Source organism: Ruegeria sp. G7 (genome assembly GCF_056535465.1).
Genome location: NZ_JBQFIL010000001.1, coordinates 1,975,200 through 2,199,787 on the forward strand (window position 1 = coordinate 1,975,200; position 224,588 = coordinate 2,199,787).

The 224,588-nt window shown below is 60.9% G+C and carries 212 protein-coding genes, 4 tRNA genes, 1 other RNA gene and 4 pseudogenes (2 of these 221 cut by a window edge); 136 read left to right on the forward strand and 85 right to left on the reverse strand.

Features of this window, described 5'->3' with window-relative positions; all coding sequences use genetic code 11:
* The 4 genes from bhcD to bhcA form a co-directional block, all read right to left on the reverse strand.
* Positions 1–709: the 5' portion of an iminosuccinate reductase BhcD gene (gene bhcD, locus ACR3EN_RS09935; protein WP_480822951.1), read on the reverse strand. It extends 257 nt beyond the left edge of the window; the window shows 709 of its 966 coding nt (coding positions 1–709); it begins with the start codon at positions 707–709; the stop codon falls past the left edge of the window.
* A gap of 73 nt (positions 710–782) precedes the next feature.
* Positions 783–1,946: a 3-hydroxy-D-aspartate aldolase BhcC gene (gene bhcC, locus ACR3EN_RS09940; protein WP_480822949.1), complete on the reverse strand. Its 1,164-nt coding sequence runs from the start codon at positions 1,944–1,946 to the stop codon at positions 783–785.
* A gap of 11 nt (positions 1,947–1,957) precedes the next feature.
* On the reverse strand, positions 1,958–2,929 hold the full coding sequence (bhcB, locus tag ACR3EN_RS09945) for a beta-hydroxyaspartate dehydratase BhcB (protein WP_480822947.1): 972 nt from the start codon (positions 2,927–2,929) through the stop codon (positions 1,958–1,960).
* Positions 2,930–2,939: 10 nt separating this feature from the next.
* Complete coding sequence (gene bhcA / locus ACR3EN_RS09950) at positions 2,940–4,130, reverse strand: L-aspartate--glyoxylate aminotransferase BhcA (RefSeq protein ID WP_480822945.1); 1,191 nt, start codon at positions 4,128–4,130, stop codon at positions 2,940–2,942.
* 191 nt (positions 4,131–4,321) lie between these two features.
* Here bhcA and ACR3EN_RS09955 point away from each other — a divergent pair, with 191 nt between their 5' ends.
* Positions 4,322–5,143 carry an IclR family transcriptional regulator gene (locus ACR3EN_RS09955; protein ID WP_480822943.1) on the forward strand — a complete coding sequence of 274 codons (822 nt, stop codon included), beginning with the start codon at positions 4,322–4,324 and terminating at the stop codon, positions 5,141–5,143.
* A gap of 3 nt (positions 5,144–5,146) precedes the next feature.
* On the opposite strand, the gene ACR3EN_RS09960 is transcribed toward ACR3EN_RS09955, so the two are convergent.
* The gene (locus tag ACR3EN_RS09960; RefSeq protein ID WP_480822941.1) at positions 5,147–5,890 is read right to left on the reverse strand and encodes a rhomboid family intramembrane serine protease; all 744 of its coding nucleotides are present in this window, start codon (positions 5,888–5,890) and stop codon (positions 5,147–5,149) included.
* Positions 5,891–5,932: 42 nt separating this feature from the next.
* Positions 5,933–9,331 (reverse strand): bifunctional proline dehydrogenase/L-glutamate gamma-semialdehyde dehydrogenase PutA, encoded by a 3,399-nt coding sequence (gene putA, locus ACR3EN_RS09965; RefSeq protein ID WP_480822939.1) that lies wholly within the window; start codon positions 9,329–9,331, stop codon positions 5,933–5,935.
* A gap of 103 nt (positions 9,332–9,434) precedes the next feature.
* On the opposite strand from putA, the gene ACR3EN_RS09970 reads away from it, so the two are divergent.
* Together ACR3EN_RS09970 and ACR3EN_RS09975 are read left to right on the forward strand one after the other, a co-directional pair.
* Positions 9,435–9,920: an Lrp/AsnC family transcriptional regulator gene (locus ACR3EN_RS09970; RefSeq protein ID WP_480822937.1), complete on the forward strand. Its 486-nt coding sequence runs from the start codon at positions 9,435–9,437 to the stop codon at positions 9,918–9,920.
* Between the two features lie 31 nt (positions 9,921–9,951).
* Complete coding sequence (locus ACR3EN_RS09975; protein WP_480822935.1) at positions 9,952–10,509, forward strand: tetratricopeptide repeat protein; 558 nt, start codon at positions 9,952–9,954, stop codon at positions 10,507–10,509.
* 58 nt (positions 10,510–10,567) lie between these two features.
* Here ACR3EN_RS09975 and ACR3EN_RS09980 read toward each other — a convergent pair whose 3' ends face one another.
* On the reverse strand, positions 10,568–12,457 hold the full coding sequence (locus ACR3EN_RS09980; RefSeq protein ID WP_480822933.1) for a PhoX family protein: 1,890 nt from the start codon (positions 12,455–12,457) through the stop codon (positions 10,568–10,570).
* A 124-nt stretch (positions 12,458–12,581) separates the two neighbouring features.
* Positions 12,582–14,225: a hypothetical protein gene (locus ACR3EN_RS09985; protein WP_480822931.1), complete on the reverse strand. Its 1,644-nt coding sequence runs from the start codon at positions 14,223–14,225 to the stop codon at positions 12,582–12,584.
* A gap of 180 nt (positions 14,226–14,405) precedes the next feature.
* Here ACR3EN_RS09985 and ACR3EN_RS09990 point away from each other — a divergent pair.
* The 6 genes from ACR3EN_RS09990 to ACR3EN_RS10015 all read left to right on the forward strand — a co-directional run bounded on the left by ACR3EN_RS09990 (position 14,406) and on the right by ACR3EN_RS10015 (position 19,842).
* Positions 14,406–14,479 (forward strand) — tRNA-Gly (locus ACR3EN_RS09990).
* Positions 14,480–14,621: 142 nt separating this feature from the next.
* Positions 14,622–16,436, forward strand: a complete 1,815-nt coding sequence (locus ACR3EN_RS09995; protein ID WP_480822929.1) for an ABC transporter transmembrane domain-containing protein — start codon at positions 14,622–14,624, stop codon at positions 16,434–16,436.
* Between the two features lie 158 nt (positions 16,437–16,594).
* Positions 16,595–18,484, forward strand: a complete 1,890-nt coding sequence (locus ACR3EN_RS10000) for an acyl-CoA synthetase (protein ID WP_480822927.1) — start codon at positions 16,595–16,597, stop codon at positions 18,482–18,484.
* Positions 18,485–18,499: 15 nt separating this feature from the next.
* Positions 18,500–19,423 (forward strand): alpha/beta hydrolase, encoded by a 924-nt coding sequence (locus tag ACR3EN_RS10005; RefSeq protein ID WP_480870596.1) that lies wholly within the window; start codon positions 18,500–18,502, stop codon positions 19,421–19,423.
* A gap of 53 nt (positions 19,424–19,476) precedes the next feature.
* Positions 19,477–19,653 (forward strand): Cif family virulence factor, encoded by a 177-nt coding sequence (locus tag ACR3EN_RS10010; protein ID WP_480822923.1) that lies wholly within the window; start codon positions 19,477–19,479, stop codon positions 19,651–19,653.
* Positions 19,654–19,662: 9 nt separating this feature from the next.
* Entirely contained in the window at positions 19,663–19,842 is a 180-nt protein-coding gene (locus tag ACR3EN_RS10015; protein WP_480822921.1) for a hypothetical protein, read from the forward strand.
* 115 nt (positions 19,843–19,957) lie between these two features.
* On the opposite strand, the gene ACR3EN_RS10020 is transcribed toward ACR3EN_RS10015, so the two are convergent.
* From ACR3EN_RS10020 to ACR3EN_RS10095, 16 genes and pseudogenes are all read right to left on the reverse strand, one after another.
* Complete coding sequence (locus tag ACR3EN_RS10020; protein ID WP_480822919.1) at positions 19,958–20,794, reverse strand: alkaline phosphatase family protein; 837 nt, start codon at positions 20,792–20,794, stop codon at positions 19,958–19,960.
* A gap of 142 nt (positions 20,795–20,936) precedes the next feature.
* A pseudogene (locus tag ACR3EN_RS10025) lies at positions 20,937–22,573 on the reverse strand (ABC transporter ATP-binding protein).
* Positions 22,570–23,427, reverse strand: a complete 858-nt coding sequence (locus ACR3EN_RS10030; RefSeq protein WP_480822915.1) for an ABC transporter permease — start codon at positions 23,425–23,427, stop codon at positions 22,570–22,572. The pseudogene ACR3EN_RS10025 and the gene ACR3EN_RS10030 overlap by 4 nt, the downstream one beginning before the upstream one ends.
* Complete coding sequence (locus ACR3EN_RS10035) at positions 23,424–24,380, reverse strand: ABC transporter permease (RefSeq protein ID WP_480822913.1); 957 nt, start codon at positions 24,378–24,380, stop codon at positions 23,424–23,426. The genes ACR3EN_RS10030 and ACR3EN_RS10035 overlap by 4 nt, the downstream gene beginning before the upstream one ends.
* 1 nt (position 24,381) lies before the next feature.
* Positions 24,382–25,968 carry an ABC transporter substrate-binding protein gene (locus tag ACR3EN_RS10040; RefSeq protein ID WP_480822911.1) on the reverse strand — a complete coding sequence of 529 codons (1,587 nt, stop codon included), beginning with the start codon at positions 25,966–25,968 and terminating at the stop codon, positions 24,382–24,384.
* A gap of 125 nt (positions 25,969–26,093) precedes the next feature.
* Entirely contained in the window at positions 26,094–28,088 is a 1,995-nt protein-coding gene (locus tag ACR3EN_RS10045) for a CocE/NonD family hydrolase (protein ID WP_480822909.1), read from the reverse strand.
* Between the two features lie 45 nt (positions 28,089–28,133).
* Positions 28,134–29,237, reverse strand: coding sequence for a glycerate kinase type-2 family protein (locus tag ACR3EN_RS10050; RefSeq protein ID WP_480822907.1), 1,104 nt, complete (start codon positions 29,235–29,237; stop codon positions 28,134–28,136).
* Complete coding sequence (gene dtd / locus ACR3EN_RS10055; RefSeq protein WP_480822905.1) at positions 29,237–29,674, reverse strand: D-aminoacyl-tRNA deacylase; 438 nt, start codon at positions 29,672–29,674, stop codon at positions 29,237–29,239. The genes ACR3EN_RS10050 and dtd overlap by 1 nt, the downstream gene beginning before the upstream one ends.
* Before the next feature lie 31 nt (positions 29,675–29,705).
* Positions 29,706–30,374 carry a nitroreductase gene (locus ACR3EN_RS10060; protein WP_480822903.1) on the reverse strand — a complete coding sequence of 223 codons (669 nt, stop codon included), beginning with the start codon at positions 30,372–30,374 and terminating at the stop codon, positions 29,706–29,708.
* Between the two features lie 56 nt (positions 30,375–30,430).
* The gene (locus tag ACR3EN_RS10065) at positions 30,431–31,519 is read right to left on the reverse strand and encodes a TFIIB-type zinc finger domain-containing protein (RefSeq protein ID WP_480822901.1); all 1,089 of its coding nucleotides are present in this window, start codon (positions 31,517–31,519) and stop codon (positions 30,431–30,433) included.
* Positions 31,516–31,824: a hypothetical protein gene (locus ACR3EN_RS10070; protein ID WP_480918412.1), complete on the reverse strand. Its 309-nt coding sequence runs from the start codon at positions 31,822–31,824 to the stop codon at positions 31,516–31,518. The genes ACR3EN_RS10065 and ACR3EN_RS10070 overlap by 4 nt, the downstream gene beginning before the upstream one ends.
* A 238-nt stretch (positions 31,825–32,062) precedes the next feature.
* Positions 32,063–33,211 (reverse strand): SPFH domain-containing protein, encoded by a 1,149-nt coding sequence (locus tag ACR3EN_RS10075; RefSeq protein ID WP_480822897.1) that lies wholly within the window; start codon positions 33,209–33,211, stop codon positions 32,063–32,065.
* Between the two features lie 22 nt (positions 33,212–33,233).
* Positions 33,234–34,229, reverse strand: coding sequence for a DUF2927 domain-containing protein (locus ACR3EN_RS10080; RefSeq protein ID WP_480822895.1), 996 nt, complete (start codon positions 34,227–34,229; stop codon positions 33,234–33,236).
* Positions 34,204–35,394, reverse strand: a complete 1,191-nt coding sequence (locus ACR3EN_RS10085) for a toxic anion resistance protein (protein ID WP_480822893.1) — start codon at positions 35,392–35,394, stop codon at positions 34,204–34,206. The genes ACR3EN_RS10080 and ACR3EN_RS10085 overlap by 26 nt, the downstream gene beginning before the upstream one ends.
* A 30-nt stretch (positions 35,395–35,424) precedes the next feature.
* Positions 35,425–36,339, reverse strand: a complete 915-nt coding sequence (locus ACR3EN_RS10090) for a 5-bromo-4-chloroindolyl phosphate hydrolysis family protein (protein WP_480870591.1) — start codon at positions 36,337–36,339, stop codon at positions 35,425–35,427.
* 175 nt (positions 36,340–36,514) lie between these two features.
* Positions 36,515–37,393, reverse strand: coding sequence for a pseudouridine synthase (locus ACR3EN_RS10095; protein WP_480822889.1), 879 nt, complete (start codon positions 37,391–37,393; stop codon positions 36,515–36,517).
* Between ACR3EN_RS10095 and ACR3EN_RS10100 the strand changes: the two genes are divergently transcribed.
* The gene (locus ACR3EN_RS10100; RefSeq protein ID WP_480822887.1) at positions 37,392–37,844 is read left to right on the forward strand and encodes a nucleoside deaminase; all 453 of its coding nucleotides are present in this window, start codon (positions 37,392–37,394) and stop codon (positions 37,842–37,844) included. The two genes, ACR3EN_RS10095 and ACR3EN_RS10100, sit on opposite strands and share 2 nt — an antisense overlap.
* Here ACR3EN_RS10100 and ACR3EN_RS10105 read toward each other — a convergent pair.
* The gene (locus ACR3EN_RS10105; protein ID WP_480822885.1) at positions 37,841–39,007 is read right to left on the reverse strand and encodes a M24 family metallopeptidase; all 1,167 of its coding nucleotides are present in this window, start codon (positions 39,005–39,007) and stop codon (positions 37,841–37,843) included. The genes ACR3EN_RS10100 and ACR3EN_RS10105 overlap by 4 nt on opposite strands.
* Entirely contained in the window at positions 39,007–39,699 is a 693-nt protein-coding gene (locus tag ACR3EN_RS10110) for a metal-dependent hydrolase (RefSeq protein WP_480822883.1), read from the reverse strand. Before ACR3EN_RS10110 ends, ACR3EN_RS10105 begins: the two co-directional genes overlap by 1 nt.
* 57 nt (positions 39,700–39,756) lie before the next feature.
* On the opposite strand from ACR3EN_RS10110, the gene ACR3EN_RS10115 reads away from it, so the two are divergent.
* A complete protein-coding gene (locus ACR3EN_RS10115; protein ID WP_480822881.1) occupies positions 39,757–40,407 on the forward strand; it encodes a ceramidase domain-containing protein in 651 nt (216 codons plus the stop codon).
* On the opposite strand, the gene ACR3EN_RS10120 is transcribed toward ACR3EN_RS10115, so the two are convergent.
* Both ACR3EN_RS10120 and ACR3EN_RS10125 read right to left on the reverse strand, forming a co-directional pair.
* Positions 40,404–40,967, reverse strand: coding sequence for a DUF4202 domain-containing protein (locus ACR3EN_RS10120; RefSeq protein ID WP_480822879.1), 564 nt, complete (start codon positions 40,965–40,967; stop codon positions 40,404–40,406). The genes ACR3EN_RS10115 and ACR3EN_RS10120 overlap by 4 nt on opposite strands.
* Before the next feature lie 156 nt (positions 40,968–41,123).
* Positions 41,124–41,282, reverse strand: a complete 159-nt coding sequence (locus ACR3EN_RS10125; protein ID WP_480822877.1) for a hypothetical protein — start codon at positions 41,280–41,282, stop codon at positions 41,124–41,126.
* A gap of 211 nt (positions 41,283–41,493) precedes the next feature.
* Here ACR3EN_RS10125 and gatC point away from each other — a divergent pair, with 211 nt between their 5' ends.
* The 8 genes from gatC to ACR3EN_RS10165 all read left to right on the forward strand — a co-directional run bounded on the left by gatC (position 41,494) and on the right by ACR3EN_RS10165 (position 46,990).
* Positions 41,494–41,781: an Asp-tRNA(Asn)/Glu-tRNA(Gln) amidotransferase subunit GatC gene (gatC, locus tag ACR3EN_RS10130; protein ID WP_480822875.1), complete on the forward strand. Its 288-nt coding sequence runs from the start codon at positions 41,494–41,496 to the stop codon at positions 41,779–41,781.
* A gap of 3 nt (positions 41,782–41,784) precedes the next feature.
* Positions 41,785–43,272 (forward strand): Asp-tRNA(Asn)/Glu-tRNA(Gln) amidotransferase subunit GatA, encoded by a 1,488-nt coding sequence (gatA, locus tag ACR3EN_RS10135; RefSeq protein ID WP_480822873.1) that lies wholly within the window; start codon positions 41,785–41,787, stop codon positions 43,270–43,272.
* Between the two features lie 41 nt (positions 43,273–43,313).
* Positions 43,314–44,006 (forward strand): hypothetical protein, encoded by a 693-nt coding sequence (locus ACR3EN_RS10140; RefSeq protein WP_480822871.1) that lies wholly within the window; start codon positions 43,314–43,316, stop codon positions 44,004–44,006.
* Complete coding sequence (locus ACR3EN_RS10145; protein ID WP_480822869.1) at positions 43,990–44,661, forward strand: N-acetylmuramoyl-L-alanine amidase; 672 nt, start codon at positions 43,990–43,992, stop codon at positions 44,659–44,661. The genes ACR3EN_RS10140 and ACR3EN_RS10145 overlap by 17 nt, the downstream gene beginning before the upstream one ends.
* A gap of 125 nt (positions 44,662–44,786) precedes the next feature.
* Positions 44,787–45,180: RNase P RNA component class A (gene rnpB / locus ACR3EN_RS10150), an RNA gene on the forward strand.
* A 115-nt stretch (positions 45,181–45,295) separates the two neighbouring features.
* Positions 45,296–46,003 carry a DUF533 domain-containing protein gene (locus ACR3EN_RS10155; RefSeq protein WP_480822867.1) on the forward strand — a complete coding sequence of 236 codons (708 nt, stop codon included), beginning with the start codon at positions 45,296–45,298 and terminating at the stop codon, positions 46,001–46,003.
* A 128-nt stretch (positions 46,004–46,131) separates the two neighbouring features.
* Positions 46,132–46,299 carry a 50S ribosomal protein L33 gene (gene rpmG / locus ACR3EN_RS10160; protein ID WP_010441901.1) on the forward strand — a complete coding sequence of 56 codons (168 nt, stop codon included), beginning with the start codon at positions 46,132–46,134 and terminating at the stop codon, positions 46,297–46,299.
* Positions 46,300–46,483: 184 nt separating this feature from the next.
* Positions 46,484–46,990, forward strand: a complete 507-nt coding sequence (locus ACR3EN_RS10165) for a hypothetical protein (protein WP_480822865.1) — start codon at positions 46,484–46,486, stop codon at positions 46,988–46,990.
* A gap of 148 nt (positions 46,991–47,138) precedes the next feature.
* Here ACR3EN_RS10165 and ACR3EN_RS10170 read toward each other — a convergent pair whose 3' ends face one another.
* Positions 47,139–47,918 carry a Bax inhibitor-1/YccA family protein gene (locus ACR3EN_RS10170; protein WP_480822863.1) on the reverse strand — a complete coding sequence of 260 codons (780 nt, stop codon included), beginning with the start codon at positions 47,916–47,918 and terminating at the stop codon, positions 47,139–47,141.
* A gap of 172 nt (positions 47,919–48,090) precedes the next feature.
* Positions 48,091–48,309, reverse strand: a complete 219-nt coding sequence (locus ACR3EN_RS10175) for a DUF1127 domain-containing protein (protein ID WP_480822861.1) — start codon at positions 48,307–48,309, stop codon at positions 48,091–48,093.
* Between the two features lie 127 nt (positions 48,310–48,436).
* Between ACR3EN_RS10175 and ACR3EN_RS10180 the strand changes: the two genes are divergently transcribed.
* Entirely contained in the window at positions 48,437–49,315 is an 879-nt protein-coding gene (locus tag ACR3EN_RS10180) for a LysR family transcriptional regulator (protein ID WP_480870588.1), read from the forward strand.
* Here ACR3EN_RS10180 and ACR3EN_RS10185 read toward each other — a convergent pair.
* Entirely contained in the window at positions 49,308–50,267 is a 960-nt protein-coding gene (locus tag ACR3EN_RS10185) for an NADPH:quinone oxidoreductase family protein (protein WP_480822857.1), read from the reverse strand. The genes ACR3EN_RS10180 and ACR3EN_RS10185 overlap by 8 nt on opposite strands.
* A gap of 325 nt (positions 50,268–50,592) precedes the next feature.
* On the opposite strand from ACR3EN_RS10185, the gene ACR3EN_RS10190 reads away from it, so the two are divergent.
* The 3 genes from ACR3EN_RS10190 to ACR3EN_RS10200 all read left to right on the forward strand — a co-directional run bounded on the left by ACR3EN_RS10190 (position 50,593) and on the right by ACR3EN_RS10200 (position 53,251).
* Positions 50,593–50,964, forward strand: coding sequence for a helix-turn-helix domain-containing protein (locus tag ACR3EN_RS10190; RefSeq protein WP_480822855.1), 372 nt, complete (start codon positions 50,593–50,595; stop codon positions 50,962–50,964).
* 45 nt (positions 50,965–51,009) lie between these two features.
* Complete coding sequence (hisN, locus tag ACR3EN_RS10195; RefSeq protein ID WP_480822853.1) at positions 51,010–51,801, forward strand: histidinol-phosphatase; 792 nt, start codon at positions 51,010–51,012, stop codon at positions 51,799–51,801.
* A 115-nt stretch (positions 51,802–51,916) separates the two neighbouring features.
* Positions 51,917–53,251 (forward strand): 8-oxoguanine deaminase, encoded by a 1,335-nt coding sequence (locus ACR3EN_RS10200; RefSeq protein ID WP_480822851.1) that lies wholly within the window; start codon positions 51,917–51,919, stop codon positions 53,249–53,251.
* Positions 53,252–53,316: 65 nt separating this feature from the next.
* Here the strand turns inward: ACR3EN_RS10200 and guaD are convergent, their stop codons facing one another.
* A complete protein-coding gene (gene guaD, locus ACR3EN_RS10205) occupies positions 53,317–54,606 on the reverse strand; it encodes a guanine deaminase (protein WP_480822849.1) in 1,290 nt (429 codons plus the stop codon).
* Positions 54,607–54,744: 138 nt separating this feature from the next.
* Between guaD and mgtE the strand changes: the two genes are divergently transcribed.
* The 5 genes from mgtE (at position 54,745) to ACR3EN_RS10230 (ending at position 60,308) form a co-directional block, all read left to right on the forward strand.
* On the forward strand, positions 54,745–56,139 hold the full coding sequence (gene mgtE, locus ACR3EN_RS10210; protein ID WP_480822847.1) for a magnesium transporter: 1,395 nt from the start codon (positions 54,745–54,747) through the stop codon (positions 56,137–56,139).
* Positions 56,136–56,702 (forward strand): 5-formyltetrahydrofolate cyclo-ligase, encoded by a 567-nt coding sequence (locus ACR3EN_RS10215; RefSeq protein WP_480822845.1) that lies wholly within the window; start codon positions 56,136–56,138, stop codon positions 56,700–56,702. Before mgtE ends, ACR3EN_RS10215 begins: the two co-directional genes overlap by 4 nt.
* A 78-nt stretch (positions 56,703–56,780) precedes the next feature.
* On the forward strand, positions 56,781–57,593 hold the full coding sequence (locus ACR3EN_RS10220; RefSeq protein ID WP_480822843.1) for a TIGR00282 family metallophosphoesterase: 813 nt from the start codon (positions 56,781–56,783) through the stop codon (positions 57,591–57,593).
* 91 nt (positions 57,594–57,684) lie between these two features.
* Entirely contained in the window at positions 57,685–59,463 is a 1,779-nt protein-coding gene (locus ACR3EN_RS10225; RefSeq protein WP_480822841.1) for an SLC13 family permease, read from the forward strand.
* Positions 59,464–59,561: 98 nt separating this feature from the next.
* A complete protein-coding gene (locus ACR3EN_RS10230; RefSeq protein ID WP_480870581.1) occupies positions 59,562–60,308 on the forward strand; it encodes a YbaY family lipoprotein in 747 nt (248 codons plus the stop codon).
* Here the strand turns inward: ACR3EN_RS10230 and ACR3EN_RS10235 are convergent, their stop codons facing one another.
* The 4 genes from ACR3EN_RS10235 to ACR3EN_RS10250 form a co-directional block, all read right to left on the reverse strand.
* Positions 60,309–61,970, reverse strand: a complete 1,662-nt coding sequence (locus ACR3EN_RS10235; RefSeq protein WP_480870578.1) for an FAD-binding dehydrogenase — start codon at positions 61,968–61,970, stop codon at positions 60,309–60,311.
* A gap of 11 nt (positions 61,971–61,981) precedes the next feature.
* Positions 61,982–62,839 carry a bile acid:sodium symporter family protein gene (locus tag ACR3EN_RS10240; RefSeq protein ID WP_480870575.1) on the reverse strand — a complete coding sequence of 286 codons (858 nt, stop codon included), beginning with the start codon at positions 62,837–62,839 and terminating at the stop codon, positions 61,982–61,984.
* 72 nt (positions 62,840–62,911) lie between these two features.
* The gene (locus ACR3EN_RS10245) at positions 62,912–63,646 is read right to left on the reverse strand and encodes a glutamine amidotransferase (protein ID WP_480822833.1); all 735 of its coding nucleotides are present in this window, start codon (positions 63,644–63,646) and stop codon (positions 62,912–62,914) included.
* Positions 63,647–63,662: 16 nt separating this feature from the next.
* Positions 63,663–65,435, reverse strand: coding sequence for an SLC13 family permease (locus ACR3EN_RS10250; RefSeq protein WP_480822831.1), 1,773 nt, complete (start codon positions 65,433–65,435; stop codon positions 63,663–63,665).
* 110 nt (positions 65,436–65,545) lie between these two features.
* On the opposite strand from ACR3EN_RS10250, the gene ACR3EN_RS10255 reads away from it, so the two are divergent.
* Both ACR3EN_RS10255 and ACR3EN_RS10260 read left to right on the forward strand, forming a co-directional pair.
* On the forward strand, positions 65,546–66,286 hold the full coding sequence (locus ACR3EN_RS10255) for a YebC/PmpR family DNA-binding transcriptional regulator (protein ID WP_480822829.1): 741 nt from the start codon (positions 65,546–65,548) through the stop codon (positions 66,284–66,286).
* 139 nt (positions 66,287–66,425) lie between these two features.
* Positions 66,426–67,697: a permease gene (locus tag ACR3EN_RS10260; RefSeq protein ID WP_480822827.1), complete on the forward strand. Its 1,272-nt coding sequence runs from the start codon at positions 66,426–66,428 to the stop codon at positions 67,695–67,697.
* Here ACR3EN_RS10260 and ACR3EN_RS10265 read toward each other — a convergent pair.
* Positions 67,694–68,581, reverse strand: a complete 888-nt coding sequence (locus tag ACR3EN_RS10265; RefSeq protein WP_480822825.1) for a LysR family transcriptional regulator ArgP — start codon at positions 68,579–68,581, stop codon at positions 67,694–67,696. The two genes, ACR3EN_RS10260 and ACR3EN_RS10265, sit on opposite strands and share 4 nt — an antisense overlap.
* Positions 68,582–68,667: 86 nt before the next feature.
* Between ACR3EN_RS10265 and ACR3EN_RS10270 the strand changes: the two genes are divergently transcribed.
* The 6 genes from ACR3EN_RS10270 (at position 68,668) to ACR3EN_RS10295 (ending at position 74,467) form a co-directional block, all read left to right on the forward strand.
* Positions 68,668–69,267, forward strand: a complete 600-nt coding sequence (locus ACR3EN_RS10270) for a LysE/ArgO family amino acid transporter (RefSeq protein ID WP_480822823.1) — start codon at positions 68,668–68,670, stop codon at positions 69,265–69,267.
* A gap of 40 nt (positions 69,268–69,307) precedes the next feature.
* Positions 69,308–70,228 carry a DMT family transporter gene (locus ACR3EN_RS10275; RefSeq protein WP_480822821.1) on the forward strand — a complete coding sequence of 307 codons (921 nt, stop codon included), beginning with the start codon at positions 69,308–69,310 and terminating at the stop codon, positions 70,226–70,228.
* A 75-nt stretch (positions 70,229–70,303) separates the two neighbouring features.
* On the forward strand, positions 70,304–70,876 hold the full coding sequence (gene betI, locus ACR3EN_RS10280; protein WP_480822819.1) for a choline-binding transcriptional repressor BetI: 573 nt from the start codon (positions 70,304–70,306) through the stop codon (positions 70,874–70,876).
* Positions 70,873–72,381, forward strand: a complete 1,509-nt coding sequence (gene betC, locus ACR3EN_RS10285; protein ID WP_480822817.1) for a choline-sulfatase — start codon at positions 70,873–70,875, stop codon at positions 72,379–72,381. Before betI ends, betC begins: the two co-directional genes overlap by 4 nt.
* A gap of 89 nt (positions 72,382–72,470) precedes the next feature.
* The gene (betA, locus tag ACR3EN_RS10290; protein ID WP_480822815.1) at positions 72,471–74,129 is read left to right on the forward strand and encodes a choline dehydrogenase; all 1,659 of its coding nucleotides are present in this window, start codon (positions 72,471–72,473) and stop codon (positions 74,127–74,129) included.
* A gap of 98 nt (positions 74,130–74,227) precedes the next feature.
* Complete coding sequence (locus tag ACR3EN_RS10295) at positions 74,228–74,467, forward strand: HP1242/YdcH family protein (protein WP_480822813.1); 240 nt, start codon at positions 74,228–74,230, stop codon at positions 74,465–74,467.
* Positions 74,468–74,536: 69 nt separating this feature from the next.
* Here the strand turns inward: ACR3EN_RS10295 and ACR3EN_RS10300 are convergent, their stop codons facing one another.
* The gene (locus tag ACR3EN_RS10300; RefSeq protein WP_480822811.1) at positions 74,537–75,937 is read right to left on the reverse strand and encodes a helix-turn-helix domain-containing protein; all 1,401 of its coding nucleotides are present in this window, start codon (positions 75,935–75,937) and stop codon (positions 74,537–74,539) included.
* Positions 75,938–76,000: 63 nt separating this feature from the next.
* Positions 76,001–77,206: a multidrug effflux MFS transporter gene (locus tag ACR3EN_RS10305; protein ID WP_480822809.1), complete on the reverse strand. Its 1,206-nt coding sequence runs from the start codon at positions 77,204–77,206 to the stop codon at positions 76,001–76,003.
* Between the two features lie 182 nt (positions 77,207–77,388).
* Between ACR3EN_RS10305 and ACR3EN_RS10310 the strand changes: the two genes are divergently transcribed.
* From ACR3EN_RS10310 to ACR3EN_RS10320, 3 genes are all read left to right on the forward strand, one after another.
* Positions 77,389–78,921 (forward strand): acyl-CoA carboxylase subunit beta, encoded by a 1,533-nt coding sequence (locus tag ACR3EN_RS10310; RefSeq protein WP_480822807.1) that lies wholly within the window; start codon positions 77,389–77,391, stop codon positions 78,919–78,921.
* A 26-nt stretch (positions 78,922–78,947) separates the two neighbouring features.
* Entirely contained in the window at positions 78,948–79,427 is a 480-nt protein-coding gene (locus ACR3EN_RS10315; protein ID WP_480843276.1) for a DUF6497 family protein, read from the forward strand.
* A gap of 126 nt (positions 79,428–79,553) precedes the next feature.
* Complete coding sequence (locus tag ACR3EN_RS10320; protein WP_480822803.1) at positions 79,554–79,907, forward strand: hypothetical protein; 354 nt, start codon at positions 79,554–79,556, stop codon at positions 79,905–79,907.
* Between the two features lie 86 nt (positions 79,908–79,993).
* On the opposite strand, the gene ACR3EN_RS10325 is transcribed toward ACR3EN_RS10320, so the two are convergent.
* Positions 79,994–81,145 (reverse strand): DcaP family trimeric outer membrane transporter, encoded by a 1,152-nt coding sequence (locus ACR3EN_RS10325; RefSeq protein WP_480822801.1) that lies wholly within the window; start codon positions 81,143–81,145, stop codon positions 79,994–79,996.
* A 650-nt stretch (positions 81,146–81,795) separates the two neighbouring features.
* On the opposite strand from ACR3EN_RS10325, the gene ACR3EN_RS10330 reads away from it, so the two are divergent.
* Positions 81,796–81,999 (forward strand): hypothetical protein, encoded by a 204-nt coding sequence (locus ACR3EN_RS10330; protein WP_480822799.1) that lies wholly within the window; start codon positions 81,796–81,798, stop codon positions 81,997–81,999.
* Between the two features lie 117 nt (positions 82,000–82,116).
* Entirely contained in the window at positions 82,117–84,162 is a 2,046-nt protein-coding gene (locus tag ACR3EN_RS10335; RefSeq protein WP_480822797.1) for an acetyl-CoA carboxylase biotin carboxylase subunit, read from the forward strand.
* 76 nt (positions 84,163–84,238) lie between these two features.
* Here ACR3EN_RS10335 and ACR3EN_RS10340 read toward each other — a convergent pair whose 3' ends face one another.
* Positions 84,239–84,685, reverse strand: coding sequence for a DUF4174 domain-containing protein (locus tag ACR3EN_RS10340; protein ID WP_480822795.1), 447 nt, complete (start codon positions 84,683–84,685; stop codon positions 84,239–84,241).
* A gap of 171 nt (positions 84,686–84,856) precedes the next feature.
* Between ACR3EN_RS10340 and ACR3EN_RS10345 the strand changes: the two genes are divergently transcribed.
* The 7 genes from ACR3EN_RS10345 (at position 84,857) to ACR3EN_RS10375 (ending at position 91,084) form a co-directional block, all read left to right on the forward strand.
* Positions 84,857–85,672 carry a hypothetical protein gene (locus tag ACR3EN_RS10345; protein ID WP_480822793.1) on the forward strand — a complete coding sequence of 272 codons (816 nt, stop codon included), beginning with the start codon at positions 84,857–84,859 and terminating at the stop codon, positions 85,670–85,672.
* Positions 85,669–87,795: a methylmalonyl-CoA mutase gene (gene scpA / locus ACR3EN_RS10350; RefSeq protein WP_480822791.1), complete on the forward strand. Its 2,127-nt coding sequence runs from the start codon at positions 85,669–85,671 to the stop codon at positions 87,793–87,795. The genes ACR3EN_RS10345 and scpA overlap by 4 nt, the downstream gene beginning before the upstream one ends.
* A gap of 70 nt (positions 87,796–87,865) precedes the next feature.
* Positions 87,866–88,468, forward strand: coding sequence for a VOC family protein (locus ACR3EN_RS10355; protein WP_480822789.1), 603 nt, complete (start codon positions 87,866–87,868; stop codon positions 88,466–88,468).
* On the forward strand, positions 88,465–88,953 hold the full coding sequence (locus tag ACR3EN_RS10360) for an N-acetyltransferase family protein (RefSeq protein ID WP_480822787.1): 489 nt from the start codon (positions 88,465–88,467) through the stop codon (positions 88,951–88,953). Before ACR3EN_RS10355 ends, ACR3EN_RS10360 begins: the two co-directional genes overlap by 4 nt.
* Positions 88,954–88,998: 45 nt before the next feature.
* On the forward strand, positions 88,999–89,679 hold the full coding sequence (locus ACR3EN_RS10365; RefSeq protein ID WP_480822785.1) for a TerB family tellurite resistance protein: 681 nt from the start codon (positions 88,999–89,001) through the stop codon (positions 89,677–89,679).
* Between the two features lie 3 nt (positions 89,680–89,682).
* Positions 89,683–90,675, forward strand: a complete 993-nt coding sequence (locus ACR3EN_RS10370) for an endonuclease/exonuclease/phosphatase family protein (protein ID WP_480822783.1) — start codon at positions 89,683–89,685, stop codon at positions 90,673–90,675.
* Positions 90,676–90,751: 76 nt separating this feature from the next.
* Positions 90,752–91,084 carry a hypothetical protein gene (locus ACR3EN_RS10375; RefSeq protein WP_480822781.1) on the forward strand — a complete coding sequence of 111 codons (333 nt, stop codon included), beginning with the start codon at positions 90,752–90,754 and terminating at the stop codon, positions 91,082–91,084.
* On the opposite strand, the gene ACR3EN_RS10380 is transcribed toward ACR3EN_RS10375, so the two are convergent.
* The 5 genes from ACR3EN_RS10380 to ACR3EN_RS10400 all read right to left on the reverse strand — a co-directional run bounded on the left by ACR3EN_RS10380 (position 91,085) and on the right by ACR3EN_RS10400 (position 96,872).
* Positions 91,085–92,629: a Ppx/GppA family phosphatase gene (locus ACR3EN_RS10380; protein WP_480822779.1), complete on the reverse strand. Its 1,545-nt coding sequence runs from the start codon at positions 92,627–92,629 to the stop codon at positions 91,085–91,087. It lies immediately after the preceding gene.
* 51 nt (positions 92,630–92,680) lie between these two features.
* A complete protein-coding gene (locus ACR3EN_RS10385; protein WP_480822777.1) occupies positions 92,681–93,370 on the reverse strand; it encodes an HdaA/DnaA family protein in 690 nt (229 codons plus the stop codon).
* Positions 93,371–94,444, reverse strand: a complete 1,074-nt coding sequence (locus ACR3EN_RS10390) for an AI-2E family transporter (protein ID WP_480822775.1) — start codon at positions 94,442–94,444, stop codon at positions 93,371–93,373.
* A gap of 89 nt (positions 94,445–94,533) precedes the next feature.
* Positions 94,534–95,508 carry an isopenicillin N synthase family dioxygenase gene (locus ACR3EN_RS10395; RefSeq protein WP_480822773.1) on the reverse strand — a complete coding sequence of 325 codons (975 nt, stop codon included), beginning with the start codon at positions 95,506–95,508 and terminating at the stop codon, positions 94,534–94,536.
* Positions 95,508–96,872 (reverse strand): FAD-dependent oxidoreductase, encoded by a 1,365-nt coding sequence (locus tag ACR3EN_RS10400; RefSeq protein ID WP_480822771.1) that lies wholly within the window; start codon positions 96,870–96,872, stop codon positions 95,508–95,510. Before ACR3EN_RS10400 ends, ACR3EN_RS10395 begins: the two co-directional genes overlap by 1 nt.
* A gap of 168 nt (positions 96,873–97,040) precedes the next feature.
* On the opposite strand from ACR3EN_RS10400, the gene proS reads away from it, so the two are divergent.
* Positions 97,041–98,381: a proline--tRNA ligase gene (proS, locus tag ACR3EN_RS10405; protein ID WP_480822769.1), complete on the forward strand. Its 1,341-nt coding sequence runs from the start codon at positions 97,041–97,043 to the stop codon at positions 98,379–98,381.
* A 30-nt stretch (positions 98,382–98,411) separates the two neighbouring features.
* Here the strand turns inward: proS and ACR3EN_RS10410 are convergent, their stop codons facing one another.
* On the reverse strand, positions 98,412–98,762 hold the full coding sequence (locus ACR3EN_RS10410; RefSeq protein ID WP_480822767.1) for a hypothetical protein: 351 nt from the start codon (positions 98,760–98,762) through the stop codon (positions 98,412–98,414).
* A gap of 381 nt (positions 98,763–99,143) precedes the next feature.
* On the opposite strand from ACR3EN_RS10410, the gene ACR3EN_RS10415 reads away from it, so the two are divergent.
* Positions 99,144–100,430 (forward strand): lipoprotein-releasing ABC transporter permease subunit, encoded by a 1,287-nt coding sequence (locus ACR3EN_RS10415; RefSeq protein ID WP_480822765.1) that lies wholly within the window; start codon positions 99,144–99,146, stop codon positions 100,428–100,430.
* A complete protein-coding gene (locus ACR3EN_RS10420) occupies positions 100,423–101,109 on the forward strand; it encodes an ABC transporter ATP-binding protein (protein ID WP_480822763.1) in 687 nt (228 codons plus the stop codon). Before ACR3EN_RS10415 ends, ACR3EN_RS10420 begins: the two co-directional genes overlap by 8 nt.
* Here ACR3EN_RS10420 and ACR3EN_RS10425 read toward each other — a convergent pair.
* A complete protein-coding gene (locus ACR3EN_RS10425; protein WP_480822761.1) occupies positions 101,093–101,530 on the reverse strand; it encodes a DMT family transporter in 438 nt (145 codons plus the stop codon). The genes ACR3EN_RS10420 and ACR3EN_RS10425 overlap by 17 nt on opposite strands.
* Positions 101,531–101,627: 97 nt before the next feature.
* Here ACR3EN_RS10425 and ACR3EN_RS10430 point away from each other — a divergent pair, with 97 nt between their 5' ends.
* Positions 101,628–102,035, forward strand: coding sequence for a c-type cytochrome (locus ACR3EN_RS10430; RefSeq protein ID WP_480822759.1), 408 nt, complete (start codon positions 101,628–101,630; stop codon positions 102,033–102,035).
* 3 nt (positions 102,036–102,038) lie between these two features.
* Here ACR3EN_RS10430 and ACR3EN_RS10435 read toward each other — a convergent pair whose 3' ends face one another.
* Positions 102,039–102,725, reverse strand: coding sequence for a hypothetical protein (locus tag ACR3EN_RS10435; RefSeq protein ID WP_480822757.1), 687 nt, complete (start codon positions 102,723–102,725; stop codon positions 102,039–102,041).
* 42 nt (positions 102,726–102,767) lie between these two features.
* Positions 102,768–103,430 (reverse strand): DNA-3-methyladenine glycosylase I, encoded by a 663-nt coding sequence (locus tag ACR3EN_RS10440; RefSeq protein ID WP_480822755.1) that lies wholly within the window; start codon positions 103,428–103,430, stop codon positions 102,768–102,770.
* 339 nt (positions 103,431–103,769) lie between these two features.
* Here ACR3EN_RS10440 and ACR3EN_RS10445 point away from each other — a divergent pair, with 339 nt between their 5' ends.
* From ACR3EN_RS10445 to ACR3EN_RS10470, 6 genes are all read left to right on the forward strand, one after another.
* Positions 103,770–104,720: an ABC transporter substrate-binding protein gene (locus ACR3EN_RS10445; RefSeq protein ID WP_480822753.1), complete on the forward strand. Its 951-nt coding sequence runs from the start codon at positions 103,770–103,772 to the stop codon at positions 104,718–104,720.
* A gap of 10 nt (positions 104,721–104,730) precedes the next feature.
* A complete protein-coding gene (locus ACR3EN_RS10450; RefSeq protein ID WP_480822751.1) occupies positions 104,731–105,780 on the forward strand; it encodes a quaternary amine ABC transporter ATP-binding protein in 1,050 nt (349 codons plus the stop codon).
* On the forward strand, positions 105,777–107,837 hold the full coding sequence (locus tag ACR3EN_RS10455; protein ID WP_480822749.1) for an ABC transporter permease: 2,061 nt from the start codon (positions 105,777–105,779) through the stop codon (positions 107,835–107,837). Before ACR3EN_RS10450 ends, ACR3EN_RS10455 begins: the two co-directional genes overlap by 4 nt.
* Positions 107,838–107,941: 104 nt before the next feature.
* A complete protein-coding gene (locus ACR3EN_RS10460; protein WP_480822747.1) occupies positions 107,942–108,607 on the forward strand; it encodes an NnrU family protein in 666 nt (221 codons plus the stop codon).
* 71 nt (positions 108,608–108,678) lie between these two features.
* Positions 108,679–109,203, forward strand: coding sequence for a DUF2478 domain-containing protein (locus ACR3EN_RS10465; RefSeq protein ID WP_480822745.1), 525 nt, complete (start codon positions 108,679–108,681; stop codon positions 109,201–109,203).
* A 157-nt stretch (positions 109,204–109,360) separates the two neighbouring features.
* The gene (locus ACR3EN_RS10470; RefSeq protein ID WP_480822743.1) at positions 109,361–110,803 is read left to right on the forward strand and encodes an ArnT family glycosyltransferase; all 1,443 of its coding nucleotides are present in this window, start codon (positions 109,361–109,363) and stop codon (positions 110,801–110,803) included.
* A gap of 44 nt (positions 110,804–110,847) precedes the next feature.
* Here ACR3EN_RS10470 and ACR3EN_RS10475 read toward each other — a convergent pair.
* Positions 110,848–110,931, reverse strand: a tRNA-Tyr gene (locus tag ACR3EN_RS10475).
* A 116-nt stretch (positions 110,932–111,047) separates the two neighbouring features.
* Here ACR3EN_RS10475 and rlmB point away from each other — a divergent pair.
* The 3 genes from rlmB (at position 111,048) to ACR3EN_RS10490 (ending at position 113,322) form a co-directional block, all read left to right on the forward strand.
* The gene (gene rlmB / locus ACR3EN_RS10480) at positions 111,048–111,821 is read left to right on the forward strand and encodes a 23S rRNA (guanosine(2251)-2'-O)-methyltransferase RlmB (RefSeq protein WP_480822741.1); all 774 of its coding nucleotides are present in this window, start codon (positions 111,048–111,050) and stop codon (positions 111,819–111,821) included.
* A 376-nt stretch (positions 111,822–112,197) separates the two neighbouring features.
* Complete coding sequence (locus tag ACR3EN_RS10485) at positions 112,198–112,644, forward strand: YHS domain-containing (seleno)protein (protein ID WP_480822739.1); 447 nt, start codon at positions 112,198–112,200, stop codon at positions 112,642–112,644.
* Positions 112,645–112,851: 207 nt separating this feature from the next.
* On the forward strand, positions 112,852–113,322 hold the full coding sequence (locus ACR3EN_RS10490) for a CoA-binding protein (protein ID WP_480822737.1): 471 nt from the start codon (positions 112,852–112,854) through the stop codon (positions 113,320–113,322).
* A gap of 3 nt (positions 113,323–113,325) precedes the next feature.
* Here the strand turns inward: ACR3EN_RS10490 and ACR3EN_RS10495 are convergent, their stop codons facing one another.
* From ACR3EN_RS10495 to hisF, 3 genes are all read right to left on the reverse strand, one after another.
* The gene (locus tag ACR3EN_RS10495) at positions 113,326–113,892 is read right to left on the reverse strand and encodes a hypothetical protein (RefSeq protein ID WP_480822735.1); all 567 of its coding nucleotides are present in this window, start codon (positions 113,890–113,892) and stop codon (positions 113,326–113,328) included.
* 74 nt (positions 113,893–113,966) lie between these two features.
* Positions 113,967–114,284, reverse strand: coding sequence for a phosphoribosyl-ATP diphosphatase (locus tag ACR3EN_RS10500; protein WP_480822733.1), 318 nt, complete (start codon positions 114,282–114,284; stop codon positions 113,967–113,969).
* Entirely contained in the window at positions 114,281–115,042 is a 762-nt protein-coding gene (gene hisF / locus ACR3EN_RS10505) for an imidazole glycerol phosphate synthase subunit HisF (RefSeq protein WP_475158920.1), read from the reverse strand. Before hisF ends, ACR3EN_RS10500 begins: the two co-directional genes overlap by 4 nt.
* Positions 115,043–115,216: 174 nt before the next feature.
* Between hisF and ACR3EN_RS10510 the strand changes: the two genes are divergently transcribed.
* On the forward strand, positions 115,217–115,609 hold the full coding sequence (locus tag ACR3EN_RS10510) for a DUF302 domain-containing protein (protein ID WP_480822730.1): 393 nt from the start codon (positions 115,217–115,219) through the stop codon (positions 115,607–115,609).
* 1 nt (position 115,610) lies between these two features.
* Here the strand turns inward: ACR3EN_RS10510 and hisA are convergent, their stop codons facing one another.
* Positions 115,611–116,330, reverse strand: a complete 720-nt coding sequence (gene hisA / locus ACR3EN_RS10515) for a 1-(5-phosphoribosyl)-5-[(5-phosphoribosylamino)methylideneamino]imidazole-4-carboxamide isomerase (protein WP_170493873.1) — start codon at positions 116,328–116,330, stop codon at positions 115,611–115,613.
* A 134-nt stretch (positions 116,331–116,464) separates the two neighbouring features.
* On the opposite strand from hisA, the gene ACR3EN_RS10520 reads away from it, so the two are divergent.
* Positions 116,465–116,866 carry a DUF2147 domain-containing protein gene (locus tag ACR3EN_RS10520; protein WP_480822728.1) on the forward strand — a complete coding sequence of 134 codons (402 nt, stop codon included), beginning with the start codon at positions 116,465–116,467 and terminating at the stop codon, positions 116,864–116,866.
* Between the two features lie 3 nt (positions 116,867–116,869).
* Here ACR3EN_RS10520 and hisH read toward each other — a convergent pair whose 3' ends face one another.
* Positions 116,870–117,508 carry an imidazole glycerol phosphate synthase subunit HisH gene (gene hisH, locus ACR3EN_RS10525; protein WP_480822726.1) on the reverse strand — a complete coding sequence of 213 codons (639 nt, stop codon included), beginning with the start codon at positions 117,506–117,508 and terminating at the stop codon, positions 116,870–116,872.
* 58 nt (positions 117,509–117,566) lie between these two features.
* Positions 117,567–118,154: an imidazoleglycerol-phosphate dehydratase HisB gene (hisB, locus tag ACR3EN_RS10530; RefSeq protein ID WP_480822725.1), complete on the reverse strand. Its 588-nt coding sequence runs from the start codon at positions 118,152–118,154 to the stop codon at positions 117,567–117,569.
* A gap of 154 nt (positions 118,155–118,308) precedes the next feature.
* On the opposite strand from hisB, the gene ACR3EN_RS10535 reads away from it, so the two are divergent.
* Complete coding sequence (locus ACR3EN_RS10535; protein ID WP_480822723.1) at positions 118,309–118,548, forward strand: Lrp/AsnC family transcriptional regulator; 240 nt, start codon at positions 118,309–118,311, stop codon at positions 118,546–118,548.
* Here ACR3EN_RS10535 and ACR3EN_RS10540 read toward each other — a convergent pair.
* The 3 genes from ACR3EN_RS10540 to ACR3EN_RS10550 form a co-directional block, all read right to left on the reverse strand.
* Complete coding sequence (locus ACR3EN_RS10540) at positions 118,545–119,411, reverse strand: GNAT family N-acetyltransferase (protein ID WP_480822721.1); 867 nt, start codon at positions 119,409–119,411, stop codon at positions 118,545–118,547. The two genes, ACR3EN_RS10535 and ACR3EN_RS10540, sit on opposite strands and share 4 nt — an antisense overlap.
* Before the next feature lie 83 nt (positions 119,412–119,494).
* Positions 119,495–119,569: transfer RNA gene (locus ACR3EN_RS10545), tRNA-Gly, on the reverse strand.
* 33 nt (positions 119,570–119,602) lie between these two features.
* Positions 119,603–119,677: transfer RNA gene (locus tag ACR3EN_RS10550), tRNA-Gly, on the reverse strand.
* A gap of 112 nt (positions 119,678–119,789) precedes the next feature.
* On the opposite strand from ACR3EN_RS10550, the gene ACR3EN_RS10555 reads away from it, so the two are divergent.
* The gene (locus tag ACR3EN_RS10555; RefSeq protein WP_480843279.1) at positions 119,790–119,978 is read left to right on the forward strand and encodes a hypothetical protein; all 189 of its coding nucleotides are present in this window, start codon (positions 119,790–119,792) and stop codon (positions 119,976–119,978) included.
* An 8-nt stretch (positions 119,979–119,986) separates the two neighbouring features.
* Here the strand turns inward: ACR3EN_RS10555 and ACR3EN_RS10560 are convergent, their stop codons facing one another.
* The 3 genes from ACR3EN_RS10560 to ACR3EN_RS10570 all read right to left on the reverse strand — a co-directional run bounded on the left by ACR3EN_RS10560 (position 119,987) and on the right by ACR3EN_RS10570 (position 126,126).
* Positions 119,987–120,373, reverse strand: coding sequence for an MAPEG family protein (locus tag ACR3EN_RS10560; protein ID WP_480822717.1), 387 nt, complete (start codon positions 120,371–120,373; stop codon positions 119,987–119,989).
* A 74-nt stretch (positions 120,374–120,447) separates the two neighbouring features.
* Positions 120,448–123,885, reverse strand: a complete 3,438-nt coding sequence (locus tag ACR3EN_RS10565; RefSeq protein ID WP_480822715.1) for a pyruvate carboxylase — start codon at positions 123,883–123,885, stop codon at positions 120,448–120,450.
* A 453-nt stretch (positions 123,886–124,338) separates the two neighbouring features.
* Positions 124,339–126,126 carry a sensor domain-containing diguanylate cyclase gene (locus ACR3EN_RS10570; protein WP_480822713.1) on the reverse strand — a complete coding sequence of 596 codons (1,788 nt, stop codon included), beginning with the start codon at positions 126,124–126,126 and terminating at the stop codon, positions 124,339–124,341.
* Positions 126,127–126,294: 168 nt separating this feature from the next.
* Between ACR3EN_RS10570 and ACR3EN_RS10575 the strand changes: the two genes are divergently transcribed.
* Positions 126,295–128,691: an ATP-dependent helicase gene (locus ACR3EN_RS10575; protein ID WP_480822711.1), complete on the forward strand. Its 2,397-nt coding sequence runs from the start codon at positions 126,295–126,297 to the stop codon at positions 128,689–128,691.
* Positions 128,692–128,694: 3 nt separating this feature from the next.
* Here ACR3EN_RS10575 and ACR3EN_RS10580 read toward each other — a convergent pair whose 3' ends face one another.
* Together ACR3EN_RS10580 and ACR3EN_RS10585 are read right to left on the reverse strand one after the other, a co-directional pair.
* Positions 128,695–128,985, reverse strand: a complete 291-nt coding sequence (locus ACR3EN_RS10580) for a DUF1330 domain-containing protein (protein ID WP_480822709.1) — start codon at positions 128,983–128,985, stop codon at positions 128,695–128,697.
* Positions 128,986–129,360: 375 nt separating this feature from the next.
* On the reverse strand, positions 129,361–129,585 hold the full coding sequence (locus ACR3EN_RS10585) for a DUF1127 domain-containing protein (RefSeq protein WP_480822707.1): 225 nt from the start codon (positions 129,583–129,585) through the stop codon (positions 129,361–129,363).
* Positions 129,586–130,524: 939 nt separating this feature from the next.
* Here ACR3EN_RS10585 and mraZ point away from each other — a divergent pair.
* From mraZ to ACR3EN_RS10630, 9 genes are all read left to right on the forward strand, one after another.
* Positions 130,525–130,992, forward strand: a complete 468-nt coding sequence (gene mraZ, locus ACR3EN_RS10590; protein WP_480822705.1) for a division/cell wall cluster transcriptional repressor MraZ — start codon at positions 130,525–130,527, stop codon at positions 130,990–130,992.
* A 4-nt stretch (positions 130,993–130,996) separates the two neighbouring features.
* Entirely contained in the window at positions 130,997–131,986 is a 990-nt protein-coding gene (rsmH, locus tag ACR3EN_RS10595; RefSeq protein WP_480822703.1) for a 16S rRNA (cytosine(1402)-N(4))-methyltransferase RsmH, read from the forward strand.
* Positions 131,983–132,351, forward strand: coding sequence for a cell division protein FtsL (gene ftsL / locus ACR3EN_RS10600; RefSeq protein ID WP_480822701.1), 369 nt, complete (start codon positions 131,983–131,985; stop codon positions 132,349–132,351). Before rsmH ends, ftsL begins: the two co-directional genes overlap by 4 nt.
* Positions 132,348–134,135 carry a peptidoglycan D,D-transpeptidase FtsI family protein gene (locus tag ACR3EN_RS10605; protein WP_480822699.1) on the forward strand — a complete coding sequence of 596 codons (1,788 nt, stop codon included), beginning with the start codon at positions 132,348–132,350 and terminating at the stop codon, positions 134,133–134,135. The genes ftsL and ACR3EN_RS10605 overlap by 4 nt, the downstream gene beginning before the upstream one ends.
* Before the next feature lie 22 nt (positions 134,136–134,157).
* Positions 134,158–135,639 carry a UDP-N-acetylmuramoyl-L-alanyl-D-glutamate--2,6-diaminopimelate ligase gene (locus ACR3EN_RS10610; protein WP_480822697.1) on the forward strand — a complete coding sequence of 494 codons (1,482 nt, stop codon included), beginning with the start codon at positions 134,158–134,160 and terminating at the stop codon, positions 135,637–135,639.
* Complete coding sequence (locus ACR3EN_RS10615) at positions 135,636–137,018, forward strand: UDP-N-acetylmuramoyl-tripeptide--D-alanyl-D-alanine ligase (protein WP_480822695.1); 1,383 nt, start codon at positions 135,636–135,638, stop codon at positions 137,016–137,018. Before ACR3EN_RS10610 ends, ACR3EN_RS10615 begins: the two co-directional genes overlap by 4 nt.
* Before the next feature lie 31 nt (positions 137,019–137,049).
* Positions 137,050–138,132 carry a phospho-N-acetylmuramoyl-pentapeptide-transferase gene (mraY, locus tag ACR3EN_RS10620; RefSeq protein ID WP_480730839.1) on the forward strand — a complete coding sequence of 361 codons (1,083 nt, stop codon included), beginning with the start codon at positions 137,050–137,052 and terminating at the stop codon, positions 138,130–138,132.
* Between the two features lie 148 nt (positions 138,133–138,280).
* Positions 138,281–139,675 (forward strand): UDP-N-acetylmuramoyl-L-alanine--D-glutamate ligase, encoded by a 1,395-nt coding sequence (gene murD, locus ACR3EN_RS10625; RefSeq protein WP_480822693.1) that lies wholly within the window; start codon positions 138,281–138,283, stop codon positions 139,673–139,675.
* A gap of 112 nt (positions 139,676–139,787) precedes the next feature.
* Entirely contained in the window at positions 139,788–140,162 is a 375-nt protein-coding gene (locus ACR3EN_RS10630; protein ID WP_480822691.1) for a glycine zipper family protein, read from the forward strand.
* Here ACR3EN_RS10630 and ACR3EN_RS10635 read toward each other — a convergent pair.
* The gene (locus tag ACR3EN_RS10635) at positions 140,159–141,337 is read right to left on the reverse strand and encodes a BaiN/RdsA family NAD(P)/FAD-dependent oxidoreductase (protein ID WP_480822689.1); all 1,179 of its coding nucleotides are present in this window, start codon (positions 141,335–141,337) and stop codon (positions 140,159–140,161) included. The two genes, ACR3EN_RS10630 and ACR3EN_RS10635, sit on opposite strands and share 4 nt — an antisense overlap.
* A 141-nt stretch (positions 141,338–141,478) precedes the next feature.
* On the opposite strand from ACR3EN_RS10635, the gene ACR3EN_RS10640 reads away from it, so the two are divergent.
* The 18 genes and pseudogenes from ACR3EN_RS10640 to ACR3EN_RS10725 all read left to right on the forward strand — a co-directional run bounded on the left by ACR3EN_RS10640 (position 141,479) and on the right by ACR3EN_RS10725 (position 158,963).
* Positions 141,479–141,835, forward strand: coding sequence for a cupin domain-containing protein (locus ACR3EN_RS10640; RefSeq protein ID WP_480822687.1), 357 nt, complete (start codon positions 141,479–141,481; stop codon positions 141,833–141,835).
* 158 nt (positions 141,836–141,993) lie between these two features.
* Entirely contained in the window at positions 141,994–143,157 is a 1,164-nt protein-coding gene (gene ftsW, locus ACR3EN_RS10645; protein WP_480822685.1) for a putative lipid II flippase FtsW, read from the forward strand.
* Entirely contained in the window at positions 143,157–144,248 is a 1,092-nt protein-coding gene (locus ACR3EN_RS10650; protein ID WP_480822683.1) for a UDP-N-acetylglucosamine--N-acetylmuramyl-(pentapeptide) pyrophosphoryl-undecaprenol N-acetylglucosamine transferase, read from the forward strand. Before ftsW ends, ACR3EN_RS10650 begins: the two co-directional genes overlap by 1 nt.
* Positions 144,245–145,642 carry a UDP-N-acetylmuramate--L-alanine ligase gene (gene murC, locus ACR3EN_RS10655; protein ID WP_480822682.1) on the forward strand — a complete coding sequence of 466 codons (1,398 nt, stop codon included), beginning with the start codon at positions 144,245–144,247 and terminating at the stop codon, positions 145,640–145,642. The genes ACR3EN_RS10650 and murC overlap by 4 nt, the downstream gene beginning before the upstream one ends.
* Complete coding sequence (locus ACR3EN_RS10660; protein ID WP_480822681.1) at positions 145,639–145,905, forward strand: hypothetical protein; 267 nt, start codon at positions 145,639–145,641, stop codon at positions 145,903–145,905. The genes murC and ACR3EN_RS10660 overlap by 4 nt, the downstream gene beginning before the upstream one ends.
* A 60-nt stretch (positions 145,906–145,965) precedes the next feature.
* Positions 145,966–146,208 carry a DUF2484 family protein gene (locus ACR3EN_RS10665; protein ID WP_480918452.1) on the forward strand — a complete coding sequence of 81 codons (243 nt, stop codon included), beginning with the start codon at positions 145,966–145,968 and terminating at the stop codon, positions 146,206–146,208.
* On the forward strand, positions 146,205–146,453 hold the full coding sequence (locus tag ACR3EN_RS10670; RefSeq protein WP_480822678.1) for a DUF2484 family protein: 249 nt from the start codon (positions 146,205–146,207) through the stop codon (positions 146,451–146,453). Before ACR3EN_RS10665 ends, ACR3EN_RS10670 begins: the two co-directional genes overlap by 4 nt.
* Positions 146,426–146,731 carry a hypothetical protein gene (locus tag ACR3EN_RS10675; protein WP_480843281.1) on the forward strand — a complete coding sequence of 102 codons (306 nt, stop codon included), beginning with the start codon at positions 146,426–146,428 and terminating at the stop codon, positions 146,729–146,731. Before ACR3EN_RS10670 ends, ACR3EN_RS10675 begins: the two co-directional genes overlap by 28 nt.
* Positions 146,731–147,651 (forward strand): UDP-N-acetylmuramate dehydrogenase, encoded by a 921-nt coding sequence (gene murB, locus ACR3EN_RS10680; protein WP_480822674.1) that lies wholly within the window; start codon positions 146,731–146,733, stop codon positions 147,649–147,651. The genes ACR3EN_RS10675 and murB overlap by 1 nt, the downstream gene beginning before the upstream one ends.
* 112 nt (positions 147,652–147,763) lie before the next feature.
* Complete coding sequence (locus ACR3EN_RS10685) at positions 147,764–148,681, forward strand: D-alanine--D-alanine ligase (protein ID WP_480822672.1); 918 nt, start codon at positions 147,764–147,766, stop codon at positions 148,679–148,681.
* On the forward strand, positions 148,669–149,673 hold the full coding sequence (locus ACR3EN_RS10690) for a cell division protein FtsQ/DivIB (protein WP_480822670.1): 1,005 nt from the start codon (positions 148,669–148,671) through the stop codon (positions 149,671–149,673). Before ACR3EN_RS10685 ends, ACR3EN_RS10690 begins: the two co-directional genes overlap by 13 nt.
* Before the next feature lie 8 nt (positions 149,674–149,681).
* Positions 149,682–151,016: a cell division protein FtsA gene (gene ftsA / locus ACR3EN_RS10695; RefSeq protein ID WP_480531467.1), complete on the forward strand. Its 1,335-nt coding sequence runs from the start codon at positions 149,682–149,684 to the stop codon at positions 151,014–151,016.
* On the forward strand, positions 151,003–151,422 hold the full coding sequence (locus ACR3EN_RS10700) for a hypothetical protein (RefSeq protein WP_480822668.1): 420 nt from the start codon (positions 151,003–151,005) through the stop codon (positions 151,420–151,422). The genes ftsA and ACR3EN_RS10700 overlap by 14 nt, the downstream gene beginning before the upstream one ends.
* 447 nt (positions 151,423–151,869) lie before the next feature.
* A pseudogene (gene ftsZ / locus ACR3EN_RS10705) lies at positions 151,870–153,374 on the forward strand (cell division protein FtsZ).
* Between the two features lie 214 nt (positions 153,375–153,588).
* Entirely contained in the window at positions 153,589–154,509 is a 921-nt protein-coding gene (lpxC, locus tag ACR3EN_RS10710; RefSeq protein ID WP_480822664.1) for a UDP-3-O-acyl-N-acetylglucosamine deacetylase, read from the forward strand.
* Between the two features lie 129 nt (positions 154,510–154,638).
* Positions 154,639–155,499 carry an outer membrane protein assembly factor BamD gene (locus tag ACR3EN_RS10715; protein ID WP_480822662.1) on the forward strand — a complete coding sequence of 287 codons (861 nt, stop codon included), beginning with the start codon at positions 154,639–154,641 and terminating at the stop codon, positions 155,497–155,499.
* Positions 155,500–155,535: 36 nt separating this feature from the next.
* The gene (gene recN / locus ACR3EN_RS10720; protein ID WP_480822660.1) at positions 155,536–157,185 is read left to right on the forward strand and encodes a DNA repair protein RecN; all 1,650 of its coding nucleotides are present in this window, start codon (positions 155,536–155,538) and stop codon (positions 157,183–157,185) included.
* A gap of 92 nt (positions 157,186–157,277) precedes the next feature.
* A complete protein-coding gene (locus ACR3EN_RS10725) occupies positions 157,278–158,963 on the forward strand; it encodes a chloride channel protein (protein ID WP_480822658.1) in 1,686 nt (561 codons plus the stop codon).
* Here ACR3EN_RS10725 and ACR3EN_RS10730 read toward each other — a convergent pair whose 3' ends face one another.
* The 7 genes from ACR3EN_RS10730 to pepN all read right to left on the reverse strand — a co-directional run bounded on the left by ACR3EN_RS10730 (position 158,964) and on the right by pepN (position 168,236).
* Positions 158,964–160,334, reverse strand: a complete 1,371-nt coding sequence (locus ACR3EN_RS10730; RefSeq protein WP_480822656.1) for a DUF3179 domain-containing protein — start codon at positions 160,332–160,334, stop codon at positions 158,964–158,966.
* 96 nt (positions 160,335–160,430) lie between these two features.
* Positions 160,431–160,856, reverse strand: a complete 426-nt coding sequence (locus ACR3EN_RS10735; protein ID WP_480822654.1) for a DUF4177 domain-containing protein — start codon at positions 160,854–160,856, stop codon at positions 160,431–160,433.
* 98 nt (positions 160,857–160,954) lie between these two features.
* Positions 160,955–162,193, reverse strand: coding sequence for a peptidase T (gene pepT, locus ACR3EN_RS10740; protein ID WP_480822652.1), 1,239 nt, complete (start codon positions 162,191–162,193; stop codon positions 160,955–160,957).
* Between the two features lie 91 nt (positions 162,194–162,284).
* Positions 162,285–163,796 (reverse strand): Asp-tRNA(Asn)/Glu-tRNA(Gln) amidotransferase subunit GatB, encoded by a 1,512-nt coding sequence (gene gatB / locus ACR3EN_RS10745; protein WP_480822650.1) that lies wholly within the window; start codon positions 163,794–163,796, stop codon positions 162,285–162,287.
* 75 nt (positions 163,797–163,871) lie between these two features.
* Positions 163,872–165,131, reverse strand: a complete 1,260-nt coding sequence (locus tag ACR3EN_RS10750) for a hypothetical protein (RefSeq protein ID WP_480822648.1) — start codon at positions 165,129–165,131, stop codon at positions 163,872–163,874.
* A gap of 127 nt (positions 165,132–165,258) precedes the next feature.
* Positions 165,259–165,687, reverse strand: coding sequence for a hypothetical protein (locus ACR3EN_RS10755; RefSeq protein ID WP_480822646.1), 429 nt, complete (start codon positions 165,685–165,687; stop codon positions 165,259–165,261).
* Positions 165,684–168,236, reverse strand: coding sequence for an aminopeptidase N (pepN, locus tag ACR3EN_RS10760; protein ID WP_480822644.1), 2,553 nt, complete (start codon positions 168,234–168,236; stop codon positions 165,684–165,686). Before pepN ends, ACR3EN_RS10755 begins: the two co-directional genes overlap by 4 nt.
* Positions 168,237–168,443: 207 nt before the next feature.
* Between pepN and ACR3EN_RS10765 the strand changes: the two genes are divergently transcribed.
* From ACR3EN_RS10765 to ACR3EN_RS10775, 3 genes are all read left to right on the forward strand, one after another.
* Positions 168,444–170,579, forward strand: coding sequence for a malate synthase G (locus ACR3EN_RS10765; RefSeq protein WP_480822642.1), 2,136 nt, complete (start codon positions 168,444–168,446; stop codon positions 170,577–170,579).
* Positions 170,580–170,660: 81 nt separating this feature from the next.
* Positions 170,661–171,086, forward strand: coding sequence for a GlcG/HbpS family heme-binding protein (locus ACR3EN_RS10770; protein WP_480822640.1), 426 nt, complete (start codon positions 170,661–170,663; stop codon positions 171,084–171,086).
* Between the two features lie 133 nt (positions 171,087–171,219).
* On the forward strand, positions 171,220–171,999 hold the full coding sequence (locus ACR3EN_RS10775) for a gamma-glutamyl-gamma-aminobutyrate hydrolase family protein (protein WP_480822638.1): 780 nt from the start codon (positions 171,220–171,222) through the stop codon (positions 171,997–171,999).
* A gap of 5 nt (positions 172,000–172,004) precedes the next feature.
* Here ACR3EN_RS10775 and ACR3EN_RS10780 read toward each other — a convergent pair whose 3' ends face one another.
* Together ACR3EN_RS10780 and ACR3EN_RS10785 are read right to left on the reverse strand one after the other, a co-directional pair.
* Positions 172,005–174,245 carry a xanthine dehydrogenase family protein molybdopterin-binding subunit gene (locus ACR3EN_RS10780; protein WP_480822636.1) on the reverse strand — a complete coding sequence of 747 codons (2,241 nt, stop codon included), beginning with the start codon at positions 174,243–174,245 and terminating at the stop codon, positions 172,005–172,007.
* 3 nt (positions 174,246–174,248) lie between these two features.
* Positions 174,249–174,713, reverse strand: a complete 465-nt coding sequence (locus tag ACR3EN_RS10785) for a (2Fe-2S)-binding protein (protein ID WP_480822634.1) — start codon at positions 174,711–174,713, stop codon at positions 174,249–174,251.
* Positions 174,714–174,810: 97 nt separating this feature from the next.
* Between ACR3EN_RS10785 and ACR3EN_RS10790 the strand changes: the two genes are divergently transcribed.
* Positions 174,811–175,389 carry a TetR/AcrR family transcriptional regulator gene (locus ACR3EN_RS10790; protein WP_480822632.1) on the forward strand — a complete coding sequence of 193 codons (579 nt, stop codon included), beginning with the start codon at positions 174,811–174,813 and terminating at the stop codon, positions 175,387–175,389.
* On the opposite strand, the gene kynU is transcribed toward ACR3EN_RS10790, so the two are convergent.
* Positions 175,382–176,575 (reverse strand): kynureninase, encoded by a 1,194-nt coding sequence (gene kynU, locus ACR3EN_RS10795; protein WP_480822630.1) that lies wholly within the window; start codon positions 176,573–176,575, stop codon positions 175,382–175,384. The genes ACR3EN_RS10790 and kynU overlap by 8 nt on opposite strands.
* A gap of 196 nt (positions 176,576–176,771) precedes the next feature.
* Between kynU and ACR3EN_RS10800 the strand changes: the two genes are divergently transcribed.
* The 6 genes from ACR3EN_RS10800 (at position 176,772) to ACR3EN_RS10825 (ending at position 183,389) form a co-directional block, all read left to right on the forward strand.
* A complete protein-coding gene (locus ACR3EN_RS10800; protein ID WP_480822628.1) occupies positions 176,772–177,221 on the forward strand; it encodes a methyltransferase family protein in 450 nt (149 codons plus the stop codon).
* A gap of 132 nt (positions 177,222–177,353) precedes the next feature.
* Complete coding sequence (locus ACR3EN_RS10805) at positions 177,354–178,925, forward strand: Re/Si-specific NAD(P)(+) transhydrogenase subunit alpha (protein WP_480822626.1); 1,572 nt, start codon at positions 177,354–177,356, stop codon at positions 178,923–178,925.
* Positions 178,926–178,938: 13 nt separating this feature from the next.
* The gene (locus ACR3EN_RS10810) at positions 178,939–180,390 is read left to right on the forward strand and encodes an NAD(P)(+) transhydrogenase (Re/Si-specific) subunit beta (RefSeq protein WP_480822624.1); all 1,452 of its coding nucleotides are present in this window, start codon (positions 178,939–178,941) and stop codon (positions 180,388–180,390) included.
* 160 nt (positions 180,391–180,550) lie between these two features.
* Positions 180,551–180,907, forward strand: a complete 357-nt coding sequence (locus ACR3EN_RS10815) for a VOC family protein (RefSeq protein ID WP_480822622.1) — start codon at positions 180,551–180,553, stop codon at positions 180,905–180,907.
* A 107-nt stretch (positions 180,908–181,014) separates the two neighbouring features.
* Positions 181,015–182,292, forward strand: a complete 1,278-nt coding sequence (locus tag ACR3EN_RS10820) for a DUF3422 family protein (protein WP_480822620.1) — start codon at positions 181,015–181,017, stop codon at positions 182,290–182,292.
* A 68-nt stretch (positions 182,293–182,360) separates the two neighbouring features.
* Complete coding sequence (locus tag ACR3EN_RS10825; protein ID WP_480918413.1) at positions 182,361–183,389, forward strand: MFS transporter; 1,029 nt, start codon at positions 182,361–182,363, stop codon at positions 183,387–183,389.
* A gap of 114 nt (positions 183,390–183,503) precedes the next feature.
* On the opposite strand, the gene ACR3EN_RS10830 is transcribed toward ACR3EN_RS10825, so the two are convergent.
* The 3 genes from ACR3EN_RS10830 to ACR3EN_RS10840 all read right to left on the reverse strand — a co-directional run bounded on the left by ACR3EN_RS10830 (position 183,504) and on the right by ACR3EN_RS10840 (position 187,285).
* Positions 183,504–184,484 carry an ABC transporter permease gene (locus tag ACR3EN_RS10830; protein ID WP_480822616.1) on the reverse strand — a complete coding sequence of 327 codons (981 nt, stop codon included), beginning with the start codon at positions 184,482–184,484 and terminating at the stop codon, positions 183,504–183,506.
* Positions 184,477–185,484 carry an ABC transporter permease gene (locus ACR3EN_RS10835; protein ID WP_170573004.1) on the reverse strand — a complete coding sequence of 336 codons (1,008 nt, stop codon included), beginning with the start codon at positions 185,482–185,484 and terminating at the stop codon, positions 184,477–184,479. The genes ACR3EN_RS10830 and ACR3EN_RS10835 overlap by 8 nt, the downstream gene beginning before the upstream one ends.
* Positions 185,485–185,578: 94 nt before the next feature.
* Positions 185,579–187,285, reverse strand: a complete 1,707-nt coding sequence (locus ACR3EN_RS10840) for a peptide ABC transporter substrate-binding protein (protein WP_480870568.1) — start codon at positions 187,283–187,285, stop codon at positions 185,579–185,581.
* A 285-nt stretch (positions 187,286–187,570) separates the two neighbouring features.
* Between ACR3EN_RS10840 and ACR3EN_RS10845 the strand changes: the two genes are divergently transcribed.
* The 5 genes and pseudogenes from ACR3EN_RS10845 to ACR3EN_RS10865 all read left to right on the forward strand — a co-directional run bounded on the left by ACR3EN_RS10845 (position 187,571) and on the right by ACR3EN_RS10865 (position 194,109).
* Positions 187,571–189,391, forward strand: a complete 1,821-nt coding sequence (locus ACR3EN_RS10845) for an ABC transporter ATP-binding protein (protein WP_480822611.1) — start codon at positions 187,571–187,573, stop codon at positions 189,389–189,391.
* A 5-nt stretch (positions 189,392–189,396) separates the two neighbouring features.
* Positions 189,397–190,563, forward strand: coding sequence for an acetylornithine deacetylase (gene argE, locus ACR3EN_RS10850; protein ID WP_480822609.1), 1,167 nt, complete (start codon positions 189,397–189,399; stop codon positions 190,561–190,563).
* A gap of 21 nt (positions 190,564–190,584) precedes the next feature.
* On the forward strand, positions 190,585–191,751 hold the full coding sequence (locus ACR3EN_RS10855) for a M20 aminoacylase family protein (RefSeq protein ID WP_480822607.1): 1,167 nt from the start codon (positions 190,585–190,587) through the stop codon (positions 191,749–191,751).
* Positions 191,752–191,765: 14 nt separating this feature from the next.
* Positions 191,766–192,929 carry a M20 aminoacylase family protein gene (locus ACR3EN_RS10860; RefSeq protein ID WP_480822605.1) on the forward strand — a complete coding sequence of 388 codons (1,164 nt, stop codon included), beginning with the start codon at positions 191,766–191,768 and terminating at the stop codon, positions 192,927–192,929.
* Between the two features lie 17 nt (positions 192,930–192,946).
* Positions 192,947–194,109, forward strand: a pseudogene (locus ACR3EN_RS10865) (M20 aminoacylase family protein).
* 42 nt (positions 194,110–194,151) lie between these two features.
* Here ACR3EN_RS10865 and ACR3EN_RS10870 read toward each other — a convergent pair.
* Both ACR3EN_RS10870 and moaA read right to left on the reverse strand, forming a co-directional pair.
* On the reverse strand, positions 194,152–195,474 hold the full coding sequence (locus tag ACR3EN_RS10870) for a 3-deoxy-D-manno-octulosonic acid transferase (RefSeq protein WP_480822601.1): 1,323 nt from the start codon (positions 195,472–195,474) through the stop codon (positions 194,152–194,154).
* A gap of 1 nt (position 195,475) precedes the next feature.
* Positions 195,476–196,483 (reverse strand): GTP 3',8-cyclase MoaA, encoded by a 1,008-nt coding sequence (moaA, locus tag ACR3EN_RS10875; protein ID WP_480822599.1) that lies wholly within the window; start codon positions 196,481–196,483, stop codon positions 195,476–195,478.
* 90 nt (positions 196,484–196,573) lie between these two features.
* Between moaA and ACR3EN_RS10880 the strand changes: the two genes are divergently transcribed.
* Positions 196,574–196,987 carry a hypothetical protein gene (locus ACR3EN_RS10880; RefSeq protein WP_480822597.1) on the forward strand — a complete coding sequence of 138 codons (414 nt, stop codon included), beginning with the start codon at positions 196,574–196,576 and terminating at the stop codon, positions 196,985–196,987.
* Here ACR3EN_RS10880 and ACR3EN_RS10885 read toward each other — a convergent pair.
* The 3 genes and pseudogenes from ACR3EN_RS10885 to glmU all read right to left on the reverse strand — a co-directional run bounded on the left by ACR3EN_RS10885 (position 196,984) and on the right by glmU (position 200,843).
* A complete protein-coding gene (locus ACR3EN_RS10885) occupies positions 196,984–197,673 on the reverse strand; it encodes a DNA alkylation repair protein (RefSeq protein ID WP_480822595.1) in 690 nt (229 codons plus the stop codon). The two genes, ACR3EN_RS10880 and ACR3EN_RS10885, sit on opposite strands and share 4 nt — an antisense overlap.
* Positions 197,670–199,490, reverse strand: coding sequence for a glutamine--fructose-6-phosphate transaminase (isomerizing) (glmS, locus tag ACR3EN_RS10890; RefSeq protein WP_480822593.1), 1,821 nt, complete (start codon positions 199,488–199,490; stop codon positions 197,670–197,672). The genes ACR3EN_RS10885 and glmS overlap by 4 nt, the downstream gene beginning before the upstream one ends.
* A pseudogene (glmU, locus tag ACR3EN_RS10895) lies at positions 199,475–200,843 on the reverse strand (bifunctional UDP-N-acetylglucosamine diphosphorylase/glucosamine-1-phosphate N-acetyltransferase GlmU). Before glmU ends, glmS begins: the two are co-directional and overlap by 16 nt.
* Positions 200,844–200,977: 134 nt before the next feature.
* On the opposite strand from glmU, the gene ACR3EN_RS10900 reads away from it, so the two are divergent.
* The 3 genes from ACR3EN_RS10900 (at position 200,978) to ACR3EN_RS10910 (ending at position 204,206) form a co-directional block, all read left to right on the forward strand.
* On the forward strand, positions 200,978–201,649 hold the full coding sequence (locus ACR3EN_RS10900) for an HAD-IA family hydrolase (RefSeq protein WP_480822589.1): 672 nt from the start codon (positions 200,978–200,980) through the stop codon (positions 201,647–201,649).
* A gap of 39 nt (positions 201,650–201,688) precedes the next feature.
* Entirely contained in the window at positions 201,689–202,879 is a 1,191-nt protein-coding gene (locus tag ACR3EN_RS10905) for a DegT/DnrJ/EryC1/StrS family aminotransferase (protein WP_480822587.1), read from the forward strand.
* A gap of 163 nt (positions 202,880–203,042) precedes the next feature.
* Positions 203,043–204,206, forward strand: coding sequence for an isovaleryl-CoA dehydrogenase (locus tag ACR3EN_RS10910; RefSeq protein ID WP_480870566.1), 1,164 nt, complete (start codon positions 203,043–203,045; stop codon positions 204,204–204,206).
* A 47-nt stretch (positions 204,207–204,253) separates the two neighbouring features.
* Here the strand turns inward: ACR3EN_RS10910 and ACR3EN_RS10915 are convergent, their stop codons facing one another.
* Positions 204,254–204,856: an OmpW/AlkL family protein gene (locus tag ACR3EN_RS10915; protein ID WP_480823128.1), complete on the reverse strand. Its 603-nt coding sequence runs from the start codon at positions 204,854–204,856 to the stop codon at positions 204,254–204,256.
* Positions 204,857–204,992: 136 nt separating this feature from the next.
* Here ACR3EN_RS10915 and ACR3EN_RS10920 point away from each other — a divergent pair, with 136 nt between their 5' ends.
* The 24 genes from ACR3EN_RS10920 to ACR3EN_RS11035 form a co-directional block, all read left to right on the forward strand.
* Positions 204,993–206,519, forward strand: coding sequence for an AMP-binding protein (locus ACR3EN_RS10920; RefSeq protein WP_480822583.1), 1,527 nt, complete (start codon positions 204,993–204,995; stop codon positions 206,517–206,519).
* Entirely contained in the window at positions 206,516–207,124 is a 609-nt protein-coding gene (locus ACR3EN_RS10925) for a hypothetical protein (RefSeq protein WP_480822581.1), read from the forward strand. The genes ACR3EN_RS10920 and ACR3EN_RS10925 overlap by 4 nt, the downstream gene beginning before the upstream one ends.
* 5 nt (positions 207,125–207,129) lie before the next feature.
* Positions 207,130–208,737, forward strand: a complete 1,608-nt coding sequence (locus ACR3EN_RS10930) for a carboxyl transferase domain-containing protein (protein ID WP_480822579.1) — start codon at positions 207,130–207,132, stop codon at positions 208,735–208,737.
* Between the two features lies 1 nt (position 208,738).
* A complete protein-coding gene (locus ACR3EN_RS10935; RefSeq protein WP_480822577.1) occupies positions 208,739–209,161 on the forward strand; it encodes an ASCH domain-containing protein in 423 nt (140 codons plus the stop codon).
* Between the two features lie 3 nt (positions 209,162–209,164).
* On the forward strand, positions 209,165–211,096 hold the full coding sequence (locus ACR3EN_RS10940) for an acetyl/propionyl/methylcrotonyl-CoA carboxylase subunit alpha (protein WP_480822575.1): 1,932 nt from the start codon (positions 209,165–209,167) through the stop codon (positions 211,094–211,096).
* A 74-nt stretch (positions 211,097–211,170) separates the two neighbouring features.
* Positions 211,171–212,025: a hydroxymethylglutaryl-CoA lyase gene (locus ACR3EN_RS10945; protein ID WP_480822573.1), complete on the forward strand. Its 855-nt coding sequence runs from the start codon at positions 211,171–211,173 to the stop codon at positions 212,023–212,025.
* A gap of 3 nt (positions 212,026–212,028) precedes the next feature.
* Positions 212,029–212,817 (forward strand): crotonase/enoyl-CoA hydratase family protein, encoded by a 789-nt coding sequence (locus ACR3EN_RS10950; protein WP_480822571.1) that lies wholly within the window; start codon positions 212,029–212,031, stop codon positions 212,815–212,817.
* Between the two features lie 176 nt (positions 212,818–212,993).
* Entirely contained in the window at positions 212,994–213,359 is a 366-nt protein-coding gene (locus ACR3EN_RS10955; protein WP_480822569.1) for an NADH-quinone oxidoreductase subunit A, read from the forward strand.
* Entirely contained in the window at positions 213,350–213,883 is a 534-nt protein-coding gene (locus ACR3EN_RS10960; RefSeq protein ID WP_037307875.1) for a NuoB/complex I 20 kDa subunit family protein, read from the forward strand. Before ACR3EN_RS10955 ends, ACR3EN_RS10960 begins: the two co-directional genes overlap by 10 nt.
* On the forward strand, positions 213,880–214,206 hold the full coding sequence (locus ACR3EN_RS10965; RefSeq protein ID WP_480822567.1) for an antibiotic biosynthesis monooxygenase: 327 nt from the start codon (positions 213,880–213,882) through the stop codon (positions 214,204–214,206). Before ACR3EN_RS10960 ends, ACR3EN_RS10965 begins: the two co-directional genes overlap by 4 nt.
* A complete protein-coding gene (locus tag ACR3EN_RS10970) occupies positions 214,199–214,801 on the forward strand; it encodes an NADH-quinone oxidoreductase subunit C (protein WP_480822565.1) in 603 nt (200 codons plus the stop codon). Before ACR3EN_RS10965 ends, ACR3EN_RS10970 begins: the two co-directional genes overlap by 8 nt.
* A gap of 3 nt (positions 214,802–214,804) precedes the next feature.
* Positions 214,805–214,978 (forward strand): hypothetical protein, encoded by a 174-nt coding sequence (locus ACR3EN_RS10975; RefSeq protein ID WP_170397057.1) that lies wholly within the window; start codon positions 214,805–214,807, stop codon positions 214,976–214,978.
* The gene (locus ACR3EN_RS10980) at positions 214,978–215,103 is read left to right on the forward strand and encodes a hypothetical protein (RefSeq protein ID WP_480822562.1); all 126 of its coding nucleotides are present in this window, start codon (positions 214,978–214,980) and stop codon (positions 215,101–215,103) included. The genes ACR3EN_RS10975 and ACR3EN_RS10980 overlap by 1 nt, the downstream gene beginning before the upstream one ends.
* The gene (locus ACR3EN_RS10985; RefSeq protein WP_480593116.1) at positions 215,103–216,326 is read left to right on the forward strand and encodes an NADH-quinone oxidoreductase subunit D; all 1,224 of its coding nucleotides are present in this window, start codon (positions 215,103–215,105) and stop codon (positions 216,324–216,326) included. Before ACR3EN_RS10980 ends, ACR3EN_RS10985 begins: the two co-directional genes overlap by 1 nt.
* Positions 216,326–217,432, forward strand: coding sequence for an NADH-quinone oxidoreductase subunit NuoE (gene nuoE, locus ACR3EN_RS10990; protein WP_480822560.1), 1,107 nt, complete (start codon positions 216,326–216,328; stop codon positions 217,430–217,432). The genes ACR3EN_RS10985 and nuoE overlap by 1 nt, the downstream gene beginning before the upstream one ends.
* Before the next feature lie 30 nt (positions 217,433–217,462).
* Positions 217,463–217,690, forward strand: a complete 228-nt coding sequence (locus ACR3EN_RS10995; RefSeq protein ID WP_480822558.1) for a DUF5337 domain-containing protein — start codon at positions 217,463–217,465, stop codon at positions 217,688–217,690.
* A 7-nt stretch (positions 217,691–217,697) separates the two neighbouring features.
* Complete coding sequence (gene nuoF / locus ACR3EN_RS11000; protein ID WP_480822556.1) at positions 217,698–218,996, forward strand: NADH-quinone oxidoreductase subunit NuoF; 1,299 nt, start codon at positions 217,698–217,700, stop codon at positions 218,994–218,996.
* 76 nt (positions 218,997–219,072) lie between these two features.
* On the forward strand, positions 219,073–219,420 hold the full coding sequence (locus tag ACR3EN_RS11005) for a hypothetical protein (protein ID WP_480822554.1): 348 nt from the start codon (positions 219,073–219,075) through the stop codon (positions 219,418–219,420).
* Complete coding sequence (locus ACR3EN_RS11010; RefSeq protein WP_480843284.1) at positions 219,417–219,923, forward strand: DUF5333 domain-containing protein; 507 nt, start codon at positions 219,417–219,419, stop codon at positions 219,921–219,923. The genes ACR3EN_RS11005 and ACR3EN_RS11010 overlap by 4 nt, the downstream gene beginning before the upstream one ends.
* Before the next feature lie 3 nt (positions 219,924–219,926).
* A complete protein-coding gene (gene nuoG, locus ACR3EN_RS11015; protein WP_480861398.1) occupies positions 219,927–221,948 on the forward strand; it encodes an NADH-quinone oxidoreductase subunit NuoG in 2,022 nt (673 codons plus the stop codon).
* A gap of 204 nt (positions 221,949–222,152) precedes the next feature.
* Entirely contained in the window at positions 222,153–223,190 is a 1,038-nt protein-coding gene (gene nuoH, locus ACR3EN_RS11020; RefSeq protein ID WP_480822548.1) for an NADH-quinone oxidoreductase subunit NuoH, read from the forward strand.
* A gap of 1 nt (position 223,191) precedes the next feature.
* Positions 223,192–223,686, forward strand: a complete 495-nt coding sequence (gene nuoI / locus ACR3EN_RS11025) for an NADH-quinone oxidoreductase subunit NuoI (RefSeq protein ID WP_039524264.1) — start codon at positions 223,192–223,194, stop codon at positions 223,684–223,686.
* Complete coding sequence (locus tag ACR3EN_RS11030; protein ID WP_480822546.1) at positions 223,683–224,093, forward strand: carboxymuconolactone decarboxylase family protein; 411 nt, start codon at positions 223,683–223,685, stop codon at positions 224,091–224,093. The genes nuoI and ACR3EN_RS11030 overlap by 4 nt, the downstream gene beginning before the upstream one ends.
* Positions 224,090–224,588, forward strand: partial view of an NADH-quinone oxidoreductase subunit J gene (locus ACR3EN_RS11035; RefSeq protein ID WP_152458578.1) — the 5' portion only. Its footprint extends 104 nt past the window's final position; only the first 499 of its 603 coding nucleotides appear in the window; its start codon is at positions 224,090–224,092; its stop codon lies off the right edge, out of view. The genes ACR3EN_RS11030 and ACR3EN_RS11035 overlap by 4 nt, the downstream gene beginning before the upstream one ends.

Consider the following 224,588-nt stretch of genomic DNA (forward strand, 5'->3'; position numbering starts at 1 on the left):
CACGGGCGATCAGATCGGTTGCGACTTCATGCTTGCCGACCGTATCAGTGCCCATGCAGGCGATGTGGGTGCCGTCTGAGACATGCGCGGACATCAGTGTTGGCGCAAAGGACGAGGTGATGGTGATAATCACATCCGCCTGCGCCATGCCGGGCAGGTCGACCGCCTCAAACGGCAGCCCTGCCTCTGCCGCGACCTTTTCGATATTGGGCAGCATCTCGGGGTGCAGGTTCCAGCCGATGACTTTTTCAAACGCGCGCTGTTCCAATGCGGCGCGCAGTTGGAAGGTGGCCTGATGCCCTGCGCCCACCATCCCGATCACCTTGGCATCCTTACGCGCCAGATGGTTGATCGACACTGACGAAGCCGCCGCCGTTCGCAGCGCGGTCAGCAGGTTGCCGCCCACGATGGCGCGGACACGGCCTGTGTCGGGGTCGAACAGAAACACGGTGGATTGGTGATTGATCAGCCCGTTTGTCTCAAGATTATTGGGCCAGTATCCTCCGGCCTTGAGGCCGAGATTCATACTCGCACGGTCAAACCCACCTTTGAATCCATAGAGCGCATCCGCGTGGCCAATCGCCTCGCGCACAACCGGGAAGTTGTAGGCGTCGCCTGCGGCCATGGCGGCAAACACCTGTTCAACCGCAGCATAGCTTTCCTTGCGACCCAACAGCGCGCCGATTTCCTTTTCAGGAACGATGATCATCGCATGTGTCTTTCTTTCAGATTGAACAAGAGAAGGGCTGCTCAGAGCGCACGCTCTGACACTCGTTTATGGATCAATAGGCCTTGCCACGCGCGGATACCGGCCAAAGGGTTTCGACCTTGCCGTTTCGCACACCCACATACCAGTCATGGACATTGCAGGTCGGGTCGCAGTGCCCGGGCACCAGCCGCAGCTTGTCGTTGACCTTCAGCACGCCCTGCGGGTCACCGATCACGCCATGCTCGTCTGAGCATTTCAGGTATTCCACATCATCGCGCCCATAGATGAAGGGCAGGCCGCTATCGACCGACTGCGCCTTCAGGCCCGCATCGCAAATCGCCTTGTCGGCCTTGGCGTGGCTCATCACGCTGGTCAGGATGAACAGCGCGTTTTCCCATTCGCCCTGATCGATCCGCTTGCCATCCTTGTCGAGGATGCGCCCGTAATCAGCGTCCATGAACGCGTAAGAGCCGCACTGCAACTCGTTGTATACGCCTGAATTGCTTTCGAAATAGTACGAACCGGTTCCGCCGCCCGAGATCAGCTCACATTCGATCCCTTCGGCTTTCAGTCCGTCAACGGCATCTTTGACCATGGCGATTGCGGTATCCAGTTTGTCCTTCCGCGCTTCATAGGTATCCAGATGCTGCATCGCGCCTTGGTAGGCTTGAATCCCAGTGAATTTCAGGTTTGGGGCCGCTTCAACGGCCTTGGCGATCTCGATCACGGCAAGAGTAGTCGTCACCCCGCAGCGGCCCGCGCCGCAGTCGATCTCGACAAAAACCTCAAGCTCGGTGCCGTGTTTGACCGCAGCGGCAGACAAATCTGGCACGTTTTGCACGTCGTCGACGCAAACAATCGTGCGGGTTCCCAGCTTGGGCAGTCGCGCCAGACGGTCGATCTTGACCGGGTCGCGCACCTGGTTTGAGACCAGAACGTCCTTGATGCCGCCGCGTGCGAATACTTCGGCTTCGGAAACCTTCTGGCAGCAGACACCAACCGCGCCGCCGAGGCGTTCCTGAAGTTTCGCGACATCCACGGATTTATGCATCTTGCCATGCACCCGGTGGCGCATCCCATGCGCCTTGGCATAGTCGCCCATCTTCTGGATGTTGCGTTCCAGTGCGTCCAGATCGAGGATCAGGCACGGGGTCTGGATCTCGGATTCATCCATGCCAATCGCGGCGGGGATGTCATAGCCAACTTCGAGTTGATCGATATTCATAGGTTTGTTCATCCTGTTTTTCCTTACCCGTTCAGCCAGGGCAGCTTGTCCAGATCCACATTGCCGCCGGTGATGATCACGCCAACGCGCTTGCCGCGGAAGACCTCCGGGTTCTTGAGGATTGTCGCCAGCGGCACCGCCGAGGACGGCTCCATCACCACTCGCAGGTATTTCCAGGTCAGTTTCATCGCGTCGATGATCTCAGCATCCGAGGTGGTGAAGATGTCGGTCACGTTGTTCGAGACAAAGTGCCAGGTGTTTTCCTTGAGTGGCACCAGCAGCCCGTCGGCGATTGTTTTGGGTGCGTCATCGGCAATGATATGACCCGCTTTGAAAGACCGATACGCATCGTCGGCCTGCTCGGGCTCGGCCGCGTAGATTGCCGTGCCGGGCGCTAGATTCGAGACCGTCAGACAGGTGCCCGAAACCATCCCGCCACCGCCGATAGGCGCGATGACGGCGTCGACGCCACCCGTTTGTTCCAACATCTCAGCCGAGCAGGTGGCCTGACCAGCGATGACGCGCGGGTCGTTGTAAGGGTGCACGAACGCGCCGCCCGTCCGCGCCTGTACTTCGGCAAAGGTTGCCTCGCGGGACGAGGTTGAAGGCTCGCATTCGGTAATTGTCCCACCATAGCGGCGCACGGCGTCTTTCTTGGCCTGCGGTGCAGTGCGCGGCATGACGACGTTGCAGGGGATGCCCCGCCGTCCGGCCGCATAAGACAGCGACAGCGCGTGGTTACCGCTGGAATGGGTGCAGACGCCCTTGGCGGCCATCTTATCGCTCAGGCCGAACACGGCGTTGCAGGCACCGCGTACCTTGAAGGCGCCTGCCTCCTGAAAATTCTCGCATTTGAAGAACAACTGGGCACCGGTCAGCTCGTTCAGATAATCCGAGGTCATGATGGGCGTGAGGCGGATATGCGGCTTGATCCGTTCATGCGCGGTACGCATGTCGTCGATGGTCAGGTCTGCCGCTGGTATGTGATCCAACATCCCCTCCTCCTCAGGCTGCGGCTTTGGCGTGGCCCGATGGGCCCGTGCGGTAATAGTCCTGCGCCGCGGCGACGCCGCTGCCCAGCTTGATCGGATAGTTCAGGTCCGCCATCGCCATTTCGATCGTGCTGAGACCGGACAGAACCATCACATCCGTCAGGCTGCCCAGATGGCCTATGCGGAAGGCCTTGCCGTTCAACTCGCCCAGCCCGATGCCGAAAGATACGCCATAGGCGTTGAACGCATGATCGGTGAGCGCGTTGCTGTCGTAACCTTCGGGCACATAAATCGCGCTGACAGTGTCCGAATACAGTTCCGGCGATTGGGCGACCAGCGTCAGGCCCCATGCCTCGACGGCACGCCGGACGCCCGCGGCCAGTCGGTGGTGGCGGGCATAGACGTTGCCCAACCCCTCTTCGAACAGCATCTTCAGGCTTTCACGCAGACCGTAGATCAACTGTAGCGGCGGCGTATAGGGAAACCCGCCCAAGGCATTCGCGGCCATCATATCCCCGAAGTCAAAGAAAGTGCGCGGCAGGCTGGCGGTTTCCATCGCGGCCAGCGCCTTGGGGCTGACGCACAGGATTGCCATGCCGGTGGCCAGCATGAACCCCTTTTGCGACCCAGAGACCGCGATGTCCACGCCCCAGCGGTCAAACTCGAACGGCATCGAGGCCAGCGAGCTGACGCAATCGACAAACATCATCGCGGGGTGATCGCTGGCATCTATCGCTTTGCGCACCGCCGCAATGTCCGAACGTACGCCGGTTGCGGTTTCGTTATGCGTGACCAGAACGGCCTTGATCTGGTGGGATGTATCTGCCCTAAGCGCTGCTTCGAACTGGTCGGCGGGTGCGCCTGTGCCCCAGCGGCATTCGATGACCTGTACCTCCAACCCATGCCGCTGACACAGGTCGATCCAGCGGTGGCTGAACACACCATAACGCGCCACCAGCACCCTGTCGCCGGGGCTGAGCGTATTGGTGATCGCAGCCTCCCACCCGCCAGTGCCGCTGGCGGGGAAGGTGACGATCTGCCCATCGCTGGTGCCGAACACCTTTTTTGTGTCCTCAAGGACCGGTGAAAATGTCTCGACAAAGTCCGGCGCGCGGTGATCTTGCGTCTGTACCTGCATTGCCAACCGCAGGCGATCGGGGATGTTGGTCGGGCCGGGAATGAAAACCGGGTTCTGGTTTGACATGACACTTATCCTTTGCTCTCGCCTCAAGTGTCGCCTGAGCATCAGGGTTTTGCAATTTTCTTGAAAAATATTTTCATTTTGGATAGGTAAAATTCAACCACATGAAATATAATGATTTTTAGTTTCTCAAAATTGTAAGCAAAAAACACATCGCTTCTGAGCGAGGCAAGAAACCGGAGGGTTCGGGCACCATGGACTCACAAAAACGGCCGCGCGGCAGGCCGAAATCGCTGTTCAAGGAAAGCTCAGCCGGGACGATGCAATCGCTGGACCGCGCGCTGGGGGTTCTGACCACGGTTGCGCGACTAGAGCGCGCCGCGCTCAGCGATCTGGCGCGCGCGGTTGAGGTGCCGACCGCGACCACCCACCGCATCCTCGTGACCCTTCAGAAACATGGCTTCGTCGCCTTCGATGATGAGCGGCAGGAATGGATGATCGGGATCGAGGCTTATCGCACCGGAGCTTCATTCCTGCGCCGGAACAGCGTGCTTGAGGTCGGCAGGCCGATCCTGCGGCGTCTGATGCAGGACAGCGGTGAGACCGCCAATCTGGCTGTCCCAGACGGCGGCGCGGTCGTGTTTGTTGGGCAGGTCGAAACCCAGAACCCCATCCGCGCGTTCTTCCCGCCGGGCGCGCGGACGCCCATGTATGCCTCGGGCACGGGCAAGGCGATCTTGGCGGCGATGCGCGAAGACCGGTTGAACAAGGCGCTGGACGCGGCTGAGCTGATCCCGTTTACCGGCAGCACGCTTCTGCCGGACACGGGGCTGCTGCAGGATCTGGCCCAAACCCGTCAGCGCGGCTGGTCGCATGATCATGAAGAACGCTATGAGGGCATGTCCTGCATCGGCGCGGCCATCTTTGATGACAGGGGTGAGCCTTGCGCGGGCATTTCAGTCTCGGGACCGACGGTGCGGTTCAGCATGGATCGCGCGCCGGAACTGGGGGCGCTGGTCACCAGTGCTGCGCGTGAGATCACGCATCTCAGCGGTGGGCGGTTGCCTGCGGACTAGGTGCTAGCGGCGCGGCACCTTGGGGATGCGTGATCGCGACAGCTTGTATTTGTGTTCCGGATGCGGTGGATGGCCGTGCGTGCGGTTCCAGAACCCGGTCCCGCCACGCCTGAGCCATAGCGGAATGCACAGGATCAGCCCAACAAAGAACCCTCCGGTATGGGCCCAATAGGCGACGCCGCCCTGATCGGGGTCGCTGGATAGGCTGCCCATGAACTGAAGACCCAGCCAGACGCCCAGCATGACAAAAGCAGGGATGGTGAAGACGCGGAAATAGACGATCAGGATCAGCAGAATATCCACACGCGCTTTCGGGAACAGCAGCAGATAGCCGCCCATCACACCGGCAATCGCACCCGAGGCTCCAATCGTCGGCACCACCGATCCGGGGGCCGAGATCACATGGATCAGCCCTGCACCGATACCGGCCAACAGATAGAACAGCAAAAACGGCAGGTGCCCCATCTCGTCTTCGAGGTTATCGCCGAATATCCATAGAAACAGCATGTTCCCGGCCAGATGCATCCAGCCCCCGTGCAGGAACATCGAGGTGACGAGCGTTTCAAGCGCAAAGCCGTCCGAGATGCGCGCGGGAATGACGGCATAGTCGAAATAGAACCGGTTGAGCAGCCGTGCATCCTCCATAATCCCCAGATAGCTAAGGAAGATCAGTATGTTGGCGGCCAGCAGGGCATAGACAACGAACGGAGTACGCCCCGAGGGGTTATGATCACGGATCGGAAACATGGCGCGACGCTGGGCTTTTCACCGCCCAGCGTCAAGGTCCGGTTATGCCGCACCACCCAAAAGGGCGGCGTTGCCTCCGGCAGCGGTGGTGTCGACGCAGACATGGCGTTCGCCCAGAACGCGCGCGCGGTCGGGTTTGCCGGGGATCAGCGGGATGATCGGGCCATCGCGCCGCGCTAGATGCTGCTCAATCTGGCGGGCGGTCTCGTCGTCGCCCCACCACAGAACGCCCGCGAAACCTGTCAGGTTTTCAAGTCGGTGCAAATCCAGTGCTCCGGTCATCCGGATCGCCGTCCCGCCCAAAGCCTTGACCGCATCTGCCTGCGCCTGCGCAGCCTCTGCCCCCGGGCCCATGCACAGCAGCGGCGTGCGGGCGTATTCGGTCAGACGGTTCGATTCGCCGGTGGGGCCGGGCAGCGATTGGGTGCGCGGCGGCGCGGGCTGCCCCTCGGGCGCGCCGGGTTCTGCCCCAGTTTCCCAGTTCGTCGAACTTGTCTGCCGATCCGGCGCGCAGAACCGGGCCATGTAGTTCGGTCCGCCCGCCTTGGGGCCGGTGCCCGACAGACCCTCACCCCCGAAGGGCTGAGAGCCCACGATCGCGCCGATCTGGTTGCGGTTGACATAGATGTTGCCTGCGTGGATGGCCTCGGTCACATGCTGGACCCGGTCGTCGATGCGGGTGTGCAGGCCGAAGGTCAGGCCATAACCGGTGGCGTTGATATCCGCGATGACCTTGTCGATCTCCTGCGCTTTGAAACGGGCGACATGCAGCACCGGGCCAAAAATTTCGCGTTCCAGCGCGGCGATGCCCGGGATTTCGATCAGGGTGGGCGCGATGAACGTGCCCTCAGGCGGTGTGGGCATTTCTTTCAGAACCCGACCCTCGGCGCGGGCTTTGGAGATGTGATCCGCGATGCCTTGTCGGGCCTGCTCGTCGATCACCGGGCCGCAATCGGTTGAGATCAGCCATGGCTCACCGACGTTCAGGGCGTCCATTGCACCTTGCAGCATGGTCAGAACGTCCTCGGCAATGTCCTCCTGCAGATAGAGGCAACGCAGCGCCGAGCAGCGCTGGCCTGCGGACTGGAAAGCGCTTTCGATGATCGACTGAACGGCTTGCTCCGGCAGGGCGGTGCTGTCGACGATCATCGCGTTCAGGCCACCGGTCTCAGCAATCAGGGGCGTACCGGGGCGCATATGCTGGGCCATGGCCGAACGGATTTTCAACGCGGTCGCGGTTGAGCCGGTAAAGGCCACGCCCGAGACGCGTTCGTCCGATGTCAGCGCCGCGCCCACAGCCGGCCCGCCGGGCAACAGTTGCAGCGTATCGCGGGGAACGCCCGCCTCGTGCAGTAATTGGACAGCGCGATGTGCGATCAGCGGCGTTTGCGGGGCAGGGGCGGCCAGTACGGCGTTACCGGTGGCTAGTGCCGCCGAAATCTGCCCGGTGAAGATCGCCAGCGGGAAGTTCCACGGGCTGATGCAGGTGAAAATCCCCGCGGGTTTGGCGTCGGGAATGTTGGCCGCATAGTAGCGCAGGAAATCCACCGCTTCGCGCAGCTCGGCCACCGCATCGGGCAGGGACTTCCCGGCCTCGCGGGCGAGCAAGGCGAACAGTTCTCCGTAGTGCGCCTCATACAGATCAGCGGCCTTGTTGAGCGCAGCGGCGCGTGTCTCTGCCGGGGCTTGCCACGGGCAGGCGCTGGCCAGCGCCAGTTCCACATCCTCGGGGCTGGCTGCGGCGACCGAGCCGGGACGGTCCTGCGGTTGCGCCGGGTTGATCACCGGGGCGTCCGCCAAGGGTTGAGCGTCATCAGACAACAATGGCCGCGCGTACCAATGATGGGCGCGGAAGGCATCGCGCGCGATATCAATCCGGTCCAGCGTCGGCGTATGGTGCAGATCGAACCCTTTCGAGTTCGGACGCTCTGGCGCAAACAGCTCAGGCCCGGTTGGCAGCGGTGTGGCGGGTGTCTGCACCGACAGGAACGGGTCGGCGGCCACGGTTTCGGGGGCGACGTCCTCATCAACGATCTGGTTCACAAAGGATGAATTCGCACCGTTTTCCAGCAGACGCCGCACCAGATAGGCCAGCAGGTCCCGATGCGCCCCGACGGGCGCGTAGATACGGCAGCGCGAGGTCTGTTGATCGCGCACGATCTGATGCAGCGTCTCGCCCATGCCGTGCAGGCGCTGAAATTCGAAGGGCTGGTCGTCAGCCATATGCAGGATGGCGCTGACCGTATGGGCGTTATGGGTGGCGAATTGCGGATAGATGCGGTCGGTCATGCCCAGCAGTTTGCGGGCGTTGGCGATGTAAGACACATCCGTTGCCGCCTTTTGTGTGAAGACCGGAAACCCATCGACGCCTTCGACCTGAGCGCGCTTGATCTCGGTATCCCAATACGCGCCCTTCACCAGCCGCACCATCAGCTTGCGGTCATGACGTTCTGCCATCTCATAGAGCGTGTCCAGCACCAGCCCGGCGCGCGGGCCGTAGGCCTGCACCACGATACCGAACCCGTCCCAGCCTGACAGCGCAGGTTCGGCCATGACCTCTTCGATGACCTGCAGCGACAGGGACAGGCGGTCGGCCTCTTCCGCGTCGACATTCAGGCCCATGCCCGCCGCCTTGGCCAGCAACGCCAGCGCGCGCAGACGAGGGACCAGTTCGTCCATCACCCGCTGTTCCTGCGCCAGTTCATAACGCGGATGCAGCGCTGACAGCTTGACCGAGATGCCGGGGTTTTCGCGAATATCTTTGTGAATGCAGGCCTCGGCAATGGCGGCAATGGCGCGGGAATAGGACAGGTGATAGCGGGCGGCGTCGGCCTCGGTCCGGGCGGCCTCGCCCAGCATGTCGTAGGAATAGGTGTACCCCTTGTCCTCCATCCCCTTGGCGCGCTTCATGGCCGACTGGATGGTTTCGCCCAGTACGAACTGACGGCCCATTTCCTTCATTGCGCGGCTGACGGCGGTGCGGATCACCGGCTCACCCAGACGCTTGATCGCCCCGCGCAGCGCACCAACGGGCGAGGCTTTGTCTTCGTCCAGAACCCGCCCCGTCAGCATCAGCGCCCAGGTTGAGGCGTTCACCAGCGAGGATGACGACTGCCCCAGATGCTTGCCCCAGTCCGAGGGCGCGATCTTGTCCTCGATCAGCGCATCAATGGTATCGGCATCGGGCACCCGCAGCAGCGCTTCGGCCAGACACATCAGCGCAATGCCTTCGTCGGTGGACAGGCCATACTCGGCCAGAAACACCTCCATCATGCCGGGCGAGGTGCTGGAGCGGATGTCGCGAACCAGTTGGGCCGCTGCCGCGCAAATCGTGTTGCGATTGGCGTCGTCCAGATCGGCTTGGGCGATCAGAGCGTCCAGAACAGCGGATTGATCGGCATAGGTCTGAGTATCGATTTTGGTGCGCAGGCTGTGTGACATGTGTACTCCGGAGGTTTTGCCTAATATATCTATGGCTCAGCAGGAGAATGGCCTGAAATTTCGACCTTTCTGGTCGTATGGACTGATTTTTTGGAGGTATGGGGTGCAAAAGGACTTATCCGGCCTGGATCGTTTCGATCAGGCGATCCTGATGGCGCTGGCCGAAGATGGCCGGATTTCGGTGGCTGATTTGGCGCGCCGGATTGGGCTGTCGAAATCGCCCACGCAGGCGCGGCTCAAGCGGCTTGAGGCTGACGGGGTCATCACCGGCTATCGCGCCATGCTGGATCCGATCCGTCTGGGGCTGGATCATGTGGCTTTCGTCGAGGTGCGCCTGACCGATACCCGCGAAAAGGCGCTGGCCGAGTTCAATGCAGCGGTGCGCCGTATCGGTGAAATCGAACAGGCGCATATGATCGCGTCCAATTTCGACTATCTGCTGAAAATCCGCACGCGTTCTATGTCGGAATACCGCGCTGTTCTGGCCGAGAAAATCTCATCCTTGCCGCATGTGGCCAGCACATCCACCTTCGTGGCGATGGAGGCGGTGAAAGAGGCCGGGTTGCTGGGTCCGTTAGAAAGCGGTTGACCTGAACGCGCCGGGGATCAGGTTAGAGGGGATGAAACTTGCATCCGCTCTTGTTCTTATGATCGTCGCCACGCAGGCCTCAGCCGAGTGTCCGGCAGCCCCGGACCATATCTCGGGCATCGACGCCCTGATCGCGCAGGCTCAGGGGGCGGCGTCCGAGGGCGAGGCGCGCGGTATCTCCGGTCAGATGTGGCAGCTGTGGACCGATGCGCCGGATGCGCGGTCGCAAACCCTGCTGGATCGCGGCATGGCGCTGCGCGAGGCGTGGGATCTGGCCGGTGCGCTGGCTGAGTTTGACACTCTGGTCACCTACTGTCCCGACTTTGCCGAAGGGTATAACCAGCGGGCGTTTGCCCACTATCTGCAGCAGGATTATGGCGCGGCCCTTGTCGATCTGGACCGGGCGATTGCGCTGTCGCCGAACCATGTGGCCGCGCTGAGCGGGCGGGCGCTGTCGTTGCTGGGGCTGAAGCGATTGGAGGAGGCGCGGGAGGCGTTGACCTATGCGCTTGAGCTGAACCCATGGCTGTCCGAGCGCGCGTTGCTCGCACCCGGTGGGCTGCTTGATCCGCCGGGGCAGGATATCTGACCCGAAACGAAAAACGCCCCCGAACCCGCGTTCAGGGGCGTCTTAAGATGCAAAGTGCTTAGCCGACCAGCCCATTGTCGGTGCGCTTGATCGCGATCACCGACGAGCGTGGTGTGCCGCCATCGGGCCAGTTGCTGCCCGGGTGCTGGATGCCGACAAACATCGTCCGCAGGTCGGTCGACCATGCCAGACCAGTGACCTCACACCCGTTCGGGCCGGTCATGAAGCGCACGATCTCGCCGGTCACAGGGTCGCCAACCAGCATCTGGTTGTTGCCGTTTCCTGCGAAGTCTTCCTCGTTGTCGTCATTGCCGTCCGTTTGGATCCAGACCAAACCGGTCGAGTCGATGGCCATACCGTCGGGCGAGTTGAACAGGTTGCCCTCGTTCACATTGGCCGATCCGGCCTTGTCGTCCGAATGCACTGTCGGGTTGCCCGCCATGACATAGAGATCCCAGTCGAAACCGGTGGCCGCGTGATCATCCTGTGCCGGACGCCAGCGCACGATCTGGCCGTATTTGTTGGCCTCGCGCGGGTTGGGGCCGTTGGCCGAGGTATCGTCGCCACCCGCATTCGGCTTCACACCACGGTTCTTGTTGTTGGTCAGGCAGCAATAGGCCTCGACCGCGACGGGGCTGGAGGCCACCCATTCCGGGCGATCCATGGTGGTGCCGCCTGCTGCCGACGCGGCCATTCGGGTGAAGATCAGGATCTCGGCCGGGTCCATGCCGGTGGTTTCCGGCGTCAGGGGCAGCCACTCGCCGCTCATGTCGTCGTTGAACTTCGCAACGTAGAGCGTGCCGTCGTTCAGCAGCGCCTCAGTATCGACACCGGGGGCATAGGCCGCGTTCGAGACGAACTTGTAGAGGTATTCGCCACGCTCATCGTCACCCATGTAGACCACGACGCGACCGTCTGCTGCCAGCGTGACTTCGGCATTCTCGTGCTTGAAACGGCCCAGACCGGTGTGCTTGACCGGCGTGCTGTCTGGCTTGGTCGGGTCAATCTCGACAATCCAACCCGCACGATGCGGCTCGTTGGGGTTTTTCGAGGTGTCAAAGCGCGGATCGAACAACTCATACCCGTTCCAGCTTTCGGCTTTGATGCCATAGCGCGTCATGCCATCGGCGACCTTGGGGTCATAGCTGGCGTTTTCGTTCGACGAGCCAAAGTAGCCGTTAAAGTTCTCTTCGCAGGTCAGATAGGTGCCCCACGGCGTCTTGCCCGAACCGCAGTTGTTCATGGTACCCAGCGACGCGGTGCCGGTCGGGTCGGCGTCGGTCTTCAGCAGGTCGTGACCGGCGGCGGGGCCGACGATCTTCATCGGGGTGTTGTGGTGGATGCGGCGGTTGAAGGGGCTGTCTTTCACGACGGACCAGCCTTCGGGGCCTTCGGTAATTTCCATCACGGTTACACCCTGCAGGTTTTGCAGTTTGAGAACGTCGCCAGCATTTGCAGGCACACCGTCCTGCGCGGCAGGCAGGTTGATCTTGCGGTTCGGGTATTCATGGTTGATCGCGATCAACTCGTGACCCTGGAACGAGAAGGTCTCCATCCCGTCGGTATTCTCACCAAAGACCTTGTCCGAGTTCTCGACCGCGCCGCCATCGGTCAGGTCATAGCCATCGGCCTCAGAAAACAGCGGATCGCCCCAGCGCATCAGCATCTTCCACTCATAGCCTTCCGGCACATGCACGGTGCCATCGGTCTGGGCAGGGATCGGGGTGAACGCAAAGCGCGACGCCGCCTGCGCCTGTGCCGAGGTCGAGCCCATAAGGCCTGCGCCCATAGCTGCAGCACCCGAGCCAAAGGCCACAACACCGGCCAGAAAGCCCCGGCGCGAGATGGCGCTTTCGACCACGCGGTCAAAGTCGTTTTCTTCGGGGCGGGGGAAGTGCAGTTCGTCCCAATCGTCTGCGGACAGTGTGGTGGGGTCGATGTCGGTCATGGATAGCTCCCGGCTGTCTGGGTTGAAGTTCCAAAGCGGATGTAGTGCGCGAGTGTGACAGAAGAATAACAACAGGCTCAAACGTCGCGCAGACGCGTGTGTTTCCGCCCAGACTGCACGTGGATCAGGCCGCTTTGGCCTTGCTGCGGCAATAGCAGGAGGCATGCACCGGCACCGTGGCGCGGGCCGAGGCCTGATCCAGCAGCAGCTTGATATGCCGCGCTTCGGTCTGTTCGTCGCGCCGAACCAGACATTCGTGCAACCCGTGCAGGCTCCAGATATTGCGGGGATGCTGGCAGGCACGTGCCAGCGTGTTGTCCAGCCCCAGATCGGCGCGATAGACGGCCTCGGCCTCTTCGAACTGACCGGCCTCCATCAGCAACGCCCCCAACGCATGGCGCGTGGGCTGCATCCAGCCCCATGGCTCGTCGTAAACCAGCGCGTCATCCAATTCGACCGAACGGCGCAGATGGGCCAGCCCGCCTTCGTGATCGCCGGATTTGAAAGCGATCTCTCCGTCCATCATCGCCTCGCCGATCATCAGGACGTCTTCGGCGGTGTTGTTGAAAACCAGCCGACTTTCCGGGACCGCCTGACGCGCCTGAACGGCCTGCCCGCGGGCCTCTTGCGCGGCGTCCAGTTGCCCGAGATTGGCCAGCGCCACGGCGCGGGCCTGATGGATCGCGGCGGTGGTATAGCTGTAAAGCTCGGTGTCTTGGGGTAGGGGCTCGTCCAGAATCTCCTGCCACATGCCGAACCGGACCATGACGTGGATTTTCTTGCCATAGAAGGATTCGAACAGGTCGGGAAAGAACCGGATCACGTTGTCGGGCAACATCCGCATCAGTTCCTCGGACGCGGCAAGGGCCTTTTCGGGCTGGCCGAGGAACATCGCGCCGTAGGCCTCAAAATGCACATTGTGGACGCGGTAGACGGTATAGAAGTTCTCACCCCCCGCCATAGCTTCGTACTTTTTGTCGACCTCAGCGGCGCGGTGATTGCGCCAGACGACATTCTGATAGTCGCCGCAGAGCACGTCGATATGCGTGGCCATATGCACCAGATGGCCGCTTTCGGGCACAAGATCGACCAACCGGTCGCCATGCTGCAGCGCCTTTTCAGGCGTCGGCGACATCTCCATCAGGTGGATATACATATGCAGCAGGCCGGGGTGGTCCCATGCACCGGGCAGGGCATCAAAGGCGCGCTCCAGAACCTCCTGCGCCTCGGTGGTCGAGGCCCCTTCGGCAGGCACCCCGTTCTTCAGATCCCACAGCATCCAAGGGGTTCGATTCATCAGCGCCTCGGCAAAGATCGACGAGACTTCAAGATCGTCAGGATAGTCGCCATAAACCTTGCGCATCGAATCCGAGAAGGCGTCGTTCCACGGCGCATAATCCTCGATCTCGGGGTCGGTGGGGAAACGATGGGCGATGGCCTCGATAAGCGCTGACTCAACGGGCGTTAGCTTATCGCGCAGCGCCATCGCGGCGTCGATTGCCTGATGCGCGCGCTTCAACGTCGCGACTTTCTCGTCGGGCTCAAAAAACTCCCACGGTTTGTTATAGTTGGGACCAATTGCATAGGCGACACCCCAATGGGCCATGCCGCAATCCGCATCCAGCGCGATGGCCTGCTCAAAACACTGCGCCGCCGCTTCGTGATTATATCCGAACAGCCAGATCAGCCCCTGATCGAACAGGCGTTGCGCATCTGCCGAGGCGGTGGTGATCTTGCGTTCATACGTGCCAAGGTCAAAATCGGTCATCTGAAACTCCCCCCACAATAAATCCGCCAATGCGCCAACGCGATGCGGATTTGCACACCATAACACATTTTCGTGATCGCCGCTGCGAGCAGGCAAACCGCAAGACGGCAAAACGCTGCAAACGGGTGATTTCGCTTCTTGACGCCTGCTGGCGCATGGAATAGTCAGCCCTAGTGCTGAGCGGGCGTTGTGTAGTGGTAAGACCTTAGCCTTCCAAGCTAATGACGCGGGTTCGATTCCCGCCGCCCGCTCCAGTTCTTCCCCACATGATAATTGCGTCAAAAGGCCCGGATTGCGGCCCGATGGGCGGCCAAAGCTTGACCCCATGGACCTGCATCGCCATGAAGCGGGGATTGATGCCCGATAGGGGCTGAGACCAGAATACAAGGGCCAGACATGGCAAGAACACGCTCCGCCAGTCCAGCAAATGCACCCGGTGCGCATGAAGAACGGGCCGGTTCGAAAAAAATTGGCGTCCTGCGGTCGCTTTGGCCGTTCATGAAGCCCTACTGGCTGCTGATGATTTGCGCGACGCTGGCGTTGATCCTGACGGCGAGCATGACGCTGACCTTGCCCCTGGCCGTGCGTCGCGTGGTCGACAATTTCCGCATCGAGGACGGAGAGCTTCTGGACTGGTACTTTCTGGCAGCCCTTGGCATTGCCGGTATCCTCGCGATCGGCACGGGCATTCGCTATGCGCTGGTGACCCGGCTGGGCGAGCGGGTGGTGGCCGATATCCGCAAGGCCGTGTTCGACCGTGTGATCGGCATGAGTCCCGAGTTTTACGAACGCATCATGACCGGAGAGGTCCTGAGCCGCATCACCACCGACACCACCCTGATCCAGTCTGTACTGGGCTCATCGGTGTCCATCGCCCTGCGCAATCTTCTGATGTTTGTGGGCGGGCTGGTGCTGATGCTGCTGACTTCGGCCAAGCTGACCGGGATGGTTCTGCTGCTGATCCCGCTGGTGATCGTGCCTATTCTGGTGCTGGGGCGCAGGCTGCGGGTGATCAGCCGGGAAAATCAGGATTGGATCGCAGCCTCATCCGGCAATGCGGGCGAAGCGCTGAGCGCGGTGCAGACGGTGCAGGCGTTTACCCATGAACAGGCCAGCCGCGCGCAGTTCGGAGAGATGACAGAAACTTCGTACCAAGTTTCTTTGCGTCGCATCCAGACGCGCGCTGTGCTGACTGTGATTGTGATCTTCTTGGTCTTCTCGGGCATCGTCGGCGTCCTGTGGATGGGCGCGAATGACGTGCGCAACGGCGTTATGACCGAAGGCGTGCTGATTCAGTTCGTGATCTATTCGATTATCATGGCGGGCTCAGTGGCGGCCTTGTCGGAAATCTGGAGCGAATTGCAGCGTGCTGCGGGGGCGACGGAACGTCTGGTTCAACTGCTGAACGCGCAGGATACGGTGAATGATCCGTCTCAGGCCAAAGCTCTGCCTGCGCCCCTGCGCGGCGAAATCCGCTTTGAGGATGTGACATTTCACTATCCCGCGCGCCCCGACATCGTGGCGCTGGATGGGTTGTCGCTGCAGATCAAACCGGGCGAAACCGTTGCCTTTGTCGGCCCGTCCGGTGCCGGCAAGACAACCGTGATCCAGATGATCCAACGGTTCTATGACCCCGATGCGGGGCAGGTCAGCCTTGACGGGCTAGACCTGCGCGACCTGAATCGCGCCGAATTCCGACAGCACATGGCGCTGGTGCCACAGGACCCTGTGATCTTTGCGGCCTCGGCCCGTGAGAACATTCGCTTCGGCCGCCTTGACGCGACAGATGCCGAGGTCGAGGCCGCTGCCCGAGCCGCTGCCGCGCATGAGTTCATTTCTGCCTTGCCGGAAGGTTACGACAGCTTCGTCGGTGAGCGTGGCGTGATGCTGTCGGGCGGCCAGAAGCAACGCATCGCCATCGCGCGCGCCATCCTGCGGGATGCTCCGGTGTTGCTGCTGGATGAGGCGACGTCGGCGCTGGACGCGGAAAGCGAGCGGGCGGTGCAAGGTGCCGTTGACACCATGCGGGCCGGCCGCACGACCTTGATCGTGGCGCACAGGTTGGCGACCGTGAAGAAAGCTGATCGGATCATCGTGCTGGAAGCGGGGCGCATTGTGGCGCAAGGCACCCATGACGATCTGGTCGCGCAGGACGGTCTTTACGCTCGTCTGGCCCGCCTGCAATTCACCGACGGGGTGGCCGCTGAATAAAGTGACGCTCGGGCATATCGCGTTTCGCCGTAGCGTCATTCTACATTTTCCCCCACCTGAAAGCTAAGCCCTCGCTTGCACGGGTTCCGTTTTGCTTCCATCTTGGAGGCGAGACACAAGCCCGTGCACAACACGGGAGACATAAGGGGAGGAGCCACATGGCCTTTGTGGGATTCGAAGACAAGGCACGCATCGAGCAAGAGATGGCGTGGGAGGATCGGGATGTGCCCGTCACCTTTCATCAATTGCTGTCCCGGACGGCAGGCAAATTCCCGAACCACAAGGCGATCAGCTTTCAGTTGTTCTCGGGCCCGACTGACAAGGCTGAGACGCTGACATGGTCCGAACTGCTGGGGCAGGTCAATCAGGCGGCCAACCTGTTCCGATCCTTGGGCGTGGGGGAAAGGGACGTGGTGGCCTATGTGCTGCCCAATTGTAACGAGACGCTGGTCACCATGATGGGCGGCGCGGTTGCGGGGATCGTGAATCCGATCAACCCGTTGCTGGAACCCGAACAGATCGCGGCGATCCTGCGCGAGACCAAGGCCAAGGTCGTGGTCACGCTGAAATCCTTCCCCAAGACGGATGTGGCCCAGAAGGTCGAAGAGGCGGTGCGCCATGCGCCCGGCGTGAACACCATTCTGGAAATCGACCTGAACCGCTATCTGACGCCGCCGAAATCCTGGATCGTACCGCTTCTGCGTCCCAAGATGGGCGACAAGGAAAAACTGGCCCATGCGGATTACAAGAATTTCCATGCCGAGTTGAACAAGCAGCCTAAAACACTGACATTCGAAGACAGCACCGAAGACCGCGTCGCGTGTTACTTTCACACCGGCGGCACCACCGGTATGCCGAAAGTGGCGCAGCACAAATATTCAGGCCTGATCTACAATGGCTGGCTGGGCAATACGCTGCTGTTCGACGAAAATGATGTGATCATGTGTCCCCTGCCTATGTTCCACGTGTTCGCCGTGCACGTGATCGTAATGGCCGCGGTGTCCTCAGGCGCGCATGTGATTTTCCCGACCCCACAGGGTTATCGCGGCGACGGGGTGTTCGACAATTTCTGGAAACTGATCGAACGCTGGCAGGTATCGTTCATCATCACTGTACCAACCGCGATTTCGGCCAAGATGCAGCGCCCGGTGGATGCGGATATCTCAAGCGTAAAAACCGCCTTCTCGGGCTCGGCCCCGTTGCCGGTGGAACTGTTCCGGCGCTTCGAAGAAGCCACGGGTGTTACCATTGTCGAAGGCTATGGTCTGACCGAGGCCACCTGTCTGGTCTCGTGCAACCCGGTGGATGGCGAGAAAAAGATCGGCTCGATCGGCATTCCTTTCCCCTACACGGACGTCAAAATCCTGCAGGATGGAGCGGACGGGCCCAAGGAATGCGCCACGGATGAGATCGGTGAGATCTGTATCTCGAACCCCGGTGTTTTTCCGGGCAACACCTATACCGAGGCCGACAAGAACACCAACCTCTATCACTTCGACACATATCTGCGCACCGGCGATCTGGGGCGGTTTGACGAGGATGGCTATCTGTGGATCACGGGACGCGCCAAAGACCTGATCATCCGCGGCGGTCACAATATCGACCCGGCCGAGATCGAAGAGGCTCTGTTAGGTCACGAGGCCGTTGCGTTTGCCGGGGCTATCGGCCAGCCGGATGCGCATTCCGGTGAAGTGCCCTGCGCCTTTGTCGAACTGGTCGATGGCGCGTCGGTCACCGAAAAAGAGCTGATGGACTATTGCAAGGTCCACGTCCACGAACGCGCGGCGCAGCCAAAGCACATGACCATTCTGGACGAATTGCCGAAGACTGCCGTGGGCAAAGTGTTCAAACCCGATCTGCGCAAGCAGGCTATCACGCGCATCTATAATGGTGCACTGGAAACCTCTGGCGTCAGTGCCCGTGTCGTGTCCGTCATCGACGATAAGAAACGCGGCCTTGTCGCGCAGCTTGACGCGAACGGGTCTTCCGAGGACGATGTGGCCAAGGTGCTGGGATCATTCACCCGGCCGTGGGAGTGGTCAGACTAAATCTTCGGAGGGACAATGGATTATGAACGCCTGATCGACGAAGAAACCTGGGCGTTCATACGTCGCACCGCCGAAAGCTATCCCGACGACGCGGTGGGCATGTCCATCGAAGATCAACGCCGCGTTTATGACGTGATGTGTCAGGATTTCCGCCAACCCCGCCCACTGGGGGTTGAGGTGCAGGACAGCGACGCAGATGGCGTACCTGTGCGCATCTATTCCGCAGGCGATCCAACCCGCAGCGTCATCTATTTTCACGGCGGCGGCTTCGTCGTCGGCGGGCTGGACAGCCATGACGATGTCTGCGCTGAGATTTGCGCGCAAACGGGATACCGGGTCGTTGCGGTGGACTATCGGCTCTGCCCGGAACACGTCCACCCGGCCCAGTTTCAGGACAGTTGGGCGGCCACGAACTGGGCCGCTGCGGCGTTCGGTGATCCTATCGTATTGGCTGGCGACAGCGCCGGAGGCAACCTCGCAGCGGCTGTGGCGCATCATGGCCGCGGGCGTCTGGATACTCTGCTGGGTCAGGTACTGATCTATCCGGGGCTGGGCGGGGATACCGGGCAAGGCTCTTACCTCGAACATGCTAACGCGCCGATGCTGACCCGCGATGATGTCTTGTTCTACCAGAACCTCCGCTGCGGGGGCGATATGCCCGAAAACGACCCGAGTTTTGCACCCCTGCAAGACACCGATTTCTCGGGTCTGCCACCAACGGTTGTCATCACCGCCGATTGCGACCCGCTACGCGATGACGGCGCTGCCTACTGCAACCGGATCACCGCCGCCGGAGGACAGGCGCATTGGATCAACGAACCCGGTTTGATCCACGGCTACCTGCGTGCGAGGACAACCGTCAGACGTGCCGCAGACAGCTTTGAGCGGATATCGGTCGCGATTGAAGCGCTGGGGCAGGGGATTTGGTCCTACGAATAGAATGAGGTATCTGCTCGTGACCGCACGCGGATAAATTTTGCGCAGACGAACACATGAACGACACACGATCAGATATCGAGAACGAGATAGGGCGGTTCTTTGCGGCCTATATAGATGCCTTTGCGCGCGAAGACGTGTCGGCACTTGTCGAGCTTTGGGACGAAGTTGGTTTGTTTCCGTCCCCGACAGGTAACTTTTCCATGGATCGCGAGGCATTTCAAAGCCATTGAGTGGCTCTCATGGATTTCTACCGAAAGCAAGGCATCACGAAGCCGACGGGGGAGCTGCTTTCGGTCGAGGAACTTGTGTCAGATGTAGCGCTGGCCCGTCTTTCCTATCGGATGCTTGCCTCGGATGGGGCGACCGTTGCCAGATGGCAGCATGTTTACATCCTGCGAAAAGCAGGTGATGGCCGTTGACGGGTTTCATTGACTATCGCGGACGAAGAAATGACGGTTTGGGCTGCCTTAGGCGCACAACTGTGAACACTTGGCGCATAGATGGCGCACTGGTTGGAAGTTCGGACGAAAACCCTCAGCGCAAGAACGGTTCCGCCTTCATTGTCTCCGCCACAGGGGCGCCCATCCTGGTCAGAATCGTTGGGGCGAGTTGCAGTTGATCGATCACAGCATCCGCCTCGGGGCCTTCGGCGTCACCAAAATAATACAGCGCCGTTTCCTGCTGTAGCGGGCTGCGCCCGCCATGGTGGCCGCGCTCGTCCTGTCCGTGATCTGCGGTAACGATGACCTCATAACCCAACTTGCGCCAGTTCGGGATAAAGGGCGCCAGCATCTCGTCCATCACGAAACAGGCGTGATCCATTTCTTCGCAGTCGTGGAAGAACCGGTGCCCCATGCTGTCCAGCGTGCAGGTATGCAGAATGCCATAATCGAGCCCATGACGCAGGCACAGGTTGGTCAGCGTCGCAAACAGATCCACGTCGCAGGGGGTCATCTGGTTGGCTTTGCCATAGCCGGTCATGGTATGGAACCGGCCATGATTGATGGTCTTGCTGTCCGGTTCATCATACTCCACATCCCGCACATAATCGAACGGATGACGATTGAAGAATTGCGACCAGTAACTATGCGTAACGGCCCCGGTGACACCCCCGGCCTCGCGCACCTGACTGAACACGTCCTTGTGGCTCAGGCGGAAGACATTGCCGTTGCCGGTGCAGCCATGCTCTTGCGGGGTGACGCCCGTGTGGATCGAAGCATAGCAACTGGCCGAGGTAGACGGCAGCACCGAGCGGAGCTTCCACACGCGGGCGTCGCCCTTATCGACCCAGCCTTCCAGATTGCCGAACAACCGGCGGAAATTACGCCATGGGACGCCGTCGAGGATGATGAGAAGAAGTTTGCGGTCCATGGCTCGGCCCCTTTGAATTCATACTGCCCCAGACGCTATGGGATCTGTTGCCCAATGGATGCCTATTCACGCCCGGGATAGCAAAACCCCGACACCAACGCGCCGGGATTTCGAGGTTTCATGATTTTGTCGCGTGCAGCGATCAGTTCCCGGCGCTTTCCATCTTGCGATGGGCGACCACCTCTTCCAGCCAACCCAGCTGCATCTCGGGGACCGAGCTGAGCAGCAGGTCGGTATAATCGTCAAACGGCGGGCTCAGCACCTGTGATTTCGGACCATACCGCGCGACACGGCCCTGATACATCACCGCGATGCTGTCGCTGATCGCGCGCACCGTCGCCAGATCGTGGGTGATAAACAGATAGGCCACATCCTCGATCTTCTGCAGGTCCAGCAGCAGTTTCAGGATGCCATCCGCCACCAGCGGATCGAGCGCCGAGGTGACCTCATCACAGATGATCATCTTGGGCTTGGCCGCCAGGGACCGCGCGATACAGACACGCTGTTTCTGGCCACCAGACAGTTCCGCCGGATAGCGATCCATGAACTTCTCGCCCAGCTCGATCTCATCCAGCAGTTCAATGATCCGCTTGCGCTTTTCGGCACCGCGCATGTTGAAGTAGAACTCCAGCGGTCGTCCGATGATCGTACCGACCGTCTGACGCGGGTTCATCGCGACATCAGCCATCTGATAGATCATCTGCAGCTCGCGCAGGTCTTCGATCGAGCGACCCTTCAGATCGGGACTCAGCTTGCGCCCGGCAAAGGTGATCTCACCATCGCGGGGCGGCAGCAGGCCGGTGATCACCCGTGCGAGCGTGGACTTGCCCGAGCCGGATTCGCCCACAACCGCCAGCGTCTGCCCCGGATGAAGCTCGACATTGACATTGTGCAGGACGTCGAAATTCAGCCCCTTGTAACGGGCGGTGATACCGTCGACCTGCAGCACCGGTTCGGGCGTGGGCTGTTTTTCTTCATGCTCGATGGACCGGACCGAGACCAGCGCCTTGGTATAGTCCTCTTGCGGATTATTGATGATCTGATCCGTGGTGCCGTATTCGACCGTATCACCCATTTTCAAAACCATGATGTCATCGCTGACCTGAGCGACAACGGCAAGGTCGTGGGTAATATAAAGCGCGGCAACACCGGTGTCTGCAATCGCCTCTTTGATCGCCATCAGAACGTCGATCTGTGTGGTCACATCCAGCGCCGTGGTGGGCTCGTCAAACACCACCAGATCAGGTTCGGGGCACAGCGCAAGTGCGGTCATGCAACGCTGCAACTGCCCGCCCGAAACCTGGTGCGGGTAGCGTTCGCCGATATTGTCCGGGTCTGGAAGACCCAGCTTGGCAAACAATTCCCGCGCACGAGCCTCGGCTGCTTTGCGCGAGAATTTCTTGTGCTCGACGGATGCCTCGACCACCTGATCCATGATCTTTTTGGCCGGGTTGAACGAGGCCGCGGCGGATTGCGAGACATAAGTGACCTCGCCGCCGCGCAGACTGCGAATGTCGCGCAGCCCTGATTTCAGAATGTCGCGCCCGTTCACCCAGACCTCGCCGCCGGTAATCTTTACGCCGCCCCGGCCATAGGCCATCGAGGCCAGACCGATGGTGGATTTACCAGCCCCGGATTCGCCGATCAGCCCCAGCACCTTGCCGCGCTCAAGGTCAAAGCTGACCCCGTGCACAATCTCGATGTCATGGGGCTTTTCCCCGGCGGATAGACGGTCGCGCCGATTTTGAGGTCGCGGACCTTGAGAAGGGTATCACTCATCCCCGGCCTCCTTTCAGCGATGTGGTGCGGTTCAGGACCCAGTCAGCCACAAGGTTGACCGAGATTGCCAGGGTCGCGATGGCAACAGCGGGCAGCAGGGCGGCGGGAATGCCGTAGACGATGCCTTCCTTGTTTTCCTTAACGATGCCACCCCAGTCAGCTTCGGGCGGTTGCACGCCGAGGCCCAGGAACGACAGGGTCGAGACGAACAGAACGGCAAAGATAAACCGCAGGCCCATTTCCGCGACCAGCGGCGACAGGGCATTTGGCAGGATTTCGCGGAAGATGATCCAGGCGATTTTCTCCCCCCGCAGACGGGCGGCTTCGACATAGTCCATGACGGTGATATCGACAGCCACGGCACGCGCCAGACGGTAGACACGGGTCGAATCCAGCAGGCCCATCACGACGATCAGGATCGGCACGGTCACCGGCATCACCGACAGCACCACAAGGGCGAAGATCAGCGTCGGGATCGACATGATCAGATCGACAAAACGCGATAGGACCTGATCAACCCAGCCCCCCATTACGGCTGCAAAGAAGCCCAGGACCGAGCCGGTCACGAAGGACAAGATCGTCGCAGCAGTCGCGATGAAGATGGTGGTGCGTCCGCCATAGATCATGCGGCTTAGCAGATCGCGGCCGATATTGTCGGTACCCAGCCAGAAATTCGACTCGGTGAAACCTTCGGGCGCTATCCCAAGCATGATCTCGATCTTGGAGGGTTCCCATACACCACCGACGATTTCCGCCATGCCATAAGGCGCGATGAGCGGGGCGAACAGTGCCATGAGAAAGTAGAGGGCCGTCAGGAACAGACCGATCAGTGCAGAGATTGGAATGTTCTTCATTTCGGATGCCTCAGACGCGGGTTGGCCAGGATCGAGACGATGTCCGCAACCATGTTGAGGCCGATATAGACGGCGGCGAAGATCAGGCCACAGGCCTGTACCACCGGCACGTCACGTTTTGCCACGTGGTCCACCAGATACTGGCCCATGCCAGGATAGACAAAGACCACTTCGATCACGACGACGCCAACCACCAGGTAGGCGAGGTTCAGCATCACGACGTTCACAATGGGCGCGATTGCGTTCGGAAAGGCGTGACGCGCAATCACCTGAAACCCGGTCAGACCTTTGAGTTCCGCGGTTTCAATATAGGCCGATTGCATCACGTTCAGGATCGCCGCGCGGGTCATGCGCATCATATGCGCAAGCACTACCAGCGTCAGCACCATGACGGGCAGCGCGATGGCCTGAAGCTTCTGCAGCAGGCTCATATGATCGCCGATCATCGCGACCGAGGGGAACCAGCCCAGTTTCACAGCGATGAAGTACATCAGCAGATAGCCGATCAGGAATTCGGGGATCGAGATCGATGCCAGCGTCACGGCTGAAATCAGCTTATCCGGCCAGCGGTCCTTATAGCGCACCGCGATCAGGCCCAGCAGGATCGCAAGCGGCACCGAAATAATGGCGGCCCAAAAGGCCAGAAACAGGGTATTCGACATGCGTTGACCGATACTCTCGGCAATGTCGCGACCATTGGTCAGTGCAGTGCCCAGATCACCTTGCAATGCAGCAAACAGCCAGTCGAAATAGCGGGTAATGGCAGGTTCGTTCAATCCAAGCTCTTCGCGCAGATTGGCGAGCGCTTCGGGCGTTGCGGACTGGCCCAGGATCGATTGGGCCACGTCGCCGGGCAGGATGAGCGTACCGGCGAAAATAAGCACGGATACGGCCAATAACAGCAAAAGGCCCAGCGCAACGCGCTGGACCACAAGTTTCATCGCGACTCCCATATCAGGCAGCAACCCACATGGTCATCGGAGCGTAGAAGTTGTTGAGGTCGAACCCGTTCTTCGCCTCGACCCAACCTTCTACATCGGTCGTTGTCGCATCGACGAACTGGTTGAACATCGGGCAGATCAGACCACCCTCATCGCGCAGGATGGTGGACATATCCGCGTACATCTGCTTGCGGCTGCCTTCATCCAGCTCGCCGCGTGCGGCGAACAGAAGCTGGTCGAACTGCTCGTTATTGAAGCGGGTATCGTTCCAGTCCGCCGTCGACAGATAGGCGGTCGAGAACATCGAGTCCTGTGTCGGACGTCCGCCCCAATAGCTGGTGCAGAACGGCTGCTTGTTCCAGACCTCGGACCAGTAGCCGTCATTGGGTTCGCGCTTGATCTCAATATTGATACCGGCGGCGCCACAGGACTGCTGGAACAGGGCCGCTGCGTCGGGTGCGCCGGGGAACGAGTTGTCCGAGGTCCGCAGCAAGATCGACCCGTCATAGCCGGATTCCTTGAAGTGGAACTTGGCCTTGTCCGGGTCATACTCGCGCTGCTCCAACTCGGTGAACAGCGGGTACGAGCTGTTGATCGGCGTGTCATTCCCGACCGAGCCATAGCCGAACAAGATCTTGTCGACCATCTCTTGACGGTTGATGCCGTATTTCAGCGCCAACCGCAGATCCTTGTTGTCAAACGGCGCAGTGTTGGTGTGTGCGATAAACACATAGTGTCCCGGACCCGAAGTGGTGCGCAGGGTGATGTTCGGTGCGCGACCAACCAGATTTGCGGTGCGCGGCGGCACGCGGTTGATCATGTGCACCTGACCCGATTGCAGGGCCGCAACGCGGGCGGTGTCGTCGTTGATGACGATCAGTTCGATCGTATCCGCATGACCTACGTTCTCATCCCAGTATTCGGGGTTCTTTTCACCGACAAAGCGCACGCCGGGCTCGACCGATGTAAGGGTGTAAGGGCCGGTGCCGATCGCGGCGGTCGGGTCGTCATTGCCGCCATTTGGCTGGATCACCAGGTGATAGTCAGTCAGCAGATAGGGCAGGTCGGCATTGGGCTTTTCAAGCTCAACAATGAAGAGATCCCCATCGACGCTCATGTTTTGGATGCCGCGCATGATGCCCAATGCACCCGATTTCGTATCTTCGCCGGAATGGCGTTCCATCGTCGCCAGAACGTCATCTGCCGTCAGCGGCTTCCCGTTCGAGAAATTCACGCCCGAGCGGATCTTGAACGTCCAGACGCGCGCATCTGCCGATGCCTCAAAGCTTTCGGCCAGACGCGGCCACAGGCCTCCGTCGGGGTCCAGCTCCAGCAGCGGTTCACCCCAGAGGCGAATGACCTGCGTCGCGGTGGCGTTGGCTGCAACCGCTGGATCAAGACTGTCGGACGAGCCGCCGCCCTGGATGCCGACGCGGATGGTGCCGCCTTTGACCGGTCCAGCGGCCCGCGCTGCGGTTGCGAATACGCTGCCCGCCATTGCGACGGATACACCCAAGGCCGCAGCGCGGCCCATGAACTCACGTCGCGACATTCTGCCTGCCGCGACGAGTTTAGACATGTGAGTGAGTTGATCGTTCATCCAGAAATCTCCCAATTGGTTGGATGGCCATCCCGTTGTCGGGCTTTTTATTGACGCTTGAGTCAAGTTAGGCGCATTTCAGGCCGCCGGGCAAGCAATAATCCGTCGCTCTATGAACCTTAAATTCACATTTCGTCACGCGGGATAGTGTCCTCCAGCGTTTTCGAAAATATCAAATTTTTGTTTTCATATGCGTTTATCTCGGCGCGCAGGAAGAAATGCTCCGAATCAGACCACATTTCACAGTTCGTTTCGGTCCGAAGCTGGATGTCATCACGCTCCATCTCCTGCGTCCAGCGGCATTCGCCACGCGCGGACAGAGGGTCATCGGGGTGAATCGACCATTTCTCGAAAGCAGAGCTTCCATTGATCAGCCCATGCATTTCGTCGCGAACCTTGCCGAAGTCATCATCGATAATCAGGTGGGTCAGGCCCGAGTTCATATCTGTCTCGACCCGACGCGCGTTCCGCGGCTCTCGCAATGTTGTGACGGCGCGCGGGGCCTCAGCATCGGGTGGAGGAAAAGCACATTCATCCGCGCAGCCCGGTTCACGGGTCGGCAGGATGATCTCGCCGCCTGTCAGATGCAGTTCGGCAGTTTCGGGTGACGGCCAGATCAGCGGCCAGTAGGCGCTTGAAACGGCGACCCGCAAGCGATGCCCCTTGGGCATGCGATAGGCGATATGGTCGAGGTCAATGTCAATGTCATAGACCTCTCCGGGCGTCAGCGCAGTTGGCTCGGCGTGGCTGTCGCGGTGGGTCAGGTTCAGCACGCCATATGTGATCCGGGTCGAGGCTCCGTCCGGGTGGATATGGTTCAGCCGAACCGCAATCTGCGCCTGCGGTTTGTCGGCGCTCAGCCGCAGCCGGATTTTCGGCGCGCCAACGATCTCGGTATCTGTTTCCAGGGGCAGGCCGTCGAAACAGACGGACAAAGCGTCGTCGCCCCGCTGATCGCCGGGCATGTCGGGGCCAAGCCAGATCGCGCAATACTCGCCGCTCTCCATCCCGCAGGTGTGCGGCGACCGGATGCGCATATCCAACGGCCCATCGCTGCCCAGACCATTATCCGTCAGGCGCAGCGCCGTTGTGGGCAGGTGGGAGGTCGCCCCCTCGGCCTCGGCAATCCATCTTCCCGGCCGTTCGTTGTACCAGCGCGCGGGCCGCACGCCGTCCATGACATAGGCGCGATAGTCAGGATCATCCGCAACCCCGGTATCCTCGCCCTTCAGCCAATGATCCCACCAGCGCAGCGCCTCTTGCAGAAAGCCGATGCGCGGCTCGGGCACGGCAAAATGCGGATATTTGTGGACCCAAGGGCCAACGATTCCTTTTGCCGGAGCATCGAGCGCCTCAACCAGCAACGGCACGGTGTTCTTGTAGGAGTCCCCCCAGCCGCCGACTGCCAGTGTGGCGGCGCGAATGGCGCTGAAATCCTCGCAGACTGAGCCATGCTGCCAATAGGCATCTCGCGCCTGATGGCGCAGCCAGACCGAGGGCAGGAAGGGTTCGTTTTCAAGCCGCTTCAGCCAGAGATCACGCCAGTTGTCCCGCAACGCTGGGTCCGGCGCGCGCGAGGAATAGGACCACATCGTCGCGCCCCAGCCCAGATTCTCGTTCAGCAGGCAGCCGCCCTTGTAGTGGATGTCATCAGCATACCGATCCGCCGTCGAACACAACGTGATGATCGCCTTTAGAGCCTCGGGTTGCATCGCCGCGACCTGCAGGGAATTGAACCCACCCCAGCTGATCCCCATCATCCCAACCGAGCCATTGCACCATGGCTGATCGGCCAGCCAGCGGATCACCTCGACGGCATCATCCAGCTCTTGTTGGGTGTATTCATCCTCCATCAGCCCGTCGCTGTCGCCATTCCCGCGCATGTCGACGCGGATGCAGGCATAGCCGCGCTTGGCGAACCACGGATGGGTCAGCGCGTCACGGGTCGCGGTGCTGTCGCGTTTGCGATAGGGCAGGTGCTCGAGGATCGCGGGAACCGGGTGGTCGAGCGCATCGACAGGCCGCCAGACGCGCGCCGACAGGCGGCAGCCGTCGGGCATGGTGAGGCCCATATCGGCGATGTCCTCGATCTCGCGAAGTGTGTTGGGGGGCTGCGCCATGTGTCTGATCTCCGGGCCGAAAAGGGACCCGGCCAAGATGTCAGATCAGTCCCGGATTGCAATCACCAGATCCATGACATTGGTTCCAGTCGGCCCCGTGACCAGCAACGCCCCCGCCGTGTCGAGGAAACTGCCGCTATCGGCGCGCTGCAGATAATCCTCGGCCTCAGGTTTCCACGTGGTTCCGGTCACAATGGCCCCGGCGGCGTCGGTCGGCCCGTCCGTGCCATCGGTGCCGCCGACGATCACGGTCAATCCGGGCTGCCCCGCAATCTCTCGCGCCAGGGCCAGCGCCAGCGCCTGATTGCGCCCGCCGCGACCGGGAGAGGCGGGCAGAACCACCGTAGGCTCTCCGCCAAACACCATCACGCCGTTGGGCATCTGACGCAGCCGCGCGCCGATACGGGTCGCGACGGTCAGATAGTCGTCATGCATCGCCTCTTCATTGGCCAGAACCTCAAGCCCGGCCTGTTGCGCCGCCCGTGCAGCCGCGTCGCGCGCATGGGCGTTGGATGCGATGATCGAGGTCTGCGCCGAAAACGCAGGCGCGTCCGGCAGTGATCCGATACCGGACCCGATCACGCCCAGATCGTCACCGGGCACGTCCGAGATCGCCAGAACCGTCGCCTTTGCCCCTGAGAAATGCGACAACAACCCGCCGCCCTTGATCCGGGACAGTTTGCGCCGTTCCGCATTCATCGCGCCGATATCCAGCCCGTCCGCCAGCAGCTGACGGTTCAGCGCCGCAAGATCTTCAAGGCTGTTTCCTGGCATTAAGTCTTCGGCCAAAGACGACGCGCCGCCCGAAACCAGCAGCAGCACATGGCTGCCCGTGGGCATCCCTTCAACAGCTTCGCGCAGCGCACTGCCCCCGGTCAGTGAACGGGCATCGGGAACCGGGTGAGATGCTTCGATCACCCGGATATGCGCAGGCAGCCCGTCGCCATGTCCATCCTTGGTCACGACCAGAGCGGGCACATCACCGAACCGTTCCACCGCTGCGCGTGCCATCGCACCTGCGGCTTTGCCCACCGCCAGAATCTGATCGGGGCGGTCCATATCTCGCGTGGCCTCTAGGGTCGCGCGATAGCCGTCAACGGCTGCAACGCCAGCGCGCCAGAAGTCCAAAGCCAGTTGTGACGTCTGCATCAGCTTTCCATCCAAATCGTAACCGGCCCGTCATTGACCAGTTCCACCGCCATATCTGCCCCAAACGCTCCGGTTTCCACCGGAATACCCAGAGCCGCGAGTTTACGGGCAAAAGCCTCGTATAACTGTTCGCCCTCAGCTGCCGGGGCGGCTGCGGAAAATCCGGGCCGGTTGCCCCGCGAGGTGTCTGCGGCCAGCGTGAACTGGCTGACCACCAGCGCCGAGCCCCCAACGTCCAGAATCGAACGGTTCATCTTCCCCGCTTCGTCCTTGAAAATCCGCAGCTTTGCGACCTTTTCCGCCAGCTGCACGACCTGAGCGTCGCCATCTCCCTGCATCGCGCAGACAAGGATCATCAATCCCGGTCCCGACTGACCGATGACCGAGCCGTCGACGGTCACCGAGGCCCGGGAAATTCGTTGAAGCAAAGCGCGCATGATTGTGTTTCTCGCTTGGTGAAGTGCTGGTTTATCCGCGCCAGTCGACAATCTGACTGACCTCAGCGCGATCCGTTCGAAACGCATTTGCGGGGTGGTCGGGATCGGGATAGCCGAATGAAATCGCGCAGAGGATCAGGCGATCATTAGGGATGTCGAAATAGCGATGCAGAAATGGGCCATACGACGCAACTGCGGCCTGCGGGATGGTAGCCACGCCCAACGCCTGCGCCGCCAGAGTGAACGCCGTCACGAACCCTCCGCAATCCATAGCGCCGTAGGCGCCCAGCTCTGCCGGGCTTGACAGGATCGCGCAATGTGGGGCGCCGAAAAGGGTGAAGTTTTCCATCATCTGCCGGGCCGAACCGGCGCGGTCGCCTTTCTCAACCCCCACCGCGTCATACAGCGCCCATCCGCAGGCGCGGCGGCGTTCCTGATAAACACCGGAATAGCCGGTCGGGAAGGGCAGGTCCGGTGCCGGGGTGCCACTGGTCGCCTCTTGCAGAAGGGCCGCGCGGAACGCGTCGGTCTCGGGTCCGGTTGTTATCGTCAGTTGCCAAGGCTGCGCGTTGCACCAGCTGGGCACACGGCTGGCACTGGACACGATCTGTTCGATCTGATCGCGCGGCACCGGATCGGGCCGAAACGCACGGCAGGACTGGCGCGCGTGCAGCAACTGGTTCAACGCTGTGAATGTCACGGGTGCCTCCGGTCTGATCGGGGCGAAGATGACGTCAGGGCGCGCGATGCGCAAGGCTATTGCTGGCCGGTCGCCACCAGATATCCAACGCCAGCAGCGACCAGAAGGCCCAGAACAACCGCGATGGTGATCTTGATCGCGGACCATGGCCTCTCACCCTGAACGCGACCGGTGCGCCCGTTGACGACAAAGCGATAGGTCTGGCCGCGATACTTGTAGGCCGCCATCCAGACCGGCAGAAGAATGTGTTTGAACGTGACATCGCGCACATCTGTATCGACCGCATGGATACGCTGGCGATCACCGCCAATGTCGAACCGCACGTCGCGTTCGATCACCCGGGCCATATGCGCCCGCGCCTCGGAGTATCCTTCTCGCAACTCGACCGTATAGGCCTCGGCCCGAAAACCGGCCAGATATTCGGGCTGATAAGGTTCAAGCGCGGGCAGATCCCATGGCTCCAGCGCGTCGGTGTAGGACTTGGGCAGCGACCGAGAGGCCAGCACCAGCACATCGTCGAAGAACCGTGCCACGCGTCCAGATTTTGGGCTCCACCGCACCTTGGGCACCTGCTGCTGCACGCGTTTCCCATCCCGCATGACGGTCCGGGTTTCGTAATAAACGACGCCGCGCTCCCCCCGATAGCTGGACTTGGTGTCGGCGTCGAAGGTCCAGTAGGGCACATAGATGCCCTGCATCTTGCGCCCCTTGCGGGCGTATTCCTTAAGCCCGTTTGGAGCGAACCAAAGCCGCCCCAGCCAGTTGCCCATCGCCTTGTGTGCACTGCGCTCATCCAGCGCAAAGGGTAGAACGCCACGCGGCTTGATATGACGGCTCACACCGGTATCCGTCACGACCGGAGTGGCGCAGAACGGGCATTCGGCGGCATGAGTGTTCGGGTCGAATTCGACCTGCGCAGCGCAGTTCGGGCAAGTGAGAACGCGGGTTTCTTCGATCTCGCTGTCCGGCAGACGTTCCGCTATCGCAGCGTCAAAATCCAGCTCGCGCAGGCTCGCGCCGCCCCAGGGGCCCGCACCGATGGGTTCGGAATGACCACAATGATCACAGGTCAGCGTCCCGTCACCGGGGTTGAACCGGTAATCCGCCCCGCATTGGTTGCAGGGAAAGCGGTGTTCGTCTGTCATAGGTTGTTCTCGTTGGGGAATTCATGGCGACCGGGTCCGATATGCCAACGCACCAAAAGCGCGCTCATAACGCAGATCACGAAGAAAGCAGCCGAATTCTGGGCCAGTACCCACCATCCATAGGGTGTCAGGATTCCGTCAATCGAACGAACAGCCCCAATACCGCCAATAGTTGAACCGAAATTTGGGTTGTTGGATTGTCGCCAGCCCAAATAACGGCCGATTGCTATGCCAAGCGCGACAAGACTCAGGCCAATGCCCGCTCCCCATAAGGCGGCACGAAGATAACTAACCGTCTTACGCATCAAAACGTGCAGAACCGGTGTGACAAGAGTCCACGAGATCAAGAAGGCAAACGGGAGTCCGAGAATGGACCACATAACGAAATGCCCTAACATCGGGTCCCAGCTGTCACGGCGCAGAGCTTCGAGGAGAAGCCAGGACCCCACATAGGCAGGGCAACCCAATAGTGCACATAGATTCACGGCGTGCACATAAACCCTTGTCGAATAAGGTGTCGTGTCGATAGGTTTGTTAATCACCTTACGCCCCCGGTGGCGGAGGCGGCAGGATCGTAAACAGTTGCGCCAGTTCCTGCACGTCGCCCGCCTTTTTCCAACCGTCCTGACCGGCGGTCCAGACATGGGTGTCGCGCGTCAGCTCTCCGTCAGCGGCCATGCGCCCCATCTTGGCCTTTGAGAATGGCCCGCTGGTCTGCCCATCCACGGCGATATGCCACACATGCTCAACCGGCGGAGGAGGGGGCGGTGCCGCATGCGCCGAGGGTTGCGGGGCAGCGGGGGCGGAACCGCCCCACGGGCCGCTCGGCTGACCCGCTGCCATGTTCGACATCTGCTGCGCCATCGCCATACCCATGCCCATGCCAAGACCGGCACCCATGCCGCCGCCCTGACCGGGGTTATTGGCGGCCGCCGTCATGGCCTCAGCCGCTGAATACTGGGTGAACTTGCCCAGATCTCCAGCCAGCCCCATCGATGTGCGCTTGTCCAGCGCCGCCTCGACCGCGGGCGGCAGCGAGATGTTCTCGATGTAGAACTCGGGCATCTCCAGCCCATAGCCGTCCAGAACGGGCGAGACCTCGGCCGCGATCAGCTTGCCCAGATCGGCGGTGTTGGCGGCCATGTCCAGAACCGGGATGCCCGACCCCGCGATGACGCGGCTGAACTCCTGCACGATGATGTTCCGGATCTGAAAGCTGATCTCATCCATGGTGAACTCACCATCGGTACCCACAATCTCGACCAGAAACTTGGCCGCATCCTTGACGCGCACCGTGTAAGTGCCAAAGGCGCGAATACGGGTCGGGCCGAACTCGGGATCGCGCAGCATGATTGGGTTTTTGGTGCCCCATTTCAGATCGTTGAAGCGGGTCGTGTTGACGAAATAAATCTCGGACTTGAAGGGCGACTGAAACCCGTGATCCCAGTGCTGCAGCGTGGTCATGATCGGCATGTTGTTGGTCTCAAGCATATAGAGCCCCGGCGTGAATACATCTGCCAACTGCCCTTCATGCACAAACACCGCCGCCTGACCCTCGCGCACGGTCAGCTTGGCGCCGTATTTGATCTCGTGGCCTTCACGCTCGAACCGCCAGACCATGGTGTCGCGGGTGTCGTCGACCCAGTGGATGACGTCAATAAATTCGCCGGTCAGAAAATCAAAAATTCCCATTGGATTTCTCCTGTCTTCGGGGTCAGAGCGACTGCCCCATCAATTCGCGTGCAATGATACGGACCACCGGGCGGGCTTCCTCAGCGGTCATGCCCGCGCGCAGGCGCGGGTCGTAGAGGATGGTCAGCAGCTTTTCGTCATGGCTGGTGAGTAGGGCAAACTCGTCATCATCGTTGAAGATCGAGGGCCGCGCCCGAGGGCTGTCATTCGGCAGGCCCAGCCCCTGCGCAATCTCTTCATGAATGCAGCTGAGCCGCACCAGATCGGGATGCTCGGACCGGATCAGTGCGACCGCCCGCGTATAGGTCTGCGGCGACCCGGTCGAGGCCGAGGCAAAGACGAAGCAATAAAACGACCGCGGCAGCTTATCGAATAGATCAAGCTGCGCCTGCCCGATACCCGGGATTAGCTGCCGCAACCGCGCCTGTACATAATCCGTGTCATCCTCGCCCGCGACAAAGACGTGAAAATTCGCATTGCGGCTGACGGTCGAAACCGGATGACCCGTCAGCCGCGACAGGCGATTGGCATAGGACCCGATCTGGGCCGCATCCAACTGCCGTACCTCGGGCGCGACCGAGGGGCCGAATTCGGGCTTGATCCGCACCGCGCCGGACCAACGGCTCAGCTGTCGGCTGGTCCCACCGCCGCTGGTCGAAACCACCTGCGTCGGGTATTCGTTGTAAAAGGCGATCGTCTCGAAATTGCGGGCCAGATCGTCGGCGTCATAGGGCGTATCCGGGCCACCCCCATCCGTGCGCAGCAACCCGCGCGTCAGCAGATTGTTCTGCACGCTTTGGTAATACCGCGCCAGATCGAGACTTGCGGCAGAGGGGGGCACATACGCGTTGCTCGGCCCCTGAGGCTGCGCCGGGCGGGGTTCGGGTGTGATCGAGGTGGTCAGAGCCTCGTCACAGCTGGCCAGCGCCAGCAGCGAAAAGCCCAGCACCGCAGTCTTGATCCATGAAAGCCGCCGCACGCGTACCGTCCCTTTAGCCGGGAACCGCCGTTCCGGCATTGTCGCCGATCCCGTCCTGCCGGGCCTTGGCTGCCGCCAGTGTGTCGCGCAGTTCGGTTTCCATTTTCTGCAACTCTTCCTCGGCCGCGGCGCGTTTGGCCTTGCCTTCGTCTGCAATCGCAAGGCTTTCGTTGATCGTGCCGATCAGGTCCGCGTTGGCCTGTTTGACGGCCTCGATGTCAAAGACCCCACGCTCCATCTCTTGGCGGATTGCTTTGTTCGACTCGCGCAGATTGGCCGCGTTCGAGGTCAGCAACTCATTGGTCAGATCATTTGCATCGCGCACAGCCGCCGCTGCTTCGGCGCTGCGCTGAATGGTGACGGCCTGCGCCAGCTGCGTTTCCCACAGCGGTACGGTGTTCACGAGTGTCGAGTTGATCTTGGTCACCAGCGACTTGTCATTTTCCTGCACCAGACGGATCGAGGGCAGAGACTGCATCGTCACCTGACGCGTCAGTTTCAGGTCGTGAACCCGGCGCTCCAGATCATCGCGGGCAGCGCGCAGGTCGCGCAGCTCTTGCGCTTTCATCACCTGTTGGTCTTCGGGCGCGGCCTGCACTTCGGCCTCTTTTTCCGGGATGTCGTGGCTGTCCAACTCGGTCAGCTTTTCCTCACCCGCCGCGATATAGAGCGCCAGTTCATCGTAGAATTCCAGCGTCTTTTCATAAAGCAGGTCGAGCGATTTGATGTCTTTCAGCAGCGTATGCTCGTGCCCCAGCAGATCATCGGTGATGCGGTCGATCTGGCTTTGGACTTCTTCATACTGCGCCGTGAACTTGGCAAAAGGCGCGGCGCGACCCAGCAGTTTCTCCCACCAGCTCCGCTCGCGCCGGACGTCCAGTTCGCTGACCGAGAAGCCGCGGATCGTGGTCACGATATTGCGGAGGCTGTCGCCCGCAGGCCCCACATCCTTGTTGCGCACATCGGCCAGCATCGCCTGACTGATTTCCTGCAACTCGGCCTGCGCCGAAGACCCGAAGGACACGATCGAGTTGGTGTTGTCCATGTCGATCTCGTTCATCCGCTTGCGGATTTCCGCGCCGACGGGTTCATCGGCCTCCTCAAGCGGAACGATTTGTGCTTTCGGCTCGGGCAGGGCTACGGCGGTGACTTCCTGTACCAGCGTTTCGGCCTCGACGGCTTTGTTCTTGATCTCATCGGACATGGGGATAATCCTCGCTCAAATAGTGGCCGGTCAGTCCAACCGGACGCCTTCGCGCTGCAACCGGTCGCGCAGCACATCAATTTCAACCGTCAGATCACTGCGGTCATCCAATAGCATTTTCCGCGTTCGCGCCGCGAAATTCTGTTCCAGATCCTCCAGTAGGGCGGTGTAATCCTGCAGCGCCTGCGCGTCGCGGGTGCGGGCGTAGACGTCTGCGAATTTCACCGTCGCATCGCGCGCACCTTGCAAATAAACCGTCAGGTATTTCCGGGCCCCGGCCAGATCGCGCGGGTCTTCCTCGACCGTGCGGAACAGATCGCGGGCGGTGTCCTGAAAGCGTTCAACCCGCGCTTCGATCCGGCGATCACCGGCGCGTTTGATCGCGTCAGTCATCTGGGTCAGATGGGTCTCGGCATCCTCAACTACTCGTGCGACGCGGTCCTGTTGAAAGGTGTCGATCCCTTCCATTCCCTTGTCCTTCAGCGGGTCGATTCCGAACGAGACTGAGTGCAAAACCGTTGCCGCGACGCCAAACAGTACGGGGGCCAGCAGGCTGGCCTGCGCGGCGGTTTCGGCGTCCAGAAACTCGGTCCGGTATGAGGCCAGCGCGGCACCCAACCCGGTTAGAACGCTTGAAAACATCTTGCGCGGAAAGGCCGGTCTGCGCGCGGTGCGGCGCGCGTTATAGGCTGCTTCGGCCCGCAACCCTTCGCGCAGCAGGAAGGCCGCGGCGGTCAGAAGCCCGGCTGCGACCAAGCCGATGGTCATGCCGATGGCACCATCGTTCAGCGACAGAAACACCAGCGGGATCGCCGGGATGAACAGGATGTTCGCCCGCGCACCGGCAGGCTCGACCCGGGCGCCATCGAACTGGCCGCGCTGAGGCTGGTCCTGCGCAGGCCCCTCACCTTGAGGGCTGAATTTGCCGCCGTACCGTTTGGCCATGTCTCTACAGGCCCCCTAGCAATCCGCTGCAGACGCCGAACAGCAGCACCAGCAAGGCCGCATAGGCCAATTTTTGCACTCCGGTCCCGGACATGGTGCCCCCCAACTGTGGCTATCACAGAAAAGTTAGGCGATGCGCAGGCTTGGCGCTAGGGGGAAGGTTGAATAACCCGCATCACTTGCGAGTTTTCTTGCCGATCGCCGGTCTTTTGCGCTGTGGCCGGGCGGGGCGTTTGGGGGGTGGTTTCTGGCCATCCTCGGCCTCCAGCCCCAGTTGATCCCGCATGACCCGGCGGCGGATTTCCTCGACCGCACCGGATTTCAGATCACCAAGTTGGAACGGGCCATAAGAGACCCGCAGCAGACGGTTCACCACATAGCCGATATCTTCGATGGCGCGCCGAATTTCGCGGTTCTTGCCTTCGCGCAGACCGATGGTCAGCCAAGCATTTGCACCCTGTTGACGGTCCAGTGTCACGGTCATGGGCTGAAAGCGTTCTCCGTCGATCACCAGCCCCTTGCGCAGCGGTTCAAAATCCTCGTCCTTGGGTCGTCCGTTGACCCGCACGCGGTATTTGCGCAGCCACCCGGTCGAGGGCAGTTCCAGCTTGCGCTTGATGCCGCCATCATTGGTCAGCAGCAGCAACCCTTCCGAGTTCAGGTCAAGCCGCCCGACGCTCATCACCCGCGGCATATCCTCAGGCAGGTCGTCAAAGATCGTCTTGCGGCCCTTTTCGTCGCGCGCGGTCGTCACCAGACCGGGCGGCTTGTGATATAGCCACAGGCGCGCGGGCTCCGGCTCGGACACCGGTTTGCCATCGACGGTGATCTTGTCTTTGGCGGTCACATTCAACGCCGGGCTGTTGATGGGTTTGCCATTCACGGTCACACGACCGGCTTCGATCATGCGCTCAGCCTCGCGGCGCGAGGCGACGCCGGCGCGGGCCAGCACTTTGGCGATCCGGTCGCCGGGAGGAGGGGTCTTTGTCATCCCCCGGCCATAGCGCATCCCGGCGGCTTGCGAAAGACAGGTTTCTGAGGCAGTCAGAGGCATGGAGTTCCGATCCTACATGAAACTCGCGCTGGAACAGGCGCAGGCGGCGGCAGACCGGGGCGAGGTGCCAGTCGGTGCGGCGATTGTCGCGCCGGACGGGCAGGTGGTGGCCGCTGACGGCAACCGCACGCGTGAGATGAACGACCCCACGGCGCACGCCGAGATACTGGCCCTGCGTGCGGCCTGTGCGCAGGCCGGGTCAGAGCGGCTGCCGGATCACGATCTGTATGTCACGCTGGAACCCTGCGCCATGTGCGCGGCGGCGCTGGCGGCGGCGCGCATCCGGCGCGTGTATTATGGGGCATCCGATCCGAAATCCGGCGGCGTCGCCCATGGCGCGCGGGTATTCTCGCACCCGCAGACACATCACCGGCCAGAGGTCTACGACGGGATTGCCGCTGAGGAGGCCGCCGCCTTGCTGAAACGCTTTTTCGCGGCGCAGCGCGGTTAGGATTTGACGACCATCTCGCGTGGGATATCCGCCAAAGGCTGGCCACCGTCCGGCGTCACCACAAAGCTCTCGGTGATTGCCAACCCCCAGTCCGGGGTCCACAGGCCGGGCATCAGGTGGAAGGTCATGTTTTCCTGCAGTTCTGTCTTGTCGCCGGGTCGCAGGCTCATGGTGCGTTCGCCCCAGTCGGGTGGATAACTCATCCCGATGGGATAGCCGGTGCGGTTGGCTTTGACATACCCGGCGCGGGCAAAACTGTCATAGACGCAGGCCGCGACCTCTTCGCAGGTGGTGCCCGGACGCGCGGCGGCCAAGGCATCGTCGATGGCGGTCAGAACGGCGGCCTCGGCCCGGCGGATGTCCTCCGGTGGATCGCCTAGAAACAGGCTACGGCTGGCGGGGCAGTGATAACGGTGATAGCAGCCCGAGATTTCGAAATAGGTCGCTTCGTCGCGCGTCAGAGGGCGGTCATTCCAGGTGATATGCGAGGCCGAGGCCTCTGGGCCCGAGGGCGCAATCGGCACGATCGCGGGGTAATCGCCGGCGAGGCCCGGTAAGCCTGCGATCCCCGCCGCCTGAACTTTGGCGACAAGCTGGTTCTTCGGCAGCCCCTCGCGAAACGCGTCGCGCAGAACGCCGTGCATATGAGCGGTCAACCGGCCCGCTTTGCGCATCATCCCGATCTCGGCGTCGCTTTTGACCGCGCGCTGCCAGTTCACAAGGCCGGTGGTGTCGGTCAATGCGCCGAAAGCGCGTTCGAGAATGCGATGACTGGTGGCCGAGTAATAATAGTTGTCCATCTCGACCCCCAGCCCCGAGGTCCAGCCGCGTTCGCGTAAGGCAATCACAAGCGCATCAACGGGGTGGTGATCGGGGTGTTGGACGTGTTCTTCCGGCCAGTCCAGCAGGTCCGACGCTTCCAGCCATGTGGTCTGCGCCGCGCCCGCCTTGTCCTGCGTTCGCCCCCACCAGAGCGGCGCGCCTTTGGCGGGCAGGATCACCATCTGCGGCACGTAGAAGCTCCACCCGTCATAGCCCGTCAGCCACGCCATGTTCGACGGATCTGTGATCAGAAGGGTCTCGATCCCGCGCTGGGCCATGGCTGCGCGGGTCTTGGCCAGACGGTCCGCATATTCCTGCGAGCTGAAATCCGAGGCGGGCATCAGAGTGTGATGGCCTGCATCACCTCAGGTTCGATCACATCGACCCCCGGCAGACCGCCTTTCAGCGCATCTGCCGACTGTTCGAGGATCGGGAAGGTTTTGTAGTGGCAGGGGATGACGGTCTTGAAGTTGAAATAGCGATTGGCCGCATAGGCCGTGCCTTTCATGTCCATGGTGAAATGGCCGCCCGCCGACAGGATGCCGATGTCGGGTTTGTAGTAGTCCCCCATCCACTCCATATCCGCCATGATGTCTGTGTCGCCCGAGACATAAACCATGCGACCCTCGGCAGCGATCATATAGCCCACTTCGGTGCCGCCCGCGCGCAAGCCATCCGGCGTGGAAAAGGTCGAACTGTGTGAGGCCGGAACCATCGAGACCTTCACCCCGTTCAGATCAACCGTGCCGCCCTTGTTGAAGCCGACGGTCTCGATCCCCTCGGCTTCGGCCCAGTATCCCATCAGGTCATATTGCCCGACGACGGGCACGTTCAGATGTTTGGCCAGCGGCAGCACGTCGGCGACATGGTCGAAATGGGTGTGGGTCAGCAGGATATGCGTCGCGCCCGACACTGCTGCATCGTGCTGATCCTCGGGCAGCACCGGGTTGCCGGTCAGCCATGGATCGATCAGCAGAACCTGCCCTGCGGTTTCAATGCGAAAGCTGCCATGTCCCAGCCAGATGATATTCATGAAAAATCCTCCCAATTTAGGCTTGGAGCCAGCCTAGCATCGGCTATGTAAAAATCCATGGATTGGACGCAGGAAATCGATGGTTATTGCGAGCGCCTGTCGCCCGCCTATTGGGCCGAGCCGGTAAACGCCGTAACCAACGCCGCGTTTCTGGTCGCGGCGTTCATCATGTGGCGGCGCGTGCGCGGGCAGGGGATGCCGCTGGCGATGGCTCTGGTGGCGGTGCTGGCGTTGATCGGTATTGGCAGTTACCTGTTCCACACCCATGCGCAGGTCTGGGCCGCGCTGGCCGATGTTGTGCCGATCCTGCTGTTCATCCTGATCTATATCTTCGCCGTGAACCGTGATGTCTGGGGGATGCGTCCGGCATACGCACTTGGGCTGACCGCTCTGTTCTTTCCCTATGCGGCCCTCACTATCCCCATGTTCCAATGGGTGCCCGGGCTGGGGGGCTCAGCGGCTTACGCGCCGGTGCCCTTGCTGATTCTCATCTATGCCGCCTTGCTACGCCGCAAGACGCCGGAAACGGCAGCCGGCCTGGCGATCGGAGCGATGATCCTGATCGCCTCGATCACCTTCCGCGCGCTGGATGAGCCGACCTGCACCCACCTGCCAATGGGCACGCACTTCATGTGGCACATCCTGAACGCCACCATGCTCGGCTGGATGATCGAGGTCTATCGGCGGCACCTGATGCGCCGCGCCTAGTCGCGGAACGCCGCCGCTAGATGATCGGGAAGATCGAACTCGTCCAGAACCCGCGCGCGCCCTTCGACTGACATCTTGACGGCGGTTTTTTCGACGATGCGCTGGATTTTCTCGGCCGAATGTTTGGCCGCGAAAGGTGCGAAATACCATTTCAGGAATACGAAACAGATTACATCCTCAAGCGCCTGAACCTCCGGGTTACGCTTGATTCCCTGTTTGCGCAGCATCTGCTCGGCGGCTTCGATCTGATCCGCACCGTATTCGGCCTGCTCCATCAGGGCACGGACCACCTCGGCATGAAACACTCCCTGTGCCTTGCGCCAGGCCAGATAACCGGCGCGACCTTCGGGATATTCCGCCCGCTTCAGTTTCCAGCGTTCGACATGCTGCCCCCGCGCGGCGATCTGCAGCGCGTCCGAGGCGTCGGGGAACAGCCGGTCAAGCTCGGCGCTCATGCGCTGGCCGTACAGCAGCGCTTCGGGCTGGCCGTCTTCGAGGTTGGGGTCCTGCGCGTTGGCCGCATCGATTGCGTCCAGAACGACTTGCTTGCGAGTGCTCATACTTGGCTCCGTTGGCTGACCTGAACCGCGTCGGGCGGTTCGGCTGATTTTCGGAACCATGCTAACGGCTTGTCGCTGCCTGTGCAGCAGTCAATTGCATACGCGCCGGATCAGGTGAGGGGGGGTGGGAGGACTGATCCGGCGCGCCGGGCAGGATTACTTGCCTGCCTCGGACAGGCCCTTGGTCACAAGCTCGGACACCGGTTCGGGGAAGGTGAGAGTCCGGGTCAGAGGGGTCATGTCAAAGCTCAGCGCCATGGCCGGGCCGGTCAGAACAGTTGCAGACAGAACAATGGCAGTCACGAAGGTTTTCATTTGAATTCTCCGGGTTTGAGCGTTTCGTCATCATGAAATGAACAGTTCAGTTTAATTATTCAAGAGCAAAATGAACTAACCGGTTTACTTTTTCGCATATCGGCTATTCGATGAGGACAAAGGCGAATTGAAACGCCCATGCGCGCACTGGTCTTGCGGGTGCTGCGGCAGACGGGTAAACGCCCTGTCTAAGCGTATATGAGGTTTTCCGATGTCGATTGACCAAAGCACCGCCGCCAAGGTGGCCAAACTGGCCCGGATCAAGGTCGAGGATGACGCGCTACCCGCGCTGGCGTCCGAATTCAACACCATCCTTGGGTTTATCGAGCAACTGAACGAGGTCGATGTGGACGGTGTCGAGCCGATGGTCTCGGTCGAGCCGATGCGCCTGAAACGGCGTGAGGATGTGGTCACTGACGGAGACCAGCAGGACAAGGTTCTGGCCAACGCCCCCGACGCGCGCGAGGGCTTTTTCGCAGTCCCCAAAGTGGTGGAGTAAGACATGAGCGATCTGAACAAACTGGGCCTGGCCGAGGCCCGCGAAGCGCTGCGCAAGGGTGATGTGACCTCGGTCGAGCTGACCGAATCCTGTCTCAAGGCAATTGACGACGCCGATGCGCTCAACGCATTTGTCCACAAAACACCCGAGCTTGCGCTGGAACGCGCCAAGGCTGCGGATGAGCGGATCAAGGCGGGCGACGCACCGTCGATGTGTGGCCTGCCAATTGGCATCAAGGACCTGTTCTGTACCAAGGGCGTGCCGTCGCAGGCGGCCTCGAAAATTCTGGATGGGTTCAAGCCGGAATACGAATCCACCGTCTCGCAGCAACTGGCCGATGCCGGTGCGGTGATGCTGGGCAAGCTGAATATGGACGAATTCGCGATGGGGTCGTCCAACGAAACCTCGACCTATGGCAATGCCGTCAGCCCGTGGCGGCGCGGCAATGATGATGCGCAGCTGACGCCCGGCGGCTCGTCGGGTGGGTCTGCTTCGGCTGTGGCAGCTGATCTGTGTCTGGCGGCGACCGGCACCGATACCGGCGGTTCGATCCGCCAGCCTGCCGCCTTTGTGGGCATCACCGGGATCAAACCCACCTACGGTCGTTGCTCGCGCTGGGGCATCATCGCGTTTGCCTCCTCGCTCGATCAGGCTGGCCCGATGACCAAGAACGTCCGCGATGCGGCGATCATGCTGGAAACCATGTGTGGTCACGATGCTAAGGACTCCACCAGCGCCGAGCTGGCCGTCCCGAATTTCGAGGCGATGCTGACCGGCGACATCAAGGGCAAGAAAATCGGTATCCCCAAGGAATACCGCATGGAAGGTATGCCCGCCGAGATCGAAAAACTGTGGGCTGACGGCGCCGCCATGCTGAAAGACGCGGGCGCCGAGATCGTCGATATCTCGCTGCCGCACACCAAATACGCGTTGCCTGCTTACTATGTGATTGCGCCCGCCGAGGCGTCGTCGAACCTCGCCCGCTATGACGGCGTCCGCTATGGCCGCCGCGCGCATCTGGCGCAGGGCGATGGCATCACTGAGATGTACGAAAAGACCCGCGCGGAAGGCTTCGGTCACGAGGTTCAGCGTCGGGTGATGGTCGGCACCTATGTTCTGTCCGCAGGCTTCTACGACGCCTACTACAACCGCGCCCGCAAGGTCCGTACCCTGATCAAGAAAGACTTCGAAGATGTCTTCGCTGCTGGCATCGATGCGATTCTCACACCTGCGACGCCATCCGCCTCGTTCGGTTTGGGCGAGATGACCGAGGCCGATCCCGTTCAAATGTACTTGAACGACGTCTTCACGGTCACAGTGAACCTCGCAGGCCTGCCGGGTATCTCGGTTCCCGCAGGTCTCGATAAACAAGGACTGCCGCTGGGCTTGCAGCTGATCGGCCGCCCATGGGACGAGGGTGATTTGCTCAACACCGCCTATGCGCTGGAAAGCGCGGCGGGGTTTGTGGCCAAGCCCGCCAAATGGTGGTAAGCCTCGGGCCCGAGACAGCGATAGACAACCGGAGCAGCCTCATGCGCAATTTGCTTCTGATCCCGGCCCTCGGGCTGGTCGTGGCCTGCGACACCGTCGCGCCCGTTTCGGGTACCGGGTTCAATACGCCGGAATATCAGGCCCAGCGCGAGGCTGAGCTGGCCGGACAGGGCTTGGCCGGCAACCCGCTTCTGCCGCCCGAGGCGATCTCGGAACAACCGCTCACGGCGGAAGGGACGGCGACGGGCGATGCGTCGGATATTGCCAACCAGACGGCGATCGCATTGGCGAACACGTCCGGGCAGGCAGCGCCCGTGGCACCGCTGACGGCGACCAACAGCACCGCCATCTCTGACGAGCAGGATTTCGAGGCCGTCTCGAACCGCCGCAGCATCGATGACGACGCGGCCCGGATCGAACAAAACCGCCAAACCTATGAGGTCATCGCTCCCACCGCCGTGCCCCAGCGCGGCTCGGACGGGCAGCCCAACATCGTGCAATACGCGCTGAGCACCTCAAACCCCGTCGGCACCCAGCTTTACAGCCGCGCCGGGTTCAATCTGCAGGCCAAAGCCGAACGCAATTGCGCGCAATTCGCCTCTCCCGATCAGGCCCAGATCGAGTTCCTGTCAAATGGCGGCCCGCAACGCGACCGCAAAGGGCTGGACCCGGACGGCGACGGTTACGCTTGCGGCTGGGACCCCAGCGCGTTCCGCAGTGCCGTCAACAACTGACCTCTCGCCGATCTGGCACCCATCGCCCAATTTCGGCCCCCGCCGGGATGGGCTGAAACCCTCGCTGATCGTGCTCCACTATACCGCGATGGAGAACGCCCGTTCGGCCCTAGAACGCCTCTGCGACCCCGGCCCCGAAGTCTCGGCCCATTACCTGATCGGCAGCGATGGTACGCTCTGGCAACTCGTGTGCGAAGAAGACCGCGCCTGGCACGCCGGGGCAGGGGAATGGCACGGGCAAACCGACATCAACTCCCGCTCGATAGGCATCGAACTGGACAATCGCGGCAATCAGCCGTTTTCCGAGCCGCAAATGCGGATGCTCGAACAGGTCCTGCCGCAGATCATGCAACGCTGGGCCATCCCCGCCGAAGGTGTGATTGGCCATTCCGACATGGCCCCCGGTCGCAAATTCGACCCCGGCCCCCGGTTCGACTGGCAGCGACTGGAACGCCAGCACCTCGCCGCTCCACGCGGCACCACAACGCCAACGGGCACAACCCTGCGCACCCTCGCGGAAACCCGCGGCTACACCGCCCCAACGGATGAGCCCACGCTCCTTGCCGCTACCCGCCTACGCTATCGTCCCTGGGCCATCGGACCAATACACCCCGATGACCTCAAAGTACTGGGTCCAACCCACGACCCAACCTGATCCAAACTTCATCTGGCCAAAAATATCCCGGGGTTGAATTGGCCGCAGGCCAAGAAGGGGCTGGCCCCTTCATCACCCCAATCACCCTTGACGCCGCCTGATCCACCGCATACCCCACCCCTCGCGCGGAGGGCCGGATGGCCGCTGGGGTCGCAAGACCCGAGAGGAAAGTCCGGACTCCACAAGGCAACGGTGCCGGGTAACGCCCGGGCGGGGAAACCCGACGGAAAGCGCCACAGAAATCAGACCGCCACACTCGTGTGGCAAGGGTGAAACGGTGGGGTAAGAGCCCACCGCGCCGCTGGCAACAGCGGCGGCACGGCAAGCCCCACCGGGAGCAATGCCGAATAGGGTCCCCGCGCGGGCCGGTCGGTGCAAACCGATACCGCCGCTAGGCTCGCCTTGGCCGAGAGGGACCGGGTTGGCAGCTCGAGCCGCGCAGCAATGCACGGCCTAGAGGAATGGTCATCAAAGGGGGCAACCCCGGAACAGGATCCGGCTTACAGGCCCTCCGCGCGATACGACACCCGCACCAATGACCACGCAGGCGTTGCCCATACACACCCCCTGTGTTCTCGACCCGTGCAAAATGCTAGGTTGCGTGCATGGGATTTGAGACCGCGGGAGAAAGACAATGAGTTTTATGAAGGCATTGGCATCCGTTGCAGTTGGGTTCGCGGCGGCAAAAGGGCTAGAGAAATACAAAGATATGGGCGGTATGGCAGGCTTGCAGAACATGATGCAAGGCTCGGGTGGGGGCTTTGGAATGGAGCAACTGGGCAAGATGGCCGAACAATTCGGCATGCCCGGTGGCGCGGCTGGCCTTCAAGACATAATCGGCAAGATGGGGCTTGGTGGCGGGGAAGCAGGGGCGGCGGGCCTTGGAGGGCTCTTGAACGCCATGCAAGGGGCTGCAAAAACCAGTGGTCAGCAGACTGCAGACATGATGGAAACCGTGTTTAGTGGTACGCCCGCGGGCGCCGCAATGGAGGCACAGGCCAAATTGATGCTGCGCGCCATGATCCAGGCCGCCAAATCCGACGGCGAACTGGATGAGCACGAAAAGCAAACCATTTTGGGCGAGCTGGGCGACGATATCAGCGACGAAGAACGTACATACGTGCTGGCACAGATTGAAGCCCCGGTGGACGTCATGGCGCTGGCTGCGGATGCCGGAGCACCGTTGAAGGCGCAGGTCTATGCCACGTCACTGGCAGCGATTCGGCTGGATAACCGGCAAGAAGCGTCTTATCTGTTGCAACTGGCAACGGCACTTGGGCTCTCGGACGCCGAGCGGGATCAGATCCACACATATATGGGGGCTCCGACCCTGCCATCCTAAAGCGAGGATGCGAAACCCGCGTCCTCGGGGTGCTATTGGCCTTGACATGGGCGGTGCAGCGCGTAAAAGCGCACGCTCATAGGAATTCAACCGAAAGGCCCCTGCCTTTTCGGACGCAGGAGATAACCATGGCGAAGCCGACGACAATCAAGATCCGTCTGAACTCGACCGCGGGCACGGGCCACTTCTACGTGACCAAGAAGAACGCGCGCACCATGACCGAGAAAATGACCATTCGTAAATACGATCCGGTCGCTCGGAAGCATGTCGAGTACAAAGAAGGCAAGATCAAGTAATCTGCCCTCTGACACGAATTTTCGGAAAAGGACTCTGCGTTGCAGGGTCCTTTTTTGGTTTCAGGTGTGCGCAGGGGCGTTGCAGGGGCGCATCAGCCCTTTGGGTGTTCTGATCCGCAGCGGCTTGCTTTTTGGCGTGCGGTGCCACTAGGCTTTAGCAACCCTTTCCAAAATGTTGACCGCCATGAAAAAAATCCTGTTGCCCGCCCTTGCTGTCCTAAGCCTTTCGGCCTGCGAAGATCCGTTCAACCGCGAAGGTGTCGGGTTCACAGGCATCGATGGAGAGCCGCGCACCGTATCGGACGTCAAAGGCGCCGTTGCGTTCGTGCCACCCGCAACCAACATCCCGGCTGAGTTGGCCGTGCTTCCCACAGTCCAGGTTTCGTCCGACAAGGTTGAGCCGCAGAAGGTAGCAGGTGTTGCCATCGACAATGGCGGGCGTTCGGATGCCAACGCAGTGCAGCTTTCCGGAAGCGACACCAATCTTTTTCTCAGCACCGTAAGCGTGAACGGACAATTGTTCGGCGTCCTGCGTACTGAGAATAACAGCACGAAAGTTGATAACTCGATCGGCGCAGCCTTCGGTGAACAAACCGAACGCTTTACAGGCTGCCTGCCAGCGGGTGATGTTTTCCGCAAAGGCTCATCCGAGCGTAGCTCTGGTTTTGCGGTTCCTCTGAACTGCAGTTAATAGAACCACGATCTGACAAAAAAGATGAAAACCCGCCGGTTTGGCGGGTTTTTTATGCGCTGCGATCAATCAGCAAGTCGCTTGCAAAAAAAGAAAGGGCCGGTCTGTAAGACCGGCCCTGAACGTTTGGTCTGACCTTGATCAGCCTTTATTCTTGTTGTCCCATGAACATCAGCAGGAACTGGAACATGTTCAGGAACGAGATATACAGGCTCAGCGCGCCGTCGAACGCGGCTTTATCCAACCACTCCTGATCGCCATGCGCCGCATGAGCCACATAGGTGTTCTTGATGTCCTGAGTGTAGAAAGCCGTCAGTCCAGCGAAGATCAGGATACCGATGGCCGAGATTGCCATCATCATCACGCCCGACTGCAGGAACAGGTTCACGACCATTGCGACCAGCAAGCCGATCAAACCCATCATCATGAAGGTACCCATGCCGCTCAGGTTGCGCTTCGTGGTGTAGCCATAGAGGCTCAGCCCAGCGAAGGCAATCGCAGTCACCAAGAAGGTCTGCGTGATCGAATAGGGCGTAAACAGCATGAAGATCGAGCTCATCGACACGCCCATCACGGCCGCGAAGACAAAAAAGCCCAGTTGAACGGCCGCTGCAGAGCCGCGGCGCATCAGAGATCCCCAGCCAAACAGGATGAAGGCCAGCGGTGCGAACATGATCACCCATTTCAGCGGCGACAGGAACAGCGCGCCACCCAAGCTGGTCAGATAACGATCGGCACCAATCTGCGCGACAGCATTGCTGGGATCGCTGGTCATTGCCAGTCCCGCAATCGCCCAAGCGGCGAGCGCTGTAATAAGCATACCTACGGACATCGTGCCGTAGACTTTGTTCATATGGGCGCGCAGGCCCTCGTCAATCTCGGCAGCGCGCGCGCCGGCTGCTGTCCGGATCGTCTCATATTGTGCCATAGGGGTCTCCCTCTGCTGTTCTGTTCTCATCCTGCGATTGCAGGCGCGTTTCCCAGCAAATATCGGAGAGTGCGCGCTCTGTTTCAAGGGTTTTGCGCTTAAAACTCAGCAAAACTGTCAGCAAATTTGGCGGTAAGGCCTGAATTGCCAGCAAAAACGCAACATTCCTCAGTTAATACAGCTGCTTGTGCCAGTTGTCGGGCGCATCCCAGAGCGGGCGTTTGGCTTCTGCATCCGCCTCAGCGCGGGTGATGCCGATATCGTCCAAGGCGTGCTCATCCAACTGTGCCAGCGCACGGCGCTGCCGCGACAGGCTGAGCAATTTGTACAACCGCGCGCGCAGCGCCTTCGGTGCGGCGCGACGGGGTGCTGAAACAACTATATAGGTCATGATTGTTACCCTTTCATGCTTGGATGATGATACATCGCATATCAATCAATTTCCTTGATCTATATGGAGAACACTGACATATTTTGAAAATGAATGTTTATGAACTGTCTCATAAGGAATCGTGAAGATGCGAAATTTGGATATGACCACCTTGCGCTCTTTCGTGGCTGTCGCTGATCATGGTGGCGTGACACGAGCCGCGGGATTCCTGCATCTGACGCAATCTGCCGTCTCAATGCAGCTTAAGAGGTTGGAAGATCTGCTGGGTCTTGAACTGCTGGATCGGTCTGGCCGCACCATTGCCCTGACGGCTTCTGGTGAACAATTGCTGGCCTATGCGAGGCGCATGGTCGCCCTGAATGACGAGGTGATTGGACGTTTGACGGATCAGGCCTTTGAAGGCGAGGTCGCCCTTGGTGTGCCGCATGACGTCGTACATCCGTTCATTCCAAGGGTGCTGCAACGCTTCAACGCCAGTTTCCCCAGAGTCAGCGTCAACCTGGTCACATCCAACACGCGGGATTTGAAGGAGGAGTTCGCGCGCGGGGCGTTCGATCTGATTCTGACCACAGAATCGGGCAGGGGTGAAGGCAGTGAAACTCTGCACCAGATGCCTCTGCGCTGGGTCGGGGCGCTGAATGGATCAGCGTGGCGGCAAAAGCCCTTGCGCCTTGGGTTCTGCCGGAATTGTATCTTCCGCCCGGTTGCCACCGCGGCGCTGGACCAGGCCGGTATTGATTGGGATATGAGCATCGACAGCGATTCGGATCGCACGGTTGAGGCCACGGTCAGCGCGGATCTTGCCGTCGGGGTTCTGTTGGAGGGCACCGAGCCCCACCATCAGGAATTGATCGACCATGGCGGTACGCTGCCGGATTTGCCGGTCCAGTTCATCAACCTCTACGGGGCCGAGCGCGTCCGCGAAGAATATGTGGCCGAACTTGCCAATCTGCTGCGCCAGAACTTCTCGCGCAACGGCGCGCAGCCGCTCAAGGCAGTCAGTTGATCTGAATCACGACCTTGCCGGTGGATCGACGCGTCCGCAACAGCTCGAGCCCCTGTTCGACCTCGCGCAGGGGCAGGACGTGGCTGATATGTGGCTTGATTTTCCCGACGGCATGCCAACGAAACAAGGTGTCGAAACTATTGCGGACGATTTCGGGGCGAAAGCGCAGATACCCTCCGATATAGACACCGATCACGCTGAGGTTCTTGACCAAAAGATGGTTAGCCGGAATCTGCGGAACATCGCCACCTGCGAACCCGATTGGAAGCAGCCGGCCTTCGGGATTTGTCGCGCGAAAAGCCGCTTTGAAAACGTCTCCGCCAATCGCGTCATAAACGACATCGGCACCGCCAAGTTCCAACACGCGGGCACGCAGGTCCTCATTTGCGTCGATCAGATGATCTGCACCGGCTTGCTGGGCGATGCGCAACTTGTCTGCGCCGCGTGCCTGCGCGATGACCGTCGCGCCCATCAGCTTGCCAACCTCGACCGCGGTCAACCCAACCCCGCCGGCTGCCCCCGTCACCAACAGCGTCTCGCCCGGTTTCAAATGCGCCCGGTGATCCAAGGCAATATGGCTTGTGCCATAGGCGATCTGGATCGCAGCGGCATCTTCGAAACTCATGGTGTCGGGCAGCGGAACGGCGCGCGCGGCATCAAACACTCCTGATTCGGCAAGCCCGCCCTGACCGGAATAGACAGCCACGCGATCTCCGGGCCGCAAATCCTGCACATTGTTTCCGATCTCGGTAACAATCCCAGCGATTTCCATGCCTAACGTAAACGGCGCATCGGGTGTGTCCTGATAGGTGCCTTTCAGCATCAACAGGTCCGCGAAGTTCAGTCCGCACGCGTGGATCGATACGCGGATCTGCCCGTCAGAGAGCGCAGGCAAGGCCACCTCGCGCAGTTCTGCGGGGCTTCCTTTGGTTGCGATTTGGTATGCCAGCATCGATAATCTCCGGGTTTCGGCGGTAATAGGCGTGGGGTGCGAGCGCTTTGTCAATTCCAATAAGACACGCCGTTGAGTAGCAGCCGCCACTGTATCACCTCTGGAAACACAGTGATCTCAAAGTCGCGACACAACCACAAACCACTATGTGCATTCGCCGATTCAACCCGCTTGAAAAAAAATTCCATTGCGGCAATATTACCTTATGGTGCTGTTCGGGGGGCACGATCCGAATTAGGGAGTTCTTAAGCAGCGAGCCGCTAGTCTAGCGGTCATGGCTGCTGTCGCGTTTCCCGGACAGGTGTTTGTGTAAAGGAGACTACCAATGACCCATCACGTCGATGTCCATGTGGGCAAACGCGTCCGGCATCGCCGCTGGCTGATTGGCATGACCCAACAGCAGTTGGCGCAGCAAGTTGGTATCAAGTTTCAGCAAATCCAGAAATACGAAACAGGTGCCAACCGGATCAGCGCGTCTCGCCTTTGGGACATCGCCGAGGCGTTGGATGTTCCGGTCAGTTTCTTTTTTGAAGGTCTGGAAGAGTCGCAGAAATCGGACGCCGACAAGAAATCGGTTCCCGCAGATCTGATGGGCGACAAAGAAGCGCTCGATCTTGTGCGCTCATACTACGCCATTCCGGAAAACCAGCGCCGTCGCTTGTTCGAATTGGCCCGCGTTCTCAGCGACGTGGCCTGAGACTATCGACTTGACTTCTCGGGGCGCGGACCGCACGGGTAGGCCATGCAAAACGCCCCGCTGAGTGATCTTGAAATTGCCGAAGAAATGGCCGACGCGGCGCGGGCGGCCATACTCCCGTTTTTCCGCCAGACCGATCTGGAAACTGACAACAAGCTCGCGGATGGGTTTGATCCGGTCACCGTAGCGGATCGCGCCGCGGAACAGGCGATGCGCGCTGTCTTGTCAAAACACCGCCCGGACGATGGCATTTTGGGCGAAGAGTTCGGGCAAAGCGATGGCACGTCAGGGCGTGTCTGGGTTCTGGACCCGATCGATGGGACACGCGGGTTCATCAGCGGGACACCTACATGGGGTGTGCTGATCGCGTTGAGCACCGAGGCAGGCCCGATAATGGGGGTGATTGACCAACCCTATATCGGTGAACGTTTCGTGGGCGGCTTCGGGCAGGCGTTCGTCAAAGGCCCGTTAGGACAGACGAAACTTGCAACACGCGCGACGCGCAGTCTGGATCAGGCGATTGTTTTCACTACTTTTCCCGAAGTCGGCACCAAGGCCGAGGGGGCTGGCTTTCACGCGGTTGCGTCGCAGGCGAAACTGACGCGCTACGGTATGGACTGTTATGCCTATGCATTGCTCGCGGCCGGGCAGATCGATCTGGTGATTGAGGCTGGCTTGAATGCCTATGACATCCAGGCCCCGATCGCGGTGATTGAAGCCGCCGGAGGCGTCGTCACCGACTGGTCGGGAAACCCCGCTCATGACGGGGGGCGGGCGCTGGCAGCCGCGACACCCGAACTTCATGCCGCAGCGCTGGATATCCTGCGCCAGTATTGAAACGGGTTGCCGCACGGCACGCGTGCTCGTAAACTCGGGCCCGGCTGGTTCTTGCGCCCGTTTTCCACCAGCCCCGCACTTCCACGCATGAGACGGGCTGATGCGGGAGTGCACGATGACCGAATGCCTGATCCGAAATGCCGATCTGATCTTGACGATGGACGATGCGCGACAAGAGCTTGTCGGCGCCGACCTGTTGATCCGCGACGGCAAGATTGCCCAAATCGGCCAACACCTGGCCACCGGTGGAAAGATTCACGATGCCGCCGGGTGTGTGATAACACCGGGCCTGGTCAACACGCACCATCACCTTTATCAGACCCTCACTCGCGCGGTGCCCGGCGGGCAGGACGCGCTGCTGTTCGGTTGGCTGCAAACTCTCTATCCCATCTGGTCACGTTTCGGCCCGGATGAGATGTTTGTTTCTGCCCAGATCGGTCTGGCAGAGCTTGCTTTGTCAGGCTGCACGCTCAGCGCCGATCACCTCTACCTCTACCCCAATGGGGCGCGGCTGGAAGACACGATCCACGCCGCTGCCGAGCTGGGCTTGCGTTTCCACCCGACACGCGGCGCGATGAGCATCGGTGAAAGCAATGGCGGCTTGCCACCTGATGCGCTGGTCGAGACCGAAGCCGCAATTCTGGAGGACATGATCCGGGTCATTGATGCCTTCCACGATCCACGGGACGGGTCCATGTGCCGCGTTGGGCTGGCACCCTGTTCTCCTTTCTCGGTCAGCCACGACCTGATGCGCGATACGGCCAATTTGGCGCGTGACAAAGGTGTGATGCTGCATACACATCTTGCTGAAAACGAAGAAGATATCGCTTATTCGCAGGACAATTTCGGCTGCCGCCCCGGTCAGTATGCCGAAGACCTGGGCTGGACCGGTACAGACGTGTGGCACGCCCATTGCGTCAAGCTGAATGGGGCCGAAATCGACCTGTTCGCCCGCACGGGAACAGGTGTCGCCCATTGTCCTTGCTCGAATTGCCGCCTCGGTTCGGGCATCGCCCCGATCCGAGCCATGCGCGATCAGGGCGTCCCTGTCGGGCTGGGAGTCGACGGCTCCGCCAGCAACGATAGTGGCAACCTTGTGATTGAGGCGCGCCAAACCATGCTTTTGCAGCGGGTTTCGAGCGGGGCGGATGCCATGTCCGCCCGCGAGGCGCTTGAAATCGCCACACGAGGCGGCGCGGATGTGCTGAACCGCCCCGATTGCGGACGCCTGATGCCGGGCAAGCGCGCCGATATCGCGATCTGGGACATAAGCGGTGTCGAAACCGCAGGCAGCTGGGATCCTGCGGCCCTGCTGCTGGCTGGCCCAACCCGTGTCAAACACCTTTTCGTCGAAGGCCGCCAAATTGTCCGCGATGGACAGATCACCACAATCGACCTGCCCAAAGTGATCGAAACCCAGAACCGCCTCGCGCGCACCCTAGCCGCGTAGCGGGTCCGCCCTTCATCTGGCCAAAAATATCCCCGCCGGAGGCATGCGCCGCAGGCGCATCCCCCTCACTCAGCTACCCGAGCGCCACCGATCCAGACATCCGCCACAGCCCGATCATCACCCATCATGATCGTGGGAAAAACCGCTTCCCACAGTGCGTTCGCACGGGCTTCGCGCTGGGCAATCGCAGGAGTCGAAGCAAGGTCGAGCACCACCAGATCCGCCTCCATGCCCGTCGCGACATTGCCGATGCGATCGTCCATATGCAGTGTCCGAGCAGATCCGACGGTTCCCAGCCACAACAGCTGGGCCGGATGCAGCGGCGTGCCGCGCAACTGCCCGATCTCATACGCCGCCGCCATGGTCCGCAGCATTGAAAAACTCGATCCGCCGCCTGTATCCGTCGCCAGCCCCACGCGATGTCCATCGCGCATCAGGCCTTCCATGTCGAACAGGCCCGAGCCGATAAAGGTGTTCGAAGTCGGGCAATGGATCAGCGCCGCCTCCATCTCGCGCAGTCGATCCCGTTCGCGCGGTTCTAGATGGATGACATGCCCATAAAGCCCGTTTTTGCGCAGCAAACCAAACTGCTCATACGTATCCAGATAGTCCCGCGCGTCGGGGAAAAGCGACCGGACCCACTCGATCTCATCGGTTTGTTCGCACAGATGAGTTTGCATCAGGCAATGCGGATACTCACCCCACAGCGCACCCATCGCCTCAAGTTGTTCGGGCGTTGATGTGGGCGAAAACCGGGGGGTGATGGCGTAAGACAGCCGGTCGATCCCGTGCCATTTCTCCAACAAGGCCTGCGATTGGTCGTAAGCTGTCTGCGCCGTGTCCCGCAGGCCCTCGGGCGCGTTGCGGTCCATGCAGGTCTTGCCCGCAACCACCCTCTGGCCGCGCGCCTGAGCGACCGAGAAAAACGCATCTACACTTTCGGGATGGATGGTGCAGAAACTGCACATGGTGGTGGTGCCATGGGCGGCGGTCAGATCGAGATAGCGGTTGGCAATCTCCGACGCATATTCGGGATCTCCGAACTTCATCTCTTCGGGAAAGGTGTAGCTGTTCAGCCAGTCGATCAGCCGTTTGCCCCAACTGGCGATCATTGCCGTCTGTGGATAATGCACATGCGGATCAACAAAGCCTGCCATGATCAAATGGCTACCATAGTCTTGCGCCTCCGCCTGGGGGTGCGCGTGCGCCAGATCGGAAGCTGTGCCAAGCGCGACGATGCGTCCGTCCTCGATCACGAGTGCCTCATGCACCGTTGCCGCCTCGGTCGGCTCGCCTTCGAATGGCGAGCTATCAAAGCTCAGTACGCGCCCTTTCAAAAGCGTCTTTTGCGCCATTTGCCGTATTCTCCGCCTGTTTGGGACCGTTCCGCAGCATAGGGGGGCGAAACTTGTGGGTAAATCCAAGCATTGTCATTGTTTTCCGGTAGCTGCTTCTTCTATCTAGAAGCAATCACTCGGGATAAGGGGCAGAGCATGACCACAGGCATTGACGAAGCCGGAAACGATCAGCCCCGGGACGAGGACGCCTATGCGCTGGACCGGCGCACTGTCGCGGCGATTCTCTACGCGGTGGATGTTGAGGATCGCGACAAGCTGATCGAGCTGATGGAGCCGCTGCATGCCGCCGACATCGCCGACCTTCTGGAGCAGATCAACCCTTATGACCGCGCCCGACTGATCCGACTGTACGACAAGGAATTTGACGGGGATATCCTGTCGGAACTGGATGAGTCCGTTCGGGAAGAGGTCATCGGCGTTCTGAACCCAGATGTTCTGGCCGAGGCCGTCCGGGACATGGAAAGCGACGATGTCGTCGACCTGCTGGAAGACCTCGAAGAGCCGCAACAGGAGACCATTCTGGAGGCGCTGGAGGATTCCGAACGCATCGCGGCGGAACAGGCGCTGTCCTACCCCGAAAATTCGGCAGGCCGCCTGATGCAGCGCGAGGTCGTCATGGCGCCCGAGCATTGGACCGTGGGGCAGGCCATCGATTTCATGCGGGCCAATGACGACCTGCCCGAGCAGTTCTATTACGTCATTCTGGTCGACCCGCGTCTGAAACCCGTGGCGCAGGTCACGCTGGGCAAGCTGATGGCGGCGCGGCGCGAGGTTCCGTTGCATGAGATTGCGGATGAGGAATTGCACAGCATCCCCGTGGATCAGGATGAAGAGGATGTGGCCTATGCGTTCAACCAATACCACCTGATCTCGGCCCCTGTGGTGGATGGGGATGGGCGCTTGGTCGGGGTGATCACTATTGACGATGCGATGGTCGTGCTGGACGAAGAATATGAAGAGGACATGCTGCGCCTTGCCGGTGTGTCCGACGAAAGCTCGATCTCGGACAGTGTGGCGGCGACCAGCAGACGACGGTTGCCGTGGCTGGCGGTCAATCTGGTCACGGCGATCTGCGGGTCGCTGGTGATTTCGCAGTTCGAAGCGGCAATTGATCAACTTGTTGCACTGGCGATCCTGATGCCCATCGTGGCCTCGATGGGTGGCAACGCGGGCACACAGTCGCTGACGGTTGCGGTGCGCGCCTTGGCGACGCGTGACCTGACGGGCTCGAATGTGGGCCGTGTGATCCGGCGGGAATTACTGGTCGGGATGCTCAACGGCTTATGCTTCGCTATCGTGCTGGGCACGGTGGGAATGATGTGGTTCGACTCGCCCTTGCTGGGTGTCGTGATCGGATCGGCCTTGGTCGTGAACATGATCATCGCGGGCTTTGCAGGTACGGTAGTACCGGTGGTGCTGGACCGTCTGGGCGTTGACCCGGCGCTGGCGTCGGGGACCTTTGTGACGACCACAACGGATGTCATGGGGTTCTTCATCTTCCTTGGCCTTGCCAGCGTGGTGCTCTTGTGACCGATACGACCGATCTAACTGAAATCAAAGCTGCCGCGCGTAAAGCGGCCTTTGCCCGCCGCAAAGCCGCCTTTGACGCCCGCCCGCCCGGCGCGGCGGGGCGCTTGTCCGAGGTTCTGGCCGGGCACCGCGGCGTCCCGATCTCGGGCTACATGCCCATCCGCACCGAGATCGACCCGCTGCCCGCAATGGCCGAGGCCGCAGCCTATGGCCCGGTCGGCGTGCCGGTCATTCAGGCCGCAGGCCAACCGCTGCGCTTTTCGCGCTGGACGCCCGAGGGCGCGCTGAAGGATGGCCCTTTCGGTGCCAAGGTCCCCGAGGTTGATGACTACTTCGATCCGGAAATCCTTATCGTGCCGTTGGTGGCGTTCGATGCACAAGGCGGGCGACTGGGCTATGGCGGAGGGTTCTACGACCGTACATTGGAAGGTCTGCGCGCCAAACGCCCGACGCTGGCCATCGGCTTTGCTTTTGATGCGCAAGAGGACGAAGGCCTGCCTTTGGAGCCCACCGATCAACCGCTGGATATGGTGATCACCGAAAGCCGCGTGCTGAGCTTCTGATCCCCTATCTGCGACGGCAAACGGGTGCGCGTGCTTGCTGTATTGTTTTTGCTGCCGACAGTCTCTAGGACCGCTGATATGAAAATACTATTCCTGGGTGACGTCATGGGGCGCGCGGGGCGCGCGGCCATACAGCAGAATTTGCCACGTCTGCGCGACGAATGGCGGCTGGATTTCGTTGTGGTCAATGGTGAGAACGCTTCGAACGGGATGGGGCTGACCGGGGATCACGCCAAGCTGTTGCTGGATGCGGGGGCGGATTGCGTCACGCTGGGCGATCATGCGTTCGACCAGAAAGACATGCTGCAATTCATCGAGAAAGAACCACGCATCGTGCGCCCTGTGAATTTCGCCAAGGGCGCGCCGGGGCGGGGGCATCGGTTGTTTACGGCTCCGGGCGGGCGCAAGGTTCTGGTGGTGCAGGTGCTGGGGCAGGTGTTCATGAAGCGGCCCTTCGATGACCCGTTCTCGAGCGTCGAGCCGATCCTGAAATCGCACCCGCGCGGCGGGCAGGCGGATGCGATCATCGTCGATATGCATTGCGAGGCGACGTCCGAGAAGATGGCGATGGGCCATTATTGCGACGGCCGTGCCAGTCTTGTGGTGGGGACGCATACCCATGTGCCCACGGCAGATGCCCAAATCTTGCCCGGCGGCACGGCCTATTTGACCGATGCGGGGATGTGTGGAGATTACGACTCGGTCATCGGCATGGACAAGCAAGAGCCGATGCGCCGCTTTATCACCGGAATGCCCAAGGCGCGGTTCACGCCGGCCAACGGCGAGGCCACACTGAGCGGTGTGTTCGTCGAGACCGACGACCGGGACGGGCGCGCAAAATCTGTGCAGATGGTCCGAGTGGGCGGGCGGTTGCAGCAGGCAGGTCTCTGAAACCCATGTCAGGCTTGCCCTGCCGCGCGCAATGCGAGACACTGAGCGTCGGGCGCGCAAGCCAGGTCAGGGTTCGGACAGAATACCAAGAATGCAACTCCTTCAACTGACAGAAACGGGCAGCGCGGTACTGGCGCTGATGATTGTCGCGGGCATGTTCATCATGTTTCTGCGCGAGGTCTACCCGACCGAGGTCGTCGCCATTGGCGGCGCCGCGCTGATGCTGGCCACCGGCATTCTGCCCTACCAAAGCGCGCTCGCGGTGCTGTCGAACCCGGCCCCGTGGACGATTGCGGCCATGTTCATCATCATGGGGGCCTTGGTGCGAACGGGCGCGCTGGATGCATTCACCTCGGTCGCGCAGAAACAGGCACAGGTCAATCCACGCATCGCCATAGCCCTATTGATGGGCTTCGTTGTTGTCGCCTCGGCGGTGGTGTCGAACACGCCGGTGGTGGTGGTGATGATCCCGGTCTTCATCCAGATCGCGCGGACGCTGGACGTTCCTGCCTCGAAGCTGTTGATCCCGCTGAGTTATGCCGCGATTCTGGGGGGTACGCTGACGCTGATCGGAACGTCGACCAACCTGCTGGTTGATGGTGTGGCGCGCGCGCAGGGCATGACAGCGTTTACCATTTTCGAAGTAACTCCGCTAGGGATCGCTGTCGTGCTCTACGGCATGGTCTATCTGCGCTTCATCGCGCCTCGCCTTCTGCCTGACCGTGACAGCATGGCCGAGATGCTCAGCGATCGGTCCAAGATGAAGTTCTTCACCGAGGCGGTGATCCCCCCGGAAAGCAACCTGATCGGGCGTGAGGTCACTGGCGTTCAGCTGTTCAAACGTCCCGGTGTGCGGCTGATCGACGTTGTTCGGGGCGACGAGTCGCTGCGGCGCAACCTCAAAGGTGTTGAGCTGCAGTTGGGTGATCGGGTCGTGTTGCGGACAGAGATGACAGAGCTTTTGAGCCTGCAAACGAACAAGGAACTCAAGCGGGTCGATCAGGTCTCGGCGGTTGAAACCAAGACGGTTGAGGTGCTGATTACACCCGGATGCCGGATGGTCGGGCGCACCTTGGGCGCCATGCGTCTGCGTCGTCGGTATGGCGTTTATGTGCTGGCGGTGCATCGGCGCAACCAGAATATCGGGCGTCAACTGGATGATCTGACGGTACGCGTGGGGGATACGCTGCTGCTGGAAGGTTCGCCCGCCGATATTCAGAAGCTGGCCGCCGATATGGATATGGTTGACGTCACCCAGCCCTCGGCACGGGCGTTCCGGCGCAGCCATGCCCCGATCGCCATTGGGGCGCTGGTCGGGATTGTAGCGCTGGCCGGGCTCGGTGTCGCGCCGATCCTGCTGTTGTCGATTATCGCCGTTGCCGTGGTCCTGCTGACCCGATGCATCGATGCGGATGAGGCGTTCTCGTTCGTCGAGGGTCGCCTGCTGGCGCTGATCTTTGCGATGCTGGCCATCGGCGCGGCGCTGGACAAATCCGGGGCGGTGTCACTGATTGTCGAGGCGGTAGCCCCCGCGCTGGGCATGCTGCCGCCTTTCCTGATCATCTGGGCGGTGTATCTGCTGACTTCGGTCCTGACCGAGCTGGTGTCGAACAACGCAGTCGCTGTGGTCGTCACACCCATCGCGATTTCGCTGGCGCAGGCGGTGGGGATCGATCCACGCCCGCTGGTAGTGGCAGTGATGGTCGCGGCCTCGGCCTCGTTCGCGACGCCCATCGGCTATCAGACAAACATGATGGTGTATGGCCCGGGTGGCTACCGATTTACCGATTTTCTCAAGGTCGGTGTGCCGCTGAATCTGACGGTGGGTCTGCTGGCCTCGTTGCTGATCCCGTTCATTTGGCCGCTCTAGCAACCAGCGCGGAATCGCCGAACGTAAGGGTCCGGGTCTTGTAAACCGCGACCGGTGCACAAACGTTTGCTGCAAGATGAATGCGAAAGGATGGGATCATGCCGTTTCCCAAACTCGGACAAGCCATCGTGGCCGGAGCCGTCGTGCTGGCCCTTCTGGGCAGCCAGAGCCATGCCGGATCGGTCACCGGAACCGCGACTTATCGCGAACGGATCGCGGTGCCAGAGGATGCGACGCTGTATGTTGAGCTTCAGGATATCTCGCTGGCCGATGTGCCAGCGGTGACTCTGGCGGCGCAGCGTTATGCGTTGACCGGGGTACCGGCCGAATTCGAACTGAGCTTTGATGACGCGCTGATCCGCGATGGCATGACCTATGCGGTCCGCGCCTCAATCGTGCGCGGGAACCAACTGCTGTTTACCACCGACACCGTTCATCCGGTTCTGACCAACGGAGCCGGGGATTCCACAGATCTTGTGCTGGTGCAGGTCAGCGGGCAGGGTGCGGCCACGCTGGAAGACACCAACTGGACTGCTATTGGTATCGATGGCGCAGTCGTCAATGCCGAACGCCCGCCAACGCTGTCGTTTGCCCAAGGCGGGTCCTTCAGCGGATTCGGAGGCTGCAACCGCTTCATGGGACAGGTTGAGCTGTCGGGTGATGGCCTTGAGTTCCCGGACAACATGGCGGCCACCTTGATGGCCTGTCCGCCCGCGCTGGAAGAGGTCGAGGATCAGTTCTTCGCCGCCTTGCAGGGCGTAACCGCCTATGCGGTGGCGGGCGACAGTCTGGTGCTGCTGGATGCCGCGGGTGAGCCTGTTCTGAAATTCATCCGCACGCCTTAATCAGGCTACGGCCCGCGACCGCCCCGCATTGCGGCCCGAGAAGATACAGCCCCCCAGGAACGTGCCCTCCAGCGCGTTGTATCCGTGGTAGCCGCCACCGCCGAAGCCCGCGACCTCTCCGGCCGCGAACAAGCCGGGGACAACCTGACCGTCGGCACCGATCATCTGGCTATCGAGGTTGGTCTGCAGCCCGCCCAGCGTCTTGCGGGTCAGCACATGCAGCTTGACCGCGATCAGCGGGCCGTTTGACGGATCGAGGAACTTATGCGGCTTGGCTGTGCGGATCAGCCGGTCGCCGCGATAGTTCCGCGCGGCCAAAATCGCCATCATCTGCGCATCTTTCGAGAACGGATTATCGACCTGCGAATCCCGCGCCTCGATCTGGGCGCGCAGATGTGCCTCGTCGATCAGGCCTCCACCCAGCTGGTTCATGCCGCTGACCAGCTCGGTCAGGGTGTGGGCGACGACGAAATCCTCGCCCTTTTCCTTGAACGCCTCGACCGGCCCGGTGGCTTTTGAGCCTGAAAGGATGCGCTGACGGATGACCTCTATCCAACTGCCCGAGGTGAAATCGGGGTTCTGTTCGGACCCCGACAGGGCGAATTCCTTCTTGATCACCTTTTGCGTCAGAACGAACCAGCTGTAGTCATAGCCGGTTTTCAGGATTTCTTTGAGCGTCCCCAGCGTGTCGAACCCCGGCAGGCAGGGCGGTTGCAGACGATTGCCGCGTGCATCGAACCACATCGAGCTTGGCCCGGGCAGGATGCGAATGCCATGCGCGGGCCAGATCGGATCCCAGTTGCGCACACCTTCGGTATAGTGCCACATCCGATCGCCGTTGATCACATGACCGCCCGCCTTTTCGGTGATCGGAATCATGCGGCCATCCACATGGAACGGTACACCTGCGACCATATCCTTGGGCGGCTCACCCAGCCGGTCGCGGGGCCAGTTCTTGCGCACCATCTCGAAATTGCCGCCGATCCCGCCCGAGGTGACGATGACCGAGGGCGCGTAGACCTCGAACTCGCCCACCTCATCGCGGTTGGTCTTGCCGCCGCGCTGGGCGGTGTCATCGGCCAGAACCTCTCCGGAGACGCCTTTGGCGCAGCCGTTCTGCATGATGATATGGCTAACCTGATGGCGGAATTTCATCTGGATCAGCCCGGCGCTGACGTGTTCTTTGACCCGCCGGATGAAGTGTTCCAGCACACCCGGCCCAGTGCCCCATGTGATGTGAAAGCGCGGGACCGAGTTGCCATGACCGTCCGCATAAGACCCGCCGCGTTCGGCCCAGCCCACGACCGGGAACCAGCGCAGGCCCATCTCATGCAACCATGGGCGCATCTCGCCGGCGGCAAACTCGACATAGGCTTGCGCCCATTTGCGGGGCCAGGCGTCCTCATCCCGGTCAAACTGCGCGCTACCCATCCAGTCGCGCAAGGCCAGATCGTGGCTGTCGCGGATGCCCATGCGCCGCTGTTCCGGGGTGTCGACCATGAACAGACCGCCAAGGCTCCAGAACGCTTGCCCGCCGAGGAAATGCTCGGGCTCCTGATCCACGATGATCACTCGCTTGCCACGATCACCCAACTCTGCCGCCGCAGCCAGACCGGCAAGCCCGCCGCCGACCACAATTGCGTCTGCTGTGTTGTTGGTCATGGGTTGTCCTTTCAGCGGCTGCGGAACCAGAGGATAAAGGGCGCGGCGACCACATACATTGTGATACCATAGACGCCGGCGGGCACGGCCAGAGGGCTGAAGCCGGTGGTTGTGCTGGTGATCAGCGCTGCAAGGGTAATGCCCATTGCCGAGTTCTGGATACCCGTATCGATCGAGATGGTCTTGGCCTCGGCCCATGTCAGATTTGCGGCGCGTGCCAACCCAAGACCAACCAGCAAAAGGGCGATGTTCAACGCGACAAGCGCAACGCCGATTGAGCTGAGGTTTGCGATGAAGAACTGCCAGTTTCCGGCCAGCGCGGCCAAGACGATCAGAACAAACAGGACCGATGCGAGCGTTGAGAGAGGGGCGTCGATCCGGGTGGCGAACCGCTTTGCAAAATGCCTTAGGCTGACACCGATTGCGACTGGAAGCGTAGTTATCAGAAACAGCGCAGTTGCCAGCGCTGCGATTGAAACCTCTGGCGCCGACTCTGCCATGAAATAGTCGATGGACCATGCGGCCAGAATGGGAACGGTGACGATAGACAACAGGCTGATCACCGCCGTCAGGCTGACCGAAAGTGCCACATCGCCTTTGGCGAATTTCGTAAGGATGTTGCTGGTCACCCCGCCGGGGCAGAAGCTGAGCAGCATGACCCCCACGGCAATCTCGGGTGGCAGCGCGAACAGTTTGACGGCCACAAACGCGGCCAGCGGGATCAGCACCACCTGACTGATTGCGCCGATGGCAAAGGGGTAGCCTCGGGTCAGGACGCGGCGAAAGTCGGCGACCTCAAGCCCGACACCCAAAGACAGCATGATAATGGCCAGCGACAGCGGCAGGCCGACATTGATTAGCAGGTCCAAGAACAACTCCTCCCAAAGCCGTTCGGGCCAGCCTATGCGAGGGGTCGTGGATCAGGCAACCGCTCCGTTGGGTCACCCGTAGCGTTGCACGAACCGGCGCAGAATCTCGCCCGGTTGGGTGACATCGGCGGCATGGCACATATCAATCAGGATTTGCGCATCTTCGGGCGGGAAATAGCCGTGATCCTTGTAGATATGGATGCGTTCTTCGAAATCATGCGCATCGGCCTCGGGGTGGAACTGGGTGGCATAGACGTTCTGCCCCCAGCGGATCATCTGGAACGGGCAGGGGTCTGAGGTGACCAGATGCACGCAGCCATCGGGCAGGGATTGCACTGCTTCTTTATGGCCGACAAAGGCCTCGAATTCCGGTTGCAGGCCAGCGGTCAGCGGGTCCTGCGCGCCATCCGCGGTCAGGCGGCAATCTGAGGGGCCGACCGGTTCGCCATATTGCCGTTTGCTGACGTCGCCACCCAGATGCGCGGTCAGAATGCCCAAGCCATAACAGCAGCCCATGAAGGGATGATCCTGCGCGGTGATCTGCGGCATCAGCCCCATGATCGCACCTTCGATCTTCGCATCCAGCGCAGATTTGCTGGCCGGATCGTCACTGACGCAGCCCGGTCCGCCGCCGACGATGACACCGGCGTAATCGGTGACCTCCAGCCCCTCGGGCAGGTCCTCGCAATCAAGCCGGATGCGGTGGGTCTGGTCAGGCGTCAGGCCGGTCTTGTCCAGAATCGAAGCATACTCGGCATCCGAGGCATCGGTTTCCGGGCGCAGTTGCAGGATCAGAAAGCGTTTCATGCGCTGCCTTTACCCATCAAAGCGGCCAGAACACAAGGATCGAGGGGATCGAAACGGCGATGATTAGAACCTCAAGCGGCAGGCCCATGCGCCAGTAGTCGCCGAAATGATAGCCTCCGGGGCCCAGAACCAGCGTGTTGTTCTTGTGCCCGATGGGCGTCAGGAACGCCGCCGAGGCCGCCACGGCCACCGTCATCAGAAACGGGTCGGGCGAGACCTCAAGCGTGCGGGCCATCTGGATTCCCACGGGGGCGGCGACGATGGCGGTTGCGGTGTTGTTCAGCACATCCGACAGGGTCATGGTGACCACCATCAGCACGGTCAGGATGGCCCATGCGGGCAGGCCGTTTGTCAGTTGGATCAGCGCGTTGGCAATAAGTTCTGTGCCGCCTGAGGTCTCCAAAGCGCTGCCTAGCGGGATCATCGATCCAAGCAAAACCACCACAGGCCATTCAATATGATTGTAAATATCGGCGATGGGCATGATCTTGGTCAGCACATAGGCCACCACCACCAGACCCAAAGCGATGGGCAGATAGATCAGCCCGATACTGGCGGCCAGCACGGCAGCCGCGAACAGGCCAATCGCCAGCCATGCCTTGTCATTGGCCGTCACGTTCAGGCCCCGTTCGGCCAGCGGCAAACAGCCCAGCCACTCGGTCACATCGGCGCTTCGGTCGCGTGGGCAGAGCAGCAGCAGGATGTCCCCGGCCTCAACCTCGGTCTTGCGGACCTGTTTGGTGATGCGCTGCCCTTGACGCGAGATGCCCATCAGCACTGTGCTTTGCCGCCACGCCAACCCCAGCGCCTGCGCGGTGCGCCCGGTGATGCGGGCGCTTTCGGGGGCGACAACCTCGATCACCTCCAGCCCGTCGCCCTCGGCGGTCAGAACCTCCTGCCGCCTCGTGTCTGAGAAATTGAGGTTCAACGCGGCCCGGAATTCATCCAGCGCCTCGGGCCGCGCCTCAAGCACCAGCGCGTCGCCTTCGTGCAACGTGGCGTGGGTCGAGCGGCCATAGCGGCGCTTGCCATCCCTTATCAGTCCGATGATCGCGACGTCGGATTTCTCGGCAGCCTCATAGAGTTCACTAACCCGCTTGCCGATATGAGGCGACTCGGGCGGGATGGTCAGCTCGGCAATGTATTCGGCGAGCACCTCGGATGTTTCCTGCTGCACGCCGCGATTGGGGATCAGACGCCAGCCGATCAGCGCGACGAAGGCCAGACCAGCAATGGCCGCGATCCCGCCCACTGGGGCGAAATCGAACATATGAAACGGTTCGCCCAGCGTTTCGGCCCGGATTGAGGCGATGATGATGTTCGGCGGTGTCCCGATCAGCGTCGCCATCCCCCCAAGGATCGTCGCAAAGCTGAGCGGCATCAGCGACAGCCCGACCGGGCGGGCCGCCTTGCGCGCGGTCTGGATATCGACCGGCATCAACAGAGCCAGCGCCGCGACGTTGTTCATGAAGGCCGAAAGAACCGCCCCGATCCCGCCCATCAGCGCGATGTGGGCGCCGAGGCCCCGCGAGGCATCGACCAGCGTTCGTGTGATCATGAACACCGCGCCCGAGCGCACCAGACCGGCCGAAACCACCAGCACCAAGGCGACAATGATCGTGGCGGGGTGTCCAAACCCGGCAAAGGCACTATCCACGGGCACCACGCCCAGCGTCACCGCGATCATCAGTGCGGTGAAGGCCACAAGGTCGTACCGGAAGCGCCCCCAAAGCAGCATTCCGAACACAGCGATGAAAAGGGAAAAAAGAATGATCTGATCTGTCGTCATACCGCCACCATAGCCTCAGGCGCGGGTCGGGCAAGCCGGTCTCTTGATCCCATCCCCTGCAAACGTCTATATGAGCGCCGAACACGCAAACATGATGACGAGGACGCACCATGGCAGGCCACTCCAAATGGGCCAATATCCAGCACCGCAAGGGACGTCAGGACGCCGCGCGGTCCAAACTGTTTTCCAAACTGTCGAAAGAGATCACCGTGGCCGCCAAGATGGGCGACCCGGATCCCGACAAGAACCCGCGCCTGCGTCTGGCAGTGAAAGAGGCCAAGTCGAACTCGGTCCCCAAGGACGTGATCGACCGCGCGATCAAGAAATCGGTTGCGGGCGAAGGCGACGAATACGAAGAAATCCGGTATGAGGGCTATGGCCCCAACGGCGTCGCCGTGATCGTCGAGACGATGACCGACAACCGCAACCGGACGGCCTCGACCGTACGGTCTACCTTTTCCAAGAATGGCGGCAATCTGGGTGAGACCGGTTCGGTCGGGTTCATGTTCGACCGCAAGGGGGAGGTTGTCTATCAGGCGGATGCAGGGGACGCGGACACGATTTTCGAAGCCGCGATCGAGGCCGGGGCCGAGGATGTCGAAAGCTCGGAAGACGGTCACATCATATGGTGCGCCGACACCGATCTGAACGATGTGTCCAACGCGCTGGAAGTTGCGCTGGGCGAATCCGAATCCACAAAGCTGGTGTGGAAACCCACCACCACGACCGAGTTGGGTCTGGAAGACATGCAAAAGCTCATGAAGCTGGTGGACGCGCTGGAAGATGACGATGACGTTCAGCGCGTGACTACCAATTTCGAGGCGACCGACGAGGTAATGGCCCAGCTATAGTTGGGCACGAAAAGAAGCATGAAACCCGGCCCAGAGCCGGGTTTTGCGTTTTCAGAGGCCTTGGCCCACGCTGTTCGCCCTTATACAGTCGCTGCAAACACTTAGGTAGCGCGAAGGGCGCGACACAGGTCAAGCGCAGATGGCATCAAAAACCACGGACCCCGGACGGCGCAATGTGCCGGTTCTGGCAGGGCAAAGCATCCTGTCGCAGGTCGCGTGGACGCTGGGCAGCCCCTCGGTCGTGCTGCCGTTTCTGGCGGTGTCGCTGGAGTTGCCGATGTTTCTCGCCGGGGCGCTGGTGTCGATCCGCATGGTCGGCAGCATGATCTCGGACGTGTTCTTTGCGCGCCCCATCGCGGCGCAGGCCCGCAAGAAACGGGGTGTCGCCCTGACTGAAATCGGGATCGGTGGCTGCCTGCTGATGGCCCTGCTGATCGCTGCCACCGGAAGTGTGCCGCTGACGGCGATTGCTTTCGTCATGGCGTTTTTCCTGATTGGGCTGATCGAAGAGAGCCAGGCGCTGATGTTGTCTGACCTGTTCGGGGATCACTTGAAATCGAAATCCCGGATGGTCATCCGTTACTTGCAGCTTGGCGCAGGTGGCCTTGGTGCGATCGGGCTGGCGCTGTTGCTGCACGAGATCACCAAAGAGAACCCACCGTTTTCACGCCATTCGGCAGTGATCGTCGCGTCGGTGCTGTTCTTCCTGTTTTCCGCGTTGTGTATTCTGGGGATGGCGGAAACCGCGCCTGAGAAGCAGGCCGACGGGGCGACTAAACCGCACCGCTCATCGTTGCGCGACGTTGTCTCAGGCATTGTCAGGATGTTCGAACAGGATTGGTTCCGGCGTTATATGGTGATGCGTCTGCCGTTGGTCGTCGTCACACTGTCGGTGCCGTTTTTCGCATTGATCGCGGCCGAGGCGCATCACGCGTCGGCCAAGGGGCTGACCGCCATGATCATCTCGTCGGCATCGGGTTATCTGGTTTCGGCCCCGTTGTGGCAGCTTGTGAACATGAAATCTCATCGCGCGGTGATGGTCACAGGCACCCTGATGGTGGCGGCGACGGGGATCGTGCTGCTGGGCTTTCACTACCTGCATCTCGATCATGCGATCCATCTGCACGCGATTTCGTTATTCATCGTATCGGTTGCGGCAACCGGGATCGGCAGCGCGCGCAAGCTGTATTTCCTGGACGTTGCTCCAAAAGACCAGCGCGTGCAGGGCGCGGCGGCAATCAAGGCGATCTGTCGGCTGGCCGGGGTGCTGCTCTCTGCGGCGATGGCGGCGGTGGCTCATATGCACGAGGTTGCCTCGGCCATTGCGTTCATCGTGCTGGTCAGCCTGTGGGCGGCGTTTGCATGCTATCGCATTGTACAGCCGCCAAAACCCGAGGTATCGCGCGCCTAACGTGGCGGGATCAGCGCCCGGGCCGCTGCGCGCTGGACCGCACGTGTCAGCGGCATCAGGGCAGGGGCCAGAACCCGCCCGACCTGCCATGTCAATGATATGTCCAGCGGAGTGTTCGGGATCAGTTCAACCAGTGCCCCTTCGGATATCGCGTCACGTACCAGCCCTTCGGGGTTCATTCCCCAGCCCAAGCCGGCGATTGCGGCCTCGACGAAGCCTTGCGACGAGGGCAAAAAATGCGACGGGGGTGAGATGCGCCCGCTGGTATGTGCGGCCAGATAGGTCTTTTGCAGATTGTCCTTGCGGCTGAACACCAGACAGGGCGCGCGCGACAGCGTTTGGTCATGAATGCCATCGGCGAACCACTTGCGCATGAACGCTGGACTTGCAGTTGGCAGATAACGCAGCGCTCCAAGCGCTACCGCATCGCAACCGGGGACTGACTGGCCGCCCACTGTGATCGCAGCGCTGACCTCTCCGCGACGCAGCCAGTCGGCCGAGTGATCCTGATCGTCAATCACCAGATCGAACAGCATATCGTCAGTTTGCGCCATGGCGTCGATGAACCAGGTGGCCAGAACATCGGCAGGCAGCGCAATGCGCACGCGGGCAGGGCCCTCGGTGCGATCCAGCGTGATTTCGCGCGCTAACTGCGCCTCAAGGATTCCGATATCCTCGGCATGGCGGGCAATGCGCAATCCGGTCGGCGTGGCGGTGCAGGGCGTTCCGCGGTTGATCAACGCCGCCCCGACCCGATCCTCAAGCGCCTTAATCCGCTGTGAAATCGCCGATGGAGTGACCGAAAGCGCTGCCGCCGCGGCGTCAAAGCTGCCATGGCGCAAGATGGCAGACAGCGCAGACAGGTGATGCGGGTCCAGTAGCATTAGCTGTACTTAATTCAGGTTACTATCTTTAATTTGATAGGTCCGCGAGCAAGCTGTAGTCAATAGCGCAACCAATAGGAGGTCGCATGTTCCCGTCCCTGATCGCCGGTTTTGCCCTGAGCTTTAGCCTGATCCTTGCGATCGGCGCGCAGAATGCCTTTGTCCTGCGGCAAGGGCTGCGGCGCGAGCATGTCTTTGTGCTGTGCCTGACCTGTGCGGTCTCGGATGCGATACTGATTGCCGCCGGGGTGGCGGGGTTCGGTACTCTTGCCAAGGCTGTACCGTGGTTTGAACCGGTGATGCGTTACGGTGGCGCCGCGTTTCTGATCTGGTACGCGCTGCGCAGTTTTCAGTCAGCGTTGCAGGGCGGGGCCGCGATGCAGCCGGGTCAGGGTCAGCGCACCAGTCTGCGCACCGCTTTGCTGACGCTGATGGCGTTCACTTGGCTGAATCCGCATGTCTATCTGGATACGGTCGTGCTGATTGGGTCAATCTCGGCACAATATGATGACCGTCTGGGATTTGCCGTGGGTGCCATGGCGTCGAGCTTTGTGTTCTTTTTCTCGCTGGGGTATGGCGCAAGGATTCTGTCACCTGTATTTGCGCGCCCACGCGCGTGGCAGCTGCTGGATGCGTTGATCGGCGTTGTCATGTTGCTGATCGCACTGAAACTTGTTGTCATGTGAAGGGTTGTTCCCGGCTGAATTCCGGTGTTCAACCGTTTTTATGAACGCACACCCCGAAACCTATCGCCCTCTGACCGGCATGTTCTGGATGCTGGCGGCAGGTCTGTCTTTTGTGGGCATGAATGCGCTGGTGAAGATTCTTGGCACCAGCATGAACCCGATACAGGCTGCATTTTTGCGATATGTTCTGGGGCTGGTTTTCCTGCTTCCGGCGCTGCGCGCAATTTTCGAAACCCGCCTGACTCGCCGCAATCTGACCCTGTTCGGCCTGCGTGGCATCGTTCACGCCGTTGCCGTCATGCTGTGGTTTTTCGCAATGACCCGCATCCCTTTGGCCGAGGTCACCGCGATGAATTACCTGACGCCGGTTTACGTGACCTTAGGCGCTGCTCTGTTTCTGGGTGAGAAGCTGGCTTTCCGCCGGATTGCGGCCATCGGTGTTGCATTGGTCGGAGTCATCATCATCCTGCGCCCCGGTTTCCGAGAGGTCTTGCCCGGCCATCTGGCGATGCTGGGCACGACGCTTGCACTGGGCGGTTCCTATCTGCTGGCCAAGGTGCTTGTCCGCGATATCCGACCTTCGGTGGTGGTGGCGCATCTGTCGATCTGGGTGACGCTTGCGCTGATACCCTTCGCCATCGCCGTGTGGCAGCCGCCCAGCCTGCGCGATATGGGGATTTTGTTTGTCGTCGCCAGTTTTGCGACCGCCGGGCACTACTTCATGACGCTGGCCCTGCAGGCGGCTCCGGTGGCGGTGACGCAGCCGATGACCTTCCTGCAACTGATCTGGGCTACGCTGCTGGGTACGCTGGTGTTTCACGAACGTATCGACATCTGGGTGATCGCCGGAGGTACCCTGATCCTGGGCGCACTCAGTTTCATCACCTGGCGCGAAGCGCGGATCATGCGCAGGCCTCCGACGCCGGTGCAAGGGTCCGAAAACCCACCCGCAGCGCGTTGAAAAAGGTTATTGATTGACGGGTCAATAAAAACGCCTTAGCTTTTCTGCATCAACAGATGTGGCAGAGGGGCTCAGATGCCGAAACTCGGAATGGAACCGATCCGGCGCGAGGCGATCGTCCAAGCGACGATTGCCGAGCTTGGTGTGCAGAAATCCCTCGACGTTACGGTCAGCCAGATTGCAAAACGCGCGGGAATGTCCAGCGCGCTGGCCCATCACTATTTCGGCGGCAAAGAGCAGATTTTTCTGGCCGCCATGCGCCGCATCCTGTCTGATTTCGGATCTGAAGCACGCGCCCAGCTTGAGATTGCGCCTGCAAATGCGCGTGCACAGGCCATCATCCGGGCCTGCTTTGCGCCCTCGTGTTTTACGCCCGACGTAATCGCGGCATGGATGACCTTTTACGTGCTTGCGCAGACCAACGACGATGCGCTGCGCCTTTGGCAGATCTATCAGGCGCGTATCCGGTCCAATCTGATCCACGCCCTGCGCCCGCTGATGCAGAACCCGGTCGAGGCAGCCGAGGATATGATCGCATTGATCGACGGGCTTTACATCCACTCCGCTCTCAACGCCCCGCAAGAGCCACAACTTGCGGTGAACCACGCCCTGCGTGTTCTTGAGACCTTCCTCGAGGCTGAAAAATGAAAAAGCCGAACATCCTGATCCTGATGGTGGATCAGCTCAACGGAACCCTCTTTCCTGACGGTCCCGCCGACTGGCTTCATGCTCCAAACCTGAAGAAACTGGCGGAACGCTCGACCCGGTTCGCCAACGCCTACACCGCGTCGCCCTTATGTGCGCCGGGCAGGGCCAGCTTCATGTCCGGTCAATTGCCGTCACGCACCGGGGTCTACGACAATGCCGCAGAGTTTCGCAGTGACATCCCGACTTATGCGCATCACTTACGGCGTGCAGGATACTATACGTGCCTGTCCGGCAAGATGCATTTCGTCGGCCCCGATCAATTGCACGGGTTTGAAGCCCGCCTGACCACCGACATCTACCCCGCTGATTTCGGCTGGACACCCGATTACCGCAAGCCCGGTGAGCGGATCGACTGGTGGTACCACAATATGGGCTCGGTCACCGGCGCAGGCATTGCGGAAATCTCGAACCAGATGGAGTACGACGACGAGGTCGCTTACAACGCCAAGGCCAAGCTTTACGATTTGGCGCGCGGCAAGGATGCGCGCCCATGGTGTGTGACGGTCAGTTTCACCCATCCTCATGATCCATATGTCGCGCGGCGCAAATACTGGGATCTCTACGAGGATTGCGCGCACCTTCTGCCCGAGGTTTCTGATATCGGCTACGACAATCAGGATCCCCATTCCAAACGTATTTTCGACGCCAATGACTGGCGTAGCTTCGACATTACCGAAGAAGACATCCGCAAATCCCGCCGGGCGTATTTTGCGAACATCTCGTATCTGGATGACAAGATCGGAGAGATCCTTGAAGTACTCGACAGCACACGGCAGGAGGCCATCATCCTCTTTGTCTCGGACCACGGCGATATGCTGGGCGAGCGCGGCTTGTGGTTCAAGATGAACTTTTATGAAGGCTCGGCCCGTGTGCCACTGATGATTTCGGCACCCGACCTGCCTGCGGGCCGGATTGACACCCCGGTATCGACGATTGACGTGACACCGACGCTGGGATCGCTTGCAGGCGTGGATATGGCCGAGATTGCGCCTTGGACTGATGGCGAAGATCTCGTCCCTTTGGCGCAGGGCACCGCGCGCACCGCCCCGGTGGCCATGGAATATGCCGCCGAGGCCTCCTACGCACCGCTGGTATCGTTGCGGTATGGCAAGTGGAAATACAACCGCTGTGCGCTGGACCCTGATCAGCTGTTCGACCTCGAGAGTGACCCGCATGAACTCAGCAATCTTGCAACGCACCCCGAGCACGCGGGCACTTTGCAGACCTTGCGTGCGAAATCCGAGGCCCGCTGGGATCTGTACCGCTTTGATGCCGAGGTCCGTGCCAGTCAGGCCCGCCGATGGGTGGTTTATGAAGCACTTCGGCAGGGTGGCTATTATCCGTGGGACTATCAGCCACTTCAGAAAGCCTCGGAACGCTACATGCGCAACCACATGGACCTGAACGTTGTGGAAGAAAACCAGCGCTACCCGCGCGGCGAGTAACCTCTTCATCTTTTTGAAAATACTCCCGCCGGAGGCAAAAAGATTTTTCGACGAAAAATCTTGGCCCGCGCGGGACCGGAGACACGAATATGGAAGCAGATTTTGTCATCGTCGGCGCCGGATCCGCCGGATGCGCGTTGGCCTACCGGCTGAGCGAAGGCGGAGCTTCGGTGCTGGTGATCGAACACGGCGGCACCGATGCAGGGCCGTTCATCCAGATGCCGGCGGCGCTCAGCTATCCGATGAACATGTCTCGCTATGACTGGGGCTACAGATCCGAGCCCGAACCGCACCTCAACAACCGCCGCCTTGCCTGCCCAAGGGGAAAGGTGATCGGCGGATCATCCTCGATCAACGGGATGGTCTATGTGCGTGGTCACGCGCGCGATTTTGACACCTGGGCCGAGATGGGCGCGGATGGATGGTCTTACGCGGACGTGCTGCCCTATTACAAACGGATGGAGACCTGGCATGATGGCGGCCACGGGGGCGATGTCACATGGCGCGGGACCGACGGACCGTTGCATGTCTCTCGCGGTCCGCGAGAGAACCCTCTGTTCAAGGCTTTTGTCGATGCCGGTCAACAAGCCGGCTATGAGGTCACAGGCGACTATAACGGTGAAAAGCAAGAGGGCTTTGGCCCGATGGAGCAGACCGTCTGGAAAGGGCGGCGCTGGTCTGCGGCCAATGCTTATCTGAAGCCCGCGCTCAAGCGGGACAATTGCGAGATTGTGCGCGGGCTGGCCGCGCGGGTTGTGACCCAAGACGGACGCGCGACCGGTGTCGAACTGATCCGCGGCGGTAAGCGCGAGCTCATCCGGGCACGGCGCGAAGTGGTGCTTGCGGCTTCGTCAATCAACTCACCCAAGCTGCTGATGTTGTCGGGCATCGGCCCGGCAGCGCATCTGGCCGAGCATGGGGTCGAGGTGGTCGCGGATCGGCCCGGTGTTGGGGCGAACCTTCAGGACCATCTGGAGCTTTATATTCAGCAGGCTTCGTTGCAGCCTATCACCCTCTACAAACACTGGAACCTGCTCAGCAAGGGGATGATCGGGGCGCAGTGGTTGTTTACCAAAACAGGGCTTGGGGCCTCGAACCAGTTTGAAAGTGCGGCCTTTATCCGGTCGAAGCCGGGTGTGGAATATCCCGACATTCAGTATCACTTCCTACCCATGGCGGTACGCTATGATGGGCAGGCGGCGGCTGAGGGGCACGGGTTTCAGGCGCATGTGGGACCGATGCGATCCCCGTCACGCGGCGCGGTGACCTTGCGCTCGGCGCGGGCCGAGGACGCACCTGTGATCCGGTTCAACTACATGAGCCATGAAACGGACTGGGAGGATTTCCGAACCTGCATCCGCCTGACCCGCGAGATTTTCGGACAAGAGGCGTTCAAGCCATTTGCGGGCAAGGAAATACAGCCAGGCGCTGCCGCGCAAAGCGATGACGCGTTGAATGCGTTCATCGCAGAACATGCCGAGAGCGCGTACCATCCTTGCGGCACCTGCCGTATGGGGCGGGCGGACGACAAACAGGCCGTAGTGGACCCGCAGGGCCGCGTGATCGGAGTCGACGGGCTGCGCGTGGCCGACAGTTCGATCTTTCCTCAGATTACCAATGGCAATCTTAACGCACCTTCGATCATGGTGGGTGAGAAAATCTCTGATCACCTTCTTGGCAGGGATGCATTGCCAAAGGCCAACGATCGGCCTTGGATTCATCCGGAATGGGCCGTTGCACAACGATAATTCCCGACCTTCTTTGCCCCGGATTTGATCCGGGTCAAAGTAACACCTGCGCGGCATCTTTAGTCTTGGGACGTAACGCAGATATAGGAGCGCATCGAATGTCCCACACCCCGCATGAACTGGCCGAGGAATTCCCTGACAAGGTCGAATTGATGAGCCAGCTCAAGCAATCGGACGCGCATTTCGCGCGCCTTGCGGATGAATATCATGAGGTCAATCGCATCGTTCATCGGGCCGAAACCAACGTCGAGCCCATGGAGGAATTGGCCGAGGTTGAGCTGCGCAAGAAACGTGCGGCACTCAAGGATGCGATTTGGGCGATTTTGTCGAAAGGGTAAGAGCAGGGCGGGGGCTCTGCCCCCGTCGCTATCGGCAGTTTCTCCGAGGTATTTTAGAACAGAAGAAGGTCAGGTGACCTCGTAAGGCAAAGTCCCGCGGGTATGGGCGTCGATGGTCAAGCGGCGTTCCAATGGCGGGACCGAGCGTTGATGGCAGGTCTGGCGCTCGCAGATGCGGCACGAGATGCCGATGGGTTCGAACGCGCTGGCGTTGGTGATGTCGAGGTTGTCGGCGTAGACCAGCGCTTCGGCATGGCGGATTTCGCAACCCAGAGCGATAGCGTAACGGCGCACCGGCGCGCCGAACGAGCCACCCGATTTAGACACATCGCGGGCCAGTGAGATATAGCGGACGCCATCGGGCGTTTCCGCCAGCTGCTGCAGAAAATGGCCTGGTGTTTCAAAGGCGCGGTGGACGTTCCACAGCGGGCAAGCCCCGCCGAAACGGGCGAATTGCAGCCGCGTGGCCGAGTGGCGTTTGGTTATGGTTCCCGCCTGATCGACGCGGACGAAGAAGAACGGGATACCCTTGGCTCCGGGCCGTTGCAGGGTCGACAGGCGGTGGGCGATCTGTTCGATGGAGGCCCCAAACCGGTTGCTGAGAAGTTCCAGATCATGGCGGTACTCTTGCGCGGCAGACAGGAACGCCGCGTAGGGCATCAGCGAGGCTCCTGCGAAGTAGTTGGCCAGCCCGATCTTGGCAATCGCACGCGCCTCTTCGCTTTGGAAACGGGCGAAGTCGAGCGTGGCCTCAAGCAGCTTGTCCTGGCTGATCAGCGCCACCTGTAGCAAGAGTTGAAATACTTGGGTCTGCGGGGTTGCGCGTGAAGACAGGCGCAGAGTCTTATCCGCCGCGTTGTAGCTGCGCAGGGTTTCGGTATCTCCAAAGGTTACGTGAATACCGCGTTCCGACAGGCTGTTCAGGGCCGCCTGGCGGATGCTTCCGGCATCATCTGCGCGGGCTGCGAACCGTTCGGCGGCACGGTCGACGGCGTCGATGTAATTGTCGCAATAATGGAAGAAGTCACGGACCTCTTCCCATGGGCTGGCCTGAATGCGGGCGTCCTCGCGCCCCAAAGCTTCGTCGAGCGAGGCGAGCCGTTCGTGGGTCTGACGATAGCTGCGGTGCAACTCGATGAAGGCCCGGGCCAATGCTGGCGCGTTCGAGGCGGTAAGCCGCAGGTCAGCCAGGGGCGGCATCATGTCGGCAAACACTGGATCGGCCAGCGCCTCGCGCATGTCGGAAACGAGCCGTTCGCTGTCACCGGTGCTGAGCTCGGTAACATCCATGCCGAATTCCTGCGCCAGCGCCAGAACAACCGTGGTCGAGATCGGACGGTTGTTATTCTCCATCTGGTTGAGGTACGGCAGAGAAACGCCCAGTTTTGTGGCGAATTCCTTTTGGGTCAGGGTCAGGCGCGTGCGCATTTCGCGCAGCTTGGCGCCGGCATAGAGTTTCTGGGTGGCCATGATGGTTCTTTGCAAGTTTCCTGAATTTTCAGGCTAACTTTGCAAACCCTTTGGCGCAAGTGCCTAGAGACCGAGCTGCTTCTCGCGCCAGATGACGCTGCCGATTGCAAAAATCGCCAGGATCGAGGTTGCCAGCATCAGCCACAGCAGGGGCATTGCGCCAGTGTCGCGAGTCAGCAAAGCACCTGCCCAGGCGCTGAGGCCTGCGCCGCCGCCAAGCATGATCGCCCCGCTGAGTCCCGAGGCCGTGGCGGCCAGATGCGGACGGACGGACAGCGCTCCTGCTGTTGCGTTGGGGATCGACATGCCATTGCCCAGCCCGACAAATGTCATCAGGCCGAAGAAGCTGAGCGCAGTGCCCATGTCCGCCAGAAACAGGGTGGCCGAAATCAGGACGCCGATGGCGTTCAGCCAGCAGCCCCACAGGACCATGCGATTGACCCCAAAGCGCACCGAATAACGCCCGCTGATGAAGTTGCCGAAGAAGTACCCAAGGGCCGGGGCCCCGAAGTAAACGCCGACCTCGGCTGCGGTCATGCCGAACACTTCGGTCCCGATGAACGGAGCACCGCCGAGATAGGCGAAGAAGGCCCCAGAGGACAAAGCCGAGGACAGCGAGTAGCCCCAGAAGCGTGGGGAGGTCAGCAGCTCTGGATATTCGCGGAACTGCTGCACCAACGTTTTGCCGCTGGTGGCGGCGGTTTCGCCAAAATCCTGATAGGTCAGCCAGAGGGCGAGGGCGGCCAGCCCGAAAGGCAGCCAGAAATTGGCTTTCCAACCGAACGCTTCTTCGAGCAATCCGCCGACCGCGGGGCCGAGCATCGGGACCACGGCCATGCCCATTGTGACATATCCCAGCATCGAGGCTGCCTTGTCCTGCGTGTACATATCCCGCACAGCGGCTCTGCTGAGGACGATACCCACCACGATCACCGCCTGACTCATGCGGAAGGCCAGAAATATCTCGATCGTCGGAGCGTAGATGCAGCCCAGCGTGGCCAGCAGAAACAACCCGAGCCCCCACAGCAGGACCGGTCTGCGCCCCGCTTTGTCGGCAAGCGGGCCGATCAGGATTTGCAGCACCGCGTTGACCAACAGATACAGCGCAATCGACAGCTGCATCGTCTTGTAGTCGGTTTGGAAATAGGTCGCCATAAAGGGCAGGCTGGGCAGGTACAGGTTCATGCTCAGTGCCGACAGGCCCGACAGCAACACAAGCGTTGCAAGGGTGGGCGGTGTACGACTGACTGAGGGTGTGCTGAACTGCATGGTTCACCTTTAGAGCCTGCGCGCAGGAATTACCATCTGCTGTTGCGGCTTGTTGTGTTAATTAGCAATTTTGCATTTTTTGCAAGATGTGTTGCGGAAGATTTGCAAATTTGCGGAAAATGTCTTTGGCCTATGCCCTGCTGCCGCTATGGTCTGGCAAAATTCCATAGGGGACAACCGTCATGAAAGATATCCTTTCCGAGCTTGAAGACCGCCGCACCAACGCCCGGCTTGGCGGTGGGCAGAAACGGATCGATGCGCAGCACGCGCGTGGCAAGCTGACCGCGCGCGAGCGGATCGAACTGCTGCTCGACGAAGGCAGCTTTGAAGAATTCGATATGTTCGTCAGCCATCGCTGCACCGAGTTCGGAATGGAAAAACAAAAGCCTGCTGGCGACGGCGTTGTCACCGGCTGGGGCACGATCAATGGCCGTATGGTCTATGTGTTCAGCCAGGATTTCACCGTGTTTGGCGGCTCGCTGTCGGAAACCCACGCACAGAAAATCTGTAAGATCATGGATATGGCTGTGCAAAACGGCGCGCCGATCATCGGCATCAACGACTCGGGCGGTGCGCGCATTCAGGAGGGCGTCGCCTCGCTGGCGGGCTATGCCGAAGTCTTCCAGCGCAACGTGACCGCATCAGGCGTGGTTCCGCAGATCAGCGTGATCATGGGGCCCTGCGCGGGCGGGGCGGTCTACAGCCCAGCGATGACCGATTTTATCTTCATGGTGAAAGATTCCTCGTACATGTTCGTCACTGGCCCTGATGTGGTTAAAACCGTGACCAATGAGGTGGTAACGGCCGAAGAGCTGGGCGGAGCATCGACCCACACCAAGAAATCCTCGGTGGCCGATGGCGCGTTTGAAAACGATGTCGAGGCCTTGGCCGAGGTGCGCCGTCTGGTCGACTTCCTGCCGCTCAACAACCGCGAGAAGCCGCCCGTGCGCCCGTTCTTTGATGAACCCAACCGGGTCGAAACCTCGCTGGATACGCTTATCCCGGAAAACCCGAACTCACCTTATGACATGAAGGAACTGATCACCAAGATCGCCGATGAAGTTGATTTTTACGAGATTCAGGAAGACTTTGCCAAGAACATCATCACCGGCTTCATCCGTCTGGAAGGGCAGACCGTTGGTGTTGTAGCCAACCAGCCCATGGTTTTGGCCGGGTGTCTGGATATCGACAGCTCGCGCAAGGCGGCGCGGTTCGTGCGCTTCTGTGACTGTTTCGAAATCCCGATTCTGACGCTGGTGGACGTGCCCGGCTTTCTGCCCGGGACGCAGCAGGAATATAGCGGGGTGATCAAGCATGGTGCCAAGCTGCTTTATGCTTACGGGGAAGCGACGGTGCCGAAGGTGACCGTGATCACCCGCAAAGCCTATGGTGGTGCTTATGTTGTGATGGCCTCGAAACACCTGCGCGGTGATTTCAACTATGCCTGGCCCACGGCTGAGATTGCGGTGATGGGCGCGAAAGGTGCGACCGAGATCATCCACCGCGCAGACTTGGATGACGCCGAGAAGACCGCGCAGCACGTTGCCGATTATGAAGACCGTTTTGCCAACCCGTTTGTGGCGGCAGAGCGCGGCTTTGTGGATGAGGTGATCATGCCGCAATCCACCCGCCGCCGTGTGTCGCGTGCCTTTGCCAGCCTTCGCGGCAAGCAGCTGAAGAACCCGTGGAAAAAGCACGACAACATTCCGCTTTAAGGGGTCGCTGCGACGCTCTGCTGTTCATGACCAACTCTGCCAGACATAACCCGGCACGCGCCCTTGGGGCGAAGCAGCCGATGCCAGCGGGACGAGCCCGTCTTGGTCGGGCCCGTGCCTGGACCTGTGCGGCCTTGGCCGCATATATGGCGGGTCCTGCAGCGGCGGATCGTCTTTTGCCCGTGCCGTCCGGCCAGCCGGTGGAACTCAGCAATGTTCTGCTGGACCACAATCCCGGTGAGCTTTGGCTGCGGTTCCGCTTTATCGCCCCGAAGATCGGGTCGACCGCCGGGCGTATCACCTATGATGTTGCGGTAATCGATATGGAACATCTGTGCCAGACGCTGGCAGTTCCCTACGTCGCCCAACATGCACTTGAACCTGCGCGTGTGGTGATCTCGTTTTCGGATCGACCTATCGAGTTCGGTACCTCGGAGCCTGATGCAACTCAGTTCTTCGAGGCCTACCGGCTAGAGCAATCCACGTGTATCTGGGAAGGGCTCTGAACATGGCAAGTCTCAATGTCAGGGTATCTCAGGTTGAAAATCACTGGAGGCGCGTATGACCGCTCTGTCCCCGCAGCAAGATGGCTTCTGTCGTCTTATCAATACCTTCTCGAAACGAGCCCCGATATGCTGAAACATCGCGGTTTCCCCGGTCGCCTCTCAGGTACCGATTTCCAATTCACCATCCGGCGCGCCAATCCCAAGGGTGTGACGCCGTTGACCCGTCGTGAACGCTTTCGGGATCGCAAACCTGCGGACAAACGCGCCGATGCGGCGTTCATGGAGGCTCTCTGGACCCATTTTGGTGATCAGCCGTTTGAACGCGGCAATCTGGACGCCGGGCGGCTGAGCTGGCTGTTCGGTCGAGAGGTGATCGCGGCGGAAGATCCGTTTGATGCGGCCAGCTATGACGCTTTATTGGTGATTGACCCAGATGCCGCGCGCCAATCGTTTCCCGAGATTTTCGACGGGATGGGCTGAGTGTGTTGAACGGGGCCGCACATAACCTGTTTCCGGGTCATGAAAAAGTGACCCTGCCCGCGAGCGGGCAGGGTGCTGTGCGTGCTTCAGAAGTTCAGCTGTGCAGCCAACTGAATACGGCTGGCGTCGAAATCGTCACCAGAGATCGTATCGTTCCGCTCGCCGTAGATGTATTCGGCGCTGAGCGTCAGGTCGTCCGTCAACTGGTAGAAGGCGTTCACGTGGATCGTTTCCAGTTCGGTGAACGACAGCGTGCCGGTCGAGGTCGGCAGGTCGTAGTCCTCGTAACCATATGCGATACCAACGTTCCACTTTGGACCCAACTGCTGACGCAGCTCCAGGGTAAAGCCGTCAACATCGTTGGCCTCGCCGCCGACGACAGCATCACCCAGACCGATCAGCCAAGGGCCAAGCGCTTCACCGGTGACATAGTTGGCCTGAATCAGGCCGCCTTCCCACAGGCGGGCCGAGGCGGAAAGGGTCAGACCCGTCTGATCAACTTCGGTCCCGTCCCCTTCGGCCTTGCCGTAGAGCAACGCGCCGCGTGCGATGTATTTGCCGTCATTGTATTCGGCAGACGCGGTGAAGACCGGATCATCCGAATCCGACCCGCCGACATTCTCTTCGATCGAGACGGCAAATGTGGTGTTCGAACCAATGGTATTGGTGTAGCGCACCTGCGGGACACGCGCAAAAGCGATACCGACGGGGCCGTTGAATTCGACCGAGGTCGGATAGGTGTCAAGCGGCTGGAAGTTGGTCCAGTACTGGCCGATCAGCCATTGTTCACCGATGCGGATGTTGGCGTGGCGGATGCGGAATTCGGCCGTGCCGTCCGATCCGAACGCGTCGACCTCAAGCTGGCCTTGGATGTCACCGACACCCGACGGGGTGCTGGTGCGCAATCCGATGCGCGACTGACGAACCGTAGCGCCAAAGGTGCCGCTGGTCGCCGCCGAGGGCTCGCCCACGACATTCACGAACGCCGTGTCACCCTGATCGAAGTCGAAGTCATAGAAGAAGTCAGCTTTGACATAGCCATAGACGTCCAGCGTCGTATTGCCGATCTGCAGATCACCCGTGCCCGATCCGGGATTGGTGGCCTCCAGTGCTTCGACCCGAGCGCGCAACGCGTCCAGTTCAGCCTGTGTCTGAGCATCTTGCGCCAAGGCTGGCAGACCGGTCGCGGTAAGCGCGCTGGCAGCAAGCAGGCTTGCGGTTTTACCCTTAAATATCATGGGGATACTTCCTTGTGTGCGAGTGTGCAGGGCCAACGTTTCACGCAAGCCTCTGCGATGGAAATCACCAAATCGGGAGGGAATCACCGCGAATGCTCAAGCAAACGTGTCGAGAGCTCTCATCGCTGTCACAGGGGCGTGACGCGAGCGCGTAAGTTGCTGCGCAAAAGGTGTTTTTCGAGGCAGGTACACGTGATCCGCCGTGATCATGAGAACGCCACGGTTGGTCAATCGCGCACTATTTGTAACGGGAATGTGACGGCATCCCTGGCTTTGACCGAATTTGGGCCTAAACCCGGCATAGGCGCAAATTTGCGCGGGCTTTTGCCAGATGGGCAAGTTTCAGCCGGAAAGTTGTTTGGAAACAATGTCTGGTTTGCGCCCATAATTGTACCGTGCATTTTGAATGCGCAGTGCGGCACTACTTTGCCTGCGTCGCACAAGCACCTACTATTCCGTACCCCTTCCTTCCGCGGGCAGGCTTGTGAACCCCACATGGTCCTGCCCGCGTTTTTCTTTCCTGAAAACACAACCGAAAAGCGGCAAAAAGCTGCGCATAAGGCGGAATCACGTCATTTGATATTGCATAACAAGGCAGGCTTTCGGCATGTGGCTGAAAACAAGTCAAGGAACCTGAAAGGGCAGTACCTATGCAAAACTCAAGAATTCTTCTCGCGCTTGCGACCTGCGCGGGCCTCGCGGCCTGCGGTGACACGACCGGCGAACAGGCCATCATCGGCGGTGGTGCCGGTGCGGTCGGCGCGGCGGTTCTCAGCGCGGACCCGCTGCTGGGCGCGGCCGTTGGTGCCGCTGGCAACGTGCTGTATTGCAAAACGCAGAACAACTGCAACTAACACCGATTTGATCGGGGCCATTCGGACCCCGTCGGTCATCGCGCATCACGCCGTCGTGGGGCTTTCGCCCTGCGGCGGCGTTTTGCGTTTCCAGAACACCAAGACAAAGGACGTTCCATGTTCAACAAGATCCTGATCGCCAACCGGGGCGAGATCGCCTGCCGTGTCATCAAGACCGCGCGCAAAATGGGTATCGGCACCGTTGCCATTTACTCGGACGCCGACAAGAACGCCCTGCATGTCTCGATGGCGGATGAGGCGGTGCATATCGGCCCGCCGCCTGCGAACCAGTCGTATATCGTGATCGACAAGGTCATGGATGCCATCCGCCAAAGCGGCGCGCAGGCGGTGCACCCCGGCTATGGCTTTCTGTCCGAGAACTCGAAATTCGCCGAGGCGCTGGATGCCGAAGGCGTCGCCTTTGTTGGTCCGCCTGTCGGTGCGATTGAAAGCATGGGTGACAAGATCACCTCGAAGAAGATCGCGCAGGATGCAGGGGTTTCGACCGTGCCCGGCTATATGGGGCTGATCGAGGATGCGGATGAGGCGGTCAAGATCTCGAACGACATCGGCTACCCGGTGATGATCAAGGCCAGCGCCGGGGGTGGCGGCAAGGGGATGCGGATCGCATGGAATGATGAAGAGGCGCGCGAAGGCTTCCAGTCGTCCAAGAACGAGGCCGCGAATTCCTTTGGCGACGACCGGATCTTCATCGAGAAATTCGTGACCCAGCCGCGCCATATCGAAATTCAGGTTCTGTGCGACAGCCATGGCAACGGCATCTATCTGGGTGAGCGTGAATGCTCGATCCAGCGCCGGAACCAGAAGGTGGTGGAAGAGGCACCGTCGCCGTTCCTCGACCCCGAGACGCGCAAGGCGATGGGCGAACAGGCGGTCGCCTTGGCCAAGGCGGTGAACTATGCCAGCGCCGGGACGGTGGAATTCATCGTGGACGGGGAAAAGAACTTCTACTTCCTTGAAATGAACACACGCTTGCAGGTGGAACACCCAGTCACCGAGCTGATCACGGGGGTCGATCTGGTGGAACAGATGATCCGCGTTGCCGCTGGTGAAAAGCTGACCATCACACAGGACGATGTCACGCTGACCGGCTGGGCCATCGAAAACCGTCTGTATGCCGAAGACCCGTATCGCGGCTTTCTGCCCTCGATCGGTCGTCTGACCCGCTATCGTCCGCCGCAGGAAACGGCTGCTGGCCCGATGCTGGTCAATGGTAAATGGCAGGGCGATGCGCCCGAAGGTCCGTCCGCTGTGCGCAATGATACCGGCGTCTATGAAGGCGGCGAGATCAGCATGTATTACGATCCGATGATCGCCAAACTCTGTACTTGGGCTCCGACCCGCGAACAGGCGATCGAGGCGATGCGTGTTGCCTTGGACAGCTTCGAGGTCGAAGGCATTGGCCACAACTTGCCGTTCCTGTCGGCCGTGATGGATCATCCGAAATTTGTCAGCGGCGACATGACCACCGCCTTTATTGCCGAGGAATATCCTGAGGGGTTCGAAGGCGTCGACCTGCCGGGGGCAGACCTGCGTCGCATCGCGGCCTCGTGCGCCGCAATGCATCGTGTGGCCGAGATTCGCCGCACGCGCGTCTCGGGCCGAATGGATAACCACGAGCGCAAGGTTGGCTCTGATTGGGTTGTCACGCTGCAGGGCGAGGAGTTTGCCGTTTCCATTGATGCGGATAAGGATGGGTCGACGGTGACCTTCGCTGATGGGACCACGTCACGCGTCACCTCGGACTGGACGCCCGGAGATCAGCTGGCCGTGCTGGAGGTCGATGGCAGCCCGCTTGTGCTGAAGGTTGGGAAGGTCTCTGGCGGGTTCCGCATCCGTAACCGGGGCGCGGATATGAAAGTGCATGTGCGTACACCGCGTCAGGCTGAACTGGCGCGCATGATGCCCGAGAAGCTGCCGCCTGATACCTCGAAAATGCTGCTCTGCCCGATGCCCGGTCTGATCGTCAAGATTGATGTTGAAGTGGGGCAAGAGGTTCAGGAAGGCCAAGCGCTGTGTACTGTCGAGGCGATGAAGATGGAAAACATCCTGCGCGCCGAGAAGAAGGGCGTGGTTTCCAAGATCAATGCGGGCCCCGGCGACAGCCTCGCCGTGGATGATGTCATCATCGAGTTCGAGTGATGATGTCAGCGCTTTCGCAATATCAAACGGAGTCTCCGGCGCTGCGCGCCGGGCCCTTCGTGCGTGGCGAAAGTGCTCAGCCGCCCTCGCGCCGTTCGCGGATCTCGCGTTCGCGGAGGGGGGTTTTGTCGATAGACCGACCGATCTCGCGCACGCTCCAGGGCGAGGGCTTGCGCAGTTTGACCACGCCGTCTTTGTCGACAAACACCATCTGGAATCCGCGCGGACGCAGCTGCGACCGGATCGGAGACCGCGCCGAGGGGTCGGTGTCAGTCAGAACCACAACATCGCGATCCCGCATTGCCGCCTCGCCGTCCATGAGCATGTCGATCTGCTGCTGGAACCGGGGATCAGCCGGGGTGTCTGAAAACACAACGATGGGGCGGTTGACCCAAAGGAACTCGTCTAGTGTGCTGTCCCCGACGGGCTGCACAAAGGCATCATCTGCGGGTGCCGACCCGTCGGCAGCCATCGCAGCCAGCGGGAATAAAGCCGAAAAAACAAGGGCAAGCGTGCGTGTCATATGGCCTCCTGTTCCCTTGAATATAGCCGTTGCCCGGACGAATGCGACTGGCGAAATGCCTTTGTGCATCAAAAAATTGCGCGTCACGTTTCAGCCCCGCCAAAGCACAGGTCCCTTGGCGCGTGTCACGTGCGGTTACGCAGCGGTTGCGCAGATCAAGAAGGAAAGCGGATGGACGTGATCCTTCACTTTGGGGCGCATCGCTGCGCGACCTCCAGTTTTCAGGAGTATATGAGCGCCAACAGCGCGGACCTTGCGCAAGAGGGCATCGGCTATTGGGGCCCCGAGCGCACGCGCGAGAACGGCTTGAACAGCCTGCGGGACCTGACACCACAGGCGCACACGCGGATCCTGCATGATCTGCGGCTGTGCGAACAAGGCGGGGTTCGTCAACTGATCATCAGTCAGGAGAATTTCGTCGGTACGATGAGCGGTAACTTCCGGCTCAAGTCACTTTATCCCAAGGCGAAAGAGCGCGCGCAGCGACTGGCCGAGGTATTTGACGCTCGGGTAATCAAAATCGCCCTGAACATAAGGGCACAGGATGCTTATTGGAGCTCGGCTGACGCCTATTTGACCAAGCGGGGCCACGCCCCAACCACACCCGATAACTGGAGGCAGATTGTCCGCAGCATGCGGCGCTGGCAGGACGTTATCTGTGATATTGGCGGTGCGTTTCCGAATGCCTGCCTGCAGATTTTTCCGTTTGAAGACTTCGCGGGGCGCCCACACGATCAATTGCGTCTGGCGACCGGGCGCAATGCGCCACGCAGTTTCAGCGATACATGGCGAAACGCGGTGCGTGCCGCGCGCAAGCACAGTTTCAAACCCAAGCAATCCGTCAAACTGCTCAGCGATTACGCTGAGGACCTTGACTGGCTGGCCTCTGGGGCCGGTGGGCTGGCGCGGCTGATGCACCTTACAAACACCAATTCCGGCGGGCAGGACCCGGCCGAAACCCGAATCGACGAGAGGAATCCGATATGACTGATACCAATGACTGGCGCGCGCTGGCCGAGAAAGAGCTGCGCGGACGCTCGTTAGACGAGTTGACCAAGGAAACGCTGGAAGGCATCGACGTCAAACCGCTCTATACGCAGGAAGACACTGCGGATTTACCTCATATGGGCTCTTTGCCTGGGTTCGGGCCGTTCACACGTGGTGTAAAGGCGACCATGTACGCCGGTCGCCCGTGGACGATCCGTCAGTATGCGGGATTTTCGACGGCCGAGGAATCGAACGCTTTCTACCGCCGCAATCTGGCTGCGGGTCAGCAAGGTGTTTCGGTTGCTTTCGATCTGGCGACGCACCGGGGGTATGACAGTGATCATCCGCGTGTTGTCGGGGATGTCGGCAAGGCTGGCGTCGCGATCGACAGCGTCGAGGACATGAAGATTCTCTTCGACGGCATTCCGCTCGACAAGGTGTCGGTGTCGATGACCATGAACGGTGCGGTGATCCCGATTCTGGCCAATTTCATCGTGGCGGGTGAGGAACAGGGGCATGACAAGGCAGTTCTGTCCGGCACCATTCAGAACGACATTCTGAAAGAGTTCATGGTGCGCAACACCTATATCTACCCACCTGAGCCGTCGATGAAGATCATCTCGGACATCATTGACTATACCTCAAACGAGATGCCCAAGTTCAACTCGATCTCGATCTCGGGCTATCACATGCAAGAGGCCGGGGCGAACCTTGTGCAGGAGCTGGCCTATACGCTCGCCGATGGCCGCGAATACGTACGCGCCGCGACGCAGGCCGGGATGGACGTGGACAAGTTCGCTGGACGTTTGTCCTTTTTCTTTGCCATCGGCATGAACTTCTTCATGGAAATCGCCAAGTTGCGCGCTGCCCGCACGCTGTGGCACCGGGTGATGACCGATTTCGGGGCAAAATCCGAACGCTCCAAGATGCTGCGAACCCACTGTCAGACCTCGGGCGTATCGCTGCAGGAACAGGACCCCTATAACAACGTCATCCGCACCGCTTATGAGGCGATGAGCGCGGTTCTGGGCGGCACCCAGTCGCTGCACACCAACGCATTGGACGAGGCCATTGCGCTGCCCACCGATTTCTCAGCACGCATCGCGCGGAACACGCAGTTGGTGCTGCAGGAAGAGACCGGTGTGACTGACGTGGTCGATCCGCTGGCGGGCTCTTACTACATCGAAAGCCTGACCAATGAACTGGTCGAAAAAGCCTGGGCCTTGATGGAAGAGGTCGAGGACATGGGCGGCATGACCAAGGCCGTCGCCAGCGGAATGCCGAAGCTGCGGATCGAAGAGAGCGCGGCCCGCCGTCAGGCGATGATCGATCGCGGTGATGAGGTGATCGTGGGCGTCAACAAATATCGCAAGGAACAGGAAGACCCGATCGATATTCTGGATGTCGACAATGTCGCTGTGCGCGAGGCTCAGGTTGCAAGGCTGGAACGTATCCGTGCCACCCGCGATGACGCCGCGTGCCAACAAGCTCTGGACAACCTGACAAAGACCGCCCGCGAGGGTGGAAACCTGCTGGCTGCTGCGGTCGAGGCCGCCCGCGCCCGCGCATCCGTAGGAGAGATCAGTATGGCAATGGAAAAGGAATTCGGCCGTCACCGCGCCGAAGTGAAAACTCTGGCCGGTGTCTATGGCGCAGCCTACGAAGGGGACGAGGGTTTCGCGGCGATTCAGAAATCTATTGAGGATTTCGCCGAGACCGAAGGCCGCCGCCCGCGTTTGCTGGTGGTGAAGATGGGGCAGGACGGACACGACCGTGGGGCCAAGGTGATTGCTACCGCCTTTGCGGACATTGGCTTTGACGTAGATGTCGGGCCGTTGTTCCAAACGCCCGCCGAAGCGGCGCAGGATGCTGTGGACAATGATGTGCATGTGGTCGGAATTTCTTCGCAGGCCGCCGGGCACAAGACGCTGGCCCCGCAACTGGTTGAAGAGCTGAAAAAGGCTGGTGCTGAAGATATCATCGTCATCTGCGGCGGTGTGATCCCACAGCAGGATTATCAGTTCCTCTATGATCACGGGGTCAAAGCGATTTTCGGCCCGGGCACCAACATCCCCGAAGCCGCGCAGGACATCCTGCGTTTGATCAACCAAGCGCGGGCATAGACCAAGATTTTTCGTCGAAAAATCTTATGCTACAAAATCTTCGGTGAAGATTTTGTAATTGGGGACGCTTATGAAACTGGATCATCTGGCCGTGGCAGGTGCATCGCTGGAAGAGGCTTCGGCCCATATCGAGCAGGTACTGGGCGTGCACTTGCAGGACGGCGGCAAGCACGAGAAGTTCGGAACGCATAACCGGCTTCTCGGCCTGCGGGACGGGCTGTATCTTGAGGCGATCGCAATCGATCCTGATGCCCCCAACCCGCAGCGTACACGCTGGTTCGATCTGGACCGGTTTGCCGGGACGCCTCGCTTAACCAACTGGATTTGCAGCGTCCCTGATATCCACGCGGCTCTGACCATCTTCCCCGATGGGGTGGGTCAGCCGATTGATCTCAACCGGGGGGCGCTGCGCTGGCAGATGGCTGTGCCCCCCAATGGGCGTTTGCCTTACGATAACCTCTTCCCGGCACTGATCGAGTGGCAAGGCGATCTGCATCCGACGCAGATGCTGTCGGACAGCGGCTGCCGTTTGCGCCGACTGGTCGTGTGCCATCCGGATGCGCTGGATCTTGCAAAAGCGCTGGGCGCGTTGGAGTCCGTTGTGTTTGACAGCGGCCCGGCAGCATTAAGGGCCGAAATCGAGACACCTCATGGGGTGCGCGTGCTCGAATGAACATTCGGCAGGCGAAGGTCGAAGACGCGCCTGCGATAGCTGAAATCGCAAACAGCACGATACGCGACACATTGTTCACCTTCACGACCGACACGCGCGGAGCCGAAAGCGTGGCCGCGGATATCCTCGGCCGGGGGCCAGCCTACCTGGTGGCGGAGCGTGACGGCGTGGTCGCAGGCTTTGCCACGTATGGCCCTTTCCGATCAGGACCGGGCTACGCGCAATGCCAAGAGCATTCGGTCCAGTTGAGACCTGCTGCCCGGGGGCAGGGCGCGGGCCGCGCGCTGATGGAGGCATTGGAGGCGGTTGCGATAGAGCGCAATGTGCATGTCCTGATTGCAGGCATTTCCTCCGCCAATCCGGCAGCGATCGCTTTTCATTCGGCAATTGGCTTCGAACAGGTTGGTCTGATGCCACAGGTCGGGTTCAAATGGGGGCAACGTCTGGATCTTGTGCTGATGCAGAAAATACTCGGCCCGCAGTGATCTGTCGCACCTGACAGTTGCGCCAAGGCGCGCTAGGGTGCGCTCATGTCGATCTGGACCAGAATAGCCGACGCGCTGAACGCGCTTGCCCAAGGCGAAAGCCTGACCGCAGTTTTCGAGAAACTGCGAACGCCGCCCGAACGCTCGGTGGCCTTTGCGATTGCAGTCGTGGCACTTGGGGCAAAAATGGCGAAGGCTGACGGTCAAGTCACACGTGACGAGGTCACCGCCTTCCGCGAGGTTTTCCGGATCGCGCCCGAAGATGAGGACGGCGCGGCCAAGGTGTTCGACATGGCCCGAACCGATGTCGCGGGCTATAAGGATTATGCCCGCAAGATCGCCGGAATGTTTGCAGAAGACAGCACAACACTCTGCGATTTGATGGAGGGGCTTTTTCACATCGCCATGGCCGATGGGTTCTATCATCCCAACGAGAACGAGTTCCTGGAAGAGGTCAGTCGTATTTTCGGCCAGACCGATGCGCAGTTCATGGCGCTGCGCGCGCGCTTTGTGCCGGATGCGCCAAAAGACCCCTACACGGTGCTGGGTGTGGCCCGCGACGCGCCGCTGACCGAAATTCGCAAGGTTTGGCGTCAACTGGTGCGCGACACACATCCCGATGCGATGATCGCGCGTGGTGTCCCGGAGGAAGCGGTGCGGCTGGCCGAGAAAAAGATGATAGACATCAACCGTGCATGGGATGAAATCAACGGCGCCAAAGCCTGATCCATGCGGCTGGCGACCTACAATATCGAATGGTTTGCCAACCTGTTTGACCGCAATGACGATCTGATCGTCGATGAAAGCTGGTCGGGGCGTCACGATGTGACCAAGGCCAGACAGATAGAGGCGATCGCGACAGTGCTGACGGCGATTGACGCCGACGCTTTGCTGATTGTCGAGGCGCCAAACACCGGGAAAACCCAAAACACCGTGCGGGCACTGCAGAACTTTGCGGATGCGTTCAAGCTGCGTACGAGTCAGGCAATCATGGGGTTCGCCAACACCACCCATCAGGAATTGGCGCTGCTATACGATCCCGATATGCTCAAACCCCGCCATGCGCCACAGCAAGCGGATAATGCACCCCGTTTCGATGCCGAGTTCCGCATTGATCTGGATGTGGATGCAACCGAGGATCGGGTGCAGTTTTCAAAGCCGCCGATGGAGTTGGCCGTCACGACGGCTTCGGGCTTCGCGTTCCGCCTGATCGGAGCACACCTGAAGTCCAAGGCCCCTCACGGGGCGGGATCACGGGATGAGATGATCCGGATATCCATCGCCAACCGCCGCAAGCAACTTGCTCAGGCTGTATGGCTGGCGCGGAGAGTCGAACAGCATTTGGCTGCGCAGGATTCTGTTATCCTGTTGGGCGATCTGAATGACGGGCCGGGCCTTGATGAGTTCGAACATCTGTTTGGCCGCTCGTCGGTCGAGATCGTTTTGCAGGCGGGGCTCCATGACCCCCATGCGGCGCGTGCGTTGGGACCCCGGCCCGGTTCGATTCCGGCCACGGCGCGCTTTGCGCGCCCTGACGAGGGGCGCTATCTCGAAGCCTTGTTGGATTACATAATGATCAGCAAGGATCTGGAAGCTCACACCCCCAATTGGCGCATCTGGCACCCGTTCCGCGATGCGGCCTGTTGGCGGGCACCCGAACTGCGTGAGGCCTTGCTTGCGGCGTCCGATCATTTCCCGGTCACGTTGGATATCGATTTGTAACCTTTCAACCTGCATCGGCCTTGCCTATATTATTCGCATGCGACGATTGATATTGACCTGTGGGGCGTGCGCCGCCATGGCCTTGCCTGCCCAGGCTGAGGACGACACAGCTAAGTCTTTGATGGAGCGCGGTGCCGAGCTGTTTCTTGAAGGCCTGAGGCAAGAGATGGAACCGGCGATCGAAGATCTGCGCGGCTTTGCCGACCAGCTTGGTCCGGCTTTGCAATCCTTCATGCGGGAAATGGGGCCTGCCCTAGCGGATCTGGCCGGTCAGGTGCAGGATTGGAGCGCCTATGAAGCGCCTCAGATGCTACCAAATGGCGATATCATCATCCGTAAAAAGCCTGCGGTGCGACCCGAAGAAGAGGTGCCGCCCGAGGCGCCTTCGGACGGGTTTACGGATATCTGACTATCCACGCAGGATGACGCGCGGATCAGATTTCAGCGCCGATGCCAGCGATTGAAACCGCGCCTCTGCTACCTCATTGAACAAGGGTCCGGCGGCCTTTGGAAGACGAAGTTCAAGTTGTTGTTTTTTGGGATAAAAGCGTAGCTTCCCCATCGTTGCATCGTGCTGCATCCATAGCATCGCGCCAAAGCGCAGTGCTTTGCCCAGAATTTCGGCCTGTTCCTGCCCGCGCTCATCCAGCAGCTCATATAAGTCCACGAACCGACTACCCTCACGCTTGTTGCGGTACCTGTGCTGAAGCGCGAGACCGATGAATATGCGTTCCGAGTGTTTGATCCCGCTCATGTTGGCGCGGGTGACGTATTCGAAACAGGCCTCGGCCCGATAGTCGGGATGCGCGCGCCAGCTGACATCATGCAACAGGCAGGCGGCCTTTATCAGGCGCACGCGATGCTCGGGGGCCGAGCGGAACAGAGGCATCACAAATTCGAACAGGTGCTTGCCATAGCCCGGCAGGCGCGCGTCTTTGGCCTCGGCAAAGCGACAGGCCTCGATCAGTGGGTCGCGGTCGCGCAGGCGTTGGGGCATCTGCTCATACAGCAGGCCTTCGCGGATGCCATAGCTTGAGATGGCGATGTCCTTGGGCTTGAAGGTGCGGATCAACCGGGTCAGCACGTCCATTGCGTAAGGGATCAGCGCCATGCGTGAGCCTGAAACCCCCGCCTGCGCGCGCAGGTCTTCGGGGTCGTGTTTTTCGATGAATTTTATGGTCTCGCGCACCTGGCTCTGTGTCATGCGGTATTCGTGCAAGACGTTCAGCGGATAGCCGCTGCGCAGCATATCCAGCCGCGCAAAGGCGCGCCAACTGCCGCCAACCAGAAACAGACGATCGCGCTGGGGGCCCATGCGGTCACGCATCTCTTCCAGCGTTGTCTTGATATATGCCTTGCGGGCCTGACGGCCGCCTTTGATGTCGCGCAGCTTAAGCGGCCCAAGCGGCGACGTCATGCGGCGCCCGACTTTGCCACCGCCGATTTCGGCCAGTTCCACCGAAGATCCGCCGATATCGCAGATCAGCCCGTAAGCGCCGGGCCAGCCCAGCAGAACGCCCTGCGCGGAGAGGCGGGCCTCTTCCTCGCCATCGACGACGTTGATGATCAGGCCGGTCTCGGCTCTGACCTGTGCGCAGAATTCGGGCCCGTCGCTGGCTTCGCGCACCGCGGCGGTGGCGACCGCGTGCAGAGCGGGCAGGCCAAGATCCTTGGCAAGGTATTGAAACCGCTGGAGTGCAGCCAGCGCGCGTTTGCGCCCCTGCGGGTTCAGGCGCCCGGTCTCGGACAGGCCCGCGCCCAGTTCGCACATCACTTTTTCATTGTAAAAATAGGCAGGAGAGCGCGCCGCGCCGTCAAAGATCACCATCCGGACCGAGTTCGATCCGATATCGACAACCCCGACCCGTGACAGCGCGCGCGCGCCGGGATCTTCGAACAAGGGCTTTCCGAACAGCCCGTGATCGGGGAAATCGGTTTCGGCGATTTTGGTCATGGTGTCCCCAGGTATTCATTGGCGTCAGGATGCGAGATCGCCCTGCGGCGGTCAATTGCACGCATCCGATTGTTCCGCTTCTGTGTTCAATAGGCGTACCGCCAGCGCACGGGTGATGTCGCGCTTTTCGCTCAGCGCAATCTCGTCCAGTTGCTCGACCATTTGAGCTGCGGCTTCGAAACTGCGGTCCATGTGCTTGACCAGATAGGCAATCACATCCGGCCCCGGGTTCAACTGACGGTCGGTAAAAAGCTTTGCCAGCACGGCCCCCAGCAACGCGTCGTCGGGGGTCTCAAGGGCCACGTGATGCGCGCCTTCGACGCGGCTTTGCAGATCGGCCAACGGCAGGTGCCACAGATTCGGAGCCGAGCGGCCTGTCATCAGCAGCGCGTGCCCTTCGGCCAGAACCAGATTATGCAGGTGGAACAGGGTTTTCTGCTGCTCGGCATCGGCGGCGATCAACGGCACGTCTTCGACGGCGACAGGCGCGCGCGCCAGACCGGGAACTTCGTCATGACGCAGGGCTGCTGCCTGCACAATCCGCCCGCCGGTTTCAGCCGCCCAGACATGAGCCAGATGGGTTTTGCCCGATCCCGCCGGGCCGCTGAGCACCAGCTTGTTGCCGGGCCACGAGGTGGCCGAGATCATCGCGACCGCCAGCGCGTTGGCAGGCGAGACAAAGAAATCCTCGCGGCCCAAGGCGGTCTTGGACGGTAGATCAAAGCTCAGCTGAGTGGCCATTTATTCGTCGTCCTGCTGCAGCCCTTCGAGACCTGTGTAGAGGCGACTGTTCAGGTACTGCTGGGTCGCAAACCGCGCCAGTACCCCTAAGGCGGCGGCCACCGGAACGGCGACCAGCATGCCGACAAAACCAAACAATGCGCCAAAGACCGAGAGCGCCAACAGCAGCCAGACCGGGTGCAAGCCGACCGAACTGCCCACCAGTTTAGGGGTCAGGAAGTTACCTTCGGTGACTTGCCCGATCGCGAAGATACCCGCAACCATGCCAACATGGGCCCAGTCGCCCCAGAACTGAAATAGGGCCAGCCCGATGGCGAGAGTGCCCCCGATCAGCGCGCCCAGATAGGGGATGAAAGTCACCAGCCCTGCGATGAAGCCGACGATCAGGCCAAACTGCAGGCCGACCAGCATCAGCGCCACCGCGTAATAGGTGCCAAGGATCAAACAGACCGTGCCCATACCGCGCACGAAGGACGCAAGAACCGCATCGATCTCAGTCGCCAAGCGCTTGATGGTGGGGGCGTGATCACGGGGCAGCAGCTCTCCGATCCGGGTGATCATCCGGTCCCAGTCCATCAGCATGTAAACGGCTACCACCGGCACGATGACCAGCAGTACCACGACGTTGATCGCCGAGCCGAGCGACGCCAGGACGCCCTGCAGCACATCGCCGGTTTTGGATTTCAGCGTTTCCCCGAACGAGACCAGCATCTGATGCGTATTGGATTCGCGGTCCAGAAGTGACGGGAACTGCGTTTCGACAAAGGTGCGCAGTCTTTTGAACAGGCTGGGCAATATGTCGATAAGGTCAAGCAGCTGCGTGATCAGCGCGGGTACAACCATCAGGATCATCAGCACGAAGCCCAAAACGCCGACGACCGTGATGATGCCGGTGGCCGCCATGCGCGAAAGCCCCAGCTTTTCCAGACGGTCGGCCACGGGATCAAGAAAATAGGCAATTGCCCCGCCGATAACGAAGGGCAACAGCACGTCGCCCAGCAGGTACAAAAGCACAACAAAGACAACAGCGGCGATGCCCCAGTATCTGAACTGATCCTTCACCGGCAAAGCCATGGCGCATTCCCTTGTTGCACAGCGTTGCCGTGTTCTTGGCCCATGATGCCCCGCGATGCAAGCGGATCATGGGGCACGGTTTTTGCGTCTCAGTCGGTCAAGGTGCCCAGTTCGGGCGTGTCCTTGGTGGCCGCCTCATCAGGCCAGTTGGTGCGCCAGATCTCGGCCGACCAATGGCCGCAATGCACCGATGGCCGGTCAAAGCCGGGAAGGGCAGGCAGCAAAGGTGTGACCACCACATCATGGCGGGGCACAGCGAAATAGGGGAAGGAATAGCGCTCGCACCCCGAGCGATTAACCACGCGATGCGGAGTCGATTTCAATCGCCCGCCGGACCAAAGCTCCAGCATGTCGCCGATATTGACCACAAAGCCTACGGGCGGGCAGTCGGGCGTGATCCAACCGCCATCACGCGTTTGCACCTCAAGCCCTCCCACCGGGTCGGGGGCGATAATGGTCAGCGCATCCGTGTCCTTGTGCGGGTGAATGCCATAGCCGCGCTCATCCGGGGCCTGCGGAGGGTAGTGCAGCAACGTCATGTTGGTCATCGGGTCGCGGAACGCATCGCGCAGCGTGCGCGGCGTCAGGCCCAGGCCGGTTTCCAGTGCGCGCAGCAACAGATCGGCCACCCCGTCCAGTTGTTGCCAATAATCAAGGATGATATCGCGGGCCTGCGGCACCTCGGCGGGCCAGAGGTTCGGGCCATAGAGTGCGCAATCCTGCTGGATCGGCGCATCCTCGGGCACCTCATGGTGCAGTTTGTAGCCTTCGTATTTATCCGCCGTGCCCGAGCCATCATTGGGCGAGAAAAACCCCATCGGGATATAGCCACGATAATTCTCGCGGGTGATCGCTTGATCCCATTTGCGCGCCTCATCGACGTCGAAGATCGCGCGGACGACCTGCCGGACCTGATCTACAGTCTGCGGAGATATGCCGGTACCGGTGATCGACAGAAACCCGATGCCGGTGCAGGCCTCCATGACCTGTCGGACGGTCTGGTCATAGGATGCGCCAGCGGGATCGGCCAGCGGCGAGATGTCGATGGTCGGGATGTGCTGCATCAGGCGATCCTGACCCCTTGGCGTTCAAGTTCCCGATGCACCGGTGCTAGGTTCATGCGGTCAAGCTCCTGATTACTTTGCAGCGATACGGCAGCAGCGATGCCCGCTCCCTGACCCATGACTGCGCAGCAGGCCATGTTGCGCGTCGCCGCGTGAGCCACCCGATCCGCCCCGTGCGAGCGGCCCGCGACCAACAGGCCCCTTATTCCTTTGGGCAGCATCGAGCGGTATGGAATCTGCATATACCGCCCCGTCGTCGGCAGGATCAGGATGCCATAGCCGTCGATGAATTCGGGGTAGATGCCGATCGTATCCTCGAACCGGCCCTGATGGCGAGCGTCATCCTCGGTCATATTGTAAACGGCGTCGATCTTGCGCGTGTCGCGGATGCCGATGGTCATGCCGAAATTGCGCAGACGGGCGTTTTCGCACCCGGGCATGAAGCGCCGCAGGGCCTCAATTGCCAACATGGACTGACGACGCCCTTCGATCTCGCCGCGCGTCATGCTGTCGGGGTCGGTGCCGTCGATCTGATCCAGATGGATCAGGTTCATGTAGGTCAGCTCTCCGGTATCGTGCATCGCCCCCCAAGTGCCCGCGATGGTGTTCAGATGCGGTGGGATCAGGCCCTGATCGATGGCCTGCTGGAACGGTTTGTGGACGAAGGGCGAGAACATGTCGTCCTCTTTGCCCGAAGTTTCGATGTTCCACTCACCGCCGCCGCCCCAATCTTTGTAGGTTTGCGGATCAGCTTTGACGCCCTCCATAAAGGCGCGCTTGTCGACACCGGCCAGATGAAACATGACCGAGGCCGCCATCATCTTCTCCGGCGCAGTCTTATGCGTCGGCGCGCCCGCGCGATGGGCCACATCGGCATCGCCGGTGGCGTCGATCACGACGCGGGCCAAAATCGCCTCGCGCCCGGCCTTGGATTCGGTAATGACGCCGGTGATCCGATCCCCTTCCATAATCGGAGCGACGAATTGCCGGTGCAGCATGGGATGCACACCAGCCTCTTCGATCAGACGATCGGCGACCAGCTTGAACCCTTCGCTGTCCAGTTCATAGCTGAGCGATTGGCTTTCGGGCACCGCGGCACCCATTTCCTTGGCGCGGGTCTCAAACTCCATGCCGATGCCGCCTGCCTCGACCGTCTGTTCGTGGCGATACCAGGCAAAACCCTCGACCCCCACGGCGGTGATGTTGCCGCCCATGCAGCCGAACCGGTCCATGATTGTCACTTCGGCCCCAGCACGGGCGGCGGCAAGGGCGGCGGCGAGTCCGGCGGGGCCGGAGCCCACGACCAGAATGTCGGTTTGGTGAACAATCGGGATTTGCCGGGCGGGTTCGGTAATGGTCTGCATCGGGGCCTCACGTTTCTAAGTTTCCGACACATTTTATTTTCCTGACTGACGGGTCAACAAAAATTGCGACGTGCCGGCGGTCGCAAAAACGCCAAAGCATGATTGCCCCCGGCGGGGCTTTGGCATAATCACCTTTCGACGTCCAAATTCACCTTTGAAGGTTAAACCATGCGCCTCAGCCGTTACTTTCTGCCCGTTCTCAAGGAAAACCCCTCCGAGGCTCAGATCGTCAGCCACCGGCTGATGCTGCGCGCCGGGATGATCAAGCAGGCGGCTGCGGGCATCTATTCTTGGCTGCCGCTGGGCTTCAAAGTGCTGCGCAAGCTGGAAAACATCGTGCATGAGGAGCAGGCCAAGGCAGGGCACATCGCGATCCAGATGCCGATCCTGCAATCGGCGGATTTGTGGCGCGAATCCGGGCGGTATGATGATTACGGTCAGGAAATGCTGCGGATGAAAGACCGGCATGACCGCGACATGCTCTATACGCCCACGGCCGAGGAACTGGTGACCGATATCTTCCGGGGTCATGTCAGCAGCTACAAAGACCTGCCGCTGACGCTCTACCAGATCCAGTGGAAGTTCCGCGACGAAATCCGCCCGCGTTTCGGCGTGATGCGGGGGCGCGAATTCTATATGAAGGACGGCTACAATTTCGACCTGACCAAAGAGGACGCGCTGCATTCCTACAACCGCCATCTGGTCAGCTACCTGCGCACGTATGAGCGCATGGGCCTGCAGGCCATCCCGATGCGCGCGGATTCCGGGCCCATCGGTGGCGATGACACGCATGAATTCCTGGTTCTGGCTGATACGGGCGAGTCCGAAGTTTTCTATGACAGCGCTGTCACCGACCTGACCTTTGGAGACCGTCAGATCGACTATGATGACCGCGCGCAATGTCAGGCGATCCTCGAAGAGTTCACCTCGAAATACGCTCGTACTGATGAGACTCATGACGAGGCGCTGTTCAACCAGATCCCTGAGGAACGCCGCCGCGTCGCGCGCGGGATCGAAGTGGGGCAGATTTTCTATTTCGGCACCAAGTATTCCGAACCTCTGGGCGCAACGGTCCAAGGACCCGATGGCAAGCCGGTTCCGGTGCATATGGGCAGCCACGGTATTGGCGTCAGCCGCCTGATTGGTGCGATCATCGAAGCCAGCCACGATGACAAGGGCATCATCTGGCCCGAAGGCGTGACGCCGTTCCACTGTGGAATCGTCAACTTAAAGCAGGGCGATGAAGAAGCGGATGCGGCTTGTGACAAGCTCTACGGCGCGCTGACTGCGCTGGGGCTGGAACCGCTGTATGACGATCGCAACGAACGGGCAGGGGGCAAGTTCGCCACCATGGACCTGATCGGCCTGCCGTGGCGGATCACTGTCGGCCCGCGCGGTTTGAAGAACGGTGTTGTCGAATTGACCTGTCGCCGAACTGGCGAAAGCGAAGAACTCAGCCCGGAGGCCGCGGTGACTAAAGTCGCTGAAATCTATGAGGGCATCGCCTGATCCGGTCGATGCAGGCCTGACGTCAAAAGACTAGGACGTCGGGCGCGCAGTCACGATGTCCCCGTCTGCGTCGCTGCCACGTGCGACGACGATGGGGCGTCCCATGCGCCGAACCAGATCGCGCAATTCAAAGCCGAGAAAGCGCAATCCGCAGATGCGTTTTCCGGTCGTATGGTCGCTGATGCACAGGCGCCCCTGACGGAAGGCCAGATGATAGCCCTTCTCTCTCAGAATGTCGGCGAGACTGGCCCAGCTGACTGCGCTGCTGAACAACGGCCGGATCGCTGCCCGCAACAATGCAGCACTTTCACAATCCAGTTCCGTAGATGCCTGACGGGCCAAAATAGGGCCCGATCCTTCCATGTGTTCTTGAATACCCATTGAGCGTACCTCCGCTCTTCACTCTTAAAAATGTGTCCCCCGAAATAAGGGTACAATGTTTCCTGCATTAATCAATTTGCGACATAATATTGCGCATCCAATGTTGCGATTGTGACTCAGTTGAGCCGCTAACGCTTCACATTGACTTCATAGCTGAAACAATAAGCCTTTGTCTGTGAAGAGGGTCACAACCGATGGTGGTGTCCTTACGATGCATATTCACGTGATGACAGAGTGCCCTTGGTCGATTCGGCGCGCGTTCGGTGTACGGCGGACCTGCGCGCCCTTCATTTGCCGACGCGTGCATGTTGGGCGAGAACCGGCTTGACCCTCGGGCGAAATGCCGAGAGGGTCGCGCCAAACCGATAGCCCCGAGGCACCATGGCCAGTTCACCCCCACCCTTTGCCCCATTCGAATGGAAAATCGCCTGGCGCTATCTGCGCGCGCGCCGCGCCGAGGGTGGCGTCAGCGTGATGACCTGGATCTCGTTGATCGGGATCACGCTGGCGGTGTTTGCGCTGATCGCGACGCTGGCCGTTCGGTCCGGGTTCCGGTCGGAATTCGTGGGTACCATTCTGGGTGCGAACGCCCATGTCACCGTGTTCTCAGCCGGAGAGGTCAACGCGCAAGGACGACTGGATCGCACCATCGCCGATTTCGACGGCATGGCGGACCGGATCGCGCAGGTTCCGGGGGTCGAACGTGCCGCGCCTTTGGTCAAAGGGCAGGTGCTGATCACCAATGCCGACCGCAGCGCGGGCGTGCAGGTGTTCGGCATCCGCCCCGATGATTTGGCCGACCTGCCGGGGATTGCGGAAAGTGATCAGGCTTATGGTGACCTGTCGCGGTTCGCGGATGGCATCGCCATCGGCTCGGGCGTTGCGCGGTCCATCGGGGCCACGGTGGGGGATCGGGTCAAGCTGACCTCGCCCAACGGGGTCAAAACCGCCTTCGGGACGTCCCCGCGCGTGAACGCTTATGAGGTCGTCTATGTCTTTTCCGCTGGGCGCTATGACATCGACCGCACCCGCGTCTATATGCCGTTCGCTGAGGCGCAGAGCTTCTTCAACCGCGAAGGCGTGGCTGACGAAATCGAAGTGATGGTCGACCGCCCCGAGGATCTGTCACCGATCCTGATCCCGATCCTTGAAGCCGCTGGTGAGCGCAGCCAGATCTGGACATGGCAGGACGCCTCGGGCGGGTTCCTGCGCGCGTTGGAGGTCGAGGACAATGTGATGTTCATCATCCTGTCGATCCTTGTGCTGATCGCGGCGATGAACATCGTTTCCGGCCTGATCATGCTGGTGAAGAACAAAGGCCGCGATATCGGTATCCTGCGGACCATTGGCCTCAGCGAAGGGTCGGTGCTGCGTGTGTTCTTCATCTGCGGGGCCTTCACGGGCATCATCGGGACGGCGATGGGGGTCGTTCTGGGTTGCCTCTTCGCGATCTACATCGACCCGATCTTCTCGTTCGTGAACTACGTCATGGGCGGCGGCGTTTGGGATCCGTCCATTCGCGGCATCTATGCGCTGCCAGCCGAATTGCACCTGTCGGACGTCCTCAAGGCCATCGCCCTTTCGCTGGGCCTGTCCTTCCTTGTCACCTATTTCCCAGCCCGACGCGCGGCGCGGCTGAACCCGGTCGAGGCGCTGCGTTATGAGTGATGTGACGCTGAAGCTTGATGGCCTGACTAAGACCTACCTGCAGGGCACCCCGGGCGAGGTTCAGGTGCTGCGCGGGGCCGATCTGGAGCTGCGCGCAGGTGAGGCCGTGGCGCTGGTTGCCCCCTCGGGCGCGGGCAAATCCACGCTGCTGCATATCGCCGGTCTGCTGGACACACCCGATACGGGCTCGGTCGAGATCGCGGGGCAGGGCGCAACCGACAAAGGTGACCGCACCCGTACGGCGATCCGGCGACAGGATGTCGGCTTTGTTTACCAGTTCCACCACCTGCTGCCCGAGTTCACCGCGCTGGAGAACATCGTGCTGCCGCAACTGGCGAACGGCACGTCTGAGAAAGCCGCACAGGACCGCGCGATGCAGCTGCTTGATCGGGTGGGCGTCGCCGCACGCGCTGGTCACCGGCCCGCCGCCTTGTCCGGCGGAGAACAGCAGCGAGTGGCCTTCTGCCGGGCGCTGGCCAACAAACCGCGCGTGCTGCTGGCAGATGAGCCGACGGGCAATCTGGACCCCGAGACATCGGATCAGGTGTTTGCCGCGCTGATGGCGCTGGTGCGCGATGAGGGGCTCTCGGCGCTGATCGCCACGCACAACCTTGATCTGGCGGCGCGCATGGACCGGGTGGTGCGGCTGGACGGGGGCGTGCTCAGGCCAGTTGCGTGATCGCCACGCCAAGCGCCATCACCGCAATCCCGCCCGCGCGCATCAGCGTCAGCGGCGTGACCTGCGCGCCGAACAGGCCGAAATGGTCAATCGCTGCCGTGCTGATCAACTGCCCCAACAGCACGAAGAACACGGCATTGCCGACCCCGAAATGCGGGGCCACATGGGTGATAGACAGCACGTAGAACGCGATCAGGACCCCGCCCAACAGCAGATGCCTGGGGGCCTCAGCGAGTTTTGCGAACGCGTCACCTCCGCCCAGCACCAACAGCGCAAGGGCCGAGGCGACAAAAGCGATGGCGAACAGAATGACCGCCGCCGCGTTGGGCGACCCGATCAGCCGACCCAGCGCGGCGTTCAGCGCGGCGAGGATGGGCACCCCGATCCCGGCGGCCAGCATGATGGCTGCGTATTGTGTCATGGCCTTCTACCCCTGCGCCGGTTTCGTTGATCTGGATCATTGCGCCAGCAGGCGTGCCGGGCAAGTCTCGATTTGCAAGGTAGAAGGGAGAAAAGCGATGACACGATGGATACTTGGCGCTATGTCGCTGAGCGCACTCACCGCAATTTCACAGCCCGCGCTGGCGCAGGACGTCGAGATGGGGGCCGAGCTCTATCAGCATTATTGCGCCACCTGCCACGGGCTGGACGCAACCGGGCACGGGCCCATGGCCGGAGTGCTTGTGATCCAGCCTTCGAACCTCAAGACACTGGCCAACGCAGAGGGTGTGTTTCCAACCGCTCGCGTAGTGGCACGGATCGACGGGCGTGATCCTTTGGTCAGTCACGGCAGTCCGATGCCGGTTTATGGACCCTATTTTGAGGGAAACGATACGGCGATCAAAACGCCCGCCGGACAGCCGATCCTGACAAGTAAACCCATCGCTGATCTGGTCGCCTATCTGCAGACCTTGCAAGAGGACTGAGATTTAGCGGCAAATGCCTTCGACCTTGGCCCCCGCCCATGGTAGATGCACGGCGCTTTCACGCCGGCTGCCGGGTAGGGCCGAGACATCGAAATGGGCGCTCAGCATGTCGTGCAGGCGCTTAGTGCGCGGTGCATCCGGGTCCAGTGCGCGACAGCAGACATATTCCTCGACAATGGCACCCTGCTGTTCAAAGCCATAGGACAGGAAGTTGGGCGAAGTATTGAGGTCGAACAGATACGGATCATCGCTGCGCCCGTGCTCGGCTGCGGCGCGCAGAGGGTGGTAGCCTGTCGTCTCGCGGTTCTGCCACTGCCAGACATGGGTCAGTTCATGCGCCAGCAGCATGGCGGCGATCAGATTCACCCGCTCGGGGTACTGCGCCATGTAGTCGTCCAGATACCAGTCCTTGGTGAAATAGACCCGGTTGAACAGCGCCACCCCGGCGGGTTTGCCGGTCACCGTTTCCTCTTTCACCGGTGGCAAAATCCGCTCGCGGCAGGCCAGACGGGGCCGGGCCTTGCGCGTATAGGTGATCGCCGCAACCGGAGCCCCCTCGACCAGACGCACGCGATCAAGGTTCAAAGTATCGCCGTGCAGCCTTGTTGCAAAGGCGCGTTCATGCTCGGTCAGGGGGCGACCGCAGGATGCAAAGAACAGCAGGATCAAAATCAGCAGAGGTCGGACCATATCGCAAAATCTAAAGCGCCCGCTGCGCTCTGCAACCCGTTTTCAGAGGCTCATCGCCAGAACCCGGCTGATTTCCGTCAACGAGCGCCCGGACTGATCCATCCACGTATTGAACGCGCCCTGAACCGCCGTCATCGCCTTTTTCGAGGTCGCGGCCTTGTCGATCACCCCTTCGGCGATCAGCCGCGCGGTCACGTCGCGTGACAGGATGAAACTGTCCCGCCCCGCAAAGCGCATCGCATATTGCGCCGACGCCCCGCCCAGCCGCGACCCGCGCTTGCCCAGCATCGCCAGCAGGCCGATGTAATCAGACGAGGGCCAGCCGCCCAGAACCTGCCCCGCGCCGCCTTCTTCGCGCAGCTCCAGCAGAAAGGCGGCGTTGTCGCGCACGGCGGCAATCTTGGTGCCGTTGCGTACAATCCGCGTGTCCTGAAGCAGGGCATCGAACTTCTCATCATCCATGAAGGCGCAGCGCCCGACGTCGAACCCGTCGAATGCAGTTTCGAATCCCTCCCATTTCGCCTCGATGACTTTCCAGTTGAAGCCTGCCTGAAACACGGTTTTGGTGATGATCGACAGCCACCGATCCTCGGGCATGGTAGCCAGTTCGGCAACTGGTTTGGGCCGCTCCAGCTTGCCTTCCAGCGCATCAGGGCCGCCGTGTCGTTTGGCGGCCATTGCAAAGATGTCGTCAAAGTGATGCATCGCCTGATCCCTCCGTTGTGCAAGGTTGGGCTGGTTGGGGCCGGTCTGGCAAGGGCGAACGTGACGTTGCTGCGCCACGGGGTGTTTTATAATTGACTAGTCAATCAATATCCCTAACCTAGCGCAAGAACGATACCAGGAGCGTATAACAAGCTGCAAATACGGCCCCAAGGGAGGGCAGAACCAGAACCGGCGCGGAAAGTTTCGTCCGGGGTCACGGTTCCCTTTCACTTTCCGGTCGAATTTGTGCATGTTGCGACAGGTGCAGTCACCACGGATTTCCCCGCCCGGGCCATCGGGTTCCGGCAGGGGCAACAGAACAAAACAGGGAGTAAAATCATGAAAAAGTTAAGCGTAAGCCTTTTGGCCCTCGCCGTCGCCGGGTCGGCCCATGCCGCCGACATGGGCGCGGTGGACGAGCCGATCAAACTGGCGATCAACGAATGGACCGGCCAGCACGTCACCACCCATGTGGCGGGTGAGATGCTGAAGGCCGCAGGCTACAACGTCGAATACGTCACCGCAGGGATGATGAACCAGTTCCAGGCGCTGGCCGATGGCGACATCGACGCGACGCTGGAAATCTGGTCGTCCAACGTCTCCGATGAGTATGCCAAGAAGATCGACGAAGGCACCGTGGTCGAGATTGGTGATCTGGGCCTCGACGCCAAGGAAGGCATTGCCTACCCGGCGCACGTGGCCGACCTGTGCCCGGGCCTGCCCGCATGGGAAGCCCTGAAAGACTGCGCGCAGGTCTTCGCCACGGCGGAAACCCTGCCCGGAGGCCGTCTGGTCGATTACCCCGCCGATTGGGGCACACCCGGCGCGGACCGCATGACCGGGCTTGAGCTGCCGTTCAAAGCAGTTCCCGCCGGGTCCGAAGGCGCTCTGATCGCCGAACTCCGCGCCTCGACCGAGCGCAAGTCGCCATTGCTGATCACCTTCTGGCAACCGCATTGGGCGATGTCCGCCTATGATGTGCAGTTCGTCGACCTGCCTGCGGGTGAAGAGGCCTGTTTCAATGATCCGTCCTGGGGCCCCAACCCGAACGCGGTAAACGATTGTGACTTCTCGCCCTCGCGCATCTTCAAAGCCGGTTGGAGCGGCATGGCCGACAAATGGCCCGCCGCTTATGAGATCCTGTCGAACTACCAGCTGTCGGTCGAAGACCAGCAGCCGATGATGGGCGCGATCGACGTCGACGGCGGCTCGGTCGAGGAAGTCGTCGCCGCTTGGATGGCCGAGAACGAGGGCAAATGGCGCCCCGTCGTTGACGCAGCAACCCAGTGAGCTGACATCAGTGACTGACGCAAACACGCCAGCCATCGCCTGCCGGAATCTCTGGCAGGTGTTTGGCCCCGGCGCAGACAAGGCCCTGACCGACGCGCTGTCTCGGTCAGGGGATGATGCCGACCAAGCCGCCGCCAATCTGCGTGAAGGTGGGTTCATCCCTGCCGTTCAGGACGCCAATTTCGAGGTGCAGGAAGGCGAGTTGTTCGTCATCATGGGCCTGTCCGGCTCGGGCAAGTCGACGCTGATCCGCTGCATCTCGCAACTGCTGCCCGGCACGGGTGGCGAGATTCGTGTGGATGGCGAAAATGTCATGGGCGCGTCCAAGAAGGTGCTGACCGATCTGCGGCGCAAAAAGCTGGGCATGGTGTTCCAGCATTTCGGCCTGTTCCCGCATATGACCGTGGCCGAGAACGTGGCCTATCCGCTACGCGTGCAGGGTGTCGGCAAAAAGGAACGTCTGACGCGCGCGCAGGAAGTCATTTCTCTGGTCGGTCTTGAAGGCCGCGAAGACAGCTTTCCACGGCAGCTTTCGGGCGGTCAGCGGCAACGCGTGGGGATCGCCCGCAGCCTTGCCGTGAACCCGGACATCTGGTTTCTGGACGAGCCGTTTTCGGCTCTCGACCCCCTTATCCGCCGGCAGTTGCAGGATGAATTCCTGCGCATTCAGGCGACGTTGAAGAAATCCATCGTGTTCATCACCCATGACATTCAAGAGGCGCTGAAACTGGCTGACCGTATCGCCATCATGCGCGACGGTAAGATCGTTCAGATCGGCACACCCACGGATATCGTGCTGCGCCCGGTGGACGATTATGTACGTGAATTTTCAAAGGACGTAGCCAAGGGCCAGCACGCCAAGGTCGCCTCGGTCATGCGGGATGAGGCCGAGTGCGGCCCGGATGATCCGGGTCTGACGACCTCGATGACACTGGACGCGGCATTGGCGCATTGCATGGAATTGTACGAACCCGTGCCTGTGCGCGATGCCGAGGGCAAAGTTGTCGGCACCGTGCACCCCTCCGATCTGGCGGCTGCGTTGCAGGTGGACGAGGCATGACGGCGCTGGATATCCCTGCGCAGCAGGCGCGCCTGACCGCAGGTGCGCAGGCGGCGCTGATCACCGTGATCGTCGGCGCGGTATGTCTCGCGCTGGAGGGCGTAGCTCCGTGGCTGGTCAAATGGCCCGCCGCATGGGAACTGCCCGCCACCCAATGGGTCGGAGCGTTTCTCGACTGGTTCCTGAACGGCATCAAACCGGCGATGAGACTGTTCTCGGACCTGATGACCTATCCGATGAACGCCGCTGACTATGTGCTAGGCAACACGCCCTGGCCGATCCTGATCGGCATCGTGACCGCGCTGGGCTGGTATCTGGGCGGGCTGCCGATGGCGGCGCTGGGCTTTCTGGGGCTCAGCTTTGTGCTGGCCTCGGGCTATTGGGCCGAGAGCATGAACACCCTGGCCCTCGTCGCCGTGTCCGTGCCCGTGGCGCTGATCATGGGCGGCGCGATTGGCATTCTCGCCAACGAAGTGCCGCGGGTGAAAGCGTTCGTGCAGGCGGTGCTGGACATCATGCAAACCGTGCCGACATTTGCCTATCTGACACCGCTGTTGCTGCTCTTTGGCTTTGGTCCGGTGGTTGGCCTGATCGCCTCGGCCATCTATGCCGCCCCGCCCATGGCGCGCAACGTGATGCTGGGGCTGGAACGGGTCGAGCCCGAGATCAAAGAGGCCGCCATCATGTCCGGCGGCACACGGTTCCAACAACTGTTCCAAGTCGAAATCCCCGCCGCCACGACGCAGATCATGGTCGGCGTGAACCAATGCCTGATGGCCGCCCTGTCGATGGTGATCATCGCTGCCGTCATCGGGGGGTTCAACGATATCGGGTGGGAGGTCCTGCTGACCATGCGCAAGGCGCAGTTCGGCGAATCTCTGATGGCGGGTTTGGTCATCGTGGTCTTTGCGGTGGTGATCGACCGGATGAGCGGCACACTGGCGACCGAGCGCAAACGCTATGACCAACGTGTCGTTTGGGCGATGCTGGGCTTTGCCGTGCTGTTCACCGCCGCCTTCTGGGCGTGGCTGCCGAACCCGTCTGAGCTGACCGTTCTGGACCCGTTGGCCGCGACCATCGACAGCGGCCTGACCGCGTTCACGCAGGCCAACGGGCCGTGGCTGGATGCGCTCAAGAACAACTCGCTGTTCTATGTGCTGCTGCCGCTGCGGATCGGGCTGGATCAGGCGGTGCTGCCCTTCACGTGGGGCTTTGCTTGGACGCCGACGATGAGCTACGGGCTCTTTGCCGCCGCTGCCGCAATCGCGCTGCTGATGGCATGGCGCGGGCATCTGACCGGAGGTCTGATCGTTCTGATCCTGATCGGAGTGCTGGAGACCGGCATCGCTAACCTTCCGTGGCCCTTCGTCCTGACCGGCGCTGCCGCGCTGGGTTGGGTTGCGGGTGGCTGGCGTCTGGCTGCGCTGTCGGTGGGTCTGCTCTGCACCATTCTTGTCTCGGGTCTGTGGGAGCGCGCCTTGCTGTCGCTCTACCTCAGCGGTGCGGCGGTGTTTTCCTGCGCTGTGGTCGGCGGGCTGATCGGTCTGGCCAGCGCGGTCTGGAAGCCGGTCTGGACTATCGTGCGCCCGATCTGCGACATGCTGCAGACCATCCCTCTGTTCGTGTTCCTAATCCCGGTGCTGATGGTCTTTCAGATCGGCGAGTTCTCGGCCTTCCTTGCCATCTGCGCCTACGCCATCGTCCCGATGATCCGGTACACGCGGCACGGGCTGGTCAACACGCCGGATGAGATGATGGAGGCTGCAATCTCCAGCGGCGCGACCGAGTGGCAGATTATGCGCGACGTCCGCGCACCTTATGCCGCGCCGACCATCCTGCTGGGGCTGAACCAGACGATCCTCTATGCCTTTGCGATGCTGGTGATCGCAGCGCTGATCGGGACCACCGGTCTGGGCCAGTCGATCTATCTGGCGCTGGGGCAGGCGGATGTGGGGCTTGGCATCTCAGCCGGGGCAGCTATGGCCATCCTCGCGCTGATCGCCGACCGTATGGTGCAGGGGTTTGCGGAGGAACGCCGCAAAGCGCTGGGCCTATGAAACAGAGCAGGGGCGGGCAGCCGCCCCTGTGCCTCACTTGATTTCGGACAAAGACCGACGCCCCTGCACGGCCTAAACCGGGCGCAATACGTTCGGAGACACTCATGACCGGTTGGGGCCTTTTCCTCGCAGCACTCGCCACGTTCCTGCTGAGCCACATGATCCCGGCCCGCCCGGCGGTGCGCGGCTGGCTGATCGGCACGTTGGGCCGTACCGGCTATTTCGCCACCTATTCGCTGGTCTCGCTGGCCGTACTGGGCTGGCTGATCATCGCCGCCGCCAACGCGCCCTACGTCGAGGTCATTCCACCGTTCACAATCTTCCGCTGGCTTCCGATGCTGATCATGCCCATCGTGTGCTGGCTGGCGATTGCGGGCCTGTCGATCCAGAACCCGTTTTCCTTCGGAGGGCTGGGGAACCGCCCCTTCGATCCTGAAAACCCCGGCATCCTGCGTACCACCCGTCATCCGATCCTTGTGGCACTGATGCTGTGGGCCGTCGCGCATCTTCTGGCCAATGGCAGCCTGTCGCATGTCATCCTGTTTGGCCTGTTCGCAGGGTTCGCTGCGATGGGCATGGCCCTGATCGACCGTCGCACCGCGCGGCAGATGGGGTCAGAATGGCATCGCCTGTCCCGCAACACCGCGCGCCTGTCCCTGCGCGCGCCGCGTCCTTGGCCAAGGCTGTGGGTCTGGCTTGCAACCATCGCCGTCTGGGCGGCTCTCCTGTCCCTGCACGAAGCTGTGATCGGACTGTCGCCGCTGCCATAGGCGGGCAGAGTGGTCGAACCAGCAAACCCGTGCTATCTGAAACGTCATAACCGAAGAACTGAGGTCCCAAAATGCACTTGGCCTATGTCACAACCACCGATCGCGGCGCAACCGACCGCCTGCTTAGCGCTTTTGCTGAGGCTCTGACCGATGCGGGCACTCCGCTGGCCGGCGTGGTGCAAACCAATACCGAATGCGCCGAAGGCTATAAATGCGACATGGACCTTAAGGTGCTGCCAACGGGCGAGACCATTCGCATCTCGCAATCGCTGGGCAAGAATGCGCGCGGCTGCCGACTGGACACGGGTGAGCTGGAGCGCGCAGTAGGACTGGTCACGCAATCGCTGGACAACGGCCCGCACCTGCTGATCATCAACAAGTTCGGCAAGCACGAGGCCGACGGCCGGGGTTTCCGCCCGCTCATCGCCGACGCGCTCGAGCGTGAGATCCCCGTATTGGTTGGCCTGAATCAACTGAACATCGAACGCTTCCAAGAGTTCGCGGGCGGTATGGCTGACGCGCTTGAACCCGACCTCGGCAGCCTGACCGATTGGATCGACAGTGCTGCGAAAAGCAGCGCACAACGCACAGCCTGAGTGCCGACGTGCATGGTTTGGAACCATGGCGCGCCAGCGCGTTGCAATGAAGGTTAAAACAACTGGACTTAGGCCACCGCTTCGGTGCTAGCTGCTTATAGCGAAGCACTTGGCGGTCCAGCGACGTTTCGGACCCGCCGAAAAGCCGGGGCGCGTTATGACCCAGTCCGGGGTGGGCCATTGTAACTTACAATCTACTGCTCGCCGCCGCGGGCAAGACCTGCTGGACAGTGATCGGTTCTGGTTGTTGCTCTTTGCAGCTTACTTCGCGGTTCATGTCGTCCTGAGGCTTGCCAGCGGCGGGGCGCTTGGCTTGGATGAGGCCGAGGTTTTTCTGGATGCGAGGCAGTTGGCCTGGGGGTACGGCCCGCAGTTGCCGCTGTATGCGTGGCTGCAATGGGTGGTGTTTCAGATCACGGGGCCGGGCCTTTTGGGTCTGTCGGTGCTGAAAAACGGAATATTGCTTGCCACCGTTTGTACGCTGTACCTGACCATGCGCACCCGGCAGACACCCCTCATGGCGGGGGTGGCGGTGCTATCCTTGCTGATGTTCTACCAGATCAGCTGGGAATCACAGCGGGCACTGACGCATACCGTGCTGGCCAATCTTTGCTCGGTCCTCAGCTTTGCGACGATCTGGCACCTGATCCGCAACCCTTCGACCCGAGGCTATGTTCTGCTGGGCGTGACAATGGCGGCGGGCGGATTGTCGAAATACAACTATGCCATTGCAATTCTGGCGATGCTTCTTGCGGCGCTCTGTGATCCGGCAACGCGAAAGCCGTTTCTTTCGGCTCGGTTTTTGTTGTCGCTGGGGATTGCCGTTTTGCTGATGATGCCAACACTGCTCTGGGTTCTGAGCAATCCGGACCTTGCGTTTGCGAGCGCCCGCAAGTTCGAGATGACGGATCAGGGGCTGTCCCTGTTGATTGCGGCGCAAGGCCTTGTCGAGCTGTTTGCGGCTGCCCTTGGGTTCGTGTCTTTGCTGTTGCTGGTGCTCGGAGCCCTTTGGTTGCTGTATCGCAAACAGGGGGTGCAAGCGGTTTCGGATGACCTGTTGCGTTTTATGGTGCGCAGCCTGGTCTGGTCGCTGGCTCTGATGGTTGTGATCGTGGTTGCCAGTGGCAGCACCAATATCAAGGATCGGTGGCTTCAACCCGTTCTGATCTTTGCGGGCCCCGTATTTGCGCTGTGGGTGCTGCCGCGAACCGGAAAGCTTGGCATACGGCGCTTTTCCCAGATGAGCGCGGGTTTTGCGGCTCTGATCGCCGCAGCGATGCTGCATCACAATCTCGCCGGGGATGCCAAGCGCGCCGCCCCTTTTGCGGTTCTGACACCACAAATTTTGGCGCAAACCCCCTCAGGAACAACCGTCATTGCTCAGAACTGGGTGGCAGGAAACATGGCTTATCTTGCCCCCGGTCGGCCGGTCCATGATGCCCTCCGCTCTCAGCCACCTGGCCCCGCGCTGAGGGTGTGGGAGGCAGATGGAAAGGCACCCAAGGATATTGATCAAACGCGTCAGGTTACTCTATCGGCCCCATACCGCTTTGATGAGAGCACCGTGATGTCGCTGTCTTTCGCGCCGGTTTCGGAATAGCGCAGATCGGGTCTGGCATGTCGAAAACCTGTGTCGGAAGAAGATGGTGGGCGACCCTGGAATCGAACCAGGCGTGCGTCTCCGCGAGGGAGTTACAGTCCCCTGCCACACCTTGCGGCCTGTCGCCCACTGTCAGGCGTTGCACCTGACGTGGAGGCGTGATTACTAGCGCGTCTAAAGGGCGTCAACAGGAAAATACCGCTTTGACGCAGGAAACCGAATTACCGGCCCGGAGGCCCGTCACATGAAAAAACCAAAGTGGGTCGTCGAGAAGGAACAGGCGCGCAAAGCTGCGGCTTCCGAGACCGTCTGGCTGTTCGGTCTGCACGCTGTTCGGGATGCCTTGATGAACCCCAAGCGGCAGAAGTTGCGCCTGATCGTGACCCGAAACGCTAGCGATAAGCTGGCGGAAGCCATTGAATTTTCTGGGATCACGCCCGAGATGGCGGACCCGCGCAAGTTTACGGCCCCGATCGACCCCGGCTCGGTCCATCAGGGCGCAGCGCTTGAGGTCAAGCCGTTGGATTGGGGCGGGCTGGCCGAAAACTGTATCGGTCGGGAAAACCCGCGCGTGCTGCTGCTGGACCGGGTGACAGACCCGCATAATGTCGGGGCGATTCTGCGCTCGGCCGAAGTGCTTGGGGCAAGCGCGGTGATCGGCACCCGGCATCACGCGGCCCCCGAAACCGGGGCGCTGGCGAAAACTGCCAGTGGCGCGCTCGAGCGGCAACCCTACCTGCGCTTGCGCAACCTCGCCGATACGATTGTCGAGCTTCAGGCCATGGGATTTCTGGTGCTGGGGCTGGACGGTGAGGCAGACGAGACCATCGAAACCGCCCTGCAGGATAAAAAGGATCGCCCCGTCGCGCTGGTGTTTGGTGCAGAGGGGCCGGGTCTGCGGCAAAAGACCAAAGAGACGGTGGATCAACTGGTCAAGATTGACGCGGCGGGGGGCTTTGGCTCGCTTAATGTCTCAAATGCTGCCGCAATTGCCCTATATGCATCACAGCCCAGATGACAGGAGGTTCTTATTTCCACCTCGCATAAAATCGCCACCTGCTGCTACTGCGGCACCCGCGCTGCGCTTGTCCTGCGGGGCAAGCAGCAGCACGAACTAAGCTGCGCCAGCTGCGGTGCGCCGCTGCATAACTTGAAGATGGTGCCAAAGGCCAAGCTGCCGGAAAGGCCCAAGCCCAGCTATAAACCGGGGCGAAAACCTGCAAAATACAAGAAAAAGAAGAAGAGAAGCCTGTTTTCTCGCGTTTTGGACGAGGCGTGGGACGTTATAGAGGATGTATTTGACTAGCATCTGATCACATCGGCGTCATATGGGTTTCGGCGGCTGGCTTAAACAGGCATTTTAGACTCTTCAAATCTGAACCGATGAATCACCAATGCTGTCCCGACGCCTCTTTCTTTCCAGCCTGACCTGTTTTGCCCTCGCGCCCGTTGCCCATGCGCAGGAAAAAGCGATGTTCTACGCCGATGATGGGGTCGCGATATCCGGTTATGATGCCGTTTCGTATTTTCGCGACAAAGAGCCGGTGCAAGGCGACTCGAAGATCGCTCTGATCTGGAAGGGCACCCGCTGGCAATTTGCATCCGTCGAAAACCGGGACCGGTTCGAACAGAACCCACGCGCGTTTGCCCCGCAGTTCGGCGGCTACTGCGCCTATGCGATGATGGATGGAGAGCTGAGCAGCACCGACCCGCTGGCGTGGCAGATCGTGGACGGCAAGCTTTATCTTGCACATTCAGCTGAGATTGAGCGGATTTGGCGCGAGAATGTAGCGCAAAATATCCGCCGGGCCGAGGTTCACTGGCCCGAGGTCCTCTACTAGAAAAGTGGCGAAGTTCCGCTTTTCGTGATCTGTCATCACAAAAATGCGCACCCCCTCTTTTTTTTAACGAAGTCATGCTTAAATGTCACAGTGACCGCGGAATGGAACTGCCGCGGGTCATTTCACTGTCCCTCGTTCCAACACCTTGCGCCCAGGTTAATCACCTGGGCGCTTTTTTCTTTAGGCGCACAGGCCTAAGGTGCTGGCATGGCGGATTATAGCGATGATTTTCTGACCCAGATTCTGCGGCGCACCAAAGTGGTTGCGGTTGTTGGTGTGTCGATGGACCCGGTACGGCCCAGCTATTATGTTGCGCGCTATTTGTCTTTGAAGGGGTATACGGTGATACCGGTCAATCCCGGCCATGCGGGTAAACCGTTGTTTGGGCAGACTGTACGGGCGTCCCTGTCCGAGATTTCCGAACCGGTCGACATGGTCGATATTTTCCGCCGCTCTGAGGCTGTGCCGCCCATCGTTGACGAAGCCCTTGAGGCGTTTCCGGATCTTCGCACCATCTGGATGCAGATTGGCGTCGAACATGCCGAGGCGGCAGCCAAGGCGCAGGCGCGCGGTGTGGATGTGGTGATGAACCGCTGTCCCAAAATCGAATACCAGCGTTTGTTCGGCGAGCTGCGGATGGGCGGGTTTGCAACCGGGATCATCTCGTCCAAGCTGTGACGATCAGTTGCCGGTGTAGGGCTTCAACTCGCCGTACTGCTCAATGCTTCGTTTGCGCATGACGACCGCGCGCGGCACCCAGTCGTATTTTGTGTCCTTGACCAGCGGTGACCAGAACAGCACGCCGCCATGACGCCATGGATCAAGCACTATGCCCTCGTACAGGCTTTGGCCCTTGCGGCTGATGATGGCGGTGCTGTGATCGATGCGAAACGGGTTGTCGGCATTTGCGATGGCCCGGTGCATTTCCAGCGTTTCGAACCCTTCCTGATCCAGCCTCCGCTCGATATCTTCGGCCCAATGCCAGCATAGGCCGCGGGGGCGCAGGCCCTTGTTGACCTTGGCATTGTGGATTAGCGGCGGGTCAGTAATCTGGTATTCCCGCGCCAGCTGCGCCGTATAGGCATAGGCAATATGCGCGGCCCGCGCCGCCTCTTCCGGGTCGATCTCAGGGTCGAGGCTTTGAATTTCGGTTGCCAGTCTCTGGACCTGATCGCCAGAGGATTGGGGTGGGGCACTGCAGGCCGCGAGCAAGAAAAGGACGGTTGCACAAATCAGTGCTCTGATCATTCGCATGCCCTTTAAATCATCTGCAGCGCATCCCCGATTATAGCGGGCATGGGCTTTGCGCGGAACCCGTCCACTCAGCTTTTGGGGCGGGCGGCCTTTTCGGCGATGCCGCTGAGGCCCTGACGGCGGGACAGTTCGGCCAGAACATCGTCCAGCGGCACCTCTCTTGCCGCCAGCATGACAAGCAGGTGATAGAGGACATCCGCGGCCTCAGATGTTAGTTTTTCCCTGTCACCCTTGGTCGCTTCGATGATGGCTTCGATGGCTTCTTCACCGAATTTCTCAGCGCATTTCTCGGGGCCTTTGGCCAACAGCTTTGCGGTCCAGCTGCTGTCGGGATCGGCGGTTTTGCGGGCCTCGATCGTGGTGGCCAGATCGTGCAGGATGCTCATGTCAGCCTCATCGGAATGCCTGCGGCGGCCATGTGCTCCTTGGCCTCGCGGATGGTGTATTCGCCGAAATGAAAGATCGAGGCGGCCAATACGGCGCTGGCACCGCCTTTGGTCACGCCCTCGACCAGGTGGTCCAGATTGCCAACGCCACCACTGGCGATGACCGGAACGTCCACGGCATCGCTGATTGCGCGAGTCAAAGGCAGGTTGAAGCCCGCCTTGGTCCCATCCCGGTCCATCGAGGTCAGTAGGATTTCCCCTGCACCCTTGGCGACAACTGTTCTGGCGAATTCAACGGCATCGATACCTGTTGGTTTGCGCCCGCCATGGGTGAAAATCTCCCACTTTCCTGGGCTTACGGTTTTGGCGTCGATGGCGCAGACGATGCACTGGCTGCCGAACTGGTCTGCCGCCTCGGCGATAACATCCGGATTGGCGACGGCGGCCGAGTTAAAGCTGACCTTGTCTGCGCCTGCCAGCAGCAGCGCGCGTACATCATCCTTGGTCCGCACGCCGCCGCCCACGGTCAGAGGCACGAAACACTGCTCGGCTGTACGCTGGACCACATCGAACATGGTGCCGCGATTCTCATGCGTGGCGTGAATGTCCAGAAAACAGATCTCATCCGCACCGGCGGCATCATAGGCCTTGGCCGATTCCACCGGATCACCCGCGTCGCGCAGGCCAACGAAATTCACGCCCTTGACCACGCGGCCATCGGCAACATCAAGACAAGGAATAATGCGGGTTTTCAGCATGCGGCGTCCTTTGTTGAGCGCACCTCTACCGGCAAAGCCCTGCCGATGCCAGACTTGTGATTGTGATATGGCGCGAAGCTGTGGAAATTAGAGATGAAATTCACCAAAGGGAATATAACTATGCGACATCTTTTGCTGGCTTCACTTCTTACTTTCGGAGGCACCCTGTCCGCCATGGCAGACGACATCATCACCGTAAAAACCGACAAATCCGTGGCCGAGGCGCTGGACGCGCTTGAGGCTGCCGTGGGCAACGCTGGCGCCACCGTTTTTGCCCGCATCGATCATGCGGCTGGGGCCGAAAAGGTCGGCACGCCGATCCCGCCCAATCAGGTTCTGATCTTTGGCAACCCCGCGCTGGGCACGCCAGCCATGCAGATTGACCCGCGTGCGGGGCTGTTCCTGCCACTGAAGGTGCAGGCCTATCAGGACGCTGACGGGCAGGTCTGGTTGATCTATGAGGACCCGAAAGAGACGATGGATGACTTCGACGATGTCGAAAATTCCCCGGTCATAGAGAAAATGCGCGGCGCTTTGGCGAAACTGACCGCCGCTGCCGCACAGTAACTCAGCTCAGGGCGCGAATGGCCTCAGCAAGGTCAATCGCGCCATCATAGAGCGCGCGACCCGAGATCGCGCCGTTCAGTTCAACCCCGCAATCGCGCAAGGCGATCAGGTCGTCCAGCGAACTGACGCCGCCCGATGCAATCACCGGGATTGAGACCGCCTGCGCAAGTGCCGCCGTAGCCTCGATATTCGGCCCCTGCATCGCGCCGTCGCGGTTGATGTCGGTGTAGATGATCGCGGCGACGCCCGCATCCTCGAAGCTGCGGGCCAGATCGGTAACCTGCACGTCGGTTTCCTCGGCCCAGCCTTTGGTGGCAACCATGCCGTTGCGGGCGTCGATGCCCACTGCGACCTTGCCGGGGAAAGCTTTGGCAGCCTCGCGCACCAGATCGGGGTTCTCGACGGCGACGGTGCCCAGTATCACGCGCGCCAGACCTTTCTCGATCCAGGTCTCGATCGTGGCCATGTCGCGGATGCCGCCGCCCAATTGTGCGGGTACGTTGCAGGCTTTCAGGATCGCCTCGACGGGCGCGGCGTTGACCGGCTCTCCTGCGAAGGCGCCGTTCAGGTCGACCAGATGCAGCCATTCGCAGCCCGCGTCGACGAAGGCGCGGGCCTGTGCGGCGGGGTCTTCGTTGAAGACCGTGGCCTTGTCCATCTCACCACGTAGCAGGCGCACGGCATTGCCGTCTTTCAGGTCGATAGCGGGGTAGAGGATCATGTCAGGCGGCCCTATATGTCAGTTATCCGCGCGGGATATCGCACAGGCGGGGCAGGGGATGCAACGCGACGCGGGGTCATTCTTGCCCGATAGCAATGGCCGGGTCAGACTGGCCGCGAAACAGGGAGAAATTAATGAAACGCACATTCATCGCAGCAGCATCCTTGTCGGTTCTGTCCACCGTCGCTCTGGCCGATCCGGTCGACGGTTTGTGGAAGACCGAGCCCGGGGATGAGGGGAACTATCTTCACGTCTCGATCCAGCCCTGCGGCAGCGCGATTTGCGGAACCATCGACAGCGCGTTCGATGCAGCGGGCAATCAGTCACTGAACTACGAAAACCTTGGCAAGCAGATCATCTGGGACATGGTGCCCGAAGGCGATGGCAGTTATGGCGATGGCAAGATCTGGGCGCCGGACCGGGACAAGACCTACAACTCGAAAATGGCGCTGGACGGGCAGAACAAGCTGACCGTCAAAGGATGTGTTGCGGGTGGTCTGGTTTGTCGCGGGCAGACCTGGACACGCGTTCAGTAAACATCAGGGCGTCCAGGTCAGGAAGTTTCCGATCATGTGCAGGCCCACATCCTGGCTTTTCTCGGGGTGAAACTGCATTCCAAGCATCGTGTCGCGGCCGATGACGGCCGTGACCTCTTGTCCATAATCCACATAGGCCAGCCGCTGCGCCGGGTCGGTGACGCGGAAGTGATAGGAGTGGACGAAATAGGCGTGATCTCCGGATGCCACGCCATCAAAGACCGGGTGGCTGCTCTCCAGCACCAGATCGTTCCAGCCCATATGCGGCACCTTCAAGGTGCTGTCTGAGGGCTCAATCCTGACAACATCGCCAGTAATCCATCCCAGACCATCGGTTGCCGTGTATTCATGGCCCTTCGAGGCCATCAGCTGCATCCCGACACAGATGCCCAGAAACGGCCGGCCCTTTTGTTCGACCGCCTCAACCATCGCGTCATAGATGCCTTTGTGGCCCCGAAGCTCGGCGGCGCAGGCGGGAAAAGCCCCGTCGCCGGGCAGAACCAGACGATCCGCCCGCGCCACAACATCCGCGTCCGAGGTCACAACGACCTCACCCGCATCCACCTCGCGCGCCATGCGCTGAAACGCCTTTTCCGCCGAGTGCAGATTGCCGCTCTCGTAGTCAATAATGGCGGTGAGCATTTGAGTCCTTTCTGCGCGCAACTTGTCCGAAAACCGGCGCCCACTTTTCGGGCTGCACTTACAGCGCGCCCTTGGTCGACGGTATCGCATCCGCTTTGCGCGGGTCGGTCTCGACCGCATCGCGCAAGGCGCGGGCGACGGCCTTGAATGCGGCCTCGGCGATGTGGTGGCTGTTGAATCCGTGCAGCTGATCGATATGCAGCGTTATGCCTCCATGGGTGCTGAGCGCCTGAAAAAACTCGCGCACCAGTTCGGTGTCGAATGTTCCAATCTTCTGGGTCGGCAGGTCCACGTTCCAGATCAGGAACGGACGCCCAGACAGGTCCAGCGCGCACCGTACCTGTGCGTCGTCCATTGGCAGATGGCATTCTCCGTACCGACGAATGCCCTTCTTGTCGCCCAAGGCCTGCGTCAAAGCCTGACCCAGTGCGATCCCGGTATCCTCGACCGTGTGGTGGTCGTCGATGTGGTAATCGCCCTTGGCGTGGATCGTCATGTCGATCAGCGAATGGCGCGCCAGCTGGTCCAGCATGTGGTCAAAGAACCCGACGCCGGTCTGGTTGTCATACTGGCCGGTGCCGTCAAGATTGACCTCGACCGAGATCTCGGTCTCGGCGGTCTGGCGGCTGATCTTTGCGCTGCGCATGGGCGAATTCCTTTTGCTACAGGGGCGCTTATAGACGCGGACGGGCGGCCTATCCAGACCGCTTTCAGCCTTCGCCGCAAACTGTTGCAGGGGATTGCGCCCGGACGCGCCCCGTGCCAGCCTGCGGACAACACGAACCAACAAGGCCTGGCCCATGTCCACCTGCGTTTTCATCCAAATCCGTTGCAAACCCGGCACCACCTATCAAGTGGCCGAAGACATCGCGCTGCGCGAAATCCACTCGGAACTCTACTCTACCAGTGGCGAATATGATCTGCTGTTGAAGCTCTATATCCCGGCGTCCGAGGATGTGGGCCACTTCATCAACGAAAACCTGCTGGTGATTCCCAATATCGAACGTTCGCTGACCACGATCACGTTCAAAGCGTTCTAGCCCAGCTCAAACGTGGTGACGCCAAAGATCCGGTTCAGATCGATATCCGGCTGGTGATCCGAATACATCCGCGCGGTTTCAAATACCTTCTCAAGCCCTAGCGCATCCGCCAGCGCAAAGGCGGCGGCGTTGGGTTGCGGCATGTCGATGAAAACGTCCTGCAGTGCATTTTCGTCAGGAATATCGGCAAGGACCGACACCAGCAGAGCCTGCGCAATCTCGGCAGTGTCGGCAAATAGCGGCCCGATCTTATACCCGCTTTGGCATGGGCGCAGCGTGACGTATCCTTTGATCGCGCCGTTTTCGGCAAATACGCGCGAGGTATGGCGGGGCGCGCTCAGCCAGTCGCGCAGAAACACATTGCGCGGGGCAGGGAACAATTGCCGGTCATAGGCGGCCAGATCGTCTGAAAGGTGGTTCAGGACAGCAACCTGCGCCACGGGTTGAGCGCCAAGTGCCGCCAAAATCCCGTGCTTGGTCCCGCCAAAGCGATAGTTGTTATAGGCAAAGGTGAAACCGGATTTGCGGTAATTGTCCTGCTGTTCAACCACCCCATCCAGCCCCATGTTCCGACCGGTGCAATGGGCCAGCGCGTGCTGGGCGATCTCAAGACCATGCCCCGAGCCGCGAAACTCGGGTCTGACGATGTAGAACCCCAGAAATGAGAATGCGTCGTCATAATTCACCGCCGAGACCGAGGCGACCATCTCGCCATCCAGAAATCCGCCCAGAAACCCATCGGGGTCCGTCGGTCGAAAGCACTCCGCATCGTGGAAACCCGGATTCCACCCCTCGCGCCCCGCCCAATCGACAGCATGCTGAACTTCGGGGGCGGTGAGGGGGCGAATGACATAATCTGACATGAGGGTTGCCTTAAATACTGCGTTGCCACCAGCATGGCGCAAGCCCGGCAAAAGAACCAGCATGTTCGGGAAAGGTTGGTATCTGGAGCGGGCGAGGCGATTCGAACGCCCGACCCTAACCTTGGCAAGGTTATGCTCTACCCCTGAGCTACGCCCGCATCAGATACTGTGTCGGTCCAAAGACCTCTCAATGGAGCGGGCGAGGCGATTCGAACGCCCGACCCTAACCTTGGCAAGGTTATGCTCTACCCCTGAGCTACGCCCGCGCCGTTGAGTGAGGAGGGATGTATAAAGTCCCACACGAGGCTGCAAGCGGAAAAACACAAAAACCCGCAAAAATCTTTCGACGGAATGTCGGCGCAGAGCCGTTAAACACCCATGGGTTTCGGCGAAACGAAGGGCAAGACGAACGAAATGGCACATATTGCAGATATTAAGGTGGCGGTTCTGGCGGTGCTGATTGTGCTGACCACGGTGTTCTGTGCCAAGACCGAAGATGAATTGGCAGAGGGACGACCAGCCCCCTCGGCCGCAGCATTGGTCAACACGCAGAGCCTCATGGGTTGAGCGTGCGGCTACAGGGCCAGCACGAGATTCGCCATCGCGGCGATCAGGATCGCGGTGAACGTCAGGACCATGCCGATCTGACGCAGAATCACGATCTGTGGACTGCGACCAAAGCCATAGGCATGAAGCAGGCGTCCTGCCAGCAGAGCCAGCCCCAGTAGGTGCAGTGTCAGGCCAGTCGCGCCCTGCATCTCGACCATAAGGATAAGCAACAGGGCGAATGGCGTGTATTCCACAAAGTTGGAATGGGTGCGGATCGCCTTTAGCATGTCAGCATTGCCCCCATCCCCGTAAGAAATCTTGCCGCTGCGGCGCTGGTTGATCACCATAAAGCTGAGGGCAATATACAGCATCGCCAACACTGCAGCGTAGATTGGGGTGATGGACGGCATCATGCTTCCTCCGGTTCATAGATCAAAGGGCCGCCCGGTTCCCCGAACGGCCCATTTCAGTGTTGTAAGATAACCCGTTAGTCCAGTTCGACCAGAAGGTCCTTGGCGTCAATCTGGCCGCCGGGCTGGACGTGGACGGCCTTGACCACCGCATCGCGCTCGGCGTGGATGCCGGTTTCCATCTTCATCGCTTCGATGGTCAGCAACAGGTCGCCCTCTTTCACTTCTTGACCCGGCGAAACGGCGACTACCGCGACGACCCCGGGCATCGGTGCGCCCACGTGGTTGGGGTTGCCAACTTCGGCTTTGGGGCGCTGCGTGGTCGAGGCTTTGACCAGGCGGTTCGGCACCCGGATCACACGGGGCTGACCGTTGAGTTCGAAGAAGACGCGGACCTCGCCGTTTTCATCGGTCTCGCCGATCGCCTGACAGCGGATTTCCAGGGTCTTGCCGGGGTCAATCTCGGCGGTGATCTCTTCGCCCGGTTCCATGCCATAGAAGAACGTGCGCGTGGGCAAGGTGCGGACCGGGCCATAGGTCCGGTGGCGGCCCATATAGTCCAGGAAGACCTTGGGATACATCAGGTAGCCGTTCAGATCCTCATCATCGACCTCTTTGCCTTCCAGTTGCTTGGACAGCTCGGCGCGGGTGGCTTCAAGATCGACCGGCTCGACGTGTTTGCCGGGGCGCTCTGTGTTGGGCGTCTCGCCTTTCAGCGCCTTGTTGATGATCGCATCCGGAAACCCGCCCGGAGGCTGGCCTAGATTGCCACGCATCATGTCGATGACAGAGTCAGGGAACGCCACATCGGTGGCGGGGTTTTCCACATCATCACGGGTCAGGCCCTGGCTGACCATCATCAGCGCCATGTCGCCGACCACTTTCGATGATGGCGTCACCTTGACGATATCGCCGAACATCTGGTTCACATCAGCATACATCTGGGCAACCTCGTGCCAACGCTCCTCTAGCCCCAGAGAACGCGCCTGCGCCTTGAGGTTGGTGAACTGACCACCGGGCATCTCGTGCAGATAGACCTCGGACGCGGGGGCCTGCAGACTGGATTCAAAAGCCGCATACTGACCGCGCACCGCCTCAAAGTAGTCGCTGATTTCGCGGATCGCCTTGATGTCCAGCCCGGTGTCGCGCTCGGTATGGCGCAGCGCCTCTACCACGGTGCCCAATGTGGCCTGCGAGGTATTGCCGCTGAAGCTGTCCATCGCGCAGTCCACAGCGTCCACACCCGCCTCGGACGCGGCCAGAATGGTGGCGCTGGCGATACCGGCGGTATCGTGGGTGTGGAAGTGAATCGGCAGGCCAACCTCTTCCTTCAGTGTCCGGATCAGGATCTTGGCCGAGGCCGGCTTCAAGAGACCCGCCATATCTTTCAGGCCCAGAATATGGGCGCCTGCATCGCGCAGCTCTTTCGCCATGCCGACATAGTATTTCAGGTCATATTTGGCGCGGTCCGGGTCCAGAATATCGCCCGTGTAGCAGACGGTGCCTTCACAGACCTTGCCATTCTCAACGACCGCATCCATCGCCACGCGCATATTCTCGACCCAGTTCAGCGAGTCGAACACACGGAATACATCGATGCCCTTGGCGGCCTGACGCACGAATTCCTGCACTACGTTGTCGGGGTAGTTGGTATAGCCCACCCCATTGGCACCGCGCAGCAGCATCTGGGTCATCAGATTCGGCATGGCACCGCGCAGCTCTCGCAGGCGTTGCCACGGGCATTCCTGCAGGAAACGATAGGCCACATCAAACGTCGCACCGCCCCAGCACTCGACCGAGAACAGCTGCGGCAGGTTCGCGGCGTAGGTCGGGGCGACCTTGATCATATCAATCGACCGCATCCGCGTGGCCAGCAGTGACTGGTGTCCGTCGCGCATGGTGGTATCGGTAATTAGCAGTTGACGCTGCGCTTTCATCCAGTCGGCGACGGCCTGAGGGCCCTTCTGCTCCAGCAGGTTGCGGGTGCCCATCTGTGGTTCCGCCTTCAGCGCAGGCGGGCGCGCCTCTTTCAGATCAGGGCGCGGCATCGGACGGTCCTTGGTCTCGGGGTGACCGTTGACGGTGATGTCAGCGATATAGTTCAGAACCTTGGTGCCCCGGTCGCGGCGCTTTTTGAAACGGAACAGGTCTGGCGTCTCGTCGATGAACTTGGTGGTGTATTCATTCGACAGGAAGGTCGGGTGTTTCAGCAGGTTCTCAACAAAGGCGATGTTGGTGCTGACACCGCGCACGCGAAATTCCCGCAGCGCGCGGTCCATCCGCGCAATCGCTTTCTCGGGCGTGGGCGCCCAAGCAGTGACCTTGGTCAGCAGCGAGTCATAGTACCGCGTGATTACGCCCCCCGCATAGGCCGTGCCGCCATCCAGACGAATGCCCATTCCGGTGGCCGAGCGATAGGCGGTGATGCGGCCATAATCGGGGATGAAATTGTTCAGCGGGTCCTCTGTCGTCACGCGGGTCTGCAGCGCGTGGCCATTCAGGCGGATATCGTCCTGGCTGGGCTTGCCGGTGGCCTCGGCCAGGGTCTTACCTTCGGCGATCAGGATTTGTGCCTGCACGATGTCGATGCCCGTGACCTCTTCGGTGACGGTGTGTTCGACCTGCACGCGGGGGTTGACCTCGATGAAGTAGAACTTGCCGGTGTTCATATCCATCAGGAATTCGACGGTCCCTGCGCATTCATAATTCACATGGGCGCAGATGCGGCGGCCCAACTCGCAGATTTCTGCGCGCTGTTCTTCGGTCAGATATGGGGCAGGGGCGCGTTCCACCACTTTTTGGTTGCGCCGTTGGACCGAGCAGTCGCGCTCATACAGATGATAAATCTCACCATGCTTGTCGCCGAGAATCTGAACCTCAACGTGGCGGGCGCGGGTGATCATCTTTTCCAGATAACCCTCGCCATTGCCAAAGGCGGCTTCGGCCTCGCGGCGGCCTTCCAGCACCTTTTCTTCCAGCTCGTCTTCGGACAGGATCGGGCGCATACCGCGCCCACCGCCGCCCCAGCTGGCTTTCAGCATCAGGGGATAACCGATCTCGGCGGCTTCTTTTTTGATGGCGGCCATATCGTCGCCCAGAACCTCGGTGGCCGGAATCACCGGCACATCCGCTGCAATCGCCACTTTCCGGGCGCTGGCCTTGTCCCCCAGCGCGCGCATGGTTTCGGCCTTGGGCCCGATGAAGGTGATGCCGTTCTGCACACAGGCATCCACGAAATCCGGGTTCTCGGACAGCAGACCATAACCGGGATGGATCGCGTCGGCGCCGCATTCTTTGGCTACGCGGATGATCTCATCAATCGACAGATAGGCCGCAACCGGACCCAGATCGGCCCCGATACGATACGCCTCGTCCGCCTTGAACCGGTGCAGGCCCAACTTGTCTTCCTCGGCGAAGACCGCGACGGTTTTCTTGCCCATCTCATTGGCTGCCCGCATCACGCGGATCGCAATCTCGCCGCGGTTGGCGATCAGGATTTTCTTGAAGTCTGTCATTTCAGGTCCCGGTCTTTATAGGTGTGGCCTTGTGATTAGGCGGACAATAGGGCCACGTATATCTGTAGTTCTGGGTAGAACCGGCATGTTATCGCTCGCAAACGCCGCCCATCGGCGCTTTTCTTTTACACATGCTGCGCCGCAGCATCAAATGTTGTATTTTTGTTGCAAAAATTGACTTGTTGCAGCCTACGCGTGATTCAGCGTGGCCTTCAATCTCCGACATTGATCGGTGGGTGGGTAGCAGAGCTGATTCTTCCGGCAGACGCATCCGTTCGACCCTGCGTCCCGCGTGCGTCGATGGCGACTTGGGACAGCAGTTTTTCGCGGGGCCAGAGACTGCAAAGAGGCCGCTCTGTACTTCGATCACAAATCGCTTCTGTAATCCGCCGCCTGAATCGATCGGCGTGGCTTGCAAGCCTCAGTGCAAGCATCTGACATGCGTCATGCCGCCTAAGACCGTCGCACCCGCTTTGGTTCTGGCGCGGGGGTATCGCCTGCTTCTGCGGCGGGGCTTTGGGTCATACCGGCGCGTGCGACCTGAACCTGGTTGCGCCCTTTATCCTTGGCGGCGTAAAGCGCGTCGTCGGCCGCGCGCATCAAATCCTGCGGCATCACACCATGCGCCGGATAGTGCGCCACGCCGACCGAAATGGTGATGCGCGGCAGCGACTTTTCGCCATATCGGACCGAGACCGCCTCAACAGCCTGACGCAGCTGCTCGGCGCGGGTCATAGCGTCGTCGGGCGTGTTGTCAGGCAGGATCAGCATGAATTCCTCGCCGCCGATCCGACACGCGACCTCATCCCGGTCGCACCCCTGTTCCAACGCTGAGCCCACCGCGCGCAGAACCATGTCGCCCGCGTCATGCCCGTGCGTGTCGTTGAATTTCTTGAAATGGTCGACATCTACCGCAATCAGACTGAGCGCAGCGCCGGTCTGCTGGCTGCGGCTGATTGCTTTGCGCAATGTCTCGGTCATGTGACGGCGATTGAACAGCCCTGTCAGAGGGTCACGCACCGATTGATCATGTAACTGATCGCGCATTCTTACATTGGCAATTGCCATGCTGATCTGTTCGGCGCATAGCTGAGCCAGTTTCTTGCTGTCATGAAACGCCGCGTCGCTGTCCTCATGGGCGCGCAGATGCAGCAGGCCGACGGTCTCGCCATGGGCCAGAATGGGAAAGCAGAAATAGGGCCGCCCGTCATGCGGTTCCGCATGTTCGCAGACGAAATCGATCTCGGACGCTCCGAATTCATAAGTCCGGCCACGCCGCAGGCCCCAGCATCCCTCGGGATGGATATGCGCCTTGTGGGTCCCGCCGTTCCAGCTGGCGCAGCCATCCAGCACATCACGTGAGTTCGAGTAGACATATACGCTACCCTCGGCCTCGGGCAGGATATGGGTCATGAAGCGCGACACCATGTCGAACAGCTCATCCAATGAGCGGCTGGATTGCAGCCATTCGTTCAGTTCTCCCAGCAGCCGTACCTCGCGTGCCAGACGCAACTGATCGTCCATCAACGCACGCTCTTTGGCCGCGCGTACCCGCAGGTCGCGCACCTGTGTCCGATTCGTCCGGTAGATCACCAGAATCACCGCCGTCAGCGCCATAAGTGCCACGCCGCACAGCACAGCCAGCGACCACCGGACGCGCGTGATGAACAGATCGCGCTGCGGAGTGATGTCCGAATAGAACTCAATCGCGCCCAGTAACTGACCGTCCTTGATGACCGGGGTGTAGATCTCGGCCACGTGACAGGTTTTCTTGCCTGATCCGACCATCATCTCGTGGTTCAGGCCGCTGACTTCGGAAACCGGCTTTTCCTCATGCTTGTAATATGAACCACCCGCGGCGACGATTTCGGTGAAATAAGGCTTGGAGTTGACCGTCCCGACATCCCCCGCGCGCGTTGACCAGAACACGCGGCCCCGACTGTCAAACAGCTTGAACCGGTAGATGTCCGAGGTTTCGGGTAAAAGTTCCAGAAACTCTTCATCATGATCATCCAGAATGCCGTGTTTGAACGTCGCCTCGACATCGTGCAGATGGCTTGTTACCTGTTGGTTCAACTGCGCTGCGCGATGCCGCAGGTCCGATTCCAGCATCCGGTCGACCACCGGGGCCGGGATCGCGTAAATCCCCCAGCCCGCCAGCGCCGTCAGCATCATCAGCATCACCGAGATGCCCGCAACTTTCAGGGCCGAGGTCCGACCCGCCATGTCATTCTGTTTCATAACCCGCGCTCCCACAGCAATGGGATCAGGATGTTTGGCAAGGTTTGACAGAGGGTTAATGGCGTCGGGATGATTGCTTAGAATTGAACGGATCACGTTGCAAATTCATTGTGAACAAGGCGTGAACAAACCCTTTCCCTTGGCGCGCATCCGGCGTAGTTTGGACCCATGAGCAGTTTTGACGAAATGGACGCCTTCGAGGGCGCATCGCTGTCGGCGCGGGCGATGCCTGCGGCGTCTGCCGAGTATCTGAACGACCTCAACCCGGCGCAGCGCGAAGCGGTCGAACGGCTGGATGGCCCGGTGCTGATGCTGGCCGGGGCCGGGACGGGCAAGACCAAGGCGCTGACCGCGCGGATCACGCATCTGCTCAGAACTCATCGGGTGCGCGAGAACGAGATTCTGGCGGTGACATTCACCAACAAGGCCGCGCGCGAGATGAAAGAGCGCGTGGGCCGCATGCTGGGTCGACCCGCCGAAGGGATGCCGTGGCTGGGCACGTTCCACGCGATCTGCGTCAAGCTGCTGCGGCGTCACGCGGAACTGGTGGGGTTGAAGTCGAACTTCACCATTCTGGACACAGACGACCAGAAGCGGCTGCTGAAGCAACTGACCCAAGCTGCCAATATCGACGACAAACGCTGGCCCGCGCGGATGCTGGCTGGCATCATCGATGATTGGAAAAACCGTGCCCTGACGCCCGACAAGGTGCCCGCAGCGGATGCTGGGGCCTTCAACCACAAAGGTATAGAGCTTTACGCCCAGTATCAGACTCGCCTGCGAGAGTTGAACGCGGTGGATTTCGGCGACCTGCTGCTGCACATGGTCACGATTTTCCAGACCCACCCGGACGTGTTGGAGCAATACCAGCGCTGGTTCCGCTACATCCTTGTGGACGAATATCAGGATACCAACGTCGCCCAGTACCTCTGGCTCCGCCTGCTTGCCGGGGGGCATAAGAATATCTGCTGCGTTGGCGACGACGATCAGTCGATTTATGGCTGGCGCGGGGCCGAGGTGGGCAACATCCTGCGGTTCGAAAAAGATTTTCCCGGTGCCTTCGTGGTGCGCTTGGAACAAAACTACCGCTCGACTCCACACATTCTCGCGGCTGCATCGAACGTCATTCGCGGCAATGAAAGTCGCTTGGGCAAAGAGCTTTGGACTGACCGTGAAGAAGGCGAAAAGGTTCGGCTGATCGGCCATTGGGACGGCGAGGAAGAGGCGCGTTGGATCGGCGAGGAAATCGACGCGATGCAGGGCGGCACACGCGGTGTGCGGCCGATGAACTTGGATGAAATGGCAATTCTCGTCCGCGCCTCGCACCAGATGCGCGCGTTTGAGGATCGGTTTTTGACCATCGGTCTGCCATACAAGGTGATCGGTGGCCCTCGGTTCTATGAACGGATGGAGATTCGCGATGCCATGGCCTATTTCCGGCTGGTCGTCAGCCCTGAGGATGATCTGGCCTTCGAGCGGATCGTGAACACGCCCAAGCGCGGCCTTGGCGACAAGGCGCAGCAGACGATTCAGGTGGTGGCGCGGGAAAACGGTGTGTCTTTGGTCGAGGGCGCGCGGATCGCGGTCGACAATGCTCTGATCAAAGGCAAAGGGGCCAAGGCGCTGCGCGAATTGATCGACGGGCTGGCGCGGTGGAATGCGATGACGCGCGGGCCTCGGATCGAGGTCGATGATGAGACGGTCATTGACGATGGCGTCTCACCCATCCGCTATGGCGAACCCGAGCATACGCATATCGAACTGGCGCAGATCGTGTTGGACGAATCCGGCTATACCGCCCATTGGCAGAATGAAAAGACACCCGAGGCACCGGGGCGGTTGGAAAACCTCAAGGAACTGGTCAACCAGCTGGACAATTTCGAGAACCTGCAGGGGTTTCTGGAGCATGTCAGCTTGGTGATGGACAACGAGCAAGACGGCGACGGGGCCAAGGTCTCGATCATGACCTTGCATGCGGCGAAGGGGCTGGAGTTTCCCGCCGTGTTCCTGCCGGGGTGGGAAGATGGGTTGTTCCCGTCTCAGCGCTCGATGGACGAATCCGGGCTGAAGGGTTTGGAAGAGGAACGGCGGCTGGCCTATGTGGGCATCACCCGCGCGGAAGAGGTTTGCACCATTTCCTTCGCGGCCAACCGGCGGGTGTTTGGGCAGTGGCAGAATTCGATGCCCTCGCGCTTTATCGACGAATTGCCCGAGGATCATGTTGAGGTTCTGACGCCTCCGGGGCTTTATGGCGGCGGGCAGGTCACGGCCAGTATCGAGACCCGCGCAGCCGAGGCGAACGTCTATAACTCGCCCGGCTGGAAGCGGATGCAGGCGCGGCAGGGGCAGTACGGGATGTCTCAGCCTAAAGAAAGCCGGAATACGGTGATTGATGCGACCGCCGTGGCCAGCTTCACGCTGGGCGAGCGGGTGTTTCACCAGAAATTCGGCTATGGCGCGGTGATCGGCATCGAGGGCGACAAGGTCGAGGTCGATTTCGACAAGGCCGGGACAAAGAAAGTTGTGTCCCGTTTCCTGACCGCCAAGGACGACGTGCCGTTCTGAGCTCTACAACCCCTCGACCAGCACCAGATTTGCGCTTGCTGTATTCTGCCTGATCTTGGCCAGTGCGACGTAGTCCGGGTCATCTTTCCACGCTCGGGCTGCGGCCATGTCGGGGAACTCCATCAAGACGATGCCGTCTTCGGCCCAACTGCCTTCGATCACCTCGACAGGCTTTGATGAAACGGTCAGAAGGCGGCCGCCGTGCCGGTCAAAGATCGGCATGAAACCTTCTAGGTATTTTTGATACCCGTCCGGGTCATGAATGGAAATCTGGGCGATGAAATAGGCAGCCATGGGATACTCCTGAAAAATCGTTCACGGCCCCAGCTTACATCTTGTGCGCAAAAAACGAAAAACGGCGGTTCCCAGGGAGGAGGAGGGGAACCGCCGTTCTTTTCTACATCAGGGCAGGGAGGAGGAAGCCCCGATGTATCCGAACCCGGGTTTGATCCCGGTATGAGGAAGACGCGGCGACGTCAGGGAGGAGGAGGACGTCGCCGCGCGCTTTCAACATCGGGGCAGGGAGGAGGAGAGCCCCGATGTATCAGGTTCCGGCGATCTGGGCCGGTATAAGGTGCGGCAACGTCAGGGAGGAGGAGAGACGCTGCCGCTGAAATACAGGTCCGAAAGGGAGGAGGACGGACCTGATCTCGGGGTTTCGTGTCGCGCTTACTGCGCGGCGTGGTCTTCGGTGGCCTGCAGGGCCAGCCGGCGGATCATCGAGCGGTGCAAGCCCAGATCAGCCAGTTCGCGGTCGGACAGAGCCGACAGTTCGTTGACCGTCTGGCGGTACAGGCGATAGCGCGCTACGCGGGCTTTCAAGGTTTCAACCAGGGCTGCGATCCCGAATACCGGAGCGCCCTTCAGGGTTGTTTGTGTGCTTGCAACTGCCATCTTCATCATCCGTTCATTCTTGTTGCTGCCGACATCGTCCGGCGCTTGCTTGAGATTGAAAATAGGCAAATGCTGCGATTGCACAATAGCCCACAATGTCAATGCTGCTATGCAGCAAATGCATGGATTGTCAGGACAATCCCGCTCAGCCTAATAATTGCCTTAAAAATATAGGTTTTCGCGCGCTGCTGGTATTTTCCCGGTTTAGAAGCCATGAGTGTGGGTGCTTATCCCTTGGGCGGCATTGGCGTTTGTTTGGGCATGTTACGTTAGCTCTTGCGGGCGGCAGAGGCATGCGATGCCGATCCGATCCATGTCGTGGTGATGATACGGGAAGGCATGGGACCGGCATGGGATCGACCTGCACGGGGCCTGTGATTCGTCGTCGACAGCTGGGTTTTGTGGGTGGTGAGCCTCGATTTATCATCAGATTGAAAAAATTATGGGAAATCGTGGGATAAGATTCTTCGGCATCAGTTTGCGCATATATAGTATTGCTGTGAGTCCTTAACCCAATTTATGGGACGATCTTCGCGAATTAAGATTATCTTCACCTTATTTTTTGGTCGCGCGAGGATTTCGCGCCGTAAATTTATGTTGCTTTCCATGAATTCCCATGGCATCCCTTGTTTACCCGATGAGGGCGAGGACAGTTAAAGGGGCGCCAAACGACCCCGAACCAAAAATACAAAAACAGGTTTCATACAGGCATCTCGCTTTCATCACTTAACAGATCCGGCGCGCGGGCGAGCAGACATCCCCCCAGGTGGCGCGCGCAGCTGGACATCCCGCTCAGCGGGTCAATGCGGCGGGTTGATCAGTGGCAGCAGATCAACCCGCCGTTTTTACTTCCGGGGGGAACGTGAATTTTGAGGTGGGGCGCAAGCGAAAGGGACAGTCGTCTTGGCGCGCAGGTTTAGAGGTGAAAGCCACCATAAGGTGGACACGAAGGGCAGGGTCTCGATCCCGGCCTCGTTTCGCCGTGTGCTTGAAGCGTCCGACCCCAACTGGCAGCCCGGTGACAATCCTGAACTGGTGATTGTCTATGGTGATCACCGCCGCAAATACCTTGAATGCTATACGATGCAGGCAATTGACGAGGTCGACGACAAGATCGACGCTTTGCCGCGTGGCTCGATGCAGCGCCGGATGTTGCAGCGGCTGTTCCATGGTCAGTCCTTCCCGACCAACGTTGATGAGACGGGCCGTCTGGTCCTGCCCGCCAAGCTGCGCAACAAGATCGGCCTTGAGGGCGAGGCATTCTTTATCGCCGCCGGTGACACCTTCCAGATCTGGAAACCCGAGACTTACGAGGCCGACGAACTGGCCGCGACCGAGGAATGGCTCGACGATCTGCCCGAGGATTTCGATCCGATGCAGTATCTTGACGCCATTGGGGATGGGTGACGGCATGGCCGGCGCTCAGACCTCATCGAACCCTCACATCCCTGTTCTTCTACGCCCGTTGTTGGCCGTTGTGGCACCCGTGTCTGGCGTCTGGCTGGACGGCACATTCGGCGCGGGCGGCTATACCCGTGGCCTGCTTGAGGCCGGGGCCGAGAAGGTCATCGGCGTGGATCGCGACCCGCTGGCCTTTGAGATGGCCGCAGACTGGGCCGGGGATTATGGTGACCGGTTGGTGATGCAGCAGGGTGTGTTCTCGCGCATGGATGAATATGCGCAAGATTTGGATGGCGTGGTGCTGGACCTCGGCGTCTCGTCCATGCAACTGGATCAGGCCGAACGCGGCTTTTCCTTCATGAAGGACGGCCCGCTGGACATGCGTATGAGCCAGCAGGGCGAAAGCGCCGCCGATCTGGTCAATACCGCGACCGAGGTGCAACTGGCTGATATCCTGTTCCATTTCGGTGAAGAACGCGCCAGCCGTCGCATTGCCAAGGCCATCGTCAAGGCGCGGGCTGAGGAACCGATCACCACGACTCTGCGTCTGACCGAGATCGTCGAATCCTGCCTGCCGCGCCCCAAACCCGGGCAATCGCACCCGGCAACGCGCAGCTTTCAGGGACTGAGGATTGCGGTGAATGCGGAATATGAAGAACTGTTTCAGGGCCTTATGGCCGCCGAACGCGCTTTGAAACCGGGCGGGCAACTGGCCGTTGTGACCTTCCACTCCATCGAGGATCGGATGGTCAAGCGGTTCTTCCAATCGCGCGCAGGCAAGACGGGCCGCGCCAACCGCTATGCGCCCGAGATGGAACAGGAACTGCCGCAATTCACGCTCAAGACCCGCAAGGCCGTCGGGCCGGATGAGCGGGAATTGCAGGAAAACCCGCGCGCGCGCTCGGCCAAGCTGCGTGTCGCGATCCGCACCGAGGCTCCGGCGGGGGAAATTGAGGCCCGCGCCATCGGGATGCCGCAACTGGGGGGACGGGGAAGATGAAGAGTATATTGTATGTGTTGACAGCCCTTTCCGTATTCGGGCTAGCGCTTTGGGCGTATCAAGAGAACTACCGAACGCAGCAGGTGCTGAAGGAAACCCAGACGCTGCAGCGCGAGATTGGAATTGCGCAAGCGCGCCTGGCGGTGCTGAATGCAGAATGGGCCTATCTGAACCGGCCCGACCGCCTGCGGGAACTGGCGGATCTCAATTTCGAACGTCTGGGCCTCTTGCCTCTGCGGGCTGAGCAGTTTGGCCGCGCCGATCAGATTGCCTATGGCGAAGACCCCGACCTGCCCATCGTCGATCCGCTTGAGCTGCAGGAAATCACCGATATCCAGGCGCTGGGCGAGGTACAGTTCCCATGACCCGCACACCGCTCCGCCCGCTGGCCCGTATTCTCGACGCCCGTGCCAAGGGCGAAAACCCCAAGGCGATTGAACGCGAGAACATCCGCAAACGCCACGAAGACATGAAAGACCGCGCCCGCGCGCGTGCCGAGGGTCGCCTGTTGGTGCTGGGCCTCTTCTTCTTCTGCGCCTTCTCGGTCGTGGGCTTCCGCATGGGCGTTCTTGCAACCTCTGAGGCGCAGGAGCCGCTGGCCAGCGCACCGGGGGCTTCCATCGCGATGCAGCGCGGCAATATTGTCGACCGTGAAGGCCGCATTCTGGCGACCAATCTGGAGACCTATTCGGTTTACGCCCAACCGCCCTTGATGATCGATCCGATTGCCGCCGCCGACCAACTGGTTGCGATCTTCCCCGATCTGGAAAAAGAACGTCTGGTCAAGGACTTCACCGGCAAGCGCAAGTTCCTGTGGATCAAGAAGCGCATCTCGCCCGAACAGAAGCAGGCCGTGCATGATATCGGTGATCCGGGCATCCTGTTCGGCCCCCGCGAAATGCGTCTCTACCCAAATGGTAAGCTGGCCGCGCATATTCTGGGTGGTTCGGGCTTTGGCCGCGAAGGCGTCAGCGCCGCCGAGGTGATCGGCGTGGCCGGTGTCGAGAAACAGTTCGACGACTATCTGCGCGACCCGGCCAACGGCAACAAGCCGCTGCAACTGTCGCTGGACCTGACCGTTCAGGCCGCCGTCGAGCAGGTGCTTTATGGCGGCATGAAGATCATGAACGCCAAAGGTGCGTCTGCGGTTCTCATGAACGCGCATACTGGTGAGGTGGTTTCCGCCGCCTCGCTGCCGTCTTTTGATCCAAACGACCGCCCACGCCCACCGACGTCGGGCTTTGATCCCTCGGACAGCCCGCTGTTCAACCGCTACGTGCAGGGCGTGTATGAACTGGGCTCGGTGTTCAAAATCTTCACCGCCGCGCAGGCTGTGCAGCTTGGCTTGGTGAATTCCAACACAATCATCGACACCTCTGGCCCGATGAAGATCGGTCGTTTCCCAATCGGTGAATTCAACGGCAAGAACTATGGCGAGATCAGCGTGGCCGATGTGATCGTCCACAGTTCGAACCGGGGCACCGGGCGGCTGGCGCTGCAGATCGGCGCGCAGCGGCAACAGGATTTCCTGAACGCGCTGGGCATGTTCGACCCGACCCCGTTCGAGATTGTCGAGGCCAAGGGCGGCCAACCGCTCAAGCCCAAGAAATGGGGTGAGCTGAGCACTGTGACCATCTCTTACGGCCACGGCCTGTCGACCAGCCCGATGCATCTGGCCGCCGGCTATGCGGCGATTGCCAATGGCGGGCACTATGTCAGCCCAACCATCCTGCGCCGCAACGGTCCGCAATACGGCCCCCGCGTGATTTCCGAAAACACCGCGAAACAGGCGCAGAACATGCTGCGCAAGGTGGTCACGGATGGCACCGCCAGCTTTGGCGATGTGGCAGGCTATGATGTGGCGGGCAAGACCGGCACCGCCGACAAGCCCAAGCCGCGCGGTGGCTATTATGATGACAAGGTGATCGCCACCTTCGCCACCATCTTCCCGGCCTATGATCCGAAATATGTGCTGATTGTTACGCTGGATGAACCGTCCATCGTGGCTTATGGCGAAAAGCGCCGTACAGCGGGTTGGACGGCTGTGCCGGTTGCCGCCGAACTGATCGCGCGCATTGCGCCTTTGTTGGGCCTCAGACCCCGGCTTGAGCCTGAGGCGCGCGCTGCTATAACGCTGACCTCAAATTAGGCTGTCCGGCGAAAGGTGGGTCATGGGCAATCAGTCAAAGAAACTCAGCGAACTGGCCCTGACCGCACGGGGCGGGGCGAATCCTGACATCACCGGACTGGCGGTTGACAGCCGCGAGGTGAAGGATGGGTTCCTCTTCGCGGCCCTCCCCGGAACCCGCGTCCATGGCGGAGAGTTCATCCAATACGCCCTGCGCATGGGCGCTGCCGCGATCCTGACCGACGCCGAAGGGGCTGAGAGCGCCGCCCAGGAACTGGCCGCCTCGGACGCCGCGCTGATCGTCACCGAAGACCCCCGCCAGGCGCTGGCCGGGGCCGCAGCGCTGTGGTTCGGCGCGCAGCCGCAGACCATCGTGGCGGTCACCGGTACCAACGGCAAAACATCCGTCGCCAGCTTCGTCCGCCAGATCTGGACCGAACTGGACCTTGCCGCCGTCAACCTCGGCACCACCGGCGTCGAGGGCGCATGGACCGCCCCGCTGGCCCACACCACGCCCGAACCGATCACGCTGCACCGCTGTCTGGCCGAGGCCGCCGCGAATGGCGTGACCCACGCGGCAATGGAGGCCTCGTCCCACGGCCTTGAACAACGTCGTCTGGACGGGGTGCATCTGGCCGCCGCTGGGTTCTCGAACTTCACGCAGGATCATCTAGACTATCACGACACGTTCGAGGCCTATTTCGCCGCCAAGGCCGGTCTGTTCGACCGGGTGCTGCCCGAGGACGGCGTCGCGGTGATCAACCTCAGCGATCCCAAGGGCGCGCAAGTGCGCCAAATCGCCGAGGCGCGCGGACAGAATATCTTCACCGTCGGCCCCGAGGGTGCCGATCTTTGCCTTCTGAATCAACGCTTTGATGCGACCGGGCAGGATCTGCGCTTTTCTTGGAAGGGCAAGGTCCATCAAACCCGCCTGAACCTGATCGGCGGGTTTCAAGCCGAAAACGTCCTGCTGGCCTGCGGTCTGGTCATCGCCGCCGGAGAAGACCCCGACCGCGTATTCGAAACCCTGCCGCATCTGACCACCGTCCGGGGCCGGATGCAGTTGGCCGCGACGCGCGAAAACGGCGCAGCGGTGTTTGTCGATTACGCTCACACGCCCGACGCCGTCGCCACCGCGCTGAAGGCGATGCGCCCGCATGTGATGGGCCGCCTGATCGCCATCGTTGGCGCGGGCGGCGACCGCGACGCCACCAAACGCCCGCTCATGGGGCAGGCGGCGGCAGAAAACGCCGATCTGGTCTTTGTGACCGACGACAACCCCCGCAGCGAAGACCCGGCCACCATCCGCGCCGCCGTCATGCTGGGCGCGCCCGAGGCCACCGAAGTGGGCGACCGCGCCGAGGCCATCCTGCGCGGCATCGACGCGCTGCAACCGGGCGATGCGCTTCTGATCGCAGGCAAAGGCCATGAAACCGGTCAAATCGTCGGTGATCAGGTTTTGCCGTTTGACGATGTGGAACAGGCCAGCATCTCGGTCGCCGCTTTGGACGGGAGGGTCGCATGACGCTCTGGACCGCAGCCGAGGCCGCCGAGGCCACCAAGGGTCGTGCGACCTCCGATTGGCAGGTGAACGGCGTCTCCATCGACACCCGCACCTTGCAACCGGGCGACCTGTTCGTTGCGCTCAAGGCCGCCCGCGACGGTCATGAATTCGTGGCGCAAGCGCTGGAAAAGGGTGCCGGGGCTGCTCTGGTGTCCTGTATCCCCGAAGGCGTGCCCGAGAATGCGCCGTTGCTGATTGTCGATGATGTGTTGCAAGGGCTTCAGGCGCTGGGGCAGGCCGCCCGCGCCCGGACCAAGGCGCGCGTGGTTGGAGTGACGGGCAGCGTCGGCAAGACCTCGACCAAGGAAATGCTGGCCAGCATTCTGGAAACCCAAGGCAAAACCCATGCCAGCGTCGCCAGCTACAACAACCACTGGGGCGTGCCCCTGACACTGGCCCGTATGCCGCGCGACACCGAATTCGCCGTGATCGAGATCGGCATGAACCATCCGGGCGAAATCGCTCCTTTGGCCCGTCAGGCGCAACCGCATGTGGCGCTGGTGACGACCGTCGCGGCGGTGCATCTGGAAGCGTTCGAGAACGTGGCGGGCATCGCCCACGAAAAGGCCGCGATCTTTGACGGGCTGACAACGGGCGGAGCGGCCATCGTCAACGCCGATATCGACCACGCTGACATCTTGCGCGACTGCGCGCAGGCCAAAGGCGCCAAGATTGTCGAATTTGGCCGCGCCGCGCAAGGCTATGCCCTGACCGAGGTGGAGCAGGGCCCGGACAACTTGCAGGCGCAAGGAACTGTCAGCGGTAAGCCCATCCGATTCGACGTGCAATCGGCGGGTACGCATTTCGCCATGAACGCACTGGGCGCTCTGGCGGCGTGTGTCGAGATGGGCGTCGATCTGGATCAGGCCATCGCGGGCCTGCGCCGCTGGTCTCCGGTCAAGGGGCGCGGCGTGCGCGAGGTGATCGCGCTGTCCGAGGGTCAGATCGAACTGCTGGACGACAGCTATAACGCCAACCCGACCTCGATGGAGGCCGCTTTGGACGTGCTGGCCGCCTCACAAGGCAAACGCAAGATCGCGTTTCTGGGCGACATGAAGGAACTGGGTGCGCAGGAACAGGCGATGCATGCCGCGATGGCGGATGTCGGCGCAATGGCGCAGGTCGATCAGGTCCATTGCATCGGCCCGCTGATGCAGGCGCTGCATCAGGCGTTGCCCGAAGGCAAACGGGGGCTCTGGACCGAGACCAGCGCCGAGATGGCCGCGCGTCTGCCCGAACTCATTCGCGATGGCGATGCGGTGCTGGCGAAGGGCTCGCTCAGCATGGCATTGGCGCAGATTGTTGACGGTCTGCGGAAAATGGGGCAAGTGCGCGCGTGATCCATGCCCGGTGCGTAAGAAAGGTATTGGTATGCTTTATTGGTTAACCGCCCTGTCGGATGGAGGCGATTTCTGGAACCTCTTCCGCTATATCACCTTCCGCGCAGGGGGCGCCTTTCTGACCGCGCTGATCTTTGGGTTCCTGTTCGGCAAACCCCTGATCAACGTGCTGCGCCGCAAGCAGGGCAAGGGCCAGCCGATCCGCGATGACGGGCCCGAGGCGCATTTCTCGAAGGCCGGAACGCCCACCATGGGCGGGTTGCTGATCGTGGGCGCGCTGGTGACCTCGACACTGGTCTGGGCGCGCTGGGACAATCCTTATGTCTGGATGGTGTTGTTCGTGACGCTGGCTTATGCGGCCATCGGCTTTGCCGACGATTATGCCAAGGTGTCGAAGCAAAACACCAAAGGCGTGTCGGGCAAGATGCGGCTGGCGCTGGGGATTATCATCGCCGTTCTGGCCTCGCTCTGGGCGACGCTGCACCACCCGGCGGATCTGCAGAACCAACTGGCGCTGCCGGTGTTCAAGGATACGCTGGTCAATCTGGGCCTGTTCTATATCCCCTTCGCGGTCATCGTGATCGTAGGCGCGGCGAATGCGGTGAACCTGACCGATGGGCTGGACGGGTTGGCCATCATGCCTGCAATGATCGCGGCCTCGACCCTTGGCGTGATCGCATATGCGGTGGGCCGGGTCGACTTTACCGAATATCTCGACGTGCACTACGTGCCGGGCACAGGGGAGATCCTGATCTTCACCGCCGCGTTGTTCGGCGGAGGTCTGGGCTTCCTGTGGTACAACGCCCCTCCTGCAGCGGTGTTCATGGGTGACACCGGATCGCTGGCCCTGGGCGGTGCGCTGGGAGCCATCGCCGTGGCCACCAAGCACGAGCTGGTTCTGGCCGTGGTCGGCGGCCTGTTCGTGGTCGAAGCGCTGAGCGTGATCATTCAGGTGCTCTATTTCAAGCGGACGGGACGGCGGGTGTTCCTGATGGCCCCGATCCATCACCACTATGAGAAAAAGGGCTGGGCCGAGCCCACCATCGTCATCCGCTTCTGGATCATCTCGCTGATCCTCGCGATGATTGGGCTGGCGACGCTGAAGGTTCGGTAACGCTCCCGCCGGGTTCGGAGGGCCTGCGGCCCCCCTGCCACCCGTTGGGCCCGGCTTGCGCTGTCGCGCGAGCCTGAACGCGCCCTTGCCTTTGGCAAATCCTTCGGTGCAGGGTGGCGCTGATTTCTAGACGATGAAGGTGGGCGGCATGATCCCGGTCAAAGGGTTTTCAGGACAGAAAGTTGCAGTTCTGGGGCTGGGGCGGTCGGGTCTGACCACCGCGCGGGCGCTGCGTGCGGGTGGGGCCGAGCCGGTCTGTTGGGATGACAACCCCGCCGCGCGTGAGGCTGCCGAGGGTGAAGGGTTCACCTGCGCCGATCTGCGCCGTCACGGGGCGTTTGACGCGATCGCCGCGCTGATCGTTTCCCCGGGTATCCCGCACCTTTATCCGACACCAAACCCCGTTGTGGCCGCCGCGTTGGAGGCGGGCGTTCCAGTGGACAATGATATCGGGCTGTTCTTCCGCTCTTTTGCGGGGCCCGAGTGGAACAATTACGACACCCCGCCACGGGTCATCGCGGTGACCGGCTCGAACGGCAAATCGACCACCGCCGCGCTGATCCACCATATTCTGACCGAGGCGGGGCGCGACTCGCAACTGGCGGGCAATATCGGGCGGGGCGTTCTGGATATCGACCCGGGCGGTGATGGCTCGGTCGTGGTGCTTGAACTCAGCAGCTATCAGACCGAACTGGCCCGGGCGCTGACCCCGGATGTGGCGGTATTCACCAATCTCTCGCCCGATCATCTGGATCGCCATGGCGGCATGGGCGGCTATTTCGCCGCCAAACGCCGCCTGTTCGCCGAGGGCGGACCCGATCGCGCCGTGATTGGTATTGACGAGGCCGAGGGCGCGTTTCTGGCCGGGCAACTGGCCGAAGGCCCGACGGATGACCGGGTGATCCGCGTCTCGGTCGCGCGCAAGCTGACCGGGCCGGGCTGGCAGGTCTTTGCGCGCAAAGGGTACCTTGCGGAATACCGTAAGGGTCGTCAGGCGGGCTCTATCGATCTGCGCGGCATTAGGGGCCTGCCCGGCACGCATAACCACCAGAATGCGTGCGCCGCCTATGCCGCCTGCCGCTCGCTGGGCCTCGCGCCCCGGGTGATCGAGGATGCGCTGCACTCCTTCCCCGGCCTGCCGCACCGCAGCCAGATCATCGCCGAGGCGGATGGCGTGACCTATGTGAACGACTCCAAGGCCACCAATGTCGACAGCGCCCTGAAAGCGTTGAGCGCGTTCAAACAGATCCGCTGGATCTGCGGCGGGCTTGAAAAAGAGGGTGGGCTGGAGGCCCTGAACACCGCTGCCGACCACGTGATCAAGGCCTATGTCATCGGGCGCGAGGCTGCCGGGTTCGCCATGCAGCTCGAGCCACAGGCGCAGGTCTGCACCACCATGGCCGAGGCTGTCGAACAGGCCATGGCGGACGCACAACCGGGCGAAACCGTCCTACTGGCCCCGGCGGCGGCCAGTTTCGACCAATATGACAATTTCGAGCAACGCGGCGATGATTTCGTGGCCGAGGTGCAAAAACGCCTCTGAGCGCGGGGTGTTTGCAATTGACCGCCGGTTCGGCGAAGCTGCAGCCCTATCCGCTTGACGCGCCACCTGAGTTGGTTTTTGCCTTCAGGAAATTCAACACGAGGTCATGACAATGCCAAACCGTAAACTTCTTTTAATCGTTCCCGCCTTGCTTGCTGCCGGGGCCTGCACCAATACCGGCGCCAATTATCAGCCTGTGATCGACGGCCCCGTTGGGCCGAACTACAACTCTGATCTGGCGCAATGCCAGCAATTGGCTGCTTCGCAAGCCAGCGTTGACGGATCAACCGCAGGGAACGCGGCGATCGGCGCTGCGGGTGCTGCAGCTGTGACCGGGATTGTGCAGGACAGCAGCGACAACCTAGGCCGCGCAGCTGTTGCCGGCGCGCTGGTGGGCGCGGGCGCGGACGTGATCAACAAGAACCAGAACAAGGAAGTCATCGTGCGCAACTGCATGCGCGGACGTGGCTACAATGTTGTAGGCTAACGGCCTGCGATGGCGCATCCTGCGGCGTGGCCCGAGGACCACGCCCACTGGAAATTGTAGCCGCCCAGCCAGCCGGTGACATCCACCGCTTCGCCAATGACATAGAGGCCGGGGACATCCCTGGCCTCCATCGTTTTTGACGACAGATCATCGGTGTCGATCCCGCCCAGCGTCACCTCGGCGGTGCGATACCCTTCGGTGCCCGAGGGAGTCAGGTGCCAGTTGGACAGTGCTGCGACCAGATCGGTCAGCGCCGCATCGGATTGATCCGCCAGATTGCCCGCCATCGGGATATGCTGGCCAAGATGTTCAACCAACCGCGCAGGCAGATGCCGCGCCAGTTCCGTGGTCAGGGCTTTGCGCCCTCCGGCCTGACGCTGATCGCGCAGCAGGTCGAACAGGGGAAGATCAGGGATCAGGTTGACCCGGATCGCCTCACCCTCGTGCCAGTACGAGGACAGCTGCAACACCGCAGGCCCGCTCAGGCCGCGATGGGTGAACAGCAAAGCCTCGTCAAAGCTGGTGCGGTCATTCGCAAGACGCGCGGGCAGGGACACGCCCGACAGGTCCTTGAAGCGACCTTCGGAGAAGGTGAACGGCACCAACGCCGCCCGGGTTTCGGTCACCTGCAGCCCGAATTGGCGCGCGATATCATAGGCCAAACCCGTCGCCCCCATCTTGGGGATCGACTTGCCGCCGGTCGCCAGCACCAGATTGCGGCAGGTCAGGGGGGTGCGCTGCCCCTCGCGCTCAACCTCCAGGGCAAAGCCGCCTTCGGTCTTGCGCAGGTCTTTCATCTCGGTCTGAACCCACAACTCCGCTCCGGCGCGATCCATCTCGTCCAGCAGCATCTGGATGATCTGCTTTGACGATCCGTCGCAAAACAACTGACCCAGAGTCTTCTCGTGCCACGCAATGCCATGGCTATTCACCAGATCGACGAAATCCCACTGCGTATACCGCGCCAGCGCCGATTTGCAGAAATGCGGGTTCTGCGACAGGAAATTGGCGGGCCCCGCATACATGTTGGTAAAGTTGCATCGCCCGCCGCCCGAGATGCGGATTTTCTCGCCTGCAGCCTTGGCATGGTCGATCACCAGCACGCGTCCACCGCACTTGGCGGCGCACATCATGCCAGCCGCGCCAGCGCCGAGGATGATCGTGTCATAGGTCATGCGGCGGGGATGGCTTGGATCGGCGCGAAAGACAAGGCCCCATGGGCTGTGTTGGTCCGCGCAGTCTTGCAAAATGCCTGCGCGTTTCCGATTGATACGGGGTGAACCCTGCCCAGTCACTGCACATCGGATGGAACCCACATGAAACCGATCAACCTGAAGGAAAAGCTGGCCCTGTTTTCAAGCCATTGGGACCCGCATGTCGTCGCTGACTACAACGACAATGACATCATGGTCGTGAAATTCCAGGGTGAATTCCCCTTCCACAAACATGACACCACGGATGATTTCTTTCTGGTGCTTGAGGGCGAGATGATCATGGATATCGAAGGCCACCCCTCGCACACCGTCCGCGCCGGAGAGATTTGCGTCGTTCCCAAAGGCGTCGTGCATCGGCCGCGTGCCGAAACCGAGGTCAAGGTAGTGCTGATCGAGCCCAAAGGAGAGCCGAATTCAGGCGATTCCGGCCAGCCCGCCGCGCCCAAGCCAAGGCTGTGACGGTGGCATCAATGTCCCATCTCTGGGCGGCCCGCTGAGGTTGCCCTGTTAAGCAGAGATTTTCCCTTATTTCCCTAGCCCAAACGTAAAAACACCTGTAGACTCTCAAACAGATCCCGAAAACGGGACGTTAACGAGGCAGATAGTGGCGGTATCTCATGACTGAGATGGTGTATGGCGCGGTCCAGGACCAGCGCGGCGAACCGATTCTACCAAAGTGGTGGCGAACGATTGATCGCTGGACGATGTCCTGCGTTCTGATCCTGTTTGTCATCGGGCTGCTCTTGGGGCTGGCCTCGTCGCCACCGCTGGCAGGGCGCAACGGGTTCGATCCGTTCCACTATGTCGAACGGCAGGCGATCTTTGGCGGGCTGGCGCTGGTGGCGATGCTGCTGACCTCGATGATGTCGCCCACGCTGGTACGACGTCTGGCGGTGCTGGGCTTTCTGGGGGCCTTTGTGGCGCTGGCCTTCCTGCCCATCTTCGGAACCGATTTCGGCAAGGGTGCCGTGCGCTGGTATTCGCTGGGCTTTGCCTCGCTGCAGCCGTCGGAATTCCTGAAACCCGGCTTTGTGGTCGTCGCCGCTTGGCTGCTGGCCGCATCGCAGGAAATCAACGGCCCGCCGGGGCGGCTGTGGTCCTTTGCGCTGTGCATGGCGATTGTGGCGATGCTGGTGATGCAGCCCGATTTCGGGCAAGCCTGCCTGATCCTCTTTGGCTGGGGCGTGATGTATTTCGTCGCCGGCGCGCCCATGCTGCTGCTGGTCGGAATGGCCGGAGCCGTGGTTCTGGGCGGCATGTTCGCCTATTCCAATTCCGAACACTTCGCCCGCCGCATCGACGGTTTCCTCAATCAGGAACTCGACCCGACGACGCAGCTTGGCTACGCCACCAATGCCATCCGCGAGGGCGGCTTGTTCGGTGTCGGCGTGGGTGAGGGGCAGGTGAAATGGTCGCTGCCCGATGCGCATACGGATTTCATCATTGCGGTTGCGGCCGAAGAATACGGCCTGATCCTCGTTCTCATCATCATCGCGCTTTATTCACTGATCGTCGTGCGGTCGTTGCTGCGGTTGATGCGTGAGCGCGATATGTTCATCCGATTGGCCGGGACCGGTCTGGCCTGCATGTTCGGTGTGCAGGCGATGATTAACATGGGCGTCGCCGTGCGCCTGCTGCCCGCCAAGGGCATGACGCTGCCGTTTGTCAGCTATGGCGGCTCGTCCCTGATCGCGGGCGGCATCGCCGTTGGCATGCTGCTGGCCTTCACCCGCTCGCGCCCTCAAGGCGAACTGGGCGACATTCTGCGCGGACGAGGCTGATGCCCTATCTTTTGATCGCAGCGGGCGGCACCGGGGGCCATATGTTCCCGGCACAGGCGTTGGCCGAGGCGATGCTGCACAAAGGCTGGCGCGTGCGCCTGTCCACCGATCCGCGCGGTGCGCGCTATACCGGAGCGTTCCCCGAAGGCGTTGAGATCGTCGAGGCTTCCTCGGCTACCTTCGCCCGTGGCGGTCTGGCGGCCAAGATGCTGGTCGGGCCCAAGATCGCCGCAGGCGTCACCGGCATGGCGGCGCAGATGATGCGCGATAAACCGGACGTGGTGGTGGGCTTTGGCGGCTATCCTTCGATCCCGGCTTTGAGTGCGGCGACGCTGCTGAAACTCCCGCGCATGATCCATGAACAGAATGGGGTTCTGGGTCGCGTGAACCAGATATTCGCGACCCGTGTGGCCCAAGTGGCCTGCGGCGTCTGGCCCACGGACCTGCCCGACGGCTCCAAAGGCGTCCACACCGGCAACCCGGTCCGCGCCGCCGTGCTGGACCGTGCCGGTGCGCCCTATATCCCGCCCGGCGACTACCCGATGTCTGTCCTTGTAATGGGCGGCAGCCAAGGCGCGCGCATTCTCAGCGACGTGGTGCCCGGAGCGCTTGCAGCGCTGCCCGAATACCTGCGCGGCTTCGTTCGCGTCTCGCATCAGGCGCGGGATGAGGACGGTGAGCGGGTCAAGGCCTTCTACGCTGATCACGGCATTCGCGCCGATGTACAGCCGTTCTTTGACGACGTTCCGCGCCGTATGTCTGATGCTCAGCTTGTGATCTCCAGATCGGGCGCGTCCAGCATCGCCGATATCTCGGTGATCGGGCGACCCTCGATCCTGATCCCGCTGGCCACCGCCGCAGGCGACCACCAAACCGCCAACGCGCGTGGGCTGGTGCAGGCGGGTGGGGCGATCATGATCCCCGAAAACGCCCTTGACGTTTCCGCGCTGACAGAGCAAATCACCACGGTTCTCACCACCCCCGAGGCCGCCCAGAAGATGGCCCATGCCGCGCTGTCCGTTGGGGCACCGGATGCGACCGAGCGTCTGACCGCCCTCGTCGAACACCTCGCGCAGAAGGAGACCCCATGACCCCAGCCACCAAACTGCCGCAGGACGTCGGACCGATCCACTTTGTCGGCATCGGCGGGATCGGGATGTCGGGCATCGCCGAGGTGCTTTTGAACCTGGGTTACCAAGTGCAGGGCTCGGACCTGAAGGCATCAAAGATCACCGACCGTCTGGCTGCGCTGGGGGCCGAGATTTTCGAAGGCCAGCGCGCCGAAAACCTGCAAAACGCCGCCGTGGTTGTCACATCGACCGCGATCAAACCGGGCAACCCGGAACTGGATGAGGCGCGCGCGCAAGGCCTGCCGGTGGTGCGCCGCGCCGACATGCTGGCCGAACTGATGCGCCTGCGCTCGAACATCGCGATTGCCGGAACCCACGGCAAGACCACCACAACAACCATGATGGCCGAGCTGATGGTCGCGGGCGATTTCGACCCCACCGTCATCAATGGCGGCATCATCCACGCCTACGGCTCGAACGCGCGAATGGGGCAGGGCGAATGGATGGTGGTCGAGGCCGATGAAAGCGACGGTTCTTTCAACCGCCTGCCCGCCACCATCGCCATCGTCACCAATATCGACCCCGAGCATATGGAGCATTGGGGCGATTTCGATCAGCTGCGCGACGGATTCCATGAATTCGTCTCGAACCTGCCCTTCTACGGCCTCGCCGTCTGCTGCACTGACCATGCCGAGGTTCAGGCGCTTGTGGGCCGCATCACCGACCGCCGCGTGCGCACCTATGGGTTCAACGCGCAGGCCGATGTGCGGGCCGAGAACCTGACCTATAAGGGCGGCGTCGCCCATTTCGATATTCACCTGCAATACGAAGACAAGGTAATCGAAGGCTGCACCCTGCCAATGCCGGGTGACCACAACGTCTCGAACGCTCTGTCTGCGGTGGCCGTAGCCCGTCATCTGGGCATGAAAGCGTCAGAGATCCGCGACGCGCTGGCCAATTTCGGTGGTGTTAACCGCCGCTTCACCAAGGTTGGCGAAGTGAACGGCGTCACCATCATCGACGATTATGGCCACCACCCGGTTGAAATCGCCGCCGTCCTGAAAGCCGCCCGTCAGGCGACCGAGGGCCGCGTCATCGCCGTCCATCAACCCCACCGCTATTCACGCTTGTCCGGCCTGTTCGACGATTTCTGCACCTGCTTCAATGACGCCGACGTCGTCGCCATCGCCGAGGTCTTCGCGGCGGGCGAAGACCCGATCGAAGGGGCCGACCGCGACGCGCTGGTGCAGGGCCTGATCCGCCACGGCCACCGCCACGCCCGAGCAATTCTGGATGAAGGCGACCTCGCGCGGCTTGTCCGCGAGCAGGCCCGCCCGGGGGATATGGTCGTCTGTCTGGGCGCCGGTACGATCAGCGCTTGGGCCAATGGGTTGCCCGAGCGACTAGTCGCATGACCGCGTTTTTTGGCATATTGATATTGTTTGGGTTGGGGTTTGTGATCGGAGTCTTGCCCAGGTGGGTTATGCTTGGGGTGATCGCTCTGATTGCTGGGTTTTTGCTCTACGTACTTTACGGCCCGGATACTAAGGTTTCCATCGGTGCAAAGTTTGCGGCCTTTATTGCGTTGAATTCGCTTCCGTTTCTATTCGCAGGTTTTTGCGCTGGCCTCTGGCGCAGAAAAAAACAGTCAGCAGCTCAAGAGCTTCGCGATGCTTGACACTCCAACAGACATCTTTGGTCATCACGGCCAAGGCCCATCAGGAGGAGCGTCTTGAGTTTGTCGCTCATAATCGCCTGCCTCTGGGTCTTCGCCTCAACCATAGTGGCGATGCTCCCCATGCGGCTGCAATTCCCGCCCGGTATCGTGCTGTTCGTCAGTGCCCCGGCGCTAATTGTGTTCTTAGGCTATGATTATGGCTGGTTTGTGGGGTTACTTGCGCTCGCCGGGTTCGTCTCGATGTTTCGCAATCCGATCCGCTACTATTGGCGCAAATGGACTGGACGTGAGGTGCAGGAATGAACTGGTCAATCGCGCTTGCCGGTCTTTGGGGGTTGGTCGCCAACGTGCTTGCGATGCTGCCCAGCAAGGATAACCATTGGCGGCGAGCCTATTTCCTGATCGCTGTCGGCGTGCCTATTCTGGGTTATGTCACATATGAAAACGGCCCGTGGATCGGGCTGCTGGTGCTGGCGATGGGCATGTCCGTGCTGCGCTGGCCGGTGATTTACCTGACCCGTTGGATACGAAAGAGTATCGGGGGCTAGAGTTTGTGCTTTTGCTTTATTTGATTGCGCTGACGCTGGCGGCATTTTTTATTTTTTTCTTCAGAATTCTGGCTTTGCAAAACAAGAATGCAACTTGCCAGTTTTTAGGTGTAGCGTGGGTTTCAGTATTCTCTTGGCTGACACTTTATTTGCGCAGCATCTCTCATGACGTTCAGACTGCTTTTGTAGCTGTCTTTTGGGCGGGGTTGCTGATAGCAGGTGTTTTCTCACTAATCGGTTGGATTTGGGGAAGACTCTCGTGGCGAAGATCGCGTTGATGACAAACTGGGATATTCGTGGAAAGCTCACCGAAAGCCGCCCGCTCAACGACCTCACATGGCTGCGTGTCGGAGGGCCTGCGGATTACCTGTTCCAACCGGCTGATACCGAAGATCTGCAGGCGTTTCTGCGCGGCCTGCCCGCAGATACCCCGGTCTTCCCCATGGGCGTCGGATCGAACCTGATCGTCCGCGACGGGGGGCTGCGTGCCGTGGTGATCCGGTTGGGGCGCGGGTTCAACACGATCTCGATCGACGGCACCACCGTCACCGCAGGAGCGGCGGCGCTGGACGCGCATGTGGCGCGCAAGGCCGCGGATGCGGGGGTTGATCTAACCTTCCTGCGCACCATCCCCGGCTCCATCGGCGGCGCGGTGCGCATGAACGCAGGCTGCTACGGCAGCTACACCGCAGACGTTCTGCAAAAAGCCACCATCGTCACGCGGGCCGGAGAGGTGAAAGACCTCTCACCCCAAGACCTCAACTTCCGCTACCGCCAGTCCGACTTGCCCGAAGGCGCGGTGCTGATCTCGGCCACGTTCCAAGGCCCCAAAGGCGATCCCGCCGAGCTGCACGCCCGCATGGAAGCGCAACTGCAAAAGCGCGACGAAACCCAACCCACCAAAGACCGCAGCGCCGGTTCGACCTTCCGCAACCCCGCCGGGTTCTCCTCGACCGGCAAGGCCGATGATGTCCACGACCTCAAGGCATGGAAGGTGATCGACGACGCCGGAATGCGCGGGGCCACGCTTGGCGGCGCGCAGATGAGCCCCAAGCATTCGAATTTCCTGATCAATACCGGTGACGCGACCGCCGCAGACCTCGAAGGTCTGGGCGAAGAGGTCAGAAAAAAGGTTTACGAAACAAGCGGCATCACGCTAGAGTGGGAAATCATGCGGGTCGGTGATCCGCTGGAATAATAAAGCCCCAACCGTCAGACCAAAATCAGGCAAATTCAGGCGACGGATCAAAGGCATAAACGCAGTACGGACCACCACATAAGGTCCGGGGACATTGAGGCGCACATTGGGTATGTCGAGCAGGACAAACCCCAAAGTGGCGGTATTGATGGGTGGCCCCTCGGCGGAACGCGAGGTGTCTCTCAGCAGCGGGCGCGAATGCGCAGCCGCCCTTGTGGGAGAAGGCTTTGAAGTGGTCGAACTGGACGCGGGTCCCGACCTCTATGCGCGCCTTTTGGACATTAAGCCGGATGTGGTTTTCAACGCCCTGCATGGCCGCTGGGGCGAGGATGGCTGTGTGCAAGGCCTGCTGGAATGGATGCGCATTCCTTACACCCATTCCGGCGTGCTGGCCTCGGCGCTGGCGATGGACAAACAGCGCAGCAAAGAGATTTACCAGACCGAGGGCCTGCCCATCGTGCCCAGCGTGATCGTGCCCAAGGTCGAGGTGGTCGAGGTCCACGTGATGGAACCTCCTTACGTCGCCAAGCCCAACAACGAAGGCTCCAGCGTCGGCATCTATATCGTCCACGAAGGCTCGAACGGCCCCCCGCAATTGTCCGAGGACATGCCCGAGCATATCATGGTCGAGAAATACGTCGCAGGCCGCGAACTGACCGTGACCGTCATGGGCGACCGCCCCCTGACCGTCACCGAGATCATGACCGATGGCGGCTGGTACGATTACGACGCCAAGTACAAGCCGGGCGGATCGTGGCACGTCCTGCCCGCCGACATCCCCGCCGATATCTTTGACCGCTGCATGGAGTATGCGGTCAAGGCCCATAACGCTCTGGGCTGTCGCGGCGTGACCCGCACCGACTATCGCTGGGATGACAGCCTCGGCGCGGATGGTCTGTTCCTGCTGGAAACCAACACGCAGCCGGGCATGACCCCGACCTCGCTGGTGCCCGAACAGGCCGAGCATTGCGGCATGACATTCGGCCAGCTGTGCGCCTGGATGGTGGAGGATGCCTCATGCGACCGCTGACCGCCACCCGCGCACCGGTGATCCACCGGACCAAAGCCCTTGCGGGGCCAGACGCGGATTTCGCCGCGGCCCCTCGGCCTGATCCCAAACCTGAACCCAAACTGCGCCTGCGCGGTGCGCGCCTGTTTGGCCGCGCGCAGGCGTCGGACCCCGCGCCCTCGCGCCTCAGCTACCGTTTTCAGCGCTGGATGCTTACCCCCGGCATCCGGCGCGGGCTGAAGATCGGCCTGCCGGTGCTGGCCGTGGTCGCTGCGGTGGGCGGCTATTTCGCCTCGGAAGACCGGCGCGAGGCCGTCAGCACCTATATCGCCGACATCAAAACCTCGATTCAGGAACGGCCCGAATTCATGGTCAACCTGATGGCCATCGACGGGGCAGGGACCGCGCTGTCGGAAGATATCCGCGAGGTCGTGCCGCTCGATTTCCCGCTCAGTTCCTGGGATCTGGATGTCGAGCAAATCCGCGACACCATCACCGGGCTGGACCCGGTGAAATCGGCCACCGTGCGCATCCGCCCCGGCGGCATCCTGCAGGTGGACGTGGTCGAACGCCAGCCGGTGATCGTCTGGCGCACCCGCGACGGGATCGAATTGCTGGACGAAACCGGGGCCCATGTGGACCGTATCGCCGCGCGCGCCGATCACGCCACCCTGCCGCTGATCGCAGGCAAGGGTGCCGACAAACACGTCCCCGAAGCGCTGCAGATCCTGACCACCGCGCGCAGTCTGGGCGAACGCGTCCGCGGTCTGGTGCGCATCGGCGAACGCCGCTGGGATCTGGTGCTGGATCGCAACCAGCGCATCATGCTGCCCACCGACCGCCCCGCGCGCGCCTTGGAACGCGTGCTGGCGGTGAACGAGGTGCAGGACCTTCTGGAACGCGACGTGGTGGCGGTGGATATGCGCCTCGGACAGCGGCCAACCATTCGAATGAACAAAACAGCCAGCGAAGACTGGTGGAACACAAAAGTAGATGTGAGTAGCGGGCAGTAACGACCATGATGACCGATCTTTATCAGTCCCAACGGGCCATGCGGCAGATGCGCCGGCAGGCCATGCAACGCGGCGTTGTCGCCATTCTGGACGTGGGCAGTTCCAAAATCGCCTGCCTCGTGCTGCGCTTCGACGGCACCGGGCGGCTGTCCGAGGACAACTCGATCGGCTCGATGGCAGGTCAGACCGGTTTCCGTGTGATTGGCGCGGCCACCACCCGTTCGCGCGGCGTGCAGTTTGGCGAAGTCACCGCGATGCAGGAAACCGAACGCGCCATCCGCACCGCGCTGCAAGCCGCACAGAAGATGGCCGATATCCGCGTCGACCACGTGATTGCCAGCTTTTCAGGCGCGAACCCGCGCTCCTATGGTCTGGATGCGCAAGTCGATCTGGAGGGCCAACTGGTCACCGAGGCCGAGGTCGGCCGTGTTCTGAACGCCTGCGACGTGCCGGATTACGGCGAAGGGCGCGAGGTGCTGCACGCCCAGCCGGTGAATTTCGCGCTGGACAACCGCTCGGGCCTGATTGATCCGCGCGGTCAGTTGGGGCAAAGCCTCGCCGTGGATATGCACATGCTCACCGTCGACGCGGTGGCGATCCAGAACATCGTGCGCTGCATCAAGCGCTGCGATCTGGAACTGGCGGGGATTGCGAACTCGGCCTATGTGTCGGGGATTTCCGCACTGGTCGAGGATGAACAGGAACTGGGTGCGGCCTGTATCGACATGGGCGGCGGCACCACCAGCGTGTCGATCTTCATGAAGAAACACATGATCTATGCCGATTGCGTGCGCATGGGGGGCGATCATGTCACCAGCGATATTTCCATGGGCCTTGGCGTGCCCGCAGCGGTGGCCGAACGTATCAAGACCTTCAACGGCGGCGTCCACGCCACCGGGGCCGACGACCGCGACATGATCGATATCGGCGGCGATACCGGCGATTGGGAACACGACCGCCGCACCGTCAGCCGCGCCGAGCTGATCGGAATCATGCGCCCCCGCGTCGAGGAAATCCTCGAAGAGGTCCGCACCCGTCTGGACGCCGCGGGGTTCGATCACCTGCCCAGTCAGCAGATCGTGCTGACCGGTGGCGGCAGTCAGATCATGGGGCTCGACGGGCTGGCCAGCCGTATCCTCGGCCAACGCGTCCGCCTTGGCCGCCCGTTGCGCGTGCACGGCCTGCCGCAATCGGCGACGGGGCCGGGGTTCTCGTCGGCTGTGGGCCTCAGCCTGTTTGCTGCGCATCCGCAGGATGAATGGTGGGATTTCGAAATCCCCGTCGACACCTACGCCGCGCGCCCGTTCAAACGCGCCGTGCGCTGGTTCCGTGACAACTGGTAAAGCCCTGCGCCGGGCAGCCCTTGGCGTGGCCCTGTGGCCCGCCATGGCTCCGGCCCAAACCCTGATCTCTCCGGACGCGTTTCTGGACGCGGTGGTCGGCAAAACCATCACCTTCCACGAAATCCGCAGCGGTATGCTGGTGGGGACCGAGGAATTCCTCAGCCCGACTCTGTCCGTCTGGCGGATGGAGGGACGCGGCTGCGTCTATGGTCAGATCTCCACGCCCAACGGTCAAATCTGCTTTCTCTACGACGATGCCCCAAATGGCCTGCCGGTCTGTTGGTGGCCCTTCTTGCACAACGACCGCCTGATGGTACGGCTGGCCAGATTCGTCGGCAGCGAAACGCAAGAGGTCCGCAGCATCACCGAGGACGGCCTGAATTGCCCAAGTGCCCCGGTTGGCTAAAGAAATCGGTTGCAGCGCGCGCCGGAATCCCGCAAGATATCCACAAGGCCCGGCAGAGGCCCAGCGGCAGGACATTGAGCAGTTTTCCGCGACCAGAACAAGTGAGCTACCAGTGTCCGCACGCGCATCCAGGCGGGTGGGGTCTTTCGGCGCGTAGTATGACTTGAAGCTCTCGCCGCAACATATGGCGGTCACAGCGAAATGCCGCTGTTTGCTGCCTTATTTCCTCCATATTTTGTGGATTCTTGCGATTTTTCTGGTGACGTTTCCGAAATGACACAGTAAAATCATCTGTGGATAGGTCAGAAAAAACCGCATTTTGCGGCAACATATAAAACAGGCGGACAGAGCATGACATTGAATCTTTCGATGCCCGGGCACGACGAACTTAAGCCTCGGATCACGGTATTTGGCGTTGGTGGGGCAGGCGGCAACGCGGTCGACAACATGATCGAAAAGCAGCTGGATGGCGTGGAATTTGTCGTCGCCAACACCGACGCGCAGGCGCTGCAGCAAAGCCGCTCGTCGGCGCGGGTGCAGCTGGGCGTCAAGGTCACCGAAGGGCTGGGCGCAGGTGCACGGCCCGCCGTGGGGCTGCGGCTGCCGAAGAAAGCATCGAACAGATCGTGGATCACCTGGCGGGCGCGCATATGTGCTTTATCACCGCCGGTATGGGCGGCGGCACCGGCACCGGGGCGGCTCCGATCATCGCGCAGGCCGCGCGGGAACTGGGCGTGCTGACCGTGGGAGTAGTCACCAAACCCTTCCAGTTCGAAGGTGCCAAGCGGATGCGTCAGGCCGAGGACGGCGTTGAATCGCTGCAAAAGGTCGTCGACACGCTGATCATCATCCCAAACCAGAACCTGTTCCGTCTGGCCAACGAAAAGACCACGTTTACCGAGGCGTTCTCGATGGCCGACGACGTGCTCTATCAGGGCGTCAAAGGCGTGACCGACCTGATGGTGCGTCCGGGCCTGATCAACCTCGACTTTGCCGACGTTCGCGCCGTGATGGACGAGATGGGCAAGGCGATGATGGGCACCGGTGAGGCGACCGGCGAAGACCGCGCCATTCAGGCCGCCGAGAAAGCCATTGCCAACCCGCTGCTGGACGAAATCAGCCTCAAGGGGGCCAAGGGCGTGCTGATCAACATCACTGGTGCGCATGATCTGACCTTGTTCGAACTGGACGAGGCGGCGAACCGCATCCGCGAGGAAGTGGACCCCGAGGCCAACATCATCGTCGGCTCGACCCTCGATACCGAGATGGAAGGCGGCATGCGCGTTTCGGTCGTTGCCACCGGCATCGACGCCAGCGAGAAAACTGACGACGTACCGGTTGCGCGCCGCTCGATGTCGGCCCCGCTGACCCGTACTGTTTCGGCAGAAGAACCAGCCCCCGAACAAGTCGCCGCGGATGAGGCCCCCGCCGCTGAAGACGCAAACATCGCCCCCACGTTGTTTGAATCGATCGAGGATGTCGAATTGAACGAAGGCTGGCACGAAGAGCCCGCCGCGCAGGACGATGATGGTCTGCCACCCCCGGCCTACCAGCCTCAGGTGGCCCAGTTCGAGCCTCAGCCCGAGCAGGAAGAACCGGCTGAAGCGTATGTTGCGCCGCGTGCCCCGACCCCCGGCACCCCGTCGCCCGAGGCGATGCAACGGCTGCAGGCAGCGGTGCAGAAAGTGCCGCAAAACCGTCTGCGTCCGGCGGCTGAAGCACCGCGTGAACCGGCCCCCCAACCGCAACCTGCGGCCGAGGATCGCCCCCGGTTTGGCTTTAACCGTCTGATCGATCGGATGACCGGCCACGCCGCCGATACTCCGGCCCAACCGGCGCGTCAGCAACCGGCGATGCGGGCATCTGACGCAACGGCACCTGCACGGGAAGAGGCGGACCCGGATCAGGAACGTATCGAAATTCCGGCCTTCTTGCGCCGTCAAGCCAACTGACCACGGTAACAAAATCACTGTAAGGGGTCGCCATCTGGCGACCCTTTATCGTTACAAAACAGGACCCTGACAGGCGCTAAGCAGGGTTTTGCCGATCTGTCACATTCATGTTTCAATCGGTTGCAAAGAGTGAGTTGAGCCTTAACGCCCGCTTCCTTAGTTGAGTGTCCAACACAGCCACCCAAAGGCTGGACACCACGCGCTGAGGTTCACCTTGCAACATACGCTCAAATCATCGGTCACGTTTACAGGCACAGGGCTGCACAGCGGCAAGCCTGCGACGATGGTCCTCAAACCGGCGGCTGCCGGTCACGGGATCTGGTTCAAGCGGACCGATATCGAGCTTGGCAATGCGCTGATCCCTGCGATCTACGACGTGGTTGAACGCACCCCGCTCTGCACCCGGCTGGTCAACGACGCGGGTGTGTCGGTATCGACCATTGAACATATCATGGCCGCTCTGGCCGGATGTGGCATCCACAATGCGCTGATCGAGATCGATGGTCCCGAGGTTCCGATCATGGATGGCTCGTCCGTTGATTTCGTGCGTGGGATCATGGCCAAGGGTGTGCGCCGTCAGGCGAGCCCGGTTCTGGCCTATGAGGTGCTGAAGCCCGTCACTGTGTCGCGTGAGGGTGCAAGCGCATCGATCGTGCCTGCCGACAAGCTTGAGATCGAGTTTCACATCGACTTCGAAGACGACGCCATCGGCAGCCAGACCAAGGTTCTGGATATGTGCAACGGTGCGTTTGCGCGTGAACTCTGTGACAGCCGTACCTTCTGCCGCCGCACGGATGTCGAAGCGATGCGCGAAAACGGGCTGGCGCTGGGTGGTACACTGGACAACGCGGTGGTCGTGCAGGGTGACGAAGTGCTGACGCCGGGCGGTTTCCGCCACGCGGATGAGGCCGTGCGCCACAAGATGCTGGACGCCTTGGGAGATCTCTACCTTGCGGGCGGCCCGATTCTGGGGCGCTTTATCGGGGAAAAGTCGGGTCACTCGATGACCAACACACTGTTGCGCAAGCTGTTTGAAACACCTGGCGCGGTGCGTCCGATCCTGTGCACGCCGGAACAGGCCGCGCGTCTGCCGGGTCAGGGCCTTGTCCGCAGCGAGATTCCGCAGGTCGCCTGACACCCGATCAACTCTGGCGACATTTGCGTCACGAGGGTGCATAAGGCGTTTTGCCCCGGAATTTTATGTGCTAGACCAAGGTCCGATCAGGGACAAATCCCGCTAAGAAAGACGACAAGGATGGGCGGAATGGTTGGTACCAAGGCGGCAGTCAGGTTCGCAGGCGCGCTTCTTCTGGCGGCGGTTTTGACCGCATGTGGCGACAATGGCCTGTTCAGCAGCCGTGGTGCAGATCGCAATCAGAACCTCGAAGGGTTCACGCCTGAACAGATATTCACGCGGGGTGAATATGAGCTGTCGCAGAATCGCTCGGACGATGCAGCGTGGTATTTCTCGGAGGTGGAACGCCTGTATCCCTATTCCGATTGGGCCAAGCGCGCGCTGATTATGCAGGCGTTTTCGTTCCACAATGATCGGAATTATGCAGAAAGCCGCGCCGCCGCGCAGCGCTTTATCGACTTCTATCCAACGGATGAAGATGCGGCCTATGCCCAGTATCTTCTGGCACTCAGCTATTACGACCAGATCGATGAGGTCGGTCGTGACCAAGGGCTGACCTTCCAGGCGCTTCAGTCTCTGCGCACGGTGATTGAGGTTTATCCTGACAGTGAGTACGCCACCTCGGCCATCCTGAAATTCGATCTGGCGTTCGATCACCTCGCGGGTAAAGAGATGGAGATTGGGCGCTATTATCTGCGTCAGGATCACTTTACCGCTGCCATCAACCGCTTTCGTGTCGTGGTTGAGGATTTCCAGACGACATCCCACACCGCCGAGGCGCTCTATCGCCTGATCGAGGCTTATCTTGCGCTGGGTCTGGTGGATGAGGCGCAGTCAGCAGGGGCGATCTTGGGCTACAACTATCAGTCTTCGGAATGGTACGATGCCGGCTACAAATTGCTGACGTCGCGCGGGCTGGACCTCAAGAGCCGTGGCAACAACTGGCTGTCCACGATTTACCGTCAGACCATCAAGGGTGAGTGGTTGTAACCGCCATGGCTAAGGCCGAGGGACGCTAAAGACCCGATGCTGCGCGCCCTTGATATCCGCGATATGCTGATCATCGACCGGTTGGAACTGACCTTCCAGCCGGGTCTGAACGCTTTGACCGGCGAGACCGGGGCGGGCAAGTCGATCCTGCTGGATTCGCTGGGCTTTGTGTTGGGCTGGCGCGGGCGTGCCGAACTGGTCCGACAGGGTGCTGCGCAGGGTGAGGTCGTAGCCGAGTTCGAACTGCCCGCAAATCACCCCGCCCATGGGGTTCTGGCCGAGGCAGGTCTGCCCGGCGGCGAAGAGCTGATCCTGCGGCGGGTAAACACGGCCGAGGGGCGTAAGACCGCATGGGTCAATGATCGCCGCTGCTCGGGCGAGGTGCTGCGTGCCCTGTCGGAAACTCTGATCGAACTGCACGGCCAGCAGGATGATCGCGGTCTGCTGAACCCGCGCGGCCACCGCGCCATGCTGGATGCTTATGCCGGGGCAGGGGATCACATCGGCGCCGTCCGCGCCGCATGGGCCCAGATGTCCCGCGCTCGCAAGGCATTGGCTGAGACCGAAGCCACGCTGGCCACCATGCGCGCCGAGGAAGAATTCCTGCGTCATTCCGTGGGCGAACTTGACCAGCTTGACCCGCAACCGGGCGAGGATGCCGAACTCGACGCCCGCCGCCGCATGATGCAGGGGGCCGAGCGTATCCGCGACGACGTGGCCCGCGCCTTTGCCCTTCTGGGCGGTGATGGGGCCGAAGGCGCGATGGCCGACGCCGTGCGCTGGCTCGAAGGGGTCTCGGACAATGCAGGCGGCCAGCTTGAGGAACCCATCGCCGCTTTGGGCCGCGCCCTGATCGAACTGGGCGAGGCGCAGGACGGCGTCAACACCTGCCTGCAGGCGCTCGATTTCAACCCGGCGGAACTGGAACAGGCCGAGGAACGCCTGTTCGCCATCCGCGCGCTGGCCCGCAAACACGACGTCGCCCCCGACGATCTGGGTGCCTTCGCCGATACCCTGCGCGACCGCCTGAGCCGACTGGACGCAGGCGACGCCGACCTCAGCGACAAACGCGCCGCCGTCGACGCGGCGCAGGCTGAGTATGATGCAGCGGCCCAAGCGCTCAGCACCGCGCGCCAGACCGCGGCCAGCGCGCTGGACCAGGCGGTCATGGCCGAACTCGCGCCCCTGAAAATGGAACGCGCCGTGTTCCGAACCGAAATCACCCCCGCTGATCCCGGCCCCGAAGGCACTGACGCGGTGGCCTTCACCGTCGCCACCAACCCCGGCGCGCCCTCCGGCCCGCTGAACAAAATCGCCTCGGGCGGTGAACTCAGCCGCTTTCTGCTGGCGCTCAAGGTCTGCCTGACCGGCGAGGACAGCGCCCGCACCATGATCTTTGACGAGATCGACCGTGGCGTCGGCGGGGCAACGGCGGATGCGGTGGGTCGTCGTCTGGCATCGCTGGCGCAAGGTGGGCAGGTGCTGGTCGTCACCCACTCGCCACAAGTGGCCGCTCGTGCGGCGCATCACTGGCGGGTGCAGAAACAAGTGGCCGGAGATCAGACCCTGTCCACCGTCATCCCGCTGGCCGATCCCGACCGCGTGGACGAAATCGCCCGCATGGTCGCAGGCGATACGATAACGGAAGAGGCGCGCGCCGCTGCCCGTGCCCTGTTGGATGCATAATGCGCCTTCCTTGAACATCTTGCTGTGAACCGACTTTTCTAAGCCCTCCGCGTGGCTTACTAAGGGTCAGGTGATCACCTCGACGAGGGCCAATGACCCAATCAACCCGCACCGTGCTGCGCAATCAGCTCAATCAGGCCCTCTCGGCTTTGCGGGATGGCTGGCGGGTGATGCTGCATCGCGGTCCCAGCCAGATCCAGTTCTGGTTCATTGCGCTGCTGATCGGGATCGCGGCGGGCTTCATGGCGCTGGGGTTCCGCATGGCGATTTCGTCCTTGCAGGCCTATCTCTACGACACCGAAGACATCCTTTTCCTGCACACGCACGCGGCAAAGCTTCATTGGCTTTGGATATTGCTGATTCCTATGATCGGTGGACTGATCGTCGGGGTCATTCTGCACAATTTTACCGATGACGGGCGTGTGCGCTCGGTCGCGGATGTAATCGAGGGCTCGGCCATCATCGATGGGCGGGTCGAAAAGAAGGCCGGGATTGCATCCTTCTTTGCATCGCTGATCACGCTCAGCTCGGGCGGGTCGACGGGACGGGAGGGACCGGTTGTACATATGGCCGGGGTTATCTCGACCTGGGTCAGCGACCGGATCAACGCGGACGGTATCACTGGCCGAGACCTGTTGGGCTGCGCCGTGGCCGCCGCCGTTTCGGCCAGCTTCAACGCCCCCATCGCTGGGGCGCTGTTCGCGCTTGAGGTCGTGCTGCGCCATTTTGCTGTGCATGCCTTTGCGCCCATCGTGATTGCCTCGGTCGCTGGGACAGTGATCAACCGGCTGGCCTATGGGGATGTCACGGAATTCACGCTGGACACCCCCGGATCGCTGCAATTCTATGTCGAATTGCCCGCATTCCTGATCCTCGGTCTGATCTGCGGGCTGGTGGCGTTGGTTCTGATGCGCTCGATCTTCTTTGCTGAGGATATCGGGACGCATATCCAGAACCGTCTGTCCCTCCCGCGCTGGCTGCGGCCGGGGGTCTCGGGTCTGATGCTTGGCCTTCTGGCCATCTGGTTTCCCCACATTATCGGCGTCGGGTACGAGACTACGATCCGCGCCCTGACCGGAGATCTTGTCCTGACGACAGCGATCCTGTTCGCGGTGATCAAAACTGTTGCCGTGGCCATCACCATGGGCGGGCGCATGGGCGGCGGGGTGTTCTCGCCTTCACTGATGATCGGCGCGCTGACCGGGTTGGCCTTTGGCCTTATCGCCACCGGTCTACTGCCGGACGTGTCAGGCACCCATACGCTCTATGCCTTTGCCGGGATGGGCGCGGTAGCGGCGGCCGTACTGGGCGCGCCCATTTCGACGACGCTCATCGTCTTTGAACTGACCGGAGACTGGCAGATCGGCCTTGCCGTGATGGTGTCGGTGTCGATGTCCACGGCGCTGGCTTCGCGCCTTGTGGACCGGTCGTTCTTCCTGACCCAGCTCGAGCGTCGCAACGTGCATCTGGCTGCCGGGCCGCAAGCGTACCTGCTGGGCATGCTGCGCGCTGGCGCGGTCATGCGGCCACTGGGCGACGCGAGATCAATCACCAAGGACGAGGCGCTGGCATTGATCGAACAGGGGCTCTGCGTCAGAGCGAATGCCACGCTCGAAGCCGCCATGCCCTATTTCGACCGCGATGACATCCCGTGTATCCCGGTGGTGATTGTCGGCAAGGACGGCTGCGAAAACCCGGTGGGCGCGCTCTATCACATTGACGCGCTCAAGGCTTATAACCGCGCGCTGGCTGCAACGGCGGCCGAAGAACACTCCTGATCAGCCGCCATAAACGCTGGCCGCATCGCCCAGATAATTGTCCCAGGCAAACCAGTAAGAAATATGACCCGCGACGCGTGGCAACTGCGTGCCGTCCGGGGCGACCAGCGCCTCTTCTGTGACGGTCCATTTGGCCCCTGATTCGTCCAAAAGCCCGCCATCCGTGGTTGCGCGGAAACTATGCGCGCCGCGTTCATACGCGCGAACACTGCGTTTGTCAGGATCGCCCATCAGCATGAGCGCACGCCCACCAATCGCGTCATTGATCACCGGCTTTCCCTTGAAGGCCTCAAGTGGCCAAGCGCGTGCAGCCCCGAACTGGCGCACCGCGAACACATAGTCCTTTTGCCGGTGAACCCGCTGGTCCACCAAGGCGGGGAACATCAACTCGGATGAGGCGAAATACTCGCGATACACCACGCCCGATCCGTAGTCGCGCCGGTACCCGGTACTGAGCGACAGCACCTGCGTGTCGGGATGCGATGCTTTCCAGCTGTCCCAACGGGTGATCACCACCGGGCGCTGTTTCAGCTCGATCCCGCTGTTTACCAGGGGGCCAACGACCGGTTTGCCGGTATACTGGTTCCACAGCGAATGCGTCTCGCGGTCGAACATCAGCTTATTTGATCGATACAGGAATCCCGACGAGCCGAAGACGAACGGTTTGCGCCGCGCCTCGACCTGCGTTTCAAACAAAATGCCCGAACCGCATAGCGTACAGTAGGCCAGCGCGACCGGCACACCGCCAATCACCTCGTTGAACATCTCGTGCCAGCCCATGATCCGCAGCGGATAGGCCCGCACATCGCCGTTGATCGAGACACCAAAGACCAGATCATCGTCTTTCATGTAATCCGCCCGCGCCGCCGGTATCAGCTTGGGATTGTCCAGTGACGGGATGCCATCTTTGACAACGCCGCCCCAGGAAATCTCTTCCAGCCGGATCTTCATCTTGTCGCGCTGCAGGTACTCGGGCCGCAGGAACAGGTCGAAATTATCGTCGATCCCCAGCAACACCTCGCGTTTGAACGGAATCAGCGACGCGTGTGGCACGATCTGGGGGTTTCTTTCCTGCCACAACATCCACTCAAACCAATCGGGGCCAATGGATTCGCCGGTCAGCGCATCCATCACCTCGGCGATATCGTCTTCGCGCCGCCGGGCGAACCGCAATCCGGTCAGCAGGGCGGGGACGACATCGGGGTTGCCACGCTCTTTCAGAAAGGCCATCGAAGCCTCAAAATCGGTCCGCCCGCCGTAAAGCGTGGATCGTACCGCCTCAAGCACCGGATCTTCCTGGGCCCGAAGCCCGGTGGGCAGGGCGACACTGGCCCCCAGCAAGGCGGTGAAACTACGACGTGAGATCGACATGGCATCCTCCGATTGGGTTCAGACCCAATCTGCCTGCAATCGCGCTCACATACACGAAACACCCGCGTGAGCGGGGTGAAACATCATGTCCCGGGTTCAGGCCTTGTCTTTGGCCGCGTCGGCGTCGACCTCGTCCGACGCTTTCAGCGTCAGCGGCGGGTCCTGCGGCGCTTCCGAGATCGGGGCAGGGGCCGCAGGCGGCGTGGTCAGCACCTCATCGGGGCCCGGCACCGGGCGCGGGGTTGGGGTATCATCCTCTTCCACCGGCTCGACCCGCGGGGCGTCTTCGGTGACCGCTCGGCGAAACACCAGTACATTGCGCCAGTTGGTGGTCGACCCGGTCAGGCCCGAGCGCTCCTCGCTGGGCAGCAGTTCCGCGCGCTGATACTCCCAACCATCCTGTCCCATCTGGTTCAGAAGCTGCTCGATCGACGTGGCAAACCGGCCCTCTGGCGTTTTCACACCTTTCGCCTTGGTGCCCTTTTGCGGAGCGGGGACAACTTTGTATTCGTAGCGCTGCATCAACAGGTCCTGATTGCTGTGTCCGGGAACGTTAACACTTTGACCGCCGGGTGAAAGCCAAGATCGTGTTTAGGCGAATTTCGGCGTGTACTGTGGTTTTAGCCCCGCGCTGCTTTGCCGACCAGCGACAGGCAAACCTCGGTCGCCAACGCCATGTCCTGCACCGAAATCCACTCTTTCGGGCCGTGAATGCACTGCATCCCGGTGAAGATGTTTGGCGTCGGGGTGCCGAATTCTGTCAGACGCGACCCATCGGTGCCGCCCCGGATCGGGACCGAGACGGGCTCGATACCCTGTTCGCGGCAGGCCTCGCGGGCGAGATCGACGGGGGTCATGTCCTTTTCCAGCCAGTAACGCATGTTGCGGTATTGATGGGAGATGTCGCAGGTGATGGTCGCGCGCGGCTCGGTTGCCTGCACGGCGGCGCAGACCTGACGGACGATGTCGCGCTGGGCCTCAAGCCCCTCCATCTCAAAATCGCGCAGGATCAGCTTGATCTCCATCTCGGAGGAGCCGCCGTTCATGTCGGTGATATGAATGAACCCCTCGCGCCCGTCGGTGACCTCGGGCGTCATGGTGGCCTGCGGCAGGGTCTGCACGATCTTTGCGGCCAGATGGGCGGCGTTGACCATTTTGTCTTTGGCCAGACCGGGGTGGATCGACACGCCGGTGATGTTGATCACCGCACGATCCGCCGAGAAGCTCTCGTACTCGATCTCGCCCACGTCCTGCCCATCGAGCGTATAGGCGAAATCGGCTTTCAGGTCCTTGGGCAGTTGCTCGGTCACGCCGCGCCCGATCTCTTCGTCGGGGGTAAAGGCGATGCGGATGGGGCCGTGGGCGATGTCTTTGTTCTCAATCAGATGCCGCGCCATCGTCATCAGGATCGACACGCCGGCCTTGTCATCACCACCCAGCAGCGTGGTGCCCGAGGCGGTGATCAGGTCATGGCCGATCTTTTCGGCCAGATAGGGATGCTCTTCGGGGGACAGAACCAGATCAGGATCGTCAGGAAAGGTGATATCGCCACCGTTATAGCCTTTGATCACCCGCGGTTTCACACCGGTCGCATTGAATTGCGGGGCGGTGTCTACATGGGCCAGAAAGCCAACCGTCGGGCCCTCAGCCGTGCCGGGTATCGTCGCCACAACCACACTGTCGCCGGTGATCTCAACATCCTGCGCACCGATCTCGGCCAATTCCTTTTGCAGCAGATGCAGCATGTCGAACTGAATGTTTGTGCTGGGGGTCGAGGGCGAGGTCTCATCGCTTTGGCTGTCGATGGCGGCATAGCGCATCAGCCGGGTTTCGAGTTCCTGATCAAATCTGTTCTGCATCGTGCCCTCCCTCTTTGTTGCCGAAGAAAGGGGCTAAATGACAACGGAGTCAAGCCGATGGCCTGACTCCGTCGGGTGGTTCACAATGGGTTTACGATCCCAGCTTCTGGGCGACCAATTGGTTTACCGCCTTGGGGTTGGCTTTACCGCCGGTGGCCTTCATCACCTGACCGACAAACCAGCCTGCCAGTTTCGGATTCACCTTGGCCTTTTCAACCTGTGCCGGGTTGGCGGCGATAATCTCATCCAGTGCGGCCTCAATCGCGCCGGTGTCGGTCACCTGCTTCATGCCGCGCTCTTCCACGATCTGCGCCGGGTCGCCGCCTTCGGTATAGACGATCTCGAACAGGTCCTTGGCGATCTTGCCCGAGATGGCATCGGAGGCGATCAGGTCGATGATCCCGCCCAACTGTGCCGGAGACACGGGCGAGTCGGTGATGTCGTGGTCTTCTTTCTTCAACCGGCCGAACAGCTCGTTGATGACCCAGTTCGCGGCCAGCTTGCCGTTGCGACCCTTGGCGACATCCTCGAAATACGCGGCGCTTTCCACCTCGGCGGTCAGGACCGAAGCGTCATAGTCGGTCAGGCCAAACGCTTCGATAAACCGTGCCTTTTTGGCGTCGGGCAACTCGGGCAGTTTGGCGGCGATGTCGTCCACCCACGCTTGTTCGATCTCCAGCGGCAGCAGGTCGGGATCGGGGAAGTAGCGGTAATCGTGCGCTTCTTCCTTGGACCGCATGGAACGGGTTTCGCCCTTGTCGGGATCGTACAAACGGGTTTCCTGTTCTACCTCGCCCCCAGCTTCCACGATGGCGATCTGGCGACGGGCTTCGACCTCAATCGCTTGCTGGATAAACCGCATCGAGTTCATGTTCTTGATCTCGCAGCGCGTGCCGAGATGTGAGAAGTCCTGTGTTTCCTGGTACTTCTCATACGCGCCCGGCAAACAGATCGAAACGTTCACGTCCGCCCGCAGGTTGCCGTTCTGCATATTGCCGTCGCAGGTGCCCAGATACCGCATGATCTGACGCAGCTTGGCGATATAGGCTGCAGCCTCTTCCGGTCCGCGAATATCGGGACGGCTGACGATTTCCATCAGGCAAACACCGGTCCGGTTCAGGTCGACGAAAGACATATGCGGGTCCATGTCGTGGATCGATTTGCCTGCGTCCTGCTCCATGTGGATACGCTCGATCCGAACCATACGCGCGGTGCCGTCGCCCATCTCGACCAGAACCTCGCCTTCGCCCACAATAGGCTGATAAAGCTGGGAAATCTGGTATCCCTGCGGCAGGTCGGGGTAGAAATAGTTCTTGCGGTCAAAGGCCGATTTCAGGTTGATATCCGCCTTCAGGCCCAGCCCGGTGCGCACCGCCTGTTCCACGCAATATTCATTGATCACAGGTAGCATGCCCGGCATCGCCGCGTCCACGAACGCCACGTTCGAATTCGGCTCGGCCCCGAATTGGGTCGACGCGCCGGAAAACAGCTTGGCATTGGATGAGACCTGAGCGTGCACCTCCATCCCGATCACCAGTTCCCAATCGTGCTTGGCCCCGGCAATGGTTTTAACTTTGGGCATTTCGTATGTCAGGTCGAGCATGGCGCGCCTCATATCCGCAGAAGTCTAAGCCTGCGTATTAGGCCCGGCGCGCCAAAGGGGCAAGGGGTTCTGCCTTTAATTCGCCGAGAACTGCAGTCCCGTCGGCGTAAACGTCACGCGCTGGCCGCTGCGCAGCTCGTCGCGAAACAGGTTTGCGATGGCCCGCAGCGCATCGCGGCGGCCACGGGCGGCAAAGCGTTCAGCCGAATTGACACGCAGGCTGTTGTTGAACCCGTTCGCCGCGTGGGCCCAGATCAGCGGGTGCAGCTCGGTCAGGTGATCGCGGATCAACCAGTCTGCGGCGGCGCAGATCTGCTTGCGGGCGACGTCTGCCTTGGGGCTGCGGCCCATGCCCTTCTGCAGGGTGACCGAGCAATAGGCCGCCAGCAGGTTGATCGTCTGTTGATCCGGGCGGCGCGCTACAATATCCTGTAATCCTTCAATAAAATACTCGACATCCACCCGCGCGCAGGCCTCATCATCCAGTGCGATGGCGTCGAACTGCGCCCAGGTATAACCGCCTGCGCCCCATGTCTTCTGGGTCCGCGCGGCGTTGCGCAGGGCCTGAACCTCAAGTTGCTCATAGCTACCGAACCAACGCGGCAGCAGGTGGGTCCCCATGGCGCGCATGTGGCGGTGGTTCTGCGGGTCCAGCGTGATCAGGGCTTCGTATTTGTCAGCGACGCGGGTGCGCGGGTCGATGTGACCGGCCAGCAAGGCGCAATCCGCCGCGGCAACGGCGGGGCTGTCGGGCATGGTTGCGCGGCTCAGCGGCATCAACGCGGCGGCGCGGTCGAAATGCGCCGCACAACGGGACCGATGCAGCGTCGGCAGCGCATCCGATTGCGCCGTCCCGCGCCAGGCCCAGGCCAGATCGATATGCGCTAGAGCCACCACCAGCGCGATCATCGGATCGTCGGGGTGGTTCTGAACTTCGCCTTCCAGCTCGGAGATTCCGCCCAGCAGATCATAATCCGACAGTTCCTTCCCGTCGGACAGCGCATGTTCGGCCGCCAGCACCACATCCGAGCGGGCGCCAAAGGCCAGCAGATCGGTGATGGGCTGCCCGCAGGGCGTGGTCTTGCGGGCCGCGTCGGCGGCGCGCATTTCGCGCGACAACTCGGCCCACATATCCTGCCGCGCCAGATAGCGGCCGCGCTCGATCACCTGATGCGCGATCGCATCATCAGCATCCGTTTCAGCGATGGGAATGTTCAGCTGACCCGAGGCAACAAGCCATGCCGTGGCATCGGCGACCGACGCAGGCAGAGGCGTTGGGGTGGGATTAGAAGAACCGAAAAGACGGGCAGAAACTGCCCTGATAGACCGAAACATGGCGAAACTCGAACTGGAACAAACGTGTAACCGGTTCAGTTTTGCCAAAAATTAATTGCAAATCAAGGAAACAACGTTGCGAGCGGAGGATTCCGCGACCAATCCGGCTCGAAATCGGGGGATCGTTTCAGAATACTCTAAAATGATGGCGCTCGACCGCAAATCCGGCCTGTGTCAGGACCTCTTCGAACTGCTTGTGCGGTGGAAGTGATTCATCCGGCAGGCGCACGCGTTTGTCCGATTTCAGCATCGCCGAGACACGCACCGAAAAGTCCCAGCGCGTGTCAAAGCGGAACCGGTCAACCTCGGCCAGCTTCAGTTCGCCCTGCCGCTGACCGCTGTGCCAGCGCAGGGTATCGCCGGTCAGTTCCATCCCGGCGCTGGTGTCTTTGAAGACATCCCACAGTGCGGGCAGGGTGGTCAGGGCCAGCAGGGCCATCAGCCACCAGACCGCGTCAAACACGATCATCAGCCCGATCAGCGCCGCATAGATGCCGATCAGGATCAGAACCGTGCGCGGGTTCCGGTTCTGCCGAGTAAACCGGAACGGGGTCATGCGCCGAGGATGCGCGACACCATCTCGGTGGTGTCCCGGGACAGGTCCTGCGTGTCCGCGATGCGAGTCAGTTGCGCGCGCATCAGGGCCTGACGGTCGGCGTCATAGCGTTTCCATGTCTGGAACGCGCTGCACATCCGGGCGGTGGTTTGCGGGTTCACCGGGTCAAGCTTGATCAGCCAGTCTGCCAGCAGCGCATAACCCGCGCCGTCCGCCTGATGGAAGCCCGCATGACTGCCCGCCAAAGACCCCATCAACGCGCGGAACCGGTTGGGGTTTTTCCAATTGAAATCAGCGTGCTCGGACAGTTTGCGCGCGGTTTCGACCGTCTTTTCGGGGCCTGTCATCGCAACCTGCAGTCCGAACCATTTGTCCATCACCAGCCGGTCATGCTGCCACTGGTCATAAAACGCCTCCAGCTCGGCTTCGCCCTTGCCCGCGCGCAGCAGGCAGGACAGGGCGGTCAGTTGAAGTGTCATGTTGTCGGCGCGGCCGTAGTCCTCGGCCGCCTTGACGCCACCATCCAGTCGCGAGGTCAGCGCCAGCGCAGCACCCCCAAGGGCCCGTTTGCCCGATTGCTCGGCGTCCGGTTCATAGGGGGCATCCACCAGCGTTTCGCTGTGCAGCCGGGGCAGAAGGTCCTGAACATGCTGGGCGGTGGCCTGACGCAGGGTTTCAACCGCAGCCCAGATTGCCATCGGATCGGGGGTGACGCCCTTGTCATGCAGCGCTGCGGCCAGTTCGGATTGCGTCGGCAGGCCCAGCATCAACGCGCGATAGGCCGGATCCAGCGTTTGATCGCGCAGAACGGCCAGCAAGCCGTCCAGATAATCGGCATCCGGTGTCGCCTCATCGGTGATCATGCGCAGCAGCGTGTCCTCGGCCAGCGACCGCCCCGCCTGCCAGCGGTTGAAGGGGTCGGTGTCATGGGCCAGCAGGAAGGCGCGTTCGGCATTCGACGGCTCATGTTCAAGGATCACCGGGGCCGAGAAGTCGCGCAGGATCGAAGGCACGGGCTTGGCCGCAAGGCCGGTGAAGGTAAAGCTTTGTTCTGCCACGGTCAGCTCAAACACCTCGGTCGCGCGTACCTCATCCCCGTTCGGACCCAGCAGGCCAATGGCGACCGGGATCACCTGAGGCTGCTTGTCGTCCTGTCCCGGTGTCGGCTCGGTCCGTTGGCCCAGCGTCAGGGTGTAGGTGCCATCCGCCCAATCCTCCCGCACCGACACGCGCGGGGTGCCGGATTGGCTGTACCAGCGCTTGAACTGGCTGAGGTCGCGGCCCGTGGTGTCTTCGAACACTTGCAACCAATCCTCGATGGTGCAGGCCTGCCCGTCATGGCGGTCGAAATAGAGATCGAGTGCCTTGCCATAGGCCTCGTCGCCCACGAGCCGCTTCAGCATACCGATGACCTCGGCACCTTTCTCGTAGACGGTCGAGGTGTAGAAGTTGTTGATTTCCTGAAAACTCTCGGGCCGCACGGGATGCGACAGAGGCCCGTTATCCTCGGGGAATTGCCGCGCGCGCAGGTCGATGGCGTCATGGATGCGTTTCACCGGGGCCGAGCGCATGTCCGAGGTGAACTGCGCATCGCGATGGACGGTCAGCCCTTCCTTGAGGCACAGCTGGAACCAGTCGCGGCAGGTGATGCGGTTGCCGGTCCAGTTGTGAAAATACTCATGGGCGATGATCGCCTCGATCCGCTCGAAATTCATGTCGGTCGAGGTTTCGGGGCTGGCCAACACAGCCGAGGAGTTGAAAATGTTCAGCCCCTTGTTCTCCATCGCGCCCATGTTGAAATCATCGACGGCGACGATGTTGAACACGTCCAGATCGTATTCGCGGCCATAGACGTCCTCGTCCCATTTCATCGACTTCTTCAGGGCTTCCATGCCGAAGGCACATTTGCCCTCGTCGCCCGGGCGGACCCAGAGGTTCAGTTCGACGTCACGGCCCGACATGGTGGTGAACTGGCCGGGATGGGCGATCAGCTCTCCGGCGACCAGCGCGAACAGATAGGCGGGTTTGGGCCAGGGATCGACCCATTCGGCCCAGCCGTCTCCCTTGGCCGTGGGGTTGCCGTTCGACAGCAACACCGGCAGATCGCCATTGATGCGCACGGTGAATGTGGACATCACATCGGGGCGGTCGGGGTAATAGGTGATCTTGCGGAACCCTTCGGCCTCACATTGGGTGCAATACATGCCGTTCGACATATAAAGCCCTTCCAGCGCGGTGTTGTTGCCGGGATCGATCTCGACCTCGGCCTCCCAAATGAAAGGTGCGTCGGGCACCGACGCGGTCAGCCCTTCGTCGGTCACTTCGGGCTGGATCGCGGCCCCGTCGATCGCGGCGCGGATCAGCTTGAGGTCTTCGCCATGCAGGAAGAACCTGCGGTCCTTAGCCTCGGGGTTGGGACGGAACCCGATGCGAGAGGTCACCCGCGTGGCGTGCGGTGCCAGATCAAAGGTCAGATGTACGCTGTCCACCAGATAGCCGAACGGCGTATAGTCTTTCAGATAGATCGTGGTGGGGGTGGCGTCGCGCATCGGGGGCCTCATCATCATCCGGGACTTTGGCGCGACGTTAGGGTCTTCGTCCTGTGGCTGCAACCAATGGTGATTGGCTTGTTGGATTTGAAACAGCTTCGCGCAGTTTCGACAGGCCAGAACGCAGGGGCACAAGTTGCCTATAGCGAACGAACGCCCTAATTGATGACCGCATACAATGGCACACAATATTGGGGGATTCGGGAGATGAGCAGCAGACAGACCCGCAGCGGGTTGCAGATTGACCCGGTTTTGGTCGACTTCATAGAACATAAGGCGCTGCCGGGTACGGATGTGTCTGCAGAGCAGTTCTGGTCGGGTCTGGCGCGCCTGGCGAATGAACTGGGGCCGAAGAACCGTGCGCTGCTGGAAAAGCGCGCCGATATTCAAGGCCGGATTGATGGCTGGCACGCGGCACGGCGGGGTCTCGCCATTGATCCGGGCGAATATCAATCCTTCCTGCGCGAGATCGGGTATTTGGTAGATGAGGGCGGAGATTTCGAGATCGAGACCACGAATGTCGATCCCGAGATCGCCCTGATCCCTGGTCCGCAATTGGTCGTACCGATCACCAATGCCCGCTTTGCGCTGAACGCCGCGAATGCCCGTTGGGGCAGCTTGTATGACGCGCTTTACGGCACGGATGCGCTGGGCGATGTGCCGACAGGCAAGGCCTATGACACGGCACGGGGTGCGCGGGTGATCGCCTGGGCCAAGGATTTTCTGGATCAGGCCGTGCCGCTGGCCTTCGGGTCTTGGGCGGATGTCTCGGGCTTGAGTGTTCAGGACGGGGCATTGATGCCCACGCTGGCTGATCCCGCGCAGTTTGCGGGCTACGGCGGAGCGGCGGCGAAACCCGAGTTCGTTCTGCTGCGTAACAACGGTTTGCACATCCAGATCAGAATCGATGCGCACAGCGCTATCGGTGCATCGGACCCGGCGGGCATTGCAGATGTCCGTTTGGAATCGGCGCTGTCCACGATCATGGATTGCGAGGATTCGGTCGCCTGTGTCGACGGGGCCGACAAGGTGGCAGCCTATGAAAACTGGCTGGGCCTGATGAAAGGGGACCTGACCGAGGAGGTCAGCAAAAGCGGCAGGACCTTTACCCGCAAACTGGCGGGCGATCTGGCGTTCACGGCCCCGGATGGCACGTCTTCGACGCTCAAGGGGCGGTCGCTGATGCTGGTGCGCAATGTCGGCCATCTGATGACCAATCCAGCCGTGCTGGACGCAGAAGGTCGCGAAATTGGTGAAGGGTTTATGGATGCGCTCTGCACCACGTTGATCGCCATTCATGACCTGAAACGCGCGGGCGGCAATTCGGTCACCGGGTCGGTCTATGTGGTTAAGCCCAAAATGCACGGACCTGAGGAAGTTGCCTTTGCCGTCGAGATTTTCGACATGGTCGAGGATATTCTGGGCCTGCCGCGCAACACGGTGAAGCTGGGCATCATGGATGAGGAGCGCCGGACCTCGGCCAACCTCAAGGAATGTATCCGCGCTGCGAAATCGCGGGTGGCCTTTATCAATACCGGGTTCCTTGATCGTACGGGCGATGAGATCCATACCTCGATGGAGGCCGGTCCGATGCTGCCCAAAGGCGATATCAAGGACACGCCGTGGATTGCGTCTTATGAGGATCGCAATGTCGATATCGGTTTAGCCTGCGGCCTGAAAGGCAAGGCGCAGATCGGCAAGGGGATGTGGGCGATGCCTGACCGGATGGGGGATATGCTTACGGCCAAGATCGGCCACCCGCAATCCGGTGCCTCTTGTGCCTGGGTGCCGTCACCCACCGCCGCAACCCTTCACGCAACGCATTATCATAAGGTCGATGTACAGGCGCGTCAGGACGCGCTGGCCGCTGGTGGCGCGCGCGGGACGCTGGATGACCTGTTGACCGTACCGCTTTTGGGCGGGCGCAATCTCAGCGCGGACGAGATCAACCGCGAGATCGAGAACAACGCTCAGGGCATTCTGGGCTACGTGGTGCGATGGGTCGATCAGGGCGTGGGCTGTTCGAAAGTGCCGGACATCAACGATATCGGCCTGATGGAGGATCGGGCGACTTGCAGGATATCCTCGCAGGCGTTGGCCAACTGGCTGCATCATGATCTGATCAGTCAGGAGCAGGTGATGGCAGCGATGCGCAAAATGGCGGCCGTAGTGGATCGTCAGAACGAGGGAGATCCGTCCTATCACCCGATGGCACCGGGTTTTGACGGAATCGCGTTTCAGGCGGCTTGTGATCTGGTGTTCCGGGGCCGGGTGCAGCCGTCGGGTTATACCGAGCCGGTTTTGCACGCGCGTCGGCTGGAGTTGAAGGCCAGCCTGGGCTAGCGGCGAGGGCAGGAACGAGGGGGCTGTCTGCCCCCTCGCGCTCCCCCGAGGATATTTTTGGCCAGATGAAAGGGATCGGGAATGCTTATTTCTTTACGCAAGGCGCGTACCATCATTCGCAAGGCTCTGGAGAAAGGGCGCGAGATGGAATTGAAACCCTTGTCGGTTGTGGTTTTGGACGCGGGCGGGCATGTGATCGCGTTCGAGCGTGAAAACAACGCTGCACCGGGTCGCTTTGCGATTGCCCATGGCAAGGCATATGGCGCTGTGATGTTGGGCATGGCGGGTACGGCACAGATGGCGCGGGCCGAGGGGCAGGCTTATTTTATGGCTGCAGTAAACGGCGTTTACGGCGGACAGGTCATTCCGGTGCCCGGTGGCGTGCTGCTGCGGGATCGCAAAGGTGTGGTGATTGGCGCGGTTGGGGTAACAGGTGATACCTCGGACAACGACGCGCAGGCGGCGCTTGCGGGCATCGAAGCCGCAGGGCTGACGGGCGAAATCTGACCTGCTGCCGAAGTTTTCATCATTTGTGCGCGGTTGAACACGCGCTTGCGCTGACATGCAGGTCCTGCGCCGTTGCGCAGGGCCATGCCTGTCGATAGGTTTTGCCAAATGCGATTGAAACGAAGGACAGCACATGGCGCGCCCCGTCGTCGGAATAGTTGGAAATTCCTATCTGATGAACGATCAGTATCCGACCCATGCGGGCGGGACGATGAATTCAGATGCCGTGTCGAACGTGTCAGATTGTATCCCTCTGCTGATCCCTGCCGATCCGCGTTATGTTTCGGTCGACGAACTGCTGGAAGTTTGTGATGGTTTCCTGCTGACAGGAGGCCGCCCGAATGTTCACCCCGAGGAATATGGAGAGCCAGCGACCGAGGCACACGGTGAGTTCGACCGGGCGCGGGATGCGATCACATTGCCTCTGGTCCGGGCCTGCGCCGAACGGGGGCAGCCGTTTTTCGGAATTTGCCGGGGATTTCAGGAGGTCAACGTCGCCATGGGTGGCACGCTCTACCCTGAAATTCGTGATTTGCCGGGGCGGTTGAACCACCGGATGCCGCCTGACGGGACTTTGGAAGAAAAATTCGCGCTGCGCCATGTTGTGACGCTGACCGAGGGAGGCGTATTTCACCGGTTGCTGGGCGCTTGCGAGGTCATGACCAATACGCTGCACGGGCAGGGGATCAAGACGCTGGGTGAGAATGTGGTGATCGACGGTCATGCGCCGGACGGCACGCCCGAAGCGATCTATATTAAGGGCGCGCCCGGATTTACCTTGTCGGTGCAATGGCACCCCGAATGGGATGCGGCCAATGATCCGGTATCGCGCCCCTTGTTCGAAGAATTCGGCCGCGCCGTATATAGCTGGGCCGCAGGCAGAGACGCCGCGCGGTTGCAGCGTTCTGCCTGAGACGGTCAGACCAGCAGGTTGAACTGCTGGTTCAGCGGCAGGCTGCGGGCGCGCTCGCCGGTCAGATTAAACAGCGCATTCCCCAGCGCAGGCATCGACGGAGGCGTACCGGGTTCACCGACCCCACCCAGATGTTTGTTGGTCTCAAGGATGCGGACCTCGGTCGCGGGCGTCGTGTGCATCCGCAGCGCGTCATAATCGGGGAAGTTGTATTGCTCGACCTCGCCATCGGCAAAGGTGATCTCACCCGACACTGCCGCCGACAGGCCATAGATCATGCCGCCGATCATCTGCGCCTCGACCGTGGCCGGGTCCAGCGCAAGGCCCACGTCGCAGGCGATCCAGGCCTTCGAGATACGGATGGTGCCGTCCTCGTCCACCACCTCGATCACCTGCGCGACCGGGGTGCCGAAGCTGTAGGCCAGCGCCACGCCGCGGCCCACGCCATCGGGGGTCTTGCCGGTCCAGCCTGACATTTCCCGGACAGCCTCCAGACACCCGGCTGACGGCGCGTGTTCGGATTTGGCCAGTTCCAGTCGGAACTCCAGCGGGTCGCGTCCGGCTGCATGGGCCATCTCATCCATGAAGGTTTCATGGAAGAACCCGTTGTGGCTGTTGCCGACCGAGCGCCAGAAGCCCACGGGCACGGCGAGATCGGCGATATGCCCGGCCATGCGGTAGTTGGGCACCGAATAGGGTTGGTTGAAGAAGCCTTCGACCAGAACCTTGTCGGGGCCGCCGCCGGGGAAGCCGGTGTAGCGTTCGACCGCTTGCTGGGTGGGGGATTGCGAGGCCACTTTGCCATCGATCAGCACGGCCTTGCCATCCTTGACCGCACCCCGCATCCGGGCCATCGCCCCGGGGCGGTAGAAGTCGTGGCGCATGTCTTCTTCGCGGCTCCAGGTGGTCTGGATGGGCGTGCCGGGCATGGCCATGGCGACCTTGGTGGCGATCTCGCCAAAGTCCAGCTCGCCCCGGCGACCAAAGCCGCCGCCCAGATAGGTGGTGTGGATCTCGACCGCTTCGGTATCCAGACCGGCGGTGCTGGCCGCGCGCATCTGGATCAGGGTTGGGGCCTGATTGCCGCACCACAGGTCCAGCTTGTCGCCGGTATAAAGCGCGGTGGCGTTCATTGGCTCCATCGTGGCGTGGGCCAGATAGGGCACGGTATAGTCCGCCGTGATCTCGGTCGCGCCGTCGGGCAGAACGTCAACATCGCCGTCATCGCGCATGGTCGAGTTCGGGGCGACGTCAAACGCCTCGGCGATCTTGGCGAACACGGCGTCGGTCTCGGGCGGGTAGGGGGCATCGCCCCAGTCCACGTCGATGGCTTCGACCGCCTGCATGGCGAGCCATGTGTTGTTCGCAATCACCGCGACGCCAGTGCCCAGATCGACGATCTTTTCGACACCGGGCATGGATTCGGCAGCACTTGCGTCAAAGCCGTTCATGGCGCCGCCCAGCTTGGGGTTCATACGCACGGACGCGAATTTCAGGTCCTCGGGGCGCACGTCGATGCCGAAAGTTGCGGTGCCCGTGGATTTGCCGGGGATGTCGACGCGGGGCAGGGATTTGCCGATTAGGCGCCACTCGGAGGGATCACGCAGCGCGACCTCGGGTGGCTCGATCTGGCCAGCTGCCTCGGCCAGTTCGGTATAGGGGATGCGGGTGCCGTCGGGGGCAACCACCGCGCCGTTTTCGGTTTTCAACTGCGCGCGGTCCACGCCCAGCTGATCCGCCGCTGCCTGTTTCAGTGTCTCGCGGGCGGTGGCACCGGCCATACGCATCCGCTCGAACCCGTCTTTCATCGAGGTCGAGCCGCCGGTGACCTGCAAACTAAGCGTCCGGCCCAGAACACCCAGAGCCTCACCCAGATTGTGCTGGAAATCCGAGATGTCATAGCCCTTGTTCGGGAGGCCTTCGCCCACAAGGGCATGGTTGTAGTAAGCCGCCGCCGCCGGTCCGTGTAGGACGCGGATATCTTCCAGTTCGACGTCCAGTTCCTCGGCGATCAGGGCGGCCCATGTGGTCATGACGCCCTGGCCCATCTCGGCGCGCGGAGCGAACAGTGTGACGCCCTGCTGGTCGATCAAAACAAACGGGCTGAGCGCGGTTTCACCGTCACGCGGTTTCAGTGGGTTCGCCGCGGGGCGGGTGACGTAATATGCGCCGAAGGCCACGCCGCCGACAATGGCGGCCGAGCCGATCAGGAAGGTGCGGCGCAGGATTTTTCCGATGCTTGCCATGGATCAGACCTCCTTCAGCTTGGATGCGGCGTCGTGGATAGCGGCGCGGATGCGGGGATAGGTGCCGCAGCGGCACAGATTGCCCTGCATCGCTTCGTCGATATCGGCGTCCGTGGGCGCGGGGTTCTCGGCCAGCAGCGCTGCCGCCTGCATGATCTGGCCCGACTGGCAGTAGCCGCATTGGGCCACCTGATGATCGACCCACGCTTGCTGGATCGTCGCCATCGCGTCCGGCGTGCCCAGCCCTTCGATGGTTGTGACATCGCCCCAGACATCGGACAGGGCGACCTGACAGGATCGCACGGCCTCGCCATCGATATGCACGGTGCAAGACCCGCAAGCGGCCACGCCGCAGCCGAACTTGGTACCGGTCAGGCCGACCTCGTCGCGCAGAACCCACAACAGGGGGACATCGTCGGGCAGATCGACCTGATGGGTCTTTCCGTTGATCTTAAGGGCGGTCGCCATGGCGCACCTCTTTTGGCTGTGACGGTTTCTGACATAATTATCGAAAAATGTCAGGTTGTCAATTGACAAAATAGACAATTAGTGTCAGAGCAAATCTATGAAAGACAAACTGGACGATCCAAAGCAGCAGGCAATTCTGGCCTCGGCGCTCGAGGCGTTTGCGACCTATGGGTTTCGCAAGACATCAATGGATGACATCGCCAAGGGCGCGGGCATGTCGCGCCCGGCGGTGTATCTGCATTACAAGAACAAAGAGGCGATCGTTCGCAGCCTGACGCAGGCGCACTACGCTGATAAAATTGAAAATGTGGCGCGGGCGTTGTCCGGTGATGGCAGCGTCTCCGGTCGGCTGGCGCGCGCGATTGAGGCGCAGATCGACGGGATGGCCGCCATTCTTGCCTCACCCCATGGGGTCGAGATGCTCGATACCAGCAAATCCACCGCCTCGGACATTCTGGCCGAGGGGGAGGCTGCGCTTACGACGCTCTATGCTGATTGGCTGCGGCGCGAGGATGAGGCGGGCCGCGTGCGTCTGCCGAATGGGGCCGAGGAAACGGCCAAGACTATCACCGCGACCCTCATGGGCGTCAAGCTGACCGCCGCCAGCGCGGACGAATTCGAACGCCGTATTTCTCAGCTGGCCGAACTGCTAGGTGCGGGGCTGGAGGTCAGGTAACCCGCTGACGGACCTTATATTCCGGCTTGTCCCAAAGCTTGTTGGTAATGATATCGGCAAGAATCTCAACCGCCTGCTCGACGTCATTTTCGTCGACATAAAGCGGCGTAAAGCCGAACCGCATCACGTCTGGTGCGCGGAAATCGCCGATGACACCGCTCGCGATTAGGGCCTGCATGGCGGCATAACCTTCCTCAAACCGGAAGGACACCTGACTGCCACGCTGCTGCGGATCGCGCGGACTGGCGAGCGTCAGGCCGGGGCAGGTGTCCTCGACCCGTGCGATAAACAGTTCGGTCAACTCGATGGATTTGGCGCGGATGTCGATCATTTCGACTGTATCCCAGATATCCATCGCCGCTGACAGCGCTGCCATCTGTATGACCGGAGGGGTGCCGACCCGCATCCGCTCGATCCCGGCACCGGGACGGTAATCGAGGTCGAAGGCAAACGGAGATTCGTGCCCCAGCCAGCCCGACAGCGCCGGGCGCACCCGATCCGACAGACGCGGAGCCACATAAATAAAGGCCGGCGCGCCGGGGCCGCCGTTGAGGTATTTATACGTGCAGCCCACAGCGAAATCGGCGTTGCACCCGGACAGATCGACCGGAATGGCGCCGGCAGAATGGGCGAGGTCCCAAACCGTGACAACCCCGTTTGCATGGGCCAGTTCCGTCAGCGCCTTCATGTCGTGCATGCGGCCGGTGCGATAATCGACCTCGGTCAGCATCAACACCGCGACCTCTTCGGTGATCTGAGCGGCTACGTCTTCGGGATCGACCACCCGCAATTCATAATCCGGCCCGAGCGAACGCAGCAGCCCGTCGGCCATGTAAAGGTCCGAGGGGAAGTTGCCATTGTCGGACAGAACAACCTTGCGGGTCGGATTCAACTCCAGTGCCGAGGCGACAGCCTGATAGACCTTGATCGACAGGGTATCTCCCACGACAACGCTGCCGGGTTCTGCCCCGATCAGCCTTCCGATGCGGTCACCCAGACCCGTGGGCATCCCCATCCAGCCAGCTTTATTCCAGCCGGTGATCAGCATCTGCCCCCATTCGTCCTGCATCATCTCGTCCACCCGGCCAGCCGCAGATTTCGGCAGCGGACCCAGAGAGTTGCCGTCGAGATAGATCATCCCGTCGGGCAGGTGGAACATGGATTTGGTCTTGGCAAAATCGGTCATGGTAAGGCTGAAGCTTTCACAGGCGGTGATGTTATGAATGGCCTATCTGATCCCGTCAGCCCTGTCCATTGATACAGCCAGGGCCGGGCCCTATCCCGATGCGACACCCTGTGCTTTTGCTATTGGGGTCAGAAAGCGGTAGGACGTCGATCAGAAGCGACATGTGCCGTTGGGTGTCGCCGTGCTAAGGAATGCCATGCGCCTGATTGATATACCGCCTGTCTGGCTTGTGGGCTTTGCTGCGCTTGCCTGGACGCAAGCGCGTGTGCTGCCCTTGGGCCTGTCGCTGGATGGTGCAGTGACCGATCTTCTCAGCGGTGTGCTGATCGGTGGCGGCGTTATTCTGGCCCTGATGGCAGTGGTCGAGTTCCGGCGTCACAAGACAACGGTCATTCCGCACGAAACGCCCTCGGCCATGGTCCAGAGCGGCATCTACAAACGCAGCCGCAATCCGATCTATCTGGGCGATGTCCTGATCCTGGCGGGGCTGATCCTGCGCTTTGACGCGGTGCTGTCCTTGGTGCTGATCCCGGTCTTTGTCTGGCTGCTGGAACGGCGCTTTATCATCCCGGAAGAAGACCGCCTGCGTCGCACCTTCCGTGCCGACTTTGCGCGCTATGAACGCAAGACCCGGCGCTGGATCTGAGGGTGTGGGGATCATGACACAGCGTCACTATTGCTGCGCTTGCGAAACAATCTTGCGCAAGATAAGTGTCGGCTTGTCGAACAATGCCGGATACCCACCTGGCCTGAACCGAAAATTAGGGGGAACCGACTGGTGAAAATTGGAACGCCAAAAGAAATATTCAAAGGCGAGAACCGGGTCGCGATGACCCCGGACTCGGCGGCGCAGTTGCAGAAACTGGGCTATGAGTGTCTGATCGAAAAAGGCGCGGGCGCTGCCGCCGGCTTTTCAGACGCCGCGTATGAGGCCGCCGGTGTCGAGGTCATCAAGACCCCTGCCGCGCTGTGGAAAGCGGCGGATATCATCGCCAAGGTGCGTCAGCCGTCCGAGACCGAGCTGAAGCGTCTGACCAAGGACAAGACCCTGATTTCGTTCTTCAATCCTGCCGGGAATGAAGAGGGGATGGAACTAGCCAAATCCAAGGGTGCGACCGTCATTGCTATGGAAATGGTGCCGCGCATCAGCCGGGCTCAGAAAATGGATGCGCTGTCGTCCATGGCCAACATCGCCGGTTACCGCGCGGTGATCGAGGCGGGCAACAACTTCGGCCGTTTCTTTACCGGTCAGGTGACGGCCGCCGGCAAGGTCCCGCCTGCCAAGGTGCTGATCGTTGGCGCGGGCGTGGCCGGTCTGGCCGCGATCGGGACCTCGACCTCGCTGGGTGCGATCACCTATGCGTTCGACGTGCGCCCCGAAGTGGCCGAACAGGTCGAATCCATGGGTGCCGAGTTTGTGTATCTGGATTTCGAAGAAGACCAACAGGACGGTGCTGCGACCGGTGGTTATGCCTCCGTCCAGTCGGACGAGTTCCGCGAGGCGCAGCTGGCCAAGTTCCGTGAGCTAGCCCCTGAGATGGACATCGTGATCACCACCGCGCTGATCCCGAACCGTGAAGCGCCCGAGCTTTGGACCAAGGATATGGTCGAGGCGATGAAGCCGGGCTCGGTCATCGTCGATCTGGCGGCAGAAAAGGGCGGCAACTGCAAGCTGACCGTCGCGGATGAGAAGATCGTGACCGACAATGGCGTGACCATCATCGGCTATACCGACTTCCCCAGCCGGATGGCGGCACAGTCCTCGTCGCTCTATGCCACGAACATCCGTCACATGATGGCGGACCTGACGCCTGAGAAGGACGGCAAGGTCAACCACGACATGGAAGATGACGTGATCCGGGGCGCGACCGTGACGCACGAAGGCGAGATCACCTTCCCGCCGCCGCCGCCCAAGGTGCAGGCGATTGCGGCGCAGAAAAAGCCCGAGGTCAAGGAACTGACCCCGGAAGAGAAGAAAGCGCAAGAGATTGCGGCCTTCAAGGCGCAGACAAAACAGCAGTTCACCCTGCTGGGTGTCGGCGGCGCGTTGATGCTGTTGGTGGGGCTGATCGCTCCGGCCAGTTTCATGCAGCACTTCATCGTTTTTGTGCTGGCGATCTTTGTGGGCTTTCAAGTGATCTGGAATGTCTCGCACAGTTTGCACACGCCGCTGATGGCGATCACCAACGCGATCTCGTCGATTATTATCGTTGGAGCGTTGATGCAGATCGGATCGGGATCGTTCCTGGTCATTCTGCTGGCGGCGCTGTCCGTCTTTATGGCCGGGGTCAACATCTTCGGTGGCTTCCTCGTAACCCGGCGCATGCTCGCCATGTTCCAGAAATCTTAAGGAGGTCGGGCATATGATTGGCTTCACTTCTGCCGCTTATGTTGTTGCGGCTGTCCTTTTCATTCTGTCCCTCGGCGGTCTGTCGAACCAGGAAAGTGCCAAGCGCGCGGTCTGGTATGGTATCGTCGGTATGGCGCTGGCGGTCTTTGCTACGCTGGTTGGTCCGGGCTCGGGCCTGTGGCTGCTGTCGCTGCTGCTGCTGATCGGCGGTGGCCTGATCGGTCAATATGTGGCGCAGCGGGTGCAGATGACCGAGATGCCGCAGCTGGTGGCGGCGATGCACAGCCTTGTCGGTCTGGCGGCTGTGTTCGTAGGTTATAACGCCCATTTCGAAATCCTGAACGTCGCCGAGCTGTTCGCCATCGCGGATGCCGCGAAAGAGGTTGAGCTGTCCGGGCTGGGCGAATTCGGCAAGCTGATCGCCAAGAAGACGGCGGCCGAGGTTTCGATCCTGCATGTCGAGCTGTTCCTGGGCATCTTCATCGGGGCGATCACCTTTACCGGCTCGGTCGTGGCCTATGGCAAGCTGGCGGGCAAGGTGACGTCGGCGGCGACCAAGCTGCCGGGCGGTCATGCGTTGAATGCGGCTGCGGCGGGGCTCTCGCTGATCTGTCTGATCTGGTACACCGCGTCTGGTGGGTTCTTCCCGCTGTTCCTGATGACGCTGGCGGCGCTGTTCATCGGTTATCACCTGATCATGGGCATCGGTGGTGCCGATATGCCGGTGGTGGTATCGATGCTAAACTCGTATTCGGGTTGGGCTGCGGCGGCGATTGGCTTCTCGCTGGGCAATGACCTGCTGATCGTGGTGGGTGCGCTGGTGGGCTCGTCGGGTGCGATCCTGTCCTACATCATGTGCAAGGCGATGAACCGCCACTTTGTCAGCGTGATCCTGGGTGGTTTTGGCGGCCCGCAGGGCGAGCAGATGGCGGTTGAGGGTGAGCAGATCGCCATCGAGGCTGATGGTGTGGCAGCCGCTCTGAACGACGCCGATAGCATCGTCATCATCCCGGGCTACGGCATGGCCGTGGCGCAGGCGCAGCAATCGGTCTCTGAGCTGGTCCGCAAGCTGCGTGCCAAGGGCAAAGAGGTGCGTTTTGCGATCCACCCGGTTGCCGGTCGTCTGCCTGGACACATGAACGTGCTGCTGGCCGAGGCCAAGGTACCCTATGACATCGTACTGGAGATGGACGAGATTAATGATGACTTCCCGGACACGGATGTGGCCATCGTCATCGGCTCGAACGACATCGTGAACCCTGCGGCGCAGGAAGATCCCAATAGCCCCATCGCCGGAATGCCGGTTCTGGAATGCTGGAAGGCCAAGCAGGTGTTCGTGTCCAAGCGTGGTCAGGGAACTGGCTATTCGGGTATCGAAAACCCGCTGTTCTTCAAGGAGAACACACGGATGTTCTATGGCGATGCAAAAGCGTCGCTGGACAAGCTGTTGCCGATGATCGACTGAATCGGCTGGCATAATACGATCGTAAAGGGCGCCAGAAGGCGCCCTTTTCTTTGCTTTTTTTGAATGGGGGCTTTGCCCCCAAACCCCCAGGATATTTCTGGCCAGATGAAGCGAGCGGAGTGTGTTATTCTGGGGTGGAACCTGATGGCCGGAGGTGGAGATGCAGAAAGTAAACGGAATAGGCGGGGTTTTCTTTCGGGCCCATGATCCTGAGGCTTTGCGGGATTGGTATGAGGCGCATCTTGGCGTCAACCACTATGACCCCGTGCCCTGGAAGCAGCGCGAGGGATATACGGTCTTTGCGCCGTTCGCTCGGGACACCGAGTATTTCGGCAAGGCAGAGCAGCAATGGATGATCAATTTCCGCGTCGATGATCTGGGCGCTATGATCGCGCAGCTGCGGGCAGCCGACATCGTGGTGGAAACGCACCCGGATTGGGACAGTGAGGTCGGAAAATTTGCCCGGATACATGATCCCGAGGGTAACCCGATCGAGCTATGGGAGCCAAATCAGTGAGATAACGGGCTTGCATACCGTGGTATCCATGTAAGCGTATGAAATAAAAAGATAATTGATGTATCTATCCTGTGGCGTATAGTACGCTCGACCTAACGGAGCCCCAGATGACGCCCATTGATGACCATCCGCTGCGCTATGCGCTGGCCAATGAGTTGCACGCGCGACCTTTTCCGACGGCCTCGGCACCGTGCACTGTGGTGTTTCTGGCGATCAAAAAGCCCACCACAGCAGTGGCGCGGGATCGGGATAAAGATATGGCGCACCTGATAGATCTGCTGGATCGCCATGGGGCGCAGCACCCGCAGCCCGAGGCGACCCATTATGCGGGCCAGATCGGGCGTCATTGGTTGAAATGGGAGCAACATACGGAATTCGTAACCTATACCTCGATCACGCAGAATGTCAGTGACCGGCCCTTCAACCCCGCCGATTTCGAGGTATTCCCAACGGATTGGCTGATGACCAGCCCCGGCCAGCGGGTGACCTCGGCCATGGTGCGGGTGGTTGAGCGTGGGTCGGATGATGCCGTGCGTGCAGCTTTGAGTGACTGGTTTGAACCAGAAAGCCTGGCCGTTGCGCGCGTGCTGGATGACTCGGCCATTTGCGCCAGCGACTTTCGCATCGATCCGGCCGGGCACATGCGGTTTGCGTTGTTCGTTGATAAAGGAACCGGAGAGCGCCGTACCGGGCGGATCATTCAGCGATTGTGCGAGATCGAGACCTACAAGGCGATGTCGATGCTGGGGTTCGCCCGCGTCAAGCAGTTGGCGCCGCGCGTTTCAGAGCTGGATGGACAGTTGACGCGACTGATGGGGCAAATGACTGACAATGCCGCCCATCCTGATGCGTTGCTGCCGGACCTGTTGTCTGTGTCGACCGAGCTTGAAACGCTCGCAGCACAATGCTCATTCAGATTTGGCGCGACAGGGGCTTATGAGGCCCTCGTCAATCAGAGGATTCAGGTGCTGCGCGAAGACCGTTTCGAGGGCGGTCAGAGTTTTGCTGATTTTATGATGCGCCGCTACGATCCTGCCATGCGCACGGTTAAGTCGACCGAACGCAGGTTGCAGACGCTGTCTGATCGGGCAATCCGGGCCGGAGAGCTGCTGCGCACCCGGGTGGATGTGGAGCGAAGCGCACAGAATCAGGCCTTGCTTGAAAGCATGGATCGCCGTGCCGATCTGGCGTTGCGGCTTCAGCATACTGTCGAAGGGCTCTCGGTCGTGGCGATCAGTTATTATGCGGTTTCGCTGGTGAGTTACGTGCTTTACCCGCTGACGCAGGCCGGCATCGGCAAGGGCATGTTGACAGCGATCGTGACGCTGCCTGTTGTACTTGCCGTTTGGTTTGCGGTTCGCAGAGTTCGCAAGCGTTTGGAATAGCTGTCTTTGCCAATCGATGAATGATCTGTAGAACGGGCGGCGTTTTACGGATTTCGCGAGGGCCTTCTGTGATCGGTATTGTGGCTGCGTGGCGCGCTGTTGCCGCCATGTTCATTTTGAACGGGGCGCTGTTTGGTATCTGGGCGTCTCGTATCCCTGCGGTCCGCGACAAGCTGGAGCTGACGCATGAGGCGTTGGGGCTGGGATTGCTGTTCATGGCGGCGGGCGCGGTGTGTTCGTTTCCCATTACAGGACGTCTGACCGACAGGTTCGGAGCGGTCGCGATAACGCGTGTGATCGCCGTGCTCTATACGTTTTCGCTGGTGCTGTTGGCCTTTGCGGGCGGGTTCTGGTTGCTCGCGGCGTTTTTGTTTGTGTTTGGTGCATTCCATGGCTCGATGGATGTGGCGATGAATGCCTGGGCGGCCGAGGTTGAGCAGGCCTATGACAAGCCGGTCATGTCCTCGTTCCACGCGATGTGGAGCCTTGGGGCCGGGCTGGGTGCGCTCAGCGGGTATGGTGCGGTTCAGATGGACCTGACCGTGCTGCAGCATTTTCTGCTGGCCGGTGGCATCGTGGTGGCGCTTGCGCTTGGTTTGTCCTGGGTGCGCTGGACCTCAAAGCGCACGGTTTCGGAACCGGGATCGGTGTTCGCCTTGCCGTCGGGGGCTTTGGTTCTGGTCGGGTTCACGGCGCTGTGCGGCGCGTTGGGGGAAGGGGCAGTTGCGGATTGGAGCGCCATTTTCCTGCGTGATGAGACAGGTGCAGCCGAGAGCGTCGCCGCGCTTGGATATGCGGTCTTTTCCGTGACTATGGTTGTGTTTCGGCTTGCGGGCGGTGTGGTCATCGCCCGGTTTGGTCCTGTTGCTACGGCCCGGTTTGGGGGGATATGTGCCGCTTTGGGCGTCTTTGGCGTGGTGTCAGCAGGGCAGCCCGGATCGGCGCTGGCAGGCTTTGCGCTGATGGGTGTGGGATATGCGGTGATCATGCCATTGGCCTTCAGTCGCGCCGCCAACGACCCGGACGTGCCACCCGGACAGGCGATCGCCAGCGTCGCAACTTTGGGCTACGGAGGGTTGCTGATCGGGCCCCTTTGATCGGGTTTCTGGCCGAGTTGATGACCCTGCGGCTGGCTTTTGCGGTTCTGTTGCCGCTGGCCGTGCTGATCATCCTGTTGGCCGGCGCGCTGAAGCGCGCCGACTGAGGTTCGCTTAGCGTCCGCGGATACGCGGGTCCAGTGCGTCGCGTAGGCCGTCGCCCAGATAGTTCACGCTGAGCACGGTCAGCGAGATCGCCAGACCGGGCCAGAACACACGCTCGGGGTATTGCTGCAGGTAGTCGACGCCATCGAACAGCAACCGGCCCCATGTCGGGAAATCCGGCGGGAAGCCAAGGCCCAGGAAGGACAGCGCGCTTTCTGTGATGATCGCCGTGGCGATACCCAGCGTTGCCGACACCATGATCGGAGACAGCACGTTCGGCAGGATGTGCCGTGTGATGATTTGGCTGTTGCTGGTGCCGATGGACCGGGCGGCCAGAACAAATTCACGTTCCTTGATGGCCAAAACGTCCCCCCGCACGATCCGCGCGGTGGGCATCCACGAGGTGATGCCGATGGCGCAGACGATCAGGATGAAGATGCCGCGCTCAAGTCCGAAAGCTGCCGACAGCGGCTCGCGGAACAACAGCATCATGACCAGCAGCAGGGGCAGAAGGGGCAGTGCCAGAAACAGGTCGGTTAGGCGCATCAGCGGGCCGTCCAGCCGTTTGAAGAACCCGGCCAGAACGCCGATGAACGAACCCAGAAACAGCGCCAGCAGCATTGCGGTGATGCCGACCGAAACCGAGGTCTGACCGCCCGACATCATCCGCGCCAGAATGTCCCGGCCCAACTGATCGGTACCAAACGGATGCGCAAGGCTGGGCCCCTGATTGCGCGACCGGATGTCGATCTGGGTCGGGTCGATCGTCCAGATAAACGGACCCAGATACACGGCCGCGACGATGAAGATGAACAGGATCGCCCCGATCATCGCGCCCTTGTGGGTTTTGAACTGATCCCAAACGTCCCGCCACTGGCTGCGGGGAGGGGTGGTCAGTTCCTCTATTGTGCCCGCACCGGGAACGGCAGTGGAGGCGGCGGCCAATCCTTCGTCCGGGATCAGCGTGTCTGATTTATCGGTATCAGTCATAGCGAATCCTCGGGTCCAGAATGCCGTACAGGACGTCGGCGATCAGGTTGAACAGCACGATCAACACGGCAAAGATGAAGGTCAGGGTCTGCACCATCGGCAGGTCGTTGGCCTGAATGGCCCCGATCAGCAACTGGCCGATGCCGTTCACCTTGAACACCTGCTCGGTGATAATGGCCCCGCCGAAGATGGCCGGAATACCCAGCGCGATCACGGTGACCACCGGGATCATCGAGTTGCGCAGGACGTGGACCATGACGACGGTGTATTCGCTGAGGCCCTTGGCGCGGGCGGTGCGGACGTAATCCTGATTGAGGTTGTCCAGCATTGAGGCGCGCATGAACCGGCTCAGCTGCGCCGTGATCTGCAGCGCCAGAACCATCACCGGCATGATCATCTGTTTCAACTGCACGACGAAGCTGTCCCAGCTGTTGACCACATGGGTGGTGTCATAGATCGACGGGAACCAGCCAAGCTGGACCGAGAAGATCACGATCACCAGCACGCCCGAGAAGAAGGGCGGGACCGAGAAACCGACCATCGACACGAATGTGCCCATCTGGTCGAACCAGGAATACTGGCGATAGGCGGAATAGATGCCGATGGGCAGTGCGATCAGGATGGCAACCACATAGGCGGTGCCAACAACCCACAGGGTCTGCGGGATACGCTGAACGACGATGTCCATGACGGGTGAGCGGGTCTGCCACGAAATCACGCGCAGGTCACCTTCGGAGAAAGTGGTGCCGAACATATGGTCGACCAGAACCTGAGGTTCGATCCAGAAGAACTGCACGATCCATTTCCAGAACCGGATATGCATCGGCTGGCCGAGGCCAAGCGCCTCGCGCATTTTCTCTTTGACTTCAGGCGGAACGGTGAGCGGAACCTGCGCCATCGGGTCGCCGGGGGCGAGTTCCAACAGCAGGAAGATGACGAGGCTGATGAACAGCAGCGTGGGTACGGCCAGCACCAGTCGTCGAATGGTAAAGTTAAGCATTAAGAGGCGCCTTTATATGCGTCTTCTTGTTGGGGTGGCGTGCAAAAGACTGCGCCCCGATATGGACCGGGGCGCAGTTTTGCAAGGCTAAGGTTTAGGAACCGGTTTTGCGGTACCAGTCCGCAATGTTCCACAGTTCGCTGTCCCAAACGTTCAGGACAACGCCACCCAGCGTGTTCGAGTGCGCCGACAGGCGACCACGGTGTACCAGCGGGATCATACCGCCGTTCTGAACGATGATGTCGTTCAGCTGTTTCGCGATCTCGGCGCGGGCTTCCAGACCGGCGGTTTCGGCGAGCTGACCGTGCAGCCTGTCGAATTCCTCGTTGCAGAAGCGGCTGATGTTTTCGCCTTGCCACTGCGTCTCAGGACGCGGGGCCTTGTCGCACAGACCGTTGCCCAGATAGGACTGCGGATCGGTGCCGTTGAAGGTGTTGGCGTACATCTCAACATCAGCATAGAACTTCTGGAACGTATCGGGCGAGCCCGGATCACCACCGAAGAAGACCGATGCGTTGATGTTGCGCAGTTCGGTTTCGATGCCGATCTGGCTCCACCATTCCTTGATCAGCGCCTGGAAATCCTGACGGACAGCGTTGGTCGAGGTCTGATAGACGATTTTCAGCGGAACGCCGTCTTTTTCACGGATGCCGTCGCCATTGGTGTCTACGATGCCAGCCTCATCCAGCAGCGCGTTTGCGCCTGCGATATCCTGCGTATCACAGGTCATCGAGGTCGAGTTGAACGCAGCCGGAGCCGGGACCCAGTTACAGGTCACCTTGCCAGCCTGACCATAGCCGATCTCGACCAGCAGCGGGCGGTCGATGGCCATGGACATGGCTTTGTAAACCGCAGGATCCTGCAGGAACGGATGCGGATGCTTGGCTGTCGAACGCTCGCCTTCCGGCAGATCGGGCGACGGGTTGGTCTGGTTCAGCATGATACGCTCGACCAGCGGGCCGAAGCCTGCGACCGGAGTGCCCTTGCCGCCTTCTTGCATCTGAGCGATCACTTCGGGTGCCAGCTGCAGGTTCCAGGCGTAATCGAACTCGCCGGTTTCCATGACAGCACGGCCTGCGGCTGTCGCATCGCCACCGCCTTTGAAGGTCACAGACGCAAAGGCCGGTTTGGCCGGATCACGATAATTCTCATTGGCCGTAAAAGTGATCACGTCGTTCGGCTTGAACTCGGTGACGACAAACGGCCCGGTGCCGATCGGGTTAAAGTTCTCATCGGTGCATTCGGGGGCTTTTGCGCCTACACAATCGGCGAACTGAGCGGCCTGAATGATCGGGCTTTCACCGCCCACAAACGGGCCGTATGGGAAGGGTGTCGGTGCATCGAAGGTGACTTTGACCGTCAGGTCGTCCACGGCCTCAACCGAGGTGACGCCTTCGAATTTGGTCACCTGCGCACAACCGCCTTCGGGGTGCATGCAGTAATCAGCGGTGAACTTCACATCTGCCGACGTGAACGGCGTACCGTCCGACCAGGTGAGACCGGGTGCAATCTTCCATGTAATCGTTGTCAGATCTTCGCTGACGCCGCCATTTTCAACGGTCGGGATTTCAGCCGCAAGAAACGGAACCATGTTCCCGTCCTGGTCATAGCGCGCCAGAGGTTCGATCACCAGCGACGCTGCTTCCACATCCTTGGTGCCGCCCGACAGGAACGGGTTCATGATCGACGGGGCCTGCCAGTAAATAATGCTGACATTGCCGTCCGATCCGCGCTCGGCAAAGGCCATCGGGGCCATTGCCGTGCTTGCAATCGCACCAAGCAAAAGGGTTTTGATTTTCATCATACACTCCATGTTGGACACATTCGTGTCTCGGTCTTTTCCGCGATGCCCGCGGATTAGGCGTTGCCGCAATGGGGTTTAATGCGTTGAAAAACAACGATAACGGCAGTCACGCGAACGTGTTTTCCGTCTTCTCCCCAAAGCGGTTACGCGGCGTATCGAAACAGAGTTTTAGAAAATTGCAAGCCTTGCCTGCAGGAAAACCGGCAATGGGTTTGACTTTTCCCGCCCCCCCGCCTTAGCGTTTGGCACTCAAACCAAAAAGCCGCCAAGGGGAGAGCGCGCGTGCTGGATCAGCCTATTGCCCAGATCAAAAAACTGCGGGTCGAGTTTCAGACCAAGGACGGTCCGGTGGTCGGCGTCGAGGATGTCTCGTTCGAGGTGAACCCCGGTGAAACTGTATGTATCGTTGGCGAATCCGGGTCCGGCAAGTCGGTGTCCTCGCTGTCGTTGATGCGACTGGTCGAGTTCGGCGGGGGCGAGATTGCGGGCGGGCAATTGTTATTTGATCGCCGCGATGGCGATGAGATGAATTTGGCCGATGCCAATCAGGATCTGATGAAACAGATTCGCGGCAATGAGATCGGGATGATCTTTCAGGAGCCGATGACCGCCCTGAACCCGGTGTTCACGGTGGGGCGGCAGCTGACCGAAGGGCTGCGCATCCACAAGGATATGTCCAAGGCACAAGCCGAGGAGCGGGCGTTGGAGCTGCTGCGGCAGGTCCGCATCCCCGAGCCCGAGCGGCGGTTGAAGCAATACCCGCACGAATTGTCGGGTGGCATGAGGCAGCGCGTCGTTATTGCGATGGCCATGGCCTGCGAACCGCGCCTGCTGATTGCGGATGAACCCACGACCGCGCTGGATGTGACCATTCAGGCCGAGATTCTGGCCCTGATGGACCGGCTCAAGCGCGAAACCGGCACGGCGGTGATGTTCATCACCCATGACATGGCTGTAGTGGCCCAGATGGCCGACCGCGTGGTCGTAATGTTCCGGGGCAACAAGGTCGAAGAAGGCACGGTCACCGAAATCTTCGAAAACCCGCAGCACGATTACACCAAAGCGCTGTTGGCTGCGGTGCCCAAGCTGGGCGAGATGCAGGGCAAGGCCGCGCCCGAGCCGATGAAGTTGCTGGGTGTCGAAGGCCAGAACATCGCGCCGATTCCGGGTACTGACGATGTGCTGCTGACGGTCAAAAACCTGACCACGCGCTTCCCGGTCAAAGGCGGATTGCTGCGGCGGACCATTTCGAACGTGCACGCGGTTGAGGATGTGTCGTTCACCATCAACCGCGGTCAGACCCTCAGCCTTGTGGGTGAGTCGGGCTGCGGCAAGTCTTCAGCCGGGCGCTCGATCCTGCGTCTGGTCGAGCCGATGAAGGGTGAGGTCGATCTGGACGGCGTCGATATCATGAAGCTGGATCCGGCGGGCCTGCGCAAGGCGCGGCTGGATATGCAGATGATCTTTCAGGACCCGTTCGCCTCGCTGAACCCACAGATGCAACTGGTCGATCAGGTGGCGGAACCGATGCGCAATTACGGCGTCGCCTCGGGGTCGGAATTGCAGGACCGGGTGGCGCAACTGTTTGACAAGGTGCAACTGCCGCGCAGCTTCATGCGCCGCTTCCCACATGAGATGTCGGGCGGTCAACGTCAGCGAATCGCGATCGCCCGCGCGCTGGCCCTGAACCCCAAGCTGATTGTAGCGGATGAGGCGGTCTCGGCGCTGGACGTCTCGGTGCAGGCGCAGGTTCTGAACCTGATGATGGAGCTGCAATCGGAACTGAACCTCAGCTATCTGTTCATCAGCCACGATATGGCTGTGGTCGAACGTGTCAGCCACCATGTAGGCGTGATGTATCTGGGTCGGATTGTCGAGCTGGGACCGCGAGCGCGGGTGTTCGAGAATCCTCAGCACCCCTACACGCAGGCACTGATGAAGGCTGTGCCGATTGCTGATCCGAACAAGCGAAAATCGGAAAAAGACTTGAACTTCAAACCGATCCCGTCGCCAATTCATCCGATTGGTTACGCGCCCGAACCCTCGCAGTATAACGAGGTTGAACCGGGTCACTTCGTGCTGACGACCGACAGCGGATACTGAACTAAATGTCCCAACGCCTGAGCCCGCTTGAGATCATGACCAAGCTGATCTCTTTTCCAACGGTAAGTCGCGAAACCAATCTGCCATTGGTTGACTGGGTCGAGGAGTATCTGCGCAGCCACGGGATCGAGCCGCATCGCTGGCCGGACCCGGAGCAGCCGCACAAGGCAGCCGTTTTCGCGCATGTCGGCCCGTGGGAAGAAGGCGCGATTGTTCTGTCCGGTCACACGGATGTGGTGCCGGTCGATGGCCAGCCGTGGGACACTGATCCATTCATCGTCACCGAGAAAGACGGCAAGTATTTCGGGCGCGGCACCTGCGACATGAAAGGCTTTGACGCTTTGGCGATCTGGGCACTGGTCGAGGCGCATCACGCCGGCATCAATCGCCCTCTGCAACTGGCGCTGAGCTTTGACGAAGAGGTCGGCTGCACCGGTGCCCCGCCGATGATTGAGGCGATGCAAGGGGTGCTGCCAAAGGGCTCGGCGGTGATCGTGGGGGAGCCTTCGGTGATGCAGGCCGTGACCGGCCACAAGGGTGGGTTCGGCTATGACACGCATATGGTTGGGTTCGAGGTGCATAGCTCGATCATGCACACCGGCGTCAACGCGATCATGGAGGCCGCGCCGCTGATCGACTGGGCCAACAAGCGCAATGCTCAGAACAGGACGGCGCAGCCCTCGGACATCGCGGCAGTGTTCGACCCGCCCTGGACAACTTGCCATGTGGGCATGATCGAAGGCGGTACCGCGCATAACATCACCGCCAAGGATTGCCGCTTCATGATGGATTTCCGCGTGGTGCCGGGGGAAAGCGCGGCCCAATGGCGCGCGGATTATCTTGAGCAGGTGAAACAGGCCGAGGCCCGGATGCAAGCCGTTCACCCCGAGGCGCGCATCGATGTCACCGACCATTTCGCAGTGCCTGCCTTGGTGCCAGAAACCGAAGGTGAGGCCGAGATGCTGGTGCGCTCGCTCACCGGGGACAATGCCAGCCATGTGGTTAGCTATGGCACAGAGGCGGGGCAGTTTCAGGAGGCGGGTTATTCCGCCGTCATCTGCGGCCCCGGCGATATCGCACAGGCCCATCAGCCAAATGAGTTCATTACGATTTCTCAATTCAACGCAGGCCAAAAATTCATGGAACGTCTGGTAGAACGGCTCAGCGAATAACACTCTGATCGGAGGTCAAGGATGCCCGTCAAGAACCGGCTCGCCGAGATGCATGGCGAGATCACCAAATGGCGTCGTCATCTGCACATGCATCCCGAGCTGATGTATGACGTCGAAGAAACTGCAGGGTTTGTGGTCGACCGTTTGAAAGAGTTCGGCGTCGACGAGATCACACCGGGGATCGGCAAGACCGGCGTGGTGGCAGTGATCAAGGGACGACAGGACACGCAAGGTAGGGTGATCGGGCTGCGGGCGGATATGGATGCGCTGCCGATTGAAGAGGCGACGGGGCTGGACTATGCCTCGACCGTTTCGGGTAAGATGCATGCCTGTGGGCATGACGGTCATACCTCGATGCTTCTGGGCGCGGCGCAGTATCTGGCTGAGACGCGGAATTTCGACGGTACGGTTGTGCTGATCTTTCAACCCGCGGAAGAAGGCGGGGCAGGCGGTCTGGCCATGTGTCAGGACGGGCTGATGGAGCGCTGGGGCATTCAGGAAGTTTACGGAATGCACAATATGCCGGGCCTGCCGGTCGGGGAATTTGCGATCCGGCCCGGCGCTTTGCTGGCCTCGTCCGATGAGTTTGAAATCGTCGTCACGGGCAAAGGTGGTCACGCCGCCGCGCCGCATGAAGCGGTGGATACGACCCTTGTGGCCTCGCATATTGTTGTGGCTTTGCAATCAGTTGTGTCGCGCACCGTTGATCCGATCAAGCGTGTCGTGCTGACGGTGGGGACGTTTGTGACGGACAGCGTCGCCTCGAACGTGATCGCGCATACGGTGCGGCTGCAGGGCACGGTGCGGACTTTGGATCCGGAATACCGGAAAATCGCCGAGGACCGCATGCGCCGGATTGCGGAAGACACCGCCTCGGCCTTCGGCGCGTCGGCCACGATGACGTGGACGCCGGGCTATCCGGTGACGGTGAACTCGTACGACGAAACGATCTATGCCGCCGAGGCTGCGCAGGCCGTGGCGGGCAAGATCAATGACAGCACCGATCCGATCATGCCGTCCGAAGATTTCGCCTACATGCTTGAAGAACGGCCCGGAGCCTACATCTTTATCGGAAACGGGGACACGGCGATGTGCCATCACCCGGAATACAACTTCGACGACGACGCCATTCCCGCCGGATGCAGCTGGTTTGCTGAGCTGGTGGAACGACGATTGCCCGTCGCCTGATTTGGGAGGATCAGATGCCAATCAAGAACCGACTTGCCGAAATGCACGAGGAAATCACCGGTTGGCGGCGGGATATCCATCAGCACCCCGAAATCCTGTATGAGACCCACCGCACCAGTGCTTTGGTCGCCGAAAAGCTGAAAGAATTCGGCTGCGATGAGGTTGTGACCGGCATTGGCCGCACAGGTGTTGTAGGGGTGATCAAGGGCAAGACCGATACGCAGGGCCGCGTGATCGGGTTGCGTGCCGATATGGATGCGCTGCCGATGCAGGAGCAGACGGGGCTGGACTATGCGTCCAAGACCGAAGGCGCCATGCACGCTTGCGGCCATGATGGCCACACCGCGATGGTTCTGGGCGCGGCGAAGTACCTGTCCGAGACGCGGAACTTTGACGGCACGGCCATCGTGATCTTTCAGCCTGCCGAAGAGGGCGGCAATGGAGCCGAGGCGATGTGCAAGGACGGTCTGATGGATCGCTTCGGTATTCAGGAAGTCTATGCCATGCACAATGTACCCGGTGTGCCGACCGGTCAGTTTGCGATCCGCTCTGGGCCTCTGCTGGCAGCCGCCGATGAATTCGACATTCATCTGGAAGGGCGCGGAGGCCACGCGGCCAAGCCGCAGGAGACTATTGATACAACCGTCATGCTGTCTCAGTTGATTGTTGCGCTGCAAACCATTGTATCGCGCAACGCGGACCCGATTTTGCAGGCGGTTCTGTCGGTGACGTCGGTCGAGACCTCGTCCAAGGCGTTCAACGTGATCCCGCAGTCGGCGCAGGTGAAGGGTACTGTGCGGACGCATTCGAACGACATGCGCGACCTGATCGAAGCGCGACTGACCGAGGTGGCTCAGGGCATCGCCGAGACCTTCGGTGGCACGGTCAAAGTGACCTATAAGCGCGGCGTTCCGGTGACGATCAATGCCGAGGAGCAGACGGGGTATGCGACTGAGGCCGCCGTTTCCGTGGGCGGCAGCTGTGGTGAAGCGCCTATGGTGATGGGGGGCGAGGATTTCTCGTTCATGCTGGAAGAACGCCCCGGGGCTTTCATCGTTCTGGGCAATGGCGATAGCGCCGGGCTGCACCACCCCGAATACAACTTCAATGATGAGATCATCCCGATGGGATGTTCCTGGTTTGCCGAAATGGTCGAGCGCCGGATGCCGGCGGCTTGAAATAGGAGAGAGAAGAGATGCCAGTCAAAAACCGCTTTGCCGAGTTGCAGGATGAAATCACCGCATGGCGACGGGATATTCACGAAAACCCGGAGATTCTGTTCGAAACCCACCGCACCAGCGCCTTGGTGGCCGAAAAGCTGAAAGAGTTCGGCTGCGATGAGATCGTGACCGGGATCGGACGGACCGGTGTTGTGGGCGTGATCAAGGGCAAGTCCGACACCAAGGGCAAAGTCATCGGTCTGCGCGCGGATATGGATGCGTTGCCGATCCATGAGGCGACGGGGCTGGACTATGCCTCGAAAACCGACGGGGCGATGCATGCCTGTGGCCATGACGGCCATACGGCGATGCTTTTGGGGGCGGCGAAATACCTGTCCGAGACGCGCAATTTCGATGGCACCGTTGTGGTGATTTTCCAGCCCGCAGAAGAGGGCGGCGGCGGTGGTCGTGAGATGTGCGAAGACGGCATGATGGAGCGCTGGAACATTCAGGAGGTCTACGGCATGCACAACTGGCCGGGTCGTCCGGTCGGCAGTTTTGCGATCCGCCCGGGCTCGTTCTTTGCGGCGACCGACCAGTTTGACATCACCTTCGAGGGCCGCGGAGGTCACGCCGCCAAACCGCAGGAGACGGTGGATACGACCGTGATGACGGCGCAGGCGGTGTTGGCGTTGCAAACGATTGCCTCGCGCAATGCCGACCCGATTGATCAGGTGGTGGTGTCGGTGACGTCGTTCGAGACCTCCTCGAAGGCATTCAACGTGATCCCGCAGACGGTGCAGATCAAGGGCACCGTGCGCACCATGAGCAAAGAAATGCGCGATCTGGCCGAGACCCGGATCAACGAGATTTGCGCCGGAGTGGCCGCGACCTTTGGCGGGACTGCGGACGTGACCTATATCCGGGGCTATCCCGTCATGGTGAACAGCGATGAGCAGACCGAATTTGCCGCAGACGTGGCGCGGTCTGTATCGGGGGCTTGCGATGACGCGCCGCTGGTCATGGGGGCGAGGATTTCGCCTTTATGCTGGAAGAACGTCCGGGGGCGTATATTCTGGTGGGGAATGGCGATACCGCCATGGTGCATCACCCGGAGTACAACTTCAACGATGAGGCGATTCCGGCGGGATGTAGCTGGTGGGCCGAGATTGTCGAGCAACGGATGCCTGCAGCCTGATGGACAGCGTGGGGGCGCTGCCCCCACACCCCCGGGATATTTTTAGCCAGATGAAGAGGGATCCGGTGCACGCAAGTCGAGCGTGGCGCACAGGGTTTCGATGACCATGTCCAGCGCGGTGGCCTGGGTGTTGACGCAGGACTGGGCGGCGGCGCGGGCTTTGGTCAGCGCGTTGATGTCCGAGAGCCAACGGTCGACGGCCTTGGTCAGATCGGGCGCGGTTTGGACCTCGATGGCGCCGCCAGTTTCTATCAGCGGGGCGAAGGTTTCCGCGAAGTTGAAGGTGCCCGGGCCGGTCAGGACCGCGGCCCCGGCTTGCGCGGGTTCGAAGGGGTTGTGGCCTCCGATCTCTTTGAGGGAGCCGCCGAGGAAGACGATCGGGCAAAGGGTGTACCATGTGCCCAACTCGCCCAGCGTGTCGGCCATGTAGATTTGAGTATGTCCGGTGATGGGCTGGTCGGTGCTGCGCTGGGCATGTGTAAGGCCTTGGGCACGGATCAGATCACCGATTTCGGTGCGGCGCTCGGGGTGGCGCGGGATCAGCAGAAGCAGCAGATCGGGCCAGCGGTCGAGCAGGGCATTATGCGCGGTGAGAACGGTTTCTTCTTCGCCCTGATGAGTGGAACTGGCGATCCAGACCGGGCGATCGCCGATCTGCTGCGTGATCTGAGACAGAGTTTTTGTGTCCACAGGAAGTGGGTCGGACAGGGCCTTTAGGTTGGTGCCGGGCTGTACCTTCTCAGGAGCGGCACCCATAGCGATCAGGTTGCTGGCGGTTTTCTTGTTCTGGGTCAGGAACAGGGAGAAATGGTTCAGGAGGAACCGGGCAGTCTTGGGGCGCTTCGTCCAACCGGCGACGGATTTCTCGGACAGGCGCGCGTTCAGCAGGGCCAGCGGTGTTCCGCGTCTTGAGGTCTCGACGATGAGACGCGGCCAGATTTCGCTTTCGACGAAGATGGTGGCATCCGGTCGCCAATGGTCCAGAAACCGTCGCACCGGTCCGCCGCTGTCGAGCGGAGGGTATTGATGGCGCGTGCGCGGGGGCAGGCGTTTGGCGATCAACTCGGCGGAGGTCGGGGTGCCCGACGTGATCAGGAATTCAGCATCGGGCAGGCGTTCGCCCAGTCGCTTGATCAGGCTGAGGACGGACAGGCTTTCTCCGACGCTGGCGGCGTGGAACCAGATCAGGCGAGCGTTGGGGCGGGTTAGGCTGGCATAGCCCAGCCGTTCCTGCTGTCGCTGTTCGGGCACGTTTGCGGTCTGCAGTTTTGCGCGCACCTTACGCCAGATCAGTGGGCCGACCAGAGAAGTCAGGCCGCAGTACAGCTTGTACAACAGCGTCGGCTGTCCGCCGGGGCCGGGCAAATCAGCCGCCTGTGTGGCTCATGTGGCGGCTCATCTGGCCGTCGACAGCCTGCCGGGAATAGTCGAAATCATGGCCCTTGGGCTTGAGGTTAATTGCGGCGCGGATCGCCTGTTCCAGCGGTTCTTCGGTATCGGGGTGGTCGCGCAGGGCGCCGCGCAGGTCGGCCATGTCTTCCTGACCGAGGCACATATACAGCTCTCCGGTGCAGGTCAGGCGCACGCGGTTGCAGCTTTCGCAGAAGTTATGCGACAGCGGTGTGATAAAGCCGATCTTTTGGCCGGTCTCTTCAAGACGGACATAGCGGGCGGGGCCGCCGGTGCGCTCGGCCAGATCGGTCACGGTATAGTGGTTCTCGTATTCCTTGCGCACGTCTTTCAGGGACCAGTACTGATCCAGCCGATCCTCGTTGCCGATATCGCCCATGGGCATGACCTCGATCCACGTCAGGTCCATGTCGCGCTCGGCGCACCATTCGGTGATCCGCGGCAGTTCCGGTTCGTTGAAACCCTTCAGCGCCACTGCGTTGATCTTGATCCGCAGTCCTGCTTTTTGCGCCGCGTCGATGCCGTTCAGCACTTGTTTCAGGCGGCCCCAGCGCGTGACCTTGGAAAACTTGTCTTCGTCCAGCGTGTCCAGCGAGACGTTCACCCGGCGCACGCCCGCCGCATAAAGATCATCCGCGAAACGGTGCAGTTGCGAGCCGTTGGTGGTCAGTGTCAACTCTTTCAACGCGCCGCTGTCCAGATGCCGCGTCATGTTGTGGAAGAAGGACATGATGTTTCGGCGCACCAAAGGTTCTCCGCCAGTGATGCGCAGCTTTTCGACACCCATGTTCACGAAGGTGGTGCACATGCGGTCAAGTTCTTCCAGCGTCAGCAGGTCCTTTTTGGGCAGGAACTTCATGTCCTCGGACATGCAATAGACGCAGCGAAAATCACAGCGGTCCGTGACGGAGACGCGGAGATATGTGATGGCGCGGGCAAACGGGTCGATAAGCGGAGCTGTCATGGCTTATAGGTAAAGCGCGGGTGGGTACGCGGCAAGTGTGATCTGCGTTTTGGACTGGTACAGATAAGCGCAGGACCTTACGTTTTGCATATGAGATATGTGTTTCTTTTGCTGTGTGGCCTGATCACAGGGTGCGATGCGGTCCGGTCGACAACGGATCGGGTGTTCGGAAGCGCCCCTGCGCAGCCTGAGGCGGCTCCGACTGCTGCAGTTGTCGAGCAGACGCCCGCTCCGGCCGTGGACGATGTCAGATGGGTCGGCGCGAAAAGGACGGTTGCGGGTCTGGGGGATCCGAACACGCCGGGGCGCTGGTTGCAGACGCCGTTGGTGGAGGTCGAACTCAATGGCCGCGTGGTCGTGCCGCGCACCGGGGCGCAGGCCTATGTTACGCTCGTGCCTGCGAGCGGGCCGGAAGGCGGCGGCAGTCGTTTGTCGCTTGAGGCGATGCGCGCCCTGTTGATCCCGTTCGATGAACTGGTCGAGCTGGAAGTCTATTCAGACTAGTCCCGCAGGTATTTCCCCGCCTCTTTCCGGGCGAAGGGCTTCATCGCCATGCCGTGCTGGTCCAGAAAATCGATCACCCGTTTGGGGTCATGTTTGGATAATTCGCGCAACCACCATGCGACGGCTTTCTGAATGAACCAATCCCGGTTGGGGACATAGCCTGCCGCCCAGCCCAGTACCCGGTCTCGGCATGCCAGATCCTCTGGCTTGGGGTGGTTCTGCTTCGTCCAGGGCAGGGTGGCGACCAAGGCCGCGCGCCGGGTCCACATATGATCGGACAGCGTCCATTGTTCGACCTGATCCAGCCTTGATGGGTCGGCAGACAATCGCTTCTGCATCGCCATGCAGGCATGATCGGCGATGGCCCAGGCATCAAAATCGGGCAACCAGCTTTGCAGCAGGTCCCAAACGCGGTCATCGGGCCGGATGCGCGCCTGAGTCAGCAGCTTCGCCGCTGCCACGCGGGCTTCGTGTATGTCTGTCTGCCAAAGGGCCGAGGCCAGTTCGACCCGCTCGGGTAGGTCGAGCTCGCGCCGCCATTCTTTGGTCAGATCGTTCAGGATCGGATTGGCGACGCCCAGATAGGCGCGGTCAACCTTGTGATAAGCCGCGACCTGCTCGGCCCGCGCCGGGTCGGCATGGGCTTTGATCTGATCCAGATGGGTCCTGAGCAGAGCCGCGCTCATTCGACCGTCACGGATTTCGCCAGATTACGGGGCTGGTCTACGTCCGTCCCTTTGGCAACGGCGGTGTGATAGGCCAGCAACTGCGCCGGCACCGAATAGAGGATCGGAGCAAGGCTGGGATGGACATGCGGCATTCGGATCGTGCTCCAGACCCCGTCTTCGGCGTCGGCGATGCCATCGTCGTCCGAGACCAGAATGACCTTGCCCTTACGCGCCATCACCTCTTGCATGTTCGAGACCGTCTTGTCGAACACCGCATCGCGCGGGGCCATGACGACCACAGGCATGTGCTTGTCGATCAGCGCGATGGGGCCATGCTTGAGCTCACCCGATGCGTAACCTTCGGCGTGGATATAGCTGATTTCTTTCAGTTTCAGCGCGCCTTCCATGGCCAGCGGATACATCAGGCCGCGCCCCAGAAACAGAACGTCGCGCGCCTCGGACAGGCGCTGGGCGGATTTGCGGATCGCGTCGTTTTCGTCCAGCGCCGTGTTCAGAACCGAAGGCAATCCCCTTAGCGCGGCGGCATGGTCCGCCAATTCTGCTGGGGTCAGGGTGCCGCGATCTGCAGCGGCTTTCAACGCCAGCATCAGCAGCACGCTCAGCTGGCAGGTGAAGGCCTTGGTGGAGGCCACGCCGATCTCAACCCCGGCATGGATCGGCAGGGCGATGTCGCTTTCCCGCGCAATCGAGCTTTCGGGAACATTGACCACCGAAACGATCTTGTCCGCCTTGCCCTCGCAATAGCGCAGCGCCGCCAGCGTATCGGCGGTTTCGCCCGACTGGCTGACGAACAGCGCCAGCGTCCGGTCGGTGATCGGAGGTTCGCGATAGCGGAACTCGCTGGCGATATCCACCTCGACGGGCATTTTGGCCAGCTGCTCGAACCAGTATTTGGCGGTCAGGCAGGCATAAAATGCCGTGCCACAGGCAACCATGGTCAACCGGTCAAGCTTGGCAAAGTCCAGCCCTTCGGGCAGGACTATCTGATCACCGCCGGTCGGCAGATACGAGCGGATCGCTTCGGCGACCACCACAGGCTGCTCTGCGATTTCCTTCGCCATATAGTGTTTGTGACCGCCTTTGTCCGCGCGCGTCTGATCCAGCTTGATCTGGCGCATCTCGCGGTTAGCGATCTCGCCGGCGCCGTTGCGAATCTCAAGCGAGGCGCGGGTCAGAACGGCGCGGTCGCCCTCTTCCAGATAGGTGATGCGATCGGTGAGCGGCGCAAGCGCAATTGCGTCCGATCCGACATACATTTCACCGTCCCCGTGGCCAATCGCCAGCGGCGAGCCTTTGCGGGCCGCGACGATCAGGTCATCTTGCCCGTTGAACAGAAAGGCCAGCGCGAACGCGCCCTCAAGCCGGTCGATGGTTTTGAACGCGGCATCAACCGGTGCCATGCCCCGCGACATGTAAAGCTCGGTCATCAGGGCGACGGTTTCGGTATCGGTCTCGGTTTCAAAGCCGATGCCGTGCTCGGCCAGTTCGGCGCGCAGCTCGCGATAGTTCTCGACGATGCCATTGTGCACCACGGCGACCGGTCCGGCCTTGTGCGGATGCGCGTTGCTGACCGACGGCGCGCCGTGGGTAGCCCAGCGGGTATGACCGATGCCGGACTTGCCGGGCAGCGGATCATGCACCAGAAGGTCGCTCAGGTTGACCAGCTTGCCCACGGCCCGGCGGCGACCCAGCACGCCATCATTGACGGTGGCAATCCCGGCGCTGTCATAGCCGCGATATTCCAGCCGTTTCAGCGCCTCGACCAGAATGGGGGCTGCTTCGTGACTGCCCAGAACACCTACAATTCCGCACATCGTTCAGGCTCCTTTGCCGCGGCGCGCTTTTTCGCCCTCAGCATATCAAACAGTTTACGCGCATAGCCGGGCTTGTTTTCCTGCTTGGCGCGCGCCAGGGCAAGGGCGTCAGGTTCCACGTCCTTGGTTACGACCGTCCCGGTTGCGGTCATCGCGCCGTCGCCCAGTGTCACCGGAGCGACCAGCATCGTGTTGGACCCGATGAACACGTTTTCCCCAATCGTGGTTTTGTGTTTCATCACCCCGTCATAGTTGCAGGTGATCGTACCGGCCCCAATATTTGTTGCAGCGCCTACCGAGGCATCGCCGATATAGCTCAGGTGATTGACTTTCGCGCCCTCGGCGATTTCGGCATTCTTGATCTCGACGAAATTGCCGATGCGGGTGTTTTCGGCCAGCTCGGTGCCCGGACGCAGCCGGGCATAGGGGCCAACGGTCGCGCCACGACTGACATGGCAACCCTCAAGATGCGAGAACGCACGGATCGTGGCGCCGCTTTCGACGGTGACGCCGGGGCCGAAGACCACGTTTGGTTCGACTAGTGTATCGCGCCCGATGATGGTGTCTGCGGCCAGATAGACCGTCTCGGGGGCCATCAATGTCACGCCCAGATCCAGCAGTTCTGCCCGCGCGCGCTTGAAAAACCGCATCTGCCGAGGCCAGATCAGCGCGGGAGTTCACGCCCAATGTCTGTGCTTCGTCACAGGCGACTGCTGTGACGCGCAGGCCCTTGTTGCGCGCGATCTCAACGATATCGGTCAGATAATACTCACCCGACGCATTGTCGTTGCCAACCGCGTCGATCAGCGAGAACAGTGTTTGTGCATGGCAGGCCATAAGGCCGGAATTACAGAAGGTTATCGCGCGCTCTTCATCTGAGGCGTCTTTGTATTCGGCGATCCGCTCCAGCGTGTCACCCTGCATCACCAGACGGCCATAGCGCGCCGGGTCGGCGGCTTCGAACCCGAGGATGACGAGATCATTTTCGGCCCGTGCAGCGATCATCCGCTCCAGAGTGTCGGGCTGCAGGAAGGGGGTGTCGCCAAACAGCACGACCGCATCGCCGTCAAACCCGTCCAGCGCGTCACGCGCCTGCGCGACGGCATGCGCGGTGCCAAGCTGTTCTTGCTGCACCACGATCCGGGCGTTTTCGTCCTCGGCCTGCGCCACTTTCGAGACCGCCTCGGCCCCGTGCCCGGTGACGATCACGGTGCGTTCGGGCGACAGGACGGCACCGGCGCGCATGGCGTGGACCAGCATGGGCACCTGCGCGATCGGGTGCAGGACTTTGGGAATGTCAGAATTCATTCTTGTGCCTTTCCCGGCGGCAAGAATGATAAGGGCGGTCGTCATGAAATCGTTTTCTCTTTGTGTTTTGTTGCGCCCCGTTTTATCCGCTGAGGTCAAAGGCGCAAGCGGTTCGCCCATCAAACAAGATTGCCGTTTGCAACATGACACGGCAAAAAACCGCTGAGGCAGGGGGTAACATGCGCACGGTGATCTTCGATCTGGACGGGACATTGGCCGATACATCCGGTGATCTGCTGGCTGCGGCCAATCACTGTTTCCGACAGATGGGGCACGGCGATGTGCTGGTGCACGAACAGGATGCAGGCGTCGCGCTGCGCGGTGGCCGGATGATGCTGACCCATGGCCTGAAGCGCGTCGGGGCCTATGCCGAGGATACGGTTTTGGACTACTATCCGGTCCTGCTTGAGGCTTATGCTGAGGCGATTGACACGCACACGCGGTTCTATCCCGGTGCCATGGATGCCGTCGAGGCGCTTGCGCAAGCGGGCTATGGCGTTGGCATTTGCACCAACAAACCCGAGGGCCTGGCTGATCTTCTGCTGACCCGGTTGGGTGTGCGGGACACGTTCGCATCGCTGGTGGGGGCGGATACGCTGCCGGTGCGCAAACCCGATCCCGAGCCGTTGCGCGAAGCGGCGCGGCGCGCGGGTGGGCATCCCGATCACTGCATACTGATCGGCGATTCCGATACCGACCGGAATACGGCGCGGGCGGCGGGTGTGCCTTCGGTGCTGGTCACCTTCGGCCCTTCGGGCGAGGATATGGCCGCGTTGGAGCCCGAGGCGCTGCTGCATCATTTTGATGATTTGCCGAAACTGGTCTCCGATTTGATCGGAGCGGCGGCGTGATCTCTTGACGCTGACCGCAAGCAGCCCCAGAACAAAGTCATGACCGAGACATTCACTGGCAGTTTTACCCAGCAGGAACCCATCCCGGAAGACGCGATCGAGGCCGCTCTGGCCGTGATGCGCCATGGTCGTCTGCACCGTTATAACGTCGTGCCGGGCGAATTGAGCGAGACTGCTTTGTTGGAGCAGGAATTTGCGGCCCAGATGGGGGCGAAGTACTGTCTGGCAGTATCGTCGGGCGGGTATGCCCTGGCCACCGCCCTGCGGGCCGTGGGTGTCGGGCCGGGGGATCCGGTTCTGACCAATGCATTCACGCTGGCCCCTGTGCCGGGGGCGATTGCATCGGTAGGGGCAAAACCGGTCTTTGTGGGTGTCACCGAGACTTTGACCATTGATCTGGATGATCTTGAGGCCAAGCTGGGGCAGGCGCATGTGCTGATGCTGAGCCATATGCGTGGGCATCTGTGTGACATGGATCGGCTGATGCAGATGTGCGATGCTGCCGGAGTGGTCGTGATCGAGGATTGTGCGCACACGATGGGCGCTGCATGGCGGGGGCAGCTTTCCGGTCGGCAGGGGGCTGTGGGCTGTTACTCGTGCCAGACATACAAGCACGTGAATTCCGGCGAAGGCGGTTTGCTGGTCACCGATGATCCGGAACTGGCGGCAAAGGCCACCATGCTTTCGGGGTCTTATATGCTGTACGAACGCCATCTGGCGGCCCCGGGCCCCGAAGTGTTTGAGCAGATCAAGTACACGACGCCCAATGTGTCGGGGCGCATGGACAATCTGCGCGCCGCGATCCTGCGCCCGCAGTTGCGGGATCTGGATCGGCAGGTTGCGCGCTGGAACGAGCGCTATGATGAGATTGAGCGTGGGCTGCGCGACACGCCGGGTCTGACGATTGTGGAGCGTCCTGAGCAGGAAACCTATGTCGGCTCTTCGATCCAGTTCCTGCTGCTGGACTGGTCGTCAGAGCGGATCGCCGAGGTGATCCGACGGTGCGCCGGGCGTGGGGTGGAGTTGAAGTGGTTTGGCGGTGCGGAACCTTCGGGCTTTACCTCGCGCTACGACAGTTGGCGTTATGCGGACAGTGCGCCGATGCCTGCGAGTGACCGGATATTGGCGGGGATCATGGATATGCGTGTTCCGCTGACCTTTTCGCTTGAGGATTGTCGCCTGATCGCGCGGATCATCCGGGCCGAGGTCAGCGCGGTCTATCAGTCGTAATCCGGCGGAGTGCGCTTTCAGCGCACGCTCGATCCTTTGGTAAACGCCGCCCCTTGCCGGGCGGCGTTTTGCGTTGGTCGGCGCGACGTCGTTGACCAGAGGTGGAATCGCTGGTATCTGGTTATTGAACACTTGTTCATTAACTCGGTCGGAGGAGGCCCGCATGTTTACCGCCACAATGCAATTCGATCTGGGCGAGGACGTGAACGCCCTGCGCGAGATGGTCCACCGCTGGGCGCAGGAACGGGTCAAGCCGATGGCGGCAGAGGTCGACAAATCCAACGCGTTCCCGAATGAGCTGTGGAAAGAGATGGGAGACCTCGGCCTGCTGGGCGTCACGGTGCCCGAGGAATATGGCGGGGCGGGAATGTCTTATCTGGCCCATACCATCGCGGTGGAAGAGGTGGCGCGGGCTTCGGCCTCGGTTTCGCTGTCCTACGGGGCGCATTCGAACCTGTGCGTGAACCAGATCAAGTTGAATGGTTCTGAGGAGCAGAAGCAGAAATATCTGCCGCGGCTGATTTCGGGCGATCATGTGGGTGCTCTGGCGATGTCGGAACCCTCGGCGGGGTCGGATGTGGTGTCGATGAAGCTGCGCGCCGAAAAGCGCAACGATCATTACCGGCTGAACGGCAACAAATACTGGATCACCAACGGGCCGGACGCGGATACCCTTGTGGTTTATGCCAAGACCGACCCTGAGGCGGGATCGAAGGGGATCACCGCCTTTCTGATCGAGAAAGAGATGAAGGGATTTTCGACCTCGCCCCATTTCGACAAGCTTGGGATGCGCGGGTCGAACACGGCCGAGTTGATCTTTGAAGACGTCGAAGTGCCGTTCGAGAATGTTCTGGGCGAAGAAGGCCGGGGCGTTGCCGTTCTGATGTCCGGTCTTGATTATGAACGCGTTGTGCTGGCCGGGATCGGCACCGGCATCATGGCGGCCTGTCTGGATGAGGTCATGCCTTATCTGGCCGAGCGTAAGCAGTTCGGCAAACCGATCGGGTCGTTCCAGCTGATGCAGGGCAAGATTGCGGATATGTATACCGCGATGAACTCGGCGCGGGCTTATGTCTATGAGGTTGCCAAAGCCTGTGACCGGGGGGATGTGACCCGTCAGGATGCGGCGGCGTGTTGTCTTTATGCGTCCGAGCAGGCGATGGTTCAGGCGCATCAGGCCGTTCAGGCGCTGGGCGGTGCCGGGTTCCTGTCGGATGCGCCGGTCAGCCGGATTTTCCGCGATGCCAAACTGATGGAAATCGGCGCAGGCACCAGCGAGATTCGCCGGATGCTGATTGGCCGCGAGATGATGAACGAAATGCTGTGAAAAAAGCCCCGCGGTTCAGCGAACCACGGGGCCTTTTGGCGATTGGATCAGAAGCGATGAACGTAGGACACGCCCACCAGCCATGGGTCAATCTCGACGGTTCCGATATCGGCACCGTCCAGGGTGGCGTCCGAGTCGATGTCGAACCAGCGCACGTTCAGACGGACCGCACCCGCATCCGAAACGGCATAGTCCACACCGGCCTGCAGCGCGATACCGACCGAGTTATCAAGCTCGAGGTCGCCCAGAGACGATTGTTCATCGAAGAAGATAGTGTAGTTCACGCCCGCACCGACATAAGGCGTCCAGGCGCTGCCAGTCGGGAAGTGATAGTTCAACGACAGGGTGGGCGGCAGGTGATCGACGCTGCCGATCTCGGTGCCTCCAAGCGAGACATCGTGGCTAAAGGGGGTCGAGGCCAGCAATTCGATGCCGAGGTTGTCCTGAATGAAGTATTCGACGGTGAAGATCGGACGAGTGTCCGAGTCAACGTCAGCGTCAAGTCCGGCCAGCGTGCCGTTATCGGACTTGGGGTCCAGATAGCCAACACCGACACCGACGGTCCAGTCACCCTGAGATTGGGCGAAGGCCGGGGCAGCCAGCGCGACAAGCGCGGTCGAAAGGGTCAAAGCGGCGAGTGTTTTGATCATTTTCATGCCTATGGTTTTGTTGATACCCGCTTTGTGAGGGCATCGCGGGTGCAGGACCCTGATCTGCATCAAGTTTTCGCGATGAGTGCAGCGGGCCTTGGACACCTAAATCTTTGCAAAACAAGGGAGAATACAGATGCGTCCCGCTGACGTCATACCGGGTTTGCATCCTGATCAAAGCTGGGCGCTTCCGAACCGGCTGAATATGGCGCGCCAATGCCTGTCACACCCTTCGGATCAGACCGCGATTCTGGACCTGTCAGATGGCGGCGCCAACGCCATCAGTTTTGGCGCGTTGCACGAGATGACCGACGGCATCGCACGGGGTCTGCTGGACCATGTTCAGCCTGGCGACCGGGTGGGGGTGTTGTTGAGCCAATCACCCTGGTGTGCGGCGGCGCACCTTGCCATCTGGAAGATCGGCGCGATTTCGGTGCCCTTGTTCAAGCTGTTCAAGCGGGATGCACTTGCCTCGCGTATCGGAGATTCGGGCGCGCGCATTGTTCTGACCGATGATGAGGGTGTAGCGCTGGTCGGTGATCTGGCGCGGTCGCTGAGTGTGGACGAGACTGGGCGGGACGGCGATCGGGTGCCCTTCGTTGATGCCGGGCCCGAGGATCCTGCCGTGCTGATCTATACCTCGGGCACCACCGGCAGCCCCAAAGGGGCGCTTCATGGGCATCGGGTTCTGACCGGGCACCTGCCGGGTGTTTCGATCAGCCACAATCATCTGCGCCCGGGCGATTGCCTCTGGACCCCCGCCGACTGGGCCTGGATCGGCGGTCTGTTTGACGTGTTGATGCCCGGTCTGGCGCTGGGCATCCCCGTCGTGGCCGCGCGGCTTGAGAAGTTCTCGCCCGAGGCTTGCGCCGACGTGGTGGCGCGCGGTGGGGTGCGGAATGTGTTTTTCCCACCAACCGCGCTGCGGATGCTGAAGGCGGCGGATCAATCAATCCCGGGCCTGCGTTCGGTGGCATCGGGGGGTGAGCCGCTGGGGGCCGAGATGCTGGCCTGGGGGCAGCAGGCGTTCGGCCTGACGATCAACGAGTTCTACGGTCAGACTGAATGCAATATGGTTGTGTCCTCCTGTGCCGAGGATTTCCCCGTGCGCCCCGGCTGCATTGGCAAACCGGTGCCGGGGCATGATGTGGCGGTGATCGATGAGGATGGCTATCCGACCGATGATGAGGGCGACGTGGCCATCCGGCGCGGTTCGGCCTCGATGCTGTTGGAATACTGGAACCGGTCTGAGGCGACAGCTGAGAAGTTCCGAGGCGACTGGCTGATCACCGGAGACCGTGGTGTTTGGGAGGGTGATTACCTGCGCTTCGTGGGCCGCGACGACGATGTGATTACGTCTGCCGGATACCGCATCGGCCCGGCTGAGATCGAAGATTGTCTACTGACCCACCCGGCGGTGGCGACGGTGGGTGTGGTCGGTAAGCCGGACTTGCTGCGGACCGAGATCGTGAAGGCCTATGTGGTGTTGAAGCCGGGGACAGAGGCTACTGGCGCGGAGTTGCAGGAGTGGGTCAAGGACCGGCTGGCGCAGTATTCCTATCCGCGTGAGGTGGCGTTTCTGGAGGAGTTGCCGATGACGGTGACGGGGAAGGTGATCCGGAAGGAATTGAAGGCGCGTGCAGCGGGGGAGGCCAGTAAATGACCGAAAACTCTAGCTACTCAAAAATGCTAGGCCTTCAAGAAGATGAGGTTGTTTCCACGATTTCCTCATGGGTTTCAGAGCTTTCAGAGGATGAACATCGCATCAGGTCCGCGATATTGGACCTTCATTTCTCGGTAGAATTTCAGTTGAAGAGATTCCTATACCACGGTCTGCGGGGAACAATTTTATATTCTGACGAACAGACAAGGGATCAAAAAGCCAAGGTCCTCAATTCTGCGGTTGGCAAGCTGCCGATGGGTACAGCGATGAGTTTGTTGGAAGCATCAGTGAAGATGTCGCCGTGGCCGGAGCTATCGGACATTTGGGAACTGAATAGGACGCGCAACCGAATGGCCCACACTCAAAACAAGGGAGAAATCAAGTATAAGGGCCGCAATCCGTTCTTTGACACTGATTGCCTTTCACAGATGTATTTCGATGTTTGGGCAATTGATCAGGTTTTCGTAAAACTGTTCGAGAGGGTCATTGATGAGCCTCTGACGCATCTCGCCTATTACCGTGACCTCTCTGAAACCTATCGAAATAAGTATGGGGATATTCCTGCGGAAGAGCACCCAAAGCTTCGAACCTATCCTGAGTGGTAAACTTTATGAAACTCACATCCAAACTTATGCCCACCTCCGAGGGTTTCAAAACAAACCGCGCGGCCCATCTCGACGCGCTGGCTCAAATCTCCGCCGCCGCCGGAGCGGCCCGCATCGGCGGGGGCGAGAAATCTCGCGCACGGCACGTCTCTCGGGGTAAGATGCTGCCTCGGCGCAGGGTTGCGAACCTGCTGGACGCGGGGTCTCCGTTTCTGGAAATCGGCGCGACGGCGGCGCATGGGATGTATGGCGACGCCGCGCCTTGCGCCGGGGTGATCGCGGGGATTGGCCGGGTGCAGGGTCGTGAGGTCATGGTGGTGTGCAACGACGCCACCGTGAAGGGCGGCACCTATTATCCGATGACCGTAAAGAAACACCTCCGCGCGCAGGAGATTGCCGAGGAAAACCATCTGCCCTGCATCTATCTGGTCGATAGCGGCGGGGCGAACCTGCCCAATCAGGATGAGGTCTTCCCCGACCGCGACCATTTCGGCCGCATCTTCTTCAATCAGGCACGGATGAGCGCGAAGGGTATTGCTCAGATTGCTGTCGTGATGGGCTCGTGCACGGCGGGTGGGGCCTATGTGCCTGCGATGTCGGACGTGACGATCATTGTGAAGGAACAGGGCACGATCTTTCTGGCCGGCCCCCCTCTGGTCAAGGCCGCGACCGGAGAGGTGGTCAGCGCCGAAGATCTGGGCGGCGGCGATGTGCACACGCGCCTGTCAGGTGTGGCCGATTATCTTGCCGAGGATGACACCCACGCGCTGGCTTTGGCGCGTCGGGCCGTTGGATCTTTGGGCGGTGCCGGGTTGAAGCCCGGCCTACAGTTCGAGACGCCCGAGGACCCGGCCTATGACCCCGAGGAAATCCTGGGCGTTGTTCCGGCTGACCTGCGGACGCCCTATGACATTCGCGAGGTGATTGCGCGACTGGTCGACGGCTCTCGGTTCGATGAATTCAAACCGCGCTTTGGCGAGACACTGGTGACCGGCTTTGCCCATATCAAAGGCTGCCCGGTGGGGATCATCGCCAACAATGGCGTGCTGTTTTCCGAGGCCGCGCAGAAGGGTGCGCATTTTGTCGAGCTGTGTTCTCAGCGCAAGACGCCGCTTGTGTTCCTGCAGAACATCACCGGCTTCATGGTGGGCCGCAAATACGAGAACGAAGGCATCGCGCGACACGGGGCCAAGATGGTGACCGCTGTGGCGACGACATCTGTGCCGAAGATCACCATGCTGGTTGGCGGCTCATTCGGGGCTGGGAACTACGGCATGGCGGGACGCGCCTATCAGCCCCGGTTCCTGTGGACCTGGCCCAATTCGCGGATTTCAGTGATGGGTGGCGAGCAGGCGGCCGGCGTTCTGGCCACCGTCAAGCGCGACGGGATCGAACGGCAGGGTGGCTCGTGGTCGGCCGAGGAAGAGGCCGAATTTAAACGCCCGACGCTGGAGATGTTCGAGGAGCAATCGCACCCGCTCTATGCCTCGGCGCGGTTGTGGGATGATGGTATCATCGACCCACGCAAGTCGCGCGATGTGCTTGCCCTGTCGCTGAGCGCCGCGCTGAATGCCCCGATTGAGGAGACACGTTTCGGCGTGTTCAGGATGTAAGATGAGCGATCTGGAACACCTGAAAACCCGCTATCCCGGTGCGCAGACTTTCAAGTTCGGCGATAACGCAGCGCTCAGCGCCGAACTTCTGGCTTTGGTGCGATCAGGCCGGAAGACGGCAACCTGCGGTGCTTTGCGAGACTATCCCGAAGGCAGCGCCGACACGCCTGTTGTGGGGCGGCGGGACATTGCTTTGGAGTGGGACGACCGTCCGGCGCTGGTGATTGAAACGGTTGAGGTTTCGATCTGCCGGTATTGCGATGTGACCGAAGATTTTGCGTTGGCCGAGGGCGAAAATGAGACGCTTGAGGGTTGGCGCGAAGATCACCGCCGGTATTTCGAGCGAAATGGCGGGTTTGATCCCGAAATGGAATTGCTTTGTGAACGGTTCCGACTTGTAGAAGATCTTGGGGTTGAGGGGTAAGCCATGTTCAGCAAAATCCTGATTGCAAACAGGGGAGAGATTGCCTGTCGCGTCATGGAAACCGCGCAGAAGATGGGCGTGTCTTGCGTGGCGATTTATTCTGACGCGGATGCCTCGGCCAAGCATGTGCAGATGGCGGATGAGGCCGTGCATATTGGCGGTGCGGCCCCGGCTGAGAGTTATCTGAAGGGCGACGTGATCATACGGGCGGCGCTCGACACGGGCGCGCAGGCGATCCACCCCGGCTACGGATTTCTGTCCGAGAACCCGGATTTTGTGGATGCGGTCGAAGCTGCGGGTCTGACCTTCATCGGGCCTTCTGCGGAGGCGATCCGAAAGATGGGCCTCAAAGACGCGGCCAAAGTGCTGATGGAGGACGCGGGCGTTCCCGTCGTGCCCGGCTATCATGGTGACAATCAGGATCCCGAACATTTGGCGGGGGCTGCCGATACTATTGGCTATCCGGTCCTGATCAAGGCCGTTGCCGGAGGCGGTGGCAAGGGCATGCGGTTGGTCGAACGGCCCGAGGATTTTTCAGCGGCCTTGGACAGCGCGCGCGGTGAGGCCAAGACGGCCTTTGGAAATGACGCCGTGCTGGTCGAGAAATTCGTCGCCAAGCCCCGCCATATCGAGGTGCAAGTGTTCGGCGATGGCACCCACGCAGTGCATCTGTTCGAACGCGACTGCTCGTTGCAGCGGCGGCATCAGAAGGTGATTGAAGAGGCTCCGGCCCCCGGCATGACCGCTGAAATGCGCGCGGCGATGGGGCAGGCGGGCGTGCGCGCGGCTGAGGCGATTGGCTACAAGGGCGCGGGGACGGTTGAGTTCATCGTTGATGCCTCGGACGGGCTGCGCCCGGACCGGTTCTGGTTCATGGAGATGAACACGCGCCTGCAGGTCGAACACCCGGTAACCGAGGCGATCACGGGCGTCGATCTGGTTGAATGGCAGCTGCGCGTGTCGGCAGGGGAAAGCCTGCCGAAACAGCAAAGTGATCTGTCAATCGGCGGGCACGCCTTTGAGGCGCGGCTTTACGCCGAGGATGTGCCTAAGGGCTTTTTACCCGCGACGGGTACTCTGACCCATCTGAACTTTCCGCAAGAGTGCCGCGCCGATAGTGGCGTGCGGGCCGGGGACACGATCAGCCCCTGGTATGATCCGATGATCGCCAAGGTGGTGGTCTGGGGCGCAACGCGCGAGATTGCGTTGGCCAAGCTCGACACCGCCCTGCGCGGAACGCAGGTCGCGGGCACTGTCACCAACCTTGCGTTTCTGGGCGCGCTGACGCGGCATGCGGGGTTTGCCTCGGGCGATGTCGATACCGGCCTGATCGGGCGTGATCTGGAAGAACTGGTGCGCGAACCCGCGCCCAACCCCGCGCTGGCGGTGGCCGCTGCCATGGCTGCGGCCGGTCTGGTTGATGTGGTCGAGGACAGCGGCTTTACCCTCTGGGCCCCGTTGCACAGGGCCGTTGCGCTTATGCGCGACGGAGAGCGTATTGATCTGGATGTTCAAGTTCATGGTCCTGACCTGCAGGTCTGGCAGGTGGATGGCACCACGGTCGAGGCCCGCAGGGTCGACCATCGCTGGCTGATCGACGGCGCGCCGATGCCGCAGGTTGCGGTTTCAGGTGATGTCGTCACGGTTTTCGACGACTACGGGCAGGTGTTTGAGGTCGTTGACCCGCTGGACCGTGACGCCAGCGCGGCGGGTGACACTAATGTCATCGAGGCGCCGATGCCGGGTTTGGTCAAGGCCGTCTTTGCTTCGGCAGGGCAAGAGGTGAAGGAGGGCGACCGTCTGGCCATTCTGGAAGCCATGAAGATGGAACATGCGCTGCTGGCCGCCCGCGATGGCGTGGTGGCCGAGGTGCTGGCCGAGGCAGGTGCGCAGGTCGAGGCCGGAGCGGCGCTGGTCCGGCTGGCCGAGGATTGATCTGTTCGGGCGTTGCATTGCGTGGCACAGTCATCCGTATTTGAAATGAGAAGAAGCCGGGAAGGGATGCGCTGATGAAAGAACGGGTCGAGATATTCGAGGTCGGGCCGCGCGATGGTCTGCAGAACGAACAGCGCGAGATTCCGGTGGCTGACAAGGTGGCTCTGGTCGATTGCCTCAGCCGTGCCGGGTTCAACCGGATCGAGGTGGCGAGCTTTGTCTCTCCGAAATGGGTCCCGCAGATGGCGGGCAGCGCAGATGTGCTGGCCGGAATCACCCGGACCGACGGCGTGCGCTATGCGGCGCTGACACCGAACATGCGGGGATATGAGGATGCGCTGGCGGCCAAAGCGGATGAGATTGCGGTGTTTGCGTCGGCATCCGAGGGGTTTTCGAAAGCCAACATCAACGCAACCATCGCCGAGTCCATCGAGCGGTTTGTGCCGATCCTGGAGGCCGCGCGCCATATCGATTTGCCGGTCCGGGGCTATGTCTCTTGCGTGACCGATTGCCCCTATGAAGGCCCGACCCAGCCCGAGAAAGTGGCCGAGGTGGCGGATGCGCTGTTCGCCCATGGCTGCTATGAGATTTCACTGGGCGACACGATCGGGCAGGCGACCCCGGACAAGATCGCCCATATGCTGCTGGCGGTGCGTGAACGTGTACCAGTCACCCGGCTAGCTGGACATTTCCATGACACCAACGGACGGGCGATCGACAATATCGACGCCTCGCTGGCGCTGGGCGTACGGGTGTTTGATGCCGCCGTGGGCGGGCTGGGCGGCTGCCCCTATGCTCCGGGTGCGGCGGGCAATGTCGCGACCGAGGCTGTAGCCGCACATCTGGAGCGGCTGGGCTATGAAACCGGTCTGGACGCGGCTGTTCTGGAACAGGCGGCGGACATGGCGCGGGCCATGCGGGCGGAGTAGGATATGTTCGACACAATCACACTGAACACCGATGCGCGTGGCGTGACCACTTTGACATTGGATCGCCCCGAAAAACACAACGCTCTGTCGGCGCAGATGATTGCCGAGCTCACCCAAGCCGCAGGGCAATTGGCCAGCGATGACGCGGTGCGGGTGGTCGTTCTGGCCGCGTCCGGCAAAAGCTTCTGCGCCGGGGGTGATCTGGGCTGGATGCAGGCGCAGATGGCCGCCGATCCTGAAACGCGCTTTGTCGAGGCGCGTAAGCTGGCCGAGATGCTGAATGCGCTGAATACGCTGCCCAAGCCGCTGATCGGGGCGGTTCAGGGGAATGCGTTTGGCGGTGGTGTGGGGATGGCCTCGGTCTGTGATGTTGCGATCGGCGCCGACAGCCTGAAGATGGGCCTGACCGAGACCCGTTTGGGCCTGATCCCAGCTACGATCGGCCCTTATGTTATTGCCCGTATGGGCGAGGCGCGGGCGCGCCGCGTTTTCATGTCAGCCCGCCTGTTTGACGCGCCAGAAGCCGTTGATCTCGGGCTGTTGGCCAAAACCGTGCCTGCAGAGGCATTGGCCGAGGCCGTCGAAGCCGAGGTCGCGCCCTATCTCGCTTGCGCGCCAGGTGCGGTTTCGTCTGCCAAACAGATGATCCGGTCGCTTGGTCCGCGCATCGACGATGCGGTGATTGACCACACCATTCAACAGCTTGTCGCGCGTTGGGAAACCGACGAGGCCAAAGAGGGGATCGCTGCCTTCTTTGACAAGCGAAAACCTGAATGGAATAGGACGGGTTAGCCGATCAGCCCGCATGCTGCGCTGGCATCGGCAGCGCTGTCGGGGCGACTGTAACAATACGGACCTGCGCGTTTGTGTTCGGTTGACCCTCTGACCCTGCGCGGATAGAGAATGGCCAGTCAACACGCCAATTGACGGCGCGCCCTTTTCGGGCCTGCGCAGGAAAGGAGCTATACGTGGAAGACCTGCTGCGGGAGTACCTCCCGATTCTGGTGTTTCTGGCCGTTGCTGTGGGCCTTGGAATCGTACTGATTCTGGCTGCTGTGGTCCTCGCCGTTCGTAATCCCGACCCCGAGAAGGTGAGCGCATATGAATGTGGTTTCAATGCCTTCGATGATGCGCGGATGAAATTCGACGTCCGATTCTATCTGGTGGCGATTCTCTTCATCATCTTCGATCTCGAGATTGCCTTCTTGTTCCCCTGGGCCGTCGGCTTCAAGGACATCAGTGATGCCGGCTTTTGGTCGATGATGGTGTTCCTGGGCGTTCTGACCATCGGCTTTGCCTATGAATGGAAGAAAGGGGCCCTGGAATGGGAGTGATGACGGGTGCAAACACCGCAGGCGTCGACAAAGAAGTCGCCACTCAGGCCCTGAACGCCGAGCTGCAGGACAAAGGTTTCCTGCTGACCTCGACCGAGGACATCATCAACTGGGCGCGGACCGGCAGCTTGCACTGGATGACTTTTGGTCTGGCCTGCTGCGCGGTTGAGATGATGCATACTTCGATGCCGCGCTATGATGCCGAACGGTTCGGTATCGCACCGCGTGCCTCCCCGCGTCAGTCGGACGTGATGATCGTCGCAGGCACATTGACCAACAAGATGGCCCCGGCGCTGCGCAAGGTTTACGACCAGATGCCCGAGCCGCGCTATGTGATCTCGATGGGGTCCTGCGCCAATGGCGGCGGCTATTACCACTACTCTTATTCCGTCGTGCGCGGCTGTGATCGGATTGTACCTGTGGACATCTACGTTCCCGGTTGTCCGCCGACAGCTGAGGCGTTGCTGTACGGTTTGATGCAGTTGCAACGCAAAATCCGCCGCACAGGGACGATCGTTCGATGAGTGATGCGGTTGTCAGGCGCTGGGAGGCCGTTGTCGCTCGGAACGATGTTGCTGAGTGGGTGAATACCTTTCGCGCACGCGCGTTGCCCGGAATGCAGGCCGTTGACGGGTTCAAAAGCGTGTCTTTTCTGGTCCGGCGCGACCAAGACCCTTGCCATGTTGTTGTTCTCAGCAAGTGGCGGGACATGGCGGCTGTAACGGCGTTTGCGGGTAAGGAAGCCGCAAAGACGGTTATGCCCGACTTTATGGCGAAATTTTTCAAGTCTTACGATGCAGAAGCGACGTTCTATGACGAAGTTCTGCAGGAGGGCGGCAATGAGTGAAGCGCTCAAAGAACTCGGCGCGCAGCTGGAGCTGAAACGGCAAGATTGTGTTCTGTCGTGGGATGTGACCCATGGCGAGTTGAACGTGGATGTGGCCCTGTCGAACCTTGTGGAGTTCATTGAATTCCTGAAATCCGACCGGAACTGCCAGTTCTCGACCCTCGTGGACATCACCGGCGTCGATTATCCTGAGCGGGCCAAGCGGTTCGACGTCGTATATCACTTCCTGTCCATGTATCAGAACCAGCGCATCCGCCTGCGGGTTTCAATCCGCGAGGATGACATGGTTCCTTCGATCGTCGACGTGCACCCCTCGGCCAATTGGTTCGAGCGTGAGGTGTTCGATATGTTCGGTATCCTGTTCTCGGGCCATCCGGACTTGCGGCGCATCCTGACCGACTATGGGTTCCGGGGCTATCCGCTGCGCAAGGATTTCCCGACCACCGGCTATACCGAGGTCCGCTATGACGAGGCGCAAAAGCGCGTGGTCTATGAACCCGTCAATCTGGTGCAGGAATATCGCCAGTTCGATTTCATGTCCCCATGGGAAGGTGCGAATTACATTCTGCCAGGGGATGAAAAACAGGAGTCGTAAGTCATGGAGTTCCTGATCTGGATTGCCGTCACGGTCGCCACGATCATCCCGATGCTGAAACTGCTACCGCATTTCGGGATCGAGAAATACTGGGTTGTCGCCTGCGTCATCCCGATTGGAACGCTGATCCTGATCTGGATCATGGCCATGAAACTGCAAGAGATGGAGCGCCGCTGATGGGGTTGGGGGAACTGATCGCGTTGGGTGCGCTTGGGGTTCTGCTGGCCGGGGCCGCTGCCAAGGCGGCTGAGGCGGAAAAGGTCCGGGTTCGGGTCGAAGCGAAGAAGAAACGAGGGCGTTGATGGACGGCTCAAGATATGATGACGGCAGCACGGACGCGCTGAGCGGAGAACAGAAGATCCGCAACTTCAACATTAACTTCGGCCCGCAGCACCCTGCGGCGCACGGGGTTTTGCGTCTTGTGCTTGAGCTGGACGGCGAGATTGTCGAGCGCTGCGACCCGCATATCGGCCTGCTGCACCGTGGCACCGAAAAACTGATGGAAAGCCGGACGTATCTGCAGAACCTGCCGTATTTCGACCGTCTGGATTACGTGGCGCCGATGAATCAGGAACATGCCTGGTGTCTGGCCATCGAGAAACTGACCGGCGTGGAAGTGCCGCGCCGGGGTTCGCTGATCCGGGTTCTGTATTCCGAGATTGGGCGTATCCTGAACCACCTGCTGAACGTGACGACGCAGGCGATGGACGTGGGCGCGCTGACCCCACCTCTTTGGGGCTTTGAGGAACGCGAAAAGCTGATGGTGTTCTATGAGCGTGCCTGCGGTGCTCGCCTGCACGCCGCCTATTTCCGCCCGGGTGGTGTGCATCAGGATCTGCCGCCCGAACTGCTGGATGATATCGAGGCTTGGAGCCATGAGTTCCCTACCGTTTTGGACGATATCGACGGTCTGCTGACCGAAAACCGCATCTTCAAACAGCGCAACGCTGACATCGGTGTTGTGACCGAAGATGACATCCAGAAATACGGCTTCTCGGGCGTTATGGTCCGTGGCTCGGGTCTGGCTTGGGACCTGCGTCGCGCGCAGCCCTATGAATGCTATGACGAGTTCGAGTTCCAGATCCCGGTCGGCAAGAACGGCGACTGCTATGACCGCTATCTGGTGCGCATGGAAGAGATGCGGCAGTCGCTGCTGATCATCCGTCAGGCCATCGCGAAAATCCGCGATTGCCCCGGCGATGTGCTGGCGCGCGGCAAGATCACTCCGCCGAAACGCTCTGACATGAAGACCTCGATGGAAAGCCTGATCCATCACTTCAAGCTTTATACCGAAGGCTTCCATGTCCCTGCGGGCGAAGTTTACGCCGCCGTCGAGGCCCCCAAGGGTGAGTTCGGCGTTTATCTGGTCGCCGACGGCACCAACAAACCCTACCGTGCCAAACTGCGCGCGCCCGGGTTCCTGCACCTGCAAGCCATGGACCATGTCGCCGGAGGCCACCAACTGGCCGACGTCGCCGCAATCATCGGCACCATGGACGTCGTATTTGGAGAGATTGACCGCTAATGCTCCGCCGTCTGCATCCCGAACAACCCGAGAGCTTTGCCTTCACCGCAGCGAACCAGCAATGGGCCGAAGCGCAGGTTACCAAATATCCAGAAGGCCGTCAGGCCAGCGCGGTGATCCCTCTGCTGTGGCGCGCGCAAGAGCAGGAGGGGTGGCTGAGCCGCCCGGCCATCGAATCTGTCGCCGAAATGCTGGGCATGGCCTATATTCGCGTGCTTGAGGTGGCTTCGTTCTACTTCATGTTCCAGCTGCAACCGGTTGGGTCGGTAGCGCATATTCAGGTGTGTGGCACGACATCCTGCATGATCTGCGGGGCCGAGGATCTGATTGCGGTTTGCAAAGAAAAGATCGCCGCCAAGCCGCATGAGCTGTCCGCCGACGGCAAGCTGAGCTGGGAAGAGGTGGAATGCCTGGGGTCCTGCACAAACGCTCCGATGGCGCAGATTGGCAAGGATTATTACGAGGACCTGACAACCGAGAGCTTTGGCCGCATCCTTGATGATCTTGTCGCGGGCAAGGTGCCTACGCCGGGTCCGCAGAATGGACGTTATGCGGCTGAGCCTTTGAAGGGGCTGACCAGTCTGACCGAGTATGACAGTGGCCGGACGCAGTATAACGCCAGCGTCCAACTGGCGAGCGATCTGGGTGATACGGTTAAGCGGATCGATGGAACCGAGGTTCCGATTCTGACGCCTTGGCTGGGCAAGGATGGCGCACAGGCTGGGGCTGCGGCTGCGGCGAAACCTCCGAAAGCGCCTGAACCTGCGAAACCGGCGGTGAAACAGGTTGAGGAAGCGAAGGCCAAACAGGAGGCCGAAGAACAGCCCGACACGCTGACCGAAGCGCGAGGCGGCAAGCCGGATGACCTCAAGATGCTGAAAGGCGTGGGGCCGAAGCTGGAACAGACGCTGAACGAGCTGGGTTTTTACCACTATGACCAGATCGCCAAATGGACTGCGGCGCATGTCGCGTGGGTCGATGCCCGGCTGAAGTTCAAGGGCCGGATCGAACGCGACGGGTGGATCGAACAGGCGGCCAAGCTGGCCGCCGGGGAAGAGACCGAATTCGCCAAACGTGCCAAGGAAGACGGCACTTACGAGGACTAAACAGGTGCCCATAAGGGGCATCGGGATGAGATGGACAAGGACAAGGAACTGGCCATAGCCCGCAAGGGCCGACATATCGGCATCGTCATCGCTGTGACGATGGTGGTTTGGCTTGGCATGACGCTGTTCATCGGCCCCGCGTTGGGGATGCCCGGGCGCTATGCGCTGCTATTTGATTTTGCCGCTCTGGCAGGGTTCATCTATGCGGGTGTCAACATTTTTCAACTCTGGCGCATGCGTCAGGATAGCCAAGGGTAACTGAGCGATGCTGAAGGATCAGGACAGGATCTTCACCAACATCTACGGGATGCATGAGCGCACTCTGAAAGGCGCGCAGGCCCGCGGGCATTGGGACGGCACCGCTGGCCTGATCGACAAGGGCCGCGACTGGATTATCCAGACGATGAAGGATTCAGGCCTGCGTGGTCGTGGCGGCGCGGGCTTTCCAACCGGCCTGAAATGGTCGTTCATGCCCAAGGAAAGCGACGGTCGCCCGGCTTATCTGGTGGTGAATGCGGATGAATCCGAACCCGGCACCTGCAAAGACCGCGAGATCATGCGCCATGATCCGCATACGCTGATCGAAGGCTGCCTGATCGCCTCTTTCGCGATGAATGCACATACTTGCTACATCTACCTGCGCGGCGAATATATCCGCGAGCGTGAGGCGCTGCAGGCCGCGATCGACGAAGCCTACGATGCGGGACTGCTGGGCAAGAACGCGGCTGGGTCAGGCTGGGATTTTGATGTGTTCCTGCATCACGGCGCGGGCGCATATATCTGTGGTGAGGAAACCGCCCTGATTGAAAGCCTTGAGGGCAAGAAGGGCATGCCCCGGATGAAACCTCCGTTCCCGGCGGGCGCGGGCCTGTACGGCTGCCCGACCACGGTGAACAATGTGGAGTCAATCGCCGTTGTGCCGACCATCTTGCGCCGGGGCGCGGACTGGTTCGCGGGCTTTGGCCGTCAGAACAACGCTGGCACCAAGCTGTTTGCGATCTCGGGCCATGTGAACAACCCCTGCGTCGTCGAAGAGGCGATGTCGATCCCGTTCGAGCAACTGATCGAAACCCATTGCGGCGGCATTCGCGGCGGCTGGGACAATCTGCTGGCGGTGATCCCCGGTGGCTCATCCGTGCCTTGCGTGCGCGGTGAGAATATGCGGGATGCGATCATGGATTTCGACTATCTGCGCGGAGAGCTGGGCTCGGGCCTTGGCACCGCCGCCGTGATCGTGATGGACAAGTCCACCGACATCATCAAGGCGATCTGGCGTCTGTCGAAGTTCTACAAGCACGAAAGCTGCGGTCAGTGTACGCCGTGCCGCGAAGGCACCGGCTGGATGATGCGCGTGATGGATCGTCTGGTGCGCGGCGAGGCCGAACTGGAAGAGATCGACATGCTGTTCGACGTGACCAAGCAGGTCGAGGGTCACACAATCTGCGCCCTTGGTGATGCTGCGGCATGGCCGATCCAGGGCCTGATCCGCAACTTCCGTGAAGAGATCGAGGACCGTATCAAGGCGCAAAAATCGGGCCGCATGGGCGCGATGGCGGCGGAATGACAGTGGTGCTGTGATGCTGAGACGGATTGCAAAAAATGGCGCCATCGGCGGACATCAGCGAAAGGGGCAGATGCGCGTGACACGATCTGTCGTCTGCGCCCTGACCGCAGTCTTGCTGCTCTCGGCATGTGGCGGGGCCGTGTCGAACCCCGAGCGAGTCGCTTTTGATGGGCAGGTCTTCCGCGCGAAGGCGAAGTCTGTCGACAAGAAGAAGATGCCAACAGATTTCACTGTCACGGTGAATGGCGTTTCGGCCTCGGTCGATGGCGCGCGCGAGGCGGGTCGTTTCGAAGCGACGCGATTCTGTGTGCAGAATTTCGGCTCGTCCCGGATCAATTGGACACTTGGTCCGGATACCGAGCCGCAGAACCTGCGGATCGAGAATGACAAGCTGACCTTTGCCGGATCGTGCCAGCGCCCATGAGCCGCGTTATCGGATATCACGGGCCAACGGGCTGGGCGCTATTGCCTGACAGTGCGGATGGGGTGCGTCTTGGGGAACCCAAGACGAAAGGAAACCCCATGTTTGGTCTGAAAACGCTTGCTGTGGTCACTGCTGTGCTTTTGCCGGTCGCGGCCGAGGCCAAGCCCCCCTTGCGCGATGTCAAAGAGATCGATAACGAACTCTATTACATCGCCATCGCAAATGAGATTTCCGAGTACTGCCCGTCGATCAGCGGGCGTCGGTTGAAGGCGATTGGCGTGATGTGGGATCTGCGATCCAAAGCGAATAAGCTGGGATACTCGGATAGCGAAATCCGGGCCTATGTCGACTCGGATGCTGAAAAAGACCGGATGCGCGCCAAGGGCGAAGCCTATCTGGCGCAGAACGGTGTGTCTTACGAAAATCCCAATTCTTTCTGCACATTGGGGCAGAAAGAGATCGAAAGAAACAGCGCCATCGGCGTGTATTTGAGGGCGAACTAGGCGATGTCTGACCTCCGCAAGATCAATATCGACGGGCAGGAAATCGAAGTCGATGGCGCGATGACCCTGATCCAAGCCTGTGAAGTAGCCGGGGTCGAGGTGCCGCGTTTCTGCTATCACGAGCGTCTGTCGATTGCCGGAAACTGCCGGATGTGTCTGGTTGAAGTTGTCGGCGGCCCGCCCAAGCCCGCCGCGTCTTGTGCGATGCAGGTGCGTGATCTGCGTCCGGGGCCGGAAGGGCAGGCCCCGCAGGTCAAGACGAACTCACCCATGGTCAAAAAGGCCCGCGAAGGGGTGATGGAATTCCTGCTGATCAATCACCCGCTGGATTGCCCGATCTGCGATCAGGGCGGTGAGTGTGACCTGCAGGATCAGGCGATGGCCTACGGCGTCTCGGGCTCGCGGTTCAAGGAAGCCAAGCGCGCAGTGGATGATCTGGATCTGGGACCACTGGTAGATACCGCGATGACCCGCTGCATCAGCTGCACCCGCTGCGTGCGGTTCACGACCGAGGTCGCCGGGATCACCCAGATGGGCCAGACGGGGCGCGGCGAGGATGCCGAGATCACCTCCTATCTGAACCAGACGCTGGATTCGAACCTGCAGGGTAACATTATCGATCTGTGCCCGGTTGGGGCGCTGACCTCGAAGCCCTATGCCTTCACCGCCCGTCCTTGGGAGTTGACCAAGACCGAGAGCATCGATGTAATGGACGCCTTGGGCTCGAACATCCGCGTGGATACCAAGGGCCGCGAAGTGATGCGGTTCCTGCCGCGCAACCATGATGGCGTGAACGAGGAATGGATCAGCGACAAGACGCGCTTTGTCTGGGACGGCCTGCGCCGCCAGCGTCTGGACCGGCCTTATGTGCGTGAAAACGGTAAGCTGCGCGCCGCGAGTTGGCCCGAGGCGCTGACCAAGGCTGCTGAGGCGCTGAAAGGGGCCGAGAAACCTGCGGGCATTGTGGGCGATCTCGCTCCGGTCGAAGCGATCTTTGCGCTGAAGCAGATGATCGAAGGGCAGGGCGGTGTTGTTGAATGCCGCACCGATGGGGCCAAGCTGCCTGCGGGCAACCGGGGTGCCTATGCCGGAACTGCTGCTATCGAGGATATCGAAACGGCCGAGCGCATTCTGCTGATTGGCACGAATCCACGTGACGAGGCTCCGGTTTTGAACGCGCGCATTCGCAAAGCCTGGGCGCATGGGGCTGAGGTCGCCGTGGTTGGTCCTGCGGTCGATCTGACCTATCAGTACCACCACATCGGGGATGACCGGGCCGCGCTGCAACAAGTGGTCGACATGGGCGGCGATGATGAGATCAAGGGCAAGCGCTCACTGGTCATCGTGGGCCAGGGTGCCCTGCAAGAGGCTGACGGAGCTGCCGTTCTGGCCGCTGCTCAAACCATTGCCGCAAATACCGAAAGCGGCCTGATCATACTGCACACTGCCGCGTCGCGCGTCGGTGCCATGGATGTCGATGCCACCAATGAAGGCGGCATGGAGGCCATCAGCGCGGCGGATGTGATCTACAACCTCGGCGCGGATGAGGTCGAAATCGGCGAAGGGGCCTTTGTGATCTATCAGGGCAGCCACGGTGATCGCGGCGCGCACCGCGCCGATGTGATCCTGCCGGGCGCAGCCTATACCGAGGAAAACGGTCTGTTCGTGAACACCGAAGGCCGCCCGCAATTGGCCATGCGCGCCGGATTTGCGCCCGGTGAGGCCAAAGAGAACTGGGCGATCCTGCGCGCGCTGTCCGCAGAATTGGGCGCAACACTGCCCTACGACTCGCTGGCGCAACTGCGCACGGCTCTGATCGAAGCCGTTCCACATCTGGCGGAAGTCGACTCGGTGATCGAGAATGAGGTTCAGGCCCTCGATGCCGGCCCGCTGGGCAAAGCCAGCTTCCGCTATGCGGTTAAGGATTTCTATCTGACCAACCCGATTGCCCGCGCCTCGGAACTGATGGCCGAGCTATCGGCGCAGGCGCAGGGCCGCAAATCCGGGAAGATCGCGGCGGAATGAGCTCAAATTGTTTCATATCGTATTCGGGCGTGGCGGCCGGGCGGCAGATAGCCGCGCTTGAAATGCGTGTGGACCCGAAGATTAAGGGTGGCGCTGCAGCATCAGATGCTGTTTACACCAACGCGCCGACCCAGCCGCAGATCGCGCAGGCAACTGGCCTTTGCATCGCACGCGGACAACAGAATACCCACGGTGTGAGGACCAATGGCTGATTTCTTTAACACCCCAGGCGGAATAGCCATCATCATTCTGGCGCAAGTGCTTGCCGTTGTTGCCTTCGTGATGATCTCGCTGTTGTTCCTTGTGTACGGCGACCGCAAGATCTGGGCCGCCGTCCAGATGCGTCGTGGCCCCAACGTGGTGGGCGTCTACGGCCTGCTGCAATCGGTGGCTGACGCGCTGAAATATGTGGTCAAAGAAGTTGTGATCCCTGCAGGTGCAGACCGCACGGTGTTCATGCTGGCACCGCTGACGTCATTCGTGCTGGCGATGATAGCCTGGGCGGTGATCCCGTTCAACGATGGCTGGGTTCTGTCGGATATCAACGTCGCCATTCTTTACGTTTTTGCCGTATCCTCGTTGGAGGTTTATGGCGTGATTATGGGTGGTTGGGCGTCGAACTCAAAGTATCCATTCCTGGGCTCGCTGCGGTCTGCGGCGCAGATGATCTCCTATGAGGTCTCCATCGGCTTGATCATTATCGGCGTCATCATATCCACCGGTTCGATGAATTTCGGAGACATCGTGCGCGCACAAGATGGCTCGTTCGGTTTCTTCAGCTGGTACTGGCTGCCGCATTTCCCGATGGTCTTCCTTTTCTTCATCTCGGCACTGGCCGAAACCAACCGCCCGCCGTTTGACTTGCCCGAGGCGGAATCGGAACTGGTCGCAGGCTATCAGGTCGAATACTCCGCCACGCCCTTCCTGCTGTTCATGGCCGGAGAATACATCGCCATTTTCCTGATGTGCGCCCTGACAACTCTGTTGTTCTTCGGTGGCTGGCTGTCGCCGATCCCGGGCTTGCCGGACGGCGTGCTTTGGATGGTCGCCAAAATGGCGTTCTTCTTCTTCCTCTTCGCGATGGTTAAGGCAATCACGCCCCGCTACCGCTATGACCAGCTGATGCGGCTGGGTTGGAAAGTCTTCCTGCCCTTCTCGCTGGCCTGGGTGGTCTTCGTGGCTTTCGCTGCAAGGTTCGACTGGTTCTGGGGCGCATTTGCCCGTTGGAGCGTAGGAGGCTGATATGACTCAAATCGACTATACCCGCGCCGCCAAATATTTCCTTTTGCAAGACTTTTGGGTCGGCATGAAACTGGGGCTGAAATACTTCTTCGCCCCCAAGGCTACCGTGAACTACCCGCACGAAAAGGGCCCTCTGTCCCCGCGGTTTCGCGGTGAGCATGCCCTGCGCCGTTATCCAAACGGCGAGGAACGCTGCATCGCCTGCAAACTGTGCGAGGCGATCTGCCCGGCTCAGGCCATCACGATCGACGCCGAGCCGCGCGAAGACGGCAGCCGCCGCACCACGCGGTATGATATCGACATGACCAAGTGTATCTATTGCGGCTTCTGTCAGGAGGCCTGCCCGGTCGATGCCATCGTCGAAGGTCCGAATTTCGAATTCGCCACGGAGACCCGCGAAGAGCTGTTCTACGACAAGGAAAAACTGCTCGACAACGGCGAACGCTGGGAAGCCGAGATCGCCCGCAATCTGGAAATGGACGCGCCGTACAGATGAGTGACACGCCGACAAATCCGTTTGAGCTGATGATGAAGCAGGCGCAGGACATGGCCAAGGCGATGAACCCGGCGATGGAGAATTTCTCGCCCAAAGGGTTTGAGGCCCTTTGGCCGACCATGCCCAAAGAGATCATGGAGATGATGTTTGGCAACACCGTCAACAAAGACGGGCTGGATGCCAAGACCCGTCTGCTGCTGACGCTGGCTGGGCTGACCTGTCAGGGCGCACAGGCCGATACCGCTGTGCGCCAGACCGTACGCCATGCGTTGGAGGCCGGGGCGAGGAAACAAGAGATCGTGGAAACGATCGGTCAGATGTCGGTCTTTGCCGGCATCCCGGCCATGACCCGCGCGCTGGATCTGGCGCAAGAGGTCCTGGGCGATAACGAGGATGAGGATCAATGACCGTCTTTGCCTTCTACCTGTTTGCCATCAGCGCCATCACCGGCGGGCTGTTCACCGTGATCAGCCGTCAGCCTGTGCATTCGGTCCTGTGGCTGATCCTGTCCTTCCTGTCCTCGGCGGGGCTGTTCGTGTTGCTGGGGGCCGAGTTCGTGGCGATGCTGCTGATCATCGTCTACGTGGGCGCGGTCGCGGTTCTGTTCCTGTTCGTGGTGATGATGCTGGACGTGGACTTTGCCGAGCTAAAGGCCGAGATGGCCCGCTATATGCCGCTGGCCCTGCTGATCGGTCTGGTCATCCTGATGCAGTTTGTCATGGCTTTCGGAGCATGGGACAGCGCGCAGGGCGCGGCGGCCAATCTGGCCCAGCCGGTTCCAGCGGATCGCCACAACACCGAGGCGCTGGGTGTCATCCTTTACGATCAATACTTCCTTCTGTTCCAGCTGGCGGGCCTGATCCTGCTGGTCGCGATGATCGGCGCAATCGTGCTGACCCTGC

Excerpts from the sequence above, each read along its gene's own strand:
- bhcB (WP_480822947.1), bottom strand. The coding sequence starts at position 2,929 with ATGTTGGATCACATACCAGCGGCAGACCTGACCATCGACGACATGCGT.
- guaD (WP_480822849.1), bottom strand. The coding sequence starts at position 54,606 with ATGGCGCAAAAGACGCTTTTGAAAGGGCGCGTACTGAGCTTTGATAGC.
- ACR3EN_RS10180 (WP_480870588.1), top strand. The coding sequence starts at position 48,437 with ATGCGAAATTTGGATATGACCACCTTGCGCTCTTTCGTGGCTGTCGCT.
- ACR3EN_RS10395 (WP_480822773.1), bottom strand. The coding sequence starts at position 95,508 with ATGCAGCACATCCCGACCATCGACATCTCGCCGCTGGCCGATCCCGCT.
- ACR3EN_RS10840 (WP_480870568.1), bottom strand. The coding sequence starts at position 187,285 with ATGAAAATCAAAACCCTTTTGCTTGGTGCGATTGCAAGCACGGCAATG.
- ftsW (WP_480822685.1), top strand. The coding sequence starts at position 141,994 with ATGACTGAGATGGTGTATGGCGCGGTCCAGGACCAGCGCGGCGAACCG.
- rsmH (WP_480822703.1), top strand. The coding sequence starts at position 130,997 with ATGGCCGGCGCTCAGACCTCATCGAACCCTCACATCCCTGTTCTTCTA.
- ACR3EN_RS10175 (WP_480822861.1), bottom strand. The coding sequence starts at position 48,309 with ATGACCTATATAGTTGTTTCAGCACCCCGTCGCGCCGCACCGAAGGCG.
- ACR3EN_RS10115 (WP_480822881.1), top strand. The coding sequence starts at position 39,757 with ATGGATTGGACGCAGGAAATCGATGGTTATTGCGAGCGCCTGTCGCCC.
- ACR3EN_RS10640 (WP_480822687.1), top strand. The coding sequence starts at position 141,479 with ATGAAACCGATCAACCTGAAGGAAAAGCTGGCCCTGTTTTCAAGCCAT.
- ACR3EN_RS10580 (WP_480822709.1), bottom strand. The coding sequence starts at position 128,985 with ATGGCTGCCTATTTCATCGCCCAGATTTCCATTCATGACCCGGACGGG.
- ACR3EN_RS10800 (WP_480822628.1), top strand. The coding sequence starts at position 176,772 with ATGCGCCTGATTGATATACCGCCTGTCTGGCTTGTGGGCTTTGCTGCG.
- ACR3EN_RS10010 (WP_480822923.1), top strand. The coding sequence starts at position 19,477 with ATGAACGACACACGATCAGATATCGAGAACGAGATAGGGCGGTTCTTT.
- ACR3EN_RS10490 (WP_480822737.1), top strand. The coding sequence starts at position 112,852 with ATGGCGGATTATAGCGATGATTTTCTGACCCAGATTCTGCGGCGCACC.
- ACR3EN_RS10985 (WP_480593116.1), top strand. The coding sequence starts at position 215,103 with ATGGACGGCTCAAGATATGATGACGGCAGCACGGACGCGCTGAGCGGA.
- ACR3EN_RS10185 (WP_480822857.1), bottom strand. The coding sequence starts at position 50,267 with ATGCTGGCATACCAAATCGCAACCAAAGGAAGCCCCGCAGAACTGCGC.
- ACR3EN_RS10355 (WP_480822789.1), top strand. The coding sequence starts at position 87,866 with ATGAAACTGGATCATCTGGCCGTGGCAGGTGCATCGCTGGAAGAGGCT.
- rpmG (WP_010441901.1), top strand. The coding sequence starts at position 46,132 with ATGGCGAAGCCGACGACAATCAAGATCCGTCTGAACTCGACCGCGGGC.
- ACR3EN_RS10300 (WP_480822811.1), bottom strand. The coding sequence starts at position 75,937 with ATGGCCACCCAGAAACTCTATGCCGGCGCCAAGCTGCGCGAAATGCGC.
- ACR3EN_RS10750 (WP_480822648.1), bottom strand. The coding sequence starts at position 165,131 with ATGTTTCGGTCTATCAGGGCAGTTTCTGCCCGTCTTTTCGGTTCTTCT.
- ACR3EN_RS10755 (WP_480822646.1), bottom strand. The coding sequence starts at position 165,687 with ATGACCCCGTTCCGGTTTACTCGGCAGAACCGGAACCCGCGCACGGTT.
- ACR3EN_RS10340 (WP_480822795.1), bottom strand. The coding sequence starts at position 84,685 with ATGACACGCACGCTTGCCCTTGTTTTTTCGGCTTTATTCCCGCTGGCT.
- ACR3EN_RS10685 (WP_480822672.1), top strand. The coding sequence starts at position 147,764 with ATGTCGAGCAGGACAAACCCCAAAGTGGCGGTATTGATGGGTGGCCCC.
- ACR3EN_RS10510 (WP_480822730.1), top strand. The coding sequence starts at position 115,217 with ATGGCAGACGACATCATCACCGTAAAAACCGACAAATCCGTGGCCGAG.
- nuoH (WP_480822548.1), top strand. The coding sequence starts at position 222,153 with ATGGCTGATTTCTTTAACACCCCAGGCGGAATAGCCATCATCATTCTG.
- ACR3EN_RS10380 (WP_480822779.1), bottom strand. The coding sequence starts at position 92,629 with ATGACCAAAATCGCCGAAACCGATTTCCCCGATCACGGGCTGTTCGGA.
- ACR3EN_RS10630 (WP_480822691.1), top strand. The coding sequence starts at position 139,788 with ATGCCAAACCGTAAACTTCTTTTAATCGTTCCCGCCTTGCTTGCTGCC.
- ACR3EN_RS10065 (WP_480822901.1), bottom strand. The coding sequence starts at position 31,519 with ATGACAGACGAACACCGCTTTCCCTGCAACCAATGCGGGGCGGATTAC.
- mgtE (WP_480822847.1), top strand. The coding sequence starts at position 54,745 with ATGACCACAGGCATTGACGAAGCCGGAAACGATCAGCCCCGGGACGAG.
- ACR3EN_RS10000 (WP_480822927.1), top strand. The coding sequence starts at position 16,595 with ATGGCCTTTGTGGGATTCGAAGACAAGGCACGCATCGAGCAAGAGATG.
- ACR3EN_RS10905 (WP_480822587.1), top strand. The coding sequence starts at position 201,689 with ATGACCGAGACATTCACTGGCAGTTTTACCCAGCAGGAACCCATCCCG.
- hisF (WP_475158920.1), bottom strand. The coding sequence starts at position 115,042 with ATGCTGAAAACCCGCATTATTCCTTGTCTTGATGTTGCCGATGGCCGC.
- ACR3EN_RS10455 (WP_480822749.1), top strand. The coding sequence starts at position 105,777 with ATGACGGCGCTGGATATCCCTGCGCAGCAGGCGCGCCTGACCGCAGGT.
- ACR3EN_RS10540 (WP_480822721.1), bottom strand. The coding sequence starts at position 119,411 with ATGTCAGATTATGTCATTCGCCCCCTCACCGCCCCCGAAGTTCAGCAT.
- ACR3EN_RS10140 (WP_480822871.1), top strand. The coding sequence starts at position 43,314 with ATGCGCAATTTGCTTCTGATCCCGGCCCTCGGGCTGGTCGTGGCCTGC.
- rlmB (WP_480822741.1), top strand. The coding sequence starts at position 111,048 with ATGAAAAAACCAAAGTGGGTCGTCGAGAAGGAACAGGCGCGCAAAGCT.
- ACR3EN_RS10220 (WP_480822843.1), top strand. The coding sequence starts at position 56,781 with ATGAAAATACTATTCCTGGGTGACGTCATGGGGCGCGCGGGGCGCGCG.
- ACR3EN_RS10165 (WP_480822865.1), top strand. The coding sequence starts at position 46,484 with ATGAAAAAAATCCTGTTGCCCGCCCTTGCTGTCCTAAGCCTTTCGGCC.
- ACR3EN_RS10915 (WP_480823128.1), bottom strand. The coding sequence starts at position 204,856 with ATGATCAAAACACTCGCCGCTTTGACCCTTTCGACCGCGCTTGTCGCG.
- ACR3EN_RS10365 (WP_480822785.1), top strand. The coding sequence starts at position 88,999 with ATGTCGATCTGGACCAGAATAGCCGACGCGCTGAACGCGCTTGCCCAA.
- murB (WP_480822674.1), top strand. The coding sequence starts at position 146,731 with ATGACAAACTGGGATATTCGTGGAAAGCTCACCGAAAGCCGCCCGCTC.
- ACR3EN_RS10345 (WP_480822793.1), top strand. The coding sequence starts at position 84,857 with ATGGACGTGATCCTTCACTTTGGGGCGCATCGCTGCGCGACCTCCAGT.
- ACR3EN_RS10465 (WP_480822745.1), top strand. The coding sequence starts at position 108,679 with ATGCACTTGGCCTATGTCACAACCACCGATCGCGGCGCAACCGACCGC.
- ACR3EN_RS10785 (WP_480822634.1), bottom strand. The coding sequence starts at position 174,713 with ATGGCGACCGCCCTTAAGATCAACGGAAAGACCCATCAGGTCGATCTG.
- ACR3EN_RS10295 (WP_480822813.1), top strand. The coding sequence starts at position 74,228 with ATGTCCCACACCCCGCATGAACTGGCCGAGGAATTCCCTGACAAGGTC.
- ACR3EN_RS10855 (WP_480822607.1), top strand. The coding sequence starts at position 190,585 with ATGCCCGTCAAGAACCGGCTCGCCGAGATGCATGGCGAGATCACCAAA.
- ACR3EN_RS10880 (WP_480822597.1), top strand. The coding sequence starts at position 196,574 with ATGAGATATGTGTTTCTTTTGCTGTGTGGCCTGATCACAGGGTGCGAT.
- ACR3EN_RS10790 (WP_480822632.1), top strand. The coding sequence starts at position 174,811 with ATGAAAGACAAACTGGACGATCCAAAGCAGCAGGCAATTCTGGCCTCG.
- ACR3EN_RS10775 (WP_480822638.1), top strand. The coding sequence starts at position 171,220 with ATGGCGCGCCCCGTCGTCGGAATAGTTGGAAATTCCTATCTGATGAAC.
- gatA (WP_480822873.1), top strand. The coding sequence starts at position 41,785 with ATGAGCGATCTGAACAAACTGGGCCTGGCCGAGGCCCGCGAAGCGCTG.
- ftsA (WP_480531467.1), top strand. The coding sequence starts at position 149,682 with ATGACCGATCTTTATCAGTCCCAACGGGCCATGCGGCAGATGCGCCGG.
- ACR3EN_RS10070 (WP_480918412.1), bottom strand. The coding sequence starts at position 31,824 with ATGCGTAAGACGGTTAGTTATCTTCGTGCCGCCTTATGGGGAGCGGGC.
- ACR3EN_RS09955 (WP_480822943.1), top strand. The coding sequence starts at position 4,322 with ATGGACTCACAAAAACGGCCGCGCGGCAGGCCGAAATCGCTGTTCAAG.
- ACR3EN_RS09960 (WP_480822941.1), bottom strand. The coding sequence starts at position 5,890 with ATGTTTCCGATCCGTGATCATAACCCCTCGGGGCGTACTCCGTTCGTT.
- ACR3EN_RS10565 (WP_480822715.1), bottom strand. The coding sequence starts at position 123,885 with ATGACAGACTTCAAGAAAATCCTGATCGCCAACCGCGGCGAGATTGCG.
- ACR3EN_RS10435 (WP_480822757.1), bottom strand. The coding sequence starts at position 102,725 with ATGGTCCGACCTCTGCTGATTTTGATCCTGCTGTTCTTTGCATCCTGC.
- gatB (WP_480822650.1), bottom strand. The coding sequence starts at position 163,796 with ATGCTCGACCTGACATACGAAATGCCCAAAGTTAAAACCATTGCCGGG.
- ACR3EN_RS10230 (WP_480870581.1), top strand. The coding sequence starts at position 59,562 with ATGCCGTTTCCCAAACTCGGACAAGCCATCGTGGCCGGAGCCGTCGTG.
- ACR3EN_RS10420 (WP_480822763.1), top strand. The coding sequence starts at position 100,423 with ATGAGTGATGTGACGCTGAAGCTTGATGGCCTGACTAAGACCTACCTG.
- ACR3EN_RS10810 (WP_480822624.1), top strand. The coding sequence starts at position 178,939 with ATGATTGGCTTCACTTCTGCCGCTTATGTTGTTGCGGCTGTCCTTTTC.
- ACR3EN_RS10325 (WP_480822801.1), bottom strand. The coding sequence starts at position 81,145 with ATGATATTTAAGGGTAAAACCGCAAGCCTGCTTGCTGCCAGCGCGCTT.
- ACR3EN_RS10095 (WP_480822889.1), bottom strand. The coding sequence starts at position 37,393 with ATGCCTCTGACTGCCTCAGAAACCTGTCTTTCGCAAGCCGCCGGGATG.
- murD (WP_480822693.1), top strand. The coding sequence starts at position 138,281 with ATGATCCCGGTCAAAGGGTTTTCAGGACAGAAAGTTGCAGTTCTGGGG.
- ACR3EN_RS11010 (WP_480843284.1), top strand. The coding sequence starts at position 219,417 with ATGAGCCGCGTTATCGGATATCACGGGCCAACGGGCTGGGCGCTATTG.
- ACR3EN_RS10110 (WP_480822883.1), bottom strand. The coding sequence starts at position 39,699 with ATGAATATCATCTGGCTGGGACATGGCAGCTTTCGCATTGAAACCGCA.
- ACR3EN_RS10245 (WP_480822833.1), bottom strand. The coding sequence starts at position 63,646 with ATGAAACGCTTTCTGATCCTGCAACTGCGCCCGGAAACCGATGCCTCG.
- ACR3EN_RS10225 (WP_480822841.1), top strand. The coding sequence starts at position 57,685 with ATGCAACTCCTTCAACTGACAGAAACGGGCAGCGCGGTACTGGCGCTG.
- ACR3EN_RS10075 (WP_480822897.1), bottom strand. The coding sequence starts at position 33,211 with ATGGGAATTTTTGATTTTCTGACCGGCGAATTTATTGACGTCATCCAC.
- ACR3EN_RS10735 (WP_480822654.1), bottom strand. The coding sequence starts at position 160,856 with ATGCAGCGCTACGAATACAAAGTTGTCCCCGCTCCGCAAAAGGGCACC.
- ACR3EN_RS10080 (WP_480822895.1), bottom strand. The coding sequence starts at position 34,229 with ATGCCGGAACGGCGGTTCCCGGCTAAAGGGACGGTACGCGTGCGGCGG.
- ACR3EN_RS10360 (WP_480822787.1), top strand. The coding sequence starts at position 88,465 with ATGAACATTCGGCAGGCGAAGGTCGAAGACGCGCCTGCGATAGCTGAA.
- betI (WP_480822819.1), top strand. The coding sequence starts at position 70,304 with ATGCCGAAACTCGGAATGGAACCGATCCGGCGCGAGGCGATCGTCCAA.
- ACR3EN_RS10035 (WP_480822913.1), bottom strand. The coding sequence starts at position 24,380 with ATGGGAGTCGCGATGAAACTTGTGGTCCAGCGCGTTGCGCTGGGCCTT.
- ACR3EN_RS10815 (WP_480822622.1), top strand. The coding sequence starts at position 180,551 with ATGCAGAAAGTAAACGGAATAGGCGGGGTTTTCTTTCGGGCCCATGAT.
- ACR3EN_RS10715 (WP_480822662.1), top strand. The coding sequence starts at position 154,639 with ATGGTTGGTACCAAGGCGGCAGTCAGGTTCGCAGGCGCGCTTCTTCTG.
- ACR3EN_RS10040 (WP_480822911.1), bottom strand. The coding sequence starts at position 25,968 with ATGAACGATCAACTCACTCACATGTCTAAACTCGTCGCGGCAGGCAGA.
- ACR3EN_RS10155 (WP_480822867.1), top strand. The coding sequence starts at position 45,296 with ATGAGTTTTATGAAGGCATTGGCATCCGTTGCAGTTGGGTTCGCGGCG.
- ACR3EN_RS10535 (WP_480822723.1), top strand. The coding sequence starts at position 118,309 with ATGTCCACCTGCGTTTTCATCCAAATCCGTTGCAAACCCGGCACCACC.
- ACR3EN_RS10885 (WP_480822595.1), bottom strand. The coding sequence starts at position 197,673 with ATGAGCGCGGCTCTGCTCAGGACCCATCTGGATCAGATCAAAGCCCAT.
- ACR3EN_RS10445 (WP_480822753.1), top strand. The coding sequence starts at position 103,770 with ATGAAAAAGTTAAGCGTAAGCCTTTTGGCCCTCGCCGTCGCCGGGTCG.
- ACR3EN_RS09980 (WP_480822933.1), bottom strand. The coding sequence starts at position 12,457 with ATGACCGACATCGACCCCACCACACTGTCCGCAGACGATTGGGACGAA.
- ACR3EN_RS10725 (WP_480822658.1), top strand. The coding sequence starts at position 157,278 with ATGACCCAATCAACCCGCACCGTGCTGCGCAATCAGCTCAATCAGGCC.
- ACR3EN_RS10375 (WP_480822781.1), top strand. The coding sequence starts at position 90,752 with ATGGCCTTGCCTGCCCAGGCTGAGGACGACACAGCTAAGTCTTTGATG.
- mraY (WP_480730839.1), top strand. The coding sequence starts at position 137,050 with ATGCTTTATTGGTTAACCGCCCTGTCGGATGGAGGCGATTTCTGGAAC.
- ACR3EN_RS10995 (WP_480822558.1), top strand. The coding sequence starts at position 217,463 with ATGGACAAGGACAAGGAACTGGCCATAGCCCGCAAGGGCCGACATATC.
- ACR3EN_RS10495 (WP_480822735.1), bottom strand. The coding sequence starts at position 113,892 with ATGATCAGAGCACTGATTTGTGCAACCGTCCTTTTCTTGCTCGCGGCC.
- ACR3EN_RS10575 (WP_480822711.1), top strand. The coding sequence starts at position 126,295 with ATGAGCAGTTTTGACGAAATGGACGCCTTCGAGGGCGCATCGCTGTCG.
- ACR3EN_RS10940 (WP_480822575.1), top strand. The coding sequence starts at position 209,165 with ATGTTCAGCAAAATCCTGATTGCAAACAGGGGAGAGATTGCCTGTCGC.
- ACR3EN_RS10105 (WP_480822885.1), bottom strand. The coding sequence starts at position 39,007 with ATGCCCGCCTCGGATTTCAGCTCGCAGGAATATGCGGACCGTCTGGCC.
- ACR3EN_RS10820 (WP_480822620.1), top strand. The coding sequence starts at position 181,015 with ATGACGCCCATTGATGACCATCCGCTGCGCTATGCGCTGGCCAATGAG.
- ACR3EN_RS10315 (WP_480843276.1), top strand. The coding sequence starts at position 78,948 with ATGACCAACTCTGCCAGACATAACCCGGCACGCGCCCTTGGGGCGAAG.
- betA (WP_480822815.1), top strand. The coding sequence starts at position 72,471 with ATGGAAGCAGATTTTGTCATCGTCGGCGCCGGATCCGCCGGATGCGCG.
- ACR3EN_RS10390 (WP_480822775.1), bottom strand. The coding sequence starts at position 94,444 with ATGGCTTTGCCGGTGAAGGATCAGTTCAGATACTGGGGCATCGCCGCT.
- ACR3EN_RS10965 (WP_480822567.1), top strand. The coding sequence starts at position 213,880 with ATGAGTGATGCGGTTGTCAGGCGCTGGGAGGCCGTTGTCGCTCGGAAC.
- nuoE (WP_480822560.1), top strand. The coding sequence starts at position 216,326 with ATGCTCCGCCGTCTGCATCCCGAACAACCCGAGAGCTTTGCCTTCACC.
- recN (WP_480822660.1), top strand. The coding sequence starts at position 155,536 with ATGCTGCGCGCCCTTGATATCCGCGATATGCTGATCATCGACCGGTTG.
- pepT (WP_480822652.1), bottom strand. The coding sequence starts at position 162,193 with ATGCAGAACAGATTTGATCAGGAACTCGAAACCCGGCTGATGCGCTAT.
- nuoI (WP_039524264.1), top strand. The coding sequence starts at position 223,192 with ATGACTCAAATCGACTATACCCGCGCCGCCAAATATTTCCTTTTGCAA.
- ACR3EN_RS10585 (WP_480822707.1), bottom strand. The coding sequence starts at position 129,585 with ATGGCAGTTGCAAGCACACAAACAACCCTGAAGGGCGCTCCGGTATTC.
- ACR3EN_RS10485 (WP_480822739.1), top strand. The coding sequence starts at position 112,198 with ATGCTGTCCCGACGCCTCTTTCTTTCCAGCCTGACCTGTTTTGCCCTC.
- ACR3EN_RS10900 (WP_480822589.1), top strand. The coding sequence starts at position 200,978 with ATGCGCACGGTGATCTTCGATCTGGACGGGACATTGGCCGATACATCC.
- ACR3EN_RS10470 (WP_480822743.1), top strand. The coding sequence starts at position 109,361 with ATGACCCAGTCCGGGGTGGGCCATTGTAACTTACAATCTACTGCTCGC.
- ACR3EN_RS10920 (WP_480822583.1), top strand. The coding sequence starts at position 204,993 with ATGCGTCCCGCTGACGTCATACCGGGTTTGCATCCTGATCAAAGCTGG.
- glmS (WP_480822593.1), bottom strand. The coding sequence starts at position 199,490 with ATGTGCGGAATTGTAGGTGTTCTGGGCAGTCACGAAGCAGCCCCCATT.
- ACR3EN_RS10560 (WP_480822717.1), bottom strand. The coding sequence starts at position 120,373 with ATGATGCCGTCCATCACCCCAATCTACGCTGCAGTGTTGGCGATGCTG.
- hisH (WP_480822726.1), bottom strand. The coding sequence starts at position 117,508 with ATGCTCACCGCCATTATTGACTACGAGAGCGGCAATCTGCACTCGGCG.
- ACR3EN_RS09975 (WP_480822935.1), top strand. The coding sequence starts at position 9,952 with ATGAAACTTGCATCCGCTCTTGTTCTTATGATCGTCGCCACGCAGGCC.
- gatC (WP_480822875.1), top strand. The coding sequence starts at position 41,494 with ATGTCGATTGACCAAAGCACCGCCGCCAAGGTGGCCAAACTGGCCCGG.
- ACR3EN_RS10250 (WP_480822831.1), bottom strand. The coding sequence starts at position 65,435 with ATGACGACAGATCAGATCATTCTTTTTTCCCTTTTCATCGCTGTGTTC.
- ACR3EN_RS11030 (WP_480822546.1), top strand. The coding sequence starts at position 223,683 with ATGAGTGACACGCCGACAAATCCGTTTGAGCTGATGATGAAGCAGGCG.
- ACR3EN_RS10330 (WP_480822799.1), top strand. The coding sequence starts at position 81,796 with ATGCAAAACTCAAGAATTCTTCTCGCGCTTGCGACCTGCGCGGGCCTC.
- ACR3EN_RS10430 (WP_480822759.1), top strand. The coding sequence starts at position 101,628 with ATGACACGATGGATACTTGGCGCTATGTCGCTGAGCGCACTCACCGCA.
- ACR3EN_RS10960 (WP_037307875.1), top strand. The coding sequence starts at position 213,350 with ATGGGAGTGATGACGGGTGCAAACACCGCAGGCGTCGACAAAGAAGTC.
- ACR3EN_RS10930 (WP_480822579.1), top strand. The coding sequence starts at position 207,130 with ATGAAACTCACATCCAAACTTATGCCCACCTCCGAGGGTTTCAAAACA.
- ACR3EN_RS10975 (WP_170397057.1), top strand. The coding sequence starts at position 214,805 with ATGGAGTTCCTGATCTGGATTGCCGTCACGGTCGCCACGATCATCCCG.
- ACR3EN_RS10125 (WP_480822877.1), bottom strand. The coding sequence starts at position 41,282 with ATGAAAACCTTCGTGACTGCCATTGTTCTGTCTGCAACTGTTCTGACC.
- ACR3EN_RS10860 (WP_480822605.1), top strand. The coding sequence starts at position 191,766 with ATGCCAATCAAGAACCGACTTGCCGAAATGCACGAGGAAATCACCGGT.
- ACR3EN_RS10570 (WP_480822713.1), bottom strand. The coding sequence starts at position 126,126 with ATGAAACAGAATGACATGGCGGGTCGGACCTCGGCCCTGAAAGTTGCG.
- ACR3EN_RS10460 (WP_480822747.1), top strand. The coding sequence starts at position 107,942 with ATGACCGGTTGGGGCCTTTTCCTCGCAGCACTCGCCACGTTCCTGCTG.
- ACR3EN_RS10005 (WP_480870596.1), top strand. The coding sequence starts at position 18,500 with ATGGATTATGAACGCCTGATCGACGAAGAAACCTGGGCGTTCATACGT.
- ACR3EN_RS10670 (WP_480822678.1), top strand. The coding sequence starts at position 146,205 with ATGAACTGGTCAATCGCGCTTGCCGGTCTTTGGGGGTTGGTCGCCAAC.
- proS (WP_480822769.1), top strand. The coding sequence starts at position 97,041 with ATGCGCCTCAGCCGTTACTTTCTGCCCGTTCTCAAGGAAAACCCCTCC.
- ACR3EN_RS10610 (WP_480822697.1), top strand. The coding sequence starts at position 134,158 with ATGGGCAATCAGTCAAAGAAACTCAGCGAACTGGCCCTGACCGCACGG.
- ACR3EN_RS10260 (WP_480822827.1), top strand. The coding sequence starts at position 66,426 with ATGGCATCAAAAACCACGGACCCCGGACGGCGCAATGTGCCGGTTCTG.
- kynU (WP_480822630.1), bottom strand. The coding sequence starts at position 176,575 with ATGACCGATTTTGCCAAGACCAAATCCATGTTCCACCTGCCCGACGGG.
- ACR3EN_RS09985 (WP_480822931.1), bottom strand. The coding sequence starts at position 14,225 with ATGACCGATTTTGACCTTGGCACGTATGAACGCAAGATCACCACCGCC.
- hisN (WP_480822853.1), top strand. The coding sequence starts at position 51,010 with ATGCAAAACGCCCCGCTGAGTGATCTTGAAATTGCCGAAGAAATGGCC.
- ACR3EN_RS10635 (WP_480822689.1), bottom strand. The coding sequence starts at position 141,337 with ATGACCTATGACACGATCATCCTCGGCGCTGGCGCGGCTGGCATGATG.
- ACR3EN_RS10085 (WP_480822893.1), bottom strand. The coding sequence starts at position 35,394 with ATGTCCGATGAGATCAAGAACAAAGCCGTCGAGGCCGAAACGCTGGTA.
- ACR3EN_RS10425 (WP_480822761.1), bottom strand. The coding sequence starts at position 101,530 with ATGACACAATACGCAGCCATCATGCTGGCCGCCGGGATCGGGGTGCCC.
- ACR3EN_RS10190 (WP_480822855.1), top strand. The coding sequence starts at position 50,593 with ATGACCCATCACGTCGATGTCCATGTGGGCAAACGCGTCCGGCATCGC.
- ACR3EN_RS10520 (WP_480822728.1), top strand. The coding sequence starts at position 116,465 with ATGAAACGCACATTCATCGCAGCAGCATCCTTGTCGGTTCTGTCCACC.
- ACR3EN_RS10730 (WP_480822656.1), bottom strand. The coding sequence starts at position 160,334 with ATGTCGATCTCACGTCGTAGTTTCACCGCCTTGCTGGGGGCCAGTGTC.
- ftsL (WP_480822701.1), top strand. The coding sequence starts at position 131,983 with ATGAAGAGTATATTGTATGTGTTGACAGCCCTTTCCGTATTCGGGCTA.
- putA (WP_480822939.1), bottom strand. The coding sequence starts at position 9,331 with ATGTCACACAGCCTGCGCACCAAAATCGATACTCAGACCTATGCCGAT.
- scpA (WP_480822791.1), top strand. The coding sequence starts at position 85,669 with ATGACTGATACCAATGACTGGCGCGCGCTGGCCGAGAAAGAGCTGCGC.
- ACR3EN_RS10090 (WP_480870591.1), bottom strand. The coding sequence starts at position 36,339 with ATGGCCAAACGGTACGGCGGCAAATTCAGCCCTCAAGGTGAGGGGCCT.
- ACR3EN_RS10265 (WP_480822825.1), bottom strand. The coding sequence starts at position 68,581 with ATGCTACTGGACCCGCATCACCTGTCTGCGCTGTCTGCCATCTTGCGC.
- ACR3EN_RS10615 (WP_480822695.1), top strand. The coding sequence starts at position 135,636 with ATGACGCTCTGGACCGCAGCCGAGGCCGCCGAGGCCACCAAGGGTCGT.
- ACR3EN_RS10660 (WP_480822681.1), top strand. The coding sequence starts at position 145,639 with ATGACCGCGTTTTTTGGCATATTGATATTGTTTGGGTTGGGGTTTGTG.
- ACR3EN_RS10770 (WP_480822640.1), top strand. The coding sequence starts at position 170,661 with ATGCTTATTTCTTTACGCAAGGCGCGTACCATCATTCGCAAGGCTCTG.
- argE (WP_480822609.1), top strand. The coding sequence starts at position 189,397 with ATGTCCCAACGCCTGAGCCCGCTTGAGATCATGACCAAGCTGATCTCT.
- hisA (WP_170493873.1), bottom strand. The coding sequence starts at position 116,330 with ATGATCCTCTACCCCGCTATCGACCTGAAAGACGGCAATGCCGTGCGC.
- ACR3EN_RS10270 (WP_480822823.1), top strand. The coding sequence starts at position 68,668 with ATGTTCCCGTCCCTGATCGCCGGTTTTGCCCTGAGCTTTAGCCTGATC.
- moaA (WP_480822599.1), bottom strand. The coding sequence starts at position 196,483 with ATGACAGCTCCGCTTATCGACCCGTTTGCCCGCGCCATCACATATCTC.
- nuoG (WP_480861398.1), top strand. The coding sequence starts at position 219,927 with ATGTCTGACCTCCGCAAGATCAATATCGACGGGCAGGAAATCGAAGTC.
- ACR3EN_RS10910 (WP_480870566.1), top strand. The coding sequence starts at position 203,043 with ATGTTTACCGCCACAATGCAATTCGATCTGGGCGAGGACGTGAACGCC.
- murC (WP_480822682.1), top strand. The coding sequence starts at position 144,245 with ATGACCCCAGCCACCAAACTGCCGCAGGACGTCGGACCGATCCACTTT.
- ACR3EN_RS10255 (WP_480822829.1), top strand. The coding sequence starts at position 65,546 with ATGGCAGGCCACTCCAAATGGGCCAATATCCAGCACCGCAAGGGACGT.
- ACR3EN_RS10970 (WP_480822565.1), top strand. The coding sequence starts at position 214,199 with ATGAGTGAAGCGCTCAAAGAACTCGGCGCGCAGCTGGAGCTGAAACGG.
- bhcC (WP_480822949.1), bottom strand. The coding sequence starts at position 1,946 with ATGAACAAACCTATGAATATCGATCAACTCGAAGTTGGCTATGACATC.
- ACR3EN_RS10835 (WP_170573004.1), bottom strand. The coding sequence starts at position 185,484 with ATGCTTAACTTTACCATTCGACGACTGGTGCTGGCCGTACCCACGCTG.
- ACR3EN_RS10500 (WP_480822733.1), bottom strand. The coding sequence starts at position 114,284 with ATGAGCATCCTGCACGATCTGGCCACCACGATCGAGGCCCGCAAAACC.
- ACR3EN_RS10015 (WP_480822921.1), top strand. The coding sequence starts at position 19,663 with ATGGATTTCTACCGAAAGCAAGGCATCACGAAGCCGACGGGGGAGCTG.
- ACR3EN_RS10400 (WP_480822771.1), bottom strand. The coding sequence starts at position 96,872 with ATGCAGACCATTACCGAACCCGCCCGGCAAATCCCGATTGTTCACCAA.
- ACR3EN_RS10950 (WP_480822571.1), top strand. The coding sequence starts at position 212,029 with ATGTTCGACACAATCACACTGAACACCGATGCGCGTGGCGTGACCACT.
- ACR3EN_RS10235 (WP_480870578.1), bottom strand. The coding sequence starts at position 61,970 with ATGACCAACAACACAGCAGACGCAATTGTGGTCGGCGGCGGGCTTGCC.
- ACR3EN_RS10370 (WP_480822783.1), top strand. The coding sequence starts at position 89,683 with ATGCGGCTGGCGACCTACAATATCGAATGGTTTGCCAACCTGTTTGAC.
- ACR3EN_RS10690 (WP_480822670.1), top strand. The coding sequence starts at position 148,669 with ATGCGACCGCTGACCGCCACCCGCGCACCGGTGATCCACCGGACCAAA.
- ACR3EN_RS10830 (WP_480822616.1), bottom strand. The coding sequence starts at position 184,484 with ATGACTGATACCGATAAATCAGACACGCTGATCCCGGACGAAGGATTG.
- ACR3EN_RS10650 (WP_480822683.1), top strand. The coding sequence starts at position 143,157 with ATGCCCTATCTTTTGATCGCAGCGGGCGGCACCGGGGGCCATATGTTC.
- ACR3EN_RS10310 (WP_480822807.1), top strand. The coding sequence starts at position 77,389 with ATGAAAGATATCCTTTCCGAGCTTGAAGACCGCCGCACCAACGCCCGG.
- ACR3EN_RS10170 (WP_480822863.1), bottom strand. The coding sequence starts at position 47,918 with ATGGCACAATATGAGACGATCCGGACAGCAGCCGGCGCGCGCGCTGCC.
- hisB (WP_480822725.1), bottom strand. The coding sequence starts at position 118,154 with ATGCGCAGCGCAAAGATCAGCCGCCAGACCGCCGAGACCGAGATCTCG.
- dtd (WP_480822905.1), bottom strand. The coding sequence starts at position 29,674 with ATGCGCGCTTTGCTTCAACGAATTTCCCGGGCCTCGGTGACCGTCGAC.
- nuoF (WP_480822556.1), top strand. The coding sequence starts at position 217,698 with ATGCTGAAGGATCAGGACAGGATCTTCACCAACATCTACGGGATGCAT.
- ACR3EN_RS10440 (WP_480822755.1), bottom strand. The coding sequence starts at position 103,430 with ATGCATCACTTTGACGACATCTTTGCAATGGCCGCCAAACGACACGGC.
- ACR3EN_RS10045 (WP_480822909.1), bottom strand. The coding sequence starts at position 28,088 with ATGGCGCAGCCCCCCAACACACTTCGCGAGATCGAGGACATCGCCGAT.
- ACR3EN_RS10415 (WP_480822765.1), top strand. The coding sequence starts at position 99,144 with ATGGCCAGTTCACCCCCACCCTTTGCCCCATTCGAATGGAAAATCGCC.
- ACR3EN_RS10030 (WP_480822915.1), bottom strand. The coding sequence starts at position 23,427 with ATGAAGAACATTCCAATCTCTGCACTGATCGGTCTGTTCCTGACGGCC.
- ACR3EN_RS10100 (WP_480822887.1), top strand. The coding sequence starts at position 37,392 with ATGGAGTTCCGATCCTACATGAAACTCGCGCTGGAACAGGCGCAGGCG.
- ACR3EN_RS10410 (WP_480822767.1), bottom strand. The coding sequence starts at position 98,762 with ATGGGTATTCAAGAACACATGGAAGGATCGGGCCCTATTTTGGCCCGT.
- ACR3EN_RS10765 (WP_480822642.1), top strand. The coding sequence starts at position 168,444 with ATGAGCAGCAGACAGACCCGCAGCGGGTTGCAGATTGACCCGGTTTTG.
- ACR3EN_RS10050 (WP_480822907.1), bottom strand. The coding sequence starts at position 29,237 with ATGCAGACGTCACAACTGGCTTTGGACTTCTGGCGCGCTGGCGTTGCA.
- ACR3EN_RS10605 (WP_480822699.1), top strand. The coding sequence starts at position 132,348 with ATGACCCGCACACCGCTCCGCCCGCTGGCCCGTATTCTCGACGCCCGT.
- ACR3EN_RS10335 (WP_480822797.1), top strand. The coding sequence starts at position 82,117 with ATGTTCAACAAGATCCTGATCGCCAACCGGGGCGAGATCGCCTGCCGT.
- ACR3EN_RS09995 (WP_480822929.1), top strand. The coding sequence starts at position 14,622 with ATGGCAAGAACACGCTCCGCCAGTCCAGCAAATGCACCCGGTGCGCAT.
- betC (WP_480822817.1), top strand. The coding sequence starts at position 70,873 with ATGAAAAAGCCGAACATCCTGATCCTGATGGTGGATCAGCTCAACGGA.
- bhcA (WP_480822945.1), bottom strand. The coding sequence starts at position 4,130 with ATGTCAAACCAGAACCCGGTTTTCATTCCCGGCCCGACCAACATCCCC.
- ACR3EN_RS10780 (WP_480822636.1), bottom strand. The coding sequence starts at position 174,245 with ATGGCAAGCATCGGAAAAATCCTGCGCCGCACCTTCCTGATCGGCTCG.
- ACR3EN_RS10385 (WP_480822777.1), bottom strand. The coding sequence starts at position 93,370 with ATGGCCACTCAGCTGAGCTTTGATCTACCGTCCAAGACCGCCTTGGGC.
- ACR3EN_RS10120 (WP_480822879.1), bottom strand. The coding sequence starts at position 40,967 with ATGAGCACTCGCAAGCAAGTCGTTCTGGACGCAATCGATGCGGCCAAC.
- ACR3EN_RS10020 (WP_480822919.1), bottom strand. The coding sequence starts at position 20,794 with ATGGACCGCAAACTTCTTCTCATCATCCTCGACGGCGTCCCATGGCGT.
- ACR3EN_RS10200 (WP_480822851.1), top strand. The coding sequence starts at position 51,917 with ATGACCGAATGCCTGATCCGAAATGCCGATCTGATCTTGACGATGGAC.
- ACR3EN_RS10945 (WP_480822573.1), top strand. The coding sequence starts at position 211,171 with ATGAAAGAACGGGTCGAGATATTCGAGGTCGGGCCGCGCGATGGTCTG.
- ACR3EN_RS10555 (WP_480843279.1), top strand. The coding sequence starts at position 119,790 with ATGGGTTTCGGCGAAACGAAGGGCAAGACGAACGAAATGGCACATATT.
- ACR3EN_RS10320 (WP_480822803.1), top strand. The coding sequence starts at position 79,554 with ATGCTGAAACATCGCGGTTTCCCCGGTCGCCTCTCAGGTACCGATTTC.
- pepN (WP_480822644.1), bottom strand. The coding sequence starts at position 168,236 with ATGCGCGACGCCACCCCCACCACGATCTATCTGAAAGACTATACGCCG.
- ACR3EN_RS10935 (WP_480822577.1), top strand. The coding sequence starts at position 208,739 with ATGAGCGATCTGGAACACCTGAAAACCCGCTATCCCGGTGCGCAGACT.
- ACR3EN_RS10980 (WP_480822562.1), top strand. The coding sequence starts at position 214,978 with ATGGGGTTGGGGGAACTGATCGCGTTGGGTGCGCTTGGGGTTCTGCTG.
- ACR3EN_RS10305 (WP_480822809.1), bottom strand. The coding sequence starts at position 77,206 with ATGCAGTTCAGCACACCCTCAGTCAGTCGTACACCGCCCACCCTTGCA.
- ACR3EN_RS10275 (WP_480822821.1), top strand. The coding sequence starts at position 69,308 with ATGAACGCACACCCCGAAACCTATCGCCCTCTGACCGGCATGTTCTGG.
- ACR3EN_RS10925 (WP_480822581.1), top strand. The coding sequence starts at position 206,516 with ATGACCGAAAACTCTAGCTACTCAAAAATGCTAGGCCTTCAAGAAGAT.